The 228,901-nt window shown below is 61.1% G+C and carries 212 protein-coding genes, 1 tRNA gene and 1 riboswitch (2 of these 214 running past the window's edge); of the genes, 132 read left to right on the top strand and 81 right to left on the bottom strand.

The window, feature by feature from the left end; all coding sequences use genetic code 11:
* The 5 genes from BJ928_RS04290 to BJ928_RS04270 all read left to right on the top strand — a co-directional run.
* Positions 1–20 carry the 3' end of a hypothetical protein gene (locus BJ928_RS04290; protein ID WP_047628028.1) on the top strand. It extends 349 nt beyond the left edge of the window, so only the last 20 of its 369 coding nucleotides appear in the window; its start codon lies off the left edge, out of view; the stop codon is at positions 18–20.
* Complete coding sequence (locus BJ928_RS04285) at positions 17–544, top strand: hypothetical protein (RefSeq protein WP_047628026.1); 528 nt, start codon at positions 17–19, stop codon at positions 542–544. The genes BJ928_RS04290 and BJ928_RS04285 overlap by 4 nt, the downstream gene beginning before the upstream one ends.
* Before the next feature lie 233 nt (positions 545–777).
* Positions 778–1,617 (top strand): WecB/TagA/CpsF family glycosyltransferase, encoded by an 840-nt coding sequence (locus BJ928_RS04280; protein ID WP_047628024.1) that lies wholly within the window; start codon positions 778–780, stop codon positions 1,615–1,617.
* A gap of 99 nt (positions 1,618–1,716) precedes the next feature.
* Positions 1,717–3,648: a succinoglycan biosynthesis transport protein gene (locus BJ928_RS04275; RefSeq protein ID WP_047628022.1), complete on the top strand. Its 1,932-nt coding sequence runs from the start codon at positions 1,717–1,719 to the stop codon at positions 3,646–3,648.
* Between the two features lie 117 nt (positions 3,649–3,765).
* Positions 3,766–4,665, top strand: coding sequence for a bifunctional methylenetetrahydrofolate dehydrogenase/methenyltetrahydrofolate cyclohydrolase (locus BJ928_RS04270; RefSeq protein ID WP_120296429.1), 900 nt, complete (start codon positions 3,766–3,768; stop codon positions 4,663–4,665).
* On the opposite strand, the gene BJ928_RS04265 is transcribed toward BJ928_RS04270, so the two are convergent.
* Positions 4,662–5,690, bottom strand: a complete 1,029-nt coding sequence (locus BJ928_RS04265; RefSeq protein WP_047628797.1) for a substrate-binding domain-containing protein — start codon at positions 5,688–5,690, stop codon at positions 4,662–4,664. The genes BJ928_RS04270 and BJ928_RS04265 overlap by 4 nt on opposite strands.
* A gap of 310 nt (positions 5,691–6,000) precedes the next feature.
* Between BJ928_RS04265 and BJ928_RS04260 the strand changes: the two genes are divergently transcribed.
* From BJ928_RS04260 to BJ928_RS04235, 6 genes are all read left to right on the top strand, one after another.
* Entirely contained in the window at positions 6,001–7,362 is a 1,362-nt protein-coding gene (locus BJ928_RS04260; RefSeq protein ID WP_047628796.1) for an ABC transporter substrate-binding protein, read from the top strand.
* A 125-nt stretch (positions 7,363–7,487) separates the two neighbouring features.
* A complete protein-coding gene (locus BJ928_RS04255) occupies positions 7,488–8,504 on the top strand; it encodes a sugar ABC transporter permease (RefSeq protein ID WP_047628019.1) in 1,017 nt (338 codons plus the stop codon).
* A gap of 1 nt (position 8,505) precedes the next feature.
* A complete protein-coding gene (locus BJ928_RS04250; RefSeq protein ID WP_047628017.1) occupies positions 8,506–9,660 on the top strand; it encodes a carbohydrate ABC transporter permease in 1,155 nt (384 codons plus the stop codon).
* 36 nt (positions 9,661–9,696) lie between these two features.
* The gene (locus tag BJ928_RS04245) at positions 9,697–11,349 is read left to right on the top strand and encodes an alpha-glucosidase (RefSeq protein ID WP_047628016.1); all 1,653 of its coding nucleotides are present in this window, start codon (positions 9,697–9,699) and stop codon (positions 11,347–11,349) included.
* Between the two features lie 22 nt (positions 11,350–11,371).
* Positions 11,372–12,460, top strand: a complete 1,089-nt coding sequence (ugpC, locus tag BJ928_RS04240; RefSeq protein ID WP_047628014.1) for a sn-glycerol-3-phosphate ABC transporter ATP-binding protein UgpC — start codon at positions 11,372–11,374, stop codon at positions 12,458–12,460.
* A gap of 190 nt (positions 12,461–12,650) precedes the next feature.
* On the top strand, positions 12,651–13,004 hold the full coding sequence (locus tag BJ928_RS04235; protein WP_047628795.1) for a hypothetical protein: 354 nt from the start codon (positions 12,651–12,653) through the stop codon (positions 13,002–13,004).
* A gap of 62 nt (positions 13,005–13,066) precedes the next feature.
* Here the strand turns inward: BJ928_RS04235 and BJ928_RS04230 are convergent, their stop codons facing one another.
* From BJ928_RS04230 to BJ928_RS04200, 7 genes are all read right to left on the bottom strand, one after another.
* On the bottom strand, positions 13,067–13,696 hold the full coding sequence (locus BJ928_RS04230; protein WP_052227474.1) for a hypothetical protein: 630 nt from the start codon (positions 13,694–13,696) through the stop codon (positions 13,067–13,069).
* Between the two features lie 176 nt (positions 13,697–13,872).
* The gene (locus BJ928_RS04225) at positions 13,873–15,243 is read right to left on the bottom strand and encodes a metallophosphoesterase (RefSeq protein WP_047628013.1); all 1,371 of its coding nucleotides are present in this window, start codon (positions 15,241–15,243) and stop codon (positions 13,873–13,875) included.
* A gap of 79 nt (positions 15,244–15,322) precedes the next feature.
* Positions 15,323–17,146, bottom strand: a complete 1,824-nt coding sequence (gene edd / locus BJ928_RS04220; RefSeq protein WP_047628011.1) for a phosphogluconate dehydratase — start codon at positions 17,144–17,146, stop codon at positions 15,323–15,325.
* Positions 17,147–17,312: 166 nt separating this feature from the next.
* A complete protein-coding gene (gene pgl, locus BJ928_RS04215) occupies positions 17,313–18,011 on the bottom strand; it encodes a 6-phosphogluconolactonase (RefSeq protein ID WP_047628010.1) in 699 nt (232 codons plus the stop codon).
* 14 nt (positions 18,012–18,025) lie between these two features.
* The gene (gene zwf, locus BJ928_RS04210; protein WP_047628009.1) at positions 18,026–19,501 is read right to left on the bottom strand and encodes a glucose-6-phosphate dehydrogenase; all 1,476 of its coding nucleotides are present in this window, start codon (positions 19,499–19,501) and stop codon (positions 18,026–18,028) included.
* Between the two features lie 132 nt (positions 19,502–19,633).
* Positions 19,634–20,932 (bottom strand): FAD-binding oxidoreductase, encoded by a 1,299-nt coding sequence (locus BJ928_RS04205; protein WP_047628008.1) that lies wholly within the window; start codon positions 20,930–20,932, stop codon positions 19,634–19,636.
* A gap of 12 nt (positions 20,933–20,944) precedes the next feature.
* Positions 20,945–22,381 (bottom strand): glutamine synthetase family protein, encoded by a 1,437-nt coding sequence (locus BJ928_RS04200; protein ID WP_047628007.1) that lies wholly within the window; start codon positions 22,379–22,381, stop codon positions 20,945–20,947.
* Positions 22,382–22,518: 137 nt separating this feature from the next.
* Here BJ928_RS04200 and BJ928_RS04195 point away from each other — a divergent pair, with 137 nt between their 5' ends.
* From BJ928_RS04195 to BJ928_RS04185, 4 genes are all read left to right on the top strand, one after another.
* Complete coding sequence (locus BJ928_RS04195) at positions 22,519–23,700, top strand: NAD(P)/FAD-dependent oxidoreductase (protein ID WP_047628006.1); 1,182 nt, start codon at positions 22,519–22,521, stop codon at positions 23,698–23,700.
* A gap of 72 nt (positions 23,701–23,772) precedes the next feature.
* On the top strand, positions 23,773–24,285 hold the full coding sequence (locus BJ928_RS04190) for an ankyrin repeat domain-containing protein (protein WP_047628005.1): 513 nt from the start codon (positions 23,773–23,775) through the stop codon (positions 24,283–24,285).
* 168 nt (positions 24,286–24,453) lie between these two features.
* On the top strand, positions 24,454–24,597 hold the full coding sequence (locus BJ928_RS38715; protein ID WP_183079361.1) for a hypothetical protein: 144 nt from the start codon (positions 24,454–24,456) through the stop codon (positions 24,595–24,597).
* A 324-nt stretch (positions 24,598–24,921) separates the two neighbouring features.
* Entirely contained in the window at positions 24,922–27,459 is a 2,538-nt protein-coding gene (locus BJ928_RS04185; RefSeq protein ID WP_047628004.1) for a HAMP domain-containing methyl-accepting chemotaxis protein, read from the top strand.
* On the opposite strand, the gene BJ928_RS04180 is transcribed toward BJ928_RS04185, so the two are convergent.
* Positions 27,435–27,692 (bottom strand): hypothetical protein, encoded by a 258-nt coding sequence (locus BJ928_RS04180; RefSeq protein ID WP_047628003.1) that lies wholly within the window; start codon positions 27,690–27,692, stop codon positions 27,435–27,437. The genes BJ928_RS04185 and BJ928_RS04180 overlap by 25 nt on opposite strands.
* Positions 27,693–27,780: 88 nt before the next feature.
* On the opposite strand from BJ928_RS04180, the gene BJ928_RS04175 reads away from it, so the two are divergent.
* Entirely contained in the window at positions 27,781–28,653 is an 873-nt protein-coding gene (locus tag BJ928_RS04175; protein WP_047628002.1) for a LysR family transcriptional regulator, read from the top strand.
* 37 nt (positions 28,654–28,690) lie between these two features.
* On the opposite strand, the gene BJ928_RS04170 is transcribed toward BJ928_RS04175, so the two are convergent.
* Positions 28,691–29,689, bottom strand: coding sequence for an aldo/keto reductase (locus BJ928_RS04170; protein ID WP_047628001.1), 999 nt, complete (start codon positions 29,687–29,689; stop codon positions 28,691–28,693).
* 338 nt (positions 29,690–30,027) lie between these two features.
* On the opposite strand from BJ928_RS04170, the gene BJ928_RS04165 reads away from it, so the two are divergent.
* The 4 genes from BJ928_RS04165 to BJ928_RS04150 all read left to right on the top strand — a co-directional run bounded on the left by BJ928_RS04165 (position 30,028) and on the right by BJ928_RS04150 (position 34,177).
* Complete coding sequence (locus BJ928_RS04165) at positions 30,028–31,116, top strand: polyamine ABC transporter substrate-binding protein (RefSeq protein ID WP_245432243.1); 1,089 nt, start codon at positions 30,028–30,030, stop codon at positions 31,114–31,116.
* Positions 31,117–31,301: 185 nt separating this feature from the next.
* Positions 31,302–32,444, top strand: a complete 1,143-nt coding sequence (locus BJ928_RS04160) for an ABC transporter ATP-binding protein (protein ID WP_047627999.1) — start codon at positions 31,302–31,304, stop codon at positions 32,442–32,444.
* A 2-nt stretch (positions 32,445–32,446) separates the two neighbouring features.
* Entirely contained in the window at positions 32,447–33,358 is a 912-nt protein-coding gene (locus tag BJ928_RS04155) for an ABC transporter permease subunit (RefSeq protein ID WP_047627998.1), read from the top strand.
* A 3-nt stretch (positions 33,359–33,361) separates the two neighbouring features.
* On the top strand, positions 33,362–34,177 hold the full coding sequence (locus tag BJ928_RS04150) for an ABC transporter permease subunit (protein WP_047627996.1): 816 nt from the start codon (positions 33,362–33,364) through the stop codon (positions 34,175–34,177).
* Positions 34,178–34,192: 15 nt separating this feature from the next.
* Here the strand turns inward: BJ928_RS04150 and BJ928_RS04145 are convergent, their stop codons facing one another.
* Positions 34,193–36,091, bottom strand: a complete 1,899-nt coding sequence (locus BJ928_RS04145; RefSeq protein WP_047627995.1) for an AsmA-like C-terminal region-containing protein — start codon at positions 36,089–36,091, stop codon at positions 34,193–34,195.
* A 166-nt stretch (positions 36,092–36,257) separates the two neighbouring features.
* Here BJ928_RS04145 and BJ928_RS04140 point away from each other — a divergent pair, with 166 nt between their 5' ends.
* From BJ928_RS04140 to BJ928_RS04130, 3 genes are all read left to right on the top strand, one after another.
* Complete coding sequence (locus tag BJ928_RS04140) at positions 36,258–38,210, top strand: acetoacetate--CoA ligase (RefSeq protein ID WP_047627993.1); 1,953 nt, start codon at positions 36,258–36,260, stop codon at positions 38,208–38,210.
* Positions 38,211–38,565: 355 nt separating this feature from the next.
* On the top strand, positions 38,566–40,485 hold the full coding sequence (locus BJ928_RS04135) for a DEAD/DEAH box helicase (protein WP_047628793.1): 1,920 nt from the start codon (positions 38,566–38,568) through the stop codon (positions 40,483–40,485).
* Positions 40,486–40,666: 181 nt separating this feature from the next.
* Positions 40,667–41,599, top strand: a complete 933-nt coding sequence (locus BJ928_RS04130) for a GNAT family N-acetyltransferase (protein WP_047627991.1) — start codon at positions 40,667–40,669, stop codon at positions 41,597–41,599.
* A gap of 84 nt (positions 41,600–41,683) precedes the next feature.
* On the opposite strand, the gene BJ928_RS04125 is transcribed toward BJ928_RS04130, so the two are convergent.
* Positions 41,684–42,022 (bottom strand): hypothetical protein, encoded by a 339-nt coding sequence (locus BJ928_RS04125; RefSeq protein ID WP_047628792.1) that lies wholly within the window; start codon positions 42,020–42,022, stop codon positions 41,684–41,686.
* Positions 42,023–42,242: 220 nt separating this feature from the next.
* Between BJ928_RS04125 and BJ928_RS04120 the strand changes: the two genes are divergently transcribed.
* Positions 42,243–42,797: an ankyrin repeat domain-containing protein gene (locus BJ928_RS04120; RefSeq protein ID WP_052227473.1), complete on the top strand. Its 555-nt coding sequence runs from the start codon at positions 42,243–42,245 to the stop codon at positions 42,795–42,797.
* A gap of 43 nt (positions 42,798–42,840) precedes the next feature.
* Here BJ928_RS04120 and BJ928_RS04115 read toward each other — a convergent pair whose 3' ends face one another.
* Positions 42,841–43,737: a DMT family transporter gene (locus tag BJ928_RS04115; protein ID WP_047628790.1), complete on the bottom strand. Its 897-nt coding sequence runs from the start codon at positions 43,735–43,737 to the stop codon at positions 42,841–42,843.
* 180 nt (positions 43,738–43,917) lie between these two features.
* Between BJ928_RS04115 and BJ928_RS04110 the strand changes: the two genes are divergently transcribed.
* Together BJ928_RS04110 and BJ928_RS04105 are read left to right on the top strand one after the other, a co-directional pair.
* Complete coding sequence (locus BJ928_RS04110) at positions 43,918–44,808, top strand: LysR family transcriptional regulator (RefSeq protein ID WP_047628789.1); 891 nt, start codon at positions 43,918–43,920, stop codon at positions 44,806–44,808.
* A 172-nt stretch (positions 44,809–44,980) separates the two neighbouring features.
* Positions 44,981–45,379 (top strand): GFA family protein, encoded by a 399-nt coding sequence (locus BJ928_RS04105; RefSeq protein ID WP_047627989.1) that lies wholly within the window; start codon positions 44,981–44,983, stop codon positions 45,377–45,379.
* An 18-nt stretch (positions 45,380–45,397) separates the two neighbouring features.
* On the opposite strand, the gene BJ928_RS04100 is transcribed toward BJ928_RS04105, so the two are convergent.
* On the bottom strand, positions 45,398–49,027 hold the full coding sequence (locus BJ928_RS04100; RefSeq protein WP_047627988.1) for an ATP-binding protein: 3,630 nt from the start codon (positions 49,025–49,027) through the stop codon (positions 45,398–45,400).
* 222 nt (positions 49,028–49,249) lie between these two features.
* On the opposite strand from BJ928_RS04100, the gene BJ928_RS04095 reads away from it, so the two are divergent.
* Positions 49,250–49,696, top strand: coding sequence for a phasin (locus tag BJ928_RS04095; protein WP_047627987.1), 447 nt, complete (start codon positions 49,250–49,252; stop codon positions 49,694–49,696).
* A gap of 200 nt (positions 49,697–49,896) precedes the next feature.
* Positions 49,897–49,973: transfer RNA gene (locus BJ928_RS04090), tRNA-His, on the top strand.
* A 52-nt stretch (positions 49,974–50,025) separates the two neighbouring features.
* On the opposite strand, the gene BJ928_RS38710 is transcribed toward BJ928_RS04090, so the two are convergent.
* Complete coding sequence (locus tag BJ928_RS38710) at positions 50,026–50,175, bottom strand: hypothetical protein (protein ID WP_156151429.1); 150 nt, start codon at positions 50,173–50,175, stop codon at positions 50,026–50,028.
* A gap of 185 nt (positions 50,176–50,360) precedes the next feature.
* Here BJ928_RS38710 and BJ928_RS39275 point away from each other — a divergent pair, with 185 nt between their 5' ends.
* Positions 50,361–50,561 carry a hypothetical protein gene (locus BJ928_RS39275; protein ID WP_052227493.1) on the top strand — a complete coding sequence of 67 codons (201 nt, stop codon included), beginning with the start codon at positions 50,361–50,363 and terminating at the stop codon, positions 50,559–50,561.
* On the opposite strand, the gene BJ928_RS38705 is transcribed toward BJ928_RS39275, so the two are convergent.
* Positions 50,530–50,721 carry a hypothetical protein gene (locus BJ928_RS38705; RefSeq protein ID WP_183079360.1) on the bottom strand — a complete coding sequence of 64 codons (192 nt, stop codon included), beginning with the start codon at positions 50,719–50,721 and terminating at the stop codon, positions 50,530–50,532. The two genes, BJ928_RS39275 and BJ928_RS38705, sit on opposite strands and share 32 nt — an antisense overlap.
* Between BJ928_RS38705 and BJ928_RS04080 the strand changes: the two genes are divergently transcribed.
* Positions 50,648–51,295 (top strand): hypothetical protein, encoded by a 648-nt coding sequence (locus BJ928_RS04080; protein ID WP_047627984.1) that lies wholly within the window; start codon positions 50,648–50,650, stop codon positions 51,293–51,295. The genes BJ928_RS38705 and BJ928_RS04080 overlap by 74 nt on opposite strands.
* Before the next feature lie 41 nt (positions 51,296–51,336).
* Here the strand turns inward: BJ928_RS04080 and BJ928_RS04075 are convergent, their stop codons facing one another.
* Complete coding sequence (locus tag BJ928_RS04075; RefSeq protein WP_047627982.1) at positions 51,337–52,218, bottom strand: LysR family transcriptional regulator; 882 nt, start codon at positions 52,216–52,218, stop codon at positions 51,337–51,339.
* Between the two features lie 140 nt (positions 52,219–52,358).
* On the opposite strand from BJ928_RS04075, the gene BJ928_RS04070 reads away from it, so the two are divergent.
* The 9 genes from BJ928_RS04070 (at position 52,359) to BJ928_RS04025 (ending at position 61,489) form a co-directional block, all read left to right on the top strand.
* Positions 52,359–53,855, top strand: a complete 1,497-nt coding sequence (locus BJ928_RS04070) for a CoA-acylating methylmalonate-semialdehyde dehydrogenase (protein ID WP_047627981.1) — start codon at positions 52,359–52,361, stop codon at positions 53,853–53,855.
* Positions 53,856–53,995: 140 nt separating this feature from the next.
* Positions 53,996–54,343, top strand: coding sequence for a glyoxalase/bleomycin resistance/extradiol dioxygenase family protein (locus BJ928_RS04065; RefSeq protein ID WP_047627979.1), 348 nt, complete (start codon positions 53,996–53,998; stop codon positions 54,341–54,343).
* Positions 54,344–54,498: 155 nt separating this feature from the next.
* On the top strand, positions 54,499–54,987 hold the full coding sequence (rirA, locus tag BJ928_RS04060) for an iron-responsive transcriptional regulator RirA (protein ID WP_047627977.1): 489 nt from the start codon (positions 54,499–54,501) through the stop codon (positions 54,985–54,987).
* Positions 54,988–55,330: 343 nt separating this feature from the next.
* Positions 55,331–56,926, top strand: coding sequence for an ABC transporter substrate-binding protein (locus BJ928_RS04050; RefSeq protein WP_047627975.1), 1,596 nt, complete (start codon positions 55,331–55,333; stop codon positions 56,924–56,926).
* A gap of 89 nt (positions 56,927–57,015) precedes the next feature.
* The gene (locus BJ928_RS04045; RefSeq protein ID WP_047627974.1) at positions 57,016–58,020 is read left to right on the top strand and encodes an ABC transporter permease subunit; all 1,005 of its coding nucleotides are present in this window, start codon (positions 57,016–57,018) and stop codon (positions 58,018–58,020) included.
* A gap of 9 nt (positions 58,021–58,029) precedes the next feature.
* Positions 58,030–58,923, top strand: coding sequence for an ABC transporter permease subunit (locus BJ928_RS04040; RefSeq protein ID WP_047627972.1), 894 nt, complete (start codon positions 58,030–58,032; stop codon positions 58,921–58,923).
* Positions 58,923–59,939 carry an ABC transporter ATP-binding protein gene (locus BJ928_RS04035; RefSeq protein WP_047627970.1) on the top strand — a complete coding sequence of 339 codons (1,017 nt, stop codon included), beginning with the start codon at positions 58,923–58,925 and terminating at the stop codon, positions 59,937–59,939. The genes BJ928_RS04040 and BJ928_RS04035 overlap by 1 nt, the downstream gene beginning before the upstream one ends.
* A complete protein-coding gene (locus tag BJ928_RS04030) occupies positions 59,936–60,889 on the top strand; it encodes a peptide ABC transporter ATP-binding protein (protein WP_047627969.1) in 954 nt (317 codons plus the stop codon). The genes BJ928_RS04035 and BJ928_RS04030 overlap by 4 nt, the downstream gene beginning before the upstream one ends.
* Positions 60,890–60,961: 72 nt before the next feature.
* Positions 60,962–61,489, top strand: a complete 528-nt coding sequence (locus tag BJ928_RS04025; RefSeq protein WP_047627968.1) for a gluconokinase — start codon at positions 60,962–60,964, stop codon at positions 61,487–61,489.
* 68 nt (positions 61,490–61,557) lie between these two features.
* On the opposite strand, the gene BJ928_RS04020 is transcribed toward BJ928_RS04025, so the two are convergent.
* The 3 genes from BJ928_RS04020 to BJ928_RS04010 form a co-directional block, all read right to left on the bottom strand.
* Positions 61,558–62,805, bottom strand: coding sequence for an FAD-binding oxidoreductase (locus BJ928_RS04020; RefSeq protein WP_047627967.1), 1,248 nt, complete (start codon positions 62,803–62,805; stop codon positions 61,558–61,560).
* A gap of 119 nt (positions 62,806–62,924) precedes the next feature.
* Positions 62,925–63,422 carry an isoprenylcysteine carboxylmethyltransferase family protein gene (locus tag BJ928_RS04015; protein WP_047627965.1) on the bottom strand — a complete coding sequence of 166 codons (498 nt, stop codon included), beginning with the start codon at positions 63,420–63,422 and terminating at the stop codon, positions 62,925–62,927.
* Positions 63,422–64,474, bottom strand: a complete 1,053-nt coding sequence (locus BJ928_RS04010; RefSeq protein ID WP_047627963.1) for a type III polyketide synthase — start codon at positions 64,472–64,474, stop codon at positions 63,422–63,424. The genes BJ928_RS04015 and BJ928_RS04010 overlap by 1 nt, the downstream gene beginning before the upstream one ends.
* Before the next feature lie 196 nt (positions 64,475–64,670).
* Here BJ928_RS04010 and BJ928_RS04005 point away from each other — a divergent pair, with 196 nt between their 5' ends.
* The 5 genes from BJ928_RS04005 to BJ928_RS03985 all read left to right on the top strand — a co-directional run bounded on the left by BJ928_RS04005 (position 64,671) and on the right by BJ928_RS03985 (position 69,167).
* Entirely contained in the window at positions 64,671–65,213 is a 543-nt protein-coding gene (locus BJ928_RS04005) for a hypothetical protein (RefSeq protein ID WP_047627962.1), read from the top strand.
* A gap of 62 nt (positions 65,214–65,275) precedes the next feature.
* The gene (locus BJ928_RS04000) at positions 65,276–65,920 is read left to right on the top strand and encodes an RNA polymerase sigma factor (RefSeq protein ID WP_047628788.1); all 645 of its coding nucleotides are present in this window, start codon (positions 65,276–65,278) and stop codon (positions 65,918–65,920) included.
* Entirely contained in the window at positions 65,913–66,716 is an 804-nt protein-coding gene (locus BJ928_RS03995) for an anti-sigma factor (RefSeq protein WP_245432225.1), read from the top strand. Before BJ928_RS04000 ends, BJ928_RS03995 begins: the two co-directional genes overlap by 8 nt.
* A 145-nt stretch (positions 66,717–66,861) precedes the next feature.
* Entirely contained in the window at positions 66,862–68,433 is a 1,572-nt protein-coding gene (locus BJ928_RS03990) for a Ppx/GppA phosphatase family protein (RefSeq protein ID WP_047627960.1), read from the top strand.
* On the top strand, positions 68,430–69,167 hold the full coding sequence (locus BJ928_RS03985) for an RlmE family RNA methyltransferase (RefSeq protein WP_047627958.1): 738 nt from the start codon (positions 68,430–68,432) through the stop codon (positions 69,165–69,167). Before BJ928_RS03990 ends, BJ928_RS03985 begins: the two co-directional genes overlap by 4 nt.
* A gap of 80 nt (positions 69,168–69,247) precedes the next feature.
* Here the strand turns inward: BJ928_RS03985 and BJ928_RS03980 are convergent, their stop codons facing one another.
* Entirely contained in the window at positions 69,248–70,678 is a 1,431-nt protein-coding gene (locus BJ928_RS03980) for an MFS transporter (protein WP_047627956.1), read from the bottom strand.
* 445 nt (positions 70,679–71,123) lie between these two features.
* On the opposite strand from BJ928_RS03980, the gene BJ928_RS03975 reads away from it, so the two are divergent.
* Entirely contained in the window at positions 71,124–71,996 is an 873-nt protein-coding gene (locus tag BJ928_RS03975; RefSeq protein WP_047627955.1) for an MBL fold metallo-hydrolase, read from the top strand.
* Between the two features lie 68 nt (positions 71,997–72,064).
* Here the strand turns inward: BJ928_RS03975 and BJ928_RS03970 are convergent, their stop codons facing one another.
* A complete protein-coding gene (locus tag BJ928_RS03970; RefSeq protein ID WP_120296454.1) occupies positions 72,065–72,952 on the bottom strand; it encodes an alpha/beta hydrolase in 888 nt (295 codons plus the stop codon).
* 308 nt (positions 72,953–73,260) lie between these two features.
* Here BJ928_RS03970 and guaB point away from each other — a divergent pair, with 308 nt between their 5' ends.
* The 5 genes from guaB to BJ928_RS03945 all read left to right on the top strand — a co-directional run bounded on the left by guaB (position 73,261) and on the right by BJ928_RS03945 (position 77,727).
* Complete coding sequence (gene guaB, locus BJ928_RS03965; RefSeq protein ID WP_047627953.1) at positions 73,261–74,745, top strand: IMP dehydrogenase; 1,485 nt, start codon at positions 73,261–73,263, stop codon at positions 74,743–74,745.
* A gap of 3 nt (positions 74,746–74,748) precedes the next feature.
* Entirely contained in the window at positions 74,749–75,339 is a 591-nt protein-coding gene (locus BJ928_RS03960; RefSeq protein ID WP_047627951.1) for a hypothetical protein, read from the top strand.
* 98 nt (positions 75,340–75,437) lie between these two features.
* Positions 75,438–75,860, top strand: coding sequence for an MAPEG family protein (locus BJ928_RS03955; protein WP_047627950.1), 423 nt, complete (start codon positions 75,438–75,440; stop codon positions 75,858–75,860).
* A gap of 145 nt (positions 75,861–76,005) precedes the next feature.
* Complete coding sequence (locus tag BJ928_RS03950) at positions 76,006–76,887, top strand: dienelactone hydrolase family protein (protein ID WP_047627948.1); 882 nt, start codon at positions 76,006–76,008, stop codon at positions 76,885–76,887.
* 210 nt (positions 76,888–77,097) lie between these two features.
* Positions 77,098–77,727 (top strand): TetR/AcrR family transcriptional regulator, encoded by a 630-nt coding sequence (locus BJ928_RS03945; protein ID WP_047627947.1) that lies wholly within the window; start codon positions 77,098–77,100, stop codon positions 77,725–77,727.
* Between the two features lie 139 nt (positions 77,728–77,866).
* Here the strand turns inward: BJ928_RS03945 and BJ928_RS03935 are convergent, their stop codons facing one another.
* Positions 77,867–78,820 (bottom strand): LysR substrate-binding domain-containing protein, encoded by a 954-nt coding sequence (locus tag BJ928_RS03935; RefSeq protein ID WP_047627944.1) that lies wholly within the window; start codon positions 78,818–78,820, stop codon positions 77,867–77,869.
* Positions 78,821–79,019: 199 nt separating this feature from the next.
* Between BJ928_RS03935 and BJ928_RS03930 the strand changes: the two genes are divergently transcribed.
* The 3 genes from BJ928_RS03930 to BJ928_RS03915 all read left to right on the top strand — a co-directional run bounded on the left by BJ928_RS03930 (position 79,020) and on the right by BJ928_RS03915 (position 81,841).
* The gene (locus BJ928_RS03930) at positions 79,020–79,319 is read left to right on the top strand and encodes a DUF1127 domain-containing protein (RefSeq protein ID WP_047628785.1); all 300 of its coding nucleotides are present in this window, start codon (positions 79,020–79,022) and stop codon (positions 79,317–79,319) included.
* Positions 79,320–79,510: 191 nt separating this feature from the next.
* Positions 79,511–80,092, top strand: coding sequence for a dienelactone hydrolase family protein (locus BJ928_RS03925; RefSeq protein ID WP_047627942.1), 582 nt, complete (start codon positions 79,511–79,513; stop codon positions 80,090–80,092).
* A gap of 150 nt (positions 80,093–80,242) precedes the next feature.
* Complete coding sequence (locus BJ928_RS03915; RefSeq protein ID WP_047627940.1) at positions 80,243–81,841, top strand: ABC-F family ATP-binding cassette domain-containing protein; 1,599 nt, start codon at positions 80,243–80,245, stop codon at positions 81,839–81,841.
* A gap of 9 nt (positions 81,842–81,850) precedes the next feature.
* On the opposite strand, the gene BJ928_RS03910 is transcribed toward BJ928_RS03915, so the two are convergent.
* The 3 genes from BJ928_RS03910 to BJ928_RS03900 all read right to left on the bottom strand — a co-directional run bounded on the left by BJ928_RS03910 (position 81,851) and on the right by BJ928_RS03900 (position 85,233).
* Positions 81,851–82,729, bottom strand: coding sequence for an aldo/keto reductase family oxidoreductase (locus BJ928_RS03910; RefSeq protein WP_047627938.1), 879 nt, complete (start codon positions 82,727–82,729; stop codon positions 81,851–81,853).
* Positions 82,730–82,855: 126 nt separating this feature from the next.
* A complete protein-coding gene (locus tag BJ928_RS03905) occupies positions 82,856–83,725 on the bottom strand; it encodes a DUF937 domain-containing protein (RefSeq protein ID WP_047627936.1) in 870 nt (289 codons plus the stop codon).
* Positions 83,726–83,859: 134 nt separating this feature from the next.
* Positions 83,860–85,233, bottom strand: coding sequence for a glutamate--cysteine ligase (locus BJ928_RS03900; RefSeq protein WP_047627935.1), 1,374 nt, complete (start codon positions 85,231–85,233; stop codon positions 83,860–83,862).
* 242 nt (positions 85,234–85,475) lie between these two features.
* Here BJ928_RS03900 and BJ928_RS03895 point away from each other — a divergent pair, with 242 nt between their 5' ends.
* Positions 85,476–86,090, top strand: a complete 615-nt coding sequence (locus tag BJ928_RS03895; protein ID WP_047627934.1) for a LysE family translocator — start codon at positions 85,476–85,478, stop codon at positions 86,088–86,090.
* A gap of 4 nt (positions 86,091–86,094) precedes the next feature.
* Here the strand turns inward: BJ928_RS03895 and BJ928_RS03890 are convergent, their stop codons facing one another.
* From BJ928_RS03890 to BJ928_RS03880, 3 genes are all read right to left on the bottom strand, one after another.
* A complete protein-coding gene (locus BJ928_RS03890; RefSeq protein WP_047627932.1) occupies positions 86,095–86,832 on the bottom strand; it encodes a 16S rRNA (uracil(1498)-N(3))-methyltransferase in 738 nt (245 codons plus the stop codon).
* A gap of 69 nt (positions 86,833–86,901) precedes the next feature.
* A complete protein-coding gene (locus BJ928_RS03885; RefSeq protein ID WP_047627930.1) occupies positions 86,902–88,437 on the bottom strand; it encodes an inorganic phosphate transporter in 1,536 nt (511 codons plus the stop codon).
* Positions 88,438–88,533: 96 nt separating this feature from the next.
* Positions 88,534–89,031 carry an NUDIX hydrolase gene (locus BJ928_RS03880; RefSeq protein WP_183079358.1) on the bottom strand — a complete coding sequence of 166 codons (498 nt, stop codon included), beginning with the start codon at positions 89,029–89,031 and terminating at the stop codon, positions 88,534–88,536.
* A gap of 265 nt (positions 89,032–89,296) precedes the next feature.
* On the opposite strand from BJ928_RS03880, the gene BJ928_RS03875 reads away from it, so the two are divergent.
* Together BJ928_RS03875 and BJ928_RS03870 are read left to right on the top strand one after the other, a co-directional pair.
* Complete coding sequence (locus tag BJ928_RS03875; protein WP_047627927.1) at positions 89,297–90,205, top strand: LysR substrate-binding domain-containing protein; 909 nt, start codon at positions 89,297–89,299, stop codon at positions 90,203–90,205.
* A gap of 126 nt (positions 90,206–90,331) precedes the next feature.
* Positions 90,332–91,495 (top strand): adenosylhomocysteinase, encoded by a 1,164-nt coding sequence (locus BJ928_RS03870; protein WP_047627926.1) that lies wholly within the window; start codon positions 90,332–90,334, stop codon positions 91,493–91,495.
* Positions 91,496–91,498: 3 nt separating this feature from the next.
* Here the strand turns inward: BJ928_RS03870 and BJ928_RS03865 are convergent, their stop codons facing one another.
* Positions 91,499–92,062, bottom strand: coding sequence for an O-acetyl-ADP-ribose deacetylase (locus BJ928_RS03865; RefSeq protein ID WP_047627925.1), 564 nt, complete (start codon positions 92,060–92,062; stop codon positions 91,499–91,501).
* A gap of 27 nt (positions 92,063–92,089) precedes the next feature.
* Positions 92,090–92,986 (bottom strand): LysR family transcriptional regulator, encoded by an 897-nt coding sequence (locus tag BJ928_RS03860; RefSeq protein ID WP_047627924.1) that lies wholly within the window; start codon positions 92,984–92,986, stop codon positions 92,090–92,092.
* A gap of 121 nt (positions 92,987–93,107) precedes the next feature.
* Between BJ928_RS03860 and BJ928_RS03855 the strand changes: the two genes are divergently transcribed.
* The 3 genes from BJ928_RS03855 to glcF are packed head-to-tail and all read left to right on the top strand — an operon-like array spanning position 93,108 to position 97,076.
* The gene (locus BJ928_RS03855; protein WP_047628784.1) at positions 93,108–94,547 is read left to right on the top strand and encodes an FAD-linked oxidase C-terminal domain-containing protein; all 1,440 of its coding nucleotides are present in this window, start codon (positions 93,108–93,110) and stop codon (positions 94,545–94,547) included.
* On the top strand, positions 94,544–95,743 hold the full coding sequence (locus BJ928_RS03850; protein ID WP_047627923.1) for an FAD-binding protein: 1,200 nt from the start codon (positions 94,544–94,546) through the stop codon (positions 95,741–95,743). Before BJ928_RS03855 ends, BJ928_RS03850 begins: the two co-directional genes overlap by 4 nt.
* A gap of 13 nt (positions 95,744–95,756) precedes the next feature.
* The gene (gene glcF, locus BJ928_RS03845; RefSeq protein WP_047627921.1) at positions 95,757–97,076 is read left to right on the top strand and encodes a glycolate oxidase subunit GlcF; all 1,320 of its coding nucleotides are present in this window, start codon (positions 95,757–95,759) and stop codon (positions 97,074–97,076) included.
* Here the strand turns inward: glcF and BJ928_RS03840 are convergent.
* The 4 genes from BJ928_RS03840 to BJ928_RS03825 form a co-directional block, all read right to left on the bottom strand.
* Positions 97,073–97,438 carry a hypothetical protein gene (locus BJ928_RS03840; RefSeq protein ID WP_245432224.1) on the bottom strand — a complete coding sequence of 122 codons (366 nt, stop codon included), beginning with the start codon at positions 97,436–97,438 and terminating at the stop codon, positions 97,073–97,075. The genes glcF and BJ928_RS03840 overlap by 4 nt on opposite strands.
* A 57-nt stretch (positions 97,439–97,495) precedes the next feature.
* Positions 97,496–98,167 carry a porin family protein gene (locus BJ928_RS03835; protein ID WP_047627919.1) on the bottom strand — a complete coding sequence of 224 codons (672 nt, stop codon included), beginning with the start codon at positions 98,165–98,167 and terminating at the stop codon, positions 97,496–97,498.
* A 318-nt stretch (positions 98,168–98,485) separates the two neighbouring features.
* Positions 98,486–99,184: a L,D-transpeptidase gene (locus tag BJ928_RS03830; RefSeq protein WP_047627918.1), complete on the bottom strand. Its 699-nt coding sequence runs from the start codon at positions 99,182–99,184 to the stop codon at positions 98,486–98,488.
* Between the two features lie 220 nt (positions 99,185–99,404).
* A complete protein-coding gene (locus BJ928_RS03825) occupies positions 99,405–100,187 on the bottom strand; it encodes a L,D-transpeptidase (RefSeq protein ID WP_047627917.1) in 783 nt (260 codons plus the stop codon).
* 302 nt (positions 100,188–100,489) lie between these two features.
* Here BJ928_RS03825 and BJ928_RS03820 point away from each other — a divergent pair, with 302 nt between their 5' ends.
* Entirely contained in the window at positions 100,490–101,119 is a 630-nt protein-coding gene (locus BJ928_RS03820) for a DNA-3-methyladenine glycosylase I (protein ID WP_047627916.1), read from the top strand.
* A gap of 29 nt (positions 101,120–101,148) precedes the next feature.
* On the top strand, positions 101,149–101,640 hold the full coding sequence (locus BJ928_RS03815; RefSeq protein ID WP_052227492.1) for a hypothetical protein: 492 nt from the start codon (positions 101,149–101,151) through the stop codon (positions 101,638–101,640).
* Positions 101,641–101,643: 3 nt separating this feature from the next.
* Here BJ928_RS03815 and BJ928_RS03810 read toward each other — a convergent pair whose 3' ends face one another.
* Positions 101,644–102,348: an HAD family hydrolase gene (locus tag BJ928_RS03810; RefSeq protein ID WP_047628782.1), complete on the bottom strand. Its 705-nt coding sequence runs from the start codon at positions 102,346–102,348 to the stop codon at positions 101,644–101,646.
* 304 nt (positions 102,349–102,652) lie between these two features.
* On the opposite strand from BJ928_RS03810, the gene BJ928_RS03805 reads away from it, so the two are divergent.
* Positions 102,653–103,705 carry an aldo/keto reductase gene (locus BJ928_RS03805; protein WP_047627914.1) on the top strand — a complete coding sequence of 351 codons (1,053 nt, stop codon included), beginning with the start codon at positions 102,653–102,655 and terminating at the stop codon, positions 103,703–103,705.
* A gap of 48 nt (positions 103,706–103,753) precedes the next feature.
* On the opposite strand, the gene BJ928_RS03800 is transcribed toward BJ928_RS03805, so the two are convergent.
* The gene (locus BJ928_RS03800) at positions 103,754–104,779 is read right to left on the bottom strand and encodes an NAD(P)-dependent alcohol dehydrogenase (protein ID WP_047628781.1); all 1,026 of its coding nucleotides are present in this window, start codon (positions 104,777–104,779) and stop codon (positions 103,754–103,756) included.
* Positions 104,780–104,890: 111 nt separating this feature from the next.
* Between BJ928_RS03800 and BJ928_RS03795 the strand changes: the two genes are divergently transcribed.
* A complete protein-coding gene (locus tag BJ928_RS03795) occupies positions 104,891–105,793 on the top strand; it encodes a LysR family transcriptional regulator (RefSeq protein WP_047627913.1) in 903 nt (300 codons plus the stop codon).
* A gap of 43 nt (positions 105,794–105,836) precedes the next feature.
* Here BJ928_RS03795 and BJ928_RS03790 read toward each other — a convergent pair whose 3' ends face one another.
* Positions 105,837–106,133, bottom strand: a complete 297-nt coding sequence (locus BJ928_RS03790) for a YciI family protein (protein WP_047627912.1) — start codon at positions 106,131–106,133, stop codon at positions 105,837–105,839.
* Positions 106,134–106,216: 83 nt separating this feature from the next.
* On the opposite strand from BJ928_RS03790, the gene BJ928_RS03785 reads away from it, so the two are divergent.
* Positions 106,217–107,101, top strand: a complete 885-nt coding sequence (locus tag BJ928_RS03785) for a LysR family transcriptional regulator (protein WP_245432223.1) — start codon at positions 106,217–106,219, stop codon at positions 107,099–107,101.
* Positions 107,102–107,140: 39 nt separating this feature from the next.
* Here BJ928_RS03785 and BJ928_RS03780 read toward each other — a convergent pair whose 3' ends face one another.
* From BJ928_RS03780 to BJ928_RS03770, 3 genes are all read right to left on the bottom strand, one after another.
* Positions 107,141–107,509: a DUF305 domain-containing protein gene (locus BJ928_RS03780; protein ID WP_047627910.1), complete on the bottom strand. Its 369-nt coding sequence runs from the start codon at positions 107,507–107,509 to the stop codon at positions 107,141–107,143.
* Positions 107,510–107,582: 73 nt separating this feature from the next.
* Positions 107,583–107,960 (bottom strand): hypothetical protein, encoded by a 378-nt coding sequence (locus BJ928_RS03775; RefSeq protein ID WP_047628780.1) that lies wholly within the window; start codon positions 107,958–107,960, stop codon positions 107,583–107,585.
* Positions 107,961–108,029: 69 nt separating this feature from the next.
* Positions 108,030–108,557: a 2'-5' RNA ligase family protein gene (locus tag BJ928_RS03770; RefSeq protein ID WP_047627909.1), complete on the bottom strand. Its 528-nt coding sequence runs from the start codon at positions 108,555–108,557 to the stop codon at positions 108,030–108,032.
* Between the two features lie 125 nt (positions 108,558–108,682).
* Between BJ928_RS03770 and hisS the strand changes: the two genes are divergently transcribed.
* From hisS to hisG, 3 genes are read left to right on the top strand one after another with little or no spacing between them, the layout of a single operon-like run.
* Positions 108,683–110,197 carry a histidine--tRNA ligase gene (hisS, locus tag BJ928_RS03765; RefSeq protein ID WP_047627908.1) on the top strand — a complete coding sequence of 505 codons (1,515 nt, stop codon included), beginning with the start codon at positions 108,683–108,685 and terminating at the stop codon, positions 110,195–110,197.
* Positions 110,197–111,315, top strand: coding sequence for an ATP phosphoribosyltransferase regulatory subunit (locus tag BJ928_RS03760; RefSeq protein WP_047627907.1), 1,119 nt, complete (start codon positions 110,197–110,199; stop codon positions 111,313–111,315). Before hisS ends, BJ928_RS03760 begins: the two co-directional genes overlap by 1 nt.
* A complete protein-coding gene (hisG, locus tag BJ928_RS03755; protein ID WP_047627906.1) occupies positions 111,315–112,010 on the top strand; it encodes an ATP phosphoribosyltransferase in 696 nt (231 codons plus the stop codon). Before BJ928_RS03760 ends, hisG begins: the two co-directional genes overlap by 1 nt.
* Before the next feature lie 79 nt (positions 112,011–112,089).
* Here hisG and BJ928_RS03750 read toward each other — a convergent pair whose 3' ends face one another.
* Positions 112,090–112,533, bottom strand: coding sequence for a DoxX family protein (locus BJ928_RS03750; RefSeq protein WP_047627905.1), 444 nt, complete (start codon positions 112,531–112,533; stop codon positions 112,090–112,092).
* 214 nt (positions 112,534–112,747) lie between these two features.
* On the opposite strand from BJ928_RS03750, the gene BJ928_RS03745 reads away from it, so the two are divergent.
* Positions 112,748–113,455 (top strand): glutathione binding-like protein, encoded by a 708-nt coding sequence (locus BJ928_RS03745; protein WP_047627903.1) that lies wholly within the window; start codon positions 112,748–112,750, stop codon positions 113,453–113,455.
* A gap of 78 nt (positions 113,456–113,533) precedes the next feature.
* On the opposite strand, the gene BJ928_RS03740 is transcribed toward BJ928_RS03745, so the two are convergent.
* The 3 genes from BJ928_RS03740 to groES all read right to left on the bottom strand — a co-directional run bounded on the left by BJ928_RS03740 (position 113,534) and on the right by groES (position 116,575).
* Positions 113,534–113,980, bottom strand: coding sequence for a hypothetical protein (locus BJ928_RS03740; protein ID WP_245432222.1), 447 nt, complete (start codon positions 113,978–113,980; stop codon positions 113,534–113,536).
* Between the two features lie 583 nt (positions 113,981–114,563).
* On the bottom strand, positions 114,564–116,204 hold the full coding sequence (gene groL / locus BJ928_RS03735) for a chaperonin GroEL (RefSeq protein WP_047627899.1): 1,641 nt from the start codon (positions 116,202–116,204) through the stop codon (positions 114,564–114,566).
* Between the two features lie 74 nt (positions 116,205–116,278).
* Positions 116,279–116,575, bottom strand: a complete 297-nt coding sequence (gene groES / locus BJ928_RS03730; protein ID WP_004109735.1) for a co-chaperone GroES — start codon at positions 116,573–116,575, stop codon at positions 116,279–116,281.
* Positions 116,576–117,000: 425 nt separating this feature from the next.
* Here groES and BJ928_RS03725 point away from each other — a divergent pair, with 425 nt between their 5' ends.
* From BJ928_RS03725 to BJ928_RS03690, 8 genes are all read left to right on the top strand, one after another.
* Positions 117,001–117,849, top strand: a complete 849-nt coding sequence (locus BJ928_RS03725) for a TIGR01459 family HAD-type hydrolase (RefSeq protein WP_047627895.1) — start codon at positions 117,001–117,003, stop codon at positions 117,847–117,849.
* A gap of 15 nt (positions 117,850–117,864) precedes the next feature.
* Positions 117,865–118,848, top strand: coding sequence for a bifunctional riboflavin kinase/FAD synthetase (locus BJ928_RS03720; RefSeq protein WP_047627894.1), 984 nt, complete (start codon positions 117,865–117,867; stop codon positions 118,846–118,848).
* A gap of 211 nt (positions 118,849–119,059) precedes the next feature.
* Positions 119,060–120,436: a cache domain-containing protein gene (locus BJ928_RS03715; RefSeq protein WP_047627892.1), complete on the top strand. Its 1,377-nt coding sequence runs from the start codon at positions 119,060–119,062 to the stop codon at positions 120,434–120,436.
* On the top strand, positions 120,433–121,074 hold the full coding sequence (locus tag BJ928_RS03710; protein WP_047627890.1) for a response regulator transcription factor: 642 nt from the start codon (positions 120,433–120,435) through the stop codon (positions 121,072–121,074). Before BJ928_RS03715 ends, BJ928_RS03710 begins: the two co-directional genes overlap by 4 nt.
* Before the next feature lie 333 nt (positions 121,075–121,407).
* The gene (locus tag BJ928_RS03705; RefSeq protein WP_047627888.1) at positions 121,408–121,605 is read left to right on the top strand and encodes a DUF3311 domain-containing protein; all 198 of its coding nucleotides are present in this window, start codon (positions 121,408–121,410) and stop codon (positions 121,603–121,605) included.
* Positions 121,595–123,070 carry a sodium:solute symporter family protein gene (locus BJ928_RS03700; protein ID WP_047627886.1) on the top strand — a complete coding sequence of 492 codons (1,476 nt, stop codon included), beginning with the start codon at positions 121,595–121,597 and terminating at the stop codon, positions 123,068–123,070. Before BJ928_RS03705 ends, BJ928_RS03700 begins: the two co-directional genes overlap by 11 nt.
* Positions 123,071–123,369: 299 nt before the next feature.
* On the top strand, positions 123,370–126,252 hold the full coding sequence (ileS, locus tag BJ928_RS03695) for an isoleucine--tRNA ligase (protein ID WP_047627885.1): 2,883 nt from the start codon (positions 123,370–123,372) through the stop codon (positions 126,250–126,252).
* Between the two features lie 134 nt (positions 126,253–126,386).
* The gene (locus tag BJ928_RS03690; RefSeq protein ID WP_047627883.1) at positions 126,387–127,016 is read left to right on the top strand and encodes a lipoprotein; all 630 of its coding nucleotides are present in this window, start codon (positions 126,387–126,389) and stop codon (positions 127,014–127,016) included.
* Positions 127,017–127,053: 37 nt separating this feature from the next.
* Here the strand turns inward: BJ928_RS03690 and BJ928_RS03685 are convergent, their stop codons facing one another.
* A complete protein-coding gene (locus BJ928_RS03685; protein ID WP_047627881.1) occupies positions 127,054–127,512 on the bottom strand; it encodes a nucleoside deaminase in 459 nt (152 codons plus the stop codon).
* A 72-nt stretch (positions 127,513–127,584) separates the two neighbouring features.
* On the opposite strand from BJ928_RS03685, the gene BJ928_RS03680 reads away from it, so the two are divergent.
* The 3 genes from BJ928_RS03680 to BJ928_RS03670 are packed head-to-tail and all read left to right on the top strand — an operon-like array spanning position 127,585 to position 131,109.
* Complete coding sequence (locus BJ928_RS03680) at positions 127,585–129,651, top strand: pseudouridine synthase (RefSeq protein WP_120296421.1); 2,067 nt, start codon at positions 127,585–127,587, stop codon at positions 129,649–129,651.
* Between the two features lie 6 nt (positions 129,652–129,657).
* The gene (gene rsmD / locus BJ928_RS03675) at positions 129,658–130,224 is read left to right on the top strand and encodes a 16S rRNA (guanine(966)-N(2))-methyltransferase RsmD (protein ID WP_047627879.1); all 567 of its coding nucleotides are present in this window, start codon (positions 129,658–129,660) and stop codon (positions 130,222–130,224) included.
* 18 nt (positions 130,225–130,242) lie between these two features.
* Entirely contained in the window at positions 130,243–131,109 is an 867-nt protein-coding gene (locus BJ928_RS03670) for a patatin-like phospholipase family protein (RefSeq protein ID WP_047627877.1), read from the top strand.
* 189 nt (positions 131,110–131,298) lie between these two features.
* On the opposite strand, the gene BJ928_RS03665 is transcribed toward BJ928_RS03670, so the two are convergent.
* Positions 131,299–131,910, bottom strand: a complete 612-nt coding sequence (locus BJ928_RS03665) for a TetR/AcrR family transcriptional regulator (protein WP_047627876.1) — start codon at positions 131,908–131,910, stop codon at positions 131,299–131,301.
* A 100-nt stretch (positions 131,911–132,010) separates the two neighbouring features.
* Between BJ928_RS03665 and BJ928_RS03660 the strand changes: the two genes are divergently transcribed.
* Positions 132,011–133,243 (top strand): FAD-dependent monooxygenase, encoded by a 1,233-nt coding sequence (locus BJ928_RS03660; protein WP_047627874.1) that lies wholly within the window; start codon positions 132,011–132,013, stop codon positions 133,241–133,243.
* Between the two features lie 145 nt (positions 133,244–133,388).
* Here BJ928_RS03660 and BJ928_RS03655 read toward each other — a convergent pair whose 3' ends face one another.
* Entirely contained in the window at positions 133,389–135,209 is a 1,821-nt protein-coding gene (locus BJ928_RS03655) for a monovalent cation:proton antiporter-2 (CPA2) family protein (RefSeq protein WP_047627872.1), read from the bottom strand.
* 150 nt (positions 135,210–135,359) lie between these two features.
* Here BJ928_RS03655 and BJ928_RS03650 point away from each other — a divergent pair, with 150 nt between their 5' ends.
* From BJ928_RS03650 to lpxK, 6 genes are all read left to right on the top strand, one after another.
* On the top strand, positions 135,360–136,712 hold the full coding sequence (locus BJ928_RS03650) for a TldD/PmbA family protein (RefSeq protein ID WP_047627870.1): 1,353 nt from the start codon (positions 135,360–135,362) through the stop codon (positions 136,710–136,712).
* Between the two features lie 27 nt (positions 136,713–136,739).
* Positions 136,740–137,549 carry a 3'(2'),5'-bisphosphate nucleotidase CysQ gene (locus tag BJ928_RS03645; protein WP_047627868.1) on the top strand — a complete coding sequence of 270 codons (810 nt, stop codon included), beginning with the start codon at positions 136,740–136,742 and terminating at the stop codon, positions 137,547–137,549.
* Between the two features lie 60 nt (positions 137,550–137,609).
* Positions 137,610–137,855: a DUF4170 domain-containing protein gene (locus tag BJ928_RS03640; RefSeq protein ID WP_034508466.1), complete on the top strand. Its 246-nt coding sequence runs from the start codon at positions 137,610–137,612 to the stop codon at positions 137,853–137,855.
* Positions 137,856–138,035: 180 nt separating this feature from the next.
* Entirely contained in the window at positions 138,036–139,355 is a 1,320-nt protein-coding gene (waaA, locus tag BJ928_RS03635; RefSeq protein ID WP_047627865.1) for a lipid IV(A) 3-deoxy-D-manno-octulosonic acid transferase, read from the top strand.
* A 12-nt stretch (positions 139,356–139,367) separates the two neighbouring features.
* On the top strand, positions 139,368–140,099 hold the full coding sequence (locus BJ928_RS03630; RefSeq protein WP_047627863.1) for an HAD family hydrolase: 732 nt from the start codon (positions 139,368–139,370) through the stop codon (positions 140,097–140,099).
* An 84-nt stretch (positions 140,100–140,183) separates the two neighbouring features.
* Positions 140,184–141,233 carry a tetraacyldisaccharide 4'-kinase gene (gene lpxK / locus BJ928_RS03625; protein WP_047627861.1) on the top strand — a complete coding sequence of 350 codons (1,050 nt, stop codon included), beginning with the start codon at positions 140,184–140,186 and terminating at the stop codon, positions 141,231–141,233.
* A 29-nt stretch (positions 141,234–141,262) separates the two neighbouring features.
* Here lpxK and BJ928_RS03620 read toward each other — a convergent pair whose 3' ends face one another.
* Both BJ928_RS03620 and mutL read right to left on the bottom strand, forming a co-directional pair.
* Positions 141,263–141,493 carry a DUF2093 domain-containing protein gene (locus BJ928_RS03620; RefSeq protein WP_047627859.1) on the bottom strand — a complete coding sequence of 77 codons (231 nt, stop codon included), beginning with the start codon at positions 141,491–141,493 and terminating at the stop codon, positions 141,263–141,265.
* A 145-nt stretch (positions 141,494–141,638) separates the two neighbouring features.
* Positions 141,639–143,471, bottom strand: a complete 1,833-nt coding sequence (gene mutL / locus BJ928_RS03615; protein ID WP_047627857.1) for a DNA mismatch repair endonuclease MutL — start codon at positions 143,469–143,471, stop codon at positions 141,639–141,641.
* Positions 143,472–143,847: 376 nt separating this feature from the next.
* Here mutL and BJ928_RS03610 point away from each other — a divergent pair, with 376 nt between their 5' ends.
* Both BJ928_RS03610 and BJ928_RS03605 read left to right on the top strand, forming a co-directional pair.
* Positions 143,848–145,548 carry a response regulator gene (locus BJ928_RS03610; protein WP_245432242.1) on the top strand — a complete coding sequence of 567 codons (1,701 nt, stop codon included), beginning with the start codon at positions 143,848–143,850 and terminating at the stop codon, positions 145,546–145,548.
* Positions 145,549–145,675: 127 nt separating this feature from the next.
* Positions 145,676–147,031, top strand: a complete 1,356-nt coding sequence (locus BJ928_RS03605) for an EAL domain-containing protein (RefSeq protein ID WP_047627854.1) — start codon at positions 145,676–145,678, stop codon at positions 147,029–147,031.
* 105 nt (positions 147,032–147,136) lie between these two features.
* Here BJ928_RS03605 and BJ928_RS03600 read toward each other — a convergent pair whose 3' ends face one another.
* The 5 genes from BJ928_RS03600 to BJ928_RS03580 all read right to left on the bottom strand — a co-directional run bounded on the left by BJ928_RS03600 (position 147,137) and on the right by BJ928_RS03580 (position 151,387).
* Complete coding sequence (locus tag BJ928_RS03600) at positions 147,137–147,769, bottom strand: PRC-barrel domain-containing protein (RefSeq protein WP_047627853.1); 633 nt, start codon at positions 147,767–147,769, stop codon at positions 147,137–147,139.
* A gap of 355 nt (positions 147,770–148,124) precedes the next feature.
* Positions 148,125–149,012 carry an SMP-30/gluconolactonase/LRE family protein gene (locus tag BJ928_RS03595; protein WP_047627852.1) on the bottom strand — a complete coding sequence of 296 codons (888 nt, stop codon included), beginning with the start codon at positions 149,010–149,012 and terminating at the stop codon, positions 148,125–148,127.
* 3 nt (positions 149,013–149,015) lie between these two features.
* Entirely contained in the window at positions 149,016–149,651 is a 636-nt protein-coding gene (locus BJ928_RS03590; RefSeq protein ID WP_047627850.1) for a 2-dehydro-3-deoxy-6-phosphogalactonate aldolase, read from the bottom strand.
* A gap of 14 nt (positions 149,652–149,665) precedes the next feature.
* On the bottom strand, positions 149,666–150,583 hold the full coding sequence (locus BJ928_RS03585) for a 2-dehydro-3-deoxygalactonokinase (RefSeq protein WP_047627849.1): 918 nt from the start codon (positions 150,581–150,583) through the stop codon (positions 149,666–149,668).
* Between the two features lie 36 nt (positions 150,584–150,619).
* Entirely contained in the window at positions 150,620–151,387 is a 768-nt protein-coding gene (locus BJ928_RS03580; protein WP_047627847.1) for an SDR family oxidoreductase, read from the bottom strand.
* A gap of 194 nt (positions 151,388–151,581) precedes the next feature.
* On the opposite strand from BJ928_RS03580, the gene BJ928_RS03575 reads away from it, so the two are divergent.
* From BJ928_RS03575 to BJ928_RS03515, 13 genes are all read left to right on the top strand, one after another.
* Positions 151,582–152,391 carry an IclR family transcriptional regulator gene (locus tag BJ928_RS03575; RefSeq protein ID WP_047627846.1) on the top strand — a complete coding sequence of 270 codons (810 nt, stop codon included), beginning with the start codon at positions 151,582–151,584 and terminating at the stop codon, positions 152,389–152,391.
* Positions 152,392–152,715: 324 nt separating this feature from the next.
* On the top strand, positions 152,716–153,453 hold the full coding sequence (locus BJ928_RS03570) for a LuxR family transcriptional regulator (RefSeq protein ID WP_047627844.1): 738 nt from the start codon (positions 152,716–152,718) through the stop codon (positions 153,451–153,453).
* A gap of 634 nt (positions 153,454–154,087) precedes the next feature.
* Complete coding sequence (apbC, locus tag BJ928_RS03565; RefSeq protein ID WP_047627842.1) at positions 154,088–155,248, top strand: iron-sulfur cluster carrier protein ApbC; 1,161 nt, start codon at positions 154,088–154,090, stop codon at positions 155,246–155,248.
* A gap of 408 nt (positions 155,249–155,656) precedes the next feature.
* On the top strand, positions 155,657–156,634 hold the full coding sequence (locus BJ928_RS03560; protein ID WP_047627840.1) for a magnesium transporter CorA family protein: 978 nt from the start codon (positions 155,657–155,659) through the stop codon (positions 156,632–156,634).
* A gap of 17 nt (positions 156,635–156,651) precedes the next feature.
* Positions 156,652–158,553, top strand: coding sequence for a potassium transporter Kup (locus tag BJ928_RS03555; protein ID WP_047627838.1), 1,902 nt, complete (start codon positions 156,652–156,654; stop codon positions 158,551–158,553).
* 172 nt (positions 158,554–158,725) lie between these two features.
* Entirely contained in the window at positions 158,726–159,904 is a 1,179-nt protein-coding gene (locus BJ928_RS03550) for a cell wall hydrolase (protein ID WP_047627836.1), read from the top strand.
* Positions 159,905–160,217: 313 nt separating this feature from the next.
* Complete coding sequence (locus tag BJ928_RS03545; RefSeq protein ID WP_047627835.1) at positions 160,218–160,562, top strand: AtpZ/AtpI family protein; 345 nt, start codon at positions 160,218–160,220, stop codon at positions 160,560–160,562.
* 78 nt (positions 160,563–160,640) lie between these two features.
* The gene (locus tag BJ928_RS03540) at positions 160,641–161,393 is read left to right on the top strand and encodes a F0F1 ATP synthase subunit A (RefSeq protein WP_047627833.1); all 753 of its coding nucleotides are present in this window, start codon (positions 160,641–160,643) and stop codon (positions 161,391–161,393) included.
* A gap of 66 nt (positions 161,394–161,459) precedes the next feature.
* Complete coding sequence (locus BJ928_RS03535) at positions 161,460–161,687, top strand: F0F1 ATP synthase subunit C (RefSeq protein WP_047627832.1); 228 nt, start codon at positions 161,460–161,462, stop codon at positions 161,685–161,687.
* 78 nt (positions 161,688–161,765) lie between these two features.
* Entirely contained in the window at positions 161,766–162,359 is a 594-nt protein-coding gene (locus BJ928_RS03530) for a F0F1 ATP synthase subunit B (protein WP_047627830.1), read from the top strand.
* Between the two features lie 3 nt (positions 162,360–162,362).
* A complete protein-coding gene (locus BJ928_RS03525; RefSeq protein WP_047627828.1) occupies positions 162,363–162,854 on the top strand; it encodes a F0F1 ATP synthase subunit B in 492 nt (163 codons plus the stop codon).
* Between the two features lie 283 nt (positions 162,855–163,137).
* The gene (locus BJ928_RS03520) at positions 163,138–163,944 is read left to right on the top strand and encodes a hypothetical protein (protein ID WP_147413887.1); all 807 of its coding nucleotides are present in this window, start codon (positions 163,138–163,140) and stop codon (positions 163,942–163,944) included.
* Between the two features lie 136 nt (positions 163,945–164,080).
* On the top strand, positions 164,081–164,845 hold the full coding sequence (locus BJ928_RS03515) for a phosphotransferase (protein ID WP_047627825.1): 765 nt from the start codon (positions 164,081–164,083) through the stop codon (positions 164,843–164,845).
* Positions 164,846–164,849: 4 nt separating this feature from the next.
* Here the strand turns inward: BJ928_RS03515 and BJ928_RS03510 are convergent, their stop codons facing one another.
* Positions 164,850–165,509: a ribonuclease HII gene (locus BJ928_RS03510; RefSeq protein ID WP_047628779.1), complete on the bottom strand. Its 660-nt coding sequence runs from the start codon at positions 165,507–165,509 to the stop codon at positions 164,850–164,852.
* A 118-nt stretch (positions 165,510–165,627) separates the two neighbouring features.
* Positions 165,628–166,785: a PA0069 family radical SAM protein gene (locus tag BJ928_RS03505; protein WP_047627823.1), complete on the bottom strand. Its 1,158-nt coding sequence runs from the start codon at positions 166,783–166,785 to the stop codon at positions 165,628–165,630.
* Between the two features lie 241 nt (positions 166,786–167,026).
* Here BJ928_RS03505 and BJ928_RS03500 point away from each other — a divergent pair, with 241 nt between their 5' ends.
* A complete protein-coding gene (locus BJ928_RS03500; RefSeq protein ID WP_047627821.1) occupies positions 167,027–167,545 on the top strand; it encodes a glycosyl transferase in 519 nt (172 codons plus the stop codon).
* A 176-nt stretch (positions 167,546–167,721) separates the two neighbouring features.
* Complete coding sequence (locus tag BJ928_RS03495) at positions 167,722–168,036, top strand: hypothetical protein (protein WP_047627820.1); 315 nt, start codon at positions 167,722–167,724, stop codon at positions 168,034–168,036.
* 31 nt (positions 168,037–168,067) lie between these two features.
* Here BJ928_RS03495 and moaB read toward each other — a convergent pair whose 3' ends face one another.
* The 4 genes from moaB to BJ928_RS03475 all read right to left on the bottom strand — a co-directional run bounded on the left by moaB (position 168,068) and on the right by BJ928_RS03475 (position 172,539).
* Positions 168,068–168,622, bottom strand: coding sequence for a molybdenum cofactor biosynthesis protein B (gene moaB / locus BJ928_RS03490; RefSeq protein WP_047627819.1), 555 nt, complete (start codon positions 168,620–168,622; stop codon positions 168,068–168,070).
* Positions 168,622–169,536, bottom strand: coding sequence for a 4-(cytidine 5'-diphospho)-2-C-methyl-D-erythritol kinase (locus BJ928_RS03485; protein WP_047627818.1), 915 nt, complete (start codon positions 169,534–169,536; stop codon positions 168,622–168,624). Before BJ928_RS03485 ends, moaB begins: the two co-directional genes overlap by 1 nt.
* An 8-nt stretch (positions 169,537–169,544) precedes the next feature.
* On the bottom strand, positions 169,545–171,398 hold the full coding sequence (locus BJ928_RS03480) for a tetratricopeptide repeat protein (RefSeq protein WP_047628778.1): 1,854 nt from the start codon (positions 171,396–171,398) through the stop codon (positions 169,545–169,547).
* A 124-nt stretch (positions 171,399–171,522) separates the two neighbouring features.
* Entirely contained in the window at positions 171,523–172,539 is a 1,017-nt protein-coding gene (locus BJ928_RS03475) for a polyprenyl synthetase family protein (protein ID WP_047627816.1), read from the bottom strand.
* Between the two features lie 108 nt (positions 172,540–172,647).
* Between BJ928_RS03475 and BJ928_RS03470 the strand changes: the two genes are divergently transcribed.
* From BJ928_RS03470 to BJ928_RS03420, 11 genes are all read left to right on the top strand, one after another.
* Positions 172,648–172,878 (top strand): DUF2007 domain-containing protein, encoded by a 231-nt coding sequence (locus BJ928_RS03470; RefSeq protein WP_047627815.1) that lies wholly within the window; start codon positions 172,648–172,650, stop codon positions 172,876–172,878.
* An 8-nt stretch (positions 172,879–172,886) separates the two neighbouring features.
* Positions 172,887–173,663: a methyltransferase gene (locus tag BJ928_RS03465; RefSeq protein WP_047627814.1), complete on the top strand. Its 777-nt coding sequence runs from the start codon at positions 172,887–172,889 to the stop codon at positions 173,661–173,663.
* 109 nt (positions 173,664–173,772) lie between these two features.
* A complete protein-coding gene (locus tag BJ928_RS03460; protein ID WP_047627812.1) occupies positions 173,773–174,633 on the top strand; it encodes a S49 family peptidase in 861 nt (286 codons plus the stop codon).
* 16 nt (positions 174,634–174,649) lie between these two features.
* Positions 174,650–174,841 carry a membrane protein gene (locus BJ928_RS03455; protein ID WP_047627811.1) on the top strand — a complete coding sequence of 64 codons (192 nt, stop codon included), beginning with the start codon at positions 174,650–174,652 and terminating at the stop codon, positions 174,839–174,841.
* Positions 174,842–174,960: 119 nt separating this feature from the next.
* Positions 174,961–175,920 carry a glycine--tRNA ligase subunit alpha gene (locus tag BJ928_RS03450; protein WP_047627810.1) on the top strand — a complete coding sequence of 320 codons (960 nt, stop codon included), beginning with the start codon at positions 174,961–174,963 and terminating at the stop codon, positions 175,918–175,920.
* Positions 175,921–176,128: 208 nt separating this feature from the next.
* A complete protein-coding gene (locus BJ928_RS03445; RefSeq protein WP_047627809.1) occupies positions 176,129–176,680 on the top strand; it encodes a LemA family protein in 552 nt (183 codons plus the stop codon).
* A gap of 87 nt (positions 176,681–176,767) precedes the next feature.
* Positions 176,768–178,024, top strand: a complete 1,257-nt coding sequence (gene aroA, locus BJ928_RS03440) for a 3-phosphoshikimate 1-carboxyvinyltransferase (protein ID WP_183079373.1) — start codon at positions 176,768–176,770, stop codon at positions 178,022–178,024.
* 92 nt (positions 178,025–178,116) lie between these two features.
* Positions 178,117–180,054, top strand: a complete 1,938-nt coding sequence (locus tag BJ928_RS03435; RefSeq protein ID WP_047627808.1) for a DUF2207 domain-containing protein — start codon at positions 178,117–178,119, stop codon at positions 180,052–180,054.
* Positions 180,055–180,235: 181 nt separating this feature from the next.
* Entirely contained in the window at positions 180,236–180,691 is a 456-nt protein-coding gene (locus BJ928_RS03430) for a DUF559 domain-containing protein (RefSeq protein WP_245432221.1), read from the top strand.
* A gap of 1 nt (position 180,692) precedes the next feature.
* Positions 180,693–182,807, top strand: coding sequence for a glycine--tRNA ligase subunit beta (glyS, locus tag BJ928_RS03425; protein ID WP_047627806.1), 2,115 nt, complete (start codon positions 180,693–180,695; stop codon positions 182,805–182,807).
* A 14-nt stretch (positions 182,808–182,821) separates the two neighbouring features.
* Positions 182,822–183,316 (top strand): DUF523 domain-containing protein, encoded by a 495-nt coding sequence (locus BJ928_RS03420; protein ID WP_047627804.1) that lies wholly within the window; start codon positions 182,822–182,824, stop codon positions 183,314–183,316.
* 74 nt (positions 183,317–183,390) lie between these two features.
* On the opposite strand, the gene BJ928_RS03415 is transcribed toward BJ928_RS03420, so the two are convergent.
* From BJ928_RS03415 to purD, 3 genes are all read right to left on the bottom strand, one after another.
* Positions 183,391–185,205 carry a methyl-accepting chemotaxis protein gene (locus tag BJ928_RS03415; protein ID WP_047627803.1) on the bottom strand — a complete coding sequence of 605 codons (1,815 nt, stop codon included), beginning with the start codon at positions 185,203–185,205 and terminating at the stop codon, positions 183,391–183,393.
* 368 nt (positions 185,206–185,573) lie between these two features.
* The gene (locus BJ928_RS03410) at positions 185,574–185,984 is read right to left on the bottom strand and encodes a plant virulence effector HPE1-like domain-containing protein (protein WP_047627802.1); all 411 of its coding nucleotides are present in this window, start codon (positions 185,982–185,984) and stop codon (positions 185,574–185,576) included.
* Between the two features lie 112 nt (positions 185,985–186,096).
* The gene (gene purD / locus BJ928_RS03405; protein WP_047627800.1) at positions 186,097–187,365 is read right to left on the bottom strand and encodes a phosphoribosylamine--glycine ligase; all 1,269 of its coding nucleotides are present in this window, start codon (positions 187,363–187,365) and stop codon (positions 186,097–186,099) included.
* A 244-nt stretch (positions 187,366–187,609) separates the two neighbouring features.
* Between purD and BJ928_RS03400 the strand changes: the two genes are divergently transcribed.
* Both BJ928_RS03400 and BJ928_RS03395 read left to right on the top strand, forming a co-directional pair.
* The gene (locus BJ928_RS03400; RefSeq protein ID WP_047627799.1) at positions 187,610–189,919 is read left to right on the top strand and encodes a Tex family protein; all 2,310 of its coding nucleotides are present in this window, start codon (positions 187,610–187,612) and stop codon (positions 189,917–189,919) included.
* 145 nt (positions 189,920–190,064) lie between these two features.
* Complete coding sequence (locus BJ928_RS03395) at positions 190,065–191,324, top strand: cyclopropane-fatty-acyl-phospholipid synthase family protein (protein WP_047627798.1); 1,260 nt, start codon at positions 190,065–190,067, stop codon at positions 191,322–191,324.
* Positions 191,325–191,485: 161 nt separating this feature from the next.
* On the opposite strand, the gene BJ928_RS03390 is transcribed toward BJ928_RS03395, so the two are convergent.
* Complete coding sequence (locus tag BJ928_RS03390; RefSeq protein ID WP_052227470.1) at positions 191,486–191,920, bottom strand: hypothetical protein; 435 nt, start codon at positions 191,918–191,920, stop codon at positions 191,486–191,488.
* A gap of 271 nt (positions 191,921–192,191) precedes the next feature.
* Between BJ928_RS03390 and BJ928_RS03385 the strand changes: the two genes are divergently transcribed.
* Both BJ928_RS03385 and ubiA read left to right on the top strand, forming a co-directional pair.
* Positions 192,192–193,001: a MipA/OmpV family protein gene (locus BJ928_RS03385; RefSeq protein ID WP_047627796.1), complete on the top strand. Its 810-nt coding sequence runs from the start codon at positions 192,192–192,194 to the stop codon at positions 192,999–193,001.
* Between the two features lie 176 nt (positions 193,002–193,177).
* Positions 193,178–194,140 carry a 4-hydroxybenzoate octaprenyltransferase gene (gene ubiA / locus BJ928_RS03380; protein ID WP_047627795.1) on the top strand — a complete coding sequence of 321 codons (963 nt, stop codon included), beginning with the start codon at positions 193,178–193,180 and terminating at the stop codon, positions 194,138–194,140.
* Positions 194,141–194,258: 118 nt separating this feature from the next.
* Here the strand turns inward: ubiA and BJ928_RS03375 are convergent, their stop codons facing one another.
* Complete coding sequence (locus BJ928_RS03375; protein WP_047627793.1) at positions 194,259–194,825, bottom strand: DUF6101 family protein; 567 nt, start codon at positions 194,823–194,825, stop codon at positions 194,259–194,261.
* A 317-nt stretch (positions 194,826–195,142) separates the two neighbouring features.
* On the opposite strand from BJ928_RS03375, the gene BJ928_RS03370 reads away from it, so the two are divergent.
* Positions 195,143–197,659 carry a DUF1217 domain-containing protein gene (locus BJ928_RS03370; RefSeq protein WP_047627791.1) on the top strand — a complete coding sequence of 839 codons (2,517 nt, stop codon included), beginning with the start codon at positions 195,143–195,145 and terminating at the stop codon, positions 197,657–197,659.
* Positions 197,660–197,879: 220 nt separating this feature from the next.
* The gene (locus BJ928_RS03365) at positions 197,880–200,864 is read left to right on the top strand and encodes a DNA translocase FtsK (RefSeq protein WP_183079372.1); all 2,985 of its coding nucleotides are present in this window, start codon (positions 197,880–197,882) and stop codon (positions 200,862–200,864) included.
* A gap of 78 nt (positions 200,865–200,942) precedes the next feature.
* Here BJ928_RS03365 and BJ928_RS03360 read toward each other — a convergent pair whose 3' ends face one another.
* Entirely contained in the window at positions 200,943–201,494 is a 552-nt protein-coding gene (locus tag BJ928_RS03360; RefSeq protein WP_047627787.1) for an MOSC domain-containing protein, read from the bottom strand.
* A 72-nt stretch (positions 201,495–201,566) separates the two neighbouring features.
* Here BJ928_RS03360 and phnF point away from each other — a divergent pair, with 72 nt between their 5' ends.
* Entirely contained in the window at positions 201,567–202,301 is a 735-nt protein-coding gene (gene phnF, locus BJ928_RS03355; protein WP_047627785.1) for a phosphonate metabolism transcriptional regulator PhnF, read from the top strand.
* On the opposite strand, the gene BJ928_RS03350 is transcribed toward phnF, so the two are convergent.
* The 3 genes from BJ928_RS03350 to BJ928_RS03340 are packed head-to-tail and all read right to left on the bottom strand — an operon-like array spanning position 202,298 to position 205,418.
* Positions 202,298–203,734 carry an FAD-binding oxidoreductase gene (locus tag BJ928_RS03350; protein WP_047627783.1) on the bottom strand — a complete coding sequence of 479 codons (1,437 nt, stop codon included), beginning with the start codon at positions 203,732–203,734 and terminating at the stop codon, positions 202,298–202,300. The two genes, phnF and BJ928_RS03350, sit on opposite strands and share 4 nt — an antisense overlap.
* A gap of 33 nt (positions 203,735–203,767) precedes the next feature.
* Complete coding sequence (locus BJ928_RS03345) at positions 203,768–204,742, bottom strand: L-threonylcarbamoyladenylate synthase (protein WP_047627781.1); 975 nt, start codon at positions 204,740–204,742, stop codon at positions 203,768–203,770.
* A gap of 58 nt (positions 204,743–204,800) precedes the next feature.
* Positions 204,801–205,418 carry a DUF6656 family protein gene (locus BJ928_RS03340; protein WP_047627778.1) on the bottom strand — a complete coding sequence of 206 codons (618 nt, stop codon included), beginning with the start codon at positions 205,416–205,418 and terminating at the stop codon, positions 204,801–204,803.
* Positions 205,419–205,522: 104 nt separating this feature from the next.
* Between BJ928_RS03340 and BJ928_RS03335 the strand changes: the two genes are divergently transcribed.
* The 3 genes from BJ928_RS03335 to BJ928_RS03325 all read left to right on the top strand — a co-directional run bounded on the left by BJ928_RS03335 (position 205,523) and on the right by BJ928_RS03325 (position 208,778).
* Positions 205,523–205,942, top strand: coding sequence for an ACT domain-containing protein (locus BJ928_RS03335; protein ID WP_047627777.1), 420 nt, complete (start codon positions 205,523–205,525; stop codon positions 205,940–205,942).
* 199 nt (positions 205,943–206,141) lie between these two features.
* Positions 206,142–206,347, top strand: a riboswitch (cobalamin riboswitch).
* Positions 206,348–206,442: 95 nt separating this feature from the next.
* Positions 206,443–207,687 carry an aromatic ring-hydroxylating dioxygenase subunit alpha gene (locus BJ928_RS03330; protein ID WP_047627775.1) on the top strand — a complete coding sequence of 415 codons (1,245 nt, stop codon included), beginning with the start codon at positions 206,443–206,445 and terminating at the stop codon, positions 207,685–207,687.
* A gap of 2 nt (positions 207,688–207,689) precedes the next feature.
* Positions 207,690–208,778 carry a hybrid-cluster NAD(P)-dependent oxidoreductase gene (locus BJ928_RS03325; RefSeq protein ID WP_047627774.1) on the top strand — a complete coding sequence of 363 codons (1,089 nt, stop codon included), beginning with the start codon at positions 207,690–207,692 and terminating at the stop codon, positions 208,776–208,778.
* A gap of 131 nt (positions 208,779–208,909) precedes the next feature.
* Here the strand turns inward: BJ928_RS03325 and BJ928_RS03320 are convergent, their stop codons facing one another.
* The gene (locus BJ928_RS03320; RefSeq protein ID WP_245432241.1) at positions 208,910–209,860 is read right to left on the bottom strand and encodes a GH25 family lysozyme; all 951 of its coding nucleotides are present in this window, start codon (positions 209,858–209,860) and stop codon (positions 208,910–208,912) included.
* Positions 209,861–210,167: 307 nt separating this feature from the next.
* On the opposite strand from BJ928_RS03320, the gene BJ928_RS03315 reads away from it, so the two are divergent.
* A complete protein-coding gene (locus tag BJ928_RS03315) occupies positions 210,168–210,638 on the top strand; it encodes a BA14K family protein (protein ID WP_047627770.1) in 471 nt (156 codons plus the stop codon).
* Between the two features lie 69 nt (positions 210,639–210,707).
* On the opposite strand, the gene BJ928_RS03310 is transcribed toward BJ928_RS03315, so the two are convergent.
* Positions 210,708–211,709 (bottom strand): transporter, encoded by a 1,002-nt coding sequence (locus tag BJ928_RS03310; RefSeq protein ID WP_047627768.1) that lies wholly within the window; start codon positions 211,707–211,709, stop codon positions 210,708–210,710.
* A 287-nt stretch (positions 211,710–211,996) separates the two neighbouring features.
* On the opposite strand from BJ928_RS03310, the gene BJ928_RS03305 reads away from it, so the two are divergent.
* Positions 211,997–213,775, top strand: coding sequence for an acyl-CoA dehydrogenase (locus BJ928_RS03305; RefSeq protein WP_047628774.1), 1,779 nt, complete (start codon positions 211,997–211,999; stop codon positions 213,773–213,775).
* A gap of 9 nt (positions 213,776–213,784) precedes the next feature.
* The gene (locus tag BJ928_RS03300; RefSeq protein WP_047627766.1) at positions 213,785–214,537 is read left to right on the top strand and encodes a crotonase/enoyl-CoA hydratase family protein; all 753 of its coding nucleotides are present in this window, start codon (positions 213,785–213,787) and stop codon (positions 214,535–214,537) included.
* Positions 214,538–214,624: 87 nt separating this feature from the next.
* On the opposite strand, the gene BJ928_RS03295 is transcribed toward BJ928_RS03300, so the two are convergent.
* Entirely contained in the window at positions 214,625–215,875 is a 1,251-nt protein-coding gene (locus BJ928_RS03295; RefSeq protein WP_047627764.1) for a class I SAM-dependent RNA methyltransferase, read from the bottom strand.
* On the bottom strand, positions 215,872–216,612 hold the full coding sequence (locus BJ928_RS03290; RefSeq protein WP_047627762.1) for a TlyA family RNA methyltransferase: 741 nt from the start codon (positions 216,610–216,612) through the stop codon (positions 215,872–215,874). The genes BJ928_RS03295 and BJ928_RS03290 overlap by 4 nt, the downstream gene beginning before the upstream one ends.
* A gap of 112 nt (positions 216,613–216,724) precedes the next feature.
* Here BJ928_RS03290 and BJ928_RS03285 point away from each other — a divergent pair, with 112 nt between their 5' ends.
* The 3 genes from BJ928_RS03285 (at position 216,725) to BJ928_RS03275 (ending at position 221,380) form a co-directional block, all read left to right on the top strand.
* Positions 216,725–217,732 (top strand): DUF4424 domain-containing protein, encoded by a 1,008-nt coding sequence (locus tag BJ928_RS03285; RefSeq protein ID WP_047627760.1) that lies wholly within the window; start codon positions 216,725–216,727, stop codon positions 217,730–217,732.
* Positions 217,733–218,057: 325 nt separating this feature from the next.
* Positions 218,058–220,001, top strand: coding sequence for a methyl-accepting chemotaxis protein (locus BJ928_RS03280; RefSeq protein ID WP_047627757.1), 1,944 nt, complete (start codon positions 218,058–218,060; stop codon positions 219,999–220,001).
* Between the two features lie 341 nt (positions 220,002–220,342).
* Complete coding sequence (locus tag BJ928_RS03275; protein ID WP_047627755.1) at positions 220,343–221,380, top strand: sensor domain-containing diguanylate cyclase; 1,038 nt, start codon at positions 220,343–220,345, stop codon at positions 221,378–221,380.
* 53 nt (positions 221,381–221,433) lie between these two features.
* Here the strand turns inward: BJ928_RS03275 and dxs are convergent, their stop codons facing one another.
* The 4 genes from dxs to BJ928_RS03255 all read right to left on the bottom strand — a co-directional run bounded on the left by dxs (position 221,434) and on the right by BJ928_RS03255 (position 225,666).
* Positions 221,434–223,350 carry a 1-deoxy-D-xylulose-5-phosphate synthase gene (dxs, locus tag BJ928_RS03270; protein ID WP_047627754.1) on the bottom strand — a complete coding sequence of 639 codons (1,917 nt, stop codon included), beginning with the start codon at positions 223,348–223,350 and terminating at the stop codon, positions 221,434–221,436.
* A 125-nt stretch (positions 223,351–223,475) separates the two neighbouring features.
* Positions 223,476–224,399, bottom strand: a complete 924-nt coding sequence (locus tag BJ928_RS03265; protein WP_047627752.1) for a pirin family protein — start codon at positions 224,397–224,399, stop codon at positions 223,476–223,478.
* A 71-nt stretch (positions 224,400–224,470) separates the two neighbouring features.
* On the bottom strand, positions 224,471–224,722 hold the full coding sequence (locus BJ928_RS03260; RefSeq protein WP_047627750.1) for an exodeoxyribonuclease VII small subunit: 252 nt from the start codon (positions 224,720–224,722) through the stop codon (positions 224,471–224,473).
* 2 nt (positions 224,723–224,724) lie between these two features.
* Entirely contained in the window at positions 224,725–225,666 is a 942-nt protein-coding gene (locus BJ928_RS03255; protein ID WP_047627749.1) for a histone deacetylase family protein, read from the bottom strand.
* A gap of 168 nt (positions 225,667–225,834) precedes the next feature.
* On the opposite strand from BJ928_RS03255, the gene BJ928_RS03250 reads away from it, so the two are divergent.
* The gene (locus BJ928_RS03250) at positions 225,835–226,236 is read left to right on the top strand and encodes a thioesterase family protein (RefSeq protein WP_047627747.1); all 402 of its coding nucleotides are present in this window, start codon (positions 225,835–225,837) and stop codon (positions 226,234–226,236) included.
* Positions 226,237–226,295: 59 nt separating this feature from the next.
* Here the strand turns inward: BJ928_RS03250 and BJ928_RS03245 are convergent, their stop codons facing one another.
* The 3 genes from BJ928_RS03245 to BJ928_RS03235 are packed head-to-tail and all read right to left on the bottom strand — an operon-like array spanning position 226,296 to position 228,161.
* Positions 226,296–226,853: a BioY family transporter gene (locus tag BJ928_RS03245; RefSeq protein WP_047628773.1), complete on the bottom strand. Its 558-nt coding sequence runs from the start codon at positions 226,851–226,853 to the stop codon at positions 226,296–226,298.
* A 28-nt stretch (positions 226,854–226,881) separates the two neighbouring features.
* Positions 226,882–227,484 (bottom strand): energy-coupling factor transporter transmembrane protein EcfT, encoded by a 603-nt coding sequence (locus BJ928_RS03240; protein ID WP_047627745.1) that lies wholly within the window; start codon positions 227,482–227,484, stop codon positions 226,882–226,884.
* Positions 227,484–228,161 (bottom strand): ABC transporter ATP-binding protein, encoded by a 678-nt coding sequence (locus tag BJ928_RS03235; protein WP_047627744.1) that lies wholly within the window; start codon positions 228,159–228,161, stop codon positions 227,484–227,486. The genes BJ928_RS03240 and BJ928_RS03235 overlap by 1 nt, the downstream gene beginning before the upstream one ends.
* Before the next feature lie 107 nt (positions 228,162–228,268).
* On the opposite strand from BJ928_RS03235, the gene BJ928_RS03230 reads away from it, so the two are divergent.
* Positions 228,269–228,901, top strand: the 5' portion of a protein-coding gene (locus BJ928_RS03230) for a winged helix-turn-helix domain-containing protein (protein WP_047628772.1). It continues 558 nt past the right edge of the window; 633 of the gene's 1,191 nt are visible here — the first part of the coding sequence; its start codon is at positions 228,269–228,271; its stop codon lies beyond the right edge, outside the window.

The raw sequence follows: 228,901 nt of genomic DNA, 5'->3' as shown, positions 1-228,901 counted from the left end.
GCGTCCGTGAGGCCGGATGATCAAGCTCGTTATCACCGGCCTGTGGGTCTGCGCCGTAACGTTGGCTTCGGTCTATTTTTCGGTGCAGGTGGCGACGGCGCCCGCGATCAGTCCTGACGACGCCAAGAAGGCGCAGCAGGAGCTGGTCAAGGGCGAATCGATCAACGTTCCCGTCATCGCCAACGGCCAGGTGACCGGCTATTTCCTGACGCGCATCTCCTTCATGATGGAGAAGGGCAAAGCGAGCGCACTTCAGATTCCGCTGCCGGAGCTGACGACCGACGAGCTCTTTTCACTGCTGGTTGGCAATAAGGCGATCGATATCGCCCACACGCAGAACTTCGACGTTGCGGCCTTCCGCAGCGACCTGAAGAAGCGGATGAATGAGCGGCTTGGCGGCGATTATGTCGCGGACGTGCTGATCGAACAGCTCGACTATCTCTCCAAGGAAGAGACCCACGGCGGAGAAAGCGTCGGCAAGAGAACGGTCAAGCCCGTCAAGATCGTGCAGGATGCGGCCAAGGACAAAGTGCCGGTCGAGTAATATTGCCCCGGCTGCCGGCGCGAGCATGACCCCCATCTTCAGGCATGCTTAACAAATTCCTGATGGCTTTCAGCAAATCCAACCTTCCTTCCTAACGGAAAGTTGGATTTGTCTTGCTATAAATACTTCCCAGCAATGTCTCATTGTCGCCATGCTTATCGATAGTGAAGAGACATAGTTCTGTCGTCACCGGCATCAGGCGCATTTGCGATGCCGGACAGGAGGTTGTGGGATTGAACCAGGTAGCCGATTTTGCTGTCGTCGCGTCACGCCGCATGATCTTCGATCTGCCGGTGTGCGATCTTGATTGGGATGATGCGCTGACCTTCGTCAACGAGCTGGCTTCCCTGCCGGTCGGACAGACCTCGATCTCCTTCGTCAATGCTCACAACATGCTTGTCATGCTGCGCGATGACGGCTACCGCGACGTCCTTGAGCGCAATCTGGTTCTTCCCGATGGCGTCGGCCTCGATATTGCCTCTCGCGTCGCCCATGGCGAGCCTTTCCCCGCCAATCTGAACGGCACGGATTTCGTGCCGGCGCTGCTGACATTCATGGAGAGGCCGAGGCGGATCGGTCTCTTGGGTGGCAAGCGTTCCGTTGTCGAAAAGGCGGCCGAGAAATTCCGTCAGCATGCACCGTGGCATCAGTTTGTTGTCGTATCGGATGGCTTCTTCGATCCGGCAAGAAGCAATGCCGTGACGGCGGAAATCGGCCGCCAGAAGATCGACATGCTGATCGTCGGCATGGGCACGCCGCTGCAGGAAAAATGGGTCGCCGAGCATGTCGGGCCGCAACATGCGCGCCTCGTCCTGACCGTCGGCGCCCTGTTCGATTTCGTTTCCGAGACGGTGCCGCGGGCCCCGAGGCTGGTGCGGGCGTTACGCAGCGAGTGGCTGTTCCGCCTGGTGCTCGAACCGAGCCGGCTCTGGCGGCGCTACGTGCTCGGCATACCGCTATTCCTCTATCAGGTTGCCAGGCATCAGTTCGGCCGCAAGGAGCGGGTCCTTCGCGCGGAGCCTCATCCGCTGCCGCAGCGGCGCATCGCACCGCCGAATAAATTAGCAAGTTAGTATTTGCGGGCCTCGCGTTAACTCTTTCTTTGGCATGAAATTTTAGAGTGGGTTAACCATTTGCATTGGTCTTCGACCGTGTGCGCGAGATAGCCCGCTATGTTTGAAAGCAAAGCCAGGACCGGATTCCACCCCGACGATGCGGAACTCTCAGAAGTTTCGCGGCGATCCGGCCGGCATGTGTCCTCCTATGGCGAAGATGACGACCTGGATGGCATCGCCGATCTGCGGGCCGCGAATTCCGACGACCCACGCGATGCCGAACTGCGCGAGATCCTGCGCAGAAGGTTGAATGGTGATCCCTATCCGCTGTCCGGCGAGAGAGGCCGCATGGCCGCAACCGCGCGCCAGGCTCCAATCGCGCCGGGCGAGGTCGAGGACATCAGGCCCTCACGTCGTCCGGAATACCAACAGGCACATGAGCCGACATCGGAACCCGTGCCGGATCTGCTGGAATTCGTGCCCGACCTGCTGGAAGGAGTAACGGAGCCGCCCCGGCAATCCGTCACGCCGGCCGTCTCCGGGCATGTGTCGAACACTGGCCGCTGGTCTCTCGGCCTTCCTGCGCTCTGCTTCGTTGCGGCAACCGCGTTGACGGGAGCGGTCATCCCCACCTTGCTCGCCCCGCCGCCGCTTTATGTGTCCCAGGCGGTCTTGCATGCGGAAGGTCAGGGCAGCGGGCGCCAGGCGCTGTTGGATGTTGCCGCAAAGCGCGCCGTCGCCCCGTCCGTATTGTCAGACGTTGTTGCGCGAATGAAGCTCGATCGCGATCCGGACTTTACCGGCAGCCGCTCCGGTGCTCTCGGCGTTGCCGTCGATCTCCTCTCCGGCAGTGGCAATGCATCGGATGCGCCTTCACGCGCGCAGACGGCGTTGCGCAAAGGCATCGCGGTCGATATCGACGGGCAGACCGGTTTGCTGCGCCTGATCGTGACCTCGAGCGATCCCGCCAGGTCGGCCGATATCGCCAATCGCCTGGCTATTGCCATCCTCTATGATGCCGCTGTTGCGAAGACGGCCGGCACGTCACTGGCGGTCGAAACGCCTGTCGATCGCAGTCGCAAGGAACTCGACCGCGCCTCCGCCGCGCTTGCCGAGTTCAAGGCGCGTTATGGCGAAGACAAGATCGCGGCTGCGCTAGCACTGCAGCAGCAGCGTCAGCAGCTGGATGTCCAGATAAAGGCAGCCGATCTCGCGGTGAGTACCGCCAAGGCGCGCCTCGCAGCAGTCAAATCGGCGACGCCTGCGTCCGTGATGAGCGGCGCATTGTCGGGAGATCTTTCGTCACCTGGGCTTGACGATCTGCGCAGCCGCTACAATGCCGCCAAATCGCAGCTTACGCAGCTTTCCGTGCAGCTCGGGCCTCGCCATCCTCGTCTGCTCGCGCAGCAGGCTACGGTTGATGATCTCGCCGCGAACATGCGTGGCCAGCTGCAGCGGCTGACCGTCAGCACCGAAGCCGAGGTGAAGGCGGCTGTCGAAAAGCAGACGGCTCTCTCGGTGCAGATGACTGCCGCCGGTCAGGCTCAGAGCGAGATCGATCTCGGTCGCCTCACGCAACTGCAGGATGCCGTTGCCGCTGGGCAGAGCCGTTACGATGCCGACCAGCAGAGCGCCGCCATGACGGTTCCCGAAGTCAGGCCCCCGCTGACGGTGCTATCTCAGGCCGTGGCATCCGCCGCGCCGCTCGACGATCACCTCGCGAGCAGTCAGGGTGCCGGCTTCCTGGCGGGACTCGGCCTGGCACTTTGCGCCGTATTTCTGCGCAAATGGTTCGCCGGTGCCGGGGGTGCCGAAAGCAGCTTGATTGACGAAGAGATGATGCCGGCAGCTTTCGTTTCGCATGACCACGATCGCACGGCGATGCCGTCATTGCCTGAGATTGCATCCGGACCGTCGCCTGTTCCGGTTCCCGACGATGTCGGTGAGCTCGAGGTTGCGGATGAGTGGGCTCGCATCCAGCAGGAGCTTGCGGTCCTGCGCGCCAAGGTCGAAACCTATGCGGTACGCCGCCATTCGGACCGCGGCTGAACGCCTCATCGTTTTCCCTTGCAATTACCGCTTTCAGACACGATAGGACGTTTGCAGGCAATTCTCTCGGGCTGATGGCCTGTAGATTGCCACCGAATTCATGATCGGGAGACGAGCGTGACGACAGTGATCGACGGAAAGAAGGCTGCAACTTCGGTAATCGAGGCTGTGAAGGTTGCGGCGGCAGGGCTTGAGGCCGAGACCGGCGTGAAGACCGGGCTTGCGGTCGTCATCGTCGGCGACGATCCGGCCAGCCACACCTATGTCGGCGCCAAGGGCCGCATGGCCAAGGAATGCGGCTTCAACTCCATCCAGCACACGCTGTCGGCCGAGACGACTCAAGGTGAATTGGCAAGGCTCGTGCAGTCGCTGAATGAGGACGCCTCGATCCACGGCATTCTCGTGCAGCTGCCGCTGCCGAAGCATCTGAATTCCGAGCCGATCATCCAGTCGATCAGGCCGGAGAAGGATGTCGACGGCCTGCATGTGGTCAATGCCGGCAAGCTTGCGACCGGCGATCTCGAGACCGGGCTGATCTCCTGCACGCCGGCCGGCGCCATGCTGCTGGTACGCTCGATTCACGGCGAAGACCTGTCGGGCCTGAATGCCGTGGTCATTGGCCGCTCCAACCTGTTCGGCAAGCCGATGGCGCAATTGCTACTCAACGCCAATGCGACGGTCACGACGGCGCATTCACGGACGAAGGATCTGGCCTCTGTCGCCAAGGGCGCCGATATTCTGGTGGCGGCCGTCGGCCGTCCGGAGATGGTGAAGGCAGATTGGGTGAAGCCGGGTGCGACGGTCATCGATGTCGGTGTCAACCGGATCGATGCGCCGGAGCGGGGTGAGGGCAAGAGCCGTCTGGTGGGCGATGTCGCCTACGCGGAGGCCTCTGACGTTGCCGCAGCCATTACGCCGGTTCCGGGCGGTGTCGGGCCGATGACGATCGCCATGCTGATGGCCAATACCGTCATCGCAGCTCATCGTGCCGCCGGCAGAAAGCCGCCGAAGTTTTAGGCCGGCGCGACGCCGGTCGAGGCGCGCACGATCAATTCCGCCTTCCACAATTCCTGGGCCGGAAATGTCTCAGTGTGCTTGATTTCCCCGATCAGCCGTTCGGCGATGCGCACGCCTGCCGCTCGCAGCGACGAGCGCGTGGTCGTCAGTGGCACGGTGAAGTTTTCCGGTTTGAGCAAGGTCAGCACGTCGTCGTGCGCGATCATCGAGATATCCTCGCCGAGCCTGAGCTTTGCCTGGTTGATGGCGCGTACGGCGCCGAGCGCCAGCACGGTACTGGAGCAGAGCACCGCCGTCGGGCGCTTGCCTTTCTCCATCTGCAGGATGCGCTCCATGGCAAAGAGGCCTTGTTCGTCGGTCATCGGCGTATGACTGATGCAGGCCTCGTCAAGCGCCAGGCCACGCTCGGCAAGGGCCGCATCCATGCCGTTCTTCCGGCGGATGGCGAAATCGAGGTAGATCGGGCCGTTCAGCAGGGCGAAGCGCCGATGTCCGAGCTGCAGCAGTAGCTTCGTGGCGTCGTAGAAGGCGGCCTCGTTGTCGATGTCGAGGAAAGGATAATCGGGTTCGGAGCCGATCGAGCGCCCATGCACGAGGAAGGGCATGGACAGCGACTTCAGCATCTCCAGCCGAGGGTCGTTGCCGCGCATGTAATTGACGAAGAGCGCATCGACATTGCCGCTGGCCGCGAGCCGCCGCAAGGCGCCGACCTCGTCGTTCGGGTCGGCTGGTGTCAGAACGAAATGAAAATCGTGCCGCAGGGCTTCTTCGCCGAGCCCGGTCAGGAACTCGCTGAAATGCGCGTCGGAGGAATTGGCTGACGATGTCGGCATGACCAGTCCGATCGAGCCGGCCTTGCCGGTCGCGAGCCTCTGCGCCGCCTTGTTGGGTCGATAGCCGGTTTCCCGAACCGCTTTGAGAACACGCTCGCGCGTCTCGCGATTAACCTCGGGATATCCGTTCAATGCTCGGCTGACTGTCGTCTGCGACAGCCCGAGCAATTGCGATAGCTGTTTCAGATTCACGAATTTTGGCTCCTCCAGCTGCAGGCCGCTAAGATGTTGAGACAACCTCCCGAAAAGTCTCAGGCTTTCAAAGCGCTTTCAAATATGTAGCAGGAGAAGCGCGGGAGACAAGTTAAATAGCAAAATATTGACGCGCATTTTATGCTGCAATGCGAGAAATGCTGTGAATATTTAGTGGAATCTGAAAATCGCTTGACTTTATGCTGCTCTCAATGGATGAGAGATGTAGCCAAAGCGCTTTGAGGAATGGAGCGCGCAGCACAAAACTGTGTTTGGGCTCATGGGTTTCGTTATTTGGGAGGACAACCGCATGAAAAAATTGCTTTTGATGACTGTTGCTGCCGTCGCTCTAGCGACGGGTGCGGCTATGGCCGCGGATCTGAAGTTCCAGCCCGGTCAGGACTCCAAGTTCAACTGGAAGAGCTATGACGACTTCAAGGCCGCGCACGCCGACCTGAAGGGCGAGACGCTGACCATCTTCGGTCCCTGGCGCGGCGAGGACGAGGCTCTTTTCACCAGCGTCCTCAACTATTTCACCGAAGCGACCGGCGTGACCGCCAAATATTCGTCCTCGGAAAACTACGAGCAGCAGATCGTGATCGACACGCAGGCCGGTTCGCCGCCGAACGTCGCTATCCTGCCGCAGCCGGGCCTTCTCGCCAACCTCGCCAGCAAGGGCTACCTGACGCCGCTCGGCGACGATCTGGCGAACTGGGTCAAGACGAACTACGGCGCCGGCGACAGCTGGGCCGGCTACGGCACCTACAAGGGCAAGGACGGCAAGGATGCCTTTTATGCCTTCCCCTACAAGGCCGACCTGAAGTCGCTGGTCTGGTATGTTCCTGAAAACTTCGAGGAAGCCGGCTACAAGGTCCCGACGACCATGGAAGATCTGGTCAAGCTTTCCGATCAGATCGTCAAGGATGGCGGCACGCCCTGGTGCATCGGCCTCGGCTCGGGTGGCGCCACCGGCTGGCCCGCAACGGACTGGGTCGAAGACCTGATGCTGCGCCTGAACACGCCGCAGGATTACGATCACTGGGTCGACAATACCCTGAAGTTCAACGATCCGAAGGTCGTTGCCGCGATCGAAGAGTTCGGCAAGTTCGCCAAGAACCCGAAATATGTCGCCGGCGGCGTCGCGGCGGTTGCCTCGACCGACTTCCGCGACAGCCCGAAGGGTCTCTTCTCGGTTCCGCCGAAGTGCTACATGCACAAGCAGGCATCCTTCATCCCGTCCTTCTTCCCGGAAGGCACCAAGCTCGGCCAGGATGCCGACTTCTTCTACTTCCCGCCCTTCGCCTCGCATCCTGAACTCGGCAAGCCGGTCGAAGGTGCAGGTACGCTGGCGACCATCACCAAGGACTCCAAGGCCGCCCGCGCCTTCATCCAGTTCCTGCAGACGCCGATCGCCCAGGAAGTCTGGATGGCGCAGTCCGGCTTCCTGACGCCTTACAAGGGCGTCAATACCGCAGCCTACGCCAACGACACGCTGCGCAAGGAAGGCGAGCTTCTCACCTCCGCCACGACCTTCCGCTTCGACGGTTCCGACATGATGCCGGGCAAGATCGGCTCGGGTTCGTTCTGGACCGGCATGGTGGACTTCGTCGGCGGCAAGTCCGCACAGGATGTTGCCGATCAGATCCAGAAGTCCTGGGACGCCATCAAGTAAGACATAGTGGCCCAAGCGCCGCCGGCAAATCGCCGGCGGCGCCTTCAAGCATATGACGGCACGCCCTTGCGCGCGACCGATGTCGGACTGACGGCTTCAAGCAGCTAAATTCGGGGAGGGAATGGATGTTTTCGCAGATCGTATCGGCGATTGGCGCCATGATATTCGGCGTTGCCATTTGCGCCGCTTATTTCTGGTTCTCCAACAAGCTTTTGGATTTGATTTTCCCGGCACGAGAGGGCGATGACGTCCATCAGGCCGCCGTCAATCTTCGGCGCCGTGGTCTCGTTCGCCCGTGGCTGTTCCTCGGCCCGGCGCTGTTCCTGCTCGTCGTCTATCTCGTCTATCCCGTCGTGGCGACCTTCATCCTGTCCTTCTACGGGCCGGATGGCAGCAAATTCGTTGGCGGCGCCAACTATCTCTGGGCGCTCAGCGACACCGAATTCCGCCAGTCGATCTTCAACAACATCCTTTGGCTCGCCGTCGTACCGGCAGCGTGCACCTTCTTCGGCCTCGTGATTGCCGTCATGACCGACCGCATCTGGTGGGGGAATATCGCCAAGGCCGTCATCTTCATGCCTATGGCGATCTCCTTCGTCGGAGCATCGGTCATCTGGAAGTTCATTTATGAATATCGCGGCGGCACGGATGCGCAGATCGGCCTTCTGAACGCCGTCGTTCAGCTGTTCGGCGGTACGCCGGAAGTCTGGATCACCATTCCCTTCTGGAACAACTTCTTCCTGATGGTCATGCTGATCTGGATTCAGACCGGCTTTGCCATGGTCATCCTGTCGGCGGCCCTGCGCGGCATTCCCGAGGAAACCATCGAAGCGGCCGTCATCGACGGTGCCAATGGCTGGCAGATCTTCTGGAAGATCATGGTGCCACAGGTCTGGGGCACGATCGCCACGGTCTGGACCACCATCACCATCCTCGTCCTCAAGGTTTTCGACATCGTGCTCACCATGACCAACGGCCAGTGGAACACGATGGTTCTCGCCAATCTGATGTTCAACTGGATGTTCCGCGGCGGCGGCGACAGCGGCCGCAGCGCCGTCATCGCGCTCGTCATCATGGTCGCGGTCACACCGATCATGATCTGGAACATCCGCCGTGCAAACGCAGAAACGAAGGGGCGCTGACATGATTGGAAATCTCGGTCGCATCGGCCCCGCCCGCATCTTCGTTCATGCCGCGGTACTCCTGATCGTGCTGCTCTGGCTGCTGCCGACACTCGGTATCTTCGTGACCGCGCTGCGCGACAAGGATCAGATCGTCGCTTCCGGCTGGTGGACGTCCTTTGCCGGCTCCTCGCGCACGACGGCCGCCCGCCTCGATGGTCCCGACAAAGCCAAGCCCGATGGCGCGAATTTCGTGATTTCGGGCACGCTCGCCATTGAGGGCGGCGGCACGATCCAGTCCTTCGGCCTGCGCGTGCAGGAGCCTGCGGCTTACAAGGCTGGCTCGCCGGCGGAACTCGAGAACGGCGAGACGCTGACGATCAATTCCGATGGCAGCTACCGCTATCAGAAGAACGGCGCCTTCGAAGCCGATGCGCGTGCCCGGCGCGTCTATCTCACCGTTGCCACGCCGCCGCAATTCACGCTCGACAACTATCGCAACGTGCTCGGCGGCGAGGGTATCGGCCAGTCCTTCATCAATTCGCTGACGGTGACGATCCCCGCGACTGTCATCCCGATCCTGATCGCCGCCTTTGCCGCTTACGCGCTCGCCTGGATGGAGTTCCCCGGCCGCGCGATCCTGATCGCGCTCGTCGTCGGCCTGATCGTCGTGCCGCTGCAGATGTCGCTGATCCCGCTTCTGCGCATCTATAACGAGATCGGTCAGATCTTCGGCGTGCCGTCGAAAACCTATCCCGGCATCTGGATGGCGCACACGGCCTTCGGTCTGCCGCTCGCCATCTATCTCCTGCGCAACTACATCGCCGGCCTGCCGAAGGAGATCATCGAATCCGCCCGCGTCGACGGCGCCAGCGATTTCGATATCTTCGTCAAGATCATCCTGCCGCTGTCCTTCCCGGCGCTTGCCTCCTTTGCGATCTTCCAGTTCCTCTGGGTTTGGAACGACCTGTTGATCGCGATGGTGTTTCTCGGCACCGACAAGGATCACCTGGTCCTGACGGCTGCCTTGAACGCGCTGCTCGGCTCGCGTGGCGGCAACTGGGAAATCCTGACGGCATCGGCCTTCGTCACCATCATCATTCCGCTCCTCGTCTTCTTCGGTCTGCAGCGCTATCTCGTGCGCGGTCTGCTTGCCGGGTCGGTGAAGGGGGGCTAAGCCAAGATCATATCGTTCAGACAGGACCCATTCAGCATGAGCATTGCTCCTCACCCGGCATCGGAAGTTGACAAGGATTGGTGGCGCGGCGCCGTGATCTATCAGATCTATCCGCGCTCCTATCAGGATTCCAATGGCGACGGCATCGGCGATCTCAAGGGCATCGCCGTCCGCCTGCCGCATGTCGCGGCGCTTGGCGTCGATGCCATCTGGGTTTCGCCGTTCTTCACCTCGCCCATGCGCGATTTCGGCTATGACGTCTCCAATTATGAGGACGTCGATCCAATCTTCGGTTCGCTCGCCGATTTCGATGCCATGGTCGCGGAAGCCCATCGTCTCGGCATCAAGGTGATGATCGATCTGGTGCTGTCGCATAGTTCGGACCGTCATCCCTGGTTCGTCGAAAGCCGCTCGAGCAAGGACAATCCCAAGGCCGATTGGTATGTCTGGGTCGATGCGAAGCCGGATGGCACGCCGCCCAACAACTGGCTGTCGATCTTCGGCGGTTCGGCCTGGGCGTGGGACCCGACCCGCATGCAATATTACATGCACAATTTCCTGACCTCGCAGCCGGATATGAACCTGCACAATCCGGAGGTGCAGGACCGGCTGCTCGATGTCGTGCGCTTCTGGCTCGACCGTGGCGTCGACGGCTTCCGCCTCGACACCATCAACTTCTACTTCCACGACAAGGAACTGCGCGACAACCCGGCGCTGGAACCTTCGCGCCGCAACGCCTCCACCGCGCCGGCGGTCAATCCCTATAATTTCCAGGAGCATCTCTACGACAAGAACCGTCCCGAGAACCTGGCATTTCTCAAGCGCTTCCGTGCCGTGCTCGACGAGTATCCGGCAATCGCCGCCGTCGGCGAAGTCGGCGACAGCCAGCGCGGCCTCGAAATCGTCGGCGAATACACGTCGGGCGGCGACAAGATGCACATGTGCTACGCCTTTGAGTTCCTGGCGCCGGATGCGCTCTCGCCGGAGCGTGTCGAAGAAGTGATGAACGACTTCGACGCGGCAGCCCCGGAAGGCTGGGCCTGCTGGGCCTTCTCCAACCATGACGTCGTGCGCCATGTCAGCCGCTGGGGCAATCTGGTCGCCGACCGGGATGCCTTCGCCAAGCTTTACGCGGCGCTGCTGCTCACCCTGCGCGGTTCGGTCTGCCTCTATCAGGGCGAAGAGCTCGCGCTCACGGAGGCCGATCTTGCCTATCAGGATCTGCAGGACCCCTACGGCATCCAGTTCTGGCCGGAGTTCAAGGGCCGCGACGGTTGCCGCACGCCGATGGTCTGGGACAGCCAGGTCGCACAGGGCGGCTTCTCCACCGTCAAGCCCTGGCTGCCGGTGCCGGTCGAGCACATCCTGCGTGCCGTCAGCGTCCAGCAGGGCGATGAAAATTCAGTGCTGGAGCAGTACCGCCGCTTCCTCGCCTTCCGCAAGCAGCATCCGGCCTTCGCCAAGGGCGAGATCGCTTTTTCGGAACCGCAGGGTGACGTGCTGATCTACACCCGTACCTACGCCGGCGAAACGATTCTCTGCGCCTTCAACATGAGCCCTGTGGAAGCCATGGCAACCTTGCCGGAAGGCAACTGGCAGGCATTGACGGGGCATGGCTTTACCAGCAACAACTACGGCAACAAAATCGACATTCCGGCCTGGGGCGCTTATTTCGCGCGTCTTGCCTGAGCCTTTGGGAGGAGGGAGCATCATGACGGGACTTGTTCTGAAGGATATCAAGAAATCCTACGGCAGCGTGCACGTGCTGCACGGCATCGATCTGGAGATCAACGAGGGCGAGTTCATCGTCTTCGTCGGCCCCTCCGGCTGCGGCAAGTCCACCTTGCTCCGGATGATTGCCGGGCTGGAAAGCATCACCGCCGGCGATATGATGATTGCCGGGCAGAAGGTGAACGAGGTCCCGCCGTCCCGGCGCGGCATCGCCATGGTCTTTCAGTCCTATGCGCTCTATCCGCACATGACCGTCTACGACAACATGGCCTTCGGCATGCGCATCGCCGGGGAAAACAAGCAGGAAATCGACCGCAGGGTGCGTGCGGCGGCCGCCAGCCTGCAGCTCACTCAGTATCTCGAACGCCTGCCGAAGGCGCTCTCGGGCGGTCAGCGCCAGCGCGTCGCCATCGGCCGTGCCATCTGCCGCAACCCGAAGGTCTTCCTGTTCGACGAGCCGCTCTCGAACCTCGATGCTGCTTTGCGCGTTGCGACCCGCATCGAGATTGCCAAGCTCAGCGACTCCATGCCCGAGACGACGATGATCTACGTGACCCACGACCAGGTGGAAGCGATGACGCTCGCCGACCGCATCGTGGTGTTGTCGGCCGGCCGCGTCGAGCAGGTCGGTGCTCCCCTCGAACTCTACGAGCGCCCGGCCTATCTCTTCGTCGCCAAGTTCATCGGCTCGCCAGCCATGAACATCATCCCCGCAACGATCACCGCGACCGGTGCCACGACGACCGTGACGCTGACCGGCGGCAAGTCCGTGACGCTGGACATGCCCACCGAGGCTTCCGAGAAGGGCAAGACGGCGAGCTTCGGCGTGCGTCCGGAAGACCTGCGCCTTGCGAGCGGCGACGATTATCTCTTCGAAGGCGAGGTTTCTATCGTCGAAGCGCTCGGCGAAGTCACGCAGCTCTACATCGAAGGTCTTGTCGACGGTGAGCCGATCATCGTCAAGATTCCCGGTATTGCCGATATCCATCGTGGCGAGAAGATGCGCTTTGCCGCGGACCGGCAGAAGCTGCATCTCTTCGATGCCAGCGGTCATTCCTATCGCAAGTAGTCGCTTACGGGACGGCGCCGGCTCAAGCAAAGATGAATGACAAAATTCATCCTGGGCCGGCGCGTTCAAACCTTCTGTTAAAGACCCGCTGTTAGTCTCCCATCATAATATACCCCAGGGGTCTACTAAGATGGCCGCGTTCGGCAGAGCTAATTCGGGTCAGCATTTCCTCAACAAAGAAGAATCCTTCATGTATGACCGCGAAGTGCGGTTCCGCATGGAAGATACGATGAACGCGGCGCGCCTCGAATACACCGAAAAAGGCGTGATGAACCTTGCGTCCCGCCGCTGCGATATCATCCGTATCTCGCAGAGCAGCGCGGTTCTCGCGATCCTCACCCAGTATAATCTGCCGAAGCAATTCTATCTGGATATCCCCGACGCCCGCATCACCAAGGTCGGTTGCGTGCTGATGAAGGTCTTCTCCAACAACACGGTCGAGGTCCGTTTCCTGCGTCTCCTCACGGAGAAGGAACTGAACAAGATCTTCGTCTACAGCACGCATCCGGCTCACAAGAACCGCGTGCTGGATATCAGGGCTTAGCAGGCAAAAACAGAAAGGCCCGCGCGATTGAAACCGCGCGGGCCTTTCTGCATCGATATTGTCTAAATCCCCTTGCGGACACGCTCGGAGTTCGTCAGCGCTTCGCCCAGTCGGCCGAGCGTCTCCTTGAGGGCGTGCTCTGCAGAGTCGACGAGGGATTTGGCTCCGCCTTCGCAGGCAAACCCTGCATCGGTTTGGCCATTGCCGTTTCCGGAGACCGTGGCCCCGAGAAGACGGCCGTTAACACCGTCGACCGTAATTGAAGCGGCCATTTCCACCTCGGTCTCCATCCCCGCAGACCAGAATCCGGGAACCACGCGCAGACGCCCGTTCAGCTCCTCGCCGCGGACGATGATCATGCCGCGAGCGCCCCGGGCCTTCAGCTGATCTCGACCGACCGGTTGCTGAACGACCTCCAATTCGGTCACCAGATTGGCAAATGTCTGCCGGACGGAGCTTGCGAAGCTTGTCGACACGTTGAGCGGGAAAGTATGCGCCGCACAGTTGAAATCGGAAGGCTTTATCGCCCTGTCCAGTTTGGCCGCATCAACGTAGAGGAGATATTTTCCGGGCAGCTTGCCGTCGTATGACGAATAGACGTTATAGGTCGCGACGGGCAGCGGTTCGGCCTTGTATTGGCACGCAGTAAGGAATGCGCTCAAGACGAGCGCAGATGCGATCTTTAATTTCATGATGGTCCCCAATTTCCCGCCTGGAGTGAAACAGAATCTCAACTGAGAGTCGAGGTTTCGCGGCAAATTTTCCACTAGTGGCAGACTGGCAACTTCCGCCGTGAGGGAGTGTTTCAATGGCTCCATTCACAGCGGAATCGCGCTCAGGGTTGATGAGAAACACTTGCGAGCAGGGGCTATCCAGCAGCTAACGTGTCGAGAACCACCTGCTTCAGCTTTGCATCGGCCACTTCCGAGAACACCAGATCCTCGCGGCCGAAATAGCTCTTCTGATTGATGGCCGACCAATCGTTGCAGACGAGCGTATAGCGCTCCTTCTTGGGCTGATCGACGGGTGCGGCATGGAGATAGTCGCCGGTGCGCGCCGCAAGCGGTATGTCGCCTTCCTGATTACAGCGGGCAAGAATGGCCGCAAGTACAGCGGCGTCGACTTCCGTTCGCATAAGCTTGCCGTCGAACCGCACTGAGGAATTGAAGCTATAGCGGCTGACTTCGCCTTGAGGCAGGCCCGCGCCGAACGAGGTGTGGCCGACGAAGCCGACATCCGCTTTCACCTTCCTGGCCATCAAATCGGCCACGAAGCGCCCGACTTCATCCACCGGCATCGTCTTGCCGTTCTTGCCGACGATGGCGCGATCCTCATCCGTCAGATGGCGGGCAAGGACGGCCGGAATGAGATCCTTCAGCGCGGCAGAAGGAGCGCCGGTCGAATCGATCTCGATGCGCTGAAGCATCGCTGCCGTGCCGGGCGCGGCAAGGGTCGCAACCGTAATCGCCGTCGACCAGGAACCTGTGTGAACGTAGCGCGTGGCGCCCTGTTCATGAGTGAGGTTCAGATGATCGTGCCCGCCGACGATGAGCGTGCCGTCGGGGAGGATCGGCAGGATATCGCGATCCGCAACCACACCGGCATGGCTGAGCACGATGTTGATGCTGTCCTTGCCGAGAATGCCCGGCAGGTTCTTCTTGGCCCATTCCACCGGCTGCGGAATGTCGAGCATGTCGCGCGTCGCCTTGGGGTAGGTCTTGACCGCATCCGTCGCAAAGCCGGCGATGGTGATCGACTGGCCGTTGAGCGTCAGATGGGCGGAGGCCTGCGTGTAGGGCGCGCCGGCGCGCTTGTCGACGATGTTGCTGAGCACGGTGACGCCAAGCCCGCGGGCTCGCGTGACGAAATTGGCGAGATCATTGTCGAGATCGGGCTCATGATTACCGATATTGACGACAGTCGGCGCCAGCTTGGCGAGCGCTGCAAGAAAGGCCCAGTCGATCTCGCCGCCCGACCGCGTGGCCACGACATTGCCTGACTCGAACAAGTCACCGTTCAACAGAATCAGATACGGGCCGTCCTTGGCCGCGATCTGGCTTTCGATCGTCGCCAGCAACTGCCCCATGCGCTCGTAAGCCGAATGCAGATCCGACAGGATAAAGGCGCGAAGAGGCTTTTGCGCGGCAGCAACGGGCGTAGCCGAAAGCAGAGCCGGCAGGACGGCCGTGCCGGCGAGAAGTTTCAAAGCCTGACGGCGTCCGAGCAATGACTTGAACATGAATTTTAATCCCCCGGGAATTGCATGCTATGCCCAAGGGATTAGTCAATTCCGTTGTCAGTCCTGTGACGCAACAACCTTAGTGGCGGAACAGCACGCTCGCACCCTGATCCGCCGGCCCTGCGGCATGGCGGAAGGGCGCGAAGAGCTCGCGGCCCATGCCGAACTCGTTCTCGGAGAGATCGACGACCACGGGCTCGCGCTCGGCCATGTCGGCGGCATCAACAAGCACTTCCAGCGTGCCGGCGATGGCGTCGATGCGAATGATGTCGCCTTCCTGGATGCGGGCGATCGGGCCGCCGTCGACGGCTTCCGGCGTCACATGGATGGCGGCCGGAACCTTGCCCGACGCGCCCGACATGCGCCCATCGGTCAGAAGTGCCACGCGGAAGCCGCGATCCTGCAACACGCCGAGCGCCGGCGTCAGCTTGTGCAGCTCCGGCATGCCGTTGGCCTTCGGTCCCTGGAAGCGGACGACGGCAACGAAATCGCGGTTCAGCTTGCCGTCCTTGAAAGCCTGCTGCATTTCCAGCTGGTCGTGGAAGATCACGGCCGGCGCTTCGACGATATGGCGCTCAGGCTTAACGGCGGAGATCTTGATAACAGCCTTGCCGATATTGCCGCGGAGCATCTTCAGGCCGCCACTGCCCTGGAAGGGGGTCTCGATGCTGGCCAGCACCTTCGGGTCATGGCTCTTGTCCGGGGCAGGCTCACGCACGACATTGCCATCGGCGCCAAGCTTGACGTCGATGGAGTAGCCGCTGAGGCCCTGGCCGTAGACGGTGCGCACGTCGTCGTGCAGCAGCCCCTTCTTCAACAGTTCCTTGATGAGGAAGCCCATGCCGCCGGCAGCATGGAAATGGTTCACATCGGCGAGCCCGTTCGGATAGACGCGAGCAAGCAGCGGGATGATGTCGGACAGCTCGGAAATATCCTGCCAGGTGAGCACGATGCCGGCCGCGCGCGCCATGGCGACGATGTGCATCGTGTGGTTGGTCGAGCCGCCGGTGGCGTGCAGGCCGACGACGCCGTTGACGATCGAGCGCTCGTCGATCATCTCGCCGGCGGGCGTGAACTCGTTGCCCATGGCGGTGATCGCAAGCGCACGCTTGGTCGCCTCGCGGGTCAGCGCTTCGCGCAGCGGCGTGCCGGGATTGACGAAGGAGGCACCCGGCATGTGGAAGCCCATGATCTCCATCAGCATCTGGTTCGAATTGGCCGTGCCGTAGAAGGTGCAGGTGCCGGGGCCGTGATAGGACTTCGATTCCGCTTCGAGCAGTTCGGAGCGGCCGACCTTGCCTTCGGCATAGAGCTGCCGCACGCGCGACTTCTCGTCGTTCGGCAGGCCCGAGGTCATCGGTCCGGCCGGAATGAAGACGGCGGGCAGATGGCCAAAGGAGAGGGCGGCGATGACGAGGCCGGGGACGATCTTATCGCAGACGCCGAGGAAGACGGCCGCATCGAACATGTTGTGCGACAGACCGACGGCCGCCGACATGGCGATCAGGTCGCGCGAGAAGAGCGAGAGCTCCATGCCCGGCTGCCCCTGCGTGACGCCATCGCACATGGCCGGCACGCCGCCGGCAACCTGCGCGATCCCACCCGCTTCGGCGGCCGCCTGGCGGATGATCGCGGGATAGGTCTCGAAGGGCTGATGCGCCGAAAGCATGTCGTTATAGGAGGTGATGATCCCGAGATTGGGCACCTGGTCTCCCGCCAGTGCATCCTTCTCGGAGGGGGAACAGATGGCAAAGCCATGTGCAAGATTGGCGCAGCCGAGCACGGAGCGTTGCGCGCCTTTGGTTGCTGCATTGCGCAGGCGGTCCAGATAGCGTTCGCGCGTCGGCTTCGAGCGCTCGACGATGCGTGCGGTGATCCTGGAAATGCGGGCGTCAGCGGCCATGGTCGATCTGCCTCCGTCTGTTTTGCGCAATGCCCGAAGATCTGTTTCGGTAGAGGGCGTGGCGCGGGGTCCAAAAGTCAATGCTTTGCCGCTGCGCCCGCAAGGGCACATGGCGCAGCATAGGTTGCTGTGTCATTCAAGGTTCGATGACGGGCCTAAGGCCGTGTCACGGAGCCCAATAAATTTCGACCGGGGAAGCCGCCCGGCGCAGCATGGCGCGGATCGGCATCTCGGTTTCTTCACCCGACGCTTCGGCCTTGGCCAAAACGTCCTTCTTCGCTTCTCCCTCGATATGGAGCACCAGCAATCGGGCATCCTGAAGACTGGAGAAGGTGAATGTCAGCCGCGGCTCACCGGCACCGTCGGCTTCCATCGTGATGATGCCGCGCGGGGTATTCGGATCGAGTGCGGTCTTGAGGTTGCTGCCGCCCGGAAAGAAGGAAGCTGTGTGGCCATCATTGCCCATGCCGAGGATGACGACGTCGAAGGGATGGCCGACAGCCTTGGTCTCTTCCGTGGCGATGACTGCTGCCTCCTCGACGGTGGCAGCAGCCTGATAGAGCGGAAGGAAGTTGGCGGCAGCCGCCTTGTCCTTCAGCAGGTTTTCCTGAACGAGCAGGTGGTTCGAGCGCGGATTGTCCGCCGGCACGAACCGTTCGTCGACGAGGGTGATCGTTACCTTGCCCCAGTCGATCGAGCGCGATGACAGCGCCTGGAAGAAAGCCTTCGGCGTCGAGCCGCCGGAGACCGCGATGCTTGCGGAGCCGCGCGCGGCGACAGCGGCCGAGAGGGTCTCGGCCACCTTGTCCGCGAGCTTGCCCGCGAGTTCGGCACCATTGGCAAAAGCATGCATGTTGGCTGTCATCGTCGTTGTCCTGATTAGATGTCGTCGTGCCAGGTGCGGCCGTCACGTTCGATGAGCGCGATAGCCTGGCTCGGACCCCATGTGCCGGCAGTATAGCCCTGCACCTGCTGCCCGGTTGCTTCCCAACCCTTGAGGATCGGATCTACCCATTCCCATGCGGCTTCCACTTCGTCGCGGCGCATGAACAGCGTCTGGTTAGAGCGGATAACGTCCATCAGCAGACGCTCGTAAGCGTCCGGATTGCGGACGTTGAAGGCCGACGCGAAGCTCATGTCGAGCGAGACGTTGCGCAGGCGCATGCCGCCCGGACCGGGGTCCTTGATCATCAGCGACTGCTTGACGCCTTCGTCTGGCTGCAGGCGGATGATGAGCTGGTTGGCGACGATGCGGCCGGCAGCCTGATCGAAGATGTTGTGCGGGATCGGCTTGAAGGTGATGACGATCTCCGACACGCGGCCGGCAAGACGCTTGCCGGTACGGATGTAGAAGGGAACGCCGGCCCAGCGCCAGTTGCCGATCTCGGCCTTGATGGCGACGAAGGTCTCGGTGTTGGAAACGCCGCCTTCCAGCTCATCGAGATAGCCCTTGACCGGGCCGCCCGCCGAAGCACCGGCGCGGTACTGGCCGCGAACGGTTGCCTGCTCGACGTTGGAAGCGTCGATCGGCTTCAGCGCGCGCAGGACCTTCAGCTTCTCGTCGCGAACGGCTTCGGAATCCATCGAGGATGGGATTTCCATCGCGGTCAGGCAAAGCAGCTGCAGGATATGGTTCTGCACCATGTCGCGCAGCGCGCCGGCAGTATCGTAGTAACCGGCGCGGCCTTCGAGGCCGACCGATTCAGCGACCGTGATCTGCACGTGGTCGATATGGTTGGCGTTCCACAGCGGCTCGTAGAGCGCGTTGGCAAAGCGCAGCGCCATCAGGTTCTGCACGGTTTCCTTGCCGAGATAGTGGTCGATGCGGAAGATCTGCTCTTCCTTGAAGACCTTGCCGATCGTGTCGTTCAGCTGCAGCGCCGAGGCGAGGTCGCGGCCGATCGGCTTTTCGACGACGATGCGGGTCTGCTTGGTGATGAGCTTGTGTTCGTGGATCTTCTGCGAGATGTCGCCGAAGATGCCCGGAGCAACCGCGAGATAGAAGGCGCGCACGCGCTCCTTGCCTTCGTCCAGAAGCTTCTTCAGCTGATCCCAGCCGGCATCGCTGCGCGCATCGACCGGCACGTAGAACAAGCGAGCCAGGAACTTCTTGACTTCGGCTTCGTCATATTCGCCCTTCTTCAGGTGTTCCTTGAGGGCGGCGTCGGCGAACTTGCGATATTCTTCGTTGGAAAGCGCGCTGCGCGAAGCGCCGATGACGCGCGTCGGCTCGGAAAACTGGCCTTCGACCTGACGATGGTAAAGAGCGGGCAGGAGCTTGCGCTCGGCAAGGTCGCCGCTGCCGCCGAAAACGACATAATCAAATGGTTCAACGGGAATGATTTGGCTGCTCATGAGCTATCTCTCAATCGGTCTTGGTTGAGGCCCCTTTTAATCTAATCGATTTAAAAAGGCCAGTGTGCATCGCAAAATTCAGACTCGGCTTTTTAGAGCGGATTGCCGGCGGAAGAAATCATCTTCCGGTTTCTAAAACCTGTCGCGCAACGCAAACCACGAGAGCGCCAGGAACAGCAGAGGCGCCCGCATGCGCGCACCGCCGGGGAAGGGCGGTATGTTCAACTCCTTGAAGAGGTGAAGCTCGTCCGCATTCCCGAGAACCGTTTTCGCATAGAGTTTACCGCAATAATTTGACAGCATCACCCCGTGGCCGGAATAGCCGCCGATGGAGGTGACACCAGGCATGACCTCGCGCACGAAAGGCTGCCGGGGCATGGTGATACCAACCGAGCCGCCCCAGGCGTAATCGATCTTGATATCGCCGAGAGCCGGATAGATCTCGGTGATCTGCCGGCGGATGTGCTGCGTTATGTCGCGCGGATTGTCTGCCGTATAGGCCTCACGCCCGCCGAACAGCAGCCGCCCATCCTTCGATTTGCGGAAATAGCGCACGACGAAACGCGAATCGGCCACCGCCTCGTTGCCGGGCAGCACGCTCGGAAACCTGTCGAGCGGTTCGGTGGCGCCGATGAAGGAGCGGATCGGCATGACGTGGCTTGCCGTCACCGGTTCCAGATTGCCGATGTAGCCGTTGCAGGCGATCAGGATCCGGTTGGCGGTAATCTCGCCACCATCCGTTTCGATGATCGTCTTGCCGCCCGCTTGCCGGAAGCCCTTGGCCTTCGTCATTTCAAAGAGGGAAGCACCGGCTTCTGCCGCAACGCGGGCAAGGCCGATGAGCAGCTTCAGCGGATGGATATGGCCCGTGCCCATATCCCGGACGCCGTAGAGATAGAATTGCGAACCCAGCCGCTCCTGGGTTTCGGCCTGATCCATGAATTGCATATGCGGATAGCCATAGCGCGTCGCCGCGATCTCCGCATTGTCCATGTAGTCGCGCTTGTAGCTGCGCTTGTGCGTGACATTCATCTGGCCGGGCAGGAAGTCGATGTCGATGCCATGCTCCGAGGAGAAAACGAGCAGATGACGCTTGGCGTCCTCGGCAATGTCGAAGAGGGCTTTCGAGCGCTCGTAGCCGATCTTCTCTTCAATCTCTTCCGGCCAAGAGCGCTGCCCGGTGCCGAGCTGTCCGCCATTACGGCCGGAGGCGCCGTCACCGAAGCGATTGGCATCGATCAGCACCACCTGCGCGCCACCCTCCGCGAGGTTGTAGGCGGCCTGGAGGCCGGTATAGCCGCCGCCGATGATGGCGACGTCAGCCCGGCGCGAGCCGTCGAGCTTCGGATAGCTCGCGCGCGGGCCGACGGTCGCCTGATAGAAGGAAAGGCCCGGGGCGATCGGGCTCTGCCATGTTTCCTGCAGCGTCATGGGCGCCTCCCTTCACACGTTGAGCAGAAGGAATTCCCGCTCCCACGGGCTGATCACCTGCATGAAGGTCTCGAATTCACCGCGCTTCACGCCGGCATAAATGCCGATGAAATCCTGGCCGAAGACCTCTTCGAAGGCCGGCTCGTCCTCCATGAGAGCAATGGCTTCGAGAAGGCCGCGCGGCAGATCGATGGAGCCTTCATTGGCCGAGTCCTCGGTCGGCGCTGTCGGCTCCACCTGCTTCATGATGCCGAGCAGGCCCGACGCAAGCGAGGCGGCGAGCGCCAGATAGGGATTGGCATCGGAACTCGGCAGCCGGTTTTCGACGCGCCGCGCCTGCGGATCGGAAACAGGCACGCGGAAGGCGGTGGTGCGGTTGTCGTAGCCCCAGGCGTTGTTGACCGGGCAGGACATGTTCGGCGCCAGCCGGCGATACGAGTTCACATAGGGCGCCAGCATGGCAAGCGCATTCGGCACGAAGCGCTGCATGCCGCCGATGAAATAGAAGAATTCGGGCGAGGGGCTGCCGTCCGGATTGGTGAAGACGTTCTTTCCGGTCTCGATGTTGACGACAGACTGGTGGATATGCATCGCCGATCCCGGCTGGCTCTGCATCGGCTTGGCCATGAAGGTCGCATAGATGCCGTGCTTCAGCGCCGCCTCGCGGATCGTCCGCTTGAACATGAACACCTGGTCGGCCAGCTCGATCGGATCGCCGTGACGCAGGTTGATTTCGAGCTGCGCCGGCCCCTCTTCGTGGATCAGCGTATCGATCTCCAATCCCTGCTTTTCCGAGAAGTGATAGATATCGTCAATCAGTTCGTCGAACTCGTTGATGCCGGCGATCGAATAACCCTGACCGCCGAGAATGGAGCGGCCGGAGCGGCCCTTCGGCGGATGCAGCGGATAGTCCGGATCGTCGTTCTTGGCGACGAGGTAGAATTCGATTTCGGGCGCCACCACCGGCTTCCAACCGCGGTCGCGGTAAAGGCCCATGATGCGCTTCAGGACGTTACGCGGCGTGTAGGAAACTTCCTGGCCTTCGGAGTTGACGATGTCGCAGATCACCTGCGCCGTGGGGTCGGTCTCCCAAGGCACGACCGACAGCGTCGAGAGATCCGGCACCAACTTAAGGTCGTTGTCGCGCGGTTCGTAGCGGAAGCTTTCGGTCTCCTCAGGATACTCACCCGAGATCGTATGACGATAGATCGCCGAGGGCAGCGCCAACGACGTATTGGAAGTGAATTTCGAGGTCGGCATCATCTTGCCGCGCGGTACGCCCGCAAGGTCCGGCGTGATGCATTCTATGTCTTCGATCCCGCGCGCCCGCAGCCACTGCGCCGCTTCCTTCCAGTTTGCCACGCCACGTGCCGATCTCAGACCGGGAGGCACCATCGGTGCTTTCGAGACGGGTATGGAAGCTTTCAGCGGGGTCTTTCTCGCGGGCATAAAACACCGTATTTGGGTTGATCGGTGATTGCATCATAACTGCAGTTTGCCAATTGGCGAGGGGGAAAACCGCTCGGACTTTCGCCGTATGATGGAAAAATGACGAGAGCGTGCGGCGAAGAATGAAGGGCTGAAGCGTGGCTGGCAGATATGATGTGATCGTCCTTGGTGCGGGCGCTGCCGGGATGATGTGCGCCATCCGGGCAGGCCAGCGCGGTCGCTCCGTTGCCGTGCTGGACCATGCCCGCGCGCCGGGCGAGAAGATCCGCATTTCCGGCGGAGGCCGCTGCAATTTCACCAATATTCATGCCGGGCCGAAGAACTTCCTGTCGGCCAATCCGCACTTCGCCAAATCGGCACTGGCCCGCTTCACCCCGCAGGATTTCATCGCCATGGTCGGGCGCCACGGTATCGCCTGGCATGAGAAGACGCTCGGCCAGCTCTTCTGCGACGACAGCGCCAAGGATATCATCCGCATGCTGACCGACGAGATGCGCGCTGCCGGCGCAGAACTATGGTTGCGTACTGATATAAGCAATGTAGAGCAGTCAGCAGACGGCTATCGCGTCAGTACCTCAGAAGGCGTTTTCCAGGCGTCCTCGCTCGTCGTCGCCACCGGCGGCAAGTCGATCCCCAAGATGGGCGCCACCGGCTTTGCCTATCGCGTCGCCGAGCAGTTCGGATTGCCGCTCATCGAAACCCGGCCGGGCCTCGTGCCGCTGACGCTCGATCCGCAATTGCTTCAGCGCCTGGCGCCGCTCTCGGGCATCGCCGCGCCTGCCGAAATCCGTCACGGCAAGACGTCCTTCCGCGAGGCACTGCTTTTCACCCATCGCGGCCTCAGCGGTCCGGCTATCCTGCAGATTTCCTCCTATTGGCGGGAGGGCGAGGACATTACCGTCGTGATCGAGCCGGATATCGACATCCTGGCGCTGCTCAAGAAAGCCAAACAGGTCAATGGCCGGCAGTCGGCGCAGACTGCGCTTGCCGAAATCCTGCCGAAACGACTGGCGCAACATATCGTCGAGAGCGACGGCATATCCGGCAACATGGCCGATCAATCCGACAAGCGCCTGCAGCAGCTCGCCGCCGCCGTACAGTCCTGGCCGGTCAAGCCGTCAGGCTCGGAGGGCTACCGCACGGCGGAGGTGACGCTCGGCGGCATCGACACGGCCTGTCTCGATTCGCGGACGATGGAGGTCAAGGCCATTCCCGGCCTGTTCTTCATCGGCGAGTGCGTCGATGTGACCGGCTGGCTCGGCGGCTACAATTTCCAGTGGGCATGGGCGTCGGGCCATGTGGCCGGTGAAGCGGTTTGAATTGATCTTGCCAACGGGCCGCAAACTGGGCAAGAAGCATCTCCAGCGCGAGGATATGCAAGGAAAGCAATTATGACGTTCAAAATCCAGACACTTCGTCGAGCTAATGTTGCAGGCATAGCTGTGGCCGTGACGATGTCGCTTGGCATGCTTGCCGTGACGGTATCAGGTGCCAGCGCCGCATCCGCACAATGCAGCAAGCTGGACCCGAACGGCCGGGATAGCGGTGGCGATACCAATTTCGCCATTGCGATCCGCGACAAGAAGATCGATGTCGTCAAGAAGATGCTGGCCTGCGGTGCCGAGGTGAACCTGAAGACGACGGAGGGTTGGGCCCCGCTGCATACCGCAGCTTACTACGGCCCGGCGAGCATGATCGATCTCCTGGTCTCCAAAGGCGCCGACGTCAATGCGCGCGGGGATTTCGACGGCTGGACCCCGTTGCACATGGCGAGCCAGCAGCGCGATCCGGCAGTTGTCAAGGCGTTGTTGAAGGATGGCGCCGACAAGACCATCAAGTCCACCTCCGGAAAGACTGCCGCCGAAATGGCTAGCGAGCCCGCCATCGCCGCGTTGTTGAAATAGCGCACGCTCCCGTCGCCCGATCTCGGGTCAATGAGCGATGCGTGCGACACTTGCGGCCAACCTCTGGTATTTGTGTTTTCCTTTCCTACATCTTTCGTGAATACATTGGCAGTTGCCGAATGCACCATTTGCCGGTTATCGTGTCAGTGCGAAAATGGGAATATACTCATGAACAGAACACAGCGTCGCGCTCGCGCCATTGCAATCGCTCAGACCCGTGACAACGCCAGGCTTCTGGCGGCCAGACTGTTGATGTTGGCGACCGGCGTCACCGCCGTTTGCATCGCCTACCTTAGCGTACGCGGCTTCTGATTTCAGCCGCTTCGTTGCTCTTGGCCGTCGCCCGTCGACGGCCCGGGCTCGCGCGCAGATGTAAGGTTTACCATCCGCTTTTCAGCGTTTGATTGTATGCCGCGGGCCACACAACGCCCTTATCTGAAAATTAATTAATCACACCGACAATCCCAACCGATTTCTTGGGGCGCTCTACTGAACGTTGGAGCCGAAGCAATGATTGCTTCCTGATCTTATACTCGGGAACCCCGCCTGCGGATATTTCAAGAACGATGGTTATACATCCGGTCAGCGCCGAGGCGGCGTCGACGGGGGAGCGGTGTGTGAGAGGTCTGGGCCAAAATGTTCATTGATAAGATATTGTCACGTTTCAAGATCAAGACGAAGGTTCTGATTTTCGTCCTGCCGTTCGTTATCAGCATTTCCGCCGTGGGCCTAACCGGGCTTTACGCATCAGGCCTGCTCCAGGGGCGCATGGAGATTTCCAACAGCGTCCTACAGTCGCTGACGGGATTCAAGAATCTCTATGGCTCGATGGATGATTTCCTGCGCATCACCAACGCGCAGCAGCGCGACAAGCTCTATGAAGACATCAAGTCGCAGCAGAGCGTGCTCAATTCGACCCTCGGCCAGCTCGGCGATGAGGCGGAAGGCCGCGACAACCTGACCGGAGCCGCCGCCAAGACAGCCGACATGTCCAACCTCGTCGGCCGGCTCTGGTCGCTGCACGAGCAGGAACTCTCGCTGCGCAAGACGATCGACGACGCGCAGCGCGCTTTGATCAGCGCCCGCTTCAACGTCAACTTCAACAGCCAGCAGCTTGAAGACCAGATGCGCCAGGATCAGGCGGACGCCACCTCGACCCTGCGCTCGGCCGACCGGCTGCTGAAGGGCGGCGATCTGCTGGTCTCCGTGACGGAGGATTTCAACAAGGCGGCGACGCCGGCCGACAAGGTCAAGCTTCTGAAGGATCGCCTGCCGGACCTGAACAGGGCGCAGCGCTCCATCGATCTCGCATTGCCGCAAAACCAGAAGAGCGTCGTCCAGTCGCTGGTGAGCACGATCAAGGATCTCACCGCTTTCACCGAAAGCACCGACGTTCCGACCGATGATACCGTTGCCAATATCAGCAGGCTGCTGTCGCGCTTCCGCCAGACTTCGACCTACACGCAGCTGACGGCGACGCAGATGATGCGTCAGGCGACCACGACCTTCGTGTCGCTAGATGCTCGCGTCGCGCAGACCAATTCGGTCCTGCAGGATACGCGACGCCTTGAAGACTCCATCTATTCGCTGCAGCTCGTGCTTGCCGATTTCAATGCCAATACCAACAAGGACAATCTCGTCCGGCTGCATCAGGAAGTCTCCAAGCTCGCCGGTGACATCGATACTCTGAATCAGAGCGCCAAGAGCATGGATTTTGCCGGCGATATCGACTCGGCCATTCGCCCGGCGATCCAATCCATGGATGATGCCGGCGGCAAGCTGGTCGGTACCATCACGCAGCGCATCGGCGAATATGCGACTGCCCGCCAGCAGCTCGATCAGGTATGGAGCGAGCTGACCGCATTCGCCGAGACGCAGAAGCAGAGCGCCGGCACCGAACGCAATCAGGCGAATTATATTTCCATCCTGGCAACTGCTCTCGGCATCATCCTTTCGGTTGCCGGCGGTATCGCGCTCGTCCTGACCCTGCAGCGTCCGATCGGCCAGATCACCGCCGCCATGCGCCGCATCGCCGACGGCATGCTGGAGACGTCGATCTCCGGCGAGCAGCGCCGCGACGAAATCGGCGACATGGCCCGCGCTCTCGGCATCTTCAAGGAAAACGCCATTTCGAAGATCCGCATCGAGGAGCAGAGCGACGAGGAGCGTACAGCCGCAGAGCATGAGCGCCAGCGCAACGATGCCGACAAGCGCGAGCTCGACCGCCAGATCGACTATGCCGTCAGCGAGCTTGCCGCCGGTCTTGAGCGTCTTGCCCAGGGCGATATCTCCGCGACGATCGATACCCCGTTCATCGGCCGTCTCGAGCAGCTCCGCCAGGATTTCAACAGCTCCCTGTCGCGCCTGCAGCAGACGCTGAGCCAGGTCCGCAGCAATGTCGAGATGATCCAGAGCAACGGCGCGCAGATGGCGGCCTCAGCCGAAGATTTGTCGAAGCGCACCGAACAGCAGGCCTCTTCGCTGGAGCAGACCGCCGCCGCGGTCGACCAGATCACCACGACGGTCCGTTCGTCCGCCGAGCGCGCCAAGGATGCGGATGCGATCGTACGCGAGGCCAAGCGCAGCGCCGATGACAGCTCCGTCGTCGTCGGCAACGCCATCGACGCCATGTCACGCATCGAGGACGCCTCCCGTCGGATCGAGCAGATCATCGGCGTCATCGACGAGATCGCTTTCCAGACCAACCTTCTGGCGCTCAATGCCGGTATCGAAGCCGCCCGCGCCGGCGAGGCCGGCAAGGGCTTCGCGGTCGTCGCCATGGAGGTGCGCGAGCTTGCGCAGCGCTCGGCCGCTGCCGCCAAGGAAATCAAGGGGCTGATTAACAAGTCGACCGAGGAGGTCAATTCCGGTTCGCAGTTCGTGCAGGAGGCCGGCTCGGTTCTCGCGCAGATCAGCAGCCAGATCGTGACGATCAGCCATCATGTGGAAATGATCGCCCGCGCCAGCCACGATCAGGCAAGCGCCCTGCAGGAGGTCAATTCCTCGGTCAACCACATGGACCAGATGACCCAGCAGAATGCCGGCATGGTGGAAGAGACCACGGCGGCGAGCCGAGAACTCGCCGGCGAAGCCGATGCCTTGTTGCACCTCATCCTGCAGTTCAAGATCGAGGCCGGCTACAGCGTAAACTACATGCGAGAGCAGGCGGCCTGACCGCAGTAATCATTGCCATCACAGGCGGGTTGGCCGATTTCCGGCGGATCCGCCTTTTTCATTGCTTCGTGACGGCTGCCTAAGGCGGCAAGCATCCGTCCGATCCAAATGAAGAGGCGCGGGGGCTCAAGCCCATAGTCGAGATAGAACAGATCCTCGTTTCGGCGCCTTTGTTCTTCGCGCGCCAGGTTTTGTATTTCCAAGGCTCTCGCCAGTGCGATGCCGTCCATCATGAGATGTCTCCTTCCTGTGAGGCATCCCTTCAACTACACATCGGAATTTTCTTTATAAACAGCCGTTTTCACCCTATGTTTTTCAATTATGAAAAATACGACATGGGATTCCTATCAGCTCTTTCTCGATGTCGCCCGGGGCGGTGGCCTCACCGGCGCCGTCGCGTCGAGTGGCCTCAGCCCGGCGACCATCGGCCGGCGCATGCTGGAACTGGAAGCGCAGATCGGCCGCCCGCTGTTCGAGCGCAGCCAGGCGGGTTACGCGCTGACGGGCGACGGCCAGGCGCTGTTCGATCAGCTGTTGGAGATGGAGGCCGCCGCCCGCAAGGTCGATAGCTGGCAGCGCGATGCCCAGGGCATGTCGGTCGTGCGCATCGCTGCTGGCACATGGGTCGGCTGGCTGCTCAGCCAGAACATGCCGACCATCTGCTCGGAGCGGGATAGTTTCCGCATCGACCTTTACCTTGGCGAGCGTCGCGCCAGCCTCGCCCATCGCGAAAGCGATATCGGCATCCGCGCCTTCGAGCCGCAGGAGACCAATCTCGCGGCGATCAAGACCGGCGATGTTGCCTATGCCGCCTATCAGGCCCGCAACATGCGTTTTTCCGGTCCGGCGCGCTGGATCGCGGTGGCGGAGGAGGAGGCGGTGTCGGCCTATCTGCGCTGGCCGCATCAGAACAAGCGCGAGGAAATCGCCTTCACGGTCAGTCGCCCGCGCTCGCTGCACGATCTGGTGCTCGCCGGGTCCGGTATTGCCGTGCTGCCCTGTTTCGTCGGCGATCAGGAGCCACGGCTGGCGCGCGTCGGCGAGGAAATCGCCGCGCTGCGCCATCGGCAATGGATCGTCATGAACAATGCCGACCGTCATCGCCGGGAAATCCGCACCGTGGTCGACCGCATGGCCAAGCTGTTGAAAAGCCATTCCGAACTGTTTGCCGGCAAGCGCCCGACCTATCTGTGAAAGAACCGGCGGCAACGGACCGCCGGTTCACTCTTCCTCAGCGCGCGGCGTCGCCCCAGCGATACTCGACCGTGGCGTCGTCGAGCTTCGCCTTCAGCTCCGGATCGAGCTTGAGGTCGATAGCGGCCAGCGTATCCGTCAATTGATCGGGACGGCTAGCGCCGATGATGGCCGAGGTGATGACCGGATTGGCTGCCACCCAGGCGACGGCAAGCTTGGTGAGCGAATGGCCGGCTTCTTCGGCGATGCCGCGCAGCTTTTCGATCGTCGCGAATTCGCGTTCGTGCCAATAGCGCTGCAGATAGTTGGTGCCGGCGTTGCGCAGCTGCGAACTGAAACGGCCTTCTGTCGGCGCGACATCATGCTTGTGCTTGCCGGTGAGAAGACCGCCGGCGATCGGATTATAGGGGATGACGGCGATGCGCTGCTCTTCGGCAAGCGGCAGCAGTTCACGCTCGATCTGGCGGAACAAGAGATTGTAGCGCGGCTGCACCGAGACAAAGCGGGCGGTGCGCAGAAAATCGGCGCGGCCGAGCGCCAGGGCCAGGCGATAGGCCAGAAAATTCGATACGCCGACATAGCGCGCCTTGCCCGAGCGCACGATGACATCGAGTGCCTCCAGCGTCTCGTCGATCGGCGTCTCGCGATCATCGGAATGCAGCTGGTAGAGGTCGACATAATCGGTGTCGAGGCGCCGCAGCGAAGCGTCGATAGCGTCGAGAAGATGTTTGCGCGACGCCCCTTGGTCCCAGGGAGACGGCCCGACCTTTCCGACGGCCTTGGTTGCGACGATGAAGCGGTCGCGCTTGCCCTTCAGCCAGCGCCCGACGATCTCTTCGGTGCGGCCGGCAAGCTGCTCGCCGCCGCCGAGCGGATAGACATCGGCGGTGTCGATGAAGTTGACGCCGGCATCGGCCGCCTTGTCGAGGATGGCATGGGCGATGTCTTCCTGCTCGATCTGCAGGCCGAATGTCATCGTGCCCAGGCACAGGCGCGAGACGCTGAGACCGGTATTGCCAAATTTCTGATACTGCATGATGAGCCCCTGATGATGGGTTTGAGTTTGCCCGCGGGCGGGATGGCGAAGCGGGTTTGAGACTGCTCGGGGAGGAGAACAGCTTGATGTTAGCAAAGCTGGTTTCCGTCTTCACCTGTGAAGCGGGCCTTGAGTTCACAATCGCGTGCGAACCGCATCGTCTCCTGGCCGGCCTCTTTCCAAAGCGATCAATCGCCTTCGGACAAAACCGCTAAAGCTCATGCCGGCTTGCTTTTTCCCTTGTAGCCTTCCGATTTCCTTTCTAGTCTAACGGGAAAAACAGAGGGTTGGGTATCGTCGGGATGCCCTTGAACAAAACAGGAGAGACTATGAAGTCCATGTTCGCACGGCTTGCAGCAACGGCTTTCGCGGTCGTTTCGCTGGCAACAGTCGCTCAGGCAGAAGACAAGGTCGTCAATATCTATAACTGGTCGGATTATATCGATAATTCGATCCTTGCGGATTTCACCAAGGAAACCGGCATCAAGGTCGTCTACGACACGTTCGACCAGAACGAGACGCTGGAAACCAAGCTGCTGGCCGGCAAAACCGGCTACGACGTCGTCGTCCCGACGGCCTATTTCCTGCAACGCCAGATCAAGGCCGGGGTATTCCAGAAGCTCGACAAGTCGAAGTTGCCCAACATCTCCAACATGTGGGATACGGTGCAGCAGCGCATCGCGACCTATGACCCCGGCAACCAGTATGCCATCGACTATATGTGGGGCACCAGCGGCGTCGGCTACAATGTCGACAAGGTGAAGCAGATCCTTGGCACCGATGCTGCACCCGACATCAACGTGATCTTCGATCCGGCGCTCGCGGCCAAGTTCAAGGATTGCGGCATCTACGTGCTGGATTCGCCGACGGACGTCATTCCGGCCGCCTTGCGTTATCTCGGTCTCGATCCGAATTCGACCAAGCAGGAAGACTTCAAGAAGGCTGAGGATCTCCTGACCTCGATCCGCCCCTTCGTGCGCAAGTTCCATTCCTCGGAATATATCAATGCGCTCGCCAACGGCGATATCTGCATCGCCTTCGGCTATTCCGGCGACGTGCTGCAGGCCCGTAACCGTGCCGCTGAAGCCAAGAACGGCGTCAACATCGGCTATTCGATCCCGACCAAGGGCGCGCAGATGTGGTTCGACGTCATGGCGATCCCGGCCGATGCGCCGCATGTCGAAGAAGCCCATATCTTCCTCAACTACATCATGAAGCCCGAAGTCATCGCCAAGGCCAGCAACTTCACCGCATACGCCAACGGCAACAAGGCATCGCAGCAGTTCGTGAGCAAGGACGTGCTTGATGATCCGGCCGTCTATCCGACCGATGCGGTCCGCGAGAAGCTGTTCACGCTGACCCCGTGGGACGCGAAAACGCAGCGCGTGGCAACGCGCTTGTGGACAAAGGTCACCACAGGCCAATAATTCGAAGCGGCCCGGACGGCAACGTCCGGGCCTTTCCTTATGAGGATAGTTCAGGAATCACGAGCGCGCCGGGACGGGGAAGAGCCGGCGCCGAAGCATTTCTAGGAAATTGCGCAGCGGTTTTCCGTCCGGAATGCGGAAATGCTCTAGGCAAGCCCATCAGGGCATCCATTTGGGGATAGATGATGAAGTCACTCGGTAATATCCGGCGTTCTTTTGCTCCTTGGACCGATCCTTCGGCCAAGCCTTACATTTCCTTCAAGAATGTGACGAAGAAGTTCGGTGATTTTACCGCCGTCGACGACCTCTCCCTGAATATCTACAATCGCGAATTCTTCGCCCTTCTCGGCGCCTCCGGCTGCGGCAAGTCCACGCTTCTACGCATGCTCGCCGGTTTCGAGCAGCCGACGACGGGCGAGATCGTGCTCGATGGCCAGGATCTGGCCGGCACGCCGCCTTATCGTCGCCCGGTCAACATGATGTTCCAGTCCTATGCGCTGTTTCCGCATATGTCGGTTGAGAAGAACATTGCCTTTGGTTTGCGGCAGGATGGTATGCCGAAGGCCGAGATCGACGACCGCGTCGCGCAGATGCTGAAGCTCGTCAAACTCGAGCAGTTTGCCAAGCGCAAGCCCAACCAGCTTTCCGGCGGCCAGCGTCAGCGCGTGGCGCTCGCCCGCTCGCTTGCCAAGCGACCGAAGGTGCTGCTGCTCGACGAACCCCTGGGCGCGCTCGACAAGAAGCTGCGCGAGGAAACCCAGTTCGAACTGATGGATCTGCAACAGAACCTGGGGCTCACCTTCGTCGTCGTCACCCACGATCAGGAAGAGGCGATGACCATGGCTGATCGCATCGCGGTGATGAGCCACGGCAAGGTGGTGCAGGTGGCGACGCCGGCCGAGATCTACGAGGCGCCCAATTGCCGTTTCGTCGCTGACTTCATCGGCGATGTGAACATCCTCGATGGCAATGTCACGTCGTCGCAATCGGGCATCGTCGAGATCGCGGTTGATGCGGGCTTCACCGTGCGCACGGCCGCCGGCGATACGCCATCGGCCGGAAGCCGCGCCAGCCTCGCGATCCGTCCGGAAAAGCTCAGGGTGTCGCCGCGGCCGCCCGCCAATGCATCCCTCAACGCCGCCGAAGGCGAGATCTGGGACATCGCCTATCTCGGCGACATGACCGTCTTCCACGTCAAGCTGAAGAGCGGGCAGGTCGTGAAGGCATCGTCGCTGAACGCGGTTCGCGCCGTGGAAGAGCCCTTCGCCTACGACCAGGACGTCTGGGTCTCCTTCGACGAAAATGCCGGCGTCTTGCTGAAGGATTGACCATGAGAGCGCTCGGTTCCCTAATCTATCAGCGCCTCGTCATCATCGTCCCCTACACGTGGTTGCTGCTCTTCTTTCTCGCGCCCTTCCTCATCGTCTTCCGCATTTCGCTGTCGACGAAGGCCCTGTCGGTGCCGCCCTATGACCCGTCCTTCGCCTGGAGCGACAGTTTCGCCGACTGGTGGGACAAGCTGCAGACCATGTCGTTCGACAACTACGTGTGGCTGACCGGCGACCCGCTCTACATGAACGCCTATATCGAGAGCCTGCAGATCGCCGGCATCTCAACGCTTCTGACGCTCATCATCGCCTATCCCATCGCCTATGGCATGGCGCAGGCCCCGCGCACGATCCGCCCGACCCTGTTGATGCTGGTCATCCTGCCCTTCTGGACGAGCTTCCTGATCCGCGTCTATTCCTGGATGTCGATCCTGAGCACCACGGGGCTGTTGAACCAGCTGCTGATGGCGCTCGGTATCATCCACCAGCCGCTCGTCATCCTCAACACCAATACCGCCGTCTATATCGGCATGGTCTATTCCTACCTGCCGTTCATGGTGCTGCCGCTTTATTCTTCACTTGAGAAGATGGACGGCACGCTGATCGAGGCGGCGCAGGATCTCGGCTGCACGCCGATCGGCGCCTTCTGGCGCGTCACGTTTCCGCTCTCCATTCCGGGCGTCGTCGCCGGCTGCATGCTGGTCTTCATTCCGGCCGTCGGCGAATTCGTCATCCCCGATCTGCTGGGCGGCTCGCAAACGCTGATGATCGGCAAAGTGCTCTGGACGGAATTCTACAGCAATACCGACTGGCCGCTGGCCTCGGCGGTGGCGACCATCCTGCTTCTGGTGCTGGTGGTGCCCATCGTCTTCTTTCAGCATTTCCAGGCCAAGGCCGACGAGAAGGGGAGATAACCAATGATCCGCTGGTCCCGCTTCAATATCGTCTCGGTCACGCTCGGCCTGGCTTTCCTTTACCTGCCGATCCTGCTGCTGGTCATCTATTCCTTCAACAGTTCGCGCCTCGTCACCGTCTGGGGCGGCTTCTCGACACAGTGGTACGTCCACCTCTTCAGCAATGACGTCATGCTGAGCGCCGCATGGCTGACGGTGCGCATCGCGCTGCTGTCGGCAACCATTGCCACCGTGCTCGGCACGTTCGCGGCCATCACCTTGGTCCGCTACACGCGCTTCCGCGGCCGTATCCTGTTCTCGGGGATGATTTACGCGCCGCTCGTCATGCCCGACGTCATCACCGGCCTGTCGCTGTTACTGCTCTTCGTAACGTCAGGCGTCGACCGTGGCTTCTGGACGATCGTCATGGCGCATACGACGCTGACCATGTGCTTCGTCGCCGTCGTCGTGCAGTCGCGCCTTCTGACCTTCGATCGCTCGATCGAGGAGGCGGCGCTGGATCTGGGCGCGCCGCCGGTGCGCACCTTCTTCGAGGTGACGCTGCCGATCATCGCGCCGGCCGTCTTCTCGGGCTGGGTGCTGGCGCTGACCCTCTCGCTCGACGATCTGGTGATTGCAACCTTCGCATCCGGCGCCGGCGCCAAGACGCTGCCAATGCTGATCTACAGCCAGGTCAAGCTTGGAGTAACGCCGGAAATCAACGCCATCTGCACCATCCTGATCGGCGTGGTCGCCGTCGGCGTCATCTGCGCCTCCATCGTGACCAAGCGTCGCGAGGTTCAGCGGCAGCGGGATGAACAGGCCGCCGCCGCGGCCTGAGGCCGACGAGGCAGGCTATTGCTGCGGCTGTGCCGGCTTCTGCAGGAGTGTCGCAACCGGCGAAATCACCGGATTCGGCCAGCTGCCACCGATGAAGAAGGGCAGCATCGGCAGTTCGTCGGCATCGGAGGGCGATGTCGCCTCGATTGCGCCGGAAAGCGCCAGACCGTTGGTGCGGAACGGAACGACGCCATTGAAGCTGATCGTTTCGTTGCGGCCCGTGATGGCTGCATTCTGCACCTCGGCAGAACCCTTGGCGAAACTTGCATCGACATTGATGCTGTCGAAGTCGAAGGATGAATCGGCGATGTCGCTCATCCGGAAGAAGGCCTTTTCGGCGGCAAGCGTCCGGAAGGTTGAGATATCGAACTGGCGAAACGACCCTGCCGACGACGTGAAATGCAGGGTGCCGGCGACGTCGCTGAGGTTCGCAACCCAGATCGGCTTGGTGGTGCTGAGCGAAAGATCGAGCGACGCCGATGACGGCATCGGCAGCGGACCTATCAGCTTCAGCCGCGTGAAGAGACCGCCGAAATCCGCATTTCGGATCGATATCTGCAATTTGCCGCCGCCGTCGAAATCGCCCGGAGCGACCTCGAGATGCGCCGTCAGCGACCCGCTTTCGAAGCCGCTGTCGCCGATGTCGAACTTGGCCTTGCCGCCTGCCACCAGCAGGCTGGCGCCGATATTCTCGAACCGGAAGGGCCCCAGAGCCGCCTTGTTCGATGAAAGGCGCATATCGAGATCGAGCCGCTGCAACGGATTGCCGTTCAGCAGCGCGTCGATGGCGGTTTCGGCCGCAAGACGCATGGAGAAGGCGGCCAGAAACGGATTGAGGTTCATCTGGTCGAAGGCTAGTGTGCCGGAAATCTTCGGCTTGCCCGCTTTGGTGTAGTTCAGGTCCATGATGCCGGAGGCTGTGGAATCATTGATCTTGAAGCTGAGATTGTTGAAGCGCAGGCCGTTGTCGATCGCCGCGATATTGGCGCTGAGCGAAATATTCTTGAGAGCGTCGGCGGCCGGCAGGCGCTGGCCGCTCCAGGCGATGAAGGAAGGCACATTCGGCACGCTGAGGTCCAGGTTGCCCGACAGAGCCGAGAAGTCCGATATGCTGGTGACGCCGGTATAAGTCCAGCTGATCACCGGCGAGACGAAGCTGGTCGTGGTGTTCACGTTCTTGCCGGCAAAGAAGAGCAGCGGCTGCGCCGAATCGAAATTCAGCTTGATGTCCTGGCCGTTGAAGCGGGCAAGGATGACGGCGCTCAGCGCCTGGGAAAGCCGCGGCCAGGAGATGTCGGCATTGACCGCGCCCAGCTTGTAGATGTTGCCGCTGCGCTCGTCGGTCATCTCGACGCTGCCGTCCTCGATGGTCAGCATGCCGATGGCGGCGTCCTGATCCTTCCGCATCGGCAAGCCCTGGCCGGAAGACGTTTCCACCTGCTCGATCGCCTTGGAAAGACGGCCTTCGTTCGTCCAGTCGATCAGGCCGTTTTCGTCACGGCGGATATAGAGGATGGGGCGCAGGAAATGGAATTCGTGAAAATGCGCGTGCCCCCGGATCGCCGACCACAGGGAGAAATCCGCTGAAAGACTGTCGACATGGCCGAGGACTTTGCCGTTGCGCGTCGGCTCGCGGATAGTGACCTGATTGAGAGTCACGCGCGGCGTCGGCCAGAATTCCAGCGTCGGATCGCCCTCGATCTGGGCGCGATATCCCGTCCAGTCCGACAAGGCCTTCTCGATGCCGGAGCGCACCAGCCCACTTGAAATCAGGAAAGGCGCGGTCGCTCTGAAGACAGCGAACACGATGAGGATCGTGAGAAGAATGATGCCGGTCGTGCGAGCAACGGCAGGCAGCCAGCGTGAGGCCGAACGCATCGTCAACCGCCATCTATTGTTTTTCGAAGCTCTCATGATCCCGTGGAGACTCTTGAACTGATAGGGATAATCTGCCTGAGTTTGCCGGATATAGGAAATGTTTGTCGGATGCAAACACCACGCACTGGCAATACCCACAACACCGTGATTTTATAATGCGCTGCAGCATCGCTATATAGAGCGAAAAGCGGGAGAGAGAAATATGCAGGATCAGCAGCCGCTCTGGACGCCGACGGAGGAGTTTCGCCGCCAGAGCCCGATGTTTGCCTTCATGCAGGAGTGCAACCGCCGTTTCGGCCTGTCGTTGTCCGACTTTGCCGGCCTCCACGGCTGGTCCATTGCCGACCGCGAAAACTTCTGGTCGGCAGTCTGGGATTTCTGTGGCGTGAAGGGCAGGCGGGGCGAGCGGGCGCTGATCAATGGCGACCTCATGCTGGAAGCCCGCTTCTTTCCCGATGCCGAGCTGAACTTCGCCGAAAACCTTTTGTCGCGCAGCGGCGAGGGCGATGCGCTTGTCTTCTGGGGGGAGGACAAGGTGCGCGATCGCTGGTCATGGGATCGATTGGCCGCGATGGTATCCCGCCTGCAGCAGGCCTATCGCGCCGAAGGCGTCGGCAAGGGAGACCGCGTGGCGGCGATGATGCCGAACATGCCGGAAACCATCGCCTTCATGCTGGCGGCCGCGTCGATCGGCGCGATCTGGTCTTCCTGCTCCCCGGATTTCGGCGAGCAGGGCGTCATGGATCGTTTCGGCCAGATCGAGCCGAAGCTCTTCATCGCCTGCAGCGGCTATTGGTATGGCGGCAAGCTGCAGGACATCACCGCCAAGGTCAGTGCCATTGCCCAGCGCCTGAAGGCGCCGACTGTTATCGTGCCTTATGCCGGCAATGCCGAGGTGGTCGTCGCAGCAACGCCGGGCGCGCGGACGCTTGAAGATCTGGTCGCGCCCTTCGAGCCGAAGCCGGTCGAATTCGAGCCAGTCTCCTTCTCCCATCCGCTGTTCATCCTGTTTTCCTCGGGCACCACCGGCGTTCCGAAGTGCATCGTGCATTCCACTGGCGGCGCGCTGCTGCAGCTCATCAAGGAACATCGCCTGCATTGCGGCGTCGTGCCGGGGGAAAAGGTCTTCTATTTCACCACCTGCGGCTGGATGATGTGGAACTGGCTGGTGACCGGCCTTGCCGCTGGCGCGACGCTCTGCCTCTATGACGGATCGCCCTTCGCCCCCGACGGCAACATCCTCTTCGACTATGCTCAGGAAGAAAAATTCGCACTCTTCGGGACCTCGGCGAAATATATCGATGCCGTGCACAAGAGCGGCCTCACGCCGAAGACCTCGCATGATCTTTCAAATCTGCGGTTGATGACCTCCACCGGCTCGCCGTTGTCGCCGGAGGGCTTCTCCTTTGTCTATGAGGGCATCAAGGACGACATTCAGCTCGCCTCCATCTCCGGCGGCACCGACATCGTTTCCTGCTTCGTGCTCGGCAATCCCCTCCAGGCGGTCTGGCGCGGCGAGATCCAGGGGCCGGGCCTCGGCCTTGCCGTCGATGTCTGGAACGACGAGGGCAAGCCGGTGCGCCAGGAGAAGGGTGAGCTGGTCTGCACCAAGGCCTTCCCCTCCATGCCGGTCATGTTCTGGAACGATCCGGAGCGCGCAAAGTATCGCGCCGCCTATTTCGAGCGTTTCGACAATGTCTGGTGTCATGGCGACTTCGCCGAGTGGACAGAGCATGGCGGCCTCGTCATTCACGGCCGTTCGGACGCGACCCTCAATCCCGGCGGCGTGCGCATCGGCACGGCCGAGATCTACAATCAGGTCGAGCAGATCCCGGAAGTTCTCGAAGCGCTCTGCATTGGCCAGGAATGGGACGATGACGTGCGCGTCGTGCTCTTCGTCCGCCTCGCTTCCGGCGTTTCGCTGACCGAGGAACTGGTCAAGACGATGAAGACTCGCATCCGCACCGGCGCTTCTCCGCGTCACGTGCCGGCCAAGATCATCGCCGTTGCCGATATTCCCCGCACGAAATCCGGCAAGATCGTCGAGCTGGCGGTGCGCGAAGTCGTGCATGGCCGCCCGGTCAAGAACAAGGAAGCGCTCGCCAATCCGGAGGCGCTTGATCTCTTTGCGGAGCTCGAAGAGCTCAAAAGTTAAGGTGGGCCTTAAAACTGAGGGGCAAACGATGACCCTCATTTGGTAACTTGCCGTTAAGAAAGCTTGGTCAAAGGTAAAAGCCGACTTGAGACCGTTCGCATGAGCTGGAGCGGATTGGAGCTGCCCTTGGCTCCCGAGACATGAAGTTTGCCGACTCGAGCTTGCTTTCGACAGCATAAACTTCAAAGGCAGCGCGATTCGCTGCCTTTTTTTCGTTTCGTTCCGCACGAAAACGCCTCTCCTCTGTACATTATCGCGGTGAGCAAGTATGTGCACGGCTGAAGAAGAGGTTCGCGACGTGCGAGCCACGATGATCGCCGCCTGCTGGCGCGCGAAGAATTCCGAAAGACAGATGATGACTGATTTCGAAGGCATCGCTCCGGCGATTGCCCAGGCTTTGGCGAAGCGCGGTTACGAAACGCTGACGCCGGTGCAGAAGGCCATGCTTGATCCGGGCCTCGCCGGCAAGGACGCGCTCGTTTCCGCCCAGACGGGTTCGGGCAAGACGGTTGCCTTCGGCCTGGCGCTGGCGCCCGGCCTGCTCGATGGCTCGGAGCGCTTCGGCCCCGCCGGAGCGCCGCTGGCATTGGCGATCGCCCCGACGCGCGAACTGGCGCTGCAGGTCCAGCGCGAGCTGGAATGGCTATATGCGCTGACCGGTGCAACGATCGCCTCCTGCGTCGGCGGCATGGACATGCGTACCGAGCGGCGCACACTGGAACGCGGCGCCCACATCGTCGTCGGCACGCCCGGCCGCCTCTGCGACCACATTCGCCGCAACTCGCTCGATATTTCCAAGCTGCGCGCCGTCGTTCTCGACGAGGCCGACGAGATGCTCGATCTCGGCTTCCGCGAGGATCTGGAATTCATTCTGGAAGCCTCGCCCTCCGAGCGCCGCACCCTGATGTTTTCCGCGACCGTGCCGCGCTCGATCGCCAAGCTCGCCGAAAACTACCAGCGCGACGCCGTCCGCATCGCCACTGCTTCCGAAGCCAAGCAGCATGTTGATATCGACTACCGCGCGCTGACCGTGGTGCCGAACGACAGGGAAAACGCCATCATCAACGTGCTCCGCTATTATGAGGCGCGCAACGCCATCGTCTTCTGCTCGACGCGTGCCGCCGTCAATCATCTGACGGCGCGGTTCAACAATCGCGGTTTCTCGGTCGTCGCCCTCTCGGGCGAACTCAGCCAGAACGAGCGCACCCATGCGCTGCAGGCCATGCGCGACGGCCGCGCCCGCGTCTGCATCGCAACCGACGTTGCCGCTCGCGGCATCGATCTGCCGGGCCTTGAGCTGGTGGTGCACGCCGATCTGCCGACCAACCCGGATACGCTGCTGCACCGCAGCGGCCGTACCGGCCGCGCCGGCAACAAGGGCGTCAGCGCCCTCATCGTGCCGCTCAGCGCCCGCCGTCGCACGGAACGTTTGCTGGAAGCCGCCCGCATCCGCGCCACCTGGGCAAAGCCGCCGTCCGCCGACGAGGTGAGCCAGCGCGACGACGAGCGTCTTCTCGCCGATCCGGTCTTTGCCGGGCCGCTTGCCGAGGACGAACAGTCGATCGTCCAGCAGCTGCTGGAGCGTCACGGCGCCGAGCAGGTCGCCGCAGCCTTCCTGCGGCAGTACCGCGCCGGTCACTCCGCGCCCGAGGAATTGCAGGATGTGCCGGCAGAAGGCGAGCGCAGAAAGCCCCGCCGCGACGATTTCCCGGTCACGCCTCGCGATGAGGGTTCTTCCGGCGGACGAAATGACTTTACCGACGGCGTCTGGGTTTCGCTCTCCGTCGGCCGCAAGCAGAATGCCGAGCCGCGTTGGCTGATCCCCATGCTTTGCCGCAACGGCAACCTGACCAAGCGCGATATCGGCGCGATCAAGATGCAGCCGGAGGAAACCTTCGTCGAGCTTGCGCCTGAGGGAGCCGAGCGCTTCCTCTCGGCCATCGGCCCGGACAAGACCCTTGAGCGCGGCATCCGCGTCAAGCAGCTCGCCGGCATGCCGGATTTCCAGGCCAAGCGGGAAGGCGGCTTCGCCAAGAAGAAGCCTTTCGCCGACAAGGGGCCTCGCTCGAACGATGCCCCCAAGCCGAAATGGAAGTCCGATCGCAAGCCGGAGCGAGCACATGCCGGCGAGGGCAGCGTTTCGGAACGCGCAGACAAGAAGCCCTGGGCGAAAAAGCCCGGCAAGTCGCCTTTTGCCAAGGACGACAGCCCGCCGAAGGGCGGCAAGCCGAATTCCAGGGCCGCACGCAAGGCTGCGAAGACGAGGGGCGAATAATCTATGGCAGCCGCGCTGAAATAAGCGCGGCACGCCCACTGCCGTTGTCGCTATCTTGCTGCGACGACCACATCGCAGGCAGCGAATGAGCCGGACTGGCGGTAGACGTTGAGAAAATCTCTGCTGCTAGAACTCGGCTGGTAAGATAGAAATCGGCGACTTTTGGAGTGTGTTGCACTCGGTGCCGGATTTTCTGATACGTAGCCTTCGACCTGATGATACCGACGCCATTGTCGGCCTGTACGAAGCAGCGTCCGCACGGGATATCAATATCGGGCCGATTACGGCGGCCCAATGGACAGACTTCGTGCAGCGCCCTCACAATAAAGGCGGGCAGGATTTCCGGGTTGCCGTCCAAGACAATCAGCTCATCGGCCTGGCAGAGTCCTCCTTGCGCGATCAGGACGGCCGTCAGGTCCGCTTTTTCAAGCTGGTGATTGACCCTTCGAGGCGTCGGCAAGGTGTGGGAACGGCTCTCTTGAAGGAGCTCCTGGCGCTGAATGCTCGCGACAGCGCTCTCTCGTTTCAGACATTGGCGGCCAGCGATTGGCGCGACGGCCTTGCTTTTCTGGAAAGGCTTGGCTTTCTGCATATCGAGTCCGAGATCACCATGCGGTGCTTGTCATTGTCGGCGCAGACGCCCGTTTTGCCTGATGCGGTCGTTGTTGAGCGCATCGAGGCACCATGGCATCTGGCGGCTGAGGTCGCGGATCTCCACAACGCCGCCTTCGCCTTGGACGTTGCGTTTCGAAGCTACAGCGTCGGCGAGATGCAGCAGATTCTGGCGGAGGAAGGCCAAGTGCTTTGGGTCGTCAGGGACCACTCCCGCATTCTGGGTTACTGTCGAATGGAGTGCGAACCAGGCTTGATCTGGCTTGAGCAGATCGCCATTGATCCGGGCCATCAGAGCCGCGGTCTTGGGATGGCGCTCGCCTATGGAGCATTGCAAGCTGCTGGGATTGATCACGGCCGCCCCGCCGGCCTCAATGTTTCCAGTGTTAACGGCAAGGCGCGATCGATGTATCGGAAACTTGGCTTCGCGATCCGCCGGGAGGTTCGCCGATACAGCGTATCGCAGCTGGATCTGATAGGCCGCATGGCGATAGCCCGATGACTTGAAGGCCGACGGCGCTCTTGCAAGGCTGCTCACTCGCGCGGAGAACAGCCCCGACCGCTCTCCTATGACGTGAAGCTGAGATCATCGGCCGGGTTCATCGCCGCCGTTGACCCAATAGTGCTGGGATATGTTCCGACCGTTTTCGAGGATGTGAGCGGCAATTTCCGGATTGCCGCCCATGAAGGTTTCCGGATCGGCTCCGCACAACAGAAGGAAAAGCTTCTGGTGCGCGACGGAGGCAAAGTATTCATATGCAGGCGGGACCTCCTGCGATCCGATGGATCGTAGGTCTTCGGCCGCTTGTTTGCTGGCGTCCTCGATCGCCTTGTAGATCGTCGTCAACATGGCCCGTTCGGCTCGGTCCTGAATGTCCAGATATTGTTTCTCGGCCGGTGTTGGAACGGGGCAGCTGTTGCTCACGATATGCATCTCCTGCGTGAATTGTGCGGTAGGCTAATGCCTTTTAATTGTGTCCGCTTTACGCTGCAGGCAAGAGATTTCAATCGGACAGCTCGTGCTGAGGGCGGACAGATTGTAGTGGTAGTTAGGTGCCCTATTTGGTGTTGCGGGCCGTCTTGTCGATGGCGATCTTGCTGGATTTCAAATGTGAATGCCCTGCGCCGCGGGGGCTGGAGGGGCAATGTACCGATTTTTTGTGCGCGTGATTGCGGCGCTTGGACTTTCCCTCAGTTCGGCGGCGGCAATGGACGCTAATCTGATCAAGAAATTTCATGATGCCGTGCATATCGGGGATATCGCGGCAGTCAGAACGATGCTTGCGAGCGATCCGGCTCTAGCGACTTCAGCCGATCAGTACAAATTCCAACCCATCCACCTTCTCGACATGTATTTCGAGCCAGAAATTCTTGATCTCCTGCTCGCCAATGGAGCCGATATCAATGCGAAGAACGAAGACGGCGTCACGATTCTCCACATCATCACCGATCCGGATGCCGTGGATGTCCTGATCAGAAAGGGCGCTCAGATCGAGGCGCGTGACAAGAATGGCCGAACGCCTTTGATCATGCAGGCGAGCGAAAAGCAAAATGGCCCCGACGTGGTCGAGGCCCTGCTTGCACACGGCGCAGATCCGAATGCCAAGGATGACAAAGGCAAGACGGCCCTTTTCATTGCGCGGGAAAGCGGCGATGAGGAGCTTATCGACCTACTGTTGAAGAGCGGCGCCAAAGACTGATGTTGTGGGCGGATCGCAGTTATGAGGAGCTGCGTCGGCCGCCTCATCTGCGAGATGTCAGCCACACCCCCACCAGCGTTACCGCCAATCCGACGAACATCGCTGTCGTCAATGGTTCGGAAAACAGCGCCCAGGCCCATAGCATGGTCACGGGCGGGCTGAGATAGATGGCGGCGCTGACCTGCGCCACCGGGAAGAGGCGCAGGCTGGTATAGTAGACCGAATAGGCGACGAAGGTTGCGAACAGGATCAGCCATATGACGCCGATCGCGAAGCCCCGCGTCATCGGCGGGGCGATATCACCCTGCATCATCGCGCAGATGCCGAACAGCACCGAAGCGGTCAGGGTATGGATGCAGAGGCTTTGATGAACGGGCATATGCCCTGTTCGCTGCCGCTTGTGCAGCACCGATGCGAAGGCAAAGATCAGCATGGAACCGACAGTCAATCCATAGGCCCAGATCGGAGCCGCACCGAAGCTGAGGCTATCAAGCGATACGATCAGCACGCCTGCGACCGCGATTGCCGTTCCCAGCCATTGGCGCCGGCTCAGCCGCTCCCCCAGGACCGGTTGGGAGAGAGCCGCAATCGCGAGCGGCAGCAGATCGGAAATCAGCGCCACCAGCCCCGTCGGCACCCGCTGTTCGATCGCAAGCGCAAACCCGCCGAGATAGAGGAAAACCGACATGACGCCGAACAGCATTTGCTGCCCGATTGCGCGCATCCGCATTCTCGGCCCGATCGCCAGAGCAAAAGGCAGCAGGATCAGGCCCGACAGAAGTGTCCGCCAGAACAGGACCAGCATGACGCTCGCCTCCTGGCTGGCATAACGGATGCCGATGAAGCCGGAACTCCAGCTGAGGATCAGGATCACGGCCATTACGGGCCAAAGGAAGCGGCGTTCGTTTGGCGCTGGCTGCGCTAGGCTTTGGTCCGTCATCATGGTCTCGATCGAATGGCTTTCACGGCCAGCCATAAGCGAGAGCAGGCTCGAATACACATGACAAATATCGATTGCAGCATGACATTTCAGTCGTATAGCTCATGACGATTTGCCAGATGTCGCCGGAACATGCATTCTTTTCGGACGACGACCACTCTAGCCGAAGCCGAGTTTGCCATGACCGAATTCAACAGCCGACGCCTGGAAATCGATGCCCTGCGCGCGCTATGGGCAATCCGCCATCACGGCGGCATCACCCGCGCGGCGGAAGCCCTCGGCCTGTCGCAATCCGCCGTCAGCCACAAGATCAAGAGGCTCGAGACGAGCCTTGATTGCGATCTCCTCAGCCGCAAATCCGGAGCGCCGGTATTCACCGCAGCGGGTGACGATCTGCTCGAATATGCCGGGCGTATCCTCGGCCTGCATGACGAGGCGCTGCTGAGCCTGTCGAAGACGTCGCTTGCCGGCCGCGTCGCCCTCGGCCTGACCGAGGATACGACCTGCACCGATCTTGCCCGCATATTGGGGCGCTTCCGCCGTCTGCATCCGAATGTTTCCGTACGCACCAAGGTTCGCATGAGCCTCGTCCTGCGGGGAATGTTGGAGCGGGGAGAGCTCGACGCGGCCATCATCCAGGTCTTCGCCCACGAGGTCCGCCCGACCGATGTCGTCCTTTTTCGCGAGCAGCTGCATTGGGTCAAGCATCCCGAGCTGTCCTTGCCGCTGGATGAACCCGTCCCGTTCCTCTCCTTCGACGAGGAATGCTTCTATCGCCGATGGGCGCTCGACATCGGACAGGACGGCGGTGCGGTGCTTGAAACCGTATTTGAGTGCACCAGCTCGGCAGGGATTGTCGCGGCTGTCAGCGCGGGCTTGGGCGTGGCGCTTCTTAACGGCCGTCATTTGCAGCCAGACATGGAGATCATCACCCAGGGCCTGCCGGCCCCACCTGCCTTGGCCTATGTGGTGCGCCGCGGCCGCAAGGTGAGAAATCCCGCGCTCGATACGCTCGTTGGAGAAATCGAGAGCGAGATCAGCCGTTATGGAGGGCTGGCACTGGCGAGTTGAGCGGGTCGGCCCTCTGTCGATCGGGAATCGATGCCTCTGTTCCGGCAGCATCCCATCGAATGCGGTGATGTTTGATAGAGAAAGCCGATGTTCTTGCTGGAAGTTTGCAGCCATTACGCGATTGGGGCAGAGTATCCTCTTCTACCGGATAGCGGGATGGAGCGGCTTACCCATGCTGATCGGCTCATGTCACTGCGGCAAATCAGGCTGGACGCTCGAAGGCGATCCGGGCTCGATCACCGCCTGCAACTGCACGCTCTGTCGCCGCTATGGCGCGCTGTGGGCCTATGACTATGAAGGGGAGCGGATTTCCGTAACGGGATCGACGGCCTCCTATGCCCGCGCGGAGAAGGAGCCGACCCTCGAAATATTGTTCTGCCCGTCCTGCGCCAACGTCTTGAGCTGGCGTGGCCTGCGGCTTCAAAGGGATGGCCGCCGGCGCATGGCCGTCAATCTGCGACTGGCGCCGCCGGATCTGGTCGCCGACCTGCCGATCGATCACTTCGATGGGCTCGACACGTTCGAAGATCTTCCTTCGGACGGTCGATGTGTGCGCGACCTCTGGTTTTGACGGCGAGCCGAGGTTTTCTCAGTTGGCCAGCACCCTCGGCGAGGGGAAGGTGATCTCGACCAGCGTGCCCTCGTTCGGGGCCGAATTGATCGAGAAGGTCGCGCGGTTGGCGTCAACCATCGCCTTGGTCAGCGGCAGGCCGAGGCCCGTGCCGTCGCCGCGCTTGCGCGCGTTGGTGGAGACCTGCCGGAAGGGCTTCATTGCCTGCTCCAGCTCCGAGCGCGTCATGCCGACGCCCGTATCCCGGATGCGCATCACGACGCTGCCATTGCCTTCATAGGCTGTCGATACAACGATCTGGCCGCCCGACGGGGTGAAACGGATGGCATTCGCAAGGATGTTCAGCGCGATCTGCTTGATGGAGCGCAGGTCGGCGACGACATTCGGCACGGCCTGCGACAAAGCGGTGCGGATGATGACGCGTTGGCTGTTGGCCTGCGGCTGCACCAGCGATACCGCCTCGGTGATCGCTTCGTTAAGACCGACGGAGGCGAAATCCAGGTCCATCTCGCCGGCTTCGATCTTGGAGATATCCAGGAGATCGTTGACGATATCGAGCACATGCCGGCCGGAGCGGCCGATATCGGTCGCATATTCGACATAGCGCGAGTGGCCGATCGGCCCGAAGCGCTCGCCGGCCATCATGTCGGAAAAGCCGATGATGGCGTTGAGCGGCGTGCGGATTTCATGGCTGACGCGGGCCAGGAAGTCCGTCTTGTGCGCATTGGCGGTTTCGGCGGCACGCTTGGCATTGCGCAACTCTTCCTCGGTTCGCTTCCATTGCGTGATGTCGCGGATGACAGCGCAGTAGCCGTTCGAGGAATTCAGCCGGCCCATGGTCATGAACAGCGGCACGAAGCCGCCAGAGGCCTCGCGGCCGATCACTTCGCGGCCGTCGTTGAGCACGCTGGCAACGCCATGGCCCGAGAGTCCGCCGAGATAATCAAGCACAGCCTTCTGGCTCTCATGCGCAAACAGCATGACGAAGGGTTTGCCGCGCGTTTCCTGATCGTCATAGTTGAAGAGAGCACTCGCGGAGCGGTTCATCGAACGGATCTCGCCGTCCTGGCCGATGATGATGACGCCGTCCGTCGCCGTCTCCAGAGTCGAACGCAGTTCCTCGATTTCGACCTGCAGCTTGGCGACCTTTTCGAGGATGCGCTCGGGGCGGGCTTCTTCGGGGATCGGCGGCGGCGTTGGCGGCTCGCTCCGTTCCACCGGCATCAGCGCCAGCATCAAGGCCGTGCCGTCGTCCCAGCGGATCGATTGCAGCCGGGCCGTAACAGGCACCAGCGCATCGTCGGCGCGCACGACCATCATCGTGCCGGGCTGCTCGGTCTTGCCCTCGAGATCGTTGCGCTGCAGCAGCGCATCCAGCCCGCCGACCTGTTCGAGCTCGTCGAGGTTCTCGTAGCCGGTCAGCCGCAGGAATTCAGGATTGCCATGGATCAGCCGGTCGCCGGCATGAACGAGGATGGCAAGCGGCAGCTGATCGACGATATCGGGCGACAGGCCGGAGCGCATCTTCACGCGCGGTGGGATGCTGTTGCTCAGAACATCGAGCGGATCGAAATCCTCTTCCGGCTCGGCCGATGTCGGCGAAGCTTCGCCGCCTGCTTTCGGGCCGCTTTCGTCTGAGGCCTCGATAAATTTCACAACCGGCGTCGATGCTTTTTCTTCCGCGCTTGGCGCAACTGGCTGACCGTCATCGGCGTGGCCATTTCCATCTGCCGCTTCGGAGAGAATCTCGTCGGCCGCATTCGGCTGCGGGGTGATATCGGCAGCTTCTTCGTGCCGCTCGTCGTGAGGCTGTTCCGACGGCGGTTCCGTGCGCTTGCCGAAAGGCTCCAGCTGGCGGGCGATCTCGCGGAAGGCGGCCTGCTCGCTGAGCGACAGGGCAGCTTGCGTCAACGTCCGGCGCTCGTGCAGGCGAACGACCTTGTCCGATTCCCGACGGCCCGGCGTCTCGGAAATCCGCAGGGCAGGGGGTTCGTAACGCGGGGCCGCATCAGCTCCCGTGGTATCCTGCGTTGGGCTTTCGATTTCTTCAATGGCCGGAGGCGTCTCGGCTTCGGAAGCCGGCTGCTCGTTCGAGGCAGCTTCCGTTTCTGTCGGCATTTCAGCGACGGCGTCATCAACTTCATGCGCGCCAAGCGCCATGCCGCGCTTCATCGGATCTTCGACGGCATCCGCCAGACGGACGACACCGAAACCACGGAAGCCGTCGAATTCGCGGCTGCGCGTATAGGTAGGCAGGGCGGCGAGATCGACCGGCACGGTCAGGCTCGTGCCTTCTACCGGCCAATAGATCGTACGGCCGGACCACGTATCGCGCCGCGCCAGCAATTCGGCGATCTTGCCATCCGGATCGAGATTGAAACGGCGGGCGACATCGGCAAAGGCCGTCCCGGCGATCTGGGCGGCATGCGGTCCCACGGCATCGGCGAATTCGCGGGAAACCTCGCTGAAGTTGCCGACGGCATCGATCTTCCAGACGAAGCGGGTGGCGCGCCCGTTTCGCTTGAAGCTGAAGCCTTGCGTGGGAGTATTTTCAATGGCGACTGGAGCTTCCGGCCGAGGCGGCGCGGCCTCCGTCGTCTCTATGGTTGTGTGGTCCTCTTCGCCCGTTACCGTTTCGGGCTGAGACTCTGTGGCTGGAGCCTCGATATCGGCCACCACCTCGGGTTCGCTGCCGGGCGAGCCATGTGTGTCGGCTGCTTCTTCTTCTCCGGGTTCGTCCGAGTTTTGGACGATAGGCGCTGTCTCCTGTTGCTCGTCCGCCTGATATTCTGGCGTTTCGTCGAGCTCCTCGATGCCGGCCACCGCATCGATGACCTCGCCGGAGGGCGCGTTTGGAGCGACTTTCGGCTCCTCTTCCGCGGCCGCCGCTTCCAGCTCCTTGCGGGTTTCCTCGGCCTGCGGCTCCACGGCTGCAGCGGGGCGCCCCTGGCCGGCAAGGCTTCCTGTCGGATCGAGATGGCCGAGCGCCGTTTCGACGACAAACAACAGATGAAGGGCGGGAATCTCGGAGAGCTTGCCGATGGCGGCAGGCAGATAGCCGCGGCCCGTCGGGATTGGCCGCTTGATGAGCCGGTCCGGTTGAGCGCCGGCCATGGTCGTCAGCATCCGCGCTGTCTGCGGCGTCACGTCGAGCGTTCTGAAGCCGTGGGAGGCGGTAACGATTTCGCCGTCGCGGCCGATGACAGCCATGTGCGTATCGGGATCGTCGAACCCGTCGATCATTTGCTTGGCGCACTCGGCTGCCGTGAGCGGCTTCGAGGAGACCGGGGAGGAAAACAGCACGGCCTCTTCGCCGGCCTGGATGCGGATGAGCTCGACGGCCGCATTGACGACGGCGCGTTGGAAGCCCGAGGCCATGCGGATCAGGAAGGTGCGCTGGTCGCCGACCGCGCCGAGGCCGCGCGCCGTCGCTTCGATCTGGCGGAACGAGACGTCGCCGGACTTCGGCCCCTGCTCGACAAAATCGTAAATGACATCATAGCCGAAAAGGTTGGCGCCTGCGCCATTGGCCCAGAGCACGCGATCCATGCCGGTCGAGAACATGACCATGGCTTCACCGCGCGCGAAACGCTCCCGAACGCGCGGATGCACGGCAATGTCAATGAACGGATATTGAATTGCGGGCATTTTCCAACCTGTTTTGCGGGCGTGACCGCCTCTCGTGATTTAACGGTTTATTAATAACGGCGCCCCGCTTTTCGGTCCAGCGAAGGGCCCATCTTTCGGCCGGAAAGGTTAACGCGTTGTGCGTCGCACAAATATGTTGCACTGCACAATCTTCTATATTATATAGGCCTCACACAGGTTCACGAAGGGCGCCTCAGAGAGGGCCCATTTAGGAGCGTAATCATGGCTACTGTAAAGAAAGACGACGTTTTTTCAACGGCTGCATTCGATCCGTCCAAGTTCTCCGAATCCTTCCGCGACTTCGCGGAAAAGGGCGCTGCGCAGTCCAAGGAAGCCTTCGCCAAGCTGAAGGCCGCCACTGAAGAAGCCGGCAAGACGGTTGAAGCAACCGTGCAGACCGCACAGGCTGGTTCCGTCGAAATCGGCCTCAAGGCCATCGACGTGCTGCGCACCAATGCCGAAAGCTCGCTGGCTCACATGGAAGCCCTGCTTCGCGTCAAGTCCGTTGCCGAACTCTTCGAACTTCAGACCGCTTTCATCCGCAAGCAGGCCGAAGTCACCGTCGAGCAGGCCAAGTCCATTCAGGACACCACCAAGAAGGTTGCCGAAAAGCTGGCAAAGCCTGCCAAGGACGCCGCTGAAAAGGCAATGTCCTCCTTCAAGGCCTAATCGCTTTCGATACGCCTCCCAAGGCATGAACGTTCCGCTCCCGGATGAAAGCCTGGGGCGGGATTTTTCATATCCGGCGCACACGCGGCAGCACATCGCGTTGGATATCTGCAAAGCTTTTTTATATTGCGGGGAGATAGGACTTGAAATAATTTCAAAGTCCTCGTATGTCACCCCCGTTCGCGGCGACGCGAGCAAGTGCGGTTGTAGCTCAGTTGGTTAGAGCGCAGGTTTGTGGCACCTGAGGTCGGAGGTTCGAGACCCCCCAACCGTACCATTCTTTCCCAGATCTTTTCGTAGAAGATACCGTCGCCTTTGGCCTCGCGGGCTCATTTCTTGTCTTCAGGCTTCTTCGATACGTGGCCGGGCGATATCGGATCGCTTGCCGGAAACGTCTCTTCCAGCGCTTCTTCCAGATAATCGTCCTGTTCCTTGTGTTCCTTTTCGCTGGGTTTCTGCTGCTTCTTGTCACTCATCATCCTGGCTCCCTGATCTCTGTCTGAAATACTAGGCTTTGTCCGGTCTTTGTCCAGCAGCGAGGGTGGAGGGTCTGATGTTGAGGGCAGATACGGGCGTGCGGCAATCGCCTTTCGAAATTTATCTCGGAACTGTCCGTATCGCTCATCGTTCTCTTCGTATCAGCAACGAGACGAAAGGAGCGGGCATGTCCGTACCGAACGAGCCGATCCCCGAGTCGCCTCCGATGCCGGAACCCGGCTGGACGCCGAGGCCGCCGATCGAAGAACCCGAGCCGGACAGGTTACCGGACGAGGTTCCCGTTCCCAATCCCGACGAGAACGATGAGCCGCCAAAGCATGCGGTTGTACTTTCGACTAAATGGTTCCGATATTTTCGGCCCAGATGATGTTGGTTGTACAGTCAAAAGTTGTTATTTCCCCTTGTGACGGTTGAGCAAAAAGCTCATCATTTTCCGCAAATGAGGGGGATTGGATGCGGTTTGGGACAGCGGGCATAATTGGTATTGCCTTGGCGATGTTTTCATCTTCGGCTGAAGCAACAGACATGGAAAAGTTTCTGGAGAAAGCGGCAGGAAAGCTCGATGTATCGAGCGAGCCGATCATGGCCAACGGCATGCTGACGGCGTGCCAAATTGCCTTTGACGGGATTATTGAAGACACGACGACCGATGAACGTAAATATCTGAAAGTCGGCGGATCGGTCGGTATGTTTACCGGCGAGGGCCCAAAGAAGCATGTCGGCGCATTCATTCGGTTGATTGTCTTGTCTATTAACAAGTCCACCGGAAAGATGCGGCCGTCACGGCCTTCGCGAGTTTTTCTTGTTGATTCCGCATTCAACACCAACTTGGCAAGTCTTGTTAAGGCATCCCCAGCGGAAGCGCCTGGTGGATTGGATGCTATTTTTCTAATGTCGCCGAGTGGGGAGATTCTATTGGATGCCATCAAGCGCAGAAAGCTAGTTGTCGCCTTCAATCAAAATGACGGAAAGAGTGATATACGGTTGCCCATAGAGCTCAGTGCCACCGATGACATTGATCGACGTGTGAAAGGTCTTGAAACCGCTCTTGAATTCTCACAGTGCACGTCCACCATGTTAGGCCAAGTGCAGGCACGATAGCTGAGAACATCCATAATTGGTGTCGGTGGTTTTCGTCATAATTACAGAAACATCCGCCGCTCCTCGCTGACCAGCTCCTGCAGGAAATCCGCAACGGTGCGCACGCGCACCAGGTCGCGGGCGCTTTCGTGATAGGTCGTCCAGTAGGCACGCTTGATGGCGACATCGGGCAGGATGCGGGTCAGCTCCGGAAACTGCCTGGCGATGTAATCGTGCAGGATGCCGACGCCTGCGCCGGAGCGGACCGCTTCCGTCTGGCCGATAGCGGTGGAGATCTCGAAAGACGCGTCCCAGCTGCGCATGATCTCGCCGGAGAAATTCAGCGAGGCGGTAAAGATCAGGTCTTCGACATAGCCGACGCGCGGATGCAGCTTCAGCGCCTCGACGCTGTCGGGCAATCCGGCCTGTTCCAGATAGGTTTTCGATGCATAGAGCCCGAGTGTATAATCCGTCAGCTTCGATGAGACCAGACGGCCCTGCTCGGGGCGTTCGAGCGTAATTGCGATGTCGGCCTCGCGCTGCGACAGAGAAAAGGAGCGGGGAACGGGCACGAGCTGGATGCGCAGCTCGGGATAGCGGGCAATCAGCCGCCCGAGCCGCGGCGCAAGGAAGGAAACGCCGAAGCCATCGGGTGCGCCGATCCGCACCGTGCCCGTAATCGCACTGTCGAGATGGCCGACACTTGCCTGCGCCCGCAGCATTTCGGTTTCCATGCGCTCGGCGGCATGCAGAAAGATCTCGCCCTCCGCCGTCAGGTCGCAGCCGTTGGTGCGCCGCACCAGCAGACGCGTCTTCAATCGCTCCTCCAGCGTGGTCACGCGGCGGGAGAGGGTGGCGTGGTTGACGCCGAGCCGTTTGGAAGCGGCGAGGATCTGCCCGGTGCGCGCCACGGCCAGAAACATGCGGACATCGTCCCAATCCATCGGCGCATTCCCCTTTGCATTCGCCCTTTTGCACAGCACGGACTTTAATTTTTGCACAACGGTTGCTTATAACAGCTCATTGATTTGTGCAAATTGAAGTGCCATCCTGTAACCATCGAAGAAAACGAGGAGGCACATCCATGCGTGAGATTGGTCATTTCATCGGCGGCAAGCGCGTCGCCGGCACGAGCGGACGCACGAGCAACGTCTACAATCCGGCAACCGGCGAAGTGCAGGCGACGGTCGCGCTCGCCAGCGTAGAGGAACTGCGCGCCGCCGTCGAAAACGCCAAGGCAGCGCAGCCGAAATGGGCCGCCACCAACCCGCAGCGCCGCGCCCGCGTCTTCTTCAAGTTCGTCGAACTCTTGAACCAGAACATGGACGAGCTGGCGACGCTGCTCTCCTCGGAGCATGGCAAGACCGTCGAAGACTCCAAGGGCGATATCATCCGCGGCCTCGAAGTCTGCGAATTCGTCTGCGGCATTCCGCACCTGCAGAAGGGTGAGTTCACCGAAGGCGCCGGCCCGGCGATCGACATGTACTCCATCCGCCAGCCCGTTGGCGTCGGCGCCGGCATCACGCCGTTCAACTTCCCGGGCATGATCCCGATGTGGATGTTTGCGCCTGCGATCGCCTGCGGCAACGCCTTCATCCTGAAGCCGTCCGAGCGTGATCCGTCCCTGCCGATCCGCCTTGCCGAACTCCTGATCGAAGCCGGCCTGCCTGCCGGCATCCTCAACGTCGTCAATGGCGACAAGACCGCCGTCGACGCCATCCTGACCGATCCGGATATCGCGGCCGTTTCCTTCGTCGGCTCCACGCCGATCGCCCGCTACGTCTATGGCACGGCTGCTATGAACGGCAAGCGCGCCCAGTGCTTCGGCGGCGCGAAGAACCACATGATCATCATGCCCGACGCCGACATGGATCAGGCCGTCAACGCCCTCATGGGCGCAGGCTACGGTTCGGCCGGCGAGCGCTGCATGGCAGTCTCGGTCGCGGTTCCTGTCGGCGAAGGGACGGCAAACCGCCTCGTCGAGAAGCTGGTGCCGAAGATCGAATCCCTGCGCATCGGCCCCTACACCGATGAGAAGGCCGATATGGGTCCGCTCGTCACCAAGGATGCGTATAACCGCGTCAACGGTCTGATCGATCGTGGTGTTGAGGAAGGCGCCAAGCTGGTCGTCGACGGCCGCGGCTTCAAGCTGCAAGGCTATGAAGACGGCTATTTCGTCGGCGGCACGCTGTTCGACCACGTCACGCCTGACATGGACATCTACAAGACCGAGATCTTCGGACCGGTTCTCTCGGTCGTTCGCGCCAAGAACTACGAGGAAGCCCTCGAACTGCCGATGAAGCACGAATACGGCAACGGCGTCGCCATCTACACCCGTGACGGCGATGCGGCCCGCGACTTCGCCTCGCGTATCAACATCGGCATGATCGGCGTCAACGTTCCGATCCCGGTTCCGCTCGCCTACCACTCCTTCGGCGGCTGGAAGGCTTCGAGCTTCGGCGATCTCAACCAGCACGGCACGGACTCGATCAAGTTCTGGACGCGCACCAAGACGATCACCGCCCGCTGGCCGTCCGGCATCAAGGATGGCGCCGAATTCGTCATGCCGACGATGAAGTAAGCACCACCATCGGTAACATCGACCGCCGCCCGGCACATCCTGGGCGGCGGTTTTTTGTTACGATCGTTTTCGATAGAGTGGTCTTGTTTGTGTCATTGTTTTGCTCTAGAACAAAACAAGAACAATTGGAGGGCCGCGCCATGTCTGTGACCTATCAGATCGACTATCTCGAATTTCCATCGAAGGACGGGCTGAAGACCCGCCGCTTCTTCGAGGAAGCCTTCGACTGGAGCTTCGTCAGCTATGGGCCGACCTACCATGTCATCGAGGCGGCGGGAATAGACGCCGGCATCGACGGGGATGCGGGAGAGGCGGCCGGTACGCCTCTACCCGTCGTGCGCACCACTGATCTCGAAGCGGCCCAACGCGCCGTCGAATTTGCCGGCGGCGTCATCACCCGCCCTGCCTTCGATTTTCCTGGCGGCCGGCGTTTTCATTTTCGTGAGCCGGGCGGCTGCGAAATGGCCGTCTGGGTCTCTGCGCCATAAAGCGTGGCATGGGCAAGGCAGACATTGGCAAGGCTGGACGATCTGGCTTTCGACATAACGTGAATATGAATTTCATATTTTGGAATTGTTCAAAACTGAGAAAGCCACTATATACGGGTCCAGCCCCTAAGCAGCCTTGATTCCAGGAGATCGGCATGCGCTTGACGAAGCAGACTAATTACGCAGTGCGCATGTTGATGTATTGCGCCGCCAATGATGGCCATCTGAGCCGAATCCCGGAAATCGCGAGGGCGTACAGCGTTTCCGAGCTGTTTCTCTTCAAGATCCTGCAGCCGCTGACAAAGGCAGGTCTCGTCGAGACCGTGCGCGGCCGCAATGGCGGCGTTCGGCTTGCCAAGCCCGCGACCGATATCAGCCTGTTCGACGTCGTTCGCGTCACCGAAGACAGCTTCGCCATGGCGGAATGCTTCGAGGATGGCGTGGTGGAGTGCCCGCTGGTCGATAGTTGCGGTCTCAACTCGGCGTTGCGCAAGGCGCTGAACGCTTTCTTCGACGTTCTCACAGAATATTCGATCGACGACCTGGTCAAGGCGCGTCCGCAGATCAACTTCCTGCTTGGCCTCACCGATGCCGATCATAAGGCGATTGCCAAGAAACCGGCGGTTTCCGCGCCTGCAGCCTGATTGCGCGCTGCAAATTCGATCGCATTTTCGATCCGCAGTTACCTCCGGTAGCTGCGGATTTTCGTTTGTGTTGCCTCCTATCCGGGCAATACAGGGTCTGCGGATTGTGAGAAGAAAACGTCAAATCATTCTGAATCTGACAAAAAGATGCAAAAATTTGCCAGAATCTTGCCAATCCAGAGGTTTTTTCGTCCGAAAATTTCCAAACTCTACGATTTGGAAAAAATTTAGGCGGCGCTTGTTGCTTTCAAACTTAAAATAAAGTTCCATCGGCGCGATCCGGATGGGAACCTCTGGTGGTGTCCACGGCTTCAAAAGAATAACAAATCTGGGAAACGATATCATGAAAAAGATTTCTGTCCTGCTGGCAGTGACAGCCCTGGCTTCGGTCATGGCAACGTCCGCCTGGTCAAAAACGCTTGTCTATTGCTCTGAAAGCTCGCCGGAAGGTTTCGATCCGGGTCTCTATACGGGTGGCAACACCTTCGACGCTTCCTCGCGTACGGTCTATAGCCGCCTCGTCGAATTCAAGCATGGCAGCACCGAGATCGAGCCGGGCCTCGCTGAAAGCTGGACCGTGTCTCCGGACGGCAAGGAATACACCTTCAAGCTCCGCAAGGGCGTGAAGTTCCAGACCACCGATTTCTTCACGCCGACGCGTGACCTCAATGCCGATGACGTCATCTTCTCGATCACCCGTCAGCTTGGCACGGATAGCCCGTGGGCGAAGTATGTCGCCGGCGGCTCCTATGAATACGCCGATGGCATGGGCTTCCCGAAGCTCATCAAGTCGATCGACAAGGTTGACGACCTCACCGTCAAGTTCGTTCTGAACCGTCCGGAAGCTCCTTTCCTCGCCGACCTGGCCATGGACTTCGCCTCGATCCTGTCGAAGGAATATGCCGACAAGCTTCAGGCCGACGGCAAGATGGAGCAGATGAACCAGCAGCCGCTCGGCACTGGCGCATTCACCTTCGTCGCCTACCAGCCGGATGCCGTCATCCGCTACAAGGCCAACGAGACCTACTTCAAGGGCAAGGAAAAGATCGACGATCTCGTCTTCGCGATCACGCCGGATGCATCCGTCCGCGCGCAGAAGCTGAAGTCGGGCGAGTGCAACATCATGCCTTACCCGAACGCAGCCGACATCAAGGACCTGAAGGCCGACAAGAACCTCAAGGTTCTCGAGCAGGCTGGCCTGAACGTTTCCTACCTCGCTTACAACACGCTGGTTGCACCGTTCGACAAGGCTGAAGTCCGTCGCGCCATCAACATGGCCGTCAACAAGCAGGCCATCGTCGATGCCGTCTTCCAGGGTTCGGCCACGGTTGCCACCAACCCGATCCCGCCGACCATGTGGTCCTACAACAAGGACGTGAAGGACGACGCCTTCAATCCTGAAGAAGCCAAGAAGATGCTCGAAAAGGCTGGCGTCAAGGATCTCAGCATGAAGATCTGGGCGATGCCGGTGTCGCGCCCGTACATGCTGAATGCACGCCGCGCTGCCGAGCTGATGCAGGCGGACCTCGCCAAGATCGGCGTCAAGGTCGAGATCGTCACCTATGACTGGGCTCAGTACCTGAAGCTCTCCTCCGCCAAGGATCGCGATGGTGCGGCCATCCTCGGCTGGACCGGTGACAATGGCGATCCGGACAACTTCCTTGACACGCTGCTCGGCTGCGATGCCGTCGGCGGCAACAACCGCGCACAGTGGTGCAACAAGGAATTCGACGATCTGGTGAAGAAGGCCAAGCAGACGGCTGACGTCAAGGAGCGCACCAAGCTCTACGAACAGGCTCAGGTCGTCTTCAAGCGCGAAGCACCCTGGATGACCATCGACCATTCGGAAGAGTTCGTCCCGATGACGAAGAATGTTACCGGTTACCATCAGGACCCGGTTGGCGTTCACCGCTTCGACGGCGTCGATATCGCCGAATAACGAAAAATCTGTAAGAATGCCCGGCCAGGACCGGGCGACCCGGCGGTCAGACACCCTGTCTGACCGCCGGAAAAATTTGGACAACTGTCATGTTGCGATTTTTTTTCAGCCGCCTTGCGGTGCTGATCCCGACATTCCTCGGCGTATCGATCGTCGCCTTCTCGCTCATTCGCCTGCTTCCCGGCGATCCCGTCATGCTGCTGTCGGGCGAACGCGTCATGTCGCCGGAACGCCATGCGCAGATCTCGCACGATCTCGGCTACGACCAGCCGATAGTCGTCCAGTACGGCAAATATCTCTGGAACGTCCTGCACGGTGATTTCGGCGCTTCGATCACGACGAAGCGTGATGTATTGACCGACTTCTTCACCTTCTTTCCGGCAACGCTGGAGCTGTCGCTCTGCGCCATGATTCTCGCGGCCTGTCTTGGCATCCCGGCCGGCGTTTTCGCCGCCGTCAAGCGAGGGACCTGGTTCGACCAGAGCGTCATGGGCGTGGCCCTCGTCGGCTTTTCCATGCCGATCTTCTGGTGGGGTCTGCTGCTGATCATTCTGTTCAGCGGCTATCTGCACTGGACGCCGGTTTCCGGCCGCATCGGCCTCATCTATTTCTTCAAGCCCATTACCGGTTTCATGCTGATCGACAGCCTGCTCTCCGGACAGAAGGGCGCCTTCTGGTCCGCTCTCAATTCGCTGATTCTGCCGACCATCGTGCTCGGCACCATCCCGCTTGCCGTCATCGCCCGCCAGACGCGCTCCGCCATGCTTGAAGTGCTCGGCGAGGATTATGTCCGCACCGCCCGCTCCAAGGGCCTGTCGCCGGTGCGCGTCGTTTCCGTGCATGCGCTGCGCAACGCCATGATCCCCGTCATCACCACGATCGGTCTGCAGACCGGCGTGCTGCTTGGCGGCGCCATCCTGACGGAAAGCATCTTCTCCTGGCCTGGTATCGGCAAGTGGATGATCGATGCGGTCACCAAGCGCGATTATCCGGTGGTGCAGGGTGGCTTGTTGCTGATCGCCGGCATCGTCATGTCCGTCAACCTCGCCGTCGACCTGCTCTACGGCTTTATCAATCCACGCATTCGTCACTAGGAGCGGTCCATGAGCACGGTAAGCGTCAAAACCGACCGTCCTTCCGCTCTGGCGGAGTTCTGGTATTATTTTTCCCGCAACAAGGGCGCCGTCATCGGACTTGCGATCTTCGTCTTCGTCCTCCTGCTGGCGATCTTCGCCAGTATCGTCGCACCTCACAATCCTGACACCGCCTACGGCAGCACCATGCAGCGCCTGCCGCCGGTCTGGGCGGAGGGCGGCAACAGCAGCTTCCTGCTCGGCACGGACGCCATTGGCCGCGATTTGCTGTCGCGCCTCATCTACGGCACGCGGTATTCGCTATTCATCGGCCTTGTGGTCGCTTCGGTTTCCGCAGCCGCCGGCGTCTTGATCGGTCTCGTTGCCGGCTATGTTCGTGGCTACACGGACACGATCATCATGCGCGTCATGGATATTATCCTCGCCGTTCCCTCGCTGCTGCTGGCCTTGGTGCTGGTCGCGATCCTCGGGGCTGGTCTGACGAATGCGATGATAGCCATCGCCATCACCTACCAGCCGCATTTCGTTCGCCTGACCCGCGCCTCCGTCATGGCCGAGCGCGACAAGGAATATGTCGTCGCCTCGCGTGTTGCAGGCGCTGGTTCGTTGCGGCTGATGTTCAAGACGATCCTGCCCAACTGTCTTGGGCCGTTGATCGTCCAGACGACGCTCTCCTTCTCGTCGGCGATTCTGGATGCCGCCGCTCTCGGCTTCCTCGGCCAGGGCGCGCAGCCGCCAACGGCGGAATGGGGCACGATGCTCGCGGACTCGCGTGAATTCTTCCTGAGCAATCCTTGGCTCGTCACTTTCCCCGGTCTCTGTATCCTGATTACGGTTCTCGCCATCAATTTGATGGGCGACGGCCTGCGCGATGCCTTCGACCCGAAGCTGAAGAGGTCGTAATGGCACTCCTCGATATCTCCAACCTATCCGTCGAATTCCAGACCTCGTCCGGCCTGTTCCGGGCGGTCGATGGCGTCTCGCTGAAATGCGACAAGGGCGAAATCCTGTCGATCGTCGGTGAATCCGGTTCCGGCAAGTCGGTCTCCATGCTTGCCATGATGGGCCTGCTGCCCTGGACGGCGAAGATCACTGCCGACCGCATGATGTTCGACGGCAAGGACCTTCGCAGCATCTCCGCCCGCCAGCGCCGCAAGATCATCGGCAAGGACATGGCGATGATCTTCCAGGAGCCGATGTCCAGCCTCAATCCGTGCTTCACGGTCGGCTTCCAGCTCGGCGAAACCCTACGCATCCACATGGGTCTCGACCGCAAGGCACGCCGCGAACGCTCGATCGAGCTTCTGAAGCTCGTCGGCATTCCCGCACCGGAAGATCGCCTGTCGAACTTCCCGCATCAGATGTCCGGCGGCATGAGCCAGCGCGTCATGATCGCCATGGCGCTCGCCTGCAATCCGAAACTGCTGATCGCCGACGAGCCGACGACCGCGCTCGACGTGACGATCCAGGCGCAGATCCTCGATCTGCTCGTGCGTCTGCAGCAGGAGCAGGGCATGGCGCTCGTGCTCATCACCCATGACATGGGCGTCGTTGCCGAAACGGCGGAGCGCGTGCAGGTGCAGTATGCCGGCCAGAAGGTCGAGGAGCAGCCGGTCAAGGAGCTGTTCCGCGATCCGCATCATCCCTATACGGCGGCACTTCTCTCGGCTCTGCCCGAGCGCGCCGAAGTCGGCGAACGCCTGCCGTCGATTGCCGGCGTCGTTCCCGGCCAGCACGATCGTCCGACCGGCTGTCTTTTTGCGCCGCGCTGCTCCTTCGCAACCCCGGAATGCGACAAGGGCGTCAAGCGCCAGGGCGGCGAACTCGGCCTCACCCTTTGCAACTATCCGCTGGAACATGGCAAGCCGCTCGGACATCCCGGCATCGCCGCCGCGCAACAAGCAGGAGGTGCCGCATGACCGGCGCTGTTCTCGAAGGGCGCGATCTCGCCCGCTTCTACACCGTCAAGCGCGGCAGCTTCAAACCGGAGGCGACCGTCAAGGCATTGAACGGCGTCAGCTTCAGCCTGCAGTCGGGCCGCACGCTCGCCGTCGTGGGTGAATCCGGTTGCGGCAAGTCGACGCTCGCCCGCCTGGTGACGATGATCGAAAACCCGACGGCTGGCGAATTGCTGATCGATGGCAAGCCCGCCAAGCTCGGCGACCGCAGCCTGCGCGGCGCCGTGCAGATCGTGTTCCAGAATCCATACGGCTCGCTCAACCCGCGCCAGAAGGTCGGTTCCATTCTGGAAGAGCCGCTGAAGATCAACACCGATGACGATGCCGCCACCCGCCGCCGCAAGGCCGAGGAGATGATGGCCCGCGTCGGCTTGCGGCCGGAACATTACGATCGCTATCCGCACATGTTCTCCGGCGGTCAGCGCCAGCGTATCGCCATTGCGCGCGCCCTGATGCTCAGGCCGAAGGTACTTGTTCTCGACGAGCCGGTCTCCGCGCTCGATCTGTCGATCCAGGCGCAGGTGCTGAACCTCTTGATGGACCTGCAGAAGGAGATGGGTCTTGCCTATCTCTTCATTTCGCACGGCCTCTCCGTCGTTCGCCACATCGCCGACGACGTGATGGTGATGTATCTCGGGCGCCCGGTGGAAACCGGCACGGCCGAAGAGGTCTTCACCCGCCCGCGTCATCCCTATACGGCAGCCCTTCTGTCGGCGACGCCGATCGCCGATCCGGAGCGCGAGAAGAACCGTATCCGCCTGCAGGGTGAGCTGCCGTCGCCGCTCAACCCGCCGAAGGGATGTCACTTCAATCCGCGCTGCTGGCGGGCCCAGGACAAGTGTCGCCAGGTCGAACCGGAACTGGCGGGCGAGGAAACGCATAAATTTTCCTGTTTCTTTCCGCTGGATTGATCCAAGTTGCGAATCGGGCATGGCTGAAAAGCGGCCGTGCCCGATTTGAAATCAATCATTTCGGACGGGCCTATGCACGATAACCAAGATGCCCCCCTTGCCATCATCGTCATGGGCGTGAGCGGCAGCGGCAAATCCTCGATCGGCGAGGGTGTCGCGGCTCGGCTCGGCGTCCATTTCATCGAAGGCGATGCGCTGCATCCGGCCGCCAATGTCGAAAAGATGAGCAAGGGCATTCCGCTGACGGATGAGGATCGCTGGCCCTGGCTGGAAAAGATTGGCGCGGTGATCGCGGCAAGCCTTGCCAAGGGCGAAGGCATTGCCGTTTCCTGCTCGGCACTGAAGCGCGTCTATCGCGAGCGCCTGCGGGCATCGGCCGGCGGCCATCTCTATTTCATCTATCTCGACGGCTCCAAGGAGTTGCTGACCAAGCGCATGGGCGAGCGCAAGGGCCATTTCATGCCGGCGTCGCTGCTCGAAAGCCAGCTCCAGACGCTGGAAGTGCCGACGGGCGAACCCGGTGTCGTCACCGTAGACATCGACGCCACGATCGAGGAGATCGTCGACACCTCGGTCAGAAGCCTCAAGGCTATTCTCTGAGGCAATTCCAGGAAGGTGCGCAGCGGTTTCCCGTCCGAAATTGCTTGATGGCTATGCGATAGAGCAGCTCAGGGTGCGAACCGGCCCGGAGCATAAGCCGAGATATCGATAAAGGGCTTCTCGCCCGTGATGAGCTCGGCCAGCACGCGGCCGGTCACCGGTCCGAGCGTCAGGCCGTGATGGGCGTGGCCGAAGGCGAACCATAGGCCATTGTGACGCGGCGCCTTGCCGATGATCGGCATCATGTCGGGCGTGCAGGGACGCGCCCCCATCCAGGGTTCCGGGTCGAGCCGTTCGCCGAGCGGGAAGGCATCGCGCGCAATGGCCTCGGCACGGTCGAGCTGCACCGGCGTCTTCGGCGCGTCGCGCAGGGCGAATTCGGCGCCGGTCGTCAGCCGGATACCACGGCTCATCGGCGCCAAGAGATAGCCGCGCTCGGCATCCAGCGTCCAGTTGTTGAGCACCGCATTGCCCTCGGCCGCATAGTGCATGTGATAGCCGCGCTTGACGCCAAGTGGGAAGGCATAGCCGAAGCGTTTCGTCACCAGATCGGCCCAGGGCCCGAGTGCCACGACCACGTCCTCTGCCTCGATCGATCCATCCGCCGTCACCATTCTCCAGGCTTTGCCGGCCATGCCGAGCGAGACGGCGTCCCCCGTCGTCACACGACCGCCGATGCTTTCGAAATAACGGCGATAGGCTGATGTCAGCCCATGCGGGTCGAGTACGGACCAGGGATCGCGCCAGCGCAGCGCACCGGCAAAGCCGCCTCTGAGATGCGGCTCGGCAGCCGCGATCTCCGCGCCGCTCAACGCGTCATAGCCAATTCCGAATTCGCGATTAAGGCGTTCGGCTTCAGCAAATTCCGCGTCGCGCTTCTCGTTCGAACGGAACAGTTCCACCCAGCCGTTCTTGCGAATGAGTTCCTCGGCGTGGGCGGCTTCGATGAGGTCGTTGTGCTCGCTGACGGAATGCTCGATCAGCGGCGCATAGGCACGCGAAATCATTTCGTGGCGCTTGGTATTGGAGTTCCACCAATAGCGGGCGAGAAAGGCGATCTGCGCGGGCAGGGCGCGCAGATGATAATGCGCATCGACGCGATTGTTGAAGGCGTAGCGCAGCAGCAGGCCGAATTGCTGCGGGAAGCCATAGGGTACGACGCCCTCGCGCTGGATGAGGCCGGCATTGCCGAAGGAGGTTTCCCGGCCGGGCTCTCTCCTGTCGACGAGAGTGACTTGGCGTCCCCGCCGCTGCAGATGGATTGCCGTCGAAACCCCGACGATACCGGCACCGAGAACGATTGCGTCCTTTGTCATCTTACCCTGCTATCCGCATGCTCATTGTATTGCCGCGCGGTCCTTCGGCATCGCCGGTACCGCGCTCTAAGCATCGAAAATGCCTGCCAAATTTTAGCCGCGCAATGGAAAAATGCGGATCAGCCCGTAGCCTCTCTCAGGCAGGCATTTTCAGCCCGGATGCGGATCGCAAGAATGATGCCGTTGAGAAGAGAAAAGATCGCGGCGTAGAGCGGCAGGCCGAAGGTAAGCGGCAGCACGGCGATCTCGCCGACGACGACGGCATAGTTGGGATGGCTGAGGAAACGATAGGGCCCTGTCGTTACGAGAGCAGCACCCGGCAGGATGATGATGCGCGTCGTCCACCGTTCCCCAAGCGTCGCCAGCACCCAGAGACGCAGTGCCTGTAGCACCATGAACAGCAGGAACCAGAAGGGATCGACCGGCCGGCCAAGGGCGAGGAACCACAATCCGATCAGCCAAGCCGCGTGCATCGCCACCATGAAGGGATAGTGTTCTCGCCCATATTCCCGCCCGCCGCGGGCAAGCAGGGAGGCGGTATTGCGCCTGGAATAGATGAGCTCCGCCAGCCGCTGCAGTGTCACGAAGACAAGAAGCGCGATTGAAGGCCAGAGCATCAGGCGACCCTCCTCAGGGTGATGCAGCTTGCCGAAAATCCCGGCCCCATGGCGAGGAGGGCGGAACGTTCGGGCAATCCCGCCGCAATCGCGCGCTCCAGCACGAACAGCACGGTCGGCGAGGACATGTTGCCGTAGTCGCCGATCACCTCGCGCTCGATATCGAGCGAGCCCTCTTCGAGGCCCAGCGCACTTTCGAGCGCCGCCAGCACCTTGGCGCCGCCGGGATGGCAGATGAAATGATCGATGTCGGAGAGCAAAAGCCGGGATCGCTCCAGAATGCCGGCAACGGCGCTCCTCAGACGCGTCTTGGCAAAGTCCGGCAGCGATTGTTCGAGGATGATGCCGAAACCGGTATCGTCGATCTTCCAGCCCATGATGCCGAGACTGTCGGGAAACAGATGTTCGCCGGTCGATTCGATTTCCACGATGCCGCCGTCACCGGTCCGCAGCACGCAGGCCGCCGCGCCGTCACCGAAGAGCGCCGTCGCAATGATGTTGGGCCGCGTCAGTTCGTCCAGACGGAAGGCGAGGGAGCAGAGTTCGATCGCCACGAAGAGCACGACGGCGCCCGGCCGGCTTCTTGCCATCTTCGCGGCGATGGCAAGGCCGGACACGCCCGCCGCGCAGCCGAGGCCGAAGATCGGCACGCGCTCGATATCTGGACGGAAGCCCATCTTGCCTGCGAGCCTCGCCTCGAGGCTCGGGGTCACAAGCCCGGTGGACGATGCCGTGACGATGCAGTCAACTTCGCTGGCCTTCAGATTGGCGCGTTGCAACGCCGCTGTTGCTGCCTGCTGGAAAAGCTCGGAGGCGACCTCCGTATAGGCGGCCATGCGATCCTGCCAGCCATGCGGTTGTTCGAACCAGGAAAGCGGTCTTGCCGCATGGCGCTTGCGGATGCCGGCGCTTTCGAACACGCGGGCGAGATATTTGAAGTCCTGAAAGCGATCCGAAAACAGGCGGCTCGCCGTCTCGGCGGCGTCCGTTTGAAGGATGATATTGTCGGGTGTGGCGACGGCGAGGCTTAGAAGTTTGACGGTATCGGTCACGGGTTTCTCCTGCGCCCTTGACGGGCATGGGACGGAAACACGCGATGAGGATGGTCTATTCGATGCTGAGGCGGTCACGAAAGAGTGACGGCGTCCCGGCTTTGCGTGCGCCGAAAAAATTCCGAGCGCCGCCCGAATAAAAGCTGCCGACCGTGTGTTCTCTCTTCGCAACGTTCATTTGCCAAGGAGACATTCCATGACGACTAAAGCATTTCGCCTGGCTTCCATCGCCCTCGGCGCAAGTCTGACCCTCGGCGCTTTCGCCATTCCCGCCTTTGCCGCCGGTGACGATTCGAGCACGACGCCGACCTGCAAGAAGGGCGAGATCTACGATCAGAAGACGAAGAAATGCGTCAAGCAGCAGAGCGCCAACGTTACCGACGAAAACCGCGCCGACTATGCCTATTCGCTCGCCAAGAAGGATCACCGCTACCAGGAAGCACTGGCGGTTCTCGACACGATGAAGAACCCGAATACGGCGGAAGCGCTGAACTATCGCGGCTATGTTACGCGCAAGCTCGGCCGCACGGATGAAGGCATTTCCTACTATCAGAAGTCCGTCGCGATGGACCCGAAATACACGCTGGTCCGCGAATATCTCGGCGAGGCCTATGTCATCAAGGGCCGGATGGATCTCGCCAAGGACCAGTTGAACACGATCAAGGCGCTCTGCGGCAATACGAGCTGCGAAGAATATCGTGACCTTCACGCCGCGATCATCAACCCGTCCAGCCTCTAAGCGCAGGCCCAGGGCAGTGATGAAGACGATAAGCAAGGAGCTCTGCGAGGGATATGGGAGTGATGCCGGTCGCTCGTGGTACTATTTCTGCTTATAGTCCGACAGCGACGGAGCCGCCGAAAGGGTCGGCGGCTCCCGGACGTGCGAATGCGGCGGAGGATGTCATAGCGAGCGAAGAGTATATCAGGGCAGGCCTGTCCCAGCACCTGACGCGGTTATGGCGTTATGGAGTCGTGCTGTCGCGTCAGCGTGACGTGGCGGATGACCTCGTGCAGGCGACCTGCGTCAGGGCGTTGGAGCGGGCGGCCCAGTTTACCGCCGGAACGCGCCTCGATCGCTGGCTGTTTGCCATCCTCCATTCGATATGGCTGAACGAGGTCCGTTCGCGCCGGGTGCGCATGGGGCAGGGTTTTGTCGATGCCGACGAGACGCTGGTGTTCGACGGTGCGCAGGAGACTGAAACACATGTTCTCGCCGGACAGGTGCTGCAGCGCGTGCAAGCCTTGCCGGAGGCGCAGCGTAGCGCGGTCTTCCTGGCTTATGTCGAAGGGCTTTCCTATCGCGAAGTGGCTGAGGTGCTGGAGGTGCCGATCGGCACCGTCATGAGCCGGCTGGCGGCGGCGAGGGCGAAGCTTGCCGAGGGCATGGGGGTGGCGGCCGACGGAAAACCGTCCGGTGGTGGGCGACTGGGGAATGGTAATGAGTGAATTGAACAAAGGACAGATGCCGACGGACGAACAGCTAACCGCTTTCATCGATGGCGAGCTGGATGCGGTCGAGCGCGAGCGGATCGAACGGCTGATCGCCGATGACGAGCATGTAGCGGAGCGTTTCGATTTTCTGTCGCGCAGCACGCTGTCTTTCAGCGAGGCGTTCCAGCCAATGCTTGCGGAAGCACCGGCTGCGAAGCTGGACGCCATGCTTGCCGCCATTCCCCCGTCAAAGAAGAACAAGGTTTGGGCCGCCGGCATCGGCCGCCGTGGCTTTCTGACAGCAATAGCCGCAAGCTTCGTGGCCGCCGTCGCCATTGATCGCGCCGTGATCGGCATCGGCCATCGCCTTTCGAAGCCGGATGAGGATAGCGAATGGCGAGCCGCGGTTGCCGAATATCTGTCGCTCTATACGGCAGACACGCTGAGCGCGCCGGCAGGCGATCATGCGCAGCAGGTGGCGCAATTGAACGGCGTCGGCGCCAAGCTGGGGTTGCCGCTTACGCCTGATGTCATCGCGATGCCTGACGTCGAGTTCAAGCGCGCCCAGATCCTGAATTATGACGGCAAGCCGCTGGCCCAGATCGCCTATCTCGATCCGGAAAGCGGCCCGATGGCGCTCTGCATCGTCCAATCCGCGAAAGGAGCGGCAGCGCCGGACATGGAAAATCGCCGCGGCATGAATGTCGTCTATTGGTCGAACGCCACACATGCCTTCATGCTGATCGGCCATGCGCCGATCGATCGGATGCAGCAACTCGCGGCCGACGTCAGGGCGCATTTGATCGCCTGATGGCTGCTTCCGCCGGCTCCAAATTCACGTAATTCAAAAAGAATTTGGCGAAAACCCATCCTGCTGGTATTCTTTGCCCAACGAAAATCGAACGAGCGCCAGCAGCATGCCCCCAAGGCCTTGCGCGGCGCGGTGGAAAAGATACGTGAGTGACCCCGAAAGCGGCCCTGCGCCGCAGGCAGACGGGGCGTCGGCAGCAGAGCGCAGGAAGGGTAAATCCTCCCGGCGCGCGAAGCGTAAGCGTGGTCATGGCCGCCCGAACGCTCATTCTGCGGAGGCCAACCAGGCGGGCAAGTCCGGCCAGGTGGTGCAACGCCCAGCAGAGGATGAGGCCGGTTCACCGGCCAGAAAGCGCAAGCGTCGACGCCGTGCGCGCGGCGCGGTTCAGGGTGGTGCGCAGCCCGCCTCTTCAACACAGCAGCTTTCGTCGCCGGTGGAACATCGTGCTTCGCCGGATCACGGCCATGCCTCTTCGCACAAGAGCGGCAAGAGCCGGCGCAAGCATCGTAGCAAGCGAGGCCTGCAGGGTCGGCCGCTGGCGCATGAGAAGACGGCGCAGATCGCTGCTCCGACGAATGCGCAGGCAAGTGCCCACGCTCCCGCCCATGACGATCATCGGCAGAACCGACAATCGCAGCCGCGACGCGACGGGCAGCAGCACCATGCCGATGCCGACCCCCGCCCGCTCGACCTCTATGCCGCCCTTGATCTCGGCACCAACAATTGCCGTTTGCTGATTGCACAGCCGACTCGCCCGGGCCAGTTCCGGGTGGTCGATGCTTTCTCCCGCATCGTCCGCCTTGGCGAAGGGCTCGGTGCCAGCGGGCGTCTGTCCAGCGATGCCATGGATCGCGCGGTGGAGGCGCTGCGTATCTGCGCGGCCAAGCTGAAGACGCGCGAAATCCGCCGCATGCGGCTGATCGCGACCGAGGCCTGCCGCGCTGCCGACAATGGCGAAGCGTTTCTGTCGCGCGTGACCGAAGAAACCGGGCTTCGGCTTGAGATCATTGACCGCGAGACAGAGGCCCGTCTTGCCGTCTCCGGCTGCTCTTCGCTCGTCGGGCCGGAGGCGCGCTCCGTCGTGTTGTTCGACATCGGCGGCGGCTCATCCGAAATCGCTGTCATACGTATCGGCGACAATCGCTCCAGCCGGCTTGCCAATCACATCACCCACTGGACCTCTTTGCCCGTCGGGGTCGTAACGCTTTCGGAGCGGCACGGCGGCCGCGACGTGACCCCGGAGCTGTTCGAAACGATGGTGTGCGAGGTCCAGCGTATGCTCGAGCGTTTCGATTGCCCGCCGGTGAATGGTGCGGCGCGCGAGAGTGGCGACTTCCATCTGATCGGAACTTCGGGCACGGTGACGACGCTTGCCGGCGTTCATCTCGATCTGCCGCGCTACGACCGGCGCAGGGTCGACGGCGTCTGGCTGTCGGACGATGAAGTGAGCGCGATGCAGGCGAAGCTCTTGTCCTGGGATTTTGCCGGCCGCGCCGCCAATCCCTGCATCGGGCCGGATCGCGCCGATCTGGTGTTGGCGGGATGCGCTATTCTGGAGGCGATCCGCCGCCGCTGGCCGAGCCCGCGCATGCGCGTTGCCGATCGCGGCCTGCGCGAGGGATTGCTGACCGACATGATGGCAGACGACGGCGTCTGGCGGCGGGGCCGCTCGCGCCGGGGTCATCGACCGAGGGATATGAAGGGGCCGCAGACGTGACCAAGCCAACCATCGCCGGCAACCGCACGGGCCGCAAGCTCGGCCAGCGCGTCAAGAAAAAGAAGCTGAAGGCTTCGTCGCGGCAATGGCTGCAACGGCATATCAACGATCCCTACGTGCAGCGTGCACAGCTCGAGGGCTATCGCGCCCGCGCCGCCTTCAAGTTGCTGGAGATCGACGAGAAGCATCAGATCCTGAAGGGTGCGCGCCGCATCATCGATCTGGGCGCGGCACCGGGAAGCTGGTCGCAGATCGCCGCCAAGGTGACCGACTCGACCGAAGAGGACATCCGCGTCGCCGCCATCGACTTTCTCGAAATGGCGCCGATACCGGGCGTCAGCATCCTGCAGCTCGATTTTCTGGAACCGGATGCGCCACAGCGGCTGATCGAGGCTGTCGGCGGTACGCCGAATCTCGTGCTTTCCGATATGGCCGCGCCGACCACGGGTCATCACCGCACCGACCACCTGCGGACCATGCATCTCTGCGAAGTCGCCGCGCATTTCGCGGTCGAGGTGCTGGCCGAAGGTGGACACTTCCTTGCCAAGACCTTCCAGGGCGGCACGGAGCGTGATCTGCTGACCTTCCTCAAGCAGAATTTCCGCCAGGTCATCCATGTGAAGCCGGGCGCATCCAGGGCCGAGTCGGTAGAAATGTTCCTGCTGGCGAAGGGCTTCAAGGGCCGGAAGCCGGAAGGCGAGACGGAAGAAGAACAATCCGTCGCCGAGCGCTAAACCCGGCGATTCTCAATCGATAGACCGACGAAACCCTCATTACACTACGGCCGCGCCGAAGCGTAACGAGGATCGTGCCATCATTTCGCGGCCGGCTGCTGCACCTGCGGCTGCAGCGCATCGACGCGCTTGAGGCCGGCCTTGTGGCCTGAAACCATGGCGCCGGCGCTGCGGTCCATCCGGATGAAGGGGATGGTCGCAACCACGGTCAGGATCGAGATGCAGAAGAAGGCGATGTGGAAATCGCGCACCTGCAGTTCCGTGCCGCTGAAGAAGGTCGAGGCTTCCAGGATCATGGCGGCGACCGCGACGCCGAGTGCCAGGCTGATCTGCTGCATGACGGAGCTCATTGACGTTGCCTGGCTCGCTTGCTTGTCGCTGATGTCGGCGAAGGCGAGCGCATTGATGCCGGTGAAGAAGAACGAGCGTGAGAAGCCGCCGATCAGCAGGATGGCGACGATGACGATATGCGGCGTCCAGGGCTGGAAGAAGCCGGTGCAGATCGTGGTGACGGTGGTGATCGCTGCGGCCGAAAGCAGTGCCGTCTTGAAGCCGACGGCGGTAAAGACGCGCCGCGCGATGAACTTCGTAGAAATCGCGCCGATCGCGCCGGCAAAGGTGATCAGGCCCGACTGGAACGGGTTGAGGCCGAAGCCGAGCTGCAGCATCAGCGGCGTCAGGAAGGGCATGGCGCCGATACAGATGCGGAACAACGTACCGCCGGTCACCGAGGCGCGGAAGGTGGCGTTCTTCAGCAGCGTGAGATCGAGGATTGGCGCCGGATGGCGGCGGGCGTGGCCGACATAGAGGAAGCCGCAGATAAAGCCGATGACGACGGCGGTAATGCCGACATAGGGCGGCAACGCCGGCAGGCTGATGACCGACATGCCGAACACGACGCCGGAGGCCGCGAAGGACGTCAGCAGGAAGCCAATGACATCGAGCTTCGGCGGCATGGTCGCTTCCACGTCCGGCAGGAAGATCGACGACAGGATGACGCCGAGGATACCGACGGGAACATTGATGAGAAAGATCCAGTGCCAGGAGGCATAGGTGGTGATGAAGCCGCCGAGCGGTGGGCCGGCAAGCGGACCGACGAGCGCGGGAATCGAGAGGAGCGCCATGGCGGACACCAGATCGCTCTTCTGCGTGGTGCGCACCAGCACGAGGCGCCCGACCGGCGTCATCATCGAGCCGCCGACACCCTGCAGGAAGCGGGCGAAGACGAATTCCAGCAGGCCGCCGGAGGCAGCGCACATGATGGAACCGATGACGAAGACGCAGATGGCGATGCGGAAGATGTTTTTCGCGCCGAAGCGATCCGCCATCCAGCCGCTGATCGGGATGAACACGGCGAGCGACACCATGTAGGAGGTCAGCGCGAGCTTGAGCGTGATCGGGCCGACATGGAGATCGTTGGCGATGGCCGGCAGCGCTGTCGCGATGACGGTGGAATCCATCTGTTCCATGAAAAGGGCGACGGCGAGGATCAATGGAACGATGCGATTCATAGGCATCTGCCTTGATAGATCTGTCTTCGGGAAGGCTGCCGCCCACTGCATAATTCCTGAAATCGGAATCGATTTCAGGAATTATGCAGCAGACTGAAAGTACTACAGCGACCTTTGCGTGTCACATGTGACGCGCGGCGCTGTAGGGCGATCAGCCGCTCTGTAGTCTTATGCGAGGCCGCTGCCAATCCCGGATTTTGCTCCATTAGGGCTTGGGGATCACGTCTTCGTGATATCCGCTGCCGCATGGGGTGGAATGCAGGATTTGACATATGCTAAGAGCATGGAAATGCTAAACGCATAAAACGTCGCCCGGTCTATTAGCGGATTTGGATTGTCTTGTCATGACCAAAATTGCGGTCGCGACGACGCCTTTCCGAACCGTTGCCGCCAGCGATGACGATAGGTGCAGCTTACGCTGCGCATCAGCACAAGGAGTGAGTTCATGACTGCCGTCCTACCCCCAGACACGCACCAGTTTAAATTGGGACACTCTACCATTACCGTCGTCAAGGACGGCGCCAATATCACGGAGAGCCCGTGGGAGATCTTCGGCTCGAACCAGGCGCCCGACACCGTGCGCAAACTGCTGGAGCAGAATTTCCTGCCGACGGAAAAGCTGGTCAACAGCTACGCGCCCACCATCATCGATACCGGCTCCGACGTGATCGTCGTCGATACCGGAATTGGTGCGGCCGGTCGCGGTCGTGGTCTAGGCCGCTTTCGCGAAGGCTTGAAGGCTGCAGGTTATACGCCCGAGCAGGTCACTGTCGTCGCCCTGACGCATCTGCACGGCGACCACATCGGCGGCATGATGGAGGAGGGCGCTCCGGCCTTTCCGAATGCGCGCTATGTCACCGGCGAGATCGAATATGCGTTCTGGACGGACAAGGCGCGCGAGGGAACGCCGGCGGAAGGTGGTCACAAGGCCGTGCTCGCCAATGTCGTGCCCTTCGCCGAAAAGATGACCTTCCTCAAGGATGGCGACCAGATCGTCAGCGGCATGACCGCCATGCTGGCTCCGGGCCACACGCCCGGCCACCTCGTCTTTCATCTGGAGTCCGACGGCAAGCAACTGGTCATGACTGGCGACACCGCCAACCACTATATTCTGTCGCTCGGCCGGCCGGATTGGGAAGTGCGCTTCGACGTGGACAAGGCGCAGGCCGCAAAGACACGCCGGCGCATCTTCGACATGATCGCCGCCGACCGCATTCCCTTCCTCGGCTTCCACATGCCTTTCCCCGCGGTCGGCTTCGTCGAAAAGCAGGCGGAAGGTTTCCGCTACATTCCGAAAACCTATCAGCTCGACCTGTGAGGGTTGAGGTTACTCTCCCTCGACGGTAGAGAACCAGCTCAAGGGCCGGTAACGGAGAGAACGTTACCCTATCGTGAAACGGAACGGATGGCGTCTGCAAATATGGCAGGCGCCTCCTGTGGCAAATTGTGCCCGACCCCAGGAACGATGCGCCGTCGGTAGAATGACGCCTTGAAGTGGCGCGCGGCATGATCGACCGCGTCAGGCGGGTCCACGCTGTCGTCCGCGCCCTGCAGAACGAAGGTCGGCACGGCGATATCCGGCTGCTTGGCGAGTTCGGCCTCGATGGATTGCAGCGCCGGATCTCCAGGAACGCCGCCGAACCGGTGTCGATACGAATGAATGACGATGTCGACGAAATCCGGATTTTCAAATGCCGGAAAGCTTCGTTCGAAAGTGGCGTCATCGAAGATCCACGTCGGCGACCAGAGACGCCAGATAAAGCGGCAAAGCTCGCGGCGTCTTTCGGTCAGTCCCCTTCGGCCACGTTCCGAATGGAAGTAATATTGATACCAGTAGCGATATTCCTCTTCCGCTGGCGCGGGCTGTCCGGCGGCGGCGATGTTCTGGATGTTGTATCCCATCCCGCAACTTACCAGCCCGCGAACGCGTTCGGGCCAGAGGGCTGAGACGATGCAAGCCGCTCGGCCGCCCCAGTCATAGCCGCCAAGTGTTGCCGAAGAGATGCCAAGCGCGTCCATGAAAGCCAGAAGGTCTGCACCCAGAGCGGCTTGCTCTCCCGACCTGAAGGTTTCGTCAGAAAGGAATCGTGTCGAGCCGAATCCACGCAGAAACGGCACGAAACAATGCCATCCATCTGCGGCAAGTTGCTCGTCAACCTGGTCATAGGCATGAATGTCATAGGGGAAGCCGTGCAAAAGGATCACCGGCTGGCCGTCGAGTGGTCCGCTTTCACGATAGGCAATTTCCAGAATGCCGGCTGTGACTTTCTTCATGTGCCGTTCCTCTTCCGACCAAAGGCGCATGTGATTTTTCCAACATGACAAAACCGGTTTTTGACGACAACCGGAAATCTTCAGCTTGCGCGGCATGAAAAGTGCATTGCCGGGTCGGTTCCCGGCGGAGCGACTGTCCGGGCGCGAGCATGCCAAGGCTTGGCATATCTGCCCCGCGCTTTTTGCTATTCCCTTCCTGTCATAGACGTGTTACCAGCCCTCGCCAACTTCCAAGCAACACTTGCAAGATCGCCCGGTAGACGACTCGTTCCGGGCTTTCCTGTTTTTCACAGACGAAGGAATTGGCCATGGCACGCATTATTGAAACGCCAACCGGTTTGGATGCCCTGACATTCGACGACGTGCTCCTGCAGCCGGGGCACTCCGAGGTCATGCCCGGCCAGACGAATGTCGCCACCCGCATCGCCCAGGATATCGATCTCAACCTGCCGATCATTTCAGCGGCGATGGATACGGTGACGGAAAGCCGTTTGGCGATCGCCATGGCCCAGGCCGGTGGTATCGGCGTTATCCACCGCAATCTGACGCCGGTGCAGCAGGCCGAAGAGGTCCGCCAGGTCAAGAAGTTCGAAAGCGGCATGGTGGTCAATCCGGTCACCATCGGTCCGGATGCGACGCTTGCCGAAGCGCTGGCCTTGATGAAGGCGCACGGCATTTCGGGCATTCCGGTCGTCGAGAAGTCGCATCGCCTCGTCGGCATCCTCACCAATCGCGACGTCCGCTTCGCCTCCGATCCCCAGCAGAAGATCTACGAACTGATGACCCGCGAAAATCTCGTGACGGTCAAGGACGGCGTTCAGCAGCAGGAAGCCAAGCGCCTGCTCCACACGCATCGCATCGAAAAGCTGCTCGTTGTCGACGGCGATGGTCGTCTGGTCGGCCTGATCACCGTCAAGGACATCGAGAAGTCGCAGCTCAACCCGAACGCTTCCAAGGATGTGCAGGGCCGCCTGCGCGCTGCTGCGGCAATCAATGTCGGCGACGATGGTTTCGAGCGTGCAGAACGCCTGATCGAGGCCGGCGTCGACCTTCTGGTCGTCGACACCGCCCACGGCCATTCCCAACGCGTTCTCGATGCCGTTACCCGCGTCAAGAAGCTGTCCAACTCGGTCCGCATCATGGCCGGCAACGTCGCCACCTATGACGGCACGCGCGCGCTGATCGATGCCGGTGCCGATGCCGTCAAGGTCGGGATTGGTCCCGGCTCTATCTGCACGACCCGCATCGTCGCCGGCGTCGGCGTGCCGCAGCTTGCCGCCATCATGTCGGCGGTCGAAGCGGCGCGCGAACAGAACATCCCTGTCATCGCCGATGGCGGCATCAAATTCTCTGGCGATCTTGCCAAGGCGATCGCCGCCGGGGCATCGGCTGTCATGATCGGCTCGCTGCTTGCCGGTACGGACGAGAGCCCGGGCGAAGTGTTTCTTTACCAGGGCCGCTCCTTCAAGGCCTATCGGGGCATGGGCTCCGTCGGCGCCATGGCGCGCGGCTCGGCTGACCGCTACTTCCAGGCCGAGGTCCGCGACACGCTGAAGCTCGTGCCGGAGGGCATCGAAGGCCAGGTTCCGTACAAGGGCTCCGTCTCCGGCGTGCTGCACCAGCTCGCAGGTGGCCTCAAGGCTGCGATGGGCTATGTCGGCGGCGCCGACCTCAAGGACTTCCAGGAGCGCGCAACCTTCGTGCGTATCTCCGGCGCGGGCCTGCGCGAAAGCCATGCGCATGACGTCACCATCACCCGCGAAAGCCCGAACTATCCGGGCGCAGGCGGCTGATCCATGGCAGATCGCGCTTCGGGCAATGCCAGATCCTTGCAGGGTCTGGCGGCGATCCTTGCGGCTCTTTCCCTGGCACTCTTCGCGTGGATCTATGCCGGCTTTGCCAGGGCGTTCAGCGCTGCCGCAGCTGGCCAGTCGATGCTCGATACACGCATCGGCGGCTACGAGAGCGAAGACGTCGTCGCCATGCTGCGCTATCTCAAGGATCATCCCGATCCGGCCTCGATCCTGCATTCCATGTATCTCGGACCGGAGCTGGTCTTCCCGCTGGTGTTGGGTGGGTTGCTGTTTTGCCTGATGCGGCTGGTCGGTCCGGGCGGCTTTTTCTTCGGCCGGCCGATCCCGCCCGGCGCGACGGCAGTCATTTTCTGCCTGCCGATCTTCTATACGGTCGTCGACTATGCCGAGAATATTGCCGGCCTCATGCTTTACCCGCCGGCAACGCCCTCCGATGCTACGGTTTCGCTGCTTGCGAGCCTTCTGCCCGTTATCGTCAGGCTGAAATTCCTGACGCTTGTGGTTACCGTTATTCTGCTGGCCCGGTTCGCGATTTTTCGCTACCTCTCGCAGGACGGCTCCAGACCGTCCTGATCGACTACAGCGCCGCGCGTCATACGTGAGGCGCAAAGGTCGCTGTAGCATTTTAGATCTACTGTATAGCTTTCGGAAATTCGAAGGGAGTTGGCAGCGTGACAGGCTATGAAATGTTCTGGCCCATGGTGGCGCATGCTGTGCTGGTGTTCATTCTCTACGCGCTCCTCGGATGGCGCCGCCGCGTTTTGGTGAAGACCGGGCGCATCCAGCCAGCACAATTTCGCGAGAACCATGCGGCGAACGAGCCGGCGGAAAGCCTGGTGGTGCGCAACAGCATTGCAAATCAGTTTGAAGTCCCTTTGCTTTTCCATGCCTGCTGCATCGTGCTCTACACCACGCAGGCGGATAACCTGGTGGCGGTGATCCTCGCCTGGATCTTCGTCGTTACGCGCTATGCGCACGCCTATGTGCATGTCACGAGCAATGACCTGCGCTATCGCAGCCCGCTCTTTGCTCTCGGCTTTGCGGCCCTTGTCTGCATGTGGGGCTGGCTTGGCATCTGGCTCGCCTTCTCCTGATGCTATGCGTGTTAGCGGGGTAACGACCCGCGCTCACGCGTTTGTGTTTTTCCTTGACCGTCACGCTGCTGCCCGCTGACCTATCTTGTCAGCGGGTGGCTGGCCATTTGCTGCCTGCTGCCGGGGAAACGGGGAGAACAGGATCATGACGACGGAAAAGCCCATCGTGACGCAGGCGATGATCAACGCCTATGATGAATACACGCATCTGACGCTCGATCGTCGGAGTTTCATGGAAAAGCTGACGAAACTCGCGGGCTCGGCAGGAGCCGCCGCTGCCATCGCGCCTCTGCTTGCCGCCAACAAGGCAAGCGCCGAGGTCATTGCCGCCGATGATAGCAGGTTGGACGCAAAGGACGTGACCTATGCCGGCAGCAAGGGCGAAATGAAGGGCTATCTCGTTCGCCCGAAGGATGCGAGCGGCCAGCTCGGCGGCATCATCGTCATCCACGAGAACCGCGGCCTCAATCCGCATATCCGCGATGTCGCCCGCCGCATGGCGCTGGAAGGCTTCGTGGCACTGGCGCCCGATTTCCTCTCTCCTCTCGGCGGCACGCCCGAGGATGAAGATAAGGCGCGGGATATGTTCACCAATCTCGATCCGATAGTGACGGCAGACAATGCCGAGGCGAGCCTGAGCTATCTTGCGAAGGTGGATGGCTCTACCGGCAAGGTCGGTGCCGTCGGCTTCTGCTGGGGCGGCGGCCTCGTCAATCGCTTCGCGACCGTCTCGCCGGAGCTGAAGGCAGGCGTCGCCTATTATGGCGCGCAGCCACCGGCAAGCGACGTACCGAAGATCAAGGCGGCCCTCCTGCTGCACTATGCCGGGCTGGACGATCGCATCAATGCCGGCATCGACGCCTATCGCAAGGAGTTGCAGGCTGGTGGCAAGACCTTCGAAATCTTCGTCTATGACGGCGTCAACCATGCCTTCAACAACGACACGTCGGCGGCCCGCTACGACAAGAAGGCGGCCGATCTCGCCTGGAGCAGGACAGTCGAATTCCTGAAGAAATACGTGTCCTAGAACGACACAGATCACGGATGCCGGCGTGTCGGTCATGGCTTGGTTACGGGGTCGAAACCATGTTTCGGCCTCGTTTTCCGGGGCTCGCTCGCTGCTCCTAAGTGATGATTAAAATTGAACTTTTCCCGTTTACGCGCATTGAACGCGTCTGATGTCATAGCGTCTGTCGCGCGTGAGCGCCGTTCAGTATGATAATGAAACGGGTAAAGAATGACTCCGAATAACCCTGACCGCGTAACGTTCCGAAAAAGGCCACAGCAGGAGCGAAGTATCCAACGTGTCGATGCCATCCTCTCCGTCGCGGCCGCGCTGATTGCCGAAAAGGGGGTGAGCCGCATGAAGATGACGGAACTGGCTGCCGTTGCCACGATCCCGATCGGCTCCGTCTATCAGTATTTTCCGGACAAGGCGGCGATCGTCAGGGCTCTGCTCGACCGGCATTCCAACCGCATTCAGCAAAAGGTCAGAGAAGCCTTTTCCGTCGTGACGTCGCTCGATCACGCCATCGAATTGGCTTGCGGCATGATCGATTGGTACTATCGCGAGTATCGCAGCGATCCTGCCTATCTTGGTGTCTGGCTCGGTACGGATATCGACAGGGATATCCTCAAGCTCAACATAGAGCACAGCAATCGCGTCGCCGAAATGTTCCTCGAAAGCATCCGGCCTTTCCTGCCGGCCGAAAGCCGCATCGACCTCGAGGCGCGTACGCAGCTTTTCAGCCATCTGATCGGAGCATCCGTCCGCTTTGCCATCATGAGCGACGATGACATGGCAAAGCGCATGCTGCACGAATGGAAACAAGTCATTCGCGCTACACTGCTGGCGGAGCCGATCTAGAGCAATTCCAGGAACAGTGCGCAGCGGTTTTCCGTCCGGAATTGCGTTGAAACAAAAAGATAGAGCGGTTCAGAGATTCCGTGAAAAGCTGAACCGCTCTAATCGCAGCCAAAGGTAACCGGCTGGTGGGTTTCTTGGCTCACCAGCCCGGCAGGATATGTCCCGCGCGGAGCCGCGGATAGAAGCGCGTATAGGTCTTCACTTCGCCATCGAGATCGTCGTCCACCGCGGCCGGCGTGATGTTGTCGAGACAGGCCGATATATGCGCGGTGATGGCGTTCATCAGCGACGCCGAGAGACCGGCCCGCTTCATGATGCCGATCTGCACCGGCGGCAGCGGCGGGAAGCCGTCTGCCTGCGTCAGCACCTTCATGCCGGTTCGCAAAGCCGATTCCGGCATGACTGAAACCGCCATGCCGGCAAGCACGGCTGCGGCAACGACGGTACAGGACCAGCTGGTAAACAGGATCTGATAGTCGCGGCCGCCGGCATCGAGCGCCGAGCAGGCAAGCTGTCGCCACTGGCAATCGCGCCGACCGACCGCAAGCGGAATGGGCGCGTCGTCGCGCAGCGGGTGATTGGCCGAGCCGACCCAGCAGAGCGGCTCGGTGCGCACCACATCAGACATGCGCTCACGCGGATTGTGGGTGACGAGTGCGATATCGAGCTCGCCGCGATGCATGCGCTCGGCAAGATCCACAGAGGGCTCGCAGACGATGTAAAGTTCGACATTCGGATGCGTCTTGGCAAAGCGACCGATGATTTCGGGCATGTAGCGGTCGGCGTAATCATCCGGCGTGCCGATCCGCAGCGTGCCTTCAAGCCGATTGTCGTCGAAGGCCGCCATCGCCTCGTTGTTCAGGCGGATGATGCGGCGGGCATAGTTTAGAAGCTTTTCGCCTTCGGCCGTCAGCCGGTTGCCGCGACCGTCCTTGATGAAAAGCTGCTTGCCGACGCGTTCTTCCAGCCGGCGCATCTGCATGGAAACCGCCGACTGCGTCTTGAACACTCGGTCCGCCGCTTTGGTGAAGCTGCCGGAATCCACGATTGCGATGAAGGTCTGCAACTGATCGATATCAAGCGGCGCGGACATGGGTTCACCTATAAAGGAGTTTGATAGTTATCATTAGAAACATTCGTTGGACTGATCAATAGGCCTTTGGCATCTTCTGAATGCAATTCAGCATACCAATCGAACAGCAAACCCTGTCGAACTCCTCCCGGCCTACGCCCTTTTCCGGAACACCGGGGAGGGGCTTGGCTCGCGTGTGCCCAAGGAAAGGATTATGGAAATGCGCACGACAGATCGGACCCTTGACCTCGGCCTTGCAACGCCATCGCTGTCGCTGACGGCGCGGATGATGCTCGCTGTCGCCAATCTCGCTTCCATCTGGCGCGCAATCCGAAATCGCCAGGAGATCGACTATCTCAATGAGCTCGACGACAGCCAGCTGCGGGACATCGGCCTTACCAGGCAGGATTTGAGGGCGGCGCTGACCACCTCGACCTTCTTCGAGGACCCGTCCAGCCATCTGACCCATTCCGCGCGTCGCCGCACGCGCCTCTCCGCCTTCAGCAGCTTTAGCGGTTGATGTCGGACAACAGTTTCCCCGCAGGGTGATAGCCAATAAGCCCTGCCTCTTTCCCGGTGTTCGGCCCAAGGGCCAGCACCGGGTTTTTTCTTTCTGCGGCATTGTTTCTCTGGCGGATCATGCGCGGACAAGTTGCCTCCGGGCACAACTGTCTTATCTTACCGCCCAATCGAAACAGCAGGGATTCGACGATGGCAACGGTGATCTTCTTCCACTCCGTCTATGGTTTGCGTCCGCTCGAACATGAGGCTGTCGAGCGCGCGCAGGCCGCTGGGCACAAGGCCTTCGCGCCGGATCTCTATGAAGGGCTGATTGCCCGATCGATCGAAGAGGGCTTCGAGTTCAAGGACGAGATCGGTTGGCAGACGATTTGCGAGCGCGCGCAATGGGCGCTGGCGGGGCTGCCGGCCTCGACCGTGCTCGCGGGATTTTCGATGGGCGCCGGGGTCGCGTCAAACCTGTGGCCTAAGCGGGAGAGGACCGCGGGCATCCTGTTCTTGCACGGCATCGCCCCGATCGCCGGGAATGCACGCAAGGGCTTGCCCTTGCAGCTGCATCTGGCCGAACCCGACCCGTTCGAACCAGAGGAGGATGTAGCCGCCTGGCGGCAGGCAGCCGGAAAATCCGGAACCGCTGCCGAGATTTTCCGATATCCGGGTGGCGGCGGCCACCTCTACACCGATGCCAGCCTGCCCGATTATGACGCCAAGGCGGCGGATCTCACCTGGAAGCGCGTTATCGACTTCCTTGATGCCATTGATGCCAAGGGTTGAACTTGGCCCGGACTTTGCGCGCCGGGCTTGAACTGAAGCTGCTTGTCGCCTAGCTTACGGACATCAGCAATACCAACAGGATGTGTGCAGCAATGAAATTCACCTCGACCGCAACGCCGTTCAGCCTTGTCATCGGGGAAATTCTTGTTCATGCCCATATCCATCGTTCTATCCAATCTTTCGTGGTCCACGCCTGACGGCCGGCCGCTTCTTTCCAATCTCGATCTGAGTTTCGGCGCCGAACGCACCGGCCTTGTCGGCCGCAACGGCGTTGGTAAGACGACGCTGATCAGACTCGTCTCCGGCGAGCTGCAGCCGCAATCCGGCACGATCTCCTTCAGCGGCAGATTGGGAATCCTGCGCCAGAGCGTGCAGGTGGAGGCGGAAGAAACCGTCGCCGACCTTTTCGGCGCAAGCGAGGCGCTGGCCATGCTGAAGCGTGCGGAAGCGGGCGAGGCGACGAATGAAGAGCTCGCTTCGGCCGATTGGACGCTCGAGCAGCGTATCGCCTCGGCACTCGATCGCGTCGAACTAGATGTTGCGCCGGAAACGCCTCTCGTGACGCTGTCGGGCGGACAGCGCACGCGCTGCGGTCTGGCAGCTCTCATCGTCGACGATCCCGATTTCCTCATTCTCGACGAACCCACCAACAATCTCGACCGCGACGGCCGCTTGGCGGTCATCGATCTGCTCGCAGGCTGGAGGGCAGGCGCGATCGTCATTAGTCATGACCGCGAATTGCTCGATACCATGGATGCGATCGTTGAGCTGACATCGCTCGGCGCCTCGCGCTACGGCGGCAACTGGAGCCAGTATCGCGAACGCAAGGCGCTGGAGCTTTCAGCCGCCGAGCACGATTTCGTCGAGGCGGAAAAGCGTGTCGCCGAAGTGGAAAGAAGCGCGCAGGCGGCCGTCGAGCGGCAGGCGAGGCGGGACAAGGCCGGTCGGAAAATGGCGGCCAAGGGCGGCATTCCGCGCATTATGCTCGGCGGCTTGAAGGAGCGAGCGCAGATGACGAGCGCCGAGAACACGCGACTTGCCGAACGGCGCCGTGGGCAGGCCCTGCAGGATGCCGCCGCCGCCCGCGAAAAGATCGAGATCCTCCAACCCCTGACTGTCAAGCTGCCGACCTCGGGACTTCCGGCAAACAGGATCGTCCTCAAGATGGAGGGCGTGACTGCCGGTTACGAGCCCGAACGGCCGATCCTGCGCGATTTCGATTTCATCATCACCGGGCCGGAACGCGTTGCCATCACCGGACCGAACGGTTCCGGCAAGACGACGCTGCTGGCGCTGGTTTCCGGCGGGCTGAAGCCGTGGAGCGGAACGGTGCGGGTCGTCCATTTCGCCTTGTTGGACCAGCGAGTGAGCCTTCTCGATCCGTCGCTTTCGATCCGCGACAATTTCAGGCGGATCAATCCGGATGCGGATGAGAATGCCTGCCGAGCCGCCCTGGCGCGCTTCATGTTCCGGGCCGATGCAGCGCTGCAGATCGTCTCAAGCCTGAGCGGTGGGCAATTGTTGCGTGCCGGGCTTGCCTGCGTGCTCGGCGGTTTGGTGCCGCCGTCGTTGCTGATTCTGGACGAGCCCACCAACCATCTGGACATCGATTCCGTTTCGGCGGTCGAAGCCGGGCTTAGCGCCTATGACGGCGCACTTCTGGTCGTCAGCCACGATGAGGTATTTCTCGACAATATCGGCATAGAGAGACGGCTCGAGCTGTCGGCCCGAACCGTCTCGGATAGGTGAGAGGTCGCGTCAGGCGTGGTCGGCGCTGGCGATGCGGTCGAGTTCGGCGACTGCATCCTCCGGCAGCTTCAATTCGGCGGCTGCAATATTCTGCTTGAGGTGGGCGGGCGACGACGTTCCCGGAATAAGCAGGATATTGGGCGCGCGCTGCAGCAGCCAGGCGAGCGCCACCTGCATCGGGGTCGCGTTCAGGCGCGTGGCCACATCTGACAGGGCTGAGGATTGCAGCGGCGAGAAGCCGCCGAGCGGGAAGAAGGGTACGTAGGCGATGCCATCGCGATTGAGTTCGTCGACCAGCGCATCGTCGGTGCGCTGGGCCAAATTGTAGAGGTTCTGTACGCAGACGATATCTGTGATCGTGCGGCCCTCGGCGATCTGGCCGCGCGTGACGTTGCTCAATCCGATATGACGCACGAGGCCCTGATGCTGGAGTTCCGCAAGGGCGGTCAGCGGCGCCTCGATCGAGCCCTCCGTCGGCTGATACGGGTTGAGCATGACGCGAAGATTGACGACATCGAGCACGTCGAGCTGCAGGTTGCGCAGATTGTCATGCACGGCCTGCTTCAACTCGTCGGCGGAGAAAGCCGGCAGCCAGGAGGCATCCGTGCCCCGGCGCGCGCCGATCTTGGTAACGATGACGAGATCGTCTCGATAGGGATGTAGCGCTTCCCGGATCAGCCGGTTGGTCACATGTGGACCGTAGAAATCGCTGGTGTCGATATGGTTGACGCCGGAGGCGATGGCGTCGCGCAGGACTGCGAGCGCGGTGTCGTGGTCCTTCGGCGGCCCGAAGACGTGAGGGCCTGCGAGCTGCATGGCGCCGTAGCCAAGCCGTTTGACCCTACGGTCCCCAAGGGTGAAACTGCCTGATTGATCGATGCTGGACATGGCTATCTCCTTTCGAGAAGAAAACAGAAATAGGCCTCGTCTCAATGTGTGATAACTGGGCGCAATGCGCACGGGCTGTGCAGAATTACGAACAGCCCATATAGACCGAAAGGGACGTGCCGCGCCTCATTCCGCTTTCGGTGCAGGCTTGTCCTGACCCTTCAAATAGCTGTCGAAGATCGCTTCCATGTTCTTCTGATAGGTCTTCTGCACTTCAAGGCCGCTGTCGAACATGGCGTTGAACATGTCGGTATAGGCGGCCATGTCGACGCCGGCGGAGGGCTTGGCTTTCGCTTCTTCCTTTGGCGGCTCGGCCGCCATCGGGAAGTTTTTCATCATATCCTGAAACGCCTTGGCGAAAGGATTGTCCAGAAAGGGATTGGTCTGCGCCAGTTTCTCGCGCTTGACGGCATCGGCGCCGAACATCAGCTCCATTGCCTGCGTGAAGGGATTGTCGAAGATGCTCGCCTGCGGCGTCGGCTGCTGCTTCGGTGCGAAACCGATGCTCTGCAGCCAGCCTTGCATCACCGCGCCCATATCGGTGTTGAGGAAGGGGTTGGTCATCGGCGGGATCTGGCCGCTGGTTTCCTTGAACAGGCCGCCCATCAGCGTATCGGCCATGGCGGGCAGCATGCGCTTGTAGATTTCCTGGCCAATGCCGGTCATCTGCGCGGCCTGCGCCGCGATCGCGCGGGAAACGTCTTTCGAGCCGAACAGCCTGCCCAGCACGGCATTGCCGTCCGCGATGCCTTCAGGCGTGAAGGCCTTGGTCATGTCCTCGAAATATTTGGCATAGTTGCCGGATGCGATATCCTGCATCACGCCCATGAAATTATAGGGATCGGTGGCACTGCGCTTGAAGCCGGAAGAGAAGGCAGGCATCAGTGCGGCCATCGCCTTCGTCGCCTGCTCCTGCGCCAGATTGAACTGCTTGGCCATGGCCTCCGTTGCGGCGCCATTCTGTGCCTGCATCATCATGTCGAAGAGTGGCAGCATCGAAGTCCCTTTCCCCGCTATGAGGCCGCTTCGGAATCAGGCGGCGCTTGATTCCGATAGTATCGCGGAAAAAGGGAGGCGCATACCGGTTTCTGCCGCCGCACCATCAGGTTTCGACGGCAGGTCGTTGGCTATCAGTACTGATATTCCTCGAAGATCGGCTCGACCGACTGGTTCCAGCGGCCGTTGTAGAGCATCAGCAGATCGTCGGCGAGCGTTCCCTTCTTGGCGAGCACTTCGTCGAGCGGCGCGAGGAAAACGGTCTCGTCCTGGCCATCACCGTTCAAGCGATTGCGGTTCTTCAGGCCGAGGCGGGAAATGCCGACAACTTCGCGCGCGACATCGAGCAGGTTATGGCCCTTGATCGTGGCTTTCAGACCCTCGACCGGCACGATGTCACGCAGCGCGTTGACCTCGTTGAAGCTCCAGTTCTTGGTCAGTTCGTCGGCCGCAGTCAGCGCCTCGTCATCATAGAGCAGGCCGACCCAGAAGGCCGGCAGCGCACAGATGCGGCGCCAGGGGCCGCCGTCGGCGCCGCGCATTTCGAGGAAGCGCTTGAGGCGCACGTCCGGGAAGAGCGTCGAGAGATGGTTTGTCCAGTCGCCCATGGTCGGTTGCCAATCGGCGATTTCGCCCTTCAGCGCGCCGTCCATGAACTGGCGGAAGGTGACGTGTGTGCAGTCATGGTAGCGACCGTCGCGAACGACGAAGTACATGGGAACGTCGAGTGCCCACTTCACATAATCTTCGAAGCCGAAATCGTCGCGGAAGGTGAAGTCGAGCAGGCCGCCGCGGCGGTTGTCGGTATCTTTCCAGATCTCTCCACGCCAGGAGGAAAGACCGTTCGGCTTGCCGTCCGTGAAGGGCGAGGAGGCAAAGAGCGCTGTTGCCAGCGACTGCAGCTTCATCGACACCCGCATCTTGCGGCGCATGTCCGCTTCCGACGAGAAGTCGAGGTTCACCTGGATCGTGCAGGTGCGGTACATCATGTCGAGACCCTTGGTGCCTACCTTCGGCATATAACGGGTCATGATCTCGTAGCGCGATTTCGGCATACGCGGCGTTTCGGCAAGCGTCCATTTCGGGCTGCCGCCGACGCCGAGGAAGCGGATGCCCATCGGCTCGGCGATCTCGCGCACTGTGGCCAGATGGTTGTTCGATTCCTTGCAGGTCTCGTGGATGGTTTCGAGCGGCGCGCCTGACAGTTCGAACTGGCCGCCCGGCTCGATTGAGATCGCGCCCATGCCTGTGGGTTCACCGAGCCCGATGATGTTCTCGCCATCCATGATCGGGTCCCAGCCGCTCTTCTTCTGCAGCCCCTTGAGGAGCGCGGAAATGCTGGCTTCGCCGAAATAGGGTACGGGGCTGTTGTCGGCGCGGAAGAACACGAATTTCTCGTGCTCGGTGCCGATGCGGAATTTCTCCTCCGGCTTGTTGCCGGCGGCCAGATAGGCCGTCATTTCCGAGACCGAGGAGAGCGGAGTCTGGTCGGTAGTATCGCGCGCCATGGTATTACCTTAGATCTCGGAGGATAACCCACGCCAGCCGCAGGTCAATTGGAGGGTGATTGACGCGGATTGAGGTACGGTGCAAGTGAATTTCTTTCAAGGGTCGTTCAAAAAAATAGGATTTTATGTCTCGCAAGTGCATCACAGCCGTGTCGACCGCCGGCATATCTGCACAAGCGTTCAAGACGTCCAGCCTTTGTCGTGGATAGTTTGCTTCGACTGATATCAGGCGGAGCATATCGATGATTGAAGAAAATGGCCTCTACTATTCCATTATGACACTGCTTCTGGCCTCGCTGGTCATCATGGGAAGCCCCGGCCCCTCCACGATCAGCGCGACGGTCATGGGCGCGGCCTATGGTTTCCGGCGATCGCTTGGCTATGTGTCCGGTCTTATCGCCGGCACGGTGGCGGTGTTGCTGGCCGTTGCGGCCGGGGTCGTCGCGATCCTGCTGTCCGTGCCGCACGGTGCATTGGTGCTGACGGTCGTTTCCGCCGTCTATATCCTCTATCTGGCTTTCAAGATCGCCACCGCACCGCCGCTGTCGCGCCGCGACGATCGGGTCGCGGCCCCTGCCTTTTCCGGCGGCTTCCTGCTCGCCGTCGCCAATCCCAAGGCCTATCTGGCGATCGCAGCCGTCTTTGCCGGCGTCAGCCTGTTTCAGGATCAGCGGCTGCTCGACGCTGCTATCAAGATCGCGCTGCTGACAGGCATGATCGTCGCCATCCACATGGTCTGGCTTCTCCTCGGCGCATCCCTGTCCCGCTTCCTCCAAGATCCGAGGATCTCGCGGATCGTCAACGTCTCGCTGGCGATCCTGCTGATCGTTGCAACTGTCGTTGCGGTGCTGGAATGAAAGCTCAGTTCCAGTCGCCGATGGCAGCCTGGATCACCGCCATGGCGGCAACGGCAGCGGTGTCGGCGCGCAGGATGCGCGGGCCGAGCGGAATGGCGGTGACGAAATCGAGGCTGCGCAGCAACGCGCGCTCTTCTTCGGAAAAACCGCCCTCCGGGCCGACCAGCAATGCCAGATGTTTTTCCTTCACCTGCGTCAGCAGCGGCAGGGGATTTTGACCTGCATCGCCTTCGTCGCAATAGATGATGCGGCGCTCGCGCGGCCAGCCCGCGAGCAGATCGGCAAGCTTAACCGGTTCGGCGACATCGGGAATGCCGAGGATGCCGCATTGCTCTGCCGCCTCGATGACATTGGCCCGCACCTTGTCCAGATTGGTGATCTTGCCCTGCACATGCTGTGTCATGACGGGCTGCAGCAGGCCCGCGCCCATCTCGACCGCCTTCTGCACGAGATAATCGAGCCGTCCGACCTTCAGCGGCGCGAAGAGGTAATGCAGATCGGAGGGAGCCGGCTGCGGCCGCGTTTCCTCGACCGGCGTCAGCAGAATGCGCTTGCGGGTGGGGAAGGAGAGGCTGGCTCTCCATTCGCCGTCGCGGCCGTTGAAGATGAGCAGTTCGGCGCCATCTTCCATGCGCAGCACATTGGCAAGATAGTTGAACTGGTCCTGATCGGCCTCGATGGCGACGCCTGCCTTGATGTCCGATGTCACGAACAGCCGCTGCATGCGGAAATTGGCGCGCATGGATTACCCCTGGAATTCCCTAGAAACATGAGATGGAACGATTCGAAGCCCGGTGAGAACCGAACCGCCCTAAATGAAGAGCGCGACCATAACCCAATATACGGCGGCGGCAAGCAGGGCCGCGACAGGCACGGTGATCGCCCAGGCGCCGATGATGGTCATGAAATGGGAGCGGCGCACCAGGCGACGGCGATGGACCTCGTCGGGATTGCGCTCATCCGCGGCTTCCGGCTCGTGCCAGGGAATGCCCGCAGCCTCGGCTTTCTTGCGCATATAGGTGAAGCGCCGCCTCGAGCGCGCGGTGGACCATTCGCGGAAGAAACCGACCCCGAAGACCGCGCCGACGGCGATATGGGTCGAACTGACAGGAAAGCCGAACCAGGCCGCAACGATGACGGTGAGTGCGGCTGATACCGCGACGCAATAGGCCCGCATCGGATTGAGCTTGGTGATCTGCTCGCCGAGCAGGCGGATGAGCCGCGGCCCGTAAAGCAGAACGCCGACGGAGATGCCGCAGCCGCCGATCATGACCACCCAGAAAGGCGCCTTTTGCGTCGTCGTTTCGGCGATCACGCCGATCGAGCCGCCGAGGCCGATATCGCGGACGATCGCCGCAAGCGGCCCGATGGCGTTGGCGACGTCGTTGGCGCCATGCGCGAAGGACATCAGCGCTGCCGAACAGATGAGTGGCAGGCGGAAAAGTTTGCGCAGCGAGCTGTTCTTGTTTTCCAGCCCGACAGACTGCGCCGCCACCAGCGGCCGCGCGCCGAGCCAGGCGATGATGCCGACGCCAATGCCGATCGCCAGGTTCAGTATATTGGGGATTGCGCCCTTCGGCTCCAGCTGGACGACGAGATAGCCCGAGAAGGCGCCGGCCATCAGTCCGATCAGGATGGGAATCCAGTATCTGGCGGCGGCGATCTTGTCGTCGCGATAGATGATGCACGTCTCGATGAAATAGAGGATGCCGGCGGCGATGGTGCCGCCGAGGAAGGGCGTTATCACCCATCCCGCCGAGATTGCGGCCAAAACATGCCAGTTGACCAGCTCCGGACCGACCGCGGCCGCACCCGCACCGACGACGGCGCCGACGATCGTGTGGGTGGTCGAGACCGGCGCTTTCAGCCAGGTGGCGAAATTGATCCAGAGGGCGGCGGCAAGCAGCGCCGCCATCATCAGCCAGGCAAGCTTGCCGATGCTGATGATGCGGTTGGTGTCGACGATGTGGGTCGAGATCGTGTTGATGACCGGGCCGCCGGCAATCGTCGCTCCGAGGATCTCGAAGATGGCCGCCATGACGAGGGCTTGCGTCATGGTGATCGCACGCGCGCCGACCGCTGCGCCGACATTGTTGGCGACGTCCTTGGCGCCGATGTTCAGAGCCATGTAGCCGGCAAGAGCAACGGCGGCGAAAATCAGCGTCGCTCGCGGCTGGCCGAATACATAGATGCCGGCAAAAACCATGGCGAAACCGAGAAAGATCAGGCCGATACCCGGGGCGACCAGACGTTTCGTCACATGATGGGTCGCATCCTCGACATAGGTGAATTTGTCGAGGTCCTTGTCGAGCGTCCGTTTGCTAGGTGTGGCCGGTCGGTCGGGCATGCAATTCTCTGGATCAAAACTCTCGTATTGCGCTCCCCGAAAGGGCGCGCAATATCCACCAGCCACTCTGGCATAGTTTTTTGTGAGTAATGTGGCTTATTTATCCTGCGCTGCCACAGGCACAGCCGTCATCCGCTGAGCGAAGGCAAGGATCAATTCGCGCAGTTCCGGTTCGCGCACGCGCTCTGCCGCGACCTCGCAGGACACCCACTCCAGGGAACGTTCGCCCTTCTCCTTGAAGTGCTTTGCAAGTTCGTTGACCTCAAGGGCATAGACCTGCACGCGGCATGGCACCTGAATACCGTCCTTCAGCACCTTGTCGTAGCCGAACGAGCCGAGTGGCTCCGTCTCCACCGCGCCGCGCACGCCGGCCTCTTCATAGGCTTCGCGGGCCGCGACCTCGTGAGAAAGCTTGCCCGGCATCGGCCAGCCCTTGGGAATGACCCAGCGCCCGGTATCGCGGCTTGTCAGCAGCAGCACCTCGAGATCGCCCGTCTTTTTCTTCAACCGATAACAGAGCGCAGCATATTGCTGTCGCGGCGGACGCCGAAACATGAGTTGCACATCATTTGCTATACGGCTGAGAAAGGCCAATTGTCGGTTCACCTTTTGGGGGTTGGAGTGAAGGATTGATTCTATATTAGCATCGTGTGGAAAAATTTTGTGTTCCACAGAGTGCTATATGGTATTTCCCCACAAATTTATTCAGTGGTGACTATGTAAAAAAGTGATGATTTGCCTTCTGATATTCGCCAGCAATTATGCTGAAAGCGACATTGAACAGCATTTTCATGCCGCAGATGACGCAGCTGCTTGAATGCGGCCGTCATGGCGCTGGAAAGAAAGATAAAACCTTGCCATGCCCGAACCCGTTTCATCCCGACGCCTGCCGCCGCTGAATGCGCTTCGCGCATTTGATGCTGTCGCGCGACGCGGCAGCATCCTGCAGGCGGCCGATGAGCTTGGCGTCGTGCGCGGCGCCGTCCGTCAGCAGATCACCCTGCTGGAAGCCCATTTCGGGGTGACCTTGTTCGATCGGGAGAACGGCAGGCTGGTACTGACGGCGAAGGGCAGGGCATTCGCCGATTCCGTCGGCGTCGCCTTCGGTATCCTGCGGCGGGCGTCGGCGGAGCTTGCGATCGGAGGCCGGCGATCGATCCGGCTTGGCGTACCCTCGGCCTTCGCGGTCTGGTGGCTGATGCCGCGTGTTGCCGCATTGCAGGCGGCCCTTCAGGATATCGATATAGACATCGTGCCGATGGCCATGGTGGAGCCGCTTGCCAAGCGCGCCGACCTGGAAGCGGTCATCATGGGCGGCGAGTACAGGCCGATGCGCGATATCACGGCCATTCGCTTTATGGAGGACGAATTCGGCCCGGTCGCCACGCCGGAGATCGCCGATCGCCTCGGGCTTGCCGCGGGCGTTTGTGCGCTCGCCGGAGCTTTCGCCCTTGCAAGCCGCTCCGCCCCGACCCTGTGGGAGGATTGGTTTGCCGAAGGCGGTCATGCGCCGGTTCGCTTTGCCGGCAATCGCGAGTTCGAGGACCTGCTGCTGGCGATCGGCGCTGCTCGCTCCGGGCTCGGGGTTGCCATTGCGCCGCGCACGGCCATCGGTGAGGATATCGACCGTGGCCTATTGGTCGCGCCCTTCGGCTTCATCCGCAGACCGGCGGGCTACAGTCTCAGCATTCGCAGCAGCGACGTGAAGGACCCGGCGCTTGTCCGGCTGGCGGATTGGCTGAGCGCGGCGGGGGTCGAGCAGACTTAGCAAGGTATCCTCCCTGTGAGATACACATGGCAGATTTTCTGCCATGTGAGGCATGGCAATGTCCATCGACAGGCCCTTTGCCCTCATGCCAGATCGCTAGACCGAACCAGCCGGCAGGAGCGCATCATGGATCAGTCTTCTTCTCTTTCCCGTATCGATTGGGTGGCGCGCAGCTGCCGGCTCCTGGCGGCGACGGCGCAGGAATTCCGGGAAACCAGGCCTTTTGCGGGTTTGACCATTGGGACGGGCATCCATCTCGAGCCGAAGACGGTTGCGCTGTTGATGACGCTGCGGGCGGGCGGCGCCGGTCTCGTCTGCACCGGCAATCTCAACAGCACCCAGCCGGAAACGGTCGCCTATCTGCGCGCCCAAGGGATCAAGGTCTTCGCGACGCAGACCCGCGATGCCGATGAGCATGGCGCCAGCCTCGATGCGATCCTGGCGGAAAAGCCGGATTTGTTGCTCGACAATGGCGGCGATCTCTTTGCCCGCGCGGCCGACAAGCCCTATGCCAACCTGCTTGGCGGTACCGAGGAAACCACATCCGGCCGCACCCGGCTGATGCCGATGCGCGACAAGCTCAACATGCCGATCCTCGTCATCAACGACAGCCCGATCAAGCAATTCGCCGAAAACCGGCATGCCGTCGGGCAGAGCATGTTCGAGAGCTATCTGCGCTTCACCAATCGCTCCACCAATGGCAAGCGCGTCACCGTCTTCGGTTACGGCGCCTGCGGTAGGGGCACGGCAGCGTGCTTCCGCAATGCCTTTTCCGCAGTCAGTGTCGTCGATATCAATCCGGTCACGACACTTGAAGCGCATCTCGACGGTTTTTCAACACCGCTACGCGAGGCGGCGATCCGTTCCGCCGATGTGCTGGTCACCGTGACGGGCTATCCGGATATCATCACGGTTGCCGATCTGCCTCTCATCAAGGACGGCGCGATCCTGATGAATGGCGGCCACTTTCCGCATGAGATCGATGTCGAGGGCTTCCGCAGCAGCCCCGATGTTATCGGGGTCGATCGTTATGAGGCCGAGCAGATCGAGACTATCCGCATGCGCGATGGCCGTGCCTTCCACATTCTCGGCGGCGGCCATATGGCCAATCTGGCCGGCCCGCGTCCGCTGGGGAATACCGTCGAATCCATGGATCTCGGCTTTGCGCTGCAGGCCCGATGCCTGGAACGGGTCGCCAAGGGCAATCTTGGCAAGGAATCCTGCGTCATCCCGGTTCCCACTGATATCGACGCGCTTGTCGCCTCCGCCTATCTCGACTTGGCGCGCTAAACCTCAGGTTTCGGCCAGCGCCTGCGGCAGCAATCGATCATAGAGCGTTGCCATCTCGTCGCCGAAGCAGCAGAAGATGATCTCCTCGAAGGCACCATCCTTGCTTTCGGCAAGGGTGGTGCGGATCGCGATCCGTGCAGCCGGCTCGGCGGGGAAGCGGTAGATGCCCGTCGAGATGGCGGGAAAGGCGATTGTCTTCAGGCCGTGCTGCCGGGCAAGGCCAAGGCTGTTGCGGTAGCAGTCCGCAAGCAGCTCCTCCTCGCCATGGTCGCCGCCATTCCAGACCGGGCCGACCGTATGGATCACATGCCTTGCCGGCAGGCGGTATCCGCCCGTTATCTTTGCCTGCCCGGTCTTGCAGCCATTCAGCATCCGGCATTCCGCAACGAGCTCCGGCCCGGCGGCGCGGTGGATCGCGCCATCAACGCCACCGCCGCCGAGCAGACTGCTGTTGGCGGCGTTGACGATGGCATCGACAGAAAGCCTGGTGATATCGCCGAGAACAACGGTGAAGCGCGTCTCCGAATTCGCAGCAAGATCGGAACGGATGATTTCAGGCGCGGACATGGCGGTCTCCTCGAACCTTTATGGCACCTATCGCTCCCAATAGGGAACGGGACCGTAAAGTTCCGCCAGAAAGTCGATGAAAACGCGCACTTTCGCCGGCAGGAACTGCCGGCTTGGGTAAACGGCCGAGAGGGTGACATTGTGCGAGCCTTCATAGGCCGGCAACACCTGCACGAGACGGCCGTTGCGCAGTTCCTGTCCGATATCCCAGGTGGAGCGCAGCGCAATGCCGAGACCGGCGATGACGGCTTCGCGCACGACCTCGCTGGAGTTGGTGATGAGCCTGCCCTCAGGGCGGAAGATCAGGCTGCCTTTCGGCCCCTCCAGCCGCCACGGATCGAGATTGTGTGCCGGCAGGCAGATGTGCCGACGCAGATCGTCGATATCCTGCGGCATGCCGTGGGCGTCGATATAGGCGGGCGAGGCGCAGAGCACGCGGCGCACTGGCGCGAGCCGGCGGGCGACGAGGCTCGAATCGGTCAGTTCGGCAATGCGGATGGCAAGATCGAAGCCGCCGCCGACGATATCGACGAATTCGTCGCTGAGCACGAGATTGAGCGACAGCTCAGGATGCGCCTGCATGAAGGATTTGAGATGCGGCGCGATGTGCAGACGGCCGAAGGATGTCGGAGCGGAGATCTTCAGCGTGCCGTGCATCTGCGAAGAGCGCCCGGCAATATAGGCTTCCGCCTCTTCCAGCCCGGCGAGAATGGCAAGCACGCGGTCATAAAAGCCCTGCCCCGCCTCCGTCAGCGAAATCTGCCGCGTGGTGCGCTGCAGGAGCCGGGTGCCGAGCCGATCTTCGAGGCGCTTGATGCGCTTGGAAATGACGGCGGGCGAGAAGCCGAGCGCCCGGCCGGTCAAGGACATGCTGCCGGTCGCCACCACGCTGGCGAAGATTTCGAGATCCCCTAAATTGGTCATGCACAATTATTTCCCATTTTGGAATAAATGCTTATCATTTGCTCCAAACTTGGGAAAGCGCTAAGCCGATAATGGGTTAAAAGGAGGCTGTATCCGCGAGGGGATGCAGGAGGAAGACGGCATGGCAGAAGCCATTTCATTTCTGGAGCCGCGTGCGGATGTTCTGGCGCGCCGCAGCGCGATCGTTGCCGATCTGACCGACCTTTTGCCGCCGGAATGTCTGATCCACGAACAGCGCGAACTCGTGCCCTTCGAAACCGATGCCTTCGTGTCCTATCGGCGCCTGCCGCTCGCCGTAGCTTTGCCGCGCTCGACGGCGGAAGTGGCGGCCGTGATGAAATACTGCCATCGCTACGGCATTCCCGTCGTGCCGCGCGGCGCCGGCACCTCCTTGTCCGGTGGAGCCATCCCGCAGGAAGATGCCGTCGTTCTCGGCCTCTCCAAGATGAACCGCATCCTCGATATCGATTATGCCAATCGCACCGCGATCGTGCAGGCGGGGGTGACGAACCTGCATGTCTCCGAAAGCGTCTCGGCCGACGGCTTCTTTTATGCGCCTGACCCGAGCTCGCAGCTTGCCTGCACCATCGGCGGCAATATCGGCATGAATTCCGGCGGCGCGCACTGTCTGAAATACGGCGTCACCACAAACAATCTGCTCGGCGTTAAGCTTGTCCTGACCGACGGCACTGTCATCGATCTCGGCGGCAAGGCGCTGGATGCGGCAGGCTACGATCTCCTCGGCCTCGTTTGTGGCTCGGAAGGCCAGCTCGGCATCGTCACCGAGGCGACGGTGCGGCTCATCGCCAAGCCCGAGGGCGCCCGGCCGGTGCTCTTCGGCTTCGATAGTTCGGAAGAAGCGGGCGCCTGCGTCGCCGATGTCATTGCCGCCGGCATCGTGCCGGTCGCCATCGAGTTCATGGACAAGCCGGCAATCGAGATCTGCGAAGCCTTTGCCAAGGCAGGCTATCCGCTTGATGTCGAGGCATTGTTGATCGTTGAGGTCGAAGGGTCTGAGGCGGAAATGGACGATATGCTTGCGAGCATTGTCGCCATCGCCCGCACTCACAGGGTCAAGACCGTGCGCGAATGCCAGTCGGCGACGGAGGCAGCCCTGATCTGGAAAGGCCGGAAATCGGCTTTCGGTGCTACCGGCCGCATCGCCGACTATATCTGCATGGATGGCACCGTGCCGCTTAGCCAGCTCTCTTATGTGCTGAAGAAGACGGGCGAGATCGTCGACGGCTACGGTCTGCGCGTCGCCAACGTCTTCCATGCTGGCGATGGCAACATGCACCCGCTGATCCTGTTCAATGCCAACGATCCTGAAGAAGCGGCCAAGGCGGAAGCCGCCGGCAACGACATCCTCCGGCTCTGCGTCGATGCCGGCGGCTGCCTGACTGGCGAACATGGCGTCGGCATCGAGAAGCGCGACCTGATGCGCCATCAATATGCGGATGTCGATCTCGCCCAGATGATGTCGGTACGATCAGCCTTCGATCCCGGCTGGATACTCAATCCCTCCAAGGTCTTCCCGCTCGATGGACGCAACGCCGCATGAACGAGTTTCATCCGAGAACTGAAGAGGAAGCCGCCTCCATCATCAGCGATCATACGGCGCGTGGCGCAGCCCTTGCGATCATCGGCGGCAACACGCGGTCCGGCTTCGGCAATGCGGTCGCGTCCGATGCGGTTCTGTCATCGCGCGGCCTTGCCGGCATCGTCGCCTACAATCCGGGTGAGATGGTGATGACCGCTCGCGCTGGTACGCCGGTTGCGGAGATCGAAGCAGCGCTTGCCGAGAGTGGCCAGATGATGGCGTTCGAGCCGATGGACCACCGGCCGCTGATGGCGACCGAAGGCGAGCCGACGATCGGCGGCGTCTTCGCAGCCAATGTCTCCGGCCCGCGCCGCTTCGTCAGCGGTGCCGCGCGCGATAGTCTTCTCGGCGTCCGCTTCGTCAACGGCCGGGGCGAGATCGTCAAGGCCGGCGGCAGGGTGATGAAGAACGTCACCGGCCTCGACCTCGTCAAGCTGATGGCCGGTTCGCACGGCACGCTCGGCCTTCTGACCGAAGTGACGTTCCGCGTGCCGCCGAGGCCAAAGACGGAGGAGACGATCGTCCTCTCCGGCCTCAACGATGCGGAAGCCGCCAATGCGATGGCCGCGGCCATGGCCCTGCCGCTCGAAGTATCAGGTGCCGCCCATCTGCCGCTCACCGTCGCCTGGTCTTTTCTTGACGGCAAGCTGCCGCAGGGAGAGGCGACGGTGCTGCGCATCGAGGGTCTCCCCGGCTCCGTCGCGGTCCGTGGTGAAAAGCTTGCCGCTGCGATGGGCCGGCTCGGATCGGTGAAACGCCTCGAGGAGGATGACAGCTGCCGGCTATGGCGCGAAATCCGCAATGTGAAGCCCTATGCGGATGGCACCTCGCGCCCAGTTTGGCGCGTCTCGGTCGCGCCCGGTACCGGCCACCAGCTTGTGGCCGCTCTTCGCCTGGAGGAGGGCGTGGATGCCTATTACGATTGGCAAGGCGGGCTTGTCTGGATGCGCATGGAAGCCGAGCCGGAAGGCGACATGCTCCGACGCTATATTCACGCGCTCGGCGGCGGACACGCGACCTTGATGCGCGCTGCCCCTGCTCACCGCGCGATGACGGCCGCCTTCCAGCCGCAGCCGGAGGCAGTGGCGCTGCTATCTGCACGCGTAAAGGAAAAATTCGACCCGGCCGGGATTTTCAACCCCGGCAAAATGGCGTGACGAGGGCTGCCGGATGCAAACCAATTTCACTCCCGAACAGCTTGCCGATCCGCACGTGGCCGAGTCCGAGGCGATCCTGCGCAAATGCGTGCATTGCGGCTTCTGCACCGCCACCTGTCCCACCTATGTGACGCTCGGCAACGAGCTCGACAGCCCGCGCGGCCGCATCTACCTCATCAAGGACATGCTGGAAAACGGCCGGGCCGCCGATGCCGAGGTGGTGACGCACATCGATCGCTGTCTCTCCTGCCTCGCCTGCACGACGACCTGTCCCTCCGGCGTCGATTACATGCACCTGATCGACCATGCGCGCGTCCATGTCGAGAACACCTACAAGCGTCCGCTGATGGACCGGCTGACCCGCAATGTGCTGGCCTCCGTCTTGCCCTATCCCGGCCGTTTCCGGCTGGCTCTGCGGCTTGCAAACCTCGGCCGGCCGTTCAAGGTCCTGTTGAGGCGCATTCCCGCATTGAAGGCTTTCGCCGCCATGCTCGATCTTGCGCCTCGCAGCATTCCCGCGCCGTCACCCTTCGCCAAGCCGGGGCTGTACGCCCCGCAGGCCGAGCGTCGTGGCCGGGTGGCGATCCTGACGGGCTGCGCCCAGCCGCTGCTCGATCCAAAGATCAATGCGGCAACCATCCGCCTGTTGACCCGCCTCGGCGTCGAGGTCGTGGCGCCGGAAGGGGAGGTCTGCTGCGGCTCGCTGGTCCATCACATGGGTCGCGAGGAACAGGCGCTTGCCGCCGCCCGCGCCAATGTCGATGTCTGGTTGCGTGAGATCGAGGCCGGCGGCCTCGATGCCATCATCATCACCGCATCTGGCTGCGGCACGACGATCAAGGATTACGGGCATATGCTGCGCCTCGATCCGGCCTATGCCGACAAGGCGGCAAGGGTTTCGGCACTCGCCAAGGACATCACCGAGTATCTCGCCAGCCTCGACCTTCCCTCGCATATGCCGCGCGGCGTCACGGTCGCCTATCATTCCGCCTGCTCCATGCAGCATGGGCAGAAGATCACCATGGCGCCGAAGCTGCTGCTGAAAGCGGCGGGTTTCACGGTGCGCGAGCCGGCGGAAGGTCATCTCTGTTGCGGCTCGGCCGGCACCTACAACATCATGCAGCCGGAGATTTCGGCGGAGCTGAAGGCGCGCAAGGTCAGGAATCTCGAAGCGACGAGGGCAGATATCATCGCCACAGGCAATATCGGCTGTATCACACAGATCGCGACGGGAACCGGCATTCCGATCCTGCATACGGTGGAATTGCTGGATTGGGCCTATGGCGGCGATATGCCAGAGAAATTGAAGGGCCTGCAGCCGGCGGCGGCCTAATGCAGCTTGCCTGATGCGGGCAGGCGGTAGGCCTGCCATTCGCCCTCGAACTTGTCGGCGGCGATGCGCGTCATGCTAATGCGTTCCTGACCCTCTTCGAAGAAGATGCCGTCCACCAATCCGGCGATACCGTCGTAAAATGAGCCTTCCACCAGGCTGGTCAGGCGTTGAATCTCACGCTCGCGCAGCGAAATATCGGCGACCGACATGCAGTGTCGGCGGCCATCAGCGAATACATCGATGAGCCGGGGAACATCGCCGGCAACATCGACCTCGTAATAGACGATGACCGGCTCCTCGCTTTCCGGATGAATCCAGTCGCAACGATAGTAGAAGAAGCTCATGCCCGAATAATAGCACACAATCCCCCAAGCCTGAACCGGTTTGGGGGATCGATAGTGGTGGAAGATCGGCTGTTCTTAGAAGTTGAACGAGACGCCGAAGTTGAGCGCATGCGTGAAGACTCTGGTCTTCAGCGTGTCGCCGCTGTCAATCGAGACATCGTTCACGAAGTTGTAGTTGCCTTTGTATTCGACGAAGGTCGACCAGTGCTTGGCGAACTGATAGCTGACGCCGGCCTGTGCCTGCAGCGAAGGGCCGCCGAACTGGTAGTCGAAGGTCTTGCCGGAATCGCGGGTGACTTCGACATGCGGCACGTTGATGCCGGCGCCGAGGCCGACATAGGGCGTCCAGTTGCGGCTGGAGTCCTGGAAGCGGTAGAGCGCGTTCAGCGTCAGCATATTCAAGCCGTCGGTGAACTCGAAATGCGACCAGCCGGGCGTATTGCCGAGATCGCCGTAGACCTTCGCATGGCTGTAATCGAGCGACACACCCCAGTTCGGCTTGTCGAACTGATCGAGCCACCAGATGCCGCGAAAACCGAAATAGGGTGGCATCTTGAAAGATTTGCCGGACCAGTTCGGGTCGAAATCGGCGCCGTCCGATGTGGTGACATTGCTGCCGGTCGCGCCCTGTATGCCGCCGTAAGCGGAAAATTGCATTTCCGCCGAGGCGGAACCGGCGGCCAATAGAAATGATGAGACCGCAAGCACGGCAAGTGCCGGCTGCTTGTTGCGAAACGCACGATGCATATGAAATCCCCGGATGCCAAAGTGCTGCCATCTAAGCGCGCTTCCGTGACACTTCTATTGCAGTCAACGGTAGGCAAGTCGCGGTTGAGGGGGAAAAACAGACGGTAGACTGAATGTATCGGGCCGATCATCGGCGGCGCGGTGCGATAAGTTCCGGGCTGTAACCCCGGCGCAACAGTACCCTCGCGCGGGGACTGGATAGAATTGGCCATTGCGATAGATGCGGGCGCCCGTTACGCGCACGAATGATGCCATGCCATCGTTCGGGACGCCCGCTATTTTGCTGTCTGATTCGGAGCAGGCTGATGCCCCGCTCCATCAGCCGCCGAACATGGTCCTCAGCACGTCGACGCCGCGGTCCTGATAGCTGACTTCACCCTGCTTGTTGCCAGGCCCGACGACGATGACCTTCGTGCCGATCGGAACCCGATCGTAAAGATCCGTCACATCCTTGTTCATCATGCGGATGCAGCCGGAAGACATGTTCAGGCCGATGCTCCAGGGCTGGTTGGTGCCGTGGATGCGGAAGGCAGTATCGTTGCCGTTGCGATAGAGATACATGGCGCGCGCGCCGAGCGGGTTATCCTCGCCACCTTCCTGGTAGGCCGGCAGCTTGTGACCCTTCTTGGCCTCGCGGATGCGCATTTCCGGCGGCGGCGTCCAGCCCGGCCATTCGGCCTTGCGGCCGACCTTGACCACGCCGGACCAGCCGAAGCCTTCGCGGCCGACGCCGATGCCGTAGCGTCTCGCGCGGTTGTTGCCTTCGACGAGATAGAGATACTTGTTGTTGGTGTCGATGATGATGGTGCCCGGCGCTTCGTTGGTCGACAACCGCACCAGCCGCCGCTGGAACTGCGGCTTGACCTGGCCCTGCGGCTCCATCGCCACCTGGATCAGGTCGGCACGCTTGGCCGGCGCCGCATAGGGTGCGGAAGCGGTGAAGGCGGCTGCGTTCGACGCCGCAAGAAGACACGCCGCAACGACACCTGTCGTCACGATCGACAATGCTGCTTTCATAATGGCATTCCCCTCGTTGAATTCGGTAGGAAACTACCGGAACCGGCGAGGGGATCAAGATCAAAATGTCCAATACGAAGAACGGATTGGGAGAAACGCCCTCTCTTCTATCGCGGGTCGGACTATAGTCTGAGATATAGTGACGGGCATGGCCGCGCGGCGAGCTGCTGGCCCTTCGATGAGGGTGATGCCGCCGCGCAGGTCCGAAGGCCGTTCGGGACTACATGACGGTGACGCGCGTGCCGACCTTTACGCGATTGTAGAGATCGATGACATCTTCGTTGCGCAGGCGGATGCAGCCGGAGGAGACGGCATTGCCGATGGTCCATGGCGCGTTGGTGCCGTGGATGCGATAGAGCGTCGAGCCCAGATACATGGCGCGCGCGCCGAGCGGATTGCCCTCGCCGCCTTCCATGCGCGCCGGCAGATAATGGCCCTTGGCGGCTTCGCGCGAGATCATTTCGGCGGGCGGCGTCCAATCCGGCCATTCCTGCTTGCGGGTGACGGTGTGAGCGCCAGCCCATTCGAAGCCGGGCTTGCCGACGCCGACGCCATAGCGCCGCGCCTTGCCGCCGTCCATCACGAGGTAGAGGAAGCGGTTGTTGGTGTCGATGACGATGCTGCCGGGCTTTTCCTTGGTCTGGTAGTCGACGATCTGCGGCAGGAACTGCGGAGCGATCTGGCCGCGGATTGCCGGATATTGCGGGCGGGCCATCGCGACCTGCTGCACGACCGGGCGGGAGAACAGGCCGCGCGGCTGCACGACCTGACGTACCTGCGGATTGGCCTGCTGCTGCATGGCGGGATCGGCCGCGCGCCGCGCCATCGGGCGCGGGTAGACGACCGGCTGCACGTTGCCGCCGCCGAGCTGCATCACCCAGGGGGCGGTCAGATCGGGGCTGACGATGACGGGCGGGCGCGACTGATAGCGATCGTCGGCAAAGGCGGTGGAGGCAAGCAGGCTCAGAACGCCGGCGGCACATAGAACGGCATGTTTCATCATCGGACAAACTCTCTACACATGGGCCGAAGATGGGCGCAACAGCACCCGGTCGAAACCATGGTGCCACTTGCACGCGAGCGAATGGTAAACATCTATTCATCAAAATGCCGAAAAGCCGATAAAGCTTTGTCAGGGTTACCGCCTGGTTTTGAAAGATGGTTTGCAAGTGGTAAATCATGAATCGGAATGCACGGTCGCCCGAATGTGCCTATGAATTTAAGCATTTGATTGATCTCAATTTATCCGATAGTGGCTTACTGGTTTCCGGTAGCGCGCGCTGAAATAGGGGACGAATCGCGAAAATGGCCGAAACGGGCATCATCACCGGCGAAGACGGCAAGGACCGCTGCTTCTGGCACGCCAATCTGCCGGATTATCTGCGCTATCACGACGAGGAGTGGGGGCGCCCGGTCGTCGACGACATCAGGCTTTTCGAGAAGATCTGCCTGGAAGGCTTCCAGTCCGGCCTGTCTTGGCTGACGATCCTGCGCAAGCGCGAGAATTTCCGCGCCGCTTTTGCCGGTTTCGATTTCGAGAAGGTCGCGAGATTCGACGATGCCGATATCGAGCGTTGTGTTGCCGATGCCGGCATCATCCGTCATCGCGGCAAGATCGTCTCCACCATCAACAATGCCCGCCGCGCCATCGAGCTGCGCAACGAATTCGGCTCGCTCGCCCGCTATTTCTGGAGCCAGGAGCCGAGTGCCGCCGAGCGCCCCGAACTCTTCGACCTTGCCCATCTCCGCGCCAATCCGACGAGCGCCGCCTCCGTTCGGATTTCCAAGGATTTGAAGAAGCGCGGCTGGACCTTCGTCGGCCCGACCACAGTTTATGCCTTCATGCAGGCCATGGGCCTCGTTAACGATCATATTGAAGGCTGCTATTGCCGGAAAGAGGTGGAGGCGATGCGTTGCGCATTGGTGCGGCCGTGAGAACGACGCTTCTCGGCCTTTTCCTGACGATGTTCGCGCTGTTCGGCGCCGTGGCCGCGAATGCGCAAACCGACACCCAGCAACCGCAACTGCCGCAGCTCGATCGCGGCGAAAAGCTCGAGAAGATCGCCCTGCCGGCCGTCCTCGAAAAGCTGACGGGCTGGACGAAATTCGGCAAGGGCAAGGTCTATATGCTGCCGCTAAAGAAGGGCCAGCATATACGGATCACCTTCAGCTCGAAGAGCAAATATGCCTTCATGGCGATCTTCGACCTCTCTTCGAACGAGGACGAATCCTTCTTCGGCACGGATGAGGACGGCAACACCGCCGACGTCACCGTCAACGAGGATACGACCTGGCTGATCAAGCCATACTATTCTCGCGTCACGCGCCGGCGCGGTCTCGGCGCACCCTATGAGATCCTCATCGATCCCAATCCGCCGGCGACACAGCAGCCAGCCGACCAGCAGAAGGATCAGGGTCCGATGCTGTTCCCGCCGCGCTCCAAGCAGGGGCAGTAGGGCTTAGGACAACGCCTCGATAATGCCGTGCAACTCGCCGAGATGGTCGATCTTGCGGAAACGCGGCGCCTGGCTCGGTTCCTCGACATGTTCGAACGACCATGTGAGTTCGTGCGGCACGAAGACGCCGTAGCTGCCGGCGGCAAGCGCCGGCACGATGTCCGATTTCAGCGAGTTGCCGATCATCATCGCCCGTTCCGGCCCATCCCCGACCTTGGAGAAGATGCGGCGGTAGGTGGAGGCGTTCTTGTCCGAAACGATCTCGATCGCATCGAAAAGGTCGCCGAGCCCGGATTGGGCAAGCTTGCGCTCCTGATCGAAGAGATCGCCCTTGGTAATCAGCACCAGCAGGTATTTGCCCGACAGGGCCTCCAGCGTCTGGCGCACGTGGGGCAGGGTTTCGACGGGATGGGCGAGAAGATCGCGGCCGATATCGAGAATCTGCGCGATGACGTTCGACGGCACCTGGCCCTCGGTGATCTCGATGGCCGTCTCGATCATCGACAGGGTGAAGCCCTTTATGCCGAAGCCGTAGTGGCGGAGGTTGCGCTTCTCCGCCTCCAGCAGCCGCGCGGAAATGACGTCGCTTGCGGCGTGATCGGCAAGAAGATCGGTAAACTGCAGTTCCGTCAGCCGGTAGAATTGTTCGTTCTGCCAAAGCGTGTCGTCGGCATCGAAGCCGATCGTGGTCAAGGGGCGTTGCGTCATCGGTATGTCCGTTTTGCGCATGTCATGATTGCTGGAATCTATTCCGTCGCGAAGCGGAAGCAAGGGTGAGCGCCGGTAACCGCATCGTGATCGACGGAAGGTCTCGCGTTGAAAGCGGTTTCCGGTGCATTATGTCGTTGTTGTCTCGATCGCCGCGGAGCCAGAGCCGTGCCTCGATGACTGTCTTATGACCTCTCCAGGGCAGCGCCAATTGCCGCTGTCGTGCCGGGGCCAATCTATAGCGAAAAGATATGCATTCACCGGCCGGAAGCGTCTTCCGGCTGATTACAAGGGAATTTTTCCTATGCGTTACAATCAACTCGGCAATACCGGGCTGTTCGTCTCCGAACTTTGCCTGGGCACGATGACCTTCGGTGAAGCCAACCCCAACAACAGCCTCTGGGGCTCGATCGCCGATGTCGACCAGGCGCTCGCCGACAAGATCGTCGAAGGCTCGCTGGCCGCCGGCGTCAACTTTATCGACACCGCCGACGTCTATTCCTTCGGCAATTCCGAAAAGCTGCTTGGCCAGGCCCTGAAGAATCTCGGCGTTCCCCGCAAGGATGTCGTCATTGCCACCAAGGTCTATGGCGTCATGGGCGACAAGCCCAACGATCGTGGCGCCTCGCGCGGCCATATCATGGATTCCGTGCAGGCAAGCCTGGACCGCCTGCAGACCGATCATATCGACCTTTATCAGATCCACGCCACCGACACAGTAACGCCGATCGACGAGACGCTGCGGGCGCTGGACGATCTCGTCTCGCGCGGCCTGGTTCGTTATGTCGGCGTTTCCAACTGGCAGGCCTGGCGCATCGCCAAGGCGCTCGGTATCTCGGAGCGCCGCGGCTTCGCCCGGTTCGAGACCGTGCAGGCCTACTATTCCATCGCCGGCCGTGATCTGGAGCGGGAGATCGTGCCATTGATGACGGAAGAAAAGCTGGGGCTCATGGTCTGGTCGCCGCTGGCAGGCGGCCTGCTCTCGGGCAAATACGGTCCCGGCGCTCCGGGTAATGGCGAGGGACGGCGTGCGAGCTTCGATTTCCCACCCGTCGACAAGGATCGCGCCTGGGCCTGCGTCGCCGCCATGCGCGAAGTGGCGGAAAAGCACGGCTCCAGCGTCGCCACCGTGGCCCTCGCCTGGATACTGGCAAAACCCTTCGTCACCAGCATCATCATTGGTGCCAAGCGTCTCGACCAGCTCGATCAGAATCTTGCCGCCGTCAAGCTGAAGCTTGATGCCGACGACATCGCCAAGCTCGACGCGGTCAGCGCGCTTCCCGCCGAATATCCCGGCTGGATGTTGGCCCGCCAGGGCGCTCAGCGCGTGCCGCAGCCGTTCCAGCCGAAGGTCTGATGTCAAGAACGGCCGGGCCGCCGCATTTCCCAGCGGCCCGGCTTCCCCTCAAAGCTCGATGACGATTTTGCCGAAGGGGCCGCGATCGAGATGATCGAAAGCCGCCCGCACCTCGCCGAGCGCATAGCGATGGTCGATCACCGGCTTCAGCCCTATGTTGTCGACCGCGCGCACGAAATCTTCGAGCGAGCGGCGATGGCCGACGCCGATGCCCTGCACGGTGGGGGATTTCAGCAGCAGCGGCGCCGCCGGCCCGGAAATATCGAAGCCTTCGAGCACGCCGATGACCGAAATCCGGCCGTGAGGCGCCACGGCCCTCAACGATTGGGCGAAGTTCGGTCCACCGGCGATTTCGATGATATGGTCGATGCCGCGATCGTTGCTAAGCCGATACACCTCTTCCACCCAGTCGCTTGTGTTGCGATCAATGCCGTGATGGGCTCCGAGGGCATTGGCACGAGCCAGCTTTTCCGGTCCCGACGACGTCACGAAGACCTCGGCTCCCTGGGCGGCGGCGATCTGCAGGGCGAAGAGGGCGACGCCGCCCGTTCCCTGCACCAGCACGCTGTCGCCCGGCTTGAGCTTGCCGCGTTCCACCAGCGCGAACCATGCAGTCAGACCTGCGCAGGGCAGAGTGCTGGCCTCGGCATAATCGAGGGTCGTCGGTGCGGAGACGAGCCAGTCCGCGGGCACGGAGATATATTCGGAAAGCACGCCCGGATAGAAGCCGCCCAACGTCTTGTAGGGAGGATTGCGGGCATCGCCGAGCGGCTTGCCATCAATCCAGCCGGGGTGGAAGGTCGAGATGACGCGATCGCCAACCGAGAATCTGGTGACGTCGTCTCCCACCGCCTCGATAACGCCCGCCATATCCGAGGCAGGCACGAAGGGAAACTGAATGGAAAGCCCCATGCCGGTCTCGCGAACGAGCTTGTCGCGATAGTTCAGCGAAACGGCCTTGACCCGCACGAGGACTTCGCCGCGTGCGGGCGTGGGGATCGCCGCTTCCGTGAGGTTCAAGGGTGCGCCGACGGCGATCTTGTCGAGGGTCCAGCGCTTCATAGTCTCCGTCATCATTGGTCTCCTGGGAGGAATTGAACACAATGGACGCACTATATCGTTGCTCTCTGGTCGCCAGTGGCGATATTATTTCGGCCAACTGGTTCCCTATAGGAGACAATCATCATGAATGACATGCTCAACGGCATTCCGGAATTCGTCGAGGCGGTCGAAGCCGGCGGCTTTTCGGCGGCGGCGGCGCGCATGAATCTTTCGCGCTCGGCCATCGGCAAGACGATTGCGAGGCTGGAGCGCCGCTTGAATGTCCGCCTTTTTCACCGCACGACCCGCATGCAAAACCTGACGGACGAAGGCCAGGCCTTCTATGAGCGCTGCCGCCGGGCACTCGACGAGATACAGTCGGGCGAGGCCATGCTCGAATCGGGCAAGCGCGAGGTCACGGGGCGCCTGCGCATCTCCATGCCCGTGCTCTTCGGCCGTTGCTGCGCCGCGCCACAGCTGTTGGAGCTGGCGCGCATTCATCCCAAGCTCGAGCTGGACCTGTCGTTCAGCGACCGCGTCGTCGATCTGTTCGACGAGGGCTTCGATCTTGCCATTCGCAACGGGGTGCTGCGTGATGAAGCAGGTCTTGCTGCCCGTAAGCTCACCTCCACTCGGATGATACTTTGCGCATCTCCCGACTATCTTGCCTCCAGAGGCACGCCCCGGACCGTCGCCGACCTCGGCAATCACGACCTGATCGCCTATGCACGCTCTGGCGAGGTGAAAAAATGGACTTTCCTGCAAGAGGACGGGTCGGCCGTCGAACATCTTGCCGCAACGCGCCTGCGCTTCGACGATCTGGAGGTGCTTGCGGCGGCGGCGTCGTCCGGAATGGGGATCACATGGCTGCCCTGCTGGCTGGTGCGTCAATACCTGTCCGCGGGAACGCTCGTGCCGGCAATGAGGAATATTTCCAGCCGGGCCGTGAACATCTATGCGGTCTGGCCGCAGACGCCCCATCTTCCGCTGAAGATGCGGGTGGTCATCGACCTCCTGGCCGAACGACTGCCCGCGATCATGGATTGATTGGCTGCGTGAGCGGAAAGGCGCTCCAGTCGCCACTTCGTCGCTAGAGGAGGACGCCCTCGTCGAACACCCTGTTCCACCTGAGAATCCGTACGGACTTGCGTAATCCGGCCGGCCAGAAGGGATCTTCCTTCACCAGCCGTTCGACCTCGCTCTCGGTCCGCGCTTCCACCAGCCACAACCCGCCTGCAAAGTCGTCGCCTTCCCGGCTGAGCGGACCGGCCGTCCTGATGGACGCGGCGTTCGCCTCCAGGAAAGCGAAGTGGCGTTGCAGATATTCCCTACGAATGGTGACGGCGTTTTGCGGGTCGTCCTCGAACAGAACTGCGAATATGGTCATTGCTGCCTCCTTGCTGGAATTTCCAGTCTATGGCTGCAATAATGCCGGTGCACGCAGTATATTCGCCGCTAGGGGCTGCAAAATTGCACGACATCGATTGGAATGATCTGCGCCATGTTCTGGCCCTTGCGCGGGGCGGCTCTTTTGCCGCGGCCGGCAGGGCGCTCGGGACGGATGCGACAACCGTCGGCCGCCGCCTGCGCACCCTGGAAGGGCGCCTTGGCATTCCACTGTTTTCGCGCGATGCAGGCGGCGCCATGTCGCCGACGCCAACGGGCGAGATCGTCGTGGCGAAGGCCGAGGCGATCGAGGCGGAAGTCATGGCGCTGTCGGGCGCATTGGATGCAGCCGATCCTCTGGCGTTCGGCAAGGTGCGCCTCACGGCAGCCCCATCCTTCATCAGCCGGCTGCTGATTCCGGCCATGCCTGGTCTCCTTGCCCGGCATTCCGGCCTGCAATTGGAGCTTATCGGCGATTCCAGGAATCTGAACCTGACCCGGCGCGAGGCGGATATGGCGCTGCGTCTCGCAAGGCCGGCTGACGTCGCGAACGGCAAGGTCGTCGCCCGGCGGATCGCGACGCTGGACTATGCCGTCTACGTCGCCGCCGATCAGGAAAGCCGCGCGGAGGATTTGCCGTGGATCGTCTATGAAGAGGCGATGGCGCATCTGCCGCATGCCCGCTGGATTGCCGCGCAGGCGGAAAAGTCAGGCCGTTCCAGCCCGCTCGCAGTCAACGATGCCGAGGCGCTGCTCCAGGCCGCCGTGACGGGATTGGGGCGCGCGCTCCTGCCGAAAATCCTGGCAGAAAGGGTCGATGGCCTCCGGCGCGTCGATAGTGGCGACAGAAATCCGCCGGTGCGCGAAATGTGGCTGCTGATCCATGCCGAATTTCGTCAGCTCGTCCGCATTCGTGCCGTTTCCTATTGGCTGGATCAGGTATTCCGTAGCCAGCATCCCGAACGGTGAGAGAGGCAGCTTTGACGCCGCCTCCCGTTATCGTCTGAATTACTTGCCGTGCTTCTTCAGCCAGGCCCTCATTTCCTTGATCTCGGCTTCCTGTGCCGTGACGACGCCCTGCGCCAGTTTGCGCAGTTCGGGGTCCTTGCCGTATTTCAGCTCGATCTTGGCCATGTCGATCGCGCCCTGATGGTGCGGAATCATGCCACGGACGAAATCCGCATCGGCGTCGCCACTATAGGTAATCATCATATCCTTGTGCATCTTGCCCATGGCGTCGTTGAAAGCCTTGCTGGAGGCGCCCTGGTCGCCCATCGGCTTGCTCATATCCATACCCGACATGCCGTCGGCGAGGGCAGGAAGGGTGAGGGCAAAGGCGAATGCGCCGGCGAGGATCAGCGATTTAGACGTAGACATAGGTGTCCTTTCCGTTTCTGGACGGTATCTCAATTTGAGCGGAGGCCGCTCGTGGATTGAATGCAGCCGGTCGTCAGGCGAAACGGGGAGGCGGCGCTGTCGGCTGCGGCCGTGCGCCGAACAGGCGCTGGCCGGGTGCAGGCACCGGATAGGATACGATCTGCTTGCCGCCTTCGATCACTAGTGCCGGCGTCAGTGCAAGACAGGCGGCACAGGACGCCACATGCGCCATGCCGCCGGCGCAGGGGTTGTCCGGCTTCTTTTCCTTGGGCTCACCAATGTTGGCGTGACCGGCCATGCCAGGCATATCGACCATGCCATCATGCGCGCTCATGGTCGCTGTCGCGGGCATGGACATGGCGGAATCGCAGACAGGGCAATTCGCCAGCGCCGGCATGGCACCGTAGAGCAACCAGGCAATCAGCATTGTCAGGATCGCAAGCACGCGCATGAAGAGAAATCTAGCCGTGCAACCCGCGAAGGCAAGCGCGAATTGCATCCTTGCGACACTGGAAGGGGATCAAGGCAGCAGTTTGACTTCCCTTATGATTTCGATCGGCGGAAAGCTGATGCAATCCACCACATCGAAGGTGAGCGTGAATTTCGCGGGCGTTGCCTTCGCCCAAATCAGAGCCTGTTGCGCCGCGCCTGCGGGGATCTTCATCGCAATGGTGCAATGCGGCTGCCAGCGATCCGGCCGCGAATGCTCGTGGCAAAGGGCAGGGTCGATGTCGTCGTGAATGGCTTGATGTATCTGCCTCAGAACACGATCGTCGGACGGACGTGCCCAGAGCACCAGCATCTCGTTTGGAAAATGGTCGATGCCGGAAAATTCGATCGACAAGGGCGGCACGTTTGCAAAGGCCTTTTGAGCGGCGGCGACAAGCGAGGAGGCGGCGATATCCTGATAGACCGCAAACGTCAGATGCGGCGGATAGTTCAGCGCCCGCATCGACGGCGAGGTTTCGAACCTGCTCGCCTCTTGCCAGAGGTTCAGCACTGGAGAGGCGCTGTCATCGGTGCATTTCAAAACGATCGCGTGAGGCATGGTCCCTATGTCGCCTTCTCTGGCTTTTCTCGGTTTTGTCGGTCGCTAACATATAACAATCCTTGCCGCATTCCGCCCAATCCGCTAGTTAACCGCGACTGTTCCCATACCGGATTACCCTAGAGATGAGCGACAAACAAAAGAAACCGCAGAAGCTCAAGGCCCGCCTGCCGCGTGGCTTTGTCGATCGTTCGGCCAGCGACATTCGCGCCGTCAGCGAGATGACCTCGAAGATCCGTAGGGTATACGAGCATTATGGTTTCGATCCTGTCGAAACGCCGCTGTTCGAATATACCGATGCGCTCGGCAAGTTCCTGCCCGACAGCGACCGGCCGAACGAGGGCGTGTTCTCGCTTCAGGACGAAGACGAGCAGTGGATGTCGCTGCGTTACGACCTGACGGCGCCGCTCGCCCGTCATGTCGCCGAGAATTTCAACGAGATCCAGCTTCCCTACCGCACCTATCGCGCCGGCTATGTCTTCCGCAACGAGAAGCCGGGCCCGGGCCGCTTCCGCCAGTTCATGCAGTTCGACGCCGATACCGTCGGCGCGCCGGGCGTGCAGGCGGATGCCGAGATGTGCATGATGATGGCCGACACGCTCGAAGCGCTTGGCATCAAGCGCGGCGACTATGTGATCCGCGTCAACAACCGCAAGGTTCTCGACGGCGTGCTGGAAGCCATCGGTCTCGGCGGTGATGACAAGGCCGCCCAGCGGCTGAACGTGCTGCGCGCCATCGACAAGCTCGACAAGTTCGGCCCCGAGGGCGTGGCGCTGCTGCTTGGTCCCGGCCGCAAGGACGAGTCCGGCGACTTCACCAAGGGTGCCGGCCTCAACGCCGATCAGATCGAGAAGGTGCTCTTCTTCGTCGGCATCAAGAACTACGCCGAAAGTGCTGCTCAGCTTGCCGAACTTGTTGCCGGCACGTCAAATGGCGGCGAAGGCGTCGAGGAGCTGAATTTCATCGGCAGCCTGGTGACCAGCGCCGGCTATCAGGCCGATCGCATCAAGATCGACCCGTCCGTCGTACGCGGCCTCGAATATTATACCGGTCCGGTCTACGAAGCCGAACTGCTGTTCGACGTCACCAACGAGAAGGGCGAAAAGGTCGTCTTCGGTTCAGTTGGCGGCGGCGGCCGCTATGACGGGCTCGTGTCGCGCTTCATGGGTCAGCCGGTGCCGGCCACCGGCTTCTCCATCGGCGTGTCGCGCCTGATGACGGCGCTGAAGAACCTCGGCAAGCTCGGCACGGAAGAAGTGATCGAGCCCGTGCTCGTCACCGTCATGGATGGCGATGTCGATGCCATGGGGCGCTACCAGCGCTTCACGCAGCAGCTGCGCGCCGCGGGCATTCGCGCCGAGATGTTCCAAGGCAACTGGAAGAAGTTCGGCAACCAGCTGAAATATGCTGATCGTCGCGGTTGCCCGATCGCTATCATCCAGGGCGGCGACGAGCGCGCCCAGGGCGTCGTCCAGATCAAGGATCTGATCGAGGGCAAGCGCCTTTCCGGCGAGATCGAGGACAATGCCAGCTGGCGTGAGGCGCGTGTGGCACAGGAAACCGTGCCGGAATCCGAGCTGATCGCGAAGGTTCAGGCAATGCTGGCGGCACAGGCGGAAGACCGGAAGAGGGCGGGCTGATGCCCCTGATCAACCTCCCGGATTTCGCTGCCGATCTGCTGGATGAGTTTACCCTCCGCGGGACGGAGAGGGTGGATACGCCCATCATCCAGCCGGCCGAACCCTTTCTGGACATGGCCGGTGAGGATCTTCGCCGGCGCATCTTCATGACCGAGAGCGAAACCGGCGCCAGCTTGTGCCTGCGTCCGGAATTCACCATTCCGGTCTGCCTGCGCCATATCGAAACCGCCACCGGCACGCCGAAGCGCTATTCCTATCTTGGCGAGATCTTTCGCCAGCGCCGCGAAGGCGGTCATGAGTTCTATCAGGCCGGGATCGAGGATCTGGGCGATGGCGATACGGCCAGCGCCGACGCCCGCGCCATTGGCGATGCCATCGGCATTCTGAACCGTTTGGTCCCCGGCAAGCCGCTCTCGGTCACGCTTGGCGATCAGGCCGTGTTCGAGGCCGTGGTACAGGCGCTCGGCCTGCCGTCGGGCTGGCAGAAGCGGTTGATCCACGCCTTCGGCAATATGATGCAGCTCGAAGCCCTGCTGGCGCGCCTCGCAAGCCCGCAGCCGGTCACGGGGCTTGATTCCCATGTGCTCGATTTTCTCAATCGTGGCGATGAGCAGGGGCTGATCAGGCATATCGACGCGACCATGCAGGCAACCGGCTATTCCACCAATGCCAGCCGCTCGCCGCAGGAAATCGCCCGCCGTCTCCGCGAGAAGCTGGTGCTGTCGGAAACCCGGCTCGATGACGCGGCATTCCTCGTATTGGAGGAATTCCTGTCCTTGAGCGTGCCGCTGGCGGATGCCTCAGCCGCGCTCGCCGGCTTTGCCGATGCGGCAGGCCTGAAGCTGGGCAAGGCATTGGAAAGCTTCGATGCCCGTGTCGCAGCCTTGGTCAAGGCTGGCGTCGACGCCGCGAAGATAGATTATCGCGCCGCCTTCGGCCGCCCCCTCGATTACTATACCGGTCTCGTCTTCGAGGTGACGGTGCAGGGATCGAGCGCGGTGCTTGCCGGCGGCGGCCGTTTCGACCGGCTGATGACACTGCTCGGCGCCAAGGATCATATCCCGGCCGTCGGTTTTGCGCTTTGGCTCGATCGGATCGAAAATGCGAGGGCCGCCTGATGACCATCACCATTGCTTTACCCTCCAAGGGCCGGATGAAGGACGATTGCTCGGCCGTTTTCGAGCGTGCCGGCATGCCCATCGTCGCTGTCGGCAACGACCGCTCCTATCGCGGTCGTGTCGAGGGCTGGGATGGTGTTGAAATCGCCTTCCTGTCGGCCTCGGAAATCTCCCGCGAGATCGGCAATGGCAGTGTCGATTTCGGCATTACCGGCGAAGACCTCGTGCGCGAGGGCATGGCGGAGGCCGATCGCCGCGTCGAATTCTGTGCAAGGCTCGGTTTCGGTCATGCCGATGTCGTCGTCGCCGTGCCGGAAATCTGGCTCGATGTCGACACCATGGCCGACCTCGGCGATGTCGCGGCCGATTTTCGCGCCCGTCATGGGCACCGGCTGACGGTTGCCACCAAATACTGGCGGCTGACGCAGCAGTTCTTCTCCAGCCAGCACGGCATCCAGCTCTACCGCATCGTCGAGAGCCTCGGGGCTACCGAAGGGGCGCCGGCGGCCGGTTCTGCCGATATCATCGTCGATATCACCTCGACGGGCTCGACCTTGCGGGCGAACCACCTGAAGATCCTGTCGGATGGCATCATCCTGCGCTCGGAGGCTTGTCTGGTGCGCGCCCGCAAGGAAAGCCACGAGGGTGATCCGATGGTCGAGCGCATTATTTCGGCGGTTCGCAGCGCACTCTGATTTTTCAGGTTCCTGTTCATGTAAAAAAAGCCCGTCGGAATTCCGACGGGCTTTTTTGCCTTGGGAGGTTATATACCGATCAGGCTGCAGCGTAAGCGCCGCGGCGTGCGTCGACCGAGTAGATGCCTGCGCCGTTGGTGGCGAGCATGATGTAGGCGCCAGCCAGCGTGATGTTCTTCAGGAAGTTCACGAAGTTCAGGCCGTTGATCCAGCCGTTGGCGGCAGCCGGGAAGTCCGGAACGTTGACCGTCGGCAGGTGGAAGATAACGCCGGTGAAGACACAGAATGCGGCAAGCAGCCAGCCGACGATGCGGACCTGGAAGCCGATCAGCACGCAGACGCCGGTGACGAATTCAAACGTGCCGGCAAGGTAGGTGAGCAGCGTTGCTGCAGGCATTCCTGCGCCGGCGATCATGCCAGCGGTGCCGGCCGGATCGGTCAACTTGCCGAAGCCGGCGAAGATGAACATGAAGGCCAGCAGGATGCGCGCCACGAGAATGATGATGTTATTGGTATTGGACATGACAGTCTCCGGTGAATTGGGTTCTGGTCGGGTGACGACAATTTCTGGAGACAGATATTCGTGATTTTTGATGAGTTGAAAAGATAAACAACTGCGCACAATTAGTTCACAATCATTGAACAGTGACGGCACCCGAACGCTCTTCCCATCGATTTCATATCGGCTATGGTGACGCCAAATCAGTCGCCAAATCATAGCCTTCAGGAGCAAGCCCATGGCCGATCTCTCATCCTTTCCGATCACGAAGCGCTGGCCTGCCAGCAATCCGGACATTATCCAGCTCTATTCGCTGCCGACCCCGAATGGCGTCAAGGTTTCGATCGCGCTGGAGGAGCTCGGTCTGGCTTATGAGCCCCATCTGGTTTCCTTCAGTACCAACGACCAGAAGTCGCCGGAATTCCTGTCGCTGAACCCGAATGGGCGCATTCCCGCGATCATCGATCCGATTGGTCCCGACGGCAAACCGATCGGCCTGTTCGAATCGGGCGCGATCCTGGTCTATCTCGCGGAAAAGACCGGCAAGCTCATGCCGGGCGATGCCGCCGGTCGTTACGAGACGCTGGAATGGGTCTTCTTCCAGATGGCTGGCATCGGCCCGATGTTCGGCCAGTTCGGTCACTTCTTCAAATTTGCGGCTGAGAAAGTCGCCAACAATTCCTATCCGGTCGAGCGCTATCGCGATGAGGGCAAGCGCCTGCTCGGTGTGCTCGAAGAGCGCCTGAAGGGACGTCAGTGGATCATGGGCGATGAGTATACCATAGCGGACATCACGACTTTCCCCTGGGTTCGCGGCGTCGATGTTTTCTATGGCGGCCGTGAGCTGCTGGAATTCGAAAGCTTCCCCTCGGTCATGGCGTGGCTGGAGCGCGCCCTTGCGCGCCCGGCAAGTCAACGGGGCCTAAGCATTCCGAAGCGGGATTGATTGTTTCTTCACGGCTCGGCAGGTCAGGCGGGCTCACGGTCCGTCGTGTTCATGTGCCCGGTCACAGCTAGCAGTCGTTTACTGCCGGGTGGCGAGTTGGCTGCCCGGCTCCAGCTTGAAGCGCGGAAACAGGAAGACGCCCACCATGCTGCCGGCATGGTGCTTGTCCGCGGCAACGGATTCGCCGACGCAGAAGACCGGCTGGCGATGGCCGCCGGCGCCAAACGTTGTCGAGGAATAGCAGAAGGAGGAGTTGGCGGTCGCGGCCTGCTCGAAAAGGTCGAGGATACGCACGCGATCGTGCAGGTCGTAGCAGTGCATCAGGCTCAACAATCCGCATTCCGAGGAGGTCAGCCCGTGCAGCATCGTACTCCATTGACCGAGCTTGATGATGCCGCTTGAAAGATCGCCCGTCCATCCCTCGGAAACGCAGAATTGCGCCAGGAGATCGGGGTCGTGACCGTCGAACTCCAGCGAGCCGGGTGCAAATGGTGCCGAAAAATTGGCCTTGGCAATCTTGAACAAGATGATCCCCACATGAGCGCATGGTCCCCCCGCGCGCTTCACTTCAATTCCTTATCTCTCCGGATGGAAGGTCTCCCTGCATCTCGCGTCGCCGCACACAGGCAGAGATGTATCTCCGCCGATCCGCTGTCGACAATGCTCTTAGGGACGGCGCTCCAGTCTATGAAGTCATTTCAAGTAATAAATCCGGACAGCACCAGCGCCCAAGGTCATGATCATGCCAAGCCGCAGGTTAATCCTGTCCAAAAGAAGTAAAGATTACGTGTATTGCAGCTAACTCTCCAAAATCGCTGCGCTGCGAGTTATAGGGGCTTTTTTGAAAACAGCAATGGGCAAGTTGCAAAATTCGCAACACGATGAAGTCTTGCCAGAGTTGCGTTCGTATCACTTCGGGACAATTAAAAAGGGCGACCCGAGGGCCGCCCTTCGTCAATTCCGGATGTCGGATTGAGCAATCGTAATAAGGCTAAGGCCCTATCACATCATGTCCATGCCGCCACTTCAGGCCGCTTGGCGGCCTGAAGCACTAAAAGTGCATGGGCGAAGCTTTATGTACATTGCTGTGATCAGGCCGTTGGCCTTATCACATCATGTCCATGCCGCCCATGCCGCCCATGCCGCCCGGCATGCCACCAGGGGCATCCTTCTTCGGCAGTTCGGCAATCATGGCTTCGGTGGTGATCAGCAGCGAGGCAACCGAAGCTGCGTCCTGCAGAGCCGTGCGAACAACCTTGACCGGGTCGACAATGCCCATGGCGATCATGTCGCCGTAGACGCCCGTCTGAGCGTTGTAGCCGAAGTTGTCTTCGTTCTTGTCGAGGATCTTGCCGACAACGATGGAGGCTTCGTCACCAGCGTTTTCAGCGATCTGGCGGCAAGGAGCCTGCAGAGCGCGGCGAACGATGTTGATGCCGGCTTCCTGGTCGTCGTTTTCACCCTTGGCCGAGATCTTCGTGGAAGAACGCAGCAAAGCGGTACCGCCGCCCGGTACGATGCCTTCCTGAACGGCAGCGCGCGTCGCGTTCAGAGCGTCGTCGATGCGGTCCTTCTTTTCCTTGACTTCGATTTCCGTCGAGCCGCCGACGCGGATAACGGCAACACCGCCAGCGAGCTTAGCAAGGCGTTCCTGCAGCTTTTCGCGGTCGTAGTCAGAGGTGGTTTCTTCGATCTGGGCCTTGATCTGGGCAACGCGGCCTTCGATGTCGGACTTGGCGCCAGCGCCGTCGACGATCGTGGTGTTTTCCTTGGAGATCGAAACCTTCTTCGAACGGCCGAGCATGTCGAGGGTGACGGACTCGAGCTTGATGCCGAGGTCTTCGGAGATGACAGTGCCGCCCGTCAGGATGGCGATGTCTTCCAGCATGGCCTTGCGGCGATCGCCGAAGCCAGGAGCCTTGACGGCAGCGATCTTGAGGCCGCCACGCAGCTTGTTGACGACGAGCGTAGCAAGAGCTTCGCCTTCGACGTCTTCAGCGATGATGAGGAGCGGCTTGCCGGTCTGAACGACGGCTTCGAGAACCGGGAGCATGGCCTGCAGGTTCGAGAGCTTCTTCTCGTGTAGGAGGATGAACGCGTCTTCGAGGTCGGCGATCATCTTTTCCGGGTTGGTCACGAAGTAGGGGCTGAGGTAGCCGCGGTCGAACTGCATGCCTTCGACGACTTCGAGTTCGGTTTCGGCGGTCTTGGCTTCTTCAACCGTGATGACGCCTTCGTTGCCTACCTTCTGCATGGCTTCAGCAATATCGAGACCGATCTGCTTTTCGCCGTTTGCCGAGATCGTGCCGACCTGGGCAACTTCTTCCGACGTGTTGATCTTCTTGGCCTTGGCCTGGAGATCCTTGACGACTTCTGCAACAGCGAGGTCGATACCGCGCTTCAGGTCCATCGGGTTCATGCCGGCTGCAACTGCCTTGGCGCCTTCGCGAACGATGGCCTGGGCGAGAACGGTTGCGGTCGTCGTGCCGTCGCCGGCGATGTCGTTGGTCTTCGAAGCAACTTCGCGGACCATCTGGGCGCCCATGTTTTCGAACTTGTCTTCGAGTTCGATTTCCTTGGCGACGGTGACGCCGTCCTTGGTGATGCGCGGAGCGCCGAAGGACTTGTCGATAACGACGTTACGACCCTTCGGGCCGAGCGTGACCTTCACTGCGTCAGCGAGGATGTCGACGCCACGAAGCATCTTTTCGCGGGCGCTGCGGCCGAATTTTACTTCTTTAGCTGCCATGTTTGAAACTCCTGAATTCGCGTTTTCCGGGCTTTAAGGCCCGTCAGCTGTATCGGAAAAGGGAACCGGCTGAATTAGCCGATGATGCCCATGATGTCGGCTTCCTTCATGATCAGAAGGTCTTCGCCGTTGAGCTTGACTTCGGTGCCCGACCACTTGCCGAACAGAACGCGATCGCCAACCTTGACGTCGAGTGCTACGACCTTGCCGGACTCGTCACGAGCGCCGGAACCGACGGCGACGATTTCGCCTTCCTGCGGCTTTTCCTTGGCGGTATCGGGAATGATGATGCCACCCTTGGTCTTTTCTTCCGACTCGACGCGACGAACGACGACACGGTCATGAAGGGGGCGGAAATTGGTGCTTGCCATTGTCTAATCCCTCGATCAAATGACATTCACGGATCAGCGGGGGATCCGTATGGACTTTGTTAGCACTCATCCACTGCGAGTGCTAGCGACGGTGATTTAGGGGTGGCTTCCGGACGAGTCAAGAACAGCACTGTGAATTTTTTGCGGCGCGCTACGGCTTGTTTTGAGGATGATTAATGCCCATAGCGGCGTTGCGTGGCATGTGGTTGCGAAAACTCCCTCATTTTGATTGCGCGCGGAAGCGCGCGCCAATGCCATTGCCCAGTCATCGTCCCGGTGCTTCCGTCACCGCATTCCGCCGCTTGTCGGCGTTGACAACGTCTTTTCTCCAGGCCTTGTGCGGCGCAAAAACCTTGTGCGCCGCTCTTGTAATTTGTCGGCCGGTTTGCAATGTCAGCCGTTGATTTATTCAGCGTGAGGATGGCATGGGCAAACGGATCGAGAGCTTTCGCGACATCGGCGGACTGTATGATGTGGCGCTTTGCGACGTCTGGGGCGTGCTTCATAACGGCGTCACCGCCTACGGAGAGTCCTCGGTTGCCCTTGAAGCGGCCCGCGCCGAAGGCCTGGCGGTCGTCCTCATCACCAACTCTCCACGTGTCGCTCCGCGTGTTGTCGAGCAGTTGCGGGCGATCGGTGTTCCCGACAGTGCCTATGACCGGATCGTCACGTCGGGCGATGTCACCCGCAAGCTGATCGCCGAGGGACCGAAGAAGGTGTTCCTGCTCGGGCCGGAGCGCGATATCGGCATCCTCGAAGGGCTCGACGTTCAGCGCGTCGAGGCCGGCGAAGCTGAAAGCATCGTCTGCACCGGCTTCTTCGATGACGAAACCGAAACGCCCGAAGACTATACGAATATGCTGATGGCGTGGTCTGCCCGCGACGTGCCACTCATTTGCGCCAATCCGGATCTCGTGGTCGAGCGCGGCCACCGCATGATCCCCTGCGCCGGTGCCATGGCAGCCTATTACGAGCGGCTCGGTGGCCAGACGCGCATCGCCGGCAAGCCGCACCAGCCGATCTACGATGCGGCAATCGCCGCAGCCCGCGAGGTGAAGAACGAGTTTCCGTTGTCGCGCGTGTTGGCGATCGGCGATGGTATGCCGACCGACGTGCGCGGTGCGCTCGATTATGGTCTCGATCTTCTTTATATCAGCCATGGCATCCACGCTCGCGAATATGTCGTCGACGGGCATACGGACGAGGCCGCTCTCGGCGCCTTCCTGGCGCGGGAACAGGCTTCGCCGAAGTGGTGGATGCCGCGCCTTGCCTGAGGAGAGTGGCGGACGATGACCGTTTTCCATCGCAACGAAACCCGTGAACCGCTTCCCGATGCCCTAAAAGGCGGCGTGGTCGCCATCGGCAATTTCGATGGCGTGCATCGCGGCCACCAGTCTGTGCTGACGCGTGCGTTGGAGATCGCCAGGGAGCGCGGCATTCCCGCGCTATTGCTGACGTTCGAGCCGCATCCGCGCACCGTCTTCAAGCCCGACCAGCCAGTCTTCCGCCTGACGCCGGCACCGCTGAGGGCGCGCCTCCTGGAAGCGCTCGGCTTCAACGCCGTCATCGAATACCCGTTTGATCGCGCCTTTTCGCAGCGTTCGGCGGATGAATTCGTCCATTCGATCCTGATCGACTGGCTACACGCTTCCGAAGTCGTCACCGGTTTCGATTTCCATTTCGGCCACGACCGCCAGGGCGGCCCGGCATTCCTGATGAATGCCGGCAGCCATAACGGCTTCGGCGTCACGCTGATCGATGCCTTCCGCGACGAGAATACCGAGGTTATTTCGTCGAGCCGCATCCGCGCGCTCCTGGCGGACGGCGAGGTGGCGCAGGCAGCCGGCCTTCTTGGATATCGCTATACTGTCGAGGCGCCGATCATCGGCGGCGAGAAGCTCGGCCGCACGCTCGGCTTCCCCACGGCCAACATGCAGCTTCCGCCCGAGATATCACTGAAGGCCGGCATCTATGCCGTGCGCTTCCGCGCGGCCGATGGCGTCATTCGCGATGCCGTCGCCAGCTACGGACGTCGCCCTACGGTCACGGACAATGGTGCGCCGCTGCTCGAGACCTTCGTTTTCGATTTCAGCGGCGATCTCTACGGCCAGATCTGTTCGGTGTCCTTCTTCGGCTATCTCCGTCCGGAGTTGAAGTTCGATGGTCTGGACCCGCTGGTCGCGCAGATCCGCAAGGATGAGGATGAAGCGCGCGCGCTGCTCGCCGGCGTCCAGCCGCTTGGCGATCTCGATCGCATCATCGCCTTCGACTGATATCCCCAAGGGTTGGGTAGCTAAGGTTTTTGGTGCTACAGCATGTTTTGCCCCCAGCCCGCCGTCCCGTAGGATAATCCGGTGATGTCAGGCCAATTCGGTGACGCGACCGGCTGATAATCGTGTGGCTTGATCCAGGCTGCCGACAAGCTGTTGAATTCATGTCCGACAAGGGTCATTGTTCCCCGCCGGTTCTGGGGAGGGGCAATCGTTGACATTACGCCATCAGATTATCGCGCTTGCGCTCGTGCCTCTCGTTGTTTCGATCCTGGCAATTACCGCCTTCATCACTTGGCAATCCGCCAACCTCACCAAGAGCAATATCGAGACTTTCGAACAGAACATGCTGAAGGCGAAGGAAACGGAAATCGTCAACCTTACCGACCTCGCCGTGTCGGCCATCCAGGCGACTTATCGGGACGCAGCACCCGACGACCAAGCCGCGAAGGACAAGGTCGCAGCGATCCTGACGTCGCTTGACTACGGCCCGGACGGCTACTTTTTTGTCTACGACTATGATGGGAACAACATCGTTCATCCGCGCGAGGGATTTCGCAACGGGCGCAATTGGCTCGATTTGACCGATCCGGACGGTGACAGGGTCATAGCGGAACTCATCAAGACGGCAAAAGGCGGCGGCGGGCTGCACCAGTACAAATGGGAGAAGCCTTCCACCGGTCGCGTTGCAGATAAGCTTTCCTTTGTGGTCGGCCTTGATAAATGGCACTGGGTCGTCGGAACCGGTGTTTATCTGGACGACATTTTCACCCAGACCGCCGTAGCCAACGCCGCCATGCGGGCAAATATAAAAAGAACCTTCATTGTCGTCACCCTGATCGCTGTTCCCGCCGTTCTGGTCGTTTTCACCACCTGCATGTTCCTGACGTTCCGCGAGCGACGCATGGCCGATAGCCGGCTTAAGGAGCTGACTCAAAGAGTGATCGATACGCAGGAGGAGGAGCGCGCGCGTCTCGCCCGCGAATTGCACGACGGCGTGTCGCAGAATCTCCTCGGCGTCCGCTACGTCATGGATCTCGCCAACCGCAAGGTACGAAACCATGTCGATGATGCTGCCACGACGATCGAGAAGGGTGTTGATGCGCTCAACAGCGCGATCAAGGACATCAGGCGACTGTCGCACGATCTTCGCCCCCGCGTGCTCGATGACCTCGGCTTGACTGCGGCGCTGACCGCCCTCGCGAACAATTTCGCCGAACGCACCGGCATCACAACCGAGATCGAAGCGATCGGCTTTACCACCATGCTGAGAGCAGAAGCCAATACCGCGCTTTATCGCGTCGCGCAGGAGGCCTTGAATAACGTCGAACGTCATTCCGGCGCGACGGCTCTTACCATCAGGCTCTGGAGCGAGCGGGGGCGTGCGCGCTTGAAAATCGCGGACAATGGTATTGGTTTTGACGGTACTGGAGACGGCAAGGGCGGGCTCGGGCTCAGGAACATGCAGGAACGGATGGCGCATTTCCGCGGCCTGCTTCTGGTTCAAAGCACGGCCGATGGCACGACACTGATTGCGATGCTGCCAAAATCGGCCAATGCTTCGCCAAGAGCAAAGGTGGATGCTGCATGAAAAGCGACAGGATCAGCGTTCTGCTGATCGACAATCATCCTGTGGTGCTGGATGGACTGAAAGCCGTGCTGGAGACCTTCGATCACATAGAGGTGGTCGGTACGGCAAACCTTGCACAGGTCGGCTTGGAGGTCGGTCGACAGACGCTGCCGCAAGTGACCTTGATGGATATCAACATGCCCAAGCTGAGCGGCATCGACGCGATCGAGCTTTTTCGCCGGGAGCTTCCGGAGACGCGGATCGTGATGCTGTCCATGCATGACAGTAGGGAATACATCTCCTCGTCGATCATGCGCGGTGCGGTCGGCTATATCCTCAAGGACGTTTCGACCGACGAAGTCGTCTGCGCCATCGAGACCGTTGCGGCCGGCGGAACTTATTTCTCGTCAGGCGTTCGCGACATATTGGTGGCGAGCTCGATGCCAAAAGAGGCTGACCCTCTGACGCCACGCGAGCGTCGTATTCTGGGCTTGATAGTGACAGGCAAGAGCAATCGCGAGATTGCCGACGAACTTCAGATTACGCCTGCAACGGCTGAAACGCACCGCAAGAATTTGAAGAAGAAGCTTGCTATCACGACGACTGCCGGACTGATCCGCTACGCTCTTGACCACGGCATCGCAACCGCAGCGGGCTAGCGCAGTTCCAGGAAAAGTGCGAAGCGGTTTTCCGTTCGGAATGCTTAGCGAAACAAAATGCTCTAACGCCGCCTACCCACTTCTGGGTAGGCTCGATGATTTCGCATCAGCTAATATCTTGTTCGGGCGTCAGACTCGCCGTAGGACTTTATGAGCGGCTGCCCGCAGGCGGGCCGTTGGGAGGAATTCACATTCGTCGGTCTGGCTCTGCACAGGCAAAACTCATCGGCTCCGGCCCTTGGGTGCACACTGCAATCGCAGGCTGATTCACGTCCTTCCACTCTGACAACTGCAACAAGGTGGCGCGCAGACACCGCGTGAGAGGTATCGGATATGGACAAACGCTTTGGGACGGCGGCCTGCTGGCTGCTTGTCATTCCCTACATAGGCTTGCTTTGGGTTCCCTTCTACAACAGCCACGATCCGGTGCTGTTGGGTTTCCCTTTCTTCTACTGGTATCAGCTGGCCTGGGTGCCGATCACAGCCATCCTGACATGGATCGCCTACCGGAGCATGCGCCATGATGACTGATATCGATCCGACCGCGCTCTCCGTCTTCATCTTCTTTCTGGCGCTCGTGACCGTCATGGGTTTTGTCGCGGCGCGCTGGCGCAGGCCGAAGACCCTTGCTCATATCGACGAATGGGGCCTCGGTGGCCGCACCTTCGGCACCTGGATCACCTGGTTCCTCGTCGGCGGCGACTTTTACACCGCCTATACTGTCATCGCCGTCCCGGCGCTGGTCTACACCGTCGGCGCCTATGGCTTCTTCGCGCTGCCCTATACGATCGTCGTCTATCCCTTCGTCTTCATGGTCATGCCGCTTCTCTGGAGGCGGGCGAAGGATCATGGCTACGTCACGGCGGGTGATATCGTCCACGGTCAATATGGCTCGCGGGCGCTGGAGCTGGCGGTCGCTCTGACAGGCGTCATCGCGACGATGCCCTACATCGCTCTGCAGCTGGTCGGCATGACGGCGGTGTTCAAGGCGCTCGGGCTTCATGGCGAACTGCCGCTCGCAGTCGCTTTCATCATCCTGGCGCTCTACACCTATTCGGCTGGCCTTCGCGCTCCGGCGCTGATCGCCTTCGTCAAGGACATCATGATCTATATCGTGGTGATTGCAGCGATTGCGCTCATTCCGGCAAAGCTTGGCGGCTACGCCAACGTCTTTGCGGCAGCCGATGCGGATTTCAAAGCCAAGGGGGCGGGCAGTCTCCTGCTTGGCGGCAACCAGTACGTCGCCTATGCGACCTTGGCACTGGGTTCGGCACTCGCAGCCTTCATGTATCCGCATACGCTGACCGGCATCTTCGCGTCCAACAGTGGCAATACCATCCGCAAGAATGCGGTGCTGTTGCCGGCCTATACGCTGCTGCTCGGCCTGCTCGCTCTGCTCGGCTACATGGGTCACGCGGCAAACCTGAAGCTGGATAGCGCCAATGATGTGGTGCCGGCTTTGTTTCAGACCCTGTTCTCGAGCTGGTTTGCGGGCTTCGCCTTCGCGGCCATCGCCATCGGCGCGCTCGTTCCCGCGGCCGTGATGAGCATTGGCGCTGCCAACCTCTTCACCCGCAACTTCTGGAAGGCCTATGTCGATCCGCAGGTTTCCGATGCCGGCGAGGCGAAGGTGGCCAAGATGACCTCGCTGGTCGTCAAGGTCGGCGCGCTGCTGGTCATCATTTTCCTGCCGACGCAATTCGCGCTTGATCTCCAGCTTCTGGGCGGCATCTGGATCCTGCAGACGCTGCCGGCTCTGGTTTTCGGCCTCTACACCAAATGGTTCCGCGCGCCGGCTCTGCTTGCCGGTTGGGCGGTCGGCTTCTTCGGCGGCACCTATCTCGTTTGGGATGCCGGCTGGAAGCCACTGCATGCGGTCGCGCTCGGAGACGTGAACTTCACTGTCTACACAGGGCTGCTGGCGCTCGCTGCAAACATCGTCGTGTCGGTGATCCTCAACGCGGTGATGCCGGCGCGTGCGACGGCACGCGCCTGATCTGAGCAAAGTCCTATTGGCCGCGGGCGGAAACGTCCGCGGCCCTTCTCTGCGCTGCCGGGATTGTTGCCTCTTCCTTTTCTCGGAAAAAGCGCCTATGAACCGGCAACCATGACCCAATTTCGGCTGAGCCACTCGATACGAATTATTGGCCCGGCCTTCCGCGCGCTGTAAGCTGCCGGAAGGTCCGGGTTTTTGGCGTCTCGCTCAAGAGACGCTTTCCGCCGCCGAAAAATCCCCGTATGGCTGCGCCAGTTCAGGCGCAAGACGCCCGAGACACCGAGGCAATTGTCAGAACTATGACCGATACCGCTGAAAAGATGGATTACTCCAAGACCCTTTACTTGCCGGAAACAGATTTTCCGATGCGCGCCGGACTGCCGCAGAAAGAGCCGGAGCTGGTGAAGCGCTGGGAGGAGATGGACCTCTACAGACAACTGCGTGCTTCCGCCGCCGGCCGCGAGAAGTTCGTTCTGCATGATGGTCCTCCTTACGCTAACGGCCACATCCATATCGGCCACGCGCTGAACAAGATCCTCAAGGATGTCATCACCCGCTCATTCCAGATGCGTGGCTATGACAGCAACTACGTTCCCGGCTGGGATTGCCACGGCCTGCCGATCGAATGGAAGATCGAGGAAAAGTACCGCGAGAAGGGCAAGAACAAGGACGAGGTTCCGGTGAACGAGTTTCGCCAGGAATGCCGCGACTTTGCCGCCGGCTGGATCAAGATCCAGTCCGAGGAGTTCAAGCGCCTCGGCATCACGGGCGATTTCGACAATCCCTATCTGACGATGAACTTCCATGCGGAATCCCGCATCGCCGGCGAGCTTCTGAAGATCGCCCGCACGGGGCAGCTTTACCGTGGCTCCAAGCCGGTCATGTGGTCGGTGGTTGAGCGTACTGCTCTGGCTGAAGCCGAAGTCGAATATGCCGATGTCGAGAGCGACATGATCTGGGTGAAGTTCCCGGTGGCTGAGGGTGCTACGCATCTTGCCGGCGCCTTCGTGGTCATCTGGACGACCACGCCCTGGACGATCCCCGGTAACCGCGCGATCGCCTATTCCTCGCGCGTGTCTTACGGTCTCTATGAAGTCACGGAAGCCGCCAATGATTTCGGCCCGCGTCCGGGCGAGAAGCTGGTCTTTGCCGACAAGCTGGCGGAAGAATCCTTCGCCAAGGCAAAGCTGCAGTACAAGCGCCTCGGCGATGTGACCGCGGCTGATCTGGCGGATCTCACCTGTGCCCATCCGCTGGCCTCGCTCGGCTATGATTACAAGGTGCCGCTGCTCGACGGCGATCACGTCACCGACGATGCCGGTACGGGCTTCGTGCATACCGCACCCAGCCACGGCCGCGAGGACTTTGACGCCTGGATGGCGCATGCCCGCGACCTCGAAAAGCGCGGCATCTCGTCGGCCATCCCGTTCCCGGTCGATGATGCCGGCTTCTACACCGCCGATGCCCCTGGCTTCGAAGGTGGGCGCGTCATGGACGACAACGGCAAGAAGGGCAACGCGAACGATCTCGTCATCAAGGCGCTGATCGAGACGAACACGCTCTTTGCGCGCGGCAGGCTGAAGCATTCCTACCCGCACTCCTGGCGCTCGAAGAAGCCGGTCATCTTCCGCAACACGCCGCAATGGTTCGTCTATATGGACAAGGACTTCGCGGATGGCTCGACGCTGCGTTCGCGCGCGCTGAAGGCGATCGACGACACACGCTTCGTGCCGGCTGCCGGTCAGAATCGCCTGCGCGCCATGATCGAACAGCGCCCGGATTGGGTCCTGTCGCGCCAGCGCGCCTGGGGCGTGCCGATCGCTATCTTCGTCGACGAGCAGGGCAACATCCTGCAGGACGACCGCGTGAACGCCCGCATCCTCGATGCTTTCGAAGAGGAAGGCGCCGATGCCTGGTTCGCGGAAGGCGCTCGTGAACGCTTCCTCGGTGAGAAGGCCAACGAGCCCTGGACGCAGGTGATGGACATCCTCGACGTCTGGTTCGATTCCGGTTCGACGCATACCTTCACGCTGGAAGACCGTCCGGATCTCAAGTGGCCGGCGGACGTCTATCTCGAAGGCTCTGACCAGCATCGCGGCTGGTTCCATTCGTCGCTGCTCGAAAGTGCCGCGACCCGTGGCCGCGCGCCTTACGACACGGTCGTCACGCACGGCTTCACCATGGACGAGCAGGGGCGCAAGCAGTCGAAGTCGCTCGGCAACGTCGTTGCCCCGCAGGACGTGATGAAGGACGCCGGCGCCGATATCCTGCGCCTCTGGGTCATGACCACGGACTATTGGGAAGACCAGCGTCTGGGCAAGGCCATCATCCAGACCAATGTCGACGCCTATCGCAAGCTGCGCAACACCATCCGCTGGATGCTGGGCACGCTGGCGCATGACAAGGGCGAAGTCATCGCCTATGCCGACATGCCGGAGCTGGAGCGGCTGATGCTGCATCGTCTCGCCGAACTCGACGAGCTGGTGCGCGAAAGCTACAACGCCTTCGACTTCAAGCGCATCGCCCGTGCCCTGATCGACTTCGCCAATGTCGAGCTGTCGGCCTTCTACTTCGACGTCCGCAAGGATGCACTCTACTGCGATGCGCCGTCGAGCCTGCGCCGCCGCGCCTCGCTCGCCGTCATCCGCACGATCTTCGACTGCATGGTGACGTGGCTGGCGCCGATGCTGCCCTTCACCACTGAGGAGGCGTGGCTGTCGCGCAATCCGTCGGCGGTCTCGGTTCACCTCGAGCAGTTCGTCACTGTTCCCGCCGAATGGAAGAACGAGGCGCTGGCCGAGAAGTGGAAGAAGATCCGCTCGGTGCGCAGCGTCGTTACCGGCGCGCTCGAAATCGAGCGCAAGGACAAGCGCATCGGCTCCTCGCTGGAGGCCGCTCCGGTCGTCTACATCGCCGATCCGGAGCTGCTGAGGGTGCTGGAAGGGCAGGATTTCTCTGAAATCTGCATCACTTCTGGCATCACCATCGAGGGCGGTGAAGGCCCGGCGGATGCCTTCCGTTTGGACGACGCAGCCAAGGTCAGCGTCGTGCCCAAGCTCGCAGAAGGCCGCAAGTGCGCCCGTTCCTGGCGCATCACAACGGATGTCGGCTCCGATCCGGAATACCCCGATGTCTCGGCGCGTGACGCCGTGGCGCTGCGCGAACTTGCGGCTGTCAACTGAAGAAAATTGCCGGGTGAATTGCCTTTGCGGCGTTCATCCGGTAAAAGCTGCCTGAAATTGGCCCGATTTTTACGGCAGTTGCCGTCAGATGGGGTCCTGTTACGTTTATTCCGGCATGGCTGGGAAGGGTTTTCATGAGAGCGATGCATAAGGTTCGTGTCGGCGTCAGCTTGGCGGCACTTGTGGTTGGCTGCGGTGCCATGTCCGGCTGCCTGAGCAGCCCGACTTATGGCACCGACAAGACGGCCGGCGTGCAGCTCTTGGACGATCTCGGCGATATCGCCTCCGTTTCGGCCGCAACGCCGAAGGACAAGGGCGTGAAGTATCCGAACCGCCCCGGTTTGGTCGTTGGCGGCGACAAGGACACCCTGACCCAGCCGCAGCAGTCGCTCGCAAACAAGGACAACCCGGCCTGGCTTGAATCGCCGGAAGATGCCCGCAAGCGCCTTGCTGCAGAAGCCGACCAGAAGAAGAACGACGTCAATTATCGCTCGCCGCTCGCTCAGGCCGACAGCTCCAGGAACCATATGACTGAAGCGCAGCAGACGGCCGCTTATCGCGCCGCGCGTCAGGATCAGTCCGGCAGCTATGTCGATCAGCGCCGTTATCTCATCGATCCGCCGCAGCAATATCGTCAGGTTGCCGACCAGGCGGCCTTGAACGATCTGGGCACGCCGGAGTCGAAGAAGGAAAAGAAGCGCAAGAAGGATGCCGAGGCTGCGCAGCAGTCCAATAACAGCAGCTGGTGGAAGCCCTTCCAATAAGAAGTTTTCAAAGCGGCGGCGTCAAAACCGCCGCTTTTCAGTCTTCGGAGCGTTTCGCTTGAAAGAAGCCTCTGAGGATGTTGGCGGATGCGGTCTCGCCGAGACCGGAATAGACTTCCGGCGCGTGATGGCAGGTCGGCTGGCGGTAGAAGCGCACGCCATTGTCGACGCCGCCCCCTTTCGGGTCTTCGGCGCCATAATAGAGACGGCGGATGCGCGCGAACGAAATGGCCGCGGCGCACATGGTGCAGGGTTCCAGCGTAACGTAGAGATCGGCGCCTGCAAGACGCTCCTGGCCAAGCTCCTCGCAGGCCAGGCGGATGGCGACGACTTCGGCGTGGGCGGTGACGTCGTTGAGCTCTCGGGTGCGGTTGCCGGCCATGGCGATAACCTTGTTGTCGAGCACGACGACGGCGCCGATCGGCACTTCGCCACGCTCTCCGGCGCGGCGCGCTTCGGCCAAAGCAAGCTCCATGAATTGATTTGTAGCCGCCATTCAAGTTTTTCCACTTAACCGCAAGGGCGTGACCTGATAGGAACACGCGTTAAAAATTCAGGCAAACAACAAATGACGATGAATGACAAGCCCAAGCGGCCTGGGTCTAAACCCTTTGCTGGCGACAAGAAGACGACAAAACGCGATGGCGCGAAGCCTGCCAAGGTCGCAGCCGTGAAGGCTGCGGACGCGACAGCGGTCGAGGACGGAAAGGCCGAGCGCATTTCCAAGGTGATGGCACGCGCCGGCGTGGCCTCGCGCCGCGACATCGAGCGGATGATTCTGGACGGCCGCGTCAAGCTGAACGGCGTGTTGCTCGACACACCCGTGGTCAACGTGACCCTGACCGACAAGATCGAGGTCGACGACGTGCCGATCCGCGGCATCGAGCGCACGCGCCTATGGCTCTATCACAAGCCGGCTGGCCTCGTGACTACCAATGCCGACCCCGAGGGCCGTCCGACCGTTTTCGACAATCTGCCGGAAGAGCTGCCGCGTGTCATGTCGATCGGCCGCCTCGATATCAACACCGAAGGCTTGTTGCTGCTCACCAATGACGGTGGTCTGGCCCGCGTGCTGGAATTGCCGACGACCGGCTGGCTGCGCCGCTATCGCGTCCGCGCTCATGGCGAGATCGATCAGGAAGCGCTGGACAAGCTGAAGGAAGGCATTGCCGTCGACGGCGTGCTCTACGGCTCGATCGATGCGACGCTCGACCGCACCCAAGGGTCCAACGTCTGGATCACCATGGGCCTGCGCGAAGGCAAGAACCGCGAAATCAAGAACGTGCTCGGCGCGCTCGGCCTCGAGGTCAACCGCCTGATCCGTATCTCCTACGGTCCGTTCCAGCTCGGCGAGCTGCCGGAAGGCCACGTACTTGAAGTGCGCGGCCGCACGCTGCGCGATCAGCTCGGCCCGCGTCTGGTCGAAGATGCCAAGGCGAATTTCGATGCGCCGCTCTATAATGCTCCGGCAGTTGCCGAACCTGAAGAGACGGATGCGAAGCCGGTTCGGACGGCCAAGGAGGAACGCCCGCGCCGCGAGCGCCCTGAGGACAAGCGCGAGCGTGCCTTGAGCCGGCTCGACACCAAACGCGACGCCAAGCGCGATGATCGCCGCGAAGGCGGCCACAAGGACGAGGACAAGGCAAAGCGCCAGCCGCTCGGCCCGCGCCGCAGCGCCAATGTCTGGATGGCACCCGGTGCCCGCCCGCTCGGCGAAAAGGCGGCCGCAAAGGCTGCGAAGAATGCAAAGACCGCCTCTCGGCGCGGCGAGCCAGAACGTCCGCAGCGCAGCGGCTTTGACCGTCCGGACGAAGGTCCCCGCGTTCGCATCAATCGCGTCGACGAAGGCGATGGCGAATGGATTCGTTCCAGCGAGGAAGCGCCGCGCCGGTCGCGTGGCGATGATGACGGCTTTGATCGCAAGCGCTCCGAGCGCCCACGCGGCGATCGCCCGCAAGGTGATCGTCCTTCGCGTGGGGATCGTCCCTTTGGCGACAAGCCTCGCGGTGAACGCTCGTATGGTGACAAACCCCGTGGCGAGCGGACGTTTAGTGATCGTCCACGCGGTGAACGCGGCTCGCGGCCGGAGGGCGGCGACCGTCCTCGCGCGAAATCGTTCCAGGGTGAGGCTCGCTCTGAGCGTCCTCGTGGCGACCGCCCCTATGGTGATCGCCCGGCGCGTGGCGACCGTCCTTTCGGCGACAGGCCTCGCGGTGATCGTCCGTATGGCGACAAGCCTCGGGGCGACAGGTCGTTCAGCGACCGTCCCCGCGATGACCGCCGGCCCCGTTCAGAGGGTGATGAGCGCCCGCGCGCAAGGTCTTTCGATGGCGAGCAGCGCTCCGAACGTCCCCGCGGCGATCGCCCTCAAGGTGATCGTCCGCCCCGTGGAGATCGGCCCTTTGGCGAGCGCCCTCAAGGCGAACGTTCCTTCGGCGATCGCCCGGCCGGCAAGCCTTTCGGCAAGAAGCCGGGCGGCGGCAAATCCTTTGGCGGCAAGCCGAGTGGGAAGCCCGGTGGCTCGCGCGGCTTCGGCGGCAAGCCGGGTGGCGCAGGTCGCCCCTCGGGCGGCCCACGCGGCGGCTCCGGTCGTGGTGGCCCCGGCAGGGGCGGCCCCAAGGGCGGCAGGGGTTAGCGCGCGGTGAGGATCGTCGGCGGTGAGTTTCGCGGTCGCTCGCTTGCAACGCCGAAGTCGAACGACATTCGTCCGACGGCGGATCGCACGCGCGAAAGCCTGTTCAACATCCTGAGCCACGCCTATCCGGAGGCTGTCGATGGCACCCGGATGATAGATGTGTTTGCCGGCACGGGTGCCGTCGGGCTGGAGGCCGCCTCCCGCGGCTGCCGTCACGTGCTCTTCGTCGAAAGCAGCGTCGAGGGCAGGGGGCTCCTCTGGGAAAACATCGATGCGCTCGGCCTGCACGGCCGCACGCGCATGCTGCGGCGTGACGCGACGGATCTCGGCAGCGTCGGCAATCTCGAGCCTTTCGATTTTCTCTTCGCCGACCCGCCCTATGGCAAAGGACTCGGCGAGAAGGCGTTTGCGGCGGCTGCCGCCGGCGGCTGGCTGGTGCCGGGCGCTCTGGCGATCCTCGAGGAGCGCGCAGACGTGACAGTTGCCGCGCCATCGGATTTCCTGTTTCTGGAGGAACGAACCTTCGGCGACAGCAAGATGCATTTCTTCCGTTACCAGCCGCTGGCGGCCTGACGGGGGAAGGAGAAGGATATGGGCGACTATGCTGATTTCGTCGGCAGCGACTATCCGCTTGCCGCTTCCGGCACGCCGAGCGTTGCGGTCGCCTTCGGCTGCGGCGGCGCGCGCGGGCTTGCCCATATTCATATCATCGAGGCGCTGGACGAACTCGGGATTCGCCCGATTGCAATAGCCGGCTCCTCCATCGGTTCCATCATGGGCGCGGCCATGGCCGGCGGCATGAGCGGCGCGGAAATCCGGGATTACACGCTGGCAACTGTGGGTAATCGCCCTGCCGTTCTCAACAAGATCTGGAGCTTGCGGCCGGTCAGCATGCGCAGCATCCGCTTCGGCCAGTTCAATCTCGAGCGCATCCTACGCACCTTCCTGCCATCAGCCATTCCGGAAAGCTTTTCCGAGCTGCACATTCCGCTGAAGGTGGTCACGACCGATTACTACGATCAGGCCGAGGTCGTCATCGAGAAGGGGGAACTCTTCCCGGTCCTTGCGGCCTCCGCTGCCATTCCCGCCGTGTTCATGCCGGTCAAACTCGGTGATCGCGTGATGATCGACGGCGGTATCATGAATCCGGTTCCCTACGAACATCTGGCCGGCCTTGCCGATATCATCATCGGCATAGACGTTGTCGGCGGCCCAGAGGGCAGCGGCCGGCAGATTCCGAACCGCATCGAGAGCCTGTTCGGCGCCGGTCAGCTGACGATGCAGTCCAATATTGCGCTGAAGCTGCGGCTGCAGGCGCCGCAGATCTTCCTCAGGCCATCCGTCGGCCGTACCGGCGTGCTCGATTTCCTGAAGGCACGCGACATCCTTGCCATGTCAGCCGGCATCAAGGACGAACTGAAATTCGCCCTCGACCGTGTGATGACGGCGAAAAGCTAGAGTTTCGGTTCAAGCGAAGCCGCCGAATGGCGTCTCATGTGTTTTCACGCAATTCCAGACGCGAACACCGCTTCGAGGTTTCGATAGAATTATCCTGGTGTGCCGCTCGTTCGAATGCGGGATGCGGCCATCTCGCCATGAGCGAGCCGATCTGGAATGAAATCGGACGAAGGTCGTCGCGTCGATCGTTTAGGAAGATGTTCCCTCATCGGTAGCGTTGATCAGCGGCAGGAAGATCTCATCGACAATTTCCCTGATGGCTGCATCCGACAAGGGCTGGAAAGTCATCAGAATCTCGTGACGCGCAAGATCCGTTGGCAGCGCCACGATCCGCGGGGTGAGGCGGGACGCGATGACTTCGCCGCGATCGATCGCCCGTGTCAGGATGGTTTGCATGACGTCGGAATCGACAATCTCTGCCCTGAGATGCGCCCTGACCTCCGCCAGGTTTGTCTGCTTCTCCATCAGATCCTTCTGCATGTCGAAAATCAGTCTGATCATGTCGGGCCGGGCGCGATTGGATAGCTCGCGAAGCAGAAGGCAAGTCTCGTCGCGGATATTGCCGAGATCGGGCACGACGATCGGATTCTGCACTAGATGCCGTCCCAAGGCAGCCGTTGCGAGCGCGGTGCGGCTCGGCCAGCGTCGATAGAGCACCGGCCTGCTGGTGCCGGCACGCTTGGCGACACCCTCCAGCGTGAGGCCGGGATAGCCCTGTTCGACCAATTCGGCCCATGCGGCATCCAGGATGGCGTCTTCCAGCCGAGCGCCCCGCCGCCGTCCAGTTTTCTCAGCCTTCATTCATCTCTATCCTCATTTAAGATGCAACCTGCATCCTATTGTGTGCTCATTTCTGGTGCCATAAGATGCGTATAGTATCTTAATGCATTGGAGAAGTCGCATGTCCGACGTGAAAGGCGCAAAATCCCGCTCGGTCCTGATCTCTGGGGCGAGCGTTGCCGGGCCGGCATTGGCCTATTGGCTCGATCGCTACGGCTTCGATGTGACGGTGGTGGAGCGGGCGCCGACCATTCGCAGCGGTGGCTATCCCATAGACTTGCGGGGCACCGCGATCGACGTTGTCGAGCGCATGGGTGTGCTCCCTGAACTCCGGTCGGCTCATATCGACACCCGACGGCTGCGGTTCATAGATGCTGATGGAAACGCGATCGCCACCATCATGCCGGAGGACCTGACCGGCGGCGCGACCCGCCGCCACGTCGAGTTGCCACGTGGCGAGCTGACGTCGGTTCTCTACCAGCTCACCCGCGACAGGCGGGTCCGTTACCTGTTCAATGATTCCATCGAGGCGTTGCAGGACGATGGCGTCGGAGTGGAGGTTCGCTTCAGAAGCGGATCGGAACAGAGGTTCGATATCGTGATCGGCGCGGACGGGATGCATTCCAACACACGCGCCTTGGCATTCGGGCCGGAGGGGCCCTTCAGCCGTTATCTTGGCTTTTGCTTCAACCTCTTCTCGCTGCCGAACGATGCTGGCTTTTCACACGAAGCCGTCATCTACGCCGAACCGGGCCGCACGGCGGGCGTGTACGCGGTTGGCGACAGCCCCACGCTCCTGGCTTTCCTGAATTTCGCGACTGACGAGCCGCCATTCCATTCGAACACGGATGTCGATAGGCAGCGGCAGCGAACGGCAGAAATGTTTCGCCATTGCGGCGGAATATCCGGCCGTTTGGTCGAAGCCATGCAGCGGGCGGATGACCTGTTCTTCGACACGGTCAGTCAGATCCACATGCCACGCTGGTCGTCCGGCCGCGTGGCGCTGATCGGCGACGCCGCGCATGCGCCGTCATTTCTGTCGGGACAGGGCACGAGTCTTGCCCTGGTCGGCGCCTATGTCCTCGCCGGTGAGCTCGCAACGCACACAGATCCTGTCGATGCTTTTGCTGCCTATGAACGGATAGCGCGGCCGTTCATGGAAGCAAACCAGGCGCTCGCCCTTAGGGAAGGCGGGAGCCTGCTCATGCCGCGCACGCAGGAGGAACTTGACGCGCGCAACGCCGCGCTCGCCGCGATGATGGCGTCAGGGAAGGCAGTGGCGCATGCGGAGCACTCCAGCGCAGCACATAATGCGCTTAATCTGCCGAACTATGGGCACTTAGTCCGGGAATAAGCCGGTCTGTCGCCGAATGCCATGATACAATCGATGCAAGCTCGCCGGACACAAGCCCGTTGAACGTCAAGAGCTCGGCGAGAGATTTTGCGAGAGCCGCAGGGCGACTTTTGTTCGGGAGCCTGCGCAAACCGAGCACTTAAGCTTAAGCCCGCTCCGGCTCCTCCTGCGGCAAGGCCACGAGATCGTCGGCGTCGCTGTAGGTTTCGGCTGCACGCTTCGGCTTGACCAGCGGCTCCGGCTTGACGGGGCGGGAATAGAGCATGTCGGTGCCGGCCTGCAGGCCCTCGCTCACCTGCAACACCAGCCGTTGCTCGTCGCGCTTGCGGATATCCTCGCCGATCTCATAGGCCTCCGCTTCGCTGACACCAAGCGCCTCCAGAGTGCGGCGGCCGAACAGCAGACCGGATTCCAGCGTCTCGCGCAGCTCGTAGTCCACGCCCTTGTGGCGCAGCTCGATCGAATGAACGCGGTCGTAGGAGCGCACGAAGATGCGCGCATGCGGGTAATCTGTCTGCACGAGCTCGACGATCTTGTCGGTCACATCTCGCAGATGCGTGCTGACGACGACGATCTTGGCGCGGTCGATGCCGGCGGAGCGCAGCACGTCCTTGCGGGTCCCGTCGCCGAAATAGATGCGGAATCCGAAGCTCGATGCCTGGCGGATGCGGTCGGCCGAGAAATCGATGACGGTTACGTCGCGACCGCTCGCAAGCAGGATCTGTGCCGCGATCTGGCCGAAACGGGAAAAGCCGATCATCAGCACGTCGGAACCGGCGCCCTCGAAATCCTCGTCCAGCTCTTCCTGCGTGTCGCCCTTCATCAGGCGCTTGGCGAGTGCGGAGCTCAGCGGCGTCAGCGCCATCGACAGGGTTACGATGGCGATCAGCATCGATGCCGTGTTGGCGGAAAACAACCCGCCGCTGGCGCTGGCCGCGCTGAACAGCACGAAGCCGAATTCACCGCCCTGCGGCAGCAGCCCGGCGATGCGCACGGCGTCATTGTGCGGCGAGCCCGCCACGCGGCAGAGCGCATAGATCACGACCGCCTTGATGAGCATCATCACAGGGACGGCGAGCACGATCATCACCCAATTATCGAGGATCACCTCCAGCTTCAGCGACAGACCGACGGCGATGAAGAAAATGGCAAGCAGCACGCCGCGGAAGGGCTCGATATCCGCCTCCAGCTCATGACGGTAGGAGGATTCCGCCAGCATCACGCCGGAGAGAAAGGCGCCCATGGCCATCGAGAGGCCGGCAAGCTGCATCAGCGTCGCCGATCCCATGACGACGAAAAGGGCGGCGGCAATCATCGCCTCGCGGGCGCCGGTGCGCGCAATCACCTGGAAAAGCGGCGTCAGAAGATAGCGACCGGCGATGATCATTGCCGCCACCGCGCCGACGGCGATCGCAAGGCTCGGCAGCGGATTGGCGGTTTGCTGCGCGCCGTCGAGAACGGTGATCAGCGCCAGCAACGGCACGATGGCGAGATCCTGCAGCAACAGCACCGAGAAGGAGCGCTGGCCGTATTTCGTATTGACGTCGCCCTGCTGCTCGAGGATCTGCATGGCAAACGCGGTTGAGGAAAGCGCCAGGCCGAAGCCGATGATGATGCTGCCCTTCCAGCCGGCAATGCCGCCGAGATAGGATGCGACCATCAGCGCCAGCCCGCTCAAGACCACCTGTGCCGTGCCGAGACCGAAAATATCGCGCCGCATCTGCCAGAGACGTGACGGCTTCAACTCCAGGCCGATGATGAACAACAGAAAGACGACGCCGAGTTCGGCGACGGACAGCACAGACTCGCTGTCGCCGATGCTGTGGAGGATCGGGCCGATCACCACGCCGGCCGCCAGATAGCCGAGCACTGTGCCGAGCCCCAGTTTCTTGAAGATCGGCGCCGTGACAACGGCGCCTCCGAGCAGCAGCAGGGTTTCGGTGAAGAGCGTATTGGGGGCGGACATCGTCTGTTTCTTTCCGTGGGGCAGGCGGTGTTGCGACGCGCGGCCATCATAAACAACCAGGCGTGAAGGGATTAGAACAAGAATCGGCTTTGCCGCCCTTGATGCTTTATGTAGTGCACAATAAATGGAACGCGAAGGAAAGGCCAAGTCATGACCTCAGAAATCGATTCCGCCACTCTGCTTTCCCGTGCCAGCCAGTTGATCGACCTCGCCCGGAAAGCCGGTGCGGATGCGGCCGATGCCGTCGTGGTGCGGTCGCGCGCCCATTCCGTCAGCGTGCGCCTCGGCAAGGTCGAGGGCACCGAATCCTCCGAGAGCGACGACTTCTCGCTCAGGGTCTTCGTCGGCAATCGCGTTGCCAGCGTTTCCGCCAATCCCGGTTTCGACCTCAGCGCGCTTGCCGAGCGCGCCGTGGCTATGGCCAAGGTTTCGCCTGAAGATCCCTTCGTCTGCCTTGCCGATCAGGCGGATCTTGCCAAGAGCTATCCCGATCTCGAATTGTTCGACCCCACCGAGGTTTCCACGGAGCAGCTTCGCGAAGCGGCGCTTGCGACCGAAGCCGCTGCGCTTGCCGTTCCCGGCGTCACCAATTCCTCAGGCGCCGGTGCTTCCGCAGGCATGGGTGGCCTCGTGCTCGTCACCTCGCATGGCTTTGCCGGTCATTACATGGGGTCGCGCTTCGGGCGCTCCGTCAGCGTGATCGCCGGTGAAGGTACCGGCATGGAACGCGACTATGATTTCGACAGCCGTCTCTATTTCGCCGATCTCGACGCTGCCGAGGAGATCGGCCGCCGCGCTGGCGAGCGTGTCATCAAGCGTATCAATCCGCGCCAGGTTCCGACGGACAAGAATGTTACCGTCGTTTTCGACCCGCGTGTTGCGCGCGGTTTCGTCGGCCATATTGCCGGCGCTATCAACGGTGCCTCTGTCGCCCGCAAGACCAGCTTCCTGCGCGACAAGATGGGTCAGCAGGTGTTGAAGGCAGGTCTGTCGATAACGGACGATCCGCTGATCGTGCGCGGCCCTTCCTCGCGTCCTTTCGACGGCGAGGGTGTATCCGGCAAGCGGCTTGTCATGATTGAAGACGGTGTGCTGAAGTCCTGGTTCCTCTCCACGGCGACGGCGCGGGAAATCGGCGGCGGTCTGAAGACCAACGGCCGGGGCGTGCGCGGCGGCACGGCGGTATCGCCGGCATCCACAAATCTCGCACTGGAGCCGGGCGATGTCTCGCCGGAGGAGCTGATCCGCAGTGTCGGAACGGGCTTCTATGTGACCGAACTGATCGGCCAGGGCGTCAACATGATAACAGGTGAATACAGCCGCGGCGCGACAGGCTTCTGGATCGAGAACGGTGAATTGACCTTCCCGGTGTCGGAGGTGACCATTGCCTCCAACCTGAAGGACATGTTCATGCGCGTCACTCCGGCCAACGATATCGACCGCGATTTCGGCATAGCCGCTCCGACGCTCGCGATCGAAGGCATGACGCTGGCTGGCCGCTGAGACACGAGCAGAGATTGGAATGATTGGATGATCGATAGCCAGAAGGCCGGCCAGTTGAGCGATGTGGACCTGATCGTCGGGGCCGCGCTCGAGGCGGGTAAGATCGCTCTCGGTTTCTTCCGGCAATCGCCGGAGGTCTGGTGGAAGAACAACGGCCAGTCTCCGGTCAGCGCCGCCGATTTCGCCGCCAATGAAAGTCTTGCCGCCACCCTGCGTCCGGCGCGACCGGACTATGGCTGGCTTTCCGAGGAAACGGATGACGATGCCGAGCGGCTGAAGCATGCGACCGTCTTCGTGGTCGATCCGATCGATGGCACCAGAGGCTTTCTCTCGGGTCTGGATCTCTGGTGCGTCAGCGTCGCCGTCGTCACCGATGGGCGGCCCGTGGCGGGTGTTCTCTATGCGCCGGCGCTGGACGAGCTCTTTGTGGCAACGGCCGGCGGACAGGCCTTGAAGAATGGCAAGCCGATCAGCGTTTCCAAGAGGGTCGGCGACGATATTCATCGGCTGGCGACCGGCGAGGACATGTTGAAGGGCTTCGATCCGGATTTCCGCAAGACGGTCGAGCGGGTGAAGCACGTTCCGTCGCTTGCCTATCGCCTCGCCATGGTGGCGGATGGGCGCCTCGAAGGGACGATCGTCAAGCGCAACTCCCACGACTGGGATCTGGCTGCCGCCGACCTCATTCTGGAGCGCGCCGGCGGCGCTCTCGTGGATCTCTCGGGCAATGCGCTCCGCTACAATCGCGCCGAAGTATCGCATGACGAATTATGCGGTGCATCGGCATCGCAATTACCGGAGTTTCTCCACCAACTTTCCCATCGACGAGACGGTTGACCTTTTGGTCAAAATCCCTCAGATGGAGAGCGGAGGGGACGATAGCAGAAAGAGACGAAAATGACTGATACCAGCGGCAAAAAGCAGCTCCTGCACCTTGTCTTCGGCGGCGAACTGGAAAACCTCGAAGAGGTTCAGTTCCGCAATCTCAACGAACTCGATATCGTCGGCATGTATCCCGATTATGCGAGCGCGCTGACGGCGTGGAAGTCCAAGGCACAGCAGACCGTTGACAACGCCCATATGCGTTATTTCATCGTCCATCTGCACCGCCTGCTCGATCCGCAGGAAAAAGCGGCTTCCTGAGGTTGCCTCACACCGAATTTTGCATTTGATATCTCCGTCCGGCGAGGCGTTACCGCTTTAAATCCGGTCATGAAGCAGTATCTTTGACACAATAAGAACGAAAATTCGGCTGTTTATTCGGCCGGTTGATAATCGGGATTTGGCATTGATGGTGATCAGCTGGGATAGGAGGCGATCGAAATGAGTAGCCTCAGGGCGCGTCTTGCCTTGAGCGCCTATCGTTTTGGTGGAATCGCCGTCTATCCGTTCATCGGGCCCTATCTCGCCGTTCGTGCGGCAAAGGGCAAGGAAGACGGCTCCCGCAAACTGGAGCGCTCGGGTTATGCCAGCGCCAACCGTCCGCAGGGGCCGTTGATCTGGTTTCATGCCGCGAGTGTTGGCGAGACCTCGGCCGTCATTCCCTTGATCCGCGAAATCCGCCGTCGCGACATTCACGTCATCCTGACGACGGGCACGATAACCTCGGCCAAGGTCGCGCAGCAGCGCCTTGGCGAGGAGGTCATTCATCAGTACGTGCCGCTTGACCTCAAGCCCGCCATCAAGCGCTTCCTCGACTACTGGCAACCCGATTGCGCCATTTTCGCCGAATCCGAGATCTGGCCGACAACCATCATGGAGCTTGGCCGCCGGCGCATCCCGCAGATCCTCGTCAATGCCCGCATGTCGGACCGCTCCTTCGAGCGCTGGAGCCGGCATCCGTCGCTTGCCGAGGCTCTGTTTGAAAATCTGGCGCTGGTTGTGGCGCAGTCTGATCTCGACGCGGAGCGTTTCCGCGATCTCGGTGCCCGCCAGGTCCTGAAGTCAGGCAATCTCAAGGTCGATACCGACGCGCCATCCTATGATGCGCCGACGCTTGCCGGCTACATGAAGCAGATCGGCGACCGCAAGACCTGGGCGGCCGTCTCCACCTTCGAGGGCGAGGAGGATGCTGCCGCATCCGTTCACGCGATGCTGAGGGATCACAACGGCCAGCTCACCATCATCGTACCGCGTCATCCGGAGCGCTGCGACGCCATCGAGGCAACGCTCGTGGAGCAGGGTCTGAAAGTAGCGCGCCGCACCCGCAACGATATCCTCTCGCCGGATGTCGATGTCTTTCTCGGCGATACGATCGGCGAGATGGGGCTATATCTGCGGATGACCGAAGTCGCCTTCATGGGCAAATCGCTGTTCAACGAGGGCGGTCAGAATCCGCTGGAGCCGGCCATGCTTGGCTGCGCCATTCTGACCGGTGGCCACGTGCAGAATTTCCGCGATTCCTATCAGCTGCTTGCCCGCCGCGGCAGTGCCCGCGTCGTGCGCGATACCGAGATGCTCGCGCGCGGCGTGCATTATCTGCTGACCAACGACCCGGCGCGACGCGGCATGATCGATGCCGGCTTTGCCGCCGTGCATGAAATGCGCGGCGCGCTCGCAGCAACGGTCAAGGGGCTTGAACCCTACATCAACCCGCTTTCGGTGAAGGCGCGGCTGATGCCGAAGACGATGGCAAACGGATAAGAAGGGAATGGCATGACGGCGGCCAAGCTGGGAGCGATTGCGGGCATCCTTTTCGACAAGGACGGCACGTTGCTCGACTACGACCAGAGCTGGCTGCCGGTCAATCGTGAACTCGCCCGTATCGCCGCACAGGATGATCCGATCCTCGCCGATCACCTTTTGTCGGCCTGTGGCATGGACCCGATCACCGGTCATATCGTGCCCGACAGCCTGCTCGCCGCCGGCAATACCAGGCAGATTTCCGAGGGGCTGGTGGCAGCCGGCTCGAAAGTGAGTGTCGCAGAGCTGGTGGAAAAGCTCGATGCGCTTTTTGCGCATGCGGCCGATTTTTCCTCGCCCGTCACCGATCTCGCCGCCTTCTTCCAGCGGCTGCATGCGCGCGGCTACAAGCTCGGCGTTGCCTCCAGCGACAATGAGCGCTCCATCCGTCAGACGGCTCGCCGCTTCGGCTTCATCGACTATCTCGACTATATCGCCGGTTACGATAGCGGTTTCGGTACGAAGCCGGAGCCCGGCATGGTGCTAGGCTTCTATGCGGCAACGGGTCTTTCGCCCGCGCAGGTTGCCGTCGTCGGTGACAATAATCACGATCTCCATATGGGCCGCAACGCCGGCGTTGGCCTGACGGTCGGCGTGTTGACGGGCACGGGTTCGCGCGAAACGCTGACGGCCGCATCGGACTATTGCCTCAACGACATCACCGAGCTGGAAAGCCTGCTCATGCCGGCCGCGCAATCGGCCTGATACCGGCAATGGCTTGCTTTTTCACGCAATCTGCCCATTCTTGCCGCCTTGTCGCGGGTACAAGAACAGGGCTGGACTAGACGCATGGTATCTGAAGCCCCACCTTTCTGGTGGCGAAAGCCGGATTGGCGTGCCTGGGGTCTCTCGCCCTTTTCTTTTCTATACGGTCGTATCGCCGGGCACCGCATGGTGAATGGCAGACGTGCTTCCGTGCCGGTGCCGGTCATCTGCGTCGGCAATTTCACCGTGGGGGGAGCCGGCAAGACGCCGACGGCGCTTGCGCTCGCTCAGGCCGCTAAAGCAAAGGGGCTGATACCTGGCTTTTTGAGCCGCGGCTATGGCGGCTCGCTCGATGTCACGACGGTCGTCGATCCCACGCATCACCACGCCACGGCCGTCGGCGACGAGCCGCTGTTGCTTGCCCGCGAGGCACTGACGGTCATTGCCCGTCGCCGGGCCGATGGGGCGGAAAGGCTCGTGCGCGAGGGTGCCGACCTCATCATCATGGATGACGGTTTTCAAAGCGCGCAGCTTGCCATCGACTATGCCCTCGTCGTGATCGATGCCGGCAGAGGCATCGGCAACGGCCATCTCGTCCCGGGCGGTCCCGTGCGTGCGCCTCTGCGCACCCAGCTTCTCTACACCTCCGGCATATTGAAGGTCGGCGAGGGTAATGCTGCCGATCGCGTCGTTCGCCTCGCGGCACGAGCCGGCAAGCCGTTCTTTTCGGCAAGCGTGAGGGTGCGCGGGCAGGAGGATCTACGCGACCGCAAGGTGCTTGCCTTTGCCGGCATTGCCGATCCGGCCAAATTCTTCCGCACGGTCGAGACGCTGGGAGCTGATATCGCCGTCCGACGCAGCTTCGGAGATCATGAACATCCGGGCGAGGATGAAGTCTCCGACATGCTGGACATTGCCTCGCGCGAGGGGTTGGAGATCGTCACCACGTCGAAGGATTATGTCCGCCTCATCGGCCATCACGGTCGCGCCGACGAACTGCTGCGGCGCTGCCGTGTGATCGAAATCGATATGGTTTTCGAAGATCCGCAGGCTCCCGCCCTGATTATCGACAGGGCCATTGCAGCCGCGCGCGAGCGCCGCTTGCGGGAAGGGCGCAACAGCAAGGCGGCGTAAGCCAAGATCCGATTATTGAGCGGCGAAAATCAGCGCTTCTGATTGGGAAGAGCGCCGGCGCGCTTTTCGGCCTCGAGCGAGGTCGCGACATCGGCATAAGGCTCCTGGCGAGCAACGCTCCAGTAGCGCAGTTCATCGAGTGCGATGTGTTTGCCGGTCATGGCGCAGACAACGTAGGAACCCGGCATCAGGATCTGGAAATCACCGTCGAGATAGCGAATCTTCGCCTCGCGGTTTCCATGTCCTTCAAAAAGATTCATCTGCTGCCGTCCTTGATCCGTGTCATCTGTTTGCCATACCGCACTACAGCGCCGCGCGTCAAATACGACGCGCAAAAGCCGTTGCAGCAGATGCGATTTTTCCGGACTGTTTCCCGGAAAAGCTCCTTGTCGAAGCAGGCAGGCATCAGCTACGGCCGAAGAGCCGCTCGATGTCGGAGAGCTTCAGCTCTATATAGGTCGGCCTGCCGTGGTTGCACTGGCCGGAGCCGGGTGTGGCCTCCATCTGCCGCAAAAGCGCGTTCATCTCTTCCGGGCGCAAGCGCCTGCCTGATCGCACCGAGCCGTGACAGGCCATGGTCGCGGCGACATATTCCAGCTTGGCGGCAAGGCCAGAGGCCGTATCCCACTCGGCGATTTCGTCGGCCAATTGCCGGACAAGGCCCTGCGCGTCGACCTCGCCGAGCATGGCCGGCGTCTCCCGTACGGCAACGGCACCGGGACCGAAGCGTTCGATGGCAAGCCCAAGCTCGCCGAGTTCCTCGGCAAACACCATCAGCCGGTCGCAATCCTCTTCCGGCAGATCGACGATCTCGGGAATGAGCAGGACCTGTGAGGGCAGGCGCTTCGAATGCAGAGCCTTGCGCATGGCTTCGAAAACAAGCCGCTCATGCGCGGCGTGCTGATCGACGATGACAAGGCCGCTCTCCGTCTGGGCGACGATATAATTCTCATGCACTTGCGCGCGGGCGGCGCCCAGCGGAAAGCGGGCAGGCTCCTCTGTTCGCATCGGCTCCGCTTGCGGCACTGTTTCGGCGCGGGCGGTGGGCACGGCAAGTCCATCGAAGGTGGCCTGCGGTCTTTCGGCAAAACTGTAGCCGGCCGATGCGGCGGCTCGCTCATAGGGGCGGGATGGCGACGTCTCCGCCGTCCAGGGAGCCGTTGCGGGCGACGGTCGCCAACCCGGCTGGAAGCCGGAGCGTCCAGCGGTGAAGGCACGCAGCATGCCATCTGCACCGGTCGTCGCGGCACGATCGCCCTCGCGCGCCAGAGCTTCGCGCACCGCGCCGACGATCAGGCCGCGTATCAGGCCGGGATCGCGGAAGCGGACGTCGGATTTGGCCGGATGGACGTTGACGTCGACGAGAGCTGGATCGAGCGTCAGGGAGAGGACGGCGACAGGATAGCGTCCGGCGGGGATGGTTTCCGCATAGGCGCCGCGGATCGCCGACAGGATCAGCTTGTCCTGCACCGGCCGGCCGTTGACGAAGGCATACTGGTGGGCGGAGTTGCCGCGATTGAAGGTCGGCACCCCGGCAAAGCCGGTCAGGCTCACATCCTCGCGCACGGCGTCGAGCGCGATGGCATTGTCCTTGAAATCGGTCCCCAGTATCTGCGCCATGCGGGCGAGATGATCGTCGCCGGTCGCGGGGAATTCGAGTGTCGAGCGGTCGGCGCCCGACAGAACGAAGCGCACGCGCGGAAAGGCGATCGCCATGCGCTTGACGACCTCGGTAATCGCGGCCGCTTCAGCCTTCTCGGTCTTCAGGAATTTCAGGCGCGCGGGCGTCGCGAAAAACAGGTCGCGCACCTCGACGATCGTGCCGGGATTGGCGGCGGCAGGGCGCAGATGCAGAACCTTGCCGCCAGCGACGGCGATTTCGGCGCCGCCGGCTGCGCCCACCCTGCGGCTGGCAATTGAAAGCTTCGCCACGGAAGCGATGGAGGGTAGCGCCTCGCCACGGAAGCCTAGGGTGCGGATGTCGTCCAGCGTCTCGGAGATTTTCGATGTGCAGTGCCGCCGGACCGCGAGTTCCAGATCGGTCTCCACCATGCCGGAGCCGTTGTCGCTCACCCTCAGCAGCGCCTTGCCGCCGCCGGCCGTTGCGATTTCGATGCGCGTGGCGCCGGCATCGAGCGCATTTTCGATCAGTTCCTTGGCGGCGCTTGCGGGGCGTTCGATGACCTCGCCGGCGGCGATCTGGTTGATCAATGTTTCGGAGAGTTGCTTGATGGCCATGGTGCTATTCTCGTGGATTCGCGGCGACGAGGGAAGAGAAAAGGCGCTCTGCGCGCGCTTACCCACCCGTTTCCCACCCGACTTTGTTAAGAAATTTAATCAATGTTTAAGGGAATGATGACAGGTTGCCGAGACAGAGACTTGAAATGACCGCAGGTGGCGCGTTTCGTGCATGCTGACGGCTCTTGATGGCAGGTTGGTGGCCATCAACTCATGGAGCCAGGTGCCATCTGCTTCAAGTGTCCAGGCCAGCATGCAACTTCCACGAATTTGCCTTGCAGAGCGAATGCCGCCCTGTCGATTTGCCGCGTTGTGAAACTGGTTGAGTGTAGGAATCGGACGAATGACTGCCGAGATTGAAAAGGCAGCTTTGGCAATGATGACGGCTGATACGCCTTTCGGCGGCAGTCTGCAGACAATGTTCTTCGATGCCTTCTGCGATGGCCTTTCCAGCGCGTTCTTCGCCTATGACAAGAACGACCTCTTGTTGTTCGCCAGCCGTCAGGTCTTGAACTTCTTCCCGATTGAACCGGAATTTCTGCAACCGTCCACGCGCCTGCGCGACTTTCTGAGCGCCGTCTTCGATACCGGCGTGCGTTATCAGCGGCATCAGACAAAGACAGCCGTCAATCGCGACGACTGGATATCGCAGCGCATCGCCACGCACTGGCGCGAGCGCTTCGAGACGACGGAACATTTCACCGACGATCGCTGGGTGCGCATCTCCAAGCGGCGGCTTTCGTCCGGCATCGGCTTCTGCATCATGTCAGACGTTTCCGAGGTCAAGAAGCGCGAGGAGCAGTGGCGCGTCGACATGGAGCGCGTGCAGCTGACCGAGGATATTCTCGACAATCTGCCCTTTCCGATCTTCGTGAAGGACCAGAACCTCGTCTATGTCGCGGTCAACCGGGCGTTCTGTGACAAGTATCAGACGGCGGCGGACGAAGTGCGCGGCCGCAAGAGCATCGATATATTTTCTACCGATCTTGCCAACCGCTTCCATGAGAGCGACCGGCATGTGATCGAGACCGGCGAGATGTCGATCTCGCGTCAGCGTCAGATCGCCCGCGACGGCATCGAGCGCGACATCGTCACCCGCAAGCAGCGCATCGGTAAGCCCGGCCGCTATTTCCTGGTCTGTACCATGCAGGACCTGCCCAAGGATGGCGGCGACTTCGATGAGTTCGCGTTGGCATCGAGCATCCGGGAAAACAGCGATCGCTCCTATCGTCGCGCCTATGTTCCGATGGTCGCGCTGCAGACCATCTCGCGCCGCCCGGCCGCCATGGAAACCTTCGTCCCGGAGAATTTCAGCGGCCGCAAGGTCCTTGTCGTCACGCCTGATTTTGCCGCCGAAACCGCAGCCCTGAAGACGCTTGAGAAATACGGTTTCGAAGCCTGCGTGGTTCACAACGAAAACGAAGAGGCGGCATTTCTGGACGTGGCGAGCGCCCATGGCGTCAAGATCGACCTCGTCATCATCGACAATCAGCTCGGCAAGCGCGGGATTGAGCTGGCCGAGCGGCAGAACCTTACCGCGCTGTCGCTGAACGGTTCGCAGCTCGCAAACGAGCTTGCCTTCCTGATCGCGCGTCATTTCAACCGCAACATTCGCGGCGAGCTTGGCGAAATCATGGAGCAGGGGCTTGCGTCGGAATGGCGGCGCGTGAGCGGCGAGGAGGGCCGCGCCCAGATCCTGGTCGCCGAGGACAACGACATCAACCAGATCGTCTTTTCGCAGATCCTCGAGGGATTGGGATACAGCTATGTGATCGCCGCAAGTGGCGACGAGGCCGTGCGCCTGTGGCAGGAACACCGGCCGGAGCTGATCCTGATGGATATTTCGCTCCCCGGGTTGAACGGCTTCGAGTCCACCCGGCTGATCCGCGGTGCGGAAAAGGGCAGCGGCTCCCATACGCCGATCATCGGCGTGCTGACGCAGGCCTTCGATCGCGATCGCAAGGAATGCGCAGAGGTCGGCATGGACGACGTCATCCTGAAGCCGGTAAGCCCCGATATCATCGAGACGGTCTTCCAGAAATACATGCGCAGTGCTCTCAAGGCACAAAATAGATAAATGTTATCGCGATATCGTTTCCGACGGTAAGTTATTGCCAGCGTCGATTGACTGTCCTCTTGGCATCCTTTGTTAAGACTTCCCCGTCATGCTTTTTCCCCGGGTGGAGTAAAGGTCGGAACCGAAGATGAAATCGACTGAGATGCTGCCGGGACCAGTCAGTCAGGAGCCGCAGGCAATCGCTTATACCGATCCGCTCACCGGATTGGGCAATCGCTATCGCATGCGCGAGCGTGCGCGCGCGCTTTCGCTCGAGCGTGCCGGCGATCCAGCGCCCTTTACGATCGGGATCGTCAATCTCGATGCCTTCAAGCCGATCAACGACCTGTTCGGCGTCGAGGCGGGCGACGAGATCCTCTGCCAGGTTGCCCATCGTCTCAAGGCCTGCATACCCGACGGCGCCATGGTAACCCGGCATGACGGCGATGAGTTCGCCTTCGTCCTGCCGCTCGTCTTCGAGCGCGTCGGCGCCGAGAAATTCGGACAGATGATCCGTGAAGTGCTTTCCGCGCCCTACGATCTCGGCGATCGCAACGTCCGTCTTTCCGCATCCTTCGGCTTTGCCATCCACCCCTTTGCCGGCGAGGAGTTCGACGATCTCCTGAAGAATGCGGATACGGCGCTCTATCGCTCCAAGCGCCGCGGCCGCGGCCAGATCACGGTCTATTCCAGAGAGATCGCGCAGGAGATGAAGCGTGCGACGCAGCTTGAACAGGCGCTGCGCAATGCCATCATTTCCGACGCCATCGACGTGCATTTCCAGCCGATCGTCTCTCTTGCCAACAATATGGTTCTCGGTTTCGAAGCGCTCGCACGCTGGAACGACCCGGATCTCGGCTTCGTCTCGCCCGCCGTGTTTGTGCCGCTCGCCGAAGAGCGCGGCTTCATCGATGCACTGTCCGAAACGCTGCTGCGCAAGGCGGCCGAGGCGGCGCTCTCCTGGCCGCGCGAGCTTTTCCTGTCCTTCAACCTGTCCTCGGCACAGTTGATGGACCCTGGCACCAGCAGCAGCATTCTTGCGATCCTCACGCGAGCAGGCCTGGACCCGCATCGCCTCGAACTCGAAATCACCGAGACGGCGGTCATGAGCTCAGCCGATACGGCCCATCGTATCATCGCCGATCTGCGTGCGGTCGGCGTGCGCATTTCGCTCGATGATTTCGGCACAGGCCAGTCGAGCCTCGGGCGTTTGCGTGAATTCATTTTCGACAAGGTCAAGATCGACAGGGCTTTCGTTTCGCGGATGAATTCAGACCGAGCATCCGAGCATATCATCAAGGCGGTCCTCGCCATGTGCGAGGGGCTCGAACTGCGCGTGGTGGCTGAGGGCATCGAGGAACATGCCGAAGCGGCGAAGCTGAAGGCGCTCGGCTGCGCCATGGGGCAGGGCTACTATTTCGGAAAGCCCGCCGACAGCGCCGCGACGCTCCGCTATCTGCAGACCCACTATTTCGACGTCAGCAACGAACGCGAAATCGCTTAAAGCCTGCCGCGCGAAAGTGTGCAGTGGTTCTAAAGAAAGCGGCGGCCCGGTAAGGGCCGCCGCTTCTGCATTTCGTCTGACCGGTATCTTATTTACTGTCGATAGCTACTTGTTGGTGGTCGACGAAGTGGTCGTGTTGTCCGTCCCCGCAGGCATTGTCGAGGAAGCGCCGCCCGCGCTTGCAGCCTTTTCCGAGGCCTGCATCGAGAGCGTCTTGAATTCCGGCGCGGCCTTCAAGGCATCAGCCGTTTCGGTGGTCGTCAGCTTCATAGTGCCATCCTGTGGATTCTGGGTGGCGCTGATCTTGTCGAAGGGAACGGCGACATTCTTCTGGCCCATGCCAAGGAAGCCGCCGACGCCGACGATTGCAGCGACGACACCGCCCTGCTTCTGCAGGATCAGGTCGTTGATGCTGCCGATGCTTTCGTTCTGACCGTTATAGACCGACTGGCCCATATAGGTCCTGGCGCTGATCTGATCGGCTGATTGGACCGTCAGATAGCCGCTGGCCTCATCCATCCCCGTCGTCGGAGCTGGAGCCTGGGCATTTTTCTGCGGTGTCGAGCTATCCGGCTTCATAGCATCCGGAGTTGCCGGAGCGGATTGCGTCAGCGGCGCGTTATTGCCTGTACCCCCGTTCGATGGCTGCTGCGCCTGCGCGAAAGCCATGGGTGAAAGCACGGATGCCGTGGCGAAGATTGCGCCTGCGGCGACGGAAGTGAAGAGTTTCCCAGTCATCGTGAACCTACCTTTCATTCTGATGGGCATGCTTTATCGAGCGCGCATGCTTACCAGCGCGAGTGGAGTTTTCATTTGCCGACCTTCATCGTGCCGGTCTTAAAGGCAAATGGCTCATGGGAGGATTGGTTCCGTCAAAAGTTGCAGAAAGCTGCGCCATTCGACGTGAGGTTGGAAAGATATACCAATAAATTCAGGATGTTGTTACCTTGAAAACAACCTGGAAGATTGAGCCGTTCTTGAAATGGCTCGATGCGCGGCACAATGTCTTGGGGAAAAATATGCCGGTAGTCGCCGTATTGTCCGGCGAAGCGGCGGTGCCTTCGGGCTCATGCCGGCCCGAAGGCGACTTCAATCAAAGCTTGTATGGGGGATCGAAAACGCCGCGGACGGTCAGGCCAAGCTCCAGAAGCGCGCCAGCCTGGGGCTGCATGGAGCGAGCTTCCTCGTCCAGCCCTTCCCAGGCGGTCGTCACTGCCAGCCGGTCGGCATTCTTGCCGATGAAGGCGGGGCAGGAGGGCTGCATGGCGGGGACGCGATAGCGCTCGATGCGCAGGCCATCCGGGCTGTACTTGTCGACGAAGCCGGAGCCCCAGCGCGCATTCCAGATGTAGCCGTCGGCATCGCAGACCGAGCCGTCGAGGCCGCCCGGATCTTCCATGCTGTCGACCATGACGATCGGCTCGCCCGTTGGAAGCCCCGTCTCGGGATCGACGAGCACGCGCATCAGCTGGCTGACGCGCGTATCGGTGAAATAGCCGATCGTGCCATCAGGCGAGAAGCAGATGGAATTCGGGATGCTGATCTGGTCGAAAATCTTGGTGACCTTGCCGCCGGCGACGTGATAGATCGCCCCCGCCTGCATTTCCGCGCGCTTGCCCATGGTGCCGATCCAAAGCGATCCGGAAATATGCGTGCGGCCGTCATTGGAACGGTTTTCCGGCTTGTCGGCTTCGATCGCCGCATAGAAGCTTAGCTCGCCAGTCGCGATGTCGCGAAGGAACAGACCCTGCTCGGTGGCGATCATCTGCCGTTCCGCATCGACGCGGGCCAGCACGCTTGCCATCATCGGCAGCTCGTGAACCTTTTTCTCACCCGTCGGCAGGTGCAGTTCATGCAGTTCCTTGCCGAGGATGTTGAACCACCAGACGGTGTCCGTATCGGGGTCGTAAGTCGGGCCTTCTCCTAGTACGGAGGAGGTGTTGCAGAGAATATTGCCCTGAAAATCATGAATATCGGTCATAGATCAGGCTCCTATGGCTGCATCATAGGCATAAATGGTGGTCTTGGCGCGTTCGGCAACCTCTGCAGCCGTCATTCCCGGCTTGTAAAGGCTGGTTCCGAGGCCGAATGCCAGGATGCCGGCCTTGGTATAATCGGCGAAATTCTTGTCCGAAACGCCGCCGACAGCGGCGATGACGAGTTCGGGCGGCAGCACCGCGCGAATGGCCGTAATGCCGGATGCGCCAAGCACGCCGGCGGGGAAGAATTTAAGTCCGGTAGCACCGGCACGGGCCGCCAAGAGCGCCTCCGTGGCGGTGAACACGCCAGGCATCGTCACCATGCCCTTGTCGCGGGCGCGGCTGATCACCGCAGGCTCGACATTCGGAGTCACCAGCAGTTTGCCGCCGGCGCCATCGAGCCTGTCGACGTCTTCGACGGTCAGGACCGTGCCGGCGCCGATCAGGCAATCGGCCGGCGCCATCCTGGCGGCGATTTCGATGGAGCGGAAAGGCTCCGGCGAATTCAGCGGGATCTCGATTGCCGTGAAGCCGGTCTCGATCAGAGCGCCGACGATATCGGCCGTTTCCTCCGGCTTGATGCCGCGAAGGATGGCAATGAGCGGGCGCTTCATGGGGGGGAAGGGGGTGCGGGTCGTCATCATCTTTGCTTTCTTTACTTGAACCAGATCGCCTCGGCCGCAGCGGACAGTCCGCGACGGACGGCGGCATCGGCGTCGATGGTCTTGTAGGTGAGGGATAGAGTGCGGAAGGCATCTTCATAGAGAGCCTGGAGGCGGCCGGAGGCGACGAGGGTGATGGCGGCATTCTGCCCGGCCGAAGCCAGCGCGCCGGCAATTTCGGCGCCAATCAGGGTGCCTGATATCAGCGATTGCGCACCGGCGGCCGAAAGCCCGTTCAGAAGCTGGCCGGAGCGGGCCGTAAACAGCAGATTGGTGACGAGCGCCGGCCTGTCGAGAGCCGCCTTAAGGGCGGTCTCGAATGCCTTCGTATCGGCAGGCTGATCCGCCGCGCCGGCAACCGCATGCGACAGGATGCTGTGCTTGGTGATGACGTCGAAAAGCTCGCCGGTCATGAAGGTGGAGAAGCCTGTCACCTGGCCATCAAGTACGCGCACCCATTTCGAATGTGTTCCTGGCATGCAAACGAGCTGTTCGCCCTTGGCGTCGGCGGCAATCGCGCCGAGCAGCTGCGTTTCTTCGCCACGCATGACATCAGGCACCTGCTGGCTGCGCTGCGCCAGACCCGGTAGGATGCGCACGTCGCGCGTCTGTCCAGGCACGGAAACGGCGCCGGTGAGAATAGCGGCGAGCGAGGTCGGTGTATCGATGTATCCAGCCTCCACCCAGCCCTGGCGCGCGCCGGCCATGCCGCACACGATGACGGGGATGGCATCCGGCGCGGATATGGCATCAAGATGCGATTGCAAAACCTTGGCAAAGCCCAATTGGGCCGCCGTGGTCATGCCTTCGCCGCTGCGGCGCTCCGAAAGAATGCTGCCGTCTTCGCCGATCAGCCACAGCCGGAAACTGCTGGTGCCCCAGTCCACCGCGACATATGCGGGCTTCGTCATGAGAAATGCTCCAAATTCTACTTCAGAAATATAGGGTTAAAAGATGCCGCCATCGACGGTGATCGCCTGTCCGGTCATCGCGCCCGCACAGTCCGACGCCAGGAAAAGCACCGGCCCGACCAGGTCATCGGCGTTCAGCACGCGTTTCAGGCATTGCCGTTCGATCGTCTTCGCCATGCCGTCCTGGGTCAGCCAGAGGTCGAGCTGCCGCTGGGTGACGATCATGCCGGGCAGAACGGCGTTGACGCGGATATTTTCGGGGCCGAAGCGTCCGGCAAAGCTCTTGGTCAGCCCGATGATGCCCGACTTCGCAGTCGCATAGGAGGAGAGCAGTGGCGGGTTCATCTTGAAGACGATCGAGGAGAAATTGATGATCGCGCCGCCGCCGGCTGCCCGCATGCCGGGTGCTGCCGCTTGCGACACGAAGAAGACCTGCTTCAGGTTGATCGCCTGATTGTTGTCCCAATATTCCTCGGTCGTGGTGTCGATGTCATGCCGGTCGTCCCAGGCGGCGTTGTTGACGAGAACGCGGATCGCGCCGAGATCGGACTCGACGGCCGCAACCGTGCTTTTGATCGCGCCGACATCACGCAGATCCGCATGGTAGAAGACGACCGGATGGGCGGAATCTGCCGAAAGCCTGGCTGCCAACGCCTTGCTGGGTTCCTCGGCTATGTCGATGAAGGCGACCTTTGCGCCCTGCTTGGCAAAGGCTTCCACCAGGCTTGCGCCGATGCCGGAGCCGCCGCCGGTGACGAGGACGGTGCGATCTTTCAGATCGGGAAATTGCGCCTGAGTACCCACCGAGATATCTCCTCCCTGAATTGACAGAAAGTTCCATTATGTGGAACACAATTTGACTATATGGAATTATCGGGCTAGGTTCTTATCGTGTCAAGGATAGAGCATGATGCGGAAAAGTGGGATCGGTTTTCGCACGACATCATGCCCTGCTTCTTCGATTTTAGAGCGGCTGTGCCAGAGATAAATGAATGAGCATGGATCTGGGTTCAGGGGACGGAAAAAATAAAGGACGGGGCGACCGGGAAACCGGGACGCTGGGAAAGCTCGTCTCCCTGCTCGATCTGGTCGCGCTCGCCGATGGCCCCATGCGCTTTACCGATATTCTCTCTCGCTCCGATCAGCCGCGCGGCACGCTGCACCGGCAATTGTCGCATCTTGTCGAGGAAGGGCTTCTGGAGGTCGATCGCGATGGGCGTTACCTGATCGGATTGCGGCTCCTGACGCTGGCCTCGCGCAGCTGGGCGCGCAACGAGTTTCGCGCCATTGCCGAGCCGCAACTGCATCGTCTGCAGGAGGTGACGGGCGAAACCGTGCATCTCGGCGTCCTGCGCGGCGCGGAGGTCATCTACCTCGACAAGGTGGAGGGCAGGCAATCGGTGCGCATGTATTCGCAGGTGGGCAATGCATCGCCGGCCTATTGCACCGGTGTGGGCAAGGCGGCGCTTTCCGCGCTTGACGATGCCGAGCTTGCTGCAAGAATTTCAGGCATCGAATTTCGCCCCTATACCGAGCAGACGCTTCGCAATGCCTCCGAACTATTGTCCGCCATTTCGGAAATCCGCAGGCGAGGCTATGCCTTCGATCTCGAGGAGCACGAAAGCGGCATATGCTGCGTCGCCGCGCCGATCCGCGCCGATGATGGTCACATGCTGGCGGGCGTCTCGGTAACTGGCCCGGCCTATCGCGTCACGTCGGAAAAGTTGCAGGCATGGGCGCCCTTGGTGGTTGCGGCGGCTGATTCGATCATGATGGACATGCGCAACCGCATGGGTCCCAAGCGTTAATCATATAAATTTCGCGCAACGGCTGTCCGAAACCCGCGGATTTAATGCTGTGGGCGCTGGATGTTAGCGGAATTGCTCGTTTATCTTGAATTTTACTGTTGAGATATGCCGAAGAACTGCCATTATCTCCAAGTGATTATTGGAATCATACAGGATTTGGCGAGGTGATGAGCGGACATAATAGTAACGGGCGTTGATGCAATCACGATTTTGGAAAACTTATATTTTGTCGAGCGCATGATATCGGTGCCGACGCGATAATCGTGAGGGGCAAGAGACGGAAGTTTCGTATTTTTTCCCTCTTTTACATAAAGAAGACTGGTGATGGCGGCATTGATACAGGCGGGAATGTCCCCTCGTGGCGAGGGCTCTATCGAGGAAATCAGCAGGCTCAAGACGCAGTTCGATGTGTTTCGTTTCATGAAGGGATTGACGGAAATTTACCGTTGCCGGGCCTTCATGGTGTTCAACCTGCCGCCGATTACGTCTTCCGACCTGCAAAGCAATTCCGTGATTAACAATTGGCCGGCCGAGCTGCTGTCGATCTACGATCAGGAAAGCCTGATGGCGACCAGTCCCGTACTGCACCGTCTGCGCACCTCCACGCTGCCTTTCATTTACGAGGTGGCAGCAAGCCCCAATCGCGAAGAAGGCAAGTCCCGGCTCGCCGTTGCCCTGTTCGAACGTTTCCGCATGACCCGCTTCGTCTATTTTCCGACCCACGACGCCTCCGGCCTTCGTGGTGCCATCTGCTTGGGCGGTGATCGCGAGCTTTTTGCAGCCGAAGAAATGAGGGAGCTTTTCTATATCGCGGTCCACGTTTTCGACCGGCTGGCCGAGATCCGCAATCTCGATGTTCGCGTCGTCGATGCTCTTACCGACCGCGAGATTGATTGCCTAAACTGGACGGCGGCCGGGAAGACCAGTGCGGAAATTGCCGAAATCCTGTCTCTCTCGGAACATACGGTCAATCACTACCTCAATCGCGCCACCAAGAAGCTCGACACCGTCAATCGCACCCAGGCCGTTGCCAAGGCCCTGCGCGTCGGATTGATCAAGTAATATCCGCTTGATGGCATCCGTGCCCATCGCATCCCGATGAGCGAGATTCGGGCAGGGCATTGAATGAATTTTGTGCGCTGCGGATAAAACATGATGAATTGCTTGGCGAGCGCCAGCCTCGCATCGATAAACGGATTCACGTCAACCAATTGAAAAATAATACTATTTTTAAGTTTATTGAAACTGGCACGGTTCCTGCTTGTAAATGAAATAGAGGTCCAGAGGGGACTTTGATAACAGCGCCGATGAAACGTGCGCGGATCAAATGACCGTCGTCGATGCCGTCGCCGTCGCTTCTCCAGGCGAAGGCTCGGCGACGGTTGTTGCTTATTTAACACGCTTAATAAGATCGGACGCACCTGGAGGAAGATTTTCGCGCCTATGCCCTATTCCTTTCCGATGGGTGCTCTATGTCGGCCCGCGATCATGTCTTCCCTATTGGGAGAGCGTTGCGGCTGGTAAGGGTCCTTGATGGACCCGGCGGACCTACCGGCCGCAACGAAGACGCTTTTTATTGCCAGCGTTCCGAATTTCGTTTGGCGAAGTCCCGCAGCTCCACTATCTAAACCGGAATGACTTCGGAAGTGCGCGCCGATGGCCGCGCTGCCGAAAAGGATTCTGCAGTGAGGGTGAAATGGCAGACATCACCAAGGAACAGGTGCTGGAAACGTTGAAGACGGTTCGCGGCCCGGACCTGGAGCACAACATCGTCGAACTCGGCATGGTGTCCGATGTCTTCATTTCCGATGGCAAGGTCTATTTTTCCATCACCGTCCCTGCCGAGCGGGCCAAGGATCTGGAGCCGATGCGTCTTGCGGCCGAGCGGGTGATCAAGGAGATGCCTGGCGTCAAGGGTGCTCTGGTTGCCCTGACCGCAGATAAAAAGGCCGGCGCTCCGGCGCCCCGACCCACGCCAGCGCCGGCGCAGGCTGCCCCGCATGGCCACTCGCATCCCCATCCGCATCAGCCGCAACAGCCGCCCCGCGCCGCCAAGATCGGCGTTCCCGGCGTCAAGGCCATCATCGCGGTCGCCTCGGGCAAGGGCGGTGTCGGCAAATCGACGACGGCGGTCAACCTGGCGCTGGGACTGCTGGCCAACGGCCTCAGCGTCGGCATTCTGGACGCCGATATCTATGGCCCCTCGATGCCGCGCCTGTTGAAGATTTCCGGCCGTCCGACCCAGATCGATGGCCGCATCATCAATCCCATGGAGAATTATGGCCTCAAGGTGATGTCGATGGGTTTCCTCGTCGAAGAGGAAACCGCGATGATCTGGCGCGGACCGATGGTGCAGTCCGCCCTGTTGCAGATGTTGCGAGAGGTTGCCTGGGGCGAGCTCGACGTGCTGGTCGTCGACATGCCGCCCGGCACCGGCGACGTGCAGCTCACCATGGCGCAACAGGTGCCGCTGGCCGGCGCCGTCATCGTCTCGACGCCTCAGGATCTGGCGCTGATCGATGCACGCAAGGGCCTCAACATGTTCCGCAAGGTCGAGGTTCCCGTTCTCGGCATCGTCGAGAACATGAGCTATTTCATCGCTCCGGATACCGGCGCGCGCTATGACATTTTCGGCCATGGCGGGGCGCGCAAGGAGGCTGAACGCATCGGTGTTCCCTTCCTCGGCGAGGTGCCGTTGACCATGGGCATTCGCGAGACCTCGGATGCCGGTACGCCGCTGGTCGCCGCCGAGCCGAACGGCGTAGTCGCGAACATCTATCGCGAGATCGCGGCCAATGTCTGGAAGCAAGTGTCAGGCACGCCGCAGCGCGCCGCGCCGGCGATCGTCTTTGAATAATTCACAAAGACATATGGGCTTTCCGTATAGTGACGGATTGTCTTGTCGTCATCCTGTGCTATGACTTCGCAAGATTAGCCGAACTGCGGCGAAAGCGTGCGATGAAGAGGTTGTGACTTGATTCTTTGCGAGCTTTGCTGCATATGCGCCGCCTGCGTGGAACTGGTTGGTCGTTTCCGATGACCGCTCTCCGCCGATTGGTGGTTCTGCTTCGTCCGAGCAGGCAGGTTCGCCGGGACGGACGAAGGATTGGTACAGCAGCGCAATGGAACGTGGACACGGATTCCCGGCCGGGCTGGCGGGATACGACCGGGGTTTTATGAGCTTTTTTCATTGGCCATTGGTGGAATCGCGGCCAGCGCGCGCAAGGCGCCCTGATGCCGGCTTCGTCTCTGCAGGAGCGAGCAGTTGATAACTGCCTATTGCTCGGACCAGAAGCCGCTTGAGCTTCCTGATCTTTCGGCTGCCCATCGGCTGCCAGACAATGCCGTCTGGATCGATATGGTCGACCCGTCTCGCGAGGAGGAAGCGAGCATCGAGCGCCTGCTTGGGCTCGAAGTGCCGACCCGCGAGGACATGAAGGGCATCGAGCCCTCGAGCCGCCTCTATGTCGAGGACGGCTCGGTCTTTCTGACCGCCTCGCTGCTGTGGAAGGCCGACACCAATCTGCCGATGCTTACCGATGTCGCCTTCATCCTGACGGGACATCGTCTGATCACGATCCGCTACGCGCAGCCTAAATCCTTCGCGCTGTTCATCGCGGCCCTGCAGCGCATCCCGCAGGATCGGCGAACCGGCGTCGCGCTCCTTGCCAAGCTTCTCGAAACGATCGTCGACAGGACTGCAGAGGTTCTTGAACAGACGGTCGCCAGCATCGATATATTGTCGGTGCATGTGTTCGGCGATCGGGTGAAGAAGATCCGCCGTCCGTCAAATTATCTGGAAGAAAAGCTCAAGGACATCGCCGGCTATCACCGTACGCTCAGCAAGCTACGCGACAGCCTGAGTTCGCTGTCCCGGCTGCTGACTTTTCTGCATACCATCCCCGCGATGCAGCAGGACCATGAGGCCAGGGAACTGTGCCGCAATGTCTCGAGGGATGTGCAGTCACTGTCGGAGCACGCATCCTTCGTCGCGGGAAACATCACCTTCCTGCTGGATGCGTCGCTCGGGCTGATCAATATAGAGCAGAACTCCATCATCAAGATCTTTTCGATCGCTTCCGTGGTGTTTCTGCCGCCGACGCTCGTGGCGTCCGTCTATGGCATGAATTTCGAGCATATGCCCGAGTTGCGCTTTGCCTTCGGCTACCCGGCATCGCTGTTGCTGATGGTGGTTTCCGCCATCGTTCCGTTTTTCTTTTTTCGCTGGAAAGGCTGGCTCTGAGAGTCTAGTGATCCTGAATGTCTAACGAAACCCATCATTCTCCCGACGGGAAAATGAACGCTCGTAAGCTCGCATACCTCGCCCTCGGCTCGATCGGCGTTGTCTATGGCGATATCGGCACGAGCCCGCTCTATGCTTTTCGCGAGGCATTGAAGCCGGTGGCCGCTGACGGCTTGACGCGCGGCGAAGTCATCAGCGTTATCTCGCTGATGTTCTGGACGTTGACGATCATCGTCACGATCAAATATGTCCTTTTTCTGCTCCGCGCGGACAATGACGGCGAAGGCGGCACCTTGTCGCTGCTTGCATTGTTGATGAAGACGGCGAACGGCCATACCGCCATCCTGATGCTGCTGGGCCTGTTGGGCGCCGCACTCTTCCTTGGCGACGCGATGATCACGCCGGCACTTTCCGTGCTTTCCGCGGTCGAGGGTCTGAAACTCGTCACGCCGAAACTGTCGGATTACATCGTGCCCATATCGGTGGCGATCCTGGCGCTGCTTTTCGCGATCCAGTCGCATGGCACCGGCGCGGTCGCCCGCTTCTTTGGCCCGATCACGGCGCTCTGGTTCATCGTCATGGGCCTTGCCGGCATCATGCACATTTCCGACGATTACAGCATTCTGGCCGCGCTCAACCCCTGGTATGCGGTAAGCTTCCTCCTGCGCGAAGGCTTTCTCGGAGTTGTCGTGCTCGGCGCCGTGTTCCTGACGGTAACGGGCGCCGAAGCGCTCTATGCCGACCTTGGCCATTTCGGCCGCCGGCCGATCCAGTGGGCCTGGTTCGTGCTGGTGTTTCCGTCGCTGACTTTGAACTATTTCGGTCAGGGCGCCCTGGTGCTGCGCGATCCCATGGCCATGTCGGACCCGTTCTTCCTGATGTATCCGCACTGGGCGATCCTGCCGGTGGTCATTCTCGCCACGATGGCGACGATCATCGCCAGCCAGGCCGTCATTACGGGTGCTTTCTCGCTGACGCGGCAGGCGATCCATCTCGGCTTCCTGCCGCGCATGGAAATCCTCTTCACCTCCGAAACCAATACTGGGCAGATCTTCCTGCCGTCGGTCAACACCGTGCTGTTCTTCGGCGTCATCTTCCTGGTACTGGCCTTCAAAACCTCGGATGCGCTGGCGACGGCTTATGGTATCTCGGTGACCGGCGCGATGGTCGTCACCTCGATCATGGCGTTCGAATTCGTGCGTGTCCGCTGGAACTGGACGCTACCGATGGCGGTTGCCGTGCTCACGCCGCTCCTGCTGCTGGAATTCGTCTTCCTCGGCGCCAACCTGCTGAAGATCCACGACGGCGGCTACGTTCCGGTGATGATCGCAACGGCCTTCACCGTCATCATGTGGACCTGGCGCCGCGGCACCTCGATCCTCATGGAGAAGACCAGGCACACCGATATCCCCCTGTCGTCCTTCGTCAGCTCGATCGAGCGCAAGAGCGATCATTCGCCGGCGCATGTGCCCGGCACGGCGATCTTCCTGACCAGCGATCCGGAATCCGCGCCTGCCGCACTTCTGCATAATCTGAAGCACAACCACGTTCTGCACGACAAGAACGTCATCCTGACGATCCGCACCATCAACAAGCCGCGCGTCGCTCAGGAGGATCGTTATTCGGTCGAGAAGGTTTCGGAGCGCTTCTCGCGCGTCGAGCTGCGCTTCGGCTTCATGGAGTCGCAGAACGTCTCCCAGGCATTGGCGACGCTACGCAAGACAGGCCTGAAGTTCGATATCATGTCGACCTCCTTCTATCTCGGCCGCCGCAAGCTGGTGCCGGATGCGAAGTCCGGCATGCCGCACTGGCAGGACCGTCTCTATATCGCTCTCGCCAACGCCGCGACCGATCCTTCGGACTACTTCCGCCTGCCGGCCAACCGCGTGGTGGAGCTGGGCTCGCACGTCATCATCTGACGCGACTATTCTGGCTGTCTGTTCAAAGGGCCCGGCGAATATCCGCCGGGCCCTTTGCATTCGTTGCTAGCCATTTCAGCCTTAACCACAGAATCGCCCGAATTAACCATCCATCAAGGTTAATGGGAGATTATTCCGGCTCCTGGTTTCGAGTGCCGTTTGGAGTCCGGTATTGTCTCGCTCGCGTTATGTTGGCCGCAAATGGCGGTTCCTGCCACAAAACTGGACCTCGCCGGCCGTCTTCGGGCTTTGCGCCTGGCTGATCTTTCCGTCGAATGCCGCCTATGGCGATCTCGCCGGTCTGCTTGCGGGCATCGACCGGGAAGGGGCCAACTGGCGCATGGTGATGACCAATTCGCCCGCCGGCTCCACCCATCAGGCGGAACTGGCCTTTGGTGATGCCAGGGCATCCGCTGCGATCGGCGACGGCGGTCTGGTGTTGCCGGATGGACGCCGCGTTGCTTTCCAATCCGAACTGAAGGGCAGCGATCCCCGGCCGGACGAAGACCGCGTCAACCGGCAGGACAAGAAGGGCAGGGTGGTGGCGGTCGAGCCGATGCAGCCACCGAAGGATTTTTCAGCGGGTTCGGTGCTGCAGCGCCAAAGCATGCTGCTACGGCCGGAATCGGCGACGGGTGAGCGCACCGCCTTCTTGAAGCCGCAACTCGGCGGCAAGGAAATCCAAATTGCCACCGCCTTCTACAAGAAAGAGCCGCCGAAGCCGGATGATAGCGTGCCGGCCTACCTGGCCAATCTGGTCACCAATCAGAGCGCGGATGTCCTGGCCGCCGCCTATGCGTCGCCGGCGCCGGACTATGCCCGCGTATCGCCCTTCGATTCCATCCTTGCCAAGGATCAGGACGGCGAAGGTCGTTTCGTACCGCAGATCGGACCCAAGGATCATCTCTGGGCGGCCAATGTCCTGCCGCCTTCGGTCTTCTCCTCGGACGAACAGCAATGCCTTGCGACCGGCATCTATTTCGAGGCGCGCGGCGAATCCGTGAAGGGGCAGGCTGCCGTCGCCCAGGTCATTCTCAATCGCGTCCGCAATCCCGCCTATCCCAAGACCATCTGCGGTGTCGTCTATCAGAACGAGGACTGGCAAAACGCCTGCCAGTTCTCCTTTGCCTGCGACAATGTGAAGGAGCGCGTCAATTCGCCCGAACACTGGCGGATCGCCCGTCAGGTCGCCATGGCCGTTACCGCCGGCAAGATCTGGCTGCCGGAAGTCGGCTCCGCCACGCATTATCATGCCGTCTACGTCCGGCCGAAATGGGCGGCCGAAATGGTGAAGGTCGGCCGCATAGGCATGCACATCTTTTATAGGACCTATGGCGGCGGCTGGAGCTGAGACGGCTCGGCCATCGAGCCGGGCGCGACAGGAAAGGCCGCAATCCCCGAGAAAAAAGCCATAAGAAAGCACGGGCTGAAGAGGATTCTTCGGCTCAGTTTTCACCCGGCGCGGCTTTTTTAGGTTAAGCTCATGATTTAATTGGGCTAATTTATGGCTGGACAGATGGCGTCTACGCCTTGACTATGCTTTTTCCTAAAACTATGTTGCGCGCGACTTCAAAACGGGCCGAAAGGTGGCGAAACCTGCTGTTCGTTTACGCGTTGACCGGGGTATAGGGATAACGCGCAACGAAAATGGGGAGGATGCCACCATGACGGATGACCGCGACGAGGGTCTGGAACAGCGGCGAGCGCAGCTGGGAGCCGAATTGGCGAGCAAGCGTGCTGCGGTGAGAGAGGATGAACGCGGGGAGGTTCGCGCCGAGGAAAGCCGTAAGGGCTATGCTCAGGCGATGAAGCTTTCCAGTGAGTTCATAGCCGCTATCATCGTCGGTGCCGTTCTGGGCTATCTGTTCGACCGTTTTGTCGGTACGGCGCCGTGGGGCATGATTATTTTGCTGCTTCTCGGATTCTGTGCTGGCGTGCTGAATGTGCTGCGCTCCGCGGGCAAGGTGTCGACACCGGTGCCGCAAGAGCGTGGGCCTGATAAGAAATGAGCGGAAGCAGCGCTGCGGCACTGTTTCCAGACGAGAGGCATCCGCTCGCTCGAGCGGGAAAATGAAAGAGAACAAGCGGTGGCAAACGATCCTACCCATCAGTTCCTGATCTTTAAGATTATCCCGATCGATGTCGGCGGAATTGATTTTTCGTTCACCAACGCTTCGTTGTTCATGGTTGCCTCCGCCGTGATTTCTGCGGGCTTCCTCTATTTCGCCAGCGCACCGCGCGCCGTGGTTCCGACGCGTTCGCAGTCGGTCGCGGAGATGGCCTATGAGTTCATCGCTTCGATGCTGAAAGAGGGGGCGGGGACGAAGGGAATGAAATTCTTCCCGCTGGTCTTCTCTCTCTTCATGTTCGTCTTGACGGCGAACCTGCTCGGCCTTGTTCCTTACTTCTACACCGTCACCAGCCAGATCATCGTCACCTTCGCACTGGCGCTTCTGGTCATCCTGACGGTCATTATCTACGGTTTCGCCAAGCACGGCTTCGGTTTCTTGAAGCTGTTCGTGCCGCACGGGGTTCCCGGCATTCTTCTGCCGCTGGTGGTGATCATCGAAATCATCTCCTTCCTCTCCCGGCCGATTTCGCTCTCCGTTCGTCTTTTCGCCAACATGCTGGCCGGCCATATCACGCTCAAGGTGTTCGCAGGCTTCGTCGCCTCGCTTGGAGCGCTGGGTGCGATCGGTATCGGTGGCGCCGTTCTTCCTCTCATCATGACCGTCGCTATTACCGGTCTCGAGGTCCTTGTCGCCTTCCTTCAGGCTTACGTCTTTGCGGTACTGACTTGCATGTACCTCAATGACGCAATCCACCCGGGTGGCCACTAAGGATAAAGACATTGGCGTCTAACGGCGTCAGTCATTCACCGCACAACCATTTCAAAGGAGTTCAACATGGACGCGGAAGCAGCAAAGTTCATCGGCGCAGGTTTGGCTTGCTTTGGTATGGCCGGCACGGCTCTCGGCCTCGGCAATATCTTCGGCAACTACCTGTCCGGCGCACTGCGCAACCCGTCGGCTGCTGACAGCCAGTTCGGCCGTCTGGTATTCGGCTTCGCCGTTACGGAAGCTCTGGGCATCTTCTCGCTGCTCGTCGCTCTCCTCCTGCTCTTCGCCGTCTGATATCAGCGGCGTCATAGATCACGGTTCGCGATCGGCGAGCCGTGATTCTTTGTATATGCAGACCACCTGGAGGTGAGCATGTTTGTGACCCCGGCATATGCTGATGAAGCACCGCCGGCCGCCGGAGCGGTGCACACGGAAACGGGTGCGCCGAATGAAGGCCATCACGGCGGCGTATTCCCGCCGTTTGACCATACGACGTATCCGTCACAGCTGCTTTGGCTGGTGATCACCTTTGTCATCTTCTACGTGGCCATGCAGAAGATCGTTATTCCGCGCGTTGGCAGCATTCTGGAAAGCCGGCACGACCGGATCGCCCAGGATATCGAGGAAGCCTCGCGTCTGAAGGCTGAAGCCGACGCTGCCGTCGCCACCTACGAAAGCGAATTGGCCGCTGCGCGTGCCAAGGCGAATTCCATCGGCGCAACAGCCCGCGATGCCGCCAAGGCCAAGGCCGAGGAAGATCGCAAGGCGATCGAGGCAAACCTAGCTGAAAAGCTCAAGGCTGCCGAAGGCCGTATCGCTGAGATCAAGGCGAAAGCCTTTGGCGATGTCGGCGCGATTGCCGAGGAAACGGCCGGTGCCGTCGTCGAGCAGCTGGTCGGCAATGTTGCCGGCAAGGCCGATGTCGCTTCTGCGGTTGCCGCGGCATCCGCCAAGCAGGAGGGATGATCCATGGAGTTCGCTTTTGACAATACGTTCTTCGCGTTTGTCGGCCTTCTCATCTTCATCGGCTTGGTCGTCTATCTGAAGGTTCCGGGCATGATGGCGAAGTCGCTGGACGACCGCGCCGATCAGATCCGCAACGATCTGGCGGAAGCCAAGCGCCTGCGCGAGGAAGCCCAGCATCTGCTGGCCGAATATCAGCGCAAGCGTAAGGAAGCCGAGGCCGAAGCGGCACATATCGTCGCGGCAGCTGAGCGTGAAGCGGAAATGCTGACGACCGAAGCTCGCAAGAAGACCGAGGAATTCGTCGCCAACCGTACGGCTCTCTCCGAGCAGAAGATCAAGCAGGCCGAAGCCGATGCGATGAAGGCGGTTCGTTCCGCTGCCGTCGATCTCGCGATCGCCGCTGCTGAATCCGTGCTTGCGAAGAAGGCCGATGGCAGCGTCCAGTCCGGTCTCTTCAGCGATGCCGTCAAGGAAGTGAAGACGCGGCTGAACTAAGCGCGTGGACAATCGAAATTCAAAAGAGCCCCGCTTCGGCGGGGCTTTTTTGTTTGGTAGATGCAGTGCTTGGTGCGACCCTTGAGATTGATCTGCCCTTTGATCGGCAGAAAACATTTAATATTGCGTAAGGTTAGATGCTGATCTTAGGTCAATGCGCTACCACTAAAAAATCAATAGTATATCAAGGCGCGATTCGGGAAACGACATGGCTAACCTTCCTACAAACAAAGAGACTATCCTGGGGTCGGTTACATTTTCTCTTTCTGGGATTAGGGCACTTATGTCCGATCTTGATGCTATAGTGAAAGAGCAGGCCGAAATTGAAATTGCGCAAGCAGTCAAGACCGATGACCAGACTGATGAGCAATTTGCGGAACGAATGAATGCTGCGAGACGTGATGCTTTTAAAATTCTAGCGACGATTAATTATGCTGATGGCTCATCGTTGCATACCTCCGAGCCAAATGATGTAAAGCTGGACGATGGTGGCCCTCTAATCAAGAGCTTCTTTGTATCTAACTTTACGCCTTACAAGAGCTTCACCGGCGCCGAGCCGGAGCATATGTTTCAATTGCTTTTGGATTTTAGTCAGCCGCCGCTACTGGATGCATCAACGCTAGTGTCAAGCCCCACCTTGAATACGTCAAATCTGACCGTTAGAGGGAGACGGACAGGTTGGCGCACAGCTATAGACGATGCTGTGGAGAAACGTATCAAGAAGCGGCGAGCTATCCGACAAGCGTTTCATTCGGGATTTGTCTATGACTTCGGGCTATTGCTTTTCGGCTTGCCACTTGCCTTCTATGCCTGCTGGTATCTTTCCCAAACTGTTCAAGGGGTATTCGGCGGCACCAATGTTGTGGTCATTTCCGCCGCGTATGTCTACATTGGATTTGTCTCAGTCTGGATTTACAGGATCCTGTTTAGCTATACTAAGTGGGCCTTTCCGCTCGTAGAACTAACTGACCAAGCTACCGGACCAGCGAGGCATCGTGCCATCTGGTGGACGCTTATGGTGTTAATCTTCGGCCGCGTCCTTTGGGCCACATTGGGTCCCTATTTGCCGATAACTCATTGGCTTCCGTGAAATCTAGTGCGAAATAGCACTGTAAAGCGGTTGCCATGGTCATCACATCGGCGCGGCTTCTTTGCTTCTCACTTCGCTTTTCGCTGGTTGATATGGTTACAGCCTGTGGCTAGAAGGTGGTCGGGGGAGGAAGTCGATGGGGCCATCGACAGGCGATGAGCCGTTTCGTCAAGGCAGTCTTATCGTAAGGGCGGTACAGCCGTGGACTGCGGGCGTGCATGCTTTGCTGACCGCCCTGCATCGCCATGGTTTCGATGCTGTTCCGCTTCCGTATGGCTTTGACGAGGTCTGGGAGCGGGTGACCTATCTGCCCGGAGAGACGGGCGATCTCGACGACAGCGCCGAGATGCGCGGCGAAAGGGCATTGCGATCCGCGGCATCGCTGCTGCGCCGCTATCATGATTGCTCCGCCCTGTTCGCAAAGGACTTCGAGGATGGCCACACGTGGCAACTACCGGCCCGGCAGCCCCATGAGGTCATCTGCCATGGCGATTTCGCACCCTACAATGTCGTCCTGAATGATGGCGAAGTGATCGGCATCATTGATTTCGAGGCTGCGCATCCTGGTTCGCGACTGTGGGATCTCGCCTATGCGATCTACCGCTGGGCGCCATTGTCCTCTGGCGTGGTTCCAGAGGGTTTGGACAGGCGCATCGAGCAGATCCGTCGTGCCCGCCTCTTTGCCGACGCCTATGGGCTGCCTGTCGCTGAACGTGCGTCCTTGCCGGATGTCATCGCCGAGCGGCTGGAGGCATTGCTGTCCTTCATGGAGCGTGAGGCCGCGCGGGGTATCGAGAGATATCGCCGCAATCTGCAGGATGGGCACGATCGCATCTACAGGCAAGACATCGCCTATGTCACAGAATGGTCGGCGGAGATCGTCGCGGGGCTGACGGGCTGAGCGTTCAGACGGCTTCTTTGCGCAAGGGGCGGAAACTCATGCGATGCAGTGAGCAGGGACCGTGCTCCTCGATGCCGGCGCGATGCTTCGCCGTGCCATAGCCGGCATGGGCTGCAAAACCATAGGCGGGGAAGACGAGACCGGCCCGCGCCATCATCCGGTCACGTGTGACCTTGGCGACGATTGACGCGGCGGCGATGGAGAAGGAGCGCGCATCGCCCTTGACGACGGCCTTGCCGGGGCAGGCGAGGCCGGTGGGCACATCGAGGCCGTCGGTCAACACGTAGCTTGCCGGCACGGCCAGGCCGCAAATGGCGCGCCGCATGGCGTCAAGGCTGGCCTTGCGGATATCGGTCGTATCGATGCGGGAAGCACTAGACGAAGCGATAGAGACCGTTGCTGTTGCAAGAATCTCGACAAACAGTTCCTCGCGTCTCGCGGCAGTCAATTGCTTGGAATCGTTCAGGCCGTTCGGAATATGCTCGGGGTCGAGAATGACAGCGGCGGCGACGACCGGACCGGCAAGCGGCCCCCTGCCGACTTCATCTGCTCCGGCAACCGGCCAATGCCCGGCGCGGCGCGCAATCAGCTCCAGTTCGAAGGTGGGAACGAGCGGAGCATCTTCGAAGAGCATTGGAGAATCGGGCGGTGCGCGGCGTGGCATGCGGCGAAGCTCGCACACCGCCCGATCTCCTGCAAGCCCCCGGTGGATCATGGCGGCGAACCAAGGGGCTTTTCCAGCGGGTACAGGGAAACCCGCAAGGAAGGTCGCAATCAAATAATCAGAGCAGCGACAGCTGCACGCCGCTACCGTCAGGCGGCAGGAACAGGTCGTCGCGCAACGCAATATTGCGGCGCGTGAGCTCAAGCCGGCGCGTCGCCATTTCGAAGCGACGGCTGATCTGCCAGGCATAGGGACCGGCGCCCTTCATGCGCTTGCCGAACTCCGCATCATAATCCTTGCCGCCGCGCATCGAACGGATCAGCGACATCACGTGACGATAGCGATCCGGATAGTGCTGCAGCAGCCAATCGCGAAACAGCGGGCTCACCTCCAGCGGCAGCCGCAGGATGACATAGCTTGCCTCCTGCGCGCCGGCCGCTTTGCCGGCATCGAGGATGCGCTCGATCTCGTGGTCGTTAAGCGCCGGGATGATCGGAGCCACCATGATCGAGGTGCGGATGCCCGCTTCGTTCAAGGCCTGGATGGCCTCCAGCCGCCGCGGCGGCGTCGCAGCCCGTGGTTCCATCGTGCGCGCGAGCTTGCGGTCGAGCGTCGTCACCGACAGGCTTACCCGCACAAGGTTCTTGGCGGCCATCTCCTTGAGGATGTCGATGTCGCGCATGACCAGCGCCGACTTGGTGACGATGGCGACCGGATGGTTCGCCCGGTTCAATACGTCGAGGATCTGGCGCATGATCCGCCATTCCTTCTCGATCGGCTGATACGGGTCGGTATTGGTGCCGATGGCGATGACCCGCGGCTTGTAGCCGGGTTTTGCCAGCTCGCGTTCCAGAAGCTTGGCGGCGTCCGGCTTGGCAAACAGCTTCGATTCGAAATCCAGACCCGCCGACAGGCCCATATAGGCATGTGTCGGCCGCGCGAAGCAGTAGATGCAGCCATGTTCGCAGCCGCGATAGGGATTGATGGAGCGGTCGAAAGGAATATCGGGAGATTCATTGCGGGTAATGGCCGTGCGTGGCTTTTCCACCTGCACTTCGGTCTTGAAGGGCGGTAGTTCCTCCCAGCTTTGCCAGCCGTCGTCGAAGGCCTCGCGCTGCTGCGGCTCGAAGCGGCCGCTCGGGTTCAATCCGGCGCCGCGTCCACGCCGGCGCTCGACGTCGACCCTGAGGCCTGTATCGGCGATCAAGGCGTTGGCAACGTCTGCCGTATTGGCAGGCGCGAAAGCGACCTGCCCTGCAAGGGACTGCTCGTTCATCGGTAGCTCCAGGGCGGATCATGCCATCGCATTCCGCGTCTAAGATGATTAAATTCCTATCCGACAAATGAGAACATTGCAAGAACAAAATGCGGATTTGCGCCGCACCATGAAGCGTTTTCTCTCCCCTTTTTTCTAGGCCCTGCCAGCACTCCGCTTCCATGCGTGAGCCTTTGCTCAAACAATCGAGCGCAAGGCTTATGCGCTGGCAAAAAATTGTGCGCCGCTCTATAAATGGGCAATGTTGACTGTTATCATCGAATGCCAGGATCACGAACCCGAGCTGGCGCAGACATTGGCGGCATTGGTGGGAGGCGCGGTCGAGGGGCTGGTCAGCGATGTGGTCGTGCTTGACCACGGTTCCAGCGACGGCACATCGAAGGTCGCGGATGCTGCCGGCTGCCGCTTCTATTCACAGTGGGATATCAACGACATATTGCGGTCGGCGAGGGGAGACTGGCTGCTGCTGGTCGAGCCGGGCGCACGCCCGCAGGCCGGCTGGATCGATGAAATCGCCGAATATGTTTCCCTGAACAAGGTCCCGGCGCGCTTCACCGCTTCGCGAGGCTATCGCCGACCCTTCCTGAAGCGGATCGGCCGCAGTATGCCACCGCTCGAACTGGGCCTGCTGCTCTCCAAGCATCAGGCCATCTCCCTTGCGAAGACCGGCATGCGCCTGGCGGAATTTGCTAGGGGTCAGAAAGGCCGGCGGCTTTCAAGCGAGCTCATTCCTTCCTGGGTGGCGCGCGCGGCACGATAGGCACCGTCGCCCGATCCGAGATTCCATTTGAAAAGCTGCAAATAGGTGCGATAATTGTGGCGTGGCGGCACCTTTCGCGTGTCGCGTCGGGCCGACCATAGAGATGCCGATATACGGCGGAACAGGTCAGCGGAACACTCCTTGTCCGCCGGGATACCGGCGAAAGGAGGTGCGTTATGAAACGCACGATGTTCACTGGCTTTATCGCTACAGCCTTCGTGGCAACCGTTATTCTTTATCCCGGCGTCGCCGCTTCCCAGGCGACGCTCGCCTGCGCCCAACGCGTCGATATCGTTGCCTTTCTTGGCGACCATCTTTCGGAAAAGCTTTCCGCCGTCGGCAAGCTCGATCCCAGTACGATCATGGAGATCTACACGGCCGAAAGCGGCAACTGGACGCTCCTGATGAGCGATGCCTCCGGCCATAGCTGCATCATCCTCAGCGGCGACAAATGGGAATCAATTCCCACATTGCCGGGCCCGAAGGCATAACGGACCGGATAGGCCTGAAGGTGTGCTGGATCTATCTGGAGCCGGCGCCGCGCTTCAGGTGCTCGTCGAGGCGCGGCATGATCTCCACGAAATTGCAGGGCATGTGGCGGTAGTCGAGCTGCGCCTTCAAAATGCCGTCCCAGGCATCCTTGCAGGCGCCGGGAGAGCCCGGCAGCACGAAGATGAAGGTGGCGTTGGCCACGCCGCCGGTTGCCCGCGACTGGATGGTCGCGGTGCCGATCTTGTCGTAGGAGATACGGTGAAAGACCTCGGAAAAGCCGTCCATCCGTTTCTCGAACAGTGGCTCCAGCGCTTCGGGCGTGACATCGCGGCCGGTGAAGCCGGTACCGCCGGTGGTGATGACGACGTCTATGGCATCGTCCTTCGTCCAGGCTTCCACCTGCGCGCGGATACGCTCCTTGTCATCGGGCACGATCGCGCGGGCAGCGAGCCTGTGCCCGGCGTCCGCAATGCGGGCAACCAGCGTATCGCCCGATTTGTCGTCGGCAAGCGTACGCGTATCGGAAACGGTCAGCACGGCGATGCCGACGGGAATGAAGGATCTTTCGTTGACTGAACCTGCCATCATGCCTCTCCCGCGATCGTTTCTGTTACCTGAAAATACCAGTCCGGCCTCTGTCTGTGAAACGAAGCTGCGGCTTCCTTCGCCTGTTCGATATCGGCAAAAATGCCGAAGCAGGTCGCGCCGGAGCCGGACATCCGTGTCAGGATCGGAGACTGGCTTTCGATCAGGCCGGAAAGCACCGCAATCTCGTTGCAGATCAAGCGGGCCGGCGGTTCGAGATCATTGCGCAGGTTCCTGATCGTGTCGATCCATTCGCCATATGACCGCGGCATCTGCGATGGAAACAGCAATGGCGGATTGTCCTTGCGCGACAGCTGGCGAAACACGTCGGCCGTCGAGACGCCAACGAGCGGATTGCCGAGAACCATCGGAAAGGAAGGAAAGGCCGGCAGCAGGTCTATCGCCTCGCCGATGCCGCGCGCCACCAGCGGCTGGCTCGCAAGGCACATCGGCACGTCGGCGCCGAGCTTCAGGGCGATCGTCTTGATCGTGTCCGAAGGCAGCGCAATGCGCCATAGCCGCATCAGCCCGCGCAGCGTCGCGGCCGCATCTGCCGATCCGCCGCCGATCCCCGATGCGATTGGCAGATTCTTTTCCAGGTGGATATGCACTGACGGCGCGTCGAAGCCGGCCGCCTGGGCGGTCTGTCGCAAGAGGTCGCGCGCCTTGAGCACGAGATTGTCTCCGGCCTCGGCATCGGCGGAAAGAAGCGGGCCGAAGCGCCCGGAAAGGCTGAACTCGTCATGCTCGCCGGCACGAAAGCCGAGGCGGTCGCCATGGCGCGCGAAACTGACAAGCATGTCGAGCAAGTGATAGCCATCAGCGCGGCGGCCGGTGACATGCAGGGCAAGATTGATCTTTGCGGGCGCTTCTTCGGTAAGGTCGAAATCGCCCGCTGCCAAGATCGCGTTCATCGGAAGTCTTATGACTTCTTGTCGACCGGCGCCGGAGCGTTCGTGTCGGGCGAGGGTGCCGGTGCGGGATCGGGCTGCTTGCTCTTGTCTACGGTCTTCGGGTCGGTGTCGAGCGGCGGCAGGCCCTTTTCGACCTTTTCCTTGATCTTCGGAATGTCGGCCTCTTCCGGCTTAGAAGCGAGCGCCCGGTTCCATTGATAGACGGCTTCGAGCTTGCGGTTGACGCGCCAGTAGGCATCGCCGAGATGGTCGTTGATCGTGGGATCGCCGGCCTTGAGCTGTGCGGCCCGCTCCAGCTCGCTCACGGCATCGTCGAAGCGGTTGAGGCGGAAATAGGCCCAGCCAAGCGAATCGACGATATAGCCGTCATCCGGCCGGAGATCGACGGCCTTCTTGATCATGTCCAGGCCCTGGTCGAGATTCATGTTCATGTCGACCCAGGAATAGCCGAGGTAGTTCAGCACCTGCGGCTGATCCGGATTCAGCTCGAGAGCCTTCTTGAAATTCGGCTCGGCATCCGGCCATTTCTTCAGCCGCTCATAGGCGATGCCGCGCTGGAAGAACACCGCCCAGTCGCTGCGCTTCGGTGCCGGGCCGATGATCTGCACGGCCTTGTCGTAATTGTCTGCCATGGCCTGGAAGTCCTTGGCGTCGGAAAGGACGCTGCCATAGGCGAGATAGCTGCGGACATCGTTGGGATCGGAATCGATCAGTGCCTTCAGGTGCTTGCGCGCATCGTCGACCTTGCCGGCCTGGGCAAGAGCAAGGCCGAGCTGCAGCTCGGAGATGCGGGCCATCGGCGAATTGTCGGGCACCTTCTTGTAGAAGGCGATGGCGCGATCCGTCTGATCCTGCTTCTCGGCAAGCCCGCCGAGCAGAACCAGCGCGTCGGCGGCCTTCGGATCAAGAGAATTGGCGATCTGCAGATAGAGCGAGACGACATCCTCGGCGCCGTCACGGTTCAGCGCTGCGCCGATGGTGAAGAGTACGGCGGCCGCGCCCTGCGTCGCATCGGTCACCTGCTGGTCCGGCGTGTCGCCCTTGGTGATGCTGTCGCGCAGCGCATTGAGCGGTGCATAGTTGCTGACGAGATTGTCGCCGACCGAGATCGCATCCAGAGCCTTCTGCTTGTCGCCGGCCTTGGCTTCGAGGCGCGCGAGCGCCATGACCGCACGCATGAAGGTATCCGGCGCGGTCGCGCCGCCGGTCTTGTCGAGGATCGCGTCGTTGAGGTGAGAGCGTGCCGATTTCAGGTCGCCCAGCGTCAGCGCGATGGCGCCGGCATGATAGTTCTTGAAGATGTTGAACCAGTCCGGCCCCTTCATCTTGTCGATCATCGAGATGGCTTCCTTGCCGCGGCCGGAGCCGGCGCGGGCCCAGGCGGCAAGCAGGTTGGTCATCATCCGGTCGAGATCGTTCGGACCGTTATATTTGAGAATCTCTTGTGCGGTGCGGTATTCGTGGCGGCGGATGGCGTCCATGCCGCGTACGATGGTGGTGACGCGCTCGACCGAAGGGTCGCTCTTCAACTCGTTGGCGTATTTGACGCCTTCTTCCAGATTGCCGTTCAGCAGCAGCGAGATCATCAGCCGCTGGCGAATTTCCGGATTGCTGGGGTCGATCATCAGCGCCTTCTTGTAGAGCGCGATGGCGGTGTCGTAATCGTGGTCGACATCGGCTGTACGGGCAGCGAGGAACGCGCCCGAGAAGGTATCGACGCTATCCGGATCGAACGTGACCGGGGCATTGGCCTCCGGCGCTGCCGGCTTATCCTCTGCGCGTGCGCCAGTCAGGGCGGACACCGAAAGGACCGCCGCCAAGGCTACGCCCGAGAGGAAACGGATGGCAAGTCTCTGCCGCATTAGAAAGCCTTTCATCGAGGGAATGGCCGGCGAAGTCGCCGGCGGCATAACGCATTCGTGTCAACTGATTCACAACAGGATGGCTTTTTTGAAGCGGCCCTGCAACAAATTCGGGTCGCCGCTATCAATTAACGCGTTCGATGCAGAAATCGATCACTTCGAGAAGTGCCGATTTCCAGGGCGTTTCCGGCAATGGCGCGAGAGCGTCGCGCGCTATGGTGCCGTAATGCACGGCACGGGCAATTGTGTCGGCCAGCGCGCCATATTTGGTGATCAGACCAAGCGCCTTTTCGAGATTCTCGTCGCTATTGTTGCCGGTTTCGATCGCGTCGCGCCAGAAGGCGCGTTCCTTCTCGGTGCCGCGGCGATAGGCGAGGATCACCGGAAGCGTGATCTTGCCTTCGCGGAAATCATCGCCGACATTCTTGCCGAGATCCGTAGCCTTGCCGCCGTAGTCAAGCGCGTCGTCGACGAGCTGGAAGGCGAGCCCGAGATTGGTGCCGTAGGACTTCAGCGCGTTGCGCTCGGCCTTGCCGGCATTGGCGACGATTGGACCGACTTCGGCCGCGGCGGCGAAGAGCGCTGCCGTCTTGGCGCGGATGACAGAGAGATAATCGTCTTCGGTCGTTTCCATGTTCTTGGAAACCGAAAGCTGCAGCACTTCGCCCTCGGCGATGACGCAGGCGGCGGAAGACAAGACGTCAAGCGCTTCGAGCGAGCCGACTTCCACCATCATGCGGAAGGCCTGGCCGAGCAGGAAGTCGCCGACGAGAACGCTTGCCTGGTTGCCCCAGATCATGCGGGCGGTGGACCGGCCGCGGCGGAGGTCGCTTTCGTCGACCACGTCGTCATGCAGCAGGGTCGCCGTGTGCAGGAATTCGACCGAGGTCGCGAGCTTGATGTGGTTGTCGCCCTGATAATTGTAGAGCGCTGCTGACGCGATGGTCAGCATCGGCCGCAAACGCTTGCCGCCCGAGGAGATGAGATGCTCGGCGACCTCTGGGATCATCTGCACATCGGAGCCGGCTTTCGACAGGATGAGCTGATTGACGCGTTCCATGTCCGCCTTGGTCAGATCCACCAGTGGCTTGATGGATGCCAGTTTATTCTTGCTTTCTTCCAGCGGTATCACGACGCCCAACGATCCGGACTCCTGTTCATTTTCTGCAAAGCACAATAAGAAGGGGCGAAAGAGGCGGCAAGAGGCGAATTGTCTCGTCGCGTAAATTTGACAGGAATTCTAAGGCTTATGCACGAGCTGATCCGCACTAATGATCCCGTTCTGCTCTCTTTTGCGGAGAGCCTGATGAAGGATGCCGGGATTCATTGCTTCGTTGCGGATCAGGCCATGAGCATTCTGGAGGGATCGCTCGGCATGCTGCCCCGCCGCTTTCTGGTGGAAGAAGAGCGCGCCGATCAGGCCCGCCGTATCCTGATCGATGCCGGCCTCGGCGATGAGCTGCGCCCGGCGCGCGGCTGAGGTTCGCCATGGCCGAACACCCGTCCGAAACCATCGATGCCTTCCATCGCGGCGCCTTCCATGTCGTCCAGCCTAAGGGCAGGGGGCATCGTTCGGGCATGGATGCCATGCTGCTGGCGGCGCTGGTCGCCGACGAACGCGCAATCCGCGTCGCCGATCTCGGCGCGGGAGCGGGCGCGGCCGGAATGGCGGTGGCGTCCAGGCTCGACCAAGCGGAGGTCGTGCTTTTCGAGCGTTCGCCCGACATGGCCGAGTTCGCCCGCAAAAGCCTTGCGCTGTCGGACAATGCCCGTTTCGCAGGCCGTGTCTCGGTCGTCGAGGCCGATGTCACCCTGACTGGCAAGGATCGCAACGAAGCGGGGCTCGTCGACGACAGTTTCCACCACGTCATCATGAACCCGCCCTTCAACGACGCCAGCGACCGGCTGACGCCCGATGCGCTGAAGGCCGAGGCGCATGCGATGACTGACGGCTTGTTCGAGAAATGGATACGCACGGCCGGTGCGATCATGATCCCCGGCGGCCAGCTCTCGCTCATCGCCCGGCCCGAATCCATCGGCGAGATCATCGCCGCTTGCGGCCGTCGCTTCGGCGGTATCGAAATCACGCCGATCCATCCGCGCGAGGGCGAGAATGCCGTGCGCATTCTGGTGACGGGCATAAAGGGCTCGCGGGCGAGGCTGGCGCTGCGGGCGCCGCTTACCATGCACGGCGAGGGGACGCATAAATTCTCCGATTTTGTCGACGATCTGAACAATGGCCGCGCCGCCTATCCGCGCCGATAGCCTATGACCCGCTCAAGGATCGGAGCATGAAATGCGATCCGCAATGTTGCGTTTGCCGTTTCCGTGCATACATCACGGGGCAGCAGACATCATGATGCAGGGATGACGAATGGTTGAGTTCTTGAGACGCATGCTTCCGAAGCGCTTTCGCAAGGAGGGGGTCATCGTGCCCGTCGTCCGTCTGAGCGGCGTTATCTCGTCCGGCGGCGGCCCGCTGCGGCAATCGCTGAACCTTGCAGGCGTGTCACAGGCGCTCGAAAAGGCGTTCAGCATGAAGACGGCTCCGGCAGTCGCCATCGTCGTCAATTCGCCTGGTGGATCTCCGGTGCAGTCGAGGATGATCTACAATCGCATCCGCGATCTGGCGGTCGAGAAAAACAAGAAGGTCCTGGTCTTCGTCGAGGACGTGGCTGCCTCCGGTGGCTACATGATCGCGCTTGCGGGCGATGAGATCATCGCCGACGCCACCTCCATCGTCGGCTCGATCGGCGTCGTCTCCGGCGGCTTCGGTTTTCCGGAGCTGTTGAAGAAGATCGGCGTGGAGCGCCGCGTCTATACGGCCGGTGCGAACAAGGCGATCCTCGATCCCTTTCAGCCGGAGAAGGAAAAGGACATCGAATATCTGAAGAGCCTGCAGCTCGAGATCCACAAGGTCTTCATCGACATGGTGCTTGAACGTCGCACAGGAAAGCTCTCGGCGGACGAGACCGTATTCTCCGGCCTGTTCTGGACCGGCAGCCGCGGACTGGAGCTTGGCCTGATCGACGGCCTCGGCGACATGCGTCAGGAATTGAGGAAGCGCTATGGCGACAAGGTGAAGCTTGTGTTGGTCACCGCGCCGCGCAGCCTTTTCGGCCGCAAGGCTCCGGGTATTTCGCTTGGTAGCATGGATGGCCTCGGTGCCGGCATTGCGTCCGGGCTTGCCGAAGCGGCAGAGGAAAAGGCATTGTGGGGTCGGTACGGGTTGTAATCGGGAGCGCTGGGTGATGCCCCAGATCATCTTCTTCATCGTCGCAGTCGGCGGTATCTGGTTCTTGTATCGGCGCTTCGTGCGCGATGCCCAGAGGCTTGCCGAGAAATCCCGCCGCGCCGAAACGGAACGCCGGACCGGCGCCATGGGAACGCTGGTGAAGGACCCGAAGACCGGTGAATATCGCGTGAAGCGCGAGGACGAATAAAACTGATATGCCTCGGTGAGGCGCGCTGCATCGCCGTTTGCACTGCAAAGCCTTGACCCATTCGCCCCGTCGTGGCACCTGTCCGCCAATCCATTCGCTAGCGGAAGAAATCAGTTCCCATGACTGCCAACGTGCCCGACCACATGAACCCGAAGCGCTCCTTTCAGGCGTTGATCCTGACGTTGCACAATTACTGGGCTGACAAGGGTTGCGCGGTTCTGCAGCCTTACGACATGGAAGTCGGCGCCGGCACGTTCCATCCCGCCACCACGCTGCGCTCTCTTGGTCCGAAGCCGTGGCGGGCAGCCTATGTCCAGCCGTCGCGCCGCCCCTCCGACGGCCGCTACGGCGAGAACCCCAACCGCCTGCAGCACTATTATCAGTATCAGGTCATCCTGAAGCCCAATCCGCCGAACCTGCAGGAGCTCTATCTCGGCTCGCTGAAGGCGATCGGTCTCGATCCGCTGCTGCATGACATCCGTTTCGTCGAGGACGACTGGGAAAGCCCGACGCTCGGCGCATGGGGTCTTGGCTGGGAATGCTGGTGCGATGGCATGGAAGTCTCGCAGTTCACCTATTTCCAGCAGGTCTGCGGCATCGAATGCGCGCCCGTTGCCGGCGAGCTGACCTACGGCCTGGAGCGTCTCGCGACCTATGTTCAGGGCGTCGACAGCGTCTATGACCTCAATTTCAACGGCCTCGAAGGCGAAGACAAGATCACCTATGGTGATGTCTTCTTGCAGGCCGAGCAGGAATATTCCCGGCATAATTTCGAATATGCCAATACCGAGATGCTGCATCGCCACTTCATCGATGCCGAGAAGGAGTGCCAGGCACTGTTGGCGGCCGGCGCACCGGGCGACAGCGAAAACCATCGCCTGCATAAATGCGTCTTCCCGGCCTACGACCAGTGCATCAAGGCTAGCCACGTCTTCAACCTTCTCGACGCCCGCGGCGTCATCTCGGTGACGGAACGCCAGAGCTACATCCTGCGCGTGCGCACGCTCGCCAAGGCTTGCGGCGAGGCCTTTCTGCTGACCGACGCCGGCGGCGTCAACTGGAACCAGCAGGCCGCCTGAACCTTGCAATGTCCCGGAGCGCATTTGCCTATGCGCTCCCCATGGACCGCGGCTTGTGCCAGATGCCTTCGCGGCAGCTTTGGGTGGATTTCCCCAGGATTGGGTTGTATTGGCCCGACCTTGAGCCGTCGTCACGGCTAAAGCCGGGTGACATTGCCAGCAAATCTGCCTAGTGTCCCCGTGGTTGCAGTCGCCCCGGGGATTTCAGATGCTTATTCTTCTAGCGATCATAGTTCTGGCCGCACTCTATGTCGTCTTCATCTACAATGGGCTCGTTCGCGCGCGACAGGTCGCGGAAGAGGCGTGGTCTGGCATCGACGTGCAGTTGAAGCGCCGCGCCGATCTCATTCCCAATTTGGTCGAGACGGTCAAAGGCTATGCCGGCCACGAAAACAAGACGCTCATCGAGGTCACTCAGGCGCGGACCGCGGCGCAGGCCGTGCCCGCGGGCGATGTTGCCGGCCGTGCCGCCGCCGAAGGTATTCTCAGCCAGGCGCTCGGCCGCCTGATGGTCGTGTCCGAAGCCTATCCCGACCTGAAGGCCAATACGGGCTTCGTCGAGCTGCAGCAGTCGCTGGAGAGGACGGAAAACGAGATCCAGATGTCGCGCCGCTATTACAACGGTGCCGCGCGCGATCTGAACGTCAAGGTCGAAACCTTCCCGAACAATCTCATCGCCGGCCCCTTCGGCTTCGTCAAGAAGGCCTATTTCGAGATATCAAACGAAGCGGACCGCGCCGTTCCCACGGTAAAGTTCTGAGATTTCCGCTATCGGTTTTTCATGTGAGGCGGTAAAGGATGCCGACCGACGGCCATCGGCCGCCTTACTGACTGACCAAAGAGAATGATGATGGGTAGAGCCAAACTCACGATTATCCCGCCGGGTAAGCCTTTGACCGGACGCGCCATGCCGCCTGGATCGAAGTCGATCACCAATCGCGCACTGCTGCTCGCAGGCCTTGCCAAGGGCACGAGCCGGCTGACTGGCGCGCTGAAGAGCGACGATACCCGTTATATGGCGGAAGCGCTGCGCGCCATGGGCGTTGTCATCGACGAGCCCGACGACACCACTTTCATCGTGACCGGCCGCGGCAAGCTGCAGGCGCCTGAGACCCCGCTTTTCCTCGGCAATGCCGGCACGGCGACACGCTTCCTGACGGCGGCCGCCGCGCTGGTCGACGGCAAGGTCGTCGTCGATGGCGATGCCCATATGCGCAAGCGGCCGATCGGCCCGCTGGTCGACGCACTGCGCTCGCTCGGCATCGATGCATCGACTGAGACCGGCTGCCCACCCGTAACAATCAATGGCACAGGTCGTTTCGAAGCAAGCCGCGTGCAGATCGATGGCGGCCTGTCCAGCCAGTATGTTTCGGCGCTGTTGATGATGGCAGCCGGCGGCGACCGCGCCGTCGATGTCGAGCTGCTGGGCGAGCATATCGGTGCGCTGGGTTATATCGATCTCACAGTTGCAGCCATGCGCGCTTTCGGCGCCAAGGTCGAGCGCGTGAGCCCCGTCGCCTGGCGTGTCGAGCCCACTGGCTATCATGCCGCCGACTTCCTGATCGAGCCGGATGCTTCTGCCGCGACCTATCTCTGGGCGGCGGAAGTGCTTGGTGGCGGCAAGATCGATCTCGGCACGCCGGCAGAGCAGTTCTCGCAGCCGGATGCGAAGGCCTATGATCTGATCTCGAAATTCCCGCATCTGCCCGCCGTCATCGATGGTTCGCAGATGCAGGACGCCATCCCGACGCTCGCCGTTCTCGCCGCCTTCAACGAAACGCCTGTGCGCTTCGTCGGCATCGAGAACCTGCGCGTCAAGGAATGCGATCGTATCCGCGCGCTCTCAAGCGGCCTGTCCCGCATCGTTCCGAACCTCGGCACGGAAGAGGGCGACGACCTCATCATCGCCTCCGATCCGAGCCTCGCCGGCAAGACCCTGCCCGCAGAGATCGACAGCTTTGCCGATCATCGCATTGCCATGAGCTTTGCGCTTGCCGGCCTCAAGATCGGCGGCATCACCATTCTCGACCCCGATTGCGTCGCCAAGACCTTCCCATCCTATTGGAACGTGCTGGCTTCGCTTGGGGTCACATACGAAGACTGACGCTCCGCCATCCCGACGGAGGGCGAGCGCAGACATATTCCTGACGCGAGGCGGCGCCGGCAGCGGCGCTGCAGCCATCCTTTGGGGGAGTGATGACACGGCTTTGCGGGTTCTTCGTGGCTCTGTGCCTTCTGCTTTGCGCAACGGCCGCTACGGCAGCCGAGATCATCACCAGTTTCGACCAGGCGATTGCCCTGCATCGTGACGGCTCCATGCAGGTCGTCGAGACAATCTCCGTCAATGCCGAGGGCCGAAACATCCGCCGCGGCATTTTCCGGGATTTCCCGCTTGTCATGACCGATGCCCAGGGCCGCGAGATCCAGGTGGATTTCAAGGTCGTGTCCGTCGAGCGCGACGGCCAGCCGGAGGATTGGCGCAGCGAGCGCGTCAAGGGCGGCGAGCGCATCTATATCGGCAACGCCGACCGTGTCCTGAACCCAGGCCCGCATACCTTCCGCATCACCTACGACACCAATCGTCAGATGCGCTATTTCGACGATCATGACGAGCTTTACTGGAACGTGACAGGCAATGGCTGGCTGTTCCCGATCGTCAATGCGAAGGCAACCGTCACATTGCCTGACGGCGTCCAGCCGCAGCAGCTTGCTTTCTTCACAGGGCCGCTCGGCGCAAACGGCAAGAATGCCAGCGCCAATGCGCAAGGCAATATCGTCACCTTCGTCACAACCAGACCGCTCGCAGCAGCCGAAGGCCTGACGATCGCCATCAAGTTGGCAAAGGGAGCGATCGCGCCGCCGAGCGGCAGCCAGCAATGGGGCTGGTTTCTCCGGGATCATCTCGACACGACCATCGCCATTGGTGGGGTGATCCTGCTCTTTGTCTATTACATGCGCAGCTGGATCGCGGTTGGCCGCGATCCTCCGGCTGGTGTCATGGTGCCGCGCTGGGACCCGCCCGAAGGCATTTCGCCGGCGCTGGTGAACTACATCGACAACAGGGGCTTCGCCAGTTCCAGCTGGACGGCATTTTCGGCAACGGCGATCGATCTGGCCGTGCGTGGCTATGTTATTCTCGACGACCTCAAGGGAAAGGTGGTCATCCGTCCCACTGGCAAGGCGGGCAGTAATCTCAGCGGTGGCGACAAGGTGCTCATGCAGGCCGCTGGTCCCTTTTCTCCGCTTGTTATTGACAAGGCGAATGGCGAGGCGGTGCAGCGGCTCGGTTCGAAGTTCCGCAGCGCGATAGAACGCGATCATCGCGGCGAATACTACAGGGCCAATTCGCTGTACATCATCGGCGGCGTCGCCCTGTCGATTGTCATTCTGGCCTCCATCGTCATCTTCGGACGATTGCATGAAAATGCCTTGCCGCTCATCATCACGCCGGGCTTCCTGTCGATTTTCGTGACCATCTTTGCCAGCTCCATCGGCCGCAGGTTCCGCAGGCATAGCGCCAGCCTCGCCCAGCGCATTCTCTCTGTCCTGATCTTCGCTTTCTTCGGCTTTGTCTTCGTCTCGATTGCCGTCAGCGGCTTGGCCGCGGCGGTTGTGCCGCTGTGGGAAGCGGGCTTGCTACCGCTGCTGGCCGGCATCGTCGGCATTTTCGCGCTCAACGTCGTCTTCTATTTCCTGATGGGCGCGCCGACGCCGCTCGGGCGCAAGATGATGGATGGCATCGCCGGTCTCAGGCAATATCTGACGCTGGCGGAACGCGACCGGATGAACATGCAGGGCGCACCGCAAATGTCTCCGCAGCATTTCGAAACGCTGCTGCCCTATGCAGTCGCGCTCGGTGTCGAAAAACCCTGGTCGAGCGCCTTCGAGACTTGGCTCGCCACGGCCGCGGGGGCAACTGCTGCGGCCGCCTATGCGCCGATGTGGTATTCCGGCAATTTCAACCCGGGCAATATCGGCGGAACGATCGGCGATTTCTCCTCTTCGATGGCATCCACCATCGCCTCGACCATTCCCGCGCCGGCATCGAGTTCTTCCTCCGCTTTCGGCGGTGGTGGTGGAGGTGGCGGCTCCTCCGGCGGCGGTGGAGGCGGTGGCGGTGGAGGCGGGTGGTAGTGAATACCCTCCCCTTGAGGGGGAGGGTCGGCCGCAGGCCGGGGTGGGGTGATTGCGGCAATCTCTGAGGCCAGACAATTGTCACCCCCACCCGCCGCTCCGCGGCGACCTCCCCCCCTCAAGGGGGGAGGTGCTTGTTCCGACAGTTCAACTTCGCTGTTTCAGCAACACGGAGATCCCAGTGCCCCAAAAGCCCTCCAAGCTCGACCGCTTCAAAGTCGCCAACAGTCGCCGCCTGCGCGCAGGTTCGACCGATGCGGAAGCCAAGCTTTGGAAGCATCTGTGGCGCATCCCGATCGAAGGCACGCATTTTCGTCGGCAGGTTCCGATGGGGCGCTATTTCGCTGATTTCGCCTGTCATCAGATCGGCCTGATCATCGAGCTTGACGGCAGCCAGCATGCGGAAGACGCGGCAAGGCGCTACGATGCCGAGCGCACCGCCTTTCTGGAGAGCCAAGGCTATCACGTTACCCGATTCTGGAATGCGGAGGTTATGGACGAGATCGAGGCTGTTCTGGATACGATATTTGCCATTGTGCAGCAGCGGCAAATTTTGCTAGCAGAGGCCGACCGTTTTCACCCCACTCCGGCACGGCGTGCCGACCCTCTCTCTCAAGGGGAGGGTGAGGAACCTTAACATGCCCGATCTCCTTCTCGAACTCCGCTCCGAGGAAATTCCCGCCCGTATGCAGCGCAAGGCTGCCGGCGATCTGAAGAAGCTGGTGACCGATGCCCTGGTCGAAGCGGGTCTTTCCTATGAGGGTGCGAGGGAATATTGGACGCCGCGGCGCCTCACGCTCGATATTCGCGGCCTGACCGCACGCTCGGCCGATGTGCGCGAGGAGCGCAAGGGCCCGCGCACCGATGCCAACGAGAAGGCGATCGAGGGCTTCCTGCGCGGCGCTGGCCTGTCCTCCATTGCCGAAGCGCAGGTGAGTAGCGACCCGAAGAAGGGCGATTTCTACGTTGCGATCATTTCCAAGCCCGGCCGCGCGGCGGAGGAAATCGTTGCTGCTGTCATGCCTGATATCATCCGCAACTTCCCCTGGGCGAAATCCATGCGCTGGGGCAAGGCCTCGGTGAAGCCCGGCTCGCTGCGCTGGGTGCGCCCGCTGCAATCGATCGTCTGCACCTTCGGCACCGAGCATGAAGAGACCGTCGTCATCCCCTTCGAGATAGACGGCATCGTCGCTTCGAACGTGACCTATGGCCATCGCTTCCATGCACCCGACGCCATCACGGTCAAGCGTTTCGAGGATTATGCCTCGAGCCTGGAAAAGGCCTACGTCGTTCTGGATGCGGAGCGCCGCAAGGACATCATCCTGCATGATGCCCGCGACGTCGCCTTTGCCAATGGCCTGGAACTGGTCGAAGACGAAGGCCTGCTGGAGGAAGTCTCCGGCCTCGTCGAGTGGCCGCAGGTGCTAATGGGCTCTTTCGAGGAGGATTACCTCTCGATCCCGTCCGAGATCATCCGCCTGACCATCAAGACCAATCAGAAGTGTTTCGTCACGCGCCCGCAGGCCGGCGAGGCGCTGTCCAACCGCTTCATTCTCGTCGCCAATATCCAGGCGACGGATGGCGGCAAGGAAATTATTCACGGCAACGGCAAGGTCGTGCGCGCCCGCCTGTCCGACGCGCTGCATTTCTGGAAGCGCGACCAGGGCGATCTGCCCGATCTCGAAACGCTGGAAGCCTCGGCTAGAAAGTTCGGCCTCGATCTGAAGAAGCCGCTCGATCAGCGTATGGCCAAGCTCGACGCGCTGAACGTTACCTTCCATGCCAAGCTCGGCAGCCAGGGCGAGCGTGTTGCCCGCATCCGGGCGCTGGCCGCTGATCTCGCCAAGATTACCGGTGCCGATGCCGCCCTGGTCGATCGCGCCGTTGTGCTGGCCAAGGCCGATCTGCGCACCGAAGCCGTTGGCGAATTCCCCGAGTTGCAGGGCGTCATGGGCCGCAAATACGCGTCGTTGCAGGGCGAGAACGCGTCCGTGGCAACGGCGATCGAAGATCACTACAAGCCGCAGGGACCATCCGACCGCGTCCCCGAGGACAAGGTTGCGATCACGGTCGCGCTTGCCGACAAGCTGGATACGCTCGTCGGCTTCTGGGCGATCGACGAGAAGCCGACTGGCTCGAAGGACCCCTATGCCTTGCGCCGCGCCGCGCTCGGCGTCGTCCGCATCCTCCTGGAGAGTGGCGTGCGCCTGCCGTTGCTCGCGACCACCAAGGATGCCGACCTCCTCGCCTTCTTCCATGATCGCCTCAAGGTCTACCTGCGCGATCTCGGCGCCCGCCATGACCTGATCGACGCGGTGCTGACGCCGGAGGCCGACGATCTGCTCATGGTCGCCCGCCGTGTCGAGGCGCTGACCGCCTTCATCACCTCTGAGGACGGCAAGAACCTGCTGGCCGGCACCAAGCGCGCCACCCAGCTTCTGGCAGCCGAAGAGAAAAAGGGCACCGTCGTTGCCGATGGCGTTTCGGACGCTCTGCTGAAGCTCGATGCGGAAAAGGACCTCTTTGCCGCCGTCAAGGCCGCCTCCGCAGAAGCCTCCGATGCGATCGCCAAGGAAGATTTTCGTTCGGCCATGGCAGCCCTTTCCAAGCTGCGCGCGCCGGTCGACCGCTTCTTCGAAGACGTACTCGTCAACGACGAAGACGCCGCCATCCGTGCCAATCGCCTGGCGCTGCTGCGCCTGATCCGTGAAGCAACCGGCACGGTTGCCGACTTCTCGAAGATTGCGGGATAAGGCATGGAGGCGCGATGACCGGAAAGATCCTCGTCAGCGCCTGCCTCATGGGCCATGCCGTACGCTACGACGGTCGTTCCAAGCCGCTCATCCATCCGGCGATCGATCGCTGGCGCGAGGAGGGGCTGTTGGTGACGATCTGTCCGGAAATGTCTGCCGGCATGGCGGTTCCAAGGCCACCGGCCGAGATTGCAGGCGGAGCCACCGGCGAGGACGTGCTTGCCGGCACTGCAAAGGTGATGGAGATCACCGGCGGCGACGTCACCGCGGAGTTTCGTCAGGCGGCGGAAAATGCGCTGGCGCTCGCACAGGAAGCCGGCTGCCGCTATGCGCTTCTGATCGACGGAAGCCCGTCTTGCGGCTCCGGCTTCATCTATGACGGCACATTTTCCGGCGATCGGCAGAGCGGCCGCGGCGTCACTGCGGCGCTGCTGCAGCAGGCCGGTATCGAGGTCTACTCCGATCGCGAGATCGACCGTCTGGTCGAACGGCTGAAATCGGCAGACTAAAGCAGCCAATCGCAGCTCAAAAGAAAACCGCCGGACGCAAGCCCGGCGGTTTCTTGTTTTCTGATCTATGCGGCTCAGGCGGCGCGGCGATGATCCGTGGCCGAGCGGCCTTCGTTGACGCGGAAGCCGCGGATGAGCGCGAGAAGATCTTCCGTATCGGCGGCAAGCGTTTCTGCCGATGCGGTGGTCTCCTCCGCCATGGCGGCGTTCTGCTGCGTGGCGGCGTCGAGCTGGTTCATCGAGGACGAGATCGAGCGCAGCGTCGTATCCTGCTCGGAGGCGCTATGAGCGATCTTCGAGACGATTTCGTTGGCGGCCTTGATCTGGTTGGAGATGCGCTTCAGTGCTTCGCCGGCCTCGCCGACGAGACGAACGCCCTGGTCCACCTGGCCGGAAGAGCGGGCGATCTGGTCCTTGATCTCCTTGGCGGCTGCCGCGGAGCGCTGGGCGAGTTCACGCACTTCCTGGGCGACGACCGCGAAGCCCTTGCCGGATTCGCCGGCACGAGCGGCCTCGACGCCCGCGTTGAGCGCCAGAAGATTCGTCTGGAAGGCGATTTCGTCGATGACGCCGATGATCTTGCCGATCTCCGACGAAGACTTCTCGATGCCGCTCATCGCCTCGATCGCCTGGGCGACCACGGCATCGCTGCGTGATGCTTCGGCACTGACTGCATGAACGCGCTTGCTGGCCTCGTCCGCGCCTTCCGCTGTCTGGCGAACGGCGACGGTCAGCTCGTCGAGTGCTGCCGAGGTTTCTTCCAGGCTGGCGGCCTGGCGCTCGGTGCGCTGCGACAGCTCGTTGGAGGCGCGGCGGATTTCTTCCTTGCTGAGGCCGATGTCGTTGCCCTTGGCATTGACGCGGCCCATCGCGGCTTCGAGATGCGAGAGCGCCTCGTTGAAGTTGTTGCGAAGGCCGGCATAGCTGGCGCCGAGGTCGCCGCAACGCACCGTCAGGTCGCCGCGAGCGAGGTCCTCGAGCGACTTGCCGATGACGGAGACGACACGAGCCTGTTCGCGGGCTTCGTCCTGCTGCTGGCGGAGGTTCTGCTCACGCTCGTTGCTGATTTCCAGCTCCTGGGCTGCTTGACGATCGGCCAGCATATGGCGTTCGCGGATCTTTTCCTGCAGTGCCTGGGTTGCCTTGGCCATCAGGCCGATTTCGTTGCGCATCTCGACATGCGGGATGGTCATCTTCACGTCTTCGTCAGCCACGGCCTTGAGAGCGGTGTGGACTTCGGCGAGCGGGCGCGTGATGCCCCGGATGCAATAAAGCGCTGCGCCGATGCCGATGACGAAAACGACGCCGCAGATGAGCAGGGCGCGCCACATCGTCGTGTTGATCTGATCCTGCAGGTCATCCATGTAGACGCCGCAGCCGAGCACGATCTGCCAAGGGTCGAAGGCGGCCGAATAGCTGCCCTTCAGGAAAAAGTCGCTGTCGGGATGGCCGGGCTTGTTCCAGTAGTAGATGGTGCGGCCGCCGCCCTTGATGCCCTTCTCGACCATTTCCTTGCTGAAATGCGTACCGTTCTTGTCGACCTGCGAGGACATGTCCTTGCCGATATTGACCGGGCTCGGATGAATGCGCTGGACGACGTTGTAGTCGAAGCCGAAGATGTAGCCTGACGGCGCGAAGCTGACATGCGACAAGACCTTGAAGGCTTCGGCCTGAGCGGCCTCATGCGTCATCTCGCCTGATTTCTCGCGCTGATAATACTGGTTCAAAACAGAGATCCCGGATTCGACCTGCGTGCGCAGCATGTCGAAGCGGTCGTCATAGATGGAATCGGCCTGAGACCTAATCTGGAAATAGGTTGCCACGGCAAAGGCGGCCATCAGTACGCCGAGCAACGCAAATAGCTGATGTGCAATCTTGAGATTCTTCATGGTGTCTCCCACAGGTAGGTAAATACCGGTGCGGTATCCTACCGCCTGTGCGATCGCCTGAGAGATCCTCAATACGCTTGCCGCCGCTCGAATGACATGCTGCTGTCCGGTGAGCAGTAAAATCGCCGTTTATGTCTAAAAAATCTTTAATTGCAGGGGGTTGGTTGCAGTGATCCGCAGATGAAACCAGGAATATGCTATGCTTAAATAAGTAATACTTATTTAAAATCAAAAATAACTTGAGCTATACAGGTGGGTATGCCAATTTTATATTTAGATATTAATTATATTATAAATATGTGGAATAGTGACCGCGTCAAAGCTTGCGGACGACCGACCAAGATCGGCTGCAAACAGCATATATACCGTTACTGACGAAGCTGAAAGTCAGAGATATCGAGCACCTTCGGCGTTTGCAAAGCCGCAGTCGTTGCCGTCAGGTCGACACCATCCATGGGCTCACCGGCAGCCGCAAGGGCTTCAGGTGTCGGCTTGCTGACGAACATGACCGGGGAGCCGCCCATCCAGGCTTCGGTGCGCACGACCCTCTTTTGGCCGTCGATGTCGCGAATGACGACGGACTGCGTGCCGAGAGCCAATGTCGGTACGTTATATTCCTTCTCGACGAGTTTTGGCTTGAGGGGAGGGCAAGAGGCGCAGCTCTTGTCCACAACGCTGCCTTTGCCGCCGATCATCGTGCCATCGATTGGCTGTATCGACGAGGCCATGGCGGAGCCGCCGGCCAGTACGCATGCCAGGGTCAGGAAGAAGGAACGCATAACAAAGAACTCCGTCTATAGTGACGAAGATATTAGCGGGCCTTTATTTCCATCCCGTCAGGAGATTAGGTAAAAATTTAATGGACGTATGATTGCGCAAGCATAGCGTTGTTTACTTCTCGCGCTCCACTGCGCGCCAGCCGATATCGTTGCGGTAGAAGCCGTTCTCCCACTTCACCTCGCCGGCCAGGGCATAGGCGCGCTCTTTTGCTTCGCCGACTGTCTTGCCTGTTGCGGTGATGTTCAGCACGCGTCCGCCGGTTGCGACCAGAGCGCCGTCCTTCCGCCCCGTGCCGGCATGGAACACCTTTTCACCGTCGCCACCTGCCGGCAGCGCCGCGATCGGCGTGTTCTTGGCATAGGAGCCGGGATAGCCCTTCGAGGCCATGACGACGGTCAGCGCCTGGTCGTCGCTCCATTCGGCCGTCACCTGATCCAGCGTGCCGTTGGCGCAGGCAAGGAGCAGCGGTAGCAGGTCGCTCTTCAGCCGCATCATCAGCACCTGGCATTCGGGATCGCCGAAGCGGACATTGTATTCGATGAGTTCGGGCCCCTTGGCGGTGATCATCAACCCGGCAAAGAAGACACCGCTGAAGGGATGGCCGCTTTCCGCCATGCCGCGCATCGTCGGTTCGATGATTTCCCTCATGGTGCGCTCGACCATGTCTGCGGTCATGACCGGGGCAGGGGAATAGGCGCCCATGCCGCCGGTGTTCGGGCCGGTGTCGCCGTCACCGACGCGCTTGTGATCCTGCGCGGTCGCCAGCGCCAGCGCATGCTTGCCGTCACAAAGGCAGAAGAAGCTTGCCTCCTCGCCGTCCAGATAGGCCTCGATCACCACCTCCGCACCGGCCTCGCCAAATGCGCCTTCGAAACAATCGTCGATCGCGGCAAGCGCTTCGTCGACGGTCATCGCGACGGTCACGCCCTTGCCCGCCGCAAGCCCATCCGCCTTGACGACGATCGGCGCGCCCTGCGCGCGCGCATAGGCTTTCGCCTTTGGGCCGTTGTTGAAGCGCTGGTAAGCGCCAGTCGGGATATCGTAGCGGGCGCAGATATCCTTGGTGAAGCCCTTGGACCCTTCGAGCTGGGCTGCTGCAGCGGAGGGGCCAAAGACGGCAATGCCGGCGGCGCGCAGTGCATCCGCAATGCCGGCGACCAGAGGCGCTTCCGGACCGACCACGACGAAGTCGATGGCCTTTTCCTTGCAGAAGGCAACGACGGCATCGTGATTGTCGATATCGAGCGCCGCAAGCGTTGCATGCTCGGCAATGCCGGGATTGCCCGGCGCCGCATAGAATTCCGTCATGAGAGGCGATTGCGCCAGTTTCCAGGCCAATGCGTGCTCGCGTCCGCCCGATCCGATCAACAGAACTCTCATGGTTTGCCCTTTCATTGCGTCCTTTGCGCGGTTAAGGGGGGTTGGGCCAAAGGTCAAGCGGCAAATCCTGTGGAGGCAGGGCTGGCAACATTGCCATGCCCTTTTATCCCGCTAAAGCGGAGGCGGCTTTCGCCTCGCGCCATCTCCGTGCCCGGATTGGCGTGTTTCGTGGTGAAAACCGCTTCTTATGTCCATGGGATCGTGCTTATGGTCCCCTTTATGATTGTCCAGTTCAGAGAGACACATGGCCGCTGATATTCGTTCCCTTGCCGCAACCATCGCCGCCGAGATCAACTCCCGCCCGGATCAGGCCAAGGCCGCCATCGAGCTCTTGGACGAAGGCGCGACCGTGCCGTTCATCGCGCGCTACCGCAAGGAAGTGACCGGCGGCCTCGACGATACGCAGCTTCGCACGCTGTCTGAGCGTCTGGTCTATCTGCGCGAGCTGGAAGCGCGTCGTGCCGCCATCATCGAATCCATCACCGGCCAGGGCAAGATGACCGACGAGCTGATGGCCAAGGTCGCGACCGTCGCCACCAAGTCCGAGCTGGAAGACCTCTATCTTCCCTACAAGCCGAAGCGTCGCACCCGCGCCGAGATCGCCAGGGAGCGCGGCCTTGGCCCCTTGGCCGATACCATCCTTGCCGATCGCTCCAGGGAGCCGGCCGCCCTTGCCGAAGGCTTCATCACCGCCGAGGTCGCTGACGTGAAGACGGCGCTGGAAGGCGCGCGCGACATCATCGCGGAGGGCATTGCCGAAAATGCCGCTCTGCTCGGCAAGCTGCGAAACTATATGAAGACCAATGCCACGCTGAAGGCCGCCGTCGTCGACGGCAAGCAGGAAGCCGGGGCCAAGTTCTCGGACTACTTCGAGCATCAGGAACGCTGGGCGACGGCTCCGGGTCATCGTGCGCTCGCCATGCTGCGCGGCTGGAACGAAGAGGTGCTGACGCTGAACATCGAGGTCGATACCGATGCCGTCTCGCCGAACAAGCCGGTCGAACGCATGGTCACCACCGCCTATGACATTGGCGCAAGCCGCCCCGGCGACCGCTGGCTGACGGAAGTCGCAAGCTGGACCTGGCGCGTGAAGCTTTCCATGTCGCTGTCGCTCGACCTGATGCGCGAGCTGCGCGAACGCGCGGAGGAGGAGGCGATCCATGTCTTCGCCCGCAATCTGAAGGATCTGCTGCTCGCCGCGCCCGCCGGTTCGCGCGCCACCATGGGGCTCGATCCGGGCATCCGCACCGGCGTCAAGGTTGCCGTGGTCGATGGCACCGGCAAGCTCCTGGAAACGACGACGGTCTATCCCTTCCCGCCGAAGAACGACGTGCGCGGCACGCAGGCGACGCTTGCGGCCCTCATCCGCAAGCACAAGGTCGAGCTGATCGCCATCGGCAACGGTACGGGCAGCCGCGAAACCGAAAAGCTGGTGGCCGACATGCTCAGCGAGCTGCCGGCGCCGAAGCCGACGAAGGTCATCGTCTCCGAAGCCGGCGCATCGGTCTATTCCGCCTCGGAAACGGCAGCGCTTGAGTTCCCTGGCCTCGATGTCTCGCTGCGTGGCGCCGTCTCCATCGCCCGTCGTCTGCAGGACCCATTGGCGGAACTCGTAAAGATCGAGCCGAAGTCGATCGGCGTTGGCCAGTACCAGCACGATGTCGACCAGCAGAAGCTGTCGCGCTCGCTGGATGCCGTGGTCGAAGATGCGGTGAACGCCGTCGGTGTCGACCTCAACACCGCCTCCGCACCGCTGCTGGCCCGCGTCTCCGGCCTCGGTCCCTCGATCGCCGATGCCATCGTTAGGCATCGTGACGGAGAAGGGGCGTTCGCGACGCGGCGTGATCTGCTGAAGGTCCCTCGCCTCGGCCAGCGCACCTTCGAGCAATGCGCCGGCTTCCTGCGCATCCCCAACGGCAAGGAGCCGCTCGACGCATCCTCCGTGCATCCCGAAGCCTATGGCGTCGCCAAGAAGATCGTCGCCGCCTGCGGTCGCGACCTGCGCACGCTGATGGGCGATACTGTAACGCTGAAGGCTGTCGACCCCCGGCAGTTCATCGACGATAAGTTCGGTCTGCCGACCGTGCGCGATATCATCGCCGAACTGGAAAAGCCGGGCCGCGATCCTCGCCCGAGCTTCAAGACTGCAACCTTTGCGGAGGGCGTCAACGAGATCAGCGATCTGAAGCCCGGCATGTTGCTGGAGGGAACGGTGACCAATGTCGCCGCCTTCGGGGCTTTCGTCGACATAGGCGTCCATCAGGACGGTTTGGTACATGTCTCGCAGCTGGCGGATCGTTTCGTCAAGGACCCGCATGAGGTCGTGAAGGCTGGCGATGTGGTCAAGGTCAGGGTCGTCGAAGTCGATGCGAAGCGTAAGCGAATCGGTCTCTCGATGCGCAAAGATGGCAGCACTGTGGCGGCTCCTTCGGGAGGGGAGTCGCGCGAAAGGGGCGGTGCGCGCAACGCTGGCGCTAGGGGAAATGCTGCTCCGAAGGTCGAGCAGCAGGGTAGTTTTGGTGCTGCTTTGGCTGACGCACTCAAACGAAAATAAGGACTTAGCGGAACTTCGTGCAAGAATGTCACACTCTGGCAGCGTTGTTGCCAGAGTGCCAACGACTGCGGAAAGGTGAGCTTGCCACGAGACTGTGAGGCGTTAAAGTCTGCCTTAATGTCATGTCATCACATTCGAGGCGTCCATGGCGTCGACACTTTTTCCTCTCGTCCAAAAAATCATCCGTAAAGGTTCACTCAGGCTTACGCTCGCATCCGGCGAGACCCATGTGGTCGGCGACGGAAGCGGAGAAACAGTTGCCGTGCGTTTTGCCGATCAGCAGGCCGAGGACGCCGTCGCGCGCGATCCGACGCTCAAGCTCGGCGAAATGTATATGGAGGGCCGCTTCATCCTGGAGCAAGGGGACATCTACGAGTTCCTGTCGCTGGTGAAGCAGAATACAACCAATGAGGTCTTCGATCTCCGCATGGCGGCGCTGCTGATCGGCCGCATCGCCTGGCAGCAGATCAAGAGCCGCTCGCCGATCAACCGCAACAAATACAATGTTGCGCATCACTACGATCTGTCGGCGAAGCTGTTCGATCTGTTCCTCGATGAGGACTGGCAATATTCCTGCGCCTATTTCAATCCGCCCGGCATCAGCCTCTTCGAAGCGCAGCTCGCCAAAAAGCGCCACATCGCCGCCAAGCTTCTGGTCGAGCCCGGTCAGAAGGTGTTGGAGATCGGCTCCGGCTGGGGCGGCATGGCCATGTATCTCGCCGAAGCCTATCCCGGCCTCGACGTGACCGGCATCACGCTCAGCGAGGAGCAGCTGAAAGTCTCGCGCGAGCGGGCAGCCAAGCGCGGCCTTTCCGATCGCGTCCGCTTCGAGCTGCAGGACTATCGCTACATGACCGGCAAGAAGTTCGACCGGATCGTTTCGGTCGGCATGTTCGAACATGTCGGCATCGGCGACTACGGCAAGTTCTTCCGTAAGGTTTCGGAATTGCTTGATGACAACGGCGTCATGCTGCTGCACTCCATCGCCCGTCCCAAGCCGAGCTTTGCGACCAACGCCTTCATCGAAAAATATATTTTCCCCGGCGGCTACATCCCGTCGATCGGCGAAACCACGCCGCCGCTGGAGAAGGCCGGCCTGCTGACCAGGGACGTCGAGACCCTGCCGATGCACTACGCCTATACGCTCAGGCACTGGCGCAATCGCTTCGTGGCGCGCAGGGCCGATGCGGTCGCGCTCTACGACGAAAAGTTCTTCCGCATGTGGGAATTCTATCTGGCCGGGTCCGAAATGGGCTTCCGCTGGGATGAGCTTTTCATCATGCAGCTTCAGATCACCAAGAACCAGTTCGCCGTGCCCGACAACCGCAATTACATCGCGGAGCGCGAGGCGAAGCTGAAGGAGTTCGAGGCGGGACGCGCTCCTCTGGAGAAGGTGACTTTTTGAGCCTTTACGCATTTCCGGCGGAAAACCCGCCGCGCGCGTCCTCCGGAAATGCTCCGGAAAAGTGTTAGGAGCTGCCGAATATTCTTGCGCCGGCTGCATGGAAACATGAGCCGGCGCTTTGCATTCGCCGCAGAGATGGATGGCGTGCCCGTTTCCCCCGGCTACTTGACCACGCGAATTTTCACGGTGTGATCCGCGACCCCGTTTGCTGCGTTCAGCCCGGTCATTCGAAGGGTGAATTGATCGTTGCCGGTAAAGCCGGCATTGGGCGTATAGTAGACGAGTGTGCCTTGGGCTGGTTTGCCGTTGCACATATGCATCGGGTCGTCGCTCGGGAAATGAGCTTTGACGGTGCCGCGGGTGATATCGACCTTGCCATGGCTGCTGGGCTTGACGACCGCGGTATAGGGGTAGGATGCGAACGTGCAGTCCTGCTTCAGGAACGAAACCGAGAGGACTTCGGTTCGTTTGCCGGCTCGGATGCTGCCTTTGGCTTCCGTCTGTTTTGCGCCGCCGATCGGTGCGCTGACGCAGCCGGAAAGCGCCATGCCGGCGCCCAGCAAGAGGGCCAGGGGAATGAGAGATATGGTTTTCATTCGTTTCTCTTTTTGAAAAGCGGGAACCGCGCAATAGTCGGGGTAAAGGCAGAAACCCCGGCCATTACCTGCGATTGAGTAATCTATACGGCAATTAAATCACCGCGACAGATCGGCGCATGCCGGGCGATGTTTATTAGCACAACCTGAATTTGACGCTTCTACGGAATCTGCGTCTTGTGGTTAAGAGAGCGGTAACGCGATCCGAATAATTTGAGCCAACTCTAGGGCTGTGTATGGCCCTTTGTATTGCGTGTCATGGAGTTTCGGTTTGTTTACAAAGTTGCGCCCATTCATCACTCTCGGCCTTTTTGTCGCCTCCGCAGGCGCGGCCTCTGCCGGTGACGGCCAGCATCTCTGGTCGGGCGACTGGTATCTAAGCGTCGGCGCGGCCGGTTTCTCGGCACCGAAATTCGAAGGCGGCAAGCACAACAAGCTGCAATGGTCGCCACTGGTTTCCATCGGCCGGCAAGGCCCAGGCCCGCGCTTCTCCTCGCGCAACGACAACCCCTCCTTTGCCCTGATAGAGAGCGACGCCTTTCGCATCGGCATCGTCGGCAAGTTCGTGCCGAGCCGCGACAGCAGCGATGGCCACGAGCTGAGAGGGTTGAAGAAGGTCAAGTGGGGAGTAGAGGCCGGCGGCTTTGCCGAAGCTTACCCCACGGACTGGTTGCGTGCCCGCGTCGAAGTCCGGCAGGGTATTCGCGCCCATAGCGGCGTCGTCGCCGATGCCGCGGTCGACGCCTTTACCGACATCACGCCGGAGCTTCGCGCCTCAGCCGGTCCGCGCATGACACTTGCCAGCACCGACTATTTCGACGCCTATTACGGCGTCAATGCACGCGAATCGGCTGCCTCAGGCCTCGGCGTCTACAAGCCCGGCGGCGGTGTTAAATCAGTCGGTTTTGGCGGCGCCCTGACCTGGAAGGCCTCGCAGAACTGGACCACCAGCACCTTCCTCGAATATACCCGGCTCACCGGCCCGGCCGCCGACAGTAGCCTCGTGCGCGAGCGTGGCGACCGCAACCAGCTGCTGATCGGCATTTCCGCCAGCTACAAGTTCAATTTCACGATGAACTGAGAAATAGGCGGAGCCAGAGCATGAGGCTGAAAAGTGTTTGAGCGTCTTTCAGACGACAACATGCCCTAATTCTTTGATTTTAAAGCGGATTCTGATTCCAGATCCTTTCGCCTAAAATCTCTGGCTCCAGTGCCCGCCGCTTGACCTCCGGCGCCGGATGTCACTACTACTCGCCTATGCAAAACACAGGCGATATCAACGGGCGCGTCGCCGACGCGCCTTCCGGAAACTGGGTCTATCGGGTTCTGCCCCCGACGCTCTGGCCCTATGCCCAGCTAGCACGCTGGGACAGGCCGATCGGCTGGCAGCTCCTGATGTGGCCATGCTTCTGGTCGGTAGCGCTCGCGGCCAACGCTTCCGTCGCCATGGGCCGCGGTTCACCCGGCTTCGTGGTGATCTACCACCTCGTCCTTTATTTCATCGGCGCAGTCGCCATGCGTGGCGCTGGCTGCACCTATAATGATCTGGTCGACCACCAGATCGACATGTCGGTGGCGCGCACGCGTTCGCGCCCGTTGCCATCGGGCCGCGTCACGCGCTTTCAGGCCAAAGTGTTCATTGCGTTGCAGGCCCTGATCGGTCTACTGGTGCTGCTGCAGTTTAACTGGTTTGCCGTCGTGCTCGGCGTGCTGTCGCTCGGCATCGTCGCGCTCTATCCCTTTGCCAAGCGCTTTACCGATTGGCCGCAGTTCTTCCTCGGGCTCGCCTTTTCCTGGGGCGCATTGATGGGATGGGCGGGGCTGTTCGGCAGCCTGTCGCTCGCCTCGATCATCCTCTATCTCGCCGCCATCCTCTGGACGATCGGCTACGACACGATCTACGCGCATCAGGACAAGGAAGACGACGAGCTGATCGGCGTGCGATCGACGGCAAGGCTTTTCGGCGATCGGACGCGTCTCTGGCTGATCGGGCTCTATGGGGCGACGCTGCTGCTGATGCTGCTGTCCTTCGCGCTCGCCGGTACAAGCTGGCTGGCCTATCTCGGCCTCATTGTCGCCGGCGGTATGTTCGCCTATCAGATCGCCGTGCTTGATATCAACGACGGCGAGCAATGCCTGGCCCTCTTCAAATCGAACAACCGGGTGGGGCTGATTATCTTCGCCGGCCTTTTCCTGTCGTTCCTGTTTCTTGTGCCGTGAGGGATACCCTCTTCGCTCGGTGACAAACCTTTCGTTGAAACAATAAGAAACTCGGCCGTGGAATTGTTCTCCCCACGGCCGAGTTCTTTGAAAATGGTTGGTCTTGGGCGAGAGCGGCTTAGCGCCGTGCGATGATCTCGCGGCCCTGGATCTTCATCTTAACGCCGAGCTTGCCGGTCGTGCGGCGCACGAGGAAGCGCGGGCGGCGTTCGGCGAAGTAGGAGTGGCGGCGGCGCGGCTGGCTGTCCTGGGCGCGGACGCCGCCGAGATGTTCTTCGAGCGGACGGGCAACGCCGTCGGCTTCGATCATCAGCATGGGAATGCGGAAGGCTTCCGACCAAGAGCGCCAGTCGGCGGCGATGTCGCTCAAGTCGTGAGCGACGAGAAGGGGGATGCAGAGATCCGGATCGGAATGATGCAGTTCCAGCGTGACGGTGACTTCGCCGTCGCCATGGTCGATGGCGCGGGCGGCGACACCCTGGAATGCACGCTTGGGCAAGGCGACGGACAGCGGCAGGCCGCTGGACGGCAGGATCTTGCGCAGCACGGCGCCGCGCTCGTCGATCGTGATGGTGACGTCACCCTCGGCACCTCGCATGGCATAGCTGACCTGTTGCGGGAAGCGCGCCGGATCAAGCCGCAGTGTGGTTCCAGCCCAATCGGGCTTCAGGACGGTATTTGTCATCGATTCTCTACCCTTGCTTTACCTGAGAGCCGTTTTTTTCGGTCTTCTCTCGGAGAACTTCTGTCCTCTCGTTGTTGGGCAGATTAGGCGCCGTCCCTTCCAGACAGCTTAAAAATCGAGGTTAAGAAAACTTTGCGTCCTCAAATGGTTAGCAAACTCGAATCCATCAGGGTTTCCATAAGATGAACACACGGCAGGGCGGTGCCTCAAGGTGATACACGCATAGAGAGAGTGCGTGTAAGTCTCGGGTAAGGTTTGTATGAAATAATCGACAGCAGATTCGCCCCCATTATTAGAGATCTATTGGGATTCTGCTGATGATTTCCACTTATCTTGGTTATACGATCGCAACCAGAGATATGACGACCTCGCTCAATCAGGTGGCGCAGCAGTCGCAAAACAAGCGCTTGATCGACTATTACAACGCCAATATCGGCAAAGTAACCAATGTCGATGACTTCCTGAATGACTATCAGCTATACAGTTACGCAATGGAAGCCTACGGGCTTTCGGATATGACCTATGCCAAGGCCTTTATGAAACAGGTCTTGACCAGCGACCTCAGCGACTCCAGCAGTTTTGCCAATAAGCTGACCGATCCGCGCTATAAGGAGTTCGCTGCGGCGTTCAATTTCGGTACGAGTTCGTCGGGCTCGACGAATACGGCACAAACCAGCACGCAGGAAGACGACCTCATAGGCCTTTACCAGCAGTCGTTTACGAACGAGGCGACGTCGGCTGCGACCGAAACCAGCTATTACAGCCAGAACATCAGTTCGGTTAAAACCGTCGACGATCTCCTCGGCAATACCCGCCTGCGCAACTATGTGCTGCAGGCCTATGGTATCGACCCGACCTATGTGTCGAATTCGTCTCTGAAGCAAATGTTGACGAGCGATCCCAGCGATCCGAACAGCTATGTCAATCAGTACGGCGGCGCCGCCGACAAGGCGCTCGTGGCGGAGTTCAATTTCAATGCCGACGGCACCGTCAAGACATCGACGCCGGACAGCGATACGGCCTATTATCAGGCCAATATCGGCAATATCACCTCCGTCGACCAGCTGACGTCCAATCCGCAGTTGTTCCAATACGTCAAGACGGCGTTCAATATTCCGTCCTACATCACAGCGGACCAGTTCAGCGCTTCGGCCAAGGACGCCGGGGTTGCGAGTTCGAACGGGCTGACTGCGGTCATGGCCGAGTTCAACTTCCAGAGCGACGGAACCGTCGCATCCGGTTCGCAGGTTCAAACGTCCGACCAGATTGCCGCCACCACGGCCGGCTATACCGCGAACTATCCCGGCGGGCCGCAGACGCTCGGCCAGCAGGCCGACGTCATGAGCGCCTACAATTCGACGGTGCCTTCATTCATCACCAGCGTCGGTGCCGCCGACAACGACCTCTATTACAAGAATCATATCGGCTCCATCACGTCGGTCGATCAGCTGACGTCGGACCCACGTCTTTTCGATTATATCAAGACGGCCTACGGCATTGACCCGACGACACCCGCCGTCGTCTTCAAAAACGCCTTCGCCGATCCGACGACTGCCGCCATCTTTGGCCTGACGAATGTCGTCTCCCAGTTCAATTTCCAGTCGGACGGCACGCTTGCTTCCGGCCAGACGGCGCAGTCCCAGGACGAGATCGACGCGGCCTCCAAGGCCTACATGAGCAACTACCAGTCGTCGCAGTCGACGCAGACCACCGATGCGGTCAACAACTACAAGAACCGCATCACCAGCGTGAAGAACATCAAGGAATTCTTTGCCAGCAACACGTCCGACAGCAGCACGTCCAACGATAGCGCGCCCGAACTCTATCAGATGGCGCTGCGCGCCTATGGCATCGGCGAAAACGAGGTCACGAAGTCTCAGCTGACCAAGATCCTCGAAAGCGATCCCTACGACCCGAAGAGCTATGTCAACTCGCTCAAAGACCCGCGTTTCACCGCGCTTGCCAAAGCCTTCAATTTCGACAGCAGCGGTAATCTGAAGGCGCCGGTGCAATCCCTGTCGCAGACGCAGATCAACAGCTACATCTCGCAATATTCCAGTCGCAGCACGGTTGGGTTGTCGGGCGCCGAACTGACCAAGGCCACCAGCGATGCCAAGACCGCCGGCACCTATTTTGCGACGAATATCGTCAACATCACCAGTGTCACGGGCCTGCTGGCCGACAGCAAGCTCACCAATTTCATCCTGACGGCCAACGGCATCGATCCGAAGACGGTCGACACGGCCACCTTGAAGAAGGCTTTCGCCTCCGACCCGTCCGATCCGAAGAGCTTTGTCAACACCACCGCCGGCGCCAAATTCAAGACCATGGTCGAACAATTCAATTTCGGCACCGACGGCAACCTGACCGACAGCAAGCTCGGCACCGCGCAAAACCAGGGCGCGCTCGACGCGACCAATGATCTCTACCTGCATCAGACGCTGGAGGATCAGGAGGGGCAAACCAATCCCGGCGTACGCCTGGCGCTCTATTTCCAGCGCAAGGCGCCCGACATCAACTCGATCTATGACATCATGGGCGATCCCGCGCTCTATGAGGTCATCACCACGACCTTCAATCTGCCGAGCTCGATCTCCAATATGGACGTCGATACGCAAGCCAAGATGCTCGGCAATTTCGTCAATGTGACCGATCTGCAGGACCCGGATAAGGTCAATCAACTGCTGCAGCGATTCTCGGCGATGTACGATATGGAGAACAATACGACGTCCTCGACGTCGCCAGCGCTTTCCATTCTGACGGGCTCGTCCTCGGGCGTCGGCATCAGCGCCGACACGCTGCTTTCCATCGCGCAGCTGTCCTCGTCGCAGTAGCTTATTCCGGAAAAAATTTTAACCTCTCCCGCTGCCGCGTTCATGCGCGGCGGGATGCTTTCATACCTTTGTTTCCACTGGGTTTCCGGCCACGTGCGGATGCATTTGGCGGCTGTGGAATGACTGCTTTCCACAACGGGAGGAAGGAACTTATTAACCATCCTTGCCCTATTCGATTGGAGAAGCCAACGGCAATATCAATGACTGGGTTGCAGGTCTCATGCGTCTTTCCCGAACGACACTTTCCAATGCCTCGCAGGGCGTCCAGCCGGAGGGCGATCTCGACCCCGAGCAGGCAGCCGAGGAGGCGCGCCGTGCCGAGCAGATCGCCGCTCGCCGCGCGTTCCTGGAAGAGAAGATTCGCAACGCCCGCGAAGCCAAGCGCAAGGCTGAGGAGCAGCGTGCCGCCGAGGAAAAGCGCCTTGCCGAAGAGGTGAGGAAGCGCACCGCCGCAGCGCCGCCGCCGGTGGTCGAGGCGTTGCAGTCCGCCGCTGTCACGAGCGAGCAGGAAATGCCTGTTCTGCCGCAAGGAATCTCTGCGGAGGATCTTGCATCGCCCGGCTGGCAGAATGCCTTCCTGATGGGTCCGAACGTGCGCTTCACCCGCACGCGCGAAAACGAAATCATCAGCCGCCGCCCGCCCGCCGAGCCGAAGCCTGAGATCCGGCCGCCCGTGTCGGCGCACGCCACCATGCGGGTCATGGAAGCTCCGGTCGTCGCAGCATCCGCGGCACCGGCTCCAATGCCGGCTGCAACCGTTGTCGTCTCGCCCGTGCGGCAGGACGAGTTCCATCTGCCATCGCTCGAAGACATGCCGCTGATGGTCGAAGGCTATATTCCGACAGTAATTCAGAATTCTCCGGCAACCGAGCCGGACGCATTGGAGATGACCGTTATCGCTACCGCATTTTCGAAGGCTCCCGCGATCGCGCTGGATGCTTCCCCTGTTCAGTCAAGTGTTCCCGAGTCCGTAGCCGCGCCTGTGGTCGAGTCGCGTCTTGTCCATCTTTCCGATTTCGCTTTCTGGGATGCGATGCCGTTCGACGGCGAATTCGTCTCTGCCCTCAAGCGTGAACCAAAGCCGGCCACGCCGCCGAAGCCGGAAGTCGATGCCGCAGCGATCATTGCGAAGTTCCGCGTTGTCGAATGCCGTCGTCCCGCTGCTGCCGTCGAGCCCGCTCCGGCAGCCGAAAGCCCCGCATCTATCGAAGTCTCAGCGCCACTCCAAGCCGTCACCAGCCTGCCGGCAACAGGTTTGCGCACGCCGGCGATGGACGAGCTTGCAGCCTTGGAGGCGGCCGTTCTGGCTCCCGTCATCGAAGCAACCCCCGTTGTTGCCGAAGCGCCTGAAACTGAGCGTCAGCCTGTGGCGCAACAGGTCGAGACCTTCGTGCCGCCGGCTTTCGTCACAGCGGTTTACGGCGCCGAAGCCGCTCCTGCCATCGAGACTCGCCCGGTCATGGTCTTGGCGCCGATGCCGACCAAGATCGCGGCACCTGTGGCCGCCGAGCTCGTCGCCAAGGCAGTCCCGACCCTCCCGGCTGTCGAAGCTGCCGCACAGCGCCTGATCGATGCGCCGCCGTCGCGGATCTCGCCGCGCCGACCGGCATCGCTGACGCCGCCGGAATGGCGTCCGATCGCGCGCATCGCCGACGGCGAATACGAGCTGCCGCCGCGTGAACTGCTGCAGGAGCCCGCGGCTCGCACCGGCGTCATCATGACCCAGGAAACGCTGGAGCAGAATGCCGGCCTGCTGGAAAGCGTGTTGGAAGACTTCGGCGTCAAGGGCGAGATCATTCATGTCCGCCCCGGCCCGGTCGTCACGCTTTATGAATTCGAGCCGGCACCCGGCGTCAAATCCTCGCGCGTCATCAACCTTGCAGATGATATCGCCCGCTCGATGTCAGCTCTGTCAGCTCGTGTCGCAGTCGTTCCCGGCCGTAATGTCATCGGCATCGAACTGCCGAACGTCAATCGCGAGACCGTCTATTTCCGCGAGATGATCGATTCGCCCGATTTCGAGAAGAGCGGCTACAAGCTGGCGCTCGGCCTCGGCAAGACCATCGGTGGCGAGCCCGTCATCGCGGAACTCGCGAAGATGCCGCATCTGCTCGTCGCAGGCACGACCGGCTCGGGCAAGTCGGTCGCCATCAATACGATGATCCTGTCCTTGCTCTATCGCATGACGCCGGAACAGTGCCGCCTTATCATGGTCGATCCGAAGATGCTGGAACTGTCCGTCTATGACGGCATCCCGCACCTTCTGACCCCCGTCGTTACCGATCCCAAGAAGGCCGTCATGGCGCTGAAGTGGGCGGTGCGCGAAATGGAGGATCGCTACAAGAAGATGTCGCGCCTCGGCGTGCGCAACATCGACGGCTATAACAGCCGCGTTGCCTCCGCCAAGGAAAAGGGCGAGACGATCCACGTCATGGTCCAGACCGGCTTCGACAAGGGCACGGGTGCCCCGATCGAAGAGCAACAGGAAATGGATCTGACGCCGATGCCCTATATCGTCGTCATCGTCGACGAAATGGCCGACCTGATGATGGTTGCCGGCAAGGAAATCGAAGGGGCGATCCAGCGTCTGGCGCAGATGGCGCGTGCGGCTGGTATCCACCTGATCATGGCGACGCAGCGTCCCTCGGTCGACGTCATCACCGGTACGATCAAGGCCAACTTCCCGACTCGCATCTCCTTCCAGGTGACGTCGAAGATCGACAGCCGCACCATTCTCGGCGAGCAGGGTGCCGAACAGCTCCTCGGTCAGGGCGACATGCTGCACATGGCCGGCGGCGGCCGCATCTCCCGCGTTCACGGCCCCTTCGTCTCCGACGAGGAAGTCGAAAAGGTCGTGGCGCATCTCAAGCTGCAGGGCCGCCCGGAATATCTCGACACGGTCACGGCCGATGAGGACGAAGAGGACGAGGAAGAAGATACGGCTGTCTTCGACAAGGGCGCGATTGCCTCGGAAGATGGCGACGACCTCTACGAGCAGGCGATCAAGGTCGTCATGCGCGACAAGAAGTGCTCGACCTCCTACATCCAGCGCCGCCTCGGCATCGGCTATAACCGCGCCGCCTCGCTCGTCGAGCGGATGGAGAAGGATGGCCTGGTGGGTCCGGCCAACCATGTCGGCAAGCGCGAGATCATCACGGGCAACCGCAATGGCGGCGGCAACTCCAGCCAGGAAGATTTCGATTGATCTGACCGGCAGCCGGATCGGAACGATATCGTGACAAGATAGAAAGCGGTTTTCTAATGGAAGGCCGCTTCTTTTTTGTCAGACACGCTCGAGCTTGATATGCGGCAGCGGCGGCAGCTCGACCCGGATGGCGTCGTCCGGCTGCACGCGGCCGCCCTGCGAGACGATGCCCATGATGCCGGCCTTACGGACCAGGCCGCCGTCGGCATCCTTGTCGAGCACAGCATGCAGCAGGCCCTTCTGGAAATTGTCGATCTGCTTGCAGGGATTGCGCAAGCCCGTCACCTCGACGATGGCTTCCTCGCCGATATGGAGGCGCGTGCCTTGCGGCAGCGAAAGCAGGTCGATCCCTCTGGTCGCGATATTCTCGCCCATATCGCCCGCCGAAACAGAGAAACCCTTTTCTATGAGTTCGTCGAACAATTCTTCGTGGATGATATGCACCTGGCGCAGATTGGGCTGGGTCGGATCGACCGCGACGCGGGAACGATGCTTCACCGTGACGCCCATGTGCGCGTCACCCTCCACGCCGAGCCCGGTCAGTAGCTGGATATGATCCTTGGTCTGCTTGCTGAACTCGTGCACGCCGCTGCTGCTGACTGATGTCACATATATGCGCTTGTCGACCATGCGGAACCCTTCCATAAACGATCGAGATCTTTATAAATTGGTATATACCAATTTCAAGGCGACAGTATTGTGATGGACGAGAAAAATCGACAGGGTGAAGGTATAAAAACTGCTGGAGGCTGGGCGACCGTTGCCGCGGCACTCCGGCGCGCCATCGACGGTGGCCAGCATCCTCCCGGCAGCCGCTTGCCGAGCGAGCGCGCTTTGTCCGAACAATTCGGCGTCTCCAGGGTGACGATGCGGCGTGCGATCGCCGAGCTGGAGGGGGAGGGGCTGCTGCGTGTCGCACGCGGCAGCGGCGCCTATGTCCGCGCCGATATGCCAGTTCGCTTCCAGCTGGGCGACAAGGTACGATTCAGCAAGGATCTGACCGCGACGGACGCCCACCTCACGCGTAAGGTTCTCTCCGCGAGGGAGGTTCCGGCAACCGCCGATATCGCCGCAAGGCTGAACCTGCAGCCGGGCGAGGCGGTGCTCGACATGTGCGTGGTCGCTTATGCCGATGCTCTTCCGGTCTCGGTGGTCATGCGCAGCTGCGCTGCGCAACGCTTCCTCGGTCTGGCAGAGAAGTTCGCTGTAACGGGCTCATTCACGGCGGCGCTGAAGGACTATGGCGTCATGGATTATTGGCGCCGCTCCACCGACATCACCGCGCGCATGCCCACGGAAGCCGAGGCAAGAATGCTTCAGCAATCGCGTCTCGCGCCGGTCCTTGCCTATGCGGGCGAAGACATCGATGCCGACGGCACGATTATCTCCTGCCAGATCGGCTGCTTCGCCTCGGAAAGGGTCGTCGTGACAGTCTAGGATTGAACCTTCAATACCTTTCCAGGATTCATGATCCCGGCCGGGTCGAAGGCCGTCTTGATCCGGCGCATCAGGTCCATCTCGATGTCCGAACGGATGGATGCCAACTCGTCGCGCTTCAGCTGGCCGATGCCATGCTCGGCTGAGATCGAGCCGCCATGCTGCAGCACCAGCCCGTGGACGATCTTGTTGATCTCGCGCCAGCGGCCGATGAACTCAGCCTTGTCGGCGCCGACAGGCTGCGAGATGTTGTAGTGGATGTTGCCATCCCCCATATGGCCGAAGGCGCAGATGCGGGCGCCGGGCATCGCCGCCATTACGCCGGCTGCCGCTTCCTGCATGAATTGCGGAATTTGCGCCACCGGCACGGAAACGTCGTGCTTGATCGAACCGCCCTCGGGCTTCTGCGCATCCGACATGCTCTCGCGCATGTGCCAGATCGCCTTCTGCTGCGCTTCCGAGCTGGCGATGGTTGCATCCTGGATCAGGCCGGCCTCATAGCCCTGCTCGAGCAGCGCCGACATCATCCGCTCGGCCGTCTCGGCCGAATCCGAGGTGGAGATATCGATCAGCACATACCAGGGATGCGCCGTCTCCAGCGGATCTCGCACGCCGGGGATATGGCGCGTCGTGAATTCGACGCCGAGGCGCGGCATCAGCTCGAAACCGGTCAGCGCCGTGCCGCACAGGCTCGAGGCATTCTTGAACAGGGTCAGCGCATCGTCGACCGATTGCAGACCGGCGAAGGCGACTTGATGGCCGAGCGGCTGCGGAAAGAGTTTTAGCACCGCGCCGGTGATGACGCCGAGCGTGCCTTCTGCACCGATGAAGAGATCGCGCAGATCGTAGCCGGTATTGTCCTTCTTCAGGCGGCGCAGGCCATTCCAGATCTCGCCCGTGGGCAACACGACTTCGAGGCCGAGGCACAGTTGGCGCATGTTGCCATAGGCAAGAACGGCCGTGCCGCCGGCATTGGTCGAAAGGTTGCCGGCGATGCGGCAGGAGCCTTCGGAGCCGAGCGAAAGCGGGAACATGCGGCCATGCTCGGCTGCCGCCTTGTGAACATCGGCGAGAATGCAGCCGCCGTCGACGATCATGGTATTGCCGACCGGATCGATATCGCGAACGCGGTTCATGCGCTCCAGCGACAGGATGATGTCGGAGCCGCCCTCGCGCGGCGTCTGCCCCCCGACGAGACCGGTATTGCCGGTCTGCGGAACGATGGCCGCGCCGGTCTCGCTGGCAAGCTTCAGGATCGCCGACACCTCTTCCACCGAGCCGGGCTTGAGCAGCAGGGGCGAAGCGCCGTGATAGAGGCCGCGATTTTCGACGAGATGCGGCGCGATTTCCGCAGCATCCCGTACGGCATGTTTTTCACCGACGATGGCGGCGAAGCGATCGAGAAGGTCGGAAGAGAGGGCGGAGCTGCTCATGGCGTGTCCTTTGCCTGATGGTGTCGGGCTGATTTATTCTCTGGGCGCGGCCGCGCGACGCAGCCGGTCGTTGATCGCCTCGCCGAGGCCTTCGTCTGGAATATGCGAAAAGGCAATCGTGGCCGCACCTGTGGCATCGGCGCGCTTCATGAAATCGAAGAGGTTTGCGGCGGCTTCTGAGAGATCGCCCGATGTGCTCAGATCCAGCACTGCAACCGCCTCACCGATACCGGCAATGTCAGGCGTTCCGAAGCGGATCAGCGTCTCGTTTGCGGAAACCTCCGTCGCGTCGAGCCGCACGGCTGCTCCGGGTGCATAATGTGAAGCCATCATACCAGGCGCCTCGATGGCGGCCGAGGCCTTCTTCTTGCGTTTGAGCTTCTTGCCGGCCACGCGCTCGATTTCGCTCGCTGCGAGACCGCCTGGCCGCAAGAGGCGCATCTCGCCATCCTCGACCTTGACGATGGTCGACTCCACGCCGACGACCGAAGCCCCGGCATCGAGAATAAGGGTAATGCGTTCCCCGAGATCGTCGTCGACATGATCGGCGCTGGTGGCGCTGATTTTGCCTGATGTGTTGGCGCTTGGTGCTGCGAGCGGTCGGTCAAAGGCACGGATCAGCTCGCCGGCAAAGCCCTTGGGCACGCGGATGCCGACCGTATCAAGTCCGGCTGTTGCCAGCGGATGGATGCCGCTATCGGGCTTGAGCGGCAGCACCAGCGTCAGCGGGCCGGGCCAGAAGGCTTCCGCGAGCTTACGCGAGATGGGGTCGAAGATGGCATAGCGCTCGGCCATGGCGAGATCGCTCATATGGCAGATCAGCGGATTGAAGCGCGGACGCCCCTTGGTCTCGTAGATCCGGGTGATGGCGGCGGGATTGGTGGCATCGGCGGCAAGGCCGTAGACCGTCTCCGTTGGCAGCCCGATCGGCAGACCCTCGGCGAGGGTTGCCGTGGCGACGTCGATCGCGGTTTGCGGATGTTCGAGAATGTCTATGTGTCGTGCCATGGCCTGCCTGCTTGCAGTTCAGGCCGTTCTTATGCCCTTCGAGTTTTCGGATCAATCGTCAAAGCTGGCGAATGATGTCGCGAAGCTGCTCGTTGCGGGCGCCAAGCAATAGAACGTTGCGGATGGCGATCTGCGGATCGTGGGTGTGGAACAGTACGCCGTTGCCGCGAATGTCGCGATTGATCGTCAGCTTCTTGTCCTCAGCCTGCTTGTCCGGGTGAACGGCGACGGCGAAATACATCCGAGAATATTTGAGGCTGATGTCTTCGAAGAAATTCTCTTCCTGGCCGATACGGGCAAAGAAATTGGCGATATAGAACGCCCAGTTCACCTGCTCATATTGTGCGAACTGTGTCCGCGCGGCTGTCACGTGGCAATAGCCGAGATGCGGCGTGTCCTTCAGCGTGTGATGGAAGATGAGCTTCGGGAAACGGATTGATTTGTGGAAGCTGTTGAGCCGGTCATGCGTCTTTTCGCCGGCATCCCTGAGCTTCAGCGCCGTGCGCTCGGCCACGTGTTCGTGACTGAGATATTCCCGCTCTTCGGCAAGCCAGTGCGGCCTGTTCCGGTTGATGCGCCCCGTGCGCAGGAATTCGCTGTGCCCTGTCGTCGGCACTACTGGCGCCGGTTCGGGGTCGGCGGGCTTCCCAGCGTCGAAATATCTGAGTTTGGCCATGCCGGATCTCGCTATGTTAGTCTCTGAGCGACATGCTAGATCACATAGCTTGAGCCGAGCTTAACCGCATCTGGGATGCTGCACTTTTAAGGAGACTGAGAAACATGCCCGGAATTACCGATCTCCAGCAGCTCCTTTCCGGCATGAAGCCGAGCCTTGCCGAGGGCGAATTCGTCTATTGCAGCGTTCCGGCGTCGATGTTGGCAGACCACATCCATCTGAGGCCGCTCGGATTCTTCCGTGAAAAGGAAGGCGTGACGCTGATCCTTCCATTGGAGACGGCCCGAGAGGCTGGATTTCCCGCGGCCCCCACCATGCGCATGATAACGCTCGAAGTGCACTCCTCTCTCGAGGCCGTAGGGTTGACCGCTGCCTTCGCAACGGCGCTCGGCAACGAGGGTATCAGCGCCAATGTGGTCGCGGCTTACCATCATGACCACATCTTCGTGCCAGCGGCCGATGCCGGTCGTGCGATGGCGGCTTTGCAAGCTCTTTCGGCCGCCCAATCGCCCTCGGTTGGTTGATCTGTCGCAATCAGAATAAAGCGTCATCGGCAAGGGTCGGGCAGCGCACCCCCCTCATGTCCCGCACCGGAATGTAAGAGGTTGAATTGCCTCTCTATATCGCCTGCAAGGGCAACCGTCCCGCTGCCCCGTTTCGGCTGTCGTCAATTTCGAAGCCGATGTCGCATTGCAGCGCAGCCGCCGCCGGTGCCGGGCGCTATGATGTTATCAATCTCAAGGTGCCGTTTGCTAGGGAGACGGAGAATTGGGAAGCCGGTCAAAATCCGGCGCTGCCCCCGCAACGGTGGTGGAGTGAGGCATGGCGGATAAAGCCACTGGGTCTGGTCGGCCTGGGAAGGTGCCATGGGGCTCTGGAAACAGGGCCGCTCCAGAGCCCGGAAACCAGCCTTGGGCACACATGGTTTACTGACCGCGGCGGGCGGTCGGACATTGCTTTGGGCCATTCCCGATGGCCTCTGCATGTCCTCTGCACGTCTCCCGGTACTGCGAAGGATAGGCAAATGGATATCGGCAGCAAAGTTCTGCGGCAATTGAAGAACCACCGGACGGGTTTGAGTCTCGAACAACCGTTCTATACCGATCCGGATTATTTCAAGCTCGATATGGAGATGATCTACTATCGCGACTGGCTGTTCATCGGCCATGATTGCGAAGTGCCGCGCGCGGGCAATTACTTCACCGTCCAGATCGGTGATTACCCGGTCGTGATTGTCCGGGGTCGCGATCAGGTCATCCGCGCTTTCCACAACAGCTGTCGCCATCGCGGCTCGCGCGTCTGCAACACCGAGCGCGGCTCCTCGGCAAAGCTCGTCTGCCCCTATCACCAGTGGACTTACGAACTCGACGGCTCGCTGCTCTTCGCCCGCCAGATGGCGGAGGATTTCGACAAGAGCCAGCACGGGCTGAAGCCGGTCCACTGCGAAAGCGTCGGCGGCTACATCTTCATTTGCCTTGCGCAGAACGCGCCGGATTTCGCTCCGGTCCGCGAGACCATCGAACCCTACATCGCGCCGCATCGCATCAGCGAAGCCAAGATCGCCTTCCAGAGCACCATCATCGAAAAGGGCAACTGGAAGCTGGTCTGGGAAAACAACCGCGAGTGCTATCACTGCGCGGCCAACCATCCCGAGCTTTGCCGCACCTTCCCGGAAGCGCCGACCGTTAGCGGCGTGCAGGGCGCGATGAACGATCCGGTGATCGCCGCACATTGGCAGCGCTGCGAGGCCGCAGGCCTGCCGAGCGAATTCAAGCTTTCTCCGGACGGCCAGTTCCGCACGGCCCGCATGCCGCTGATCGAAGGTGCCGAAAGCTACACGATGTCGGGCCAGAACGCCGTCAAGCGTCCGCTCTCGTCGGATGTGACGATCAACGGCATCGGCACCATGCTGCTGTTCCACTATCCCACGACATGGAACCACATGCTCGGCGATCACGCCATTTCCTTCCGCGTGCTGCCGATCAGCGCCGAGGAAACCGCTGTGACCACCAAGTGGATCGTCCATAAGGATGCGGTCGAAGGCGTCGACTACGATCTGGAAGAACTGACGCACGTCTGGACCGAGACCAACGACCAGGACCGCCGCATCGTCGAGGAAAACGCCTTCGGCATCCGCTCGCCGGCCTATGAGCCCGGTCCCTATTCGGAAATCCATGAAGGCGGCGTCATGCAGTTCGTCGAATGGTACACGACTTTCATGATCAACCGGCTGCAGGGCGATCAGGCCAAGCTGTCGGCGGTCGCCTGAGTATGAACATGACCGCCTCCCTTCGCCATCGACACCTCGACCAGATGCAGCCCTGGAGCGACAGGCAGCATCTGCTCGAATGTCTCTCGGTCACGCCCGAGGCGCCCGATGTGATGACCTTCACATTCGGCTCCGACAAGGACAACTGGTTCCGCTACCTGCCGGGCCAGTTCGTGACGCTGGAGCTGCCGACGGCTCCGGAGCCGGTCATGCGCACCTATACGCTGTCGTCGACACCGTCGCGGCCCTTTTCGGTCGCCGTGACTGTCAAGGCGCAGAAGGACAGCATCGGCACGCGCTGGATGTTCGAGAACCTGAAGCCGGGCATGCGCATCAAGGCTTTCGGTCCGCTCGGCGATTTCAGCCATATCCGTCATCCCGGCGAAAAGTACCTGTTTGTCTCCGCCGGTTCCGGCATTACGCCGATGATGTCGATGACGCGTTACATGGCCGACATCGCGCCGCTGTCGGACATCACCTTCGTCAATTGCTCGCGCAGCCCGACCGACATCATTTTCCGCTCCGAACTCGAATATCTCGCCCGCTTCATGCCGAACCTCAATCTCGGCCTCATCGTCGAGGGTTGTGGCCGCACCGATCTCTGGTCGGGGCTGAAGGGACGCATCGACAAGGCGAAGATCGGTCTCCTGGCTCCTGATTTCATGGACCGGACGATCTTCTGCTGCGGCCCGGAAGTCTTCATGGACGCCGTGCGCTCCATGCTGGAAGCGCATGGTTTCGACATGTCGCGCTATCATCAGGAGAGCTTCCAGCCAGCGAACGCTGCAACGCCGCTTGCGGAGGTTTCCGACGATGCCTCCGGCGAGGCCGCGACGACGATCCGCTTCACCATGGCCGGCAAGGATGTCGTCTGCGCCGCGGGCCAGACCGTGCTTCAGGCGGCGCGCGGTGCCGGTGTGCGCATCGGAGCGGCCTGCGAATCCGGGCTTTGCGGTACATGCCGCGTCATGAAGCTCTCGGGCGAAGTCGAGATGAGCCACAATGGCGGCATCCTCGATGACGAGATCGACGAGGGTTATATCCTCGCCTGCTGCTCGCGCCCGAAGACGGATGTGCAGATCGAGGCATAGCATCGACCTGAAAACCGCCTCGCCAAGCTAAAGCATGTCCCGCAAAAGTGTGCAGCGGTTTTGCGACAACGACGTGCGAAGAATCAAAGACCTGAAGCGCGAGGAGCGAATCTGAAGGATCGCTACGCGCTTTAGAAATCCTGGTAATTCAGCTCGTTGATTTCGACCGGCTTCGATTGTGGGGTCGAAGCTGTGACGACCGGGTCGATGTCGACCATGAGCGAAACGAGCGCCTGCCGCGGGCCGTTGCACATCTGCGCGAGCGCGATCGTCAGGTCCGGTGCAGGCAGGGGCTTGGCGGGCAAGAGATCACCCTGCGGCCAGATCTTGGCAAGCTGGACTTTCGTCATCGGCACGACATTCACGTCGATATCGGTAAGCGTGCCGGGTACGCGATAGGGGCAGCTTTTCTCCGAGCAATTATCCGACGAAGCAAACTGCCAGATGGCATAATTGTCCCAGTTGCCGAGCGGGAAGGTATCCTTCACATCCGGCTTGTAGCGCGCGTACCACAGCGGCAGCCGCGACAGCAGCGGATAGGTGCCCCGGTGATCGGCGATGTAGCGCGCCGTGTTGTGATTGACGTAGAGAATGGGGTAGCGCCCGGTCCTGACCTTGATGTGAGCAACGAAGATCTGCGCGTCGTCGAGCGACATGAATTGCGTGGCGTCCATGCCGTCTATGTCGAGCACCATCAGCTCGTCGGGCTGCGGATCGGCGTAGTCGAGAAAGTGATTGGCCTGGTCGATCGGATTGCCGGGCCGGCCCAGATGATAGGCGCCCCATAGCAGGCCGTTCGATTTTGCCAGAATGCGACGCGTCTGAAACAGCTCGCGGCTGACGGCGTATTTGCGCCACATCGTCCTGCAATGAGCCACCGTATCGCCACCATGATCACCGGTGCAACTGAAGCTTTCAGGTAGTCCGTCCGACGCCTTGGAGATGAAGCCGGCGATCCGCTTGTCCTGCAGAAACGCAGTCCAGTCGATGGTGTTTAGCTCGTAAGCATCGACAATCAGTGCATTTTTCGGATCGGTCCAGGGCTGGCTCTCGCCGGCCGAAGGCTTGGAGACCGGCCCCATCAGGGTCAGGATCGTCAGCAAGCTGCAAATGAGGAGGTTACTTTGCCGGTATCCTTTCATGAAATAACAGTAAGGATTGCTGGTTAATCTTGGGTTAAGAATGAAATCACTATAAATTCATCGTGGAGCCCCGCATAACTCCTTAAATTGGTAGGGATTTGAGGAACTGAATAACATGCTGTCGCGTTTCTTTCCGTCTACTCGGATATGCGACGAAGCAGACAGCGAAACCTTAATCGGGAAGCATTCCCGACATGAAACGCCTACAGGCTTGAGTCCCAAGTCGAACCAGGGAATGGAGATTAAAATGCTTGGTTTCCGTGCAAAAATCGCGACAGTCGCCATGACGGCTGCTGTTGCCTTGACGAGCTTCACACCGTCTTTTGCCATGCAGATGCCCGCCGCGCCGATCGTCAATCAGACTGCGCCCGCCCAGGCCGCCCCCGGCAACGTCGAACAGGTGCAGTGGCGCCATGGTGGCTACTATCGCCGAGGCTGGTATGGCGGCTACCGCGGTTATCGCGGCGGCTATCGTCATGGTTATCGCTATCACGACGGCTATTGGTTCCCGCTGGCAGCCTTCGGCGCAGGCGCGCTCATCGGCGGTGCAATCGCCAGCCAGCCGCGCTATTATGAGCCGGCTCCGGCCCCGAGCGCCGGCATCAATCCGCGCCATGTCGAATGGTGCGAGGGACGCTATCGTTCCTATCGCGCTTACGACAATACGTTCCAGCCAAATTCCGGCCCGCGCCGCCAGTGCTATTCGCCGTATTTCTAAGCAGCGTTTAGAGAAGTCTCGATGCCAGCCGTCCGGTTTCAGCCGGGCGGCTTTTTGTATGCTTTGCCATCAGAGAATGTTGACGCGCTTGAGCAGCCACCAGGCGAGCAGCATGGAGCCAATGATGAAGCCGATCGCATATCCGGTGCCGGCGGCGCCACCCGCTAGCGGCAGGCCGGATGTATTCATGCCGAAAAAGCCGGTCACCAATGTCGGCGGCAACAGGAACGCGGTCATGATTGACAGGACATAGAGATGCCGGTTGATCTCGGAGGCGAGTTTTGAATCGATCTCTTCGTGCAGCAGCCTGGCCCGTTCCTGCAACGCATAAATATCATGTTCTACAGCTTCCAGCCGGCCCGTCAGCCGCGCGGCGACATCCTCGAAGCCGAGCGGCATCTCTTCGTCGTCGGAGGCGCCCGCATGGCGCATCAAGGAAAGAACGGTCCGCAGATGGCGATGCAGGCGCACGATCGTCCTGCGCAGCGGCGGAAGCTTGGCGCGCTCGTCGCGCGACGTGTTGCCGTGGACGAAATCCTCGATGCCATTCAACTCTTCGCCGATCTCGATGACGACGGAGATCAAGGTCCGCTGGAATTCAACAACGATCAGCTCGAAAATATCCACCGGATTTGCAAATCGCGCCGCATTCTTTTCGATCAGCACGCGGGCCCTATCCAGGCTGCGGAGCGGCTGCAGCCGGCTGGTGATGAGCATGCGATCGTTGAATGCGAAATGCAGCCAGCCGATGTCATGGGTATTGTGGGCGAAGTCACGCTGGAAGTCGACCAGCGTGCCGAACAGCATTTGCTCGTCGACTGTAATCGCCGCATGTGTCTCATGCGTGGTCAGAGCGATGCGGGCGGCGTCGTTCAGTCCCGGCGCATCCTCGAGAAAGGCGGAAACCCGCGCATCCACGAGATTGAGATGCAGCCAGAGAAAACCTTCGTCGCTGAAGAGCGCCGAACGATCGATATCGTCGGGCAGGCGCTCCGGCTTGGCTGCACCTGGACGAAGACGATAGGCCCAGACGAAGCCGGGTATCGTATTGGCTGACGTGAGCGTGTTCATGGCGGTATCGTTCGCATTATCTGAACAGTTGCCTTAGTCTTCGTTCATGACGGTTGTTTATGCAAGTCCGTGCTTTCGCGGAATAATCGCGAACAAAAGCGCCAATGTCACAGTCATGCGGCGCGTACAAGGCGTATGTGGCCCTCGGGTTCGCGAGATAGTGGAAATCGATCGTCTTCCGATGTCAAAAATTGACGTTTACGTAAAAATAAACTAGCTATGGCCACACATGGCCGATGATCCGGGTGAGGCGGATCATTGCCAGCACCGATCCGGAGGAAATCATCATGTATAAGGCGCCTGTCGAAGAAATCGCATTCACGCTGAAACATGTCGCCGGCATGGAGCGCGCGATGGAAGACGGCATTCTCGGCGATCTCAGTGCCGATCTTGTCGATGCGATCCTGTCGGAAGCCGGGCGTTTCGCCGGCGAGGAGATGGAACCGCTTGCCGAGAATGGCGACCGGCAGGGTGCAAGGCTAGTGAACGGCAAGGTCGTTCTTCCCGATGGCTGGGAGCAGCTTTATCGCGATTGGATCGCCGGCGGCTGGAACGGCCTCACCGCGCCCGAGGATTTCGGCGGTCAGGGCCTGCCGCATATGCTGAATATCGCGGCGCTGGAAATGTGGAACTCCGCCTCGATGGCCTTCGGCCTTGCCCCGACGCTGACCATGGGGGCGGTCGAGGCACTCAGCGCGCATGGCAGCGAAGACCTGAAGAAGACATATCTGGCGAGGCTTGTCTCGGGCGAGTGGACGGGAACCATGAACCTGACGGAGCCGCATGCCGGTTCCGATGTCGGGGCTTTGCGCACGCGCGCCGAACGTCGCGATGACGGCACATATCGCATCTTCGGCCAGAAGATCTTCATCACCTGGGGCGACCACGAGGCGACGGAGAATATCATCCACCTCGTCCTTGCCCGCCTTCCGGACGCGCCCGCCGGCACGCGTGGCATCTCGCTCTTCCTCGTGCCGAAATTCCTCGTCAACGAGGATGGCTCGCTCGGCGCCCGCAACGATTATTTTGCCCATTCACTGGAGCACAAGCTCGGCATTCACGGCTCGCCGACGTGCACGCTCATCTTCGGCGATGGCAAATATGGTGCGGAAAAGGGTGCCGTCGGCTGGCTGGTGGGTGAGGAAAACAAAGGCCTTGCCTGCATGTTCACGATGATGAACAACGCGCGCCTTGCCGTCGGCATTCAGGGCGTGGCGATCGCCGAGGCAGCCACCCAGAAGGCCATCGCCTATGCCCGGGAACGGACGCAGGGCCGCGCGCCGGGGACGACTGCATCGGGCATGAGCCCGATCATCGAGCATCCCGATGTCGCCCGCATGCTGCTGACGATGAAGGCTTTGACGCAGGGCTCGCGCGCGATCTGCTACGCCTGCGCCCAGGCGATCGACATGTCGCATCGCGATCCGCAAAAGGCCCGCTACTGGCAGGAACGGGCAGCGCTGCTGACGCCGATCGCCAAATCCTTCTCCACCGATGCCGGCGTCGATGTTGCCTCGCTCGGCATCCAGGTCCATGGCGGCATGGGCTTCATCGAGGAGACGGGCGCAGCACGCCTGCTGCGCGACGCGCGCATCGCGCCCATCTACGAAGGCACGAACGGCATTCAGGCCATCGACCTCGTGACGCGCAAGCTGACGATTGCGGGCGGCGATCAAGTCCGCGGCTTGATTGCCGAGCTGCGAGATATCGCCCAGGACGTCGCCAAGTCCAATCTCGAAGGTTTTGGCGAAACGGCGCTTCGGCTCGAGGCGGCCATTGCCGATCTGGAAAAGACGACCGAGTGGCTGTTGTCGAAGCAGGCGGAAGGCGCCGTCGCCGAAGCTCTAGCCGGCGCCACGCCCTACCAGCGGCTTTTCGGCCTCGTGCTGACAGGTTCCTATCTGGCCAAGGGTGGGCTTGCCGATGCGGGGGACGGCGAGGGAGCCAAGCGCATCGCGCTCTGCCGCTTCGCTGTCGAAAATCTGCTGGCCGAAACCGCAGCCCTCTCCGATCGGGTCATCGCGGGTGCCTCCAGCCTCGAAGCCGCCCGCGCCGCATTAGCCTAAGGAAAAGCCATGACCGACCACATTCTGATTGAACGCCCCGAGACCGCGCCACACGTCCAGGTCATCCGGTTCAACCGGCCGGAAAAGAAGAACGCCATCACGCGCGCCATGTATCAGACCATGACCGATGCGCTGAAGGCGGCGGAAGCTGCACCTGAAGTCCGCGTCCACGTCTTCCTCGGAACGGAAGGCTGTTTCTCGGCCGGCAATGACCTCGCCGATTTCCTGGCCTTCGCCATGGGCGGCAACATGGGGCGCGAAGTCTTCGATTTTCTCGTCGCATTGGCGAATGTTAGAAAGCCAGTCGTCTCCGGCGTCGACGGTCTGGCGATCGGCATCGGCACGACGATCCATCTGCATTGCGATCTGACGGTTGCTTCGGATCGTAGCCTGTTCAAGACGCCTTTTGTCGATCTCGCGCTGGTTCCGGAGGCGGCCTCGAGCCTGATCGCTCCGCGTGTGATGGGCCATCAGCGCGCCTTTGCTCTGCTTGCTCTTGGCGAAGGTTTTTCCGCTGCTGCCGCCAAGGAAGCCGGCCTGATCTGGAAAGTCGCAACGCGGGAGGCGGTGGAAGCCGAGACTCTGTCGCTGGCATCAAAACTTGCCGCCAAGCCACCAGAAGCCCTTCGCATCGCACGCGACCTGATGCGCGGATCGCCGGATACAGTCCTCGACCGCATCCAGAAAGAAGCCGAGCATTTCGCTGCCCAGCTGAAAAGCGCCGAGGCCCGCGCGGCTTTCGAGGCCTTTATGAAGCGGTGAGTAATTCACCCGCCCTTATGGGGAGGTGCGAAGCCCAAAGGGCGTAGCCTCGAACCACGAGGTCAGCCAGGGAGCCTGCGGTCAAAGTTACTTCTCCAGCGCCGCGACCACCTCGACATGCGAGGTCCATAGGAACTGGTCGATCGGTGTCACGCGCGTAATGCGATAGCCGCCCTCGACCAGCAAGGCGAGGTCGCGGGCGAGCGTCAGCGGATTGCAGGAGACGGCGACGATCTTCTTGACCTGGGATCGGGCAAGCTCCTTGCTCTGGAATTCTGCGCCGGCGCGCGGCGGGTCGAAGACGACGGCGTCGTAGACTTTCAGTTCCTGCATCATCAAGGGCCGGCGGAAGAGATCGCGCCGCTCGACGCTAACGGGCTTCAGCCCTTGCGTGTTACGGGCAGCGTGATCCAATGCCGCGAGCGGCTTGTCTTCGCTTTCGACCGCATGCACGCGCCCGATCCGTGCCAGGCGAAGCGAGAAGGTGCCGCTGCCGGCGAAGAGATCGGCGATGCGTTTGGCCTTGCCGACATGGGTTGCCACCAGCTCGGCCATGGCATCCTCTGCCTGCTTGGTCGCTTGCGTGAAGGCGCCGGGCGGCGGGGCAACCTGCACACCGCCGAAATCGATCATCGGTTTTGCCGGCTCCACCAGGATCTCGCCGTTCAGCGATACGCGCGCGATGCCGCGAAGCGACAATACGGTTTCGACCGTGCTGCGGCGCTGCTTGTCCGAAAGCGATTTGATGCCATCGACGGCCAGATCGAGTCCGGTCAGGGTCTCCAGCACCGAAATGCGGAAAGCTTCGGCATTGATGGCCATCGCTGCCGCGATGGCTTTGATGGCCGGCAAGCGCGTCATGATGCCGGTAGAGGCAATGGGACATTCCTCGATGGCGACGATGTGATGGCTTTCGGCCTGGTTGAAGCCGATCAGCATGTCCTTCTCGGTCTTGCGCGCGGCGAAGACGACCCTGCGCCGCTCGCCCGGATGCGCGGCGATGATATCGTCAACCTCGGGCGTCAGGCCTTTCGAGCGCAAGGCATCGACGACGAGCTGGCGCTTGAAGGCGCGATAGGGAGCATCGGCATAGTGCTGCAGGGTGCAGCCACCGCAGGTGCCGTTGATGCCATGCGGGCCGAAATGCCGACAGTGCGGCTCCTGGCGATCCGGCGAGGCGGATGCGATCGACATCAGCGTGCCCTGGCTTTTCACCCGCGCGATGGCGACGGTTTCGCCCGGCAGCGTGAAGGGTACGTAGATTGGCCCGTCCGCGCCTTGCGCGATGCCGTCGCCCTGGCCGCCGAGCTTCTGGATGGTAACGTTTTCGGTGCTCATGGCTTGATCCCTGCGAGAAGAAATTCCTGGTTGCCGTCGCCGCCCGCGATCGGCGAGGCGATGAGGCCGAGGCTCTGCCAACCCATGTCTTCGGTGAACCAGCGCTCGAGTTCGGCGGCAACGGCCGGAGCGGAGGAGGGGTCCTTCAGGAGGCCGGCCTTGCCGATCGCATCGCGGCCGGCTTCGAATTGCGGTTTGACCAGAAGGACAGCCCGCGCGCCCGGTGCGGCAAGAACGAGTGCCGGAGCTAGCGCCAGCTTCAGCGAAATGAAGGAGACATCGGAAACGATGAAGGTGAAAGGTTCGCCGATATCCTCGGCGGTCAGGTTGCGCGCGTTCAGACCCTCGATATTGGTGACGCGCGGATCGGCCGCTATGCGCGAATGCATTTGATCGTGACCGACATCGATTGCCGTCACATGGTCGGCACCGCGCTCCAGCAGCACCTCGGTAAAGCCGCCCGTCGATGCGCCGACGTCGAGACAGTGCTGGCCCTGTGGATCGAGGCCGAAATGGTCGAGCGCCGCCACCAGCTTCAGCGCGGCGCGCGAGACGTAATCCTGCGCGGGATCGTCGATGCTGATATCGGCATCTTCGGCAAAAAGTGCGCCCGGCTTCGTCACGATCTTGCCGTTCACCGTCACCGTGCCGCGTTGGATGGCATCGCGAGCGCGTGAGCGGCTGGCGAAGAGCGAGAGGGTAACGAGGAGCTGGTCGAGGCGTTGCGGTTCGGACATCTGCTGTCCATGCCGGGCAATGCATTATGTTGCAAGCCTTTTATGCCGATATCGACATTGACGCCGGATCGCAGCCGGAGATAATCGCCGATATCAACGGGGCAAGGGCACCATGCGAGAGATCGTAGGCTATGCGGCATTAATGGCGATGTTCGCCGCTCCTGCTTTTGCGAACGACACCATGGCCGAGCTGAGCACGGGCGGCCTCGCCTATGTCCGCACCGGCGATGTCAGCATGGCCGAGGAAAAGCTCTTCATTTCGCAGGCGGAAGTACGTGTCGATTACGTCTTCGAAAACACCTCCGACAAGGATGTCGAAAGCGTTGTCGCCTTCCCGATGCCTGATATCAAGGGCGATATAGACAGCATGGTCGACGCCGGAGATGTGGATTCCGACAATTTCCTCGGCTTCACCGTGACGCAGGACGGCACGGCGATTACGCCAACCCTGCAGCAGCGCGTGTCGGTGGCCGGTGTCGACATGACGGATGAGCTGAAGGCGCATGGCGTTCCCCTGTTGCCGCTGAGTAAGGCAGCGGCGGATGCCGTCGCCAAATTGCCGCTCGACGTGCTTGAGGATTGGACCGCCCGTGGTCTGATCGCCGATGACGAATACGACAATGACGGCCAGGGCATGAAGCATCATCCGACGCCGATGTGGACGCTGCACACGACTTATTGGTGGCGTACCAAGTTCCCGGCCAAGGCCAGGATTGCCGTCGAACATCGCTACAAGCCGAGCGTCGGAGGCACCGTCGCCATCACCTTTGCCGGGGACGAGGACTATCAGAAGCAGCAGCTGGAGGCTTATCGCAGCAAATATTGCCTCGACGAGACTTTCCTGAAGACAGCGGCCAAGCTTGCCGCCGTGGCCGACAAAGGCGGCCGGAGCTATACCGAAAACTGGATCTCCTATGTGTTGACGACGGGCGCCAACTGGTCGGGTCCGATCAAGCATTTCGAGCTGACGGTCGATAAGGGCAGCCCTGAGAACTACATCAGCTTTTGCGGGACCAATGTTAAGAAGACCGGCCCAAGCACCTTTCAGATGACGGCGCAGGATTTCTATCCTGAGCACGATCTGAATATCCTGATCCTTGCTGCCGCGACCGTGAACTAGGGCAACTCCAGCAAAATGCGCGGCGCGATCTTGTGTCGGGAATTCCATGAAGACAAAGCGGTGGAGCGTTTCCGAGACGCCGCTTGAGACGGAAGTGCTGTCGGATCGCTGGGCCGTCTTGGCAAATTAAATAAATTTAAAGCCGAAGCCTCTACTCATGCCGGGGATTGCGGTGATCCGTTTTCGAGGTCGCCGCCTGCCATGAAGGCTTCGCGCGTCCGCGTCCCAATCATGCCCTCCCTGAATTCTTCGAGCATCGGCCGCATTCCTCCCAATCGCGGCCAGGTGATGCTCGCCAGGACCGGCGCTCAGGAGGCGCTCGCTCATGTTTGCGAAGAAACTCTCGTTGAATGGCAAGCTTGCCATTACGTTTACGGCCCTGATCGCCATTTTTGCCTGCGTTTCCGCGTTCATCTATGCGAAGCAGGAGGTTTCGGCCAGTGCCGCCGCCGAGCAGGCGCAATCGCAACAGCTCGTCGGTCTGATCGACGACTCCCTGCAGGCGATGCTGGAACAGGCCGTCAATCTGCGTGGCTTCCTGCTTCTGCGCAGCGACAGCACCTTTGGCGATATTTTCAATAATCGCGAACGCATGCTGAAAAGCATCGCCGCCGCCAAGCAGGCCGCGGCCGATTCTCCGGATCTGCTGCAGGCCATCGACAATATGCAGAAGGCGGCCGATCTCTACTTCCATCAGCTGGCGGAGCCGCAGGCGAAGGCCCGCAAGGAGACCGAGATGCCGCTCGACCAGATCGTCAAGATCGGTCAGAACGAAACAAAGGGACAGCTCGACGGCTTCCGCGAGGCCGCGGCCAAGATCAAGCAGGCTGCCCGCGCCAAGGCCAGCGATCTGGCCGCCGTGCAGGATGATGCCAATGCCGATCTGCGCCTCACCCTGATCGTGGGCGGCATCTTCGCATCGCTCGCCGCCGCCCTGCTTGCCTGGCTGCTGTCGCGCATGACGGTGCGCCCGATCGTCGGCATGACCGCTGCGATGGGCCGATTGGCAAACGGCGAGCACGATGTCGAAGTTCCGGCCGTCGGCCGCGGCGATGAAATCGGCCGCATGGCAGATGCGGTCCTCGTCTTCAAGCAGGCGGGTATCGAAAAGCTGCGCCTCGCCGGCGAGACCGAGCGCATGCGGGGCGATGCCGAATACCAGCGTCTGGCAAATGACGAGCGGAAAGCGCGCGAAGAGGGTGAAATCCGTTTCGCCATGGAAGCGCTCGCCGGCGGCCTCTCCGCCTTGTCGTCAGGCAATGTCGCAACCCGCCTTCACACCGGTTTCGCGCCGCAATTCGACAGCGTTCGCGCCGACTTCAACAATGCGGTCGAGAAGCTCGAGGCAGCCTTGCAGTCCGTCGGCACCAATGCCCGCGCCATCAATGCCGGCGCCGACGAGATCCGTTCAGCCGCCGACGATCTGGCGCACCGCACGGAGCAGCAGGCTGCCGCGGTCGAGGAGACGGCCGCTGCACTCGAGCAGGTCACGACTACGGTTCGCGACTCCGCCAAGCGCGCCGAGGATGTCGGCCATCTCGTCGAGCGCGCCCGCCTTGGCGCGGAGCGCTCCGGTGAAGTGGTTCGCAAGGCCGTCTCGGCCATGCAGCAGATCGAAAGATCCTCGGGCGAAATCAGCAGTATCATCAGCGTCATCGACGATATCGCCTTCCAGACCAACCTTCTGGCGCTGAATGCGGGTGTCGAGGCAGCCCGCGCGGGAGATGCCGGCAAGGGCTTTGCCGTCGTTGCCCAGGAAGTGCGTGAGCTGGCTCAGCGCTCCGCCAATGCCGCCAAGGAAATCAAGTCGCTGATCACGACGTCGAGCGATCAGGTCCATACCGGCGTGTCGCTCGTCGGCGAGACCGGCAAGGCGTTGGAATTGATCGTCTCCGAAGTACAGGAGATCAACCGTCATGTCGGCGCGATCGTCACTGCGACCCGCGAACAGTCGACCGGCCTGCAAGAGATCAACACGGCAGTCAACAACATGGATCAGGGCACGCAGAAGAATGCCGCCATGGTCGAGGAGCAGACCGCTGCAAGCCATGCGCTCGCCCGCGAAGCTGCGGCCCTCAACGAGCTGCTTCAGCAGTTCCGTCTCGGCAATGCCGCGCAGGCCGCACCCGTGCGGCCGGCCGCGGCAACGCCACGCTCAAGGCCGGTCGCTTCGCCGGCCCGCGCGTTGGGCCATACCGTTGCCAAGGCATTTGCCGGAAAGGCGACAGCGACGGCCGCCGCCGCGCGGGACGACTGGGAAGAATTCTGAGCTCTGACCGATCACCGGCCTGCGGGAATATTTCCGTAGGCCGGTGCACCGCGAATCACCTTCGTGAATTCTACCGGCCCGTCGCTTCGCGGCGGGCCTCGTCGTTTTTTGCACAGCTTATATAAGGCCGTCCTCCGCCAAAGCTTGTCCGAGTTTGGGGCAGCCGCACCGCAGCCGGGAGGCTCTTTGCCCCGTGGAACAGGGCGTTCGGGTCAGGAGCGTGTTTTCGGGCAGTCATCCTTTGGTCAAGATCTATTAAATATTTGATCGGCAGCGGGCTTGCTCTGAGCGATGAACCGCCATTTCTATAAAACGCAGGATGACCGCCGAGGGAGATTCGAATGGGACAGCTCGTCCGAGTTCCGGCCAACGAGACACAAAGACTTCTGGCCGTACGCTCCCTGAATGCGATTCACAGCAGTCCGACTCCGGAGCTCGCGATCCTTGCGGAACTGGCAAGAGGCGTGTTCGAGACACCCTATGCGGCGATCAACATCATCGATGAGGACTGGCAGCGTATCGCAGGGCAGGCGGGCTTGAAGATCGCTGAATGCTCCCGCGATATGTCGATCTGCACACGGGTCGTTTTCGACGACGAAATGCTCGTCATCCCCGATCTCGCAGACGACCCGGAGTTGGGAAACTTCTCTTTCGTCATCGAAGATCCGCGGTTCCGTTTTTATGCGGGCGCACCCGTGCGGCTGGAAGGTGGCTTGCCCGTGGGCGCTTTCTGCATTCTCGATCAGAAGCCGCGACAATTCTCGCCAGACGAAGAGCAGAAGCTGACACGGTTTGCACAGATCGCTGGCGCACTTCTGCGGCTACAGAAGACAAATCTGCTGATGGGGATAGCCGAGAATGGCTTGCGCACGGCCGCGATGACGGACCCGTTGACCCGTTTCCTCAATCGCTCGGCGCTTGAGGCGATCGTCGATGGCGCGCTGAGCACGGCGGTTGCAACCGGCAGCAATTTCGGCGTCCTCTATCTCGACATGGACGGCTTCAAGTCGATCAATGATCGCTTCGGTCACAATGTTGGTGACGAGGTTCTGTGCGAGGCTTCGGCGCGCATTCGTTCGGTCGTCCGCGCGGACGATATCGTTGTGCGCATGGGAGGCGACGAGTTTGCGATCTTCGTTCCGGATTCGCCCGACAGAAATGCGCTTGTGGCCCTGTCCGAACGGTTGCTTGCCGCCTTCAGGACGCCCTTTGCGGTGGACGGCGTGTCTATCTTCGCAAAGCTCAGCATCGGCGCTGCGCTTGCGCCGCACGATGGGGCGACGCGGGCGTTGTTGTTGAGGAATGTCGACTCAGCGCTTTATCAGGCAAAGGCCGCCGGCCGCGATCGCGTCGCGGTCTTCAACGTGCTTGATGCCTGATATGTCCGGACCTGATGGCATCAGGCAGCGGTAGAGCCGCTTGATTCTGGTGCTTACGCAGTTGCCTCGACGATACGGCCGTGGCCGAGAGCGCGGAAGACCGTCTGGACGATGCCGACGCGATCGAGGCCGGCCATCGCGTTCATGGCTTCGGGCTTGGCCTGTTCCACCCAGATATCGGGCATGACGAGCGAACGCACCTTCAGCCCGTGGTCGAGCAGACCGTCATTCGCAAGGAAATGCATGACCTGACTGCCAAACCCGCCGACGGAGCCTTCCTCGATGGTGATGAGGATCTCATGGTGGGCGGCAAGCTGGCGGATCAGGTCGTGATCGAGCGGCTTGGCGAAGCGTGCGTCCGCAACCGTCGTCGAAAGTCCGGCAGCATCGAGATCCTCTGCCGCGAGCAGGCTATCGGCCAGGCGCGTACCGAAGGAGAGCAGAGCTACCTTCGAGCCTTGCTTGACCACACGTCCCTTGCCGATCTCGAGGATCTGGCCGCGTTCCGGCAGATCGACGCCGACGCCTTCGCCGCGCGGATAACGGAAGGAGATCGGGCCGAGATCATAGGCGGCGGCGGTGCGTACCATATGCTTGAGCTCCGCCTCGTCAGCCGCGGCCATGACGACGAAGCCCGGCAGCGTCGCCAGGAAGGCGGTATCGAAGGAGCCGGCATGCGTCGGGCCATCGGCGCCGACGAAGCCGGCGCGATCGATGGGGAAGCGGACCGGCAGGCCCTGGATTGCCACGTCATGCACCACCTGGTCGTAGGCGCGCTGCAGGAAGGTGGAATAGAGGGCGGCAAAGGGCTTGTAGCCTTCGGCTGCAAGGCCGGCCGCGAAGGTCACGGCATGCTGCTCGGCGATGCCGACATCGAAACAGCGCTTGGGGAAGAATTCCTGCAACTTGTCGAGGCCGGTGCCGTTCGGCATGGCGGCGGTGATGCCGACGATCTTCTCGTCGAGCGTCGCTTCCTGCACCAAAGCGTCCGCAAAGACGCTTGTATAGCTCGGCGCATTCGGCTTCACTTTGGTCTGCGCGCCGGTGATGACATCGAACTTGTTGACGCCATGATATTTGTCGGCAGCCGCTTCGGCCGGGGGATAGCCCTTGCCCTTCTGCGTCACGACATGGATCAGCACTGGTCCCTGCGCATTGTCGCGCACATTGCGCAACACCGGCAGCAGGTGCTCGAAGGAATGACCGTCGATCGGGCCGATATGGTAGAAGCCCATTTCCTCGAACATGGTGCCGCCGGTCACGTAGCCCCGTGCGTGCTCGACCGCCCGCGTGATGGCGCGATCGACCTTCTTGCCGAGATAGGCGGTCAGCTTCTTGCCGAAATCCCGGAAGCCCATATAGGTACGGCCGGAGGCGAGGCGAGCGAGATAGGCGCTCATAGCTCCCGTCGGCGGGGCGATCGACATGTCGTTGTCGTTGAGGATAACGATCAGCCGCGCATCGAGCGCGCCGGCATTGTTCAGGGCTTCATAGGCCATGCCGGCCGACATCGCGCCGTCGCCGATGACGGCGATGACGCGGCGGTCGGTCTTGTCGAGCTCGGCAGCCACCGCCATGCCGAGACCGGCGGAGATGGAGGTCGATGAATGTGCGGCGCCGAAGGGGTCGTATTCACTCTCGGCCCGGCGCGTGAAACCGGAAAGGCCGCCTTCCTGGCGCAGCGTGCGGATTCGGTCGCGACGCCCGGTCAGGATCTTGTGCGGATAACACTGATGCCCGACATCGAAAATCAGGCGATCGTTCGGTGTATCGAAGACGCTGTGGATGGCGATCGTCAGCTCGACGACGCCGAGGCCGGCACCGAGATGTCCGCCGGTGCGCGATACCGCATCGATCATCTCGTCGCGCACTTCGCGGGCGAGCTGCGGCAATTCCCGGTCCTCCAGCTTTCGCAGGTCGGAAGGATATTGGACCTGGTCCAGCAGTGGCGTCTTTGGCATTTGTGTCAAGGCTGATGCCTCTTTCTTGCTATTCTTGGGCGACCGTCCGCCTTTACTTCAAAACAGATTGCGACAAAAGACGCCGAATTCAAGGTGATCCCGAACAAGAAACATGTGGGATTGTTATGAACCCGTTAGCCTTCCGGCAGAGGAATGAACTCTTCTTCGTCGCCCGGCACGATATCGAAGCGGCCGGTGCGCCATTCCTCCTTGGCCTTTTCGATGCGCTCCTTTGAGGACGAGACGAAATTCCACCAGATATAGCGCTTCGAATTGAGCGCCGCACCGCCAAAAAGCATGAGATGACAGCCTTTTTCGGCGGCTTCCAGCGTAATCGCATCGCCGGGACGGAAAACGAGGAGTTGATCCTGTTCGAAACGGTCGCCGGCGACGATGAGCGAACCGGAGAGAATATAGACGGCGCGCTCCTCGTGCGCTGCCCCAAAAGGAAACGTCTTGTTCGGCTGGAGCTGCAGATCGACGTAAAGCGTATCGGAGAAGGATTTGACCGGCGATTTCAGGCCTTCGAATTCGCCGATGACAACGCGTCCGGTCACTCCGCCATCGGCGATGACAGGCAGATCGCCTTTCTCCGTGTGCGCGAATGCGGGATCGATCTCTTCCTTATCGTCAGGCAGGGCGAGCCAAGTCTGCAGGCCGGACATGGCGAAGGGATGGTCGCGCAGGTTTTCCGGCGTCCGCTCGGAATGCACGATGCCGCGCCCGGCCGTCATCAGGTTGACGTCGCCGGGGCGGATGACCTTGGCCGTGCCGAGGCTGTCGAGATGGCGGATCTCGCCGTCGAACAGGTAGGTGACGGTGGAAAGCCCGATATGCGGATGCGGGCGGACATCGACCGCCTGGCCGGGCCGGAAAATTGCCGGGCCCATGCGGTCGAAGAAGATGAACGGCCCGACCAGCCGCCGCCGGCTGCTCGGCAGCGCGCGGCGTACGGAAAAACCGCCGAGGTCGCTGGTGCGGGGAATGATGAGGTTCTCGATCGCGTCGCAGGCGAAGGCGTCACCGGCCTGCGGATCGTTGCCTGGGAAGAAGGACATATCGGTTCTCCTTTCGGTTGGACCTCAACCTACCGGGAATATTCCTCAAACTCAAATTTTCCCGTCCGCCATCAGGCGCCATCAAGAGGTTCGGTGCCCTGAGGCTTGCCGGTGCGGTCGAGCCGGATCTTCTCGATGCGGTTTTCCGCGGCCGAAAGCAGTGCTTCGCAATGCTTCTTCAGCGCTTCGCCGCGCTCGTAGATGGCGATGGATTCGTCCAGGGCCACATCGCCGCGTTCAAGGCGGGCAACGATGCTTTCAAGCTCCGCCACGGCCTTCTCGAAGGAATAGCCCGAAACATCTGCCTTGGCGTTCTCGCTCATTATCAACCTCTCATCATGCGTAGAATATGCATCCCCGCCGACTCGGCGAGACCTTCCAGATCATAGCCGCCTTCGAGCAGGCTGACGACCCGGTTCTTGGCGCTGCGGTCGGCAACCTCGAGCAGCCGCCCCGTCGCCCAGTCGAAATCCTCGCCCGTCAGGTTCAATTGCGCTAGGGGATCGCGGTGATGGGCGTCGAAACCGGCCGAGATGATGATGAGATCCGGGCTGAAGTCTGTCAGTGCCGGCAGCACGCGCGATTTGAAGGCCTCGCGGAAATGGTCGCCGCCCGTATTGGGCGAAAGCGGTGCGTTGACGATGGTGTTGTGCTCCCCACGCTCGTCCTTCTTGCCGGTGCCCGGATAGAGCGGCATCTGATGGGTGGAACAGAAGAGGACGGAGGGATCGTCCCAGAAAATATCCTGCGTGCCGTTGCCGTGGTGCACATCCCAGTCGACGATGGCGACGCGTTCGGCGCCATGGGCCTTTTGCGCGTGGCGCGCGGCAATCGCGGCATTGTTGAAGAAGCAGAAGCCCATGGCCTTGGTCTTCTCGGCATGGTGTCCGGGCGGGCGGGCCGCGACGAAGACATTGTCGGCAGCCCCGGAAAAGACGTCATCGACCGCCGCCATGGCGCCGCCGATACCGTGCATGATCGCCTGCAGCGTCTTCGGGCTGGCATAGGTGTCGGCTTCGAGCTGGTTGATCTCACCCTCGTCGCCTCGGTCCGGCATCGATCGCAGCACGAAATCCAGATGTTCTTCGGGATGCGCAAGCAGGATCGCGTCCTCATGGGCGGGCGGCGCCTTTCGCCGGTCCAGCCGCTCGAAATTCGGGTGCTCCAACGCGATGTTCAGCGAGCGCAGCCGATCCGGTCGCTCGGGATGGCCAGGCGGAACAATATGTTCAAGAAAGATCGGATGTTCGTAAAGACGTGTGCTCATGGGACCAACCTATAGATGAGGTGTGACGCCTATTAAAAGGACATGGACCATGTCACTACAATGTCAACAATCCATCTTAACCACTTTGGCATGGCGCCGTTTACTTATCGAGGCGCGGTGTTAAGCTTTCATTAAGGTCAGTATGGCGTCGGCCAGGGTTGTTGCGTTATGGCGAGAGTAGAACGATCCGATGTCATCGAGGTAAGGGTGCCGCCGCGCGATGTCGACCGGCACGGCCAGATGTTTATCGCCTCCTACATCTCGCAGGCGGAAACCGCGCTTTCGAATTTCTGGCGCACCCGGCCGCTGGTCGACGACGAACCCATCTACATTGCCAAGAAGGCGTCGTGCTCTCTGCACCGCGCCTTGCATTATGACGATCTCGCCCGCTTCTCGGTCAGCGTCAACAAGATCGGCGGCAAGTCGATCGGTTTCATGGTCGCAGTCGAAACCGGCAACGAATTGGCGGCGGAGGTTGAAATTCTCTGGATGGCGGTGCGTGGCGACGAGCACGACCCGGTTTCGCTTCCGGAAGATACGCGTGACTGGCTCTATAAATATCTGGCCTGAGAGCTGCTAAGCGGCGCGTCGTTGCCGCAAAACCGCTGCGCACTTTTACCTGCCGTGCCTTAGCTCCGCTGCGGCAACAGCGGATAGCCCACCATCACCGCGCGGCCGACGAGGGCTGCGACGACGGCCTTGACGACATCGCCCGGCACGAAACCCAGCGACCCGAGAAAGGCTTTGCTGAAGCCGACATTAACGGCAAGCCAGGCGATGCCGAACGCATAGAGCACCACCACGCCACCGGCGACGGCGGCAATGAAGAAGCCGACGCCTTGGACGAGACCGCTCTGTTCCGGTTTCACCAGCTGCTCCGACAGATAACCGGTGACGAAGGCTGCGAAAATCCAGCCGACAAAGAAACCGGCCGTCGGGCCTGCAAACACCGCAAGGCCGCCGCGACCGCCCGACAGGACAGGCAGGCCGATCGTCACGAGCACGACCACCAGTAACACCGCGATCGTACCGCGCTTGGCGCCAAGGACCACGCCGGCAAGCATGACGCCGAGCGATTGGGCGGTGATCGGAACCGGGATGATGCCGATCGGGATCGGCGGCAAGAGGCCGAGCGCCACGATGATAGCGGCAAACAGCGCCGAGAGGACGAGATCGCGGGTGTTCATGACGGCTCCTTCGGAAAAAGACCTATGTTCATTGACGCCGAATGCCGCGCGCGTCAATCGCGGCGGCGATATTGTCCGCATCTCGCAGTGTCAGGATGATGAGCGGCGTAAGCGTCGTCGCCAGGCGAACCTTGATCCCGCGCGCCTGATGCGCTTCACGGATAGCATCATAGCGATCGAGGATTTCCGGCACGAAACGGATGACGAGGCCGATCGCAAGCCCGATATCGGCGGCCTTGAGCAGGCCAAGCCTTTCGAGCGGCATGGCGAGCGCCGTGATCTCATCAATGAAAGCTGACATCGATGTCGTCGCCGTCACGGTTGCGGCAAACAGTGCGAGCGCCGTCAGGCGTAGCGCAGTGACGATCGCCGCGTGCAGCGGGCCGACGAGGGCGGCGAAAATCGCGAGGACGGCAATCGAGATGAAGATGGGTCGCAGCCGCTTCAACGCTTCTCCAAATGGCAGGCCGCTGCGAAGATAGACGGCTGCACCGACAAGGTTTGCGCAGGCCAGCAGGGGGATGGATTGGGTCAGGAAGAGCAGGACGCCGAGTGCGGTCAGCGCGAGCAGTTTTACGCGCGGCGAAAGCCGATGCAGCCAGGTATCGACATCGACATGCAATGTCTGCATCAGGCGGCCAGCTCCCTGTAACGCGCAATCGCTTCCCCCGCGGGCGCATCGGCGAGGAGCCGACCCTGATCGAACAGCAGCACCCGCTCGAAATCCTCGAGCAGCGGCAGATCATGGCTGATGACGATGACGCTTTCCGGCAGGCCCATGACGGTCTTCTGCACCAGCGCCCGGTTCTTCAGATCGAGCTGGTTGGTTGGCTCGTCGAGAATGAGGATGTCGGGACCCGTTACCAGCACCGAGCAGAGGGCCGCCATCTGCAACTCGCCGCCGGAAAGCTCATGCGCGCGCCGCGAACCGAGATGGCTGGCGCCGAAGCGCCCGAGAACGCCTTCGACCGCTGCATTGATCTTCGCCTTGTCGTATCCGCGCGCTTTCAGCCCATAGGCGATGTCGTCGCGCACGATAGGCAGGATGATCTGGTTCTGCGGCGACTGGAAGATATAGCCGACCTTGCCAAGCACCTTGGCGGCATCGCTGACCGTGTCGAGGTCATTGACGGTGACGCGCCCCGTCGTTGGCTTGACGAGCCCGTTGATCAACCGTGCAAAGGTCGTCTTGCCGGAACCGTTGAGGCCGATCACGCCGATGCGGCGCTCCCGAAGCGTCAGGCTGAGCGGCGACAGCGCAGTACGCGCGCCGTAATTGACGCCGGCATTGTCGAACCGAATATCCAAGCGGCTTTCCTATTCCGTGGCACAGTCGCGGAGCTATAGCGCATTGCGTCGATTTATCAAATCAACGCCTCTTTGAAAGCATGGGAATTTATGCCTATGATCGCGCCATGACGAATCTGCTCTCGAATCGCGATGCCCGCCGCGTGTTCCTTGCCAAGCAGGGGCTCGCCAATCCACCGAACCGCGCCTTGACCAAGGCGGGCCTGCTGCAACTCATCCACGACATCGGCTTCGTGCAGGTGGACAGTATCGCCACCGTCGAACGCGCCCATCATCAGATCTTGTTTTCTCGCAACCAGACCTATCGGCGCGAGCATCTGACGGAGCTTCTGGAAAAAGACGGCGCGCTCTTCGAGAACTGGACGCATGACGCCTCCATTCTGCCGAGCGCCTTCTTCGTCTATTGGAAGCACCGTTTCCGCCGCGAGGACGAGGCGATCATCGCGCGCTGGCGCAAATGGCGCGGGGAGGGCTTCGAGGATGCCTTCGAGGAAACCTACGAGCGCGTGCTGAAGAATGGCGCGATCACCGCGCGCGAGGTCAAGGCGGAGGATCATGTCTCCGGCGGCTGGTGGAACTGGCATCCCAACAAGACGGCGCTCGAATATTTCTGGCGCACCGGCAAGTTTGCGATTGCCGGTCGCACCAACTTCCAGAAGGTCTATGATCTCGTCGAACGCGTGCTGCCGAGCCATTTCCATGAGCCGGAAGTCGAGCACGACGAATTCGTCGATTGGGCC

Source organism: Rhizobium sp. WW_1, from assembly GCF_003610155.1.
In the GTDB taxonomy this organism is placed as follows: domain Bacteria; phylum Pseudomonadota; class Alphaproteobacteria; order Rhizobiales; family Rhizobiaceae; genus Rhizobium; species Rhizobium tropici_A.
Note: the sequence above shows the minus strand (reverse complement) of the source record. Positions and strands in the feature narration are given on the sequence as shown.

Coding starts and splice junctions, on each gene's coding strand:
- BJ928_RS04285 (WP_047628026.1), top strand. CDS start 17: ATGATCAAGCTCGTTATCACCGGCCTGTGGGTCTGCGCCGTAACGTTG.
- BJ928_RS04275 (WP_047628022.1), top strand. CDS start 1,717: ATGTTTGAAAGCAAAGCCAGGACCGGATTCCACCCCGACGATGCGGAA.
- BJ928_RS04260 (WP_047628796.1), top strand. CDS start 6,001: ATGAAAAAATTGCTTTTGATGACTGTTGCTGCCGTCGCTCTAGCGACG.
- BJ928_RS04255 (WP_047628019.1), top strand. CDS start 7,488: ATGTTTTCGCAGATCGTATCGGCGATTGGCGCCATGATATTCGGCGTT.
- BJ928_RS04250 (WP_047628017.1), top strand. CDS start 8,506: ATGATTGGAAATCTCGGTCGCATCGGCCCCGCCCGCATCTTCGTTCAT.
- BJ928_RS04245 (WP_047628016.1), top strand. CDS start 9,697: ATGAGCATTGCTCCTCACCCGGCATCGGAAGTTGACAAGGATTGGTGG.
- ugpC (WP_047628014.1), top strand. CDS start 11,372: ATGACGGGACTTGTTCTGAAGGATATCAAGAAATCCTACGGCAGCGTG.
- BJ928_RS04235 (WP_047628795.1), top strand. CDS start 12,651: ATGTATGACCGCGAAGTGCGGTTCCGCATGGAAGATACGATGAACGCG.
- BJ928_RS04230 (WP_052227474.1), bottom strand. CDS start 13,696: ATGAAATTAAAGATCGCATCTGCGCTCGTCTTGAGCGCATTCCTTACT.
- BJ928_RS04225 (WP_047628013.1), bottom strand. CDS start 15,243: ATGTTCAAGTCATTGCTCGGACGCCGTCAGGCTTTGAAACTTCTCGCC.
- edd (WP_047628011.1), bottom strand. CDS start 17,146: ATGGCCGCTGACGCCCGCATTTCCAGGATCACCGCACGCATCGTCGAG.
- pgl (WP_047628010.1), bottom strand. CDS start 18,011: ATGACAGCCAACATGCATGCTTTTGCCAATGGTGCCGAACTCGCGGGC.
- zwf (WP_047628009.1), bottom strand. CDS start 19,501: ATGAGCAGCCAAATCATTCCCGTTGAACCATTTGATTATGTCGTTTTC.
- BJ928_RS04205 (WP_047628008.1), bottom strand. CDS start 20,932: ATGACGCTGCAGGAAACATGGCAGAGCCCGATCGCCCCGGGCCTTTCC.
- BJ928_RS04200 (WP_047628007.1), bottom strand. CDS start 22,381: ATGCCCGCGAGAAAGACCCCGCTGAAAGCTTCCATACCCGTCTCGAAA.
- BJ928_RS04190 (WP_047628005.1), top strand. CDS start 23,773: ATGACGTTCAAAATCCAGACACTTCGTCGAGCTAATGTTGCAGGCATA.
- BJ928_RS38715 (WP_183079361.1), top strand. CDS start 24,454: ATGAACAGAACACAGCGTCGCGCTCGCGCCATTGCAATCGCTCAGACC.
- BJ928_RS04185 (WP_047628004.1), top strand. CDS start 24,922: ATGTTCATTGATAAGATATTGTCACGTTTCAAGATCAAGACGAAGGTT.
- BJ928_RS04180 (WP_047628003.1), bottom strand. CDS start 27,692: ATGATGGACGGCATCGCACTGGCGAGAGCCTTGGAAATACAAAACCTG.
- BJ928_RS04175 (WP_047628002.1), top strand. CDS start 27,781: ATGAAAAATACGACATGGGATTCCTATCAGCTCTTTCTCGATGTCGCC.
- BJ928_RS04170 (WP_047628001.1), bottom strand. CDS start 29,689: ATGCAGTATCAGAAATTTGGCAATACCGGTCTCAGCGTCTCGCGCCTG.
- BJ928_RS04165 (WP_245432243.1), top strand. CDS start 30,028: ATGTTCGCACGGCTTGCAGCAACGGCTTTCGCGGTCGTTTCGCTGGCA.
- BJ928_RS04160 (WP_047627999.1), top strand. CDS start 31,302: ATGAAGTCACTCGGTAATATCCGGCGTTCTTTTGCTCCTTGGACCGAT.
- BJ928_RS04155 (WP_047627998.1), top strand. CDS start 32,447: ATGAGAGCGCTCGGTTCCCTAATCTATCAGCGCCTCGTCATCATCGTC.
- BJ928_RS04150 (WP_047627996.1), top strand. CDS start 33,362: ATGATCCGCTGGTCCCGCTTCAATATCGTCTCGGTCACGCTCGGCCTG.
- BJ928_RS04145 (WP_047627995.1), bottom strand. CDS start 36,091: ATGAGAGCTTCGAAAAACAATAGATGGCGGTTGACGATGCGTTCGGCC.
- BJ928_RS04140 (WP_047627993.1), top strand. CDS start 36,258: ATGCAGGATCAGCAGCCGCTCTGGACGCCGACGGAGGAGTTTCGCCGC.
- BJ928_RS04135 (WP_047628793.1), top strand. CDS start 38,566: ATGACTGATTTCGAAGGCATCGCTCCGGCGATTGCCCAGGCTTTGGCG.
- BJ928_RS04120 (WP_052227473.1), top strand. CDS start 42,243: ATGTACCGATTTTTTGTGCGCGTGATTGCGGCGCTTGGACTTTCCCTC.
- BJ928_RS04115 (WP_047628790.1), bottom strand. CDS start 43,737: ATGACGGACCAAAGCCTAGCGCAGCCAGCGCCAAACGAACGCCGCTTC.
- BJ928_RS04110 (WP_047628789.1), top strand. CDS start 43,918: ATGACCGAATTCAACAGCCGACGCCTGGAAATCGATGCCCTGCGCGCG.
- BJ928_RS04105 (WP_047627989.1), top strand. CDS start 44,981: ATGCTGATCGGCTCATGTCACTGCGGCAAATCAGGCTGGACGCTCGAA.
- BJ928_RS04100 (WP_047627988.1), bottom strand. CDS start 49,027: ATGCCCGCAATTCAATATCCGTTCATTGACATTGCCGTGCATCCGCGC.
- BJ928_RS04095 (WP_047627987.1), top strand. CDS start 49,250: ATGGCTACTGTAAAGAAAGACGACGTTTTTTCAACGGCTGCATTCGAT.
- BJ928_RS38710 (WP_156151429.1), bottom strand. CDS start 50,175: ATGATGAGTGACAAGAAGCAGCAGAAACCCAGCGAAAAGGAACACAAG.
- BJ928_RS39275 (WP_052227493.1), top strand. CDS start 50,361: ATGTCCGTACCGAACGAGCCGATCCCCGAGTCGCCTCCGATGCCGGAA.
- BJ928_RS04080 (WP_047627984.1), top strand. CDS start 50,648: ATGCGGTTTGGGACAGCGGGCATAATTGGTATTGCCTTGGCGATGTTT.
- BJ928_RS38705 (WP_183079360.1), bottom strand. CDS start 50,721: ATGTCTGTTGCTTCAGCCGAAGATGAAAACATCGCCAAGGCAATACCA.
- BJ928_RS04075 (WP_047627982.1), bottom strand. CDS start 52,218: ATGGATTGGGACGATGTCCGCATGTTTCTGGCCGTGGCGCGCACCGGG.
- BJ928_RS04070 (WP_047627981.1), top strand. CDS start 52,359: ATGCGTGAGATTGGTCATTTCATCGGCGGCAAGCGCGTCGCCGGCACG.
- BJ928_RS04065 (WP_047627979.1), top strand. CDS start 53,996: ATGTCTGTGACCTATCAGATCGACTATCTCGAATTTCCATCGAAGGAC.
- rirA (WP_047627977.1), top strand. CDS start 54,499: ATGCGCTTGACGAAGCAGACTAATTACGCAGTGCGCATGTTGATGTAT.
- BJ928_RS04050 (WP_047627975.1), top strand. CDS start 55,331: ATGAAAAAGATTTCTGTCCTGCTGGCAGTGACAGCCCTGGCTTCGGTC.
- BJ928_RS04045 (WP_047627974.1), top strand. CDS start 57,016: ATGTTGCGATTTTTTTTCAGCCGCCTTGCGGTGCTGATCCCGACATTC.
- BJ928_RS04040 (WP_047627972.1), top strand. CDS start 58,030: ATGAGCACGGTAAGCGTCAAAACCGACCGTCCTTCCGCTCTGGCGGAG.
- BJ928_RS04035 (WP_047627970.1), top strand. CDS start 58,923: ATGGCACTCCTCGATATCTCCAACCTATCCGTCGAATTCCAGACCTCG.
- BJ928_RS04030 (WP_047627969.1), top strand. CDS start 59,936: ATGACCGGCGCTGTTCTCGAAGGGCGCGATCTCGCCCGCTTCTACACC.
- BJ928_RS04025 (WP_047627968.1), top strand. CDS start 60,962: ATGCACGATAACCAAGATGCCCCCCTTGCCATCATCGTCATGGGCGTG.
- BJ928_RS04020 (WP_047627967.1), bottom strand. CDS start 62,805: ATGACAAAGGACGCAATCGTTCTCGGTGCCGGTATCGTCGGGGTTTCG.
- BJ928_RS04015 (WP_047627965.1), bottom strand. CDS start 63,422: ATGCTCTGGCCTTCAATCGCGCTTCTTGTCTTCGTGACACTGCAGCGG.
- BJ928_RS04005 (WP_047627962.1), top strand. CDS start 64,671: ATGACGACTAAAGCATTTCGCCTGGCTTCCATCGCCCTCGGCGCAAGT.
- BJ928_RS04000 (WP_047628788.1), top strand. CDS start 65,276: ATGCCGGTCGCTCGTGGTACTATTTCTGCTTATAGTCCGACAGCGACG.
- BJ928_RS03995 (WP_245432225.1), top strand. CDS start 65,913: ATGAGTGAATTGAACAAAGGACAGATGCCGACGGACGAACAGCTAACC.
- BJ928_RS03980 (WP_047627956.1), bottom strand. CDS start 70,678: ATGAATCGCATCGTTCCATTGATCCTCGCCGTCGCCCTTTTCATGGAA.
- BJ928_RS03975 (WP_047627955.1), top strand. CDS start 71,124: ATGACTGCCGTCCTACCCCCAGACACGCACCAGTTTAAATTGGGACAC.
- BJ928_RS03970 (WP_120296454.1), bottom strand. CDS start 72,952: ATGAAGAAAGTCACAGCCGGCATTCTGGAAATTGCCTATCGTGAAAGC.
- guaB (WP_047627953.1), top strand. CDS start 73,261: ATGGCACGCATTATTGAAACGCCAACCGGTTTGGATGCCCTGACATTC.
- BJ928_RS03960 (WP_047627951.1), top strand. CDS start 74,749: ATGGCAGATCGCGCTTCGGGCAATGCCAGATCCTTGCAGGGTCTGGCG.
- BJ928_RS03950 (WP_047627948.1), top strand. CDS start 76,006: ATGACGACGGAAAAGCCCATCGTGACGCAGGCGATGATCAACGCCTAT.
- BJ928_RS03945 (WP_047627947.1), top strand. CDS start 77,098: ATGACTCCGAATAACCCTGACCGCGTAACGTTCCGAAAAAGGCCACAG.
- BJ928_RS03935 (WP_047627944.1), bottom strand. CDS start 78,820: ATGTCCGCGCCGCTTGATATCGATCAGTTGCAGACCTTCATCGCAATC.
- BJ928_RS03930 (WP_047628785.1), top strand. CDS start 79,020: ATGCGCACGACAGATCGGACCCTTGACCTCGGCCTTGCAACGCCATCG.
- BJ928_RS03925 (WP_047627942.1), top strand. CDS start 79,511: ATGGCAACGGTGATCTTCTTCCACTCCGTCTATGGTTTGCGTCCGCTC.
- BJ928_RS03915 (WP_047627940.1), top strand. CDS start 80,243: ATGCCCATATCCATCGTTCTATCCAATCTTTCGTGGTCCACGCCTGAC.
- BJ928_RS03910 (WP_047627938.1), bottom strand. CDS start 82,729: ATGTCCAGCATCGATCAATCAGGCAGTTTCACCCTTGGGGACCGTAGG.
- BJ928_RS03905 (WP_047627936.1), bottom strand. CDS start 83,725: ATGCTGCCACTCTTCGACATGATGATGCAGGCACAGAATGGCGCCGCA.
- BJ928_RS03900 (WP_047627935.1), bottom strand. CDS start 85,233: ATGGCGCGCGATACTACCGACCAGACTCCGCTCTCCTCGGTCTCGGAA.
- BJ928_RS03895 (WP_047627934.1), top strand. CDS start 85,476: ATGATTGAAGAAAATGGCCTCTACTATTCCATTATGACACTGCTTCTG.
- BJ928_RS03890 (WP_047627932.1), bottom strand. CDS start 86,832: ATGCGCGCCAATTTCCGCATGCAGCGGCTGTTCGTGACATCGGACATC.
- BJ928_RS03885 (WP_047627930.1), bottom strand. CDS start 88,437: ATGCCCGACCGACCGGCCACACCTAGCAAACGGACGCTCGACAAGGAC.
- BJ928_RS03875 (WP_047627927.1), top strand. CDS start 89,297: ATGCCCGAACCCGTTTCATCCCGACGCCTGCCGCCGCTGAATGCGCTT.
- BJ928_RS03870 (WP_047627926.1), top strand. CDS start 90,332: ATGGATCAGTCTTCTTCTCTTTCCCGTATCGATTGGGTGGCGCGCAGC.
- BJ928_RS03865 (WP_047627925.1), bottom strand. CDS start 92,062: ATGTCCGCGCCTGAAATCATCCGTTCCGATCTTGCTGCGAATTCGGAG.
- BJ928_RS03860 (WP_047627924.1), bottom strand. CDS start 92,986: ATGACCAATTTAGGGGATCTCGAAATCTTCGCCAGCGTGGTGGCGACC.
- BJ928_RS03855 (WP_047628784.1), top strand. CDS start 93,108: ATGGCAGAAGCCATTTCATTTCTGGAGCCGCGTGCGGATGTTCTGGCG.
- BJ928_RS03850 (WP_047627923.1), top strand. CDS start 94,544: ATGAACGAGTTTCATCCGAGAACTGAAGAGGAAGCCGCCTCCATCATC.
- glcF (WP_047627921.1), top strand. CDS start 95,757: ATGCAAACCAATTTCACTCCCGAACAGCTTGCCGATCCGCACGTGGCC.
- BJ928_RS03835 (WP_047627919.1), bottom strand. CDS start 98,167: ATGCATCGTGCGTTTCGCAACAAGCAGCCGGCACTTGCCGTGCTTGCG.
- BJ928_RS03830 (WP_047627918.1), bottom strand. CDS start 99,184: ATGAAAGCAGCATTGTCGATCGTGACGACAGGTGTCGTTGCGGCGTGT.
- BJ928_RS03825 (WP_047627917.1), bottom strand. CDS start 100,187: ATGATGAAACATGCCGTTCTATGTGCCGCCGGCGTTCTGAGCCTGCTT.
- BJ928_RS03820 (WP_047627916.1), top strand. CDS start 100,490: ATGGCCGAAACGGGCATCATCACCGGCGAAGACGGCAAGGACCGCTGC.
- BJ928_RS03815 (WP_052227492.1), top strand. CDS start 101,149: ATGTTCGCGCTGTTCGGCGCCGTGGCCGCGAATGCGCAAACCGACACC.
- BJ928_RS03810 (WP_047628782.1), bottom strand. CDS start 102,348: ATGACGCAACGCCCCTTGACCACGATCGGCTTCGATGCCGACGACACG.
- BJ928_RS03805 (WP_047627914.1), top strand. CDS start 102,653: ATGCGTTACAATCAACTCGGCAATACCGGGCTGTTCGTCTCCGAACTT.
- BJ928_RS03800 (WP_047628781.1), bottom strand. CDS start 104,779: ATGACGGAGACTATGAAGCGCTGGACCCTCGACAAGATCGCCGTCGGC.
- BJ928_RS03795 (WP_047627913.1), top strand. CDS start 104,891: ATGAATGACATGCTCAACGGCATTCCGGAATTCGTCGAGGCGGTCGAA.
- BJ928_RS03790 (WP_047627912.1), bottom strand. CDS start 106,133: ATGACCATATTCGCAGTTCTGTTCGAGGACGACCCGCAAAACGCCGTC.
- BJ928_RS03780 (WP_047627910.1), bottom strand. CDS start 107,509: ATGTCTACGTCTAAATCGCTGATCCTCGCCGGCGCATTCGCCTTTGCC.
- BJ928_RS03775 (WP_047628780.1), bottom strand. CDS start 107,960: ATGCGCGTGCTTGCGATCCTGACAATGCTGATTGCCTGGTTGCTCTAC.
- BJ928_RS03770 (WP_047627909.1), bottom strand. CDS start 108,557: ATGCCTCACGCGATCGTTTTGAAATGCACCGATGACAGCGCCTCTCCA.
- hisS (WP_047627908.1), top strand. CDS start 108,683: ATGAGCGACAAACAAAAGAAACCGCAGAAGCTCAAGGCCCGCCTGCCG.
- BJ928_RS03760 (WP_047627907.1), top strand. CDS start 110,197: ATGCCCCTGATCAACCTCCCGGATTTCGCTGCCGATCTGCTGGATGAG.
- hisG (WP_047627906.1), top strand. CDS start 111,315: ATGACCATCACCATTGCTTTACCCTCCAAGGGCCGGATGAAGGACGAT.
- BJ928_RS03750 (WP_047627905.1), bottom strand. CDS start 112,533: ATGTCCAATACCAATAACATCATCATTCTCGTGGCGCGCATCCTGCTG.
- BJ928_RS03745 (WP_047627903.1), top strand. CDS start 112,748: ATGGCCGATCTCTCATCCTTTCCGATCACGAAGCGCTGGCCTGCCAGC.
- groL (WP_047627899.1), bottom strand. CDS start 116,204: ATGGCAGCTAAAGAAGTAAAATTCGGCCGCAGCGCCCGCGAAAAGATG.
- groES (WP_004109735.1), bottom strand. CDS start 116,575: ATGGCAAGCACCAATTTCCGCCCCCTTCATGACCGTGTCGTCGTTCGT.
- BJ928_RS03725 (WP_047627895.1), top strand. CDS start 117,001: ATGGGCAAACGGATCGAGAGCTTTCGCGACATCGGCGGACTGTATGAT.
- BJ928_RS03720 (WP_047627894.1), top strand. CDS start 117,865: ATGACCGTTTTCCATCGCAACGAAACCCGTGAACCGCTTCCCGATGCC.
- BJ928_RS03710 (WP_047627890.1), top strand. CDS start 120,433: ATGAAAAGCGACAGGATCAGCGTTCTGCTGATCGACAATCATCCTGTG.
- BJ928_RS03705 (WP_047627888.1), top strand. CDS start 121,408: ATGGACAAACGCTTTGGGACGGCGGCCTGCTGGCTGCTTGTCATTCCC.
- BJ928_RS03700 (WP_047627886.1), top strand. CDS start 121,595: ATGATGACTGATATCGATCCGACCGCGCTCTCCGTCTTCATCTTCTTT.
- ileS (WP_047627885.1), top strand. CDS start 123,370: ATGACCGATACCGCTGAAAAGATGGATTACTCCAAGACCCTTTACTTG.
- BJ928_RS03690 (WP_047627883.1), top strand. CDS start 126,387: ATGAGAGCGATGCATAAGGTTCGTGTCGGCGTCAGCTTGGCGGCACTT.
- BJ928_RS03685 (WP_047627881.1), bottom strand. CDS start 127,512: ATGGCGGCTACAAATCAATTCATGGAGCTTGCTTTGGCCGAAGCGCGC.
- BJ928_RS03680 (WP_120296421.1), top strand. CDS start 127,585: ATGACGATGAATGACAAGCCCAAGCGGCCTGGGTCTAAACCCTTTGCT.
- BJ928_RS03670 (WP_047627877.1), top strand. CDS start 130,243: ATGGGCGACTATGCTGATTTCGTCGGCAGCGACTATCCGCTTGCCGCT.
- BJ928_RS03665 (WP_047627876.1), bottom strand. CDS start 131,910: ATGAAGGCTGAGAAAACTGGACGGCGGCGGGGCGCTCGGCTGGAAGAC.
- BJ928_RS03660 (WP_047627874.1), top strand. CDS start 132,011: ATGTCCGACGTGAAAGGCGCAAAATCCCGCTCGGTCCTGATCTCTGGG.
- BJ928_RS03655 (WP_047627872.1), bottom strand. CDS start 135,209: ATGTCCGCCCCCAATACGCTCTTCACCGAAACCCTGCTGCTGCTCGGA.
- BJ928_RS03650 (WP_047627870.1), top strand. CDS start 135,360: ATGACCTCAGAAATCGATTCCGCCACTCTGCTTTCCCGTGCCAGCCAG.
- BJ928_RS03645 (WP_047627868.1), top strand. CDS start 136,740: ATGATCGATAGCCAGAAGGCCGGCCAGTTGAGCGATGTGGACCTGATC.
- BJ928_RS03640 (WP_034508466.1), top strand. CDS start 137,610: ATGACTGATACCAGCGGCAAAAAGCAGCTCCTGCACCTTGTCTTCGGC.
- waaA (WP_047627865.1), top strand. CDS start 138,036: ATGAGTAGCCTCAGGGCGCGTCTTGCCTTGAGCGCCTATCGTTTTGGT.
- BJ928_RS03630 (WP_047627863.1), top strand. CDS start 139,368: ATGACGGCGGCCAAGCTGGGAGCGATTGCGGGCATCCTTTTCGACAAG.
- lpxK (WP_047627861.1), top strand. CDS start 140,184: ATGGTATCTGAAGCCCCACCTTTCTGGTGGCGAAAGCCGGATTGGCGT.
- BJ928_RS03620 (WP_047627859.1), bottom strand. CDS start 141,493: ATGAATCTTTTTGAAGGACATGGAAACCGCGAGGCGAAGATTCGCTAT.
- mutL (WP_047627857.1), bottom strand. CDS start 143,471: ATGGCCATCAAGCAACTCTCCGAAACATTGATCAACCAGATCGCCGCC.
- BJ928_RS03610 (WP_245432242.1), top strand. CDS start 143,848: ATGATGACGGCTGATACGCCTTTCGGCGGCAGTCTGCAGACAATGTTC.
- BJ928_RS03605 (WP_047627854.1), top strand. CDS start 145,676: ATGAAATCGACTGAGATGCTGCCGGGACCAGTCAGTCAGGAGCCGCAG.
- BJ928_RS03600 (WP_047627853.1), bottom strand. CDS start 147,769: ATGACTGGGAAACTCTTCACTTCCGTCGCCGCAGGCGCAATCTTCGCC.
- BJ928_RS03595 (WP_047627852.1), bottom strand. CDS start 149,012: ATGACCGATATTCATGATTTTCAGGGCAATATTCTCTGCAACACCTCC.
- BJ928_RS03590 (WP_047627850.1), bottom strand. CDS start 149,651: ATGACGACCCGCACCCCCTTCCCCCCCATGAAGCGCCCGCTCATTGCC.
- BJ928_RS03585 (WP_047627849.1), bottom strand. CDS start 150,583: ATGACGAAGCCCGCATATGTCGCGGTGGACTGGGGCACCAGCAGTTTC.
- BJ928_RS03575 (WP_047627846.1), top strand. CDS start 151,582: ATGGATCTGGGTTCAGGGGACGGAAAAAATAAAGGACGGGGCGACCGG.
- BJ928_RS03570 (WP_047627844.1), top strand. CDS start 152,716: ATGGCGGCATTGATACAGGCGGGAATGTCCCCTCGTGGCGAGGGCTCT.
- apbC (WP_047627842.1), top strand. CDS start 154,088: ATGGCAGACATCACCAAGGAACAGGTGCTGGAAACGTTGAAGACGGTT.
- BJ928_RS03555 (WP_047627838.1), top strand. CDS start 156,652: ATGTCTAACGAAACCCATCATTCTCCCGACGGGAAAATGAACGCTCGT.
- BJ928_RS03545 (WP_047627835.1), top strand. CDS start 160,218: ATGACGGATGACCGCGACGAGGGTCTGGAACAGCGGCGAGCGCAGCTG.
- BJ928_RS03535 (WP_047627832.1), top strand. CDS start 161,460: ATGGACGCGGAAGCAGCAAAGTTCATCGGCGCAGGTTTGGCTTGCTTT.
- BJ928_RS03530 (WP_047627830.1), top strand. CDS start 161,766: ATGTTTGTGACCCCGGCATATGCTGATGAAGCACCGCCGGCCGCCGGA.
- BJ928_RS03525 (WP_047627828.1), top strand. CDS start 162,363: ATGGAGTTCGCTTTTGACAATACGTTCTTCGCGTTTGTCGGCCTTCTC.
- BJ928_RS03520 (WP_147413887.1), top strand. CDS start 163,138: ATGTCCGATCTTGATGCTATAGTGAAAGAGCAGGCCGAAATTGAAATT.
- BJ928_RS03515 (WP_047627825.1), top strand. CDS start 164,081: ATGGGGCCATCGACAGGCGATGAGCCGTTTCGTCAAGGCAGTCTTATC.
- BJ928_RS03510 (WP_047628779.1), bottom strand. CDS start 165,509: ATGCCACGCCGCGCACCGCCCGATTCTCCAATGCTCTTCGAAGATGCT.
- BJ928_RS03505 (WP_047627823.1), bottom strand. CDS start 166,785: ATGAACGAGCAGTCCCTTGCAGGGCAGGTCGCTTTCGCGCCTGCCAAT.
- BJ928_RS03500 (WP_047627821.1), top strand. CDS start 167,027: ATGTTGACTGTTATCATCGAATGCCAGGATCACGAACCCGAGCTGGCG.
- BJ928_RS03495 (WP_047627820.1), top strand. CDS start 167,722: ATGAAACGCACGATGTTCACTGGCTTTATCGCTACAGCCTTCGTGGCA.
- moaB (WP_047627819.1), bottom strand. CDS start 168,622: ATGGCAGGTTCAGTCAACGAAAGATCCTTCATTCCCGTCGGCATCGCC.
- BJ928_RS03485 (WP_047627818.1), bottom strand. CDS start 169,536: ATGAACGCGATCTTGGCAGCGGGCGATTTCGACCTTACCGAAGAAGCG.
- BJ928_RS03480 (WP_047628778.1), bottom strand. CDS start 171,398: ATGCGGCAGAGACTTGCCATCCGTTTCCTCTCGGGCGTAGCCTTGGCG.
- BJ928_RS03470 (WP_047627815.1), top strand. CDS start 172,648: ATGCACGAGCTGATCCGCACTAATGATCCCGTTCTGCTCTCTTTTGCG.
- BJ928_RS03465 (WP_047627814.1), top strand. CDS start 172,887: ATGGCCGAACACCCGTCCGAAACCATCGATGCCTTCCATCGCGGCGCC.
- BJ928_RS03460 (WP_047627812.1), top strand. CDS start 173,773: ATGGTTGAGTTCTTGAGACGCATGCTTCCGAAGCGCTTTCGCAAGGAG.
- BJ928_RS03455 (WP_047627811.1), top strand. CDS start 174,650: ATGCCCCAGATCATCTTCTTCATCGTCGCAGTCGGCGGTATCTGGTTC.
- BJ928_RS03450 (WP_047627810.1), top strand. CDS start 174,961: ATGACTGCCAACGTGCCCGACCACATGAACCCGAAGCGCTCCTTTCAG.
- BJ928_RS03445 (WP_047627809.1), top strand. CDS start 176,129: ATGCTTATTCTTCTAGCGATCATAGTTCTGGCCGCACTCTATGTCGTC.
- aroA (WP_183079373.1), top strand. CDS start 176,768: ATGATGGGTAGAGCCAAACTCACGATTATCCCGCCGGGTAAGCCTTTG.
- BJ928_RS03435 (WP_047627808.1), top strand. CDS start 178,117: ATGACACGGCTTTGCGGGTTCTTCGTGGCTCTGTGCCTTCTGCTTTGC.
- glyS (WP_047627806.1), top strand. CDS start 180,693: ATGCCCGATCTCCTTCTCGAACTCCGCTCCGAGGAAATTCCCGCCCGT.
- BJ928_RS03420 (WP_047627804.1), top strand. CDS start 182,822: ATGACCGGAAAGATCCTCGTCAGCGCCTGCCTCATGGGCCATGCCGTA.
- BJ928_RS03415 (WP_047627803.1), bottom strand. CDS start 185,205: ATGAAGAATCTCAAGATTGCACATCAGCTATTTGCGTTGCTCGGCGTA.
- BJ928_RS03410 (WP_047627802.1), bottom strand. CDS start 185,984: ATGCGTTCCTTCTTCCTGACCCTGGCATGCGTACTGGCCGGCGGCTCC.
- purD (WP_047627800.1), bottom strand. CDS start 187,365: ATGAGAGTTCTGTTGATCGGATCGGGCGGACGCGAGCACGCATTGGCC.
- BJ928_RS03400 (WP_047627799.1), top strand. CDS start 187,610: ATGGCCGCTGATATTCGTTCCCTTGCCGCAACCATCGCCGCCGAGATC.
- BJ928_RS03395 (WP_047627798.1), top strand. CDS start 190,065: ATGGCGTCGACACTTTTTCCTCTCGTCCAAAAAATCATCCGTAAAGGT.
- BJ928_RS03390 (WP_052227470.1), bottom strand. CDS start 191,920: ATGAAAACCATATCTCTCATTCCCCTGGCCCTCTTGCTGGGCGCCGGC.
- ubiA (WP_047627795.1), top strand. CDS start 193,178: ATGCAAAACACAGGCGATATCAACGGGCGCGTCGCCGACGCGCCTTCC.
- BJ928_RS03375 (WP_047627793.1), bottom strand. CDS start 194,825: ATGACAAATACCGTCCTGAAGCCCGATTGGGCTGGAACCACACTGCGG.
- BJ928_RS03370 (WP_047627791.1), top strand. CDS start 195,143: ATGATTTCCACTTATCTTGGTTATACGATCGCAACCAGAGATATGACG.
- BJ928_RS03365 (WP_183079372.1), top strand. CDS start 197,880: ATGCGTCTTTCCCGAACGACACTTTCCAATGCCTCGCAGGGCGTCCAG.
- BJ928_RS03360 (WP_047627787.1), bottom strand. CDS start 201,494: ATGGTCGACAAGCGCATATATGTGACATCAGTCAGCAGCAGCGGCGTG.
- phnF (WP_047627785.1), top strand. CDS start 201,567: ATGGACGAGAAAAATCGACAGGGTGAAGGTATAAAAACTGCTGGAGGC.
- BJ928_RS03350 (WP_047627783.1), bottom strand. CDS start 203,734: ATGAGCAGCTCCGCCCTCTCTTCCGACCTTCTCGATCGCTTCGCCGCC.
- BJ928_RS03345 (WP_047627781.1), bottom strand. CDS start 204,742: ATGGCACGACACATAGACATTCTCGAACATCCGCAAACCGCGATCGAC.
- BJ928_RS03340 (WP_047627778.1), bottom strand. CDS start 205,418: ATGGCCAAACTCAGATATTTCGACGCTGGGAAGCCCGCCGACCCCGAA.
- BJ928_RS03335 (WP_047627777.1), top strand. CDS start 205,523: ATGCCCGGAATTACCGATCTCCAGCAGCTCCTTTCCGGCATGAAGCCG.
- BJ928_RS03330 (WP_047627775.1), top strand. CDS start 206,443: ATGGATATCGGCAGCAAAGTTCTGCGGCAATTGAAGAACCACCGGACG.
- BJ928_RS03325 (WP_047627774.1), top strand. CDS start 207,690: ATGAACATGACCGCCTCCCTTCGCCATCGACACCTCGACCAGATGCAG.
- BJ928_RS03320 (WP_245432241.1), bottom strand. CDS start 209,860: ATGGGGCCGGTCTCCAAGCCTTCGGCCGGCGAGAGCCAGCCCTGGACC.
- BJ928_RS03315 (WP_047627770.1), top strand. CDS start 210,168: ATGCTTGGTTTCCGTGCAAAAATCGCGACAGTCGCCATGACGGCTGCT.
- BJ928_RS03310 (WP_047627768.1), bottom strand. CDS start 211,709: ATGAACACGCTCACGTCAGCCAATACGATACCCGGCTTCGTCTGGGCC.
- BJ928_RS03305 (WP_047628774.1), top strand. CDS start 211,997: ATGTATAAGGCGCCTGTCGAAGAAATCGCATTCACGCTGAAACATGTC.
- BJ928_RS03300 (WP_047627766.1), top strand. CDS start 213,785: ATGACCGACCACATTCTGATTGAACGCCCCGAGACCGCGCCACACGTC.
- BJ928_RS03295 (WP_047627764.1), bottom strand. CDS start 215,875: ATGAGCACCGAAAACGTTACCATCCAGAAGCTCGGCGGCCAGGGCGAC.
- BJ928_RS03290 (WP_047627762.1), bottom strand. CDS start 216,612: ATGTCCGAACCGCAACGCCTCGACCAGCTCCTCGTTACCCTCTCGCTC.
- BJ928_RS03285 (WP_047627760.1), top strand. CDS start 216,725: ATGCGAGAGATCGTAGGCTATGCGGCATTAATGGCGATGTTCGCCGCT.
- BJ928_RS03280 (WP_047627757.1), top strand. CDS start 218,058: ATGTTTGCGAAGAAACTCTCGTTGAATGGCAAGCTTGCCATTACGTTT.
- BJ928_RS03275 (WP_047627755.1), top strand. CDS start 220,343: ATGGGACAGCTCGTCCGAGTTCCGGCCAACGAGACACAAAGACTTCTG.
- BJ928_RS03265 (WP_047627752.1), bottom strand. CDS start 224,399: ATGTCCTTCTTCCCAGGCAACGATCCGCAGGCCGGTGACGCCTTCGCC.
- BJ928_RS03260 (WP_047627750.1), bottom strand. CDS start 224,722: ATGAGCGAGAACGCCAAGGCAGATGTTTCGGGCTATTCCTTCGAGAAG.
- BJ928_RS03255 (WP_047627749.1), bottom strand. CDS start 225,666: ATGAGCACACGTCTTTACGAACATCCGATCTTTCTTGAACATATTGTT.
- BJ928_RS03250 (WP_047627747.1), top strand. CDS start 225,835: ATGGCGAGAGTAGAACGATCCGATGTCATCGAGGTAAGGGTGCCGCCG.
- BJ928_RS03245 (WP_047628773.1), bottom strand. CDS start 226,853: ATGAACACCCGCGATCTCGTCCTCTCGGCGCTGTTTGCCGCTATCATC.
- BJ928_RS03240 (WP_047627745.1), bottom strand. CDS start 227,484: ATGCAGACATTGCATGTCGATGTCGATACCTGGCTGCATCGGCTTTCG.